Here is a 230686-nt window from a genome sequence, read left to right on the forward strand (position 1 = left end):
CTTGACGAAGACCGGCCAGCCGAGCTCCTGGACCTCCTTGAGCACCCGCTCGCGCTCGGTCCGCCAGTCGCGGTCGCGGATCGCCACGTACGGGCCCACGGGCAGGCCCGCGGCGGCGAGGATCGTCTTCATGTACGCCTTGTCCATGCCGACCGAGCTGGCCAGCACCCCGGAGCCGACGTAGCGGACCCCGGCCATCTCCAGCAGTCCCTGGATCGTGCCGTCCTCGGCGAAGGGCCCGTGCATCACGGGGAAGACGACGTCGACGTGACCGAGCTCGACGGGGATGCTGCCGGGGTCGTAGGCCACCAGTGAGCCGCCGCCCGAGGTCAGGGCCAGCGTCGCGCTCTGCGCGTCCACCACGGGCAGCTCGCCGCCCTCGATCGCGTAGCGCTGCTCCCCCGAGGCGAGCACCCACCGGCCGTCCCGCGCGATCCCGATGGGGACGACCTCGTACCTGGACCGGTCGATGACCTCCAGCACGCTTCCCGCTCCCATGATGGAGACGGCGTGCTCGGAATTGCGGCCGCCGAAGAGGACGGCCACCCTCGGCAGGGGTTCGTGCTGCTCGCTCATGATGACCGAATGTACCCCCTGTTAGGGGGCAATCCAGCTGTTAGACGCGCCTATCTACTCGATGCGGGTAGGGAGCCCGCCCTCTTGGCCGTGTCCACGCCGGGGTCCTCGGCGGCCTTGGGCACATCGGGGAACACGCGTCCTGAAAAGGGATCCCCGCCCGTCGGGGAGGTTCGCCGCCCGCGGGCGGATCCCCGGCGGAAGGGCCCGCGGTCCCGCGCGGGGCCCCGCCCGCGACGGGACCGGGGAATCCCGTCCGTGACGAAACCGGGCCTACCCGTTCCGCCGTCCCGCTCACACCCCGTAGCGTTCCGGCTTGGGCGTCCGCGACATCAGGAGCACCGCGGCCTCGCTCGGGGGCATCGCGTCGTGGACGACGGCCACCACCACCTCGGTGATCGGCATCTCCACGTCGTGCTTCCTGGCCAGTTCGAGCACGGACTCGCAGGACTTCACCCCCTCGGCGGTCTGCCGGGTGGCGGCGACGACCTCGGTCAGGGTCATGCCCCGCCCGAGGTTCTCGCCGAAGGTGCGGTTGCGCGACAGCGGGGACATGCAGGTGGCGACCAGGTCCCCCATGCCCGCCAGGCCCGCGAACGTGTGCGGGTCGGCGCCGAGCGCCGCGCCCAGCCGGGAGATCTCCGCCAGCCCGCGGGTCATCAGCATCGCCCCGACGTTGTCGCCGAGCCCCATCCCCACCGAGACGCCGACCGCCAGGGCGATCACGTTCTTCACGGCGCCGCCGAGCTCGACCCCCACGACGTCCGCGTTGGTGTAGGGACGGAACCAGGGCGGCACGTGGCACGCCTCCTGGAGCCGTTCCATCGCCCGCTCGTCGGTGCAGGCGACCACGGTCGCGGCCGGCTGCCCCCGGACGATCTCCCCGGCCAGGTTGGGCCCGGAGACCACGGCGACCCGTTCCTGGGGCACCTCGGCGACCTCGCAGATCACCTCGCTCATCCGCTTGGTGGTGCCCAGCTCGATGCCCTTCATCAGGCTGACCAGCACCGCCTCCGGCGGCAGGTGCGGCTTCCAGCCGAGCAGGTTCCCCCGCAGGGTCTGGGAGGGCACGGCGAGCACCACGAAGTCGGCGCCGTCGAGGGCCTCGGCGGGGTCGGTGGTGGCGCGCAGCGTCTCGGGCAGCACCGCGCCCGGCAGGTAGTCGGGGTTCTCGTGGCGCAGGTCGATCGCCTCGACGACCTCCGCCCTGCGGCCCCAGATCATCGTCCGGGTGCCCGCCTGGGCGAGGATCATGCCGAAGGTGGTTCCCCACGAGCCCGTGCCGAATACAGCCGCCTTGGTCATTTCAACACCGTACGCCGAAGTCAGTGGCCCGCAGGACGCGCCATCGGCGCGGGAGGGGGCTTCTCGCCCCGGAGTTCGGCCAGCTGGGCCGTGATGGCCGCCATGATGTCGGCGGTCGCCGCGCGCAGCACCTCCGCGCTGGGCGGCTGTCCCGCGTACCTCGACAGGTCCACCGGCGGTCCCGTCTGCACGCTGAAGGTCCTGCGGGGCAGCAGCCGGGGCCTTCTGGCGCCGTACGGCAGGATCTCCTGGACGCCCCAGTGGGCGACGGGGATCACGGTGGCGCCGGTGGCCAGCGCCAGCCGGGCGGCTCCGGTCTTGCCCTCCATGGGCCAGAAGTCCGGGTCCCGGGTGCAGGTGCCCTCGGGGTAGAACATCACGCACGCCCCGGCTGCGAGCCGCCGCCGCGACTCCTCCAGCGAGCGGGCCGCGTCCACGCTGCCCCGGTAGACCGGGATGGCCTGCATCGCCCTCACCAGGTGGCCGATGACCGGTACCGAGAACAGCCCGGACTTGGCGAGGATCACCGGCCAGCGGCCGTGGTTGTACAGGAAGTGCGCGATCAGGATGGGGTCCAGCCAGGACAGGTGGTTGGTGACCATGATGATGCCGCCCTCGCGGGGCAGCCGGTCGCCGCGGCGCCAGTCCTTGCGGATCAGGAGCCACGAGATCGGCTTGACGATCACCACGGCGAAGGCGACCCAGAACGGGGAGGGCCATCCGGGGCGTCTCATGGGCACCTCCACGGCGACGGGGCGGGCGTCCCGTCGCATGGTAACCCTCCCCGTTCACCATCGGTGAGGGCGAGGCGGGATGCTTGGCGTCATGCCTGCTCCGGAGAACCCCGCCTGGACGCTCGTCGTCCCGGTCAAGACGCTGATCGCCGCCAAGACCCGCCTGGCGGCCGCGGCGGGCCCGCACCGGGCCGCGCTGGCCGTGGCGATCGCCTGCGACACCGTGGAGGCCGCGCTGCGCTGCGCGCTCGTCGCGCGGGTGGTCGTGGTGACGGGGGACCCGGTGCCGGCCGAGGCGCTCGCCGAGGTCGGCGCCCACGTGGTCGGCGACCCCGGGGCGGGCCTGAACGCCGCCCTGCGGCACGGCGCGGCCGAGGCGGTGCGGCTGGAGCCCGGCGGTGCCGTCGGCGCCCTCCAGGCCGACCTGCCCGCCCTGCGCCCGGCCGAGCTGGCCCGCGTGCTGGCCGCCGCGTCCGCGTTCGACCAGGCGTTCCTGCCCGACAGCGCCGAGGTCGGCACGACCTTCTACGGCGTGCGCGCGGGCGTGCCGTTCACACCGGGGTTCGGGGGCGAGTCGCGCGCGCGTCACCTGCGGCGCGGTGCCGCCGAGCTCTCGGTGCAGGGCGTGGAGTCGGTCCGCCACGACGTGGACACCCCGGACGACCTTCGCCGGGCGCTGGTCCTGGGCGTCGGCCCCCGCACGCTGGCCGTGGCCGGGAGGATCTCGGCCGCCGGGGGCGCGGGGGGTTAGGCTGGGCGCGTGCAGGCGACGGTGCGCGAGTTCGATCCGGCGACCCGGTCGGGGTCGGTCTTCCTCGACGACGGCAGCGAGGTCCCGTTCGGGGCGGCGGCGTTCGACGCCGGGCCGCTGCGGCTGCTGCGGTCCGGCCAGCGGGTGAACATCGTCATGGACGGCGAGGCCGTCTCCTTCATCACCCTGTCGACCTTCCCGGTTCCCGGGGTCCCGGGAGTGCCCGAGTAGCCGTTCCCGCTCGGGACGGCCGGGGAAAGCCCGGACGGACGGTCCGGGAAAACCCCGGCGGCCGGGAAAATCCCGGCGGGCGGCCCGGGAAAGCGCCAGGGACCGGCCGGCCGCGCGCCCGCGGAAAAGCCGGAAGCCCGGCCCCCACCTCGGGAGACCGGGCGTCCGCACGGAGCTCTACTTCTTCTTCGAGGCCTTCTTGCCCCCGCTGTTGACGAGCTCCTTGAAGTCCGAGCCCGGCCGGAATTTGGGCCCCCAGCTCTCGGCGACCCTGATCTCGGCACCCGTCGAAGGGTTACGGGCGGTACGGGCCGGCTTGTGCACCATTTCGAACGCGCCGAACCCCGTGATCGATACCTTGTCGCCACTGGCGACGGCGGTCTGGATGGCGTCGAGCACCGCGTTCACGGCCTCGGTGGCCGTTCTCTTGTCGCCCACCCGATCCGCTATGGCGTCGACGAGTTCCTTCTTGTTCATAAGGTTGCTCCCCCTGCTTACCGATGTCCGGGAGTGGGTCATGAGGCAGAAAACCCGTCTCACCCGATTTGTCACGGCGAGGGGTCTCATCACAGATCTCTCATCGACGATCACGATGAGAAACCCCCTGCCCGCTTGAAATTAGGGGACGGAGCCGTATGACTCAATCACCTTCCGCAATGTTTCCAGTGCTTGGCGTATCTGAAACCCGGACATCAATACTGAGAAGGAACGAATCAAGACGCGCCGCGGCGTGTTCGACGTCCCGCTTGGACAGGTCGCAGATGGTCAGCAGGCGCCGCGCGAGGCGCTCGCGCTCCTTCGCGGGCACGGGCAGGGACCTGACGTGGCGGTGCGCCTCGCGCAACCGCCACGCCAGCTCGTCCTGTGGACCCGTCAGACGGTCGTCGGCAGCCATGGCTGCCGACCATTCTCGTATGCGCCTATGGCGTCGGCGTTGCGCAGGGTCAGCCCGATGTCGTCCAGGCCCTCCATCAGCCGCCAGCGCGTGTAGTCGTCGATCTCGAACGCGACCGTCCCGGCGCCCCACCTGACCTGGCGTTCCACCAGGTCGACGGTGATCTCCAGGGTGGGGTCGGCCTCCACCGCGGACTGCAGGTCCTCGACGACCGGCCCCGGCAGGACGACCGGGAGCAGGCCCATCTTGGTGGAGTTATTACGGAAGATGTCCCCGAACCTGGCCGCGATCACGACGCGGAAGCCGTACTGCTGCAGGGCCCAGACGGCGTGCTCGCGGGAGGAGCCGGTGCCGAAGTCGGGCCCAGCGAGCAGGATCGTGGCGCCCTGGTGGGCGGGGTCGTTCAGGACGAAGTCCGGGTCCTCGCGCCAGGCGGAGAACAGGCCCTTCTCGAACCCGGTCCGGCTGACCTGCTTGAGCCAGACGGCGGGGATGATCTGGTCGGTGTCCACGTTGCTGCGGCGCAGCGGCACGGCCCGGCCGGTGTGGGTGACGAACGCTTCCATCGGAGGGCTCCTTACAGGTCGGCGGGGGCGGTGAGCCGGCCGGTGACGGCGGTCGCCGCGGCGACCTGCGGGGACACGAGGTGGGTACGGCCGCCCTTGCCCTGGCGGCCCTCGAAGTTTCGGTTGGAGGTCGAGGCGCTGCGCTCGCCGGGGGCGAGGGTGTCGGGGTTCATGCCCAGGCACATGGAGCAGCCCGCCTCGCGCCACTCGGCACCGGCGGCCTTGAAGACCTCGTGCAGCCCCTCCTGCTCGGCCTGGAGCTTGACCAGCATCGAGCCGGGCACGATCAGCGTGCGGGTCACGACCTGCCGCCCGCGCAGCACGTCGGCCACGGCCCGCAGGTCCTCCAGCCGGCCGTTGGTGCACGAGCCCACGAAGACCGTGTCCACCGCGACGTCGCGGAGCGGGGTGCCCGCGGTCAGGCCCATGTACTCCAGGGCCCGCGTGGCCGCGGCCGGGTCGTCGGTGTCCTCGGGCCTCGGCACGGCCGTCCCCAGGGGCGCGCCCTGGCCGGGGTTGGTGCCCCAGGTGACGAACGGGGTCAGCGTCGTGGCGTCGATCTCCACGACGGTGTCGAAGACGGCGTCCTCGTCGGTGACCAGCGACCTCCAGTACTCGACCGCGGCGTCCCAGTCGGCGCCCGCGGGCGCGTGCGGGCGCCCCTTGAGGTAGGCGAAGGTGGTCTCGTCCGGGGCGATCAGGCCGGCGCGGGCACCGGCCTCGATGGACATGTTGCAGACGGTCATCCGGCCCTCCATGGAGAGCGCGCGGATCGCCTCGCCGCGGTACTCCACGATGTAGCCCTGGCCGCCGCCGGTGCCGATCCTGGCGATGATCGCCAGGATGAGGTCCTTGGCGGTGACGCCGGCGGGCAGCCGGCCGGAGACCTCGATGGCCATCGTCCTGGGCCGGTAGGCCGGCAGCGTCTGGGTGGCCAGCACGTGCTCCACCTCGGAGGTGCCGATGCCGAACGCGATGCCGCCGAAGGCGCCGTGGGTGGAGGTGTGAGAATCGCCACACACGATCGTCATGCCGGGCTGGGTCAGGCCGAACTGCGGGCCGATGATGTGCACCACACCCTGGCCTGCGTCGCCCATGGGGTGCAGCCGGACGCCGAACTCCGCGCAGTTCTTGCGCAGCGTCTCCACCTGCACCCGGGAGACCGGGTCGCTGATGGGACCGCGTACGGTCGGGACGTTGTGGTCCTCGGTGGCGATCGTGAGGTCGGGCCGCCTGACGGGTCGGCCGGCCATCCGCAGGCCGTCGAACGCCTGCGGGCTGGTCACCTCGTGGACGAGGTGCAGGTCGATGTAGAGCAGGTCGGGTTCTCCTTCCGCACGTCGAACGACGTGCTGCTCCCAGACCTTCTCCGCGAGCGTGCGGCCCATGTCGCCTCCTTGCGATCGGCTGTCCCACACCCACTTGCTTTCTCATATGTCGAGACGGCAGTATCGGTGTATGGACAACTCTAGCGGAGTCGGCGTACTCGACAAGGCCGTCCTCGTGCTCAACGCCCTCGAAGCGGGGCCCGCCTCCCTCGCACAGCTCGTCCAGGCCACCGGCCTGGCCCGGCCCACCGCCCACCGCCTGGCCGTGGCGCTGGAGCACCACCGCATCGTCTCCCGCGACACGCAGGGCCGGTTCGTGCTGGGACCGCGCCTGTCGGAGCTGTCCACGGCCGCGGGTGAGGACCGCCTGCTGGCCGTCGCCTCGCCGGTGCTGACCCAGCTGCGGGACCTGACCGGGGAGAGCGCGCAGCTGTACCGGCGCCAGGGGGACGAGCGGGTCTGCGTGGCCGCCGCCGAGCGGGCCAGCGGGCTGCGCGACACCGTGCCGGTCGGCTCGGCGCTGCCGATGCTCGCCGGGTCCGCGGCGCAGATCCTGCTCGCCTGGGAGGAGCCGGACCGCCTGCACCGGGGCCTGCGCGGGGCCAAGTTCACCGCCGCCACCCTGGCGAGCGTGCGGCGCAGGGGCTGGGCGCACAGCGTCGGCGAGCGCGAGCAGGGCGTGGCCAGCGTCTCGGCGCCGATCAGGGGGGCCGGGGGCAAGGTCGTGGCCGCGGTCTCGGTCTCCGGGCCGATCGAGCGCCTGACCCGGACCCCGGGCCGCCTGCACGCCGCCCCGGTGGTCACCGCCGCCGAAAGGATCACCGAGTCGATGCGCCGGGCGAACTGACGCCGAACCGACGCCGATACGGCCCCTCCAGGGGGCGATATGAGGAGGCGAGCACCCCTGCCGCCCCCTAGGCTGGGAAGGTGACAGATCGCATCGAGGCAGCCGCGGCTGAACTGCGTCCCCTGCTCCAGAACTTCATCCTCTGGGCGCGTGAGAACGCGCCCGGCAGCGACTCCGGCCTGGTGGGCTCTGTCGCGCTGTGGCACCGGCTGATCGCCTCCGACGACGTGGGCCGGTGGAAGCGGTCCGATCTGCGCACGGTCCTGCTCGACCGGATGCCCCAGGTCGTCGAGGATCCCGACGCGGCGGCCGACGGCATGGTCCCCGCGATCCGCGCCTACCTGACCTTCCTGGCCGACTCCGGCCGCCTGGCCAGGGGCTCGTCCTCCCTGGAGGACCTGCTCGCCGAGCTCGACGCCCTGGAGGACGACTTCGTCGACGCCATGGAGGAGCTCGTCGTCGAGGAGGACGAGGAGGAGGACTACGACGAGGAGGAGGCCGAGGGGCTCGGCGACTTCGAGCCGTTCGCCGACGAGCTCGCCGAGCTGCCGACGATCAGGCTGCGTCCCGACTCCGAGCTGGCCGCCGCCACCCGCAAGACGGTCCTGATCGCCAAGGCCCGCGACCTCGCGGTCTGGGTCGGGACCGAGCGCAGGGTCGGCGAGACCAGCCTGCTGAGCGACGCCGAGATCACCGAGGCCCTGGGGGTCCTCGGCTTCCCGGTCCCGCGGACGGACGGCGCCACGCTGGCCGACTCCGTCCCGGCCCTGTGGAACGTCTGGAACCTCGCGATCGACCTCGACTTCCTCCAGCCCGAGGGGGAGGACACCGTCAGCGTCGACCCCGACACCGCCGAGTGGCCCTTCGAGGAGGACGACGACGCCCTCGACGCGTGGATGGCCGGCCTGCACTCCATCGACTACGGCGACCCCGAGCTGGACGACGAGGAGGCCACGATCGCCCTGTCCGGGCTGACCAGGGCGCTGCTCATCCGGGTGCTGCTGGCGACCGGCTCCAAGCCGCTCGCCGAGCTCCGCACCGAGCTCGCCGAGGCCGCCGCCGAGTACGACGACCTGGGCGCCGAGGCCTGGGCCGCGGCCACCGAGCGCTACGGCGACCCGCTCAACCCGGTGCTCGACTGGCTGACCGGCTACGGCATGGTCGAGGTCGAGCACGACCAGGTCCGGCTGACGCCGCTCGGCATGGAGGGCGTGGTCCACCTGGCCGACGAGGCCGACATCGAGCTGGACGCCCGGCCCGCCATCGACGCGATGACCGCCCTGGACCTGCTCTCCTTCGGCGCCGAACTGCCCGAGGAGGAGGCCGACGCCGAGTTCGCCGCCTGGATGGAGCTGCGCGCCCCCGAACAGGCCGCCAGGGACCTGCTGGAGGCCGCGGCCGAGGACGACGCGGACGCGCTGATCCGGGTGCAGGCGGCCAGCATGGTCGGCTCGCTCGGCGAGGTGGCCGCGCCCGCGTGGCGGGAGGCCCTGGACGAGCCCTCCCTGCGCCCGTACGCCGCCACCCACCTGGCCCAGCTCGGCGTCGAGGACGCTCCCCCGCCCACCCAGGCCGACACCCACTGGCTGATCCTCGACATGCTGACCATCTCCGCCGGCCTGGGCCGCCCGGAGTTCGTCAGCAGCCTGGACGACATCGGCAACGTGCCGAACCTGGTCAACCTGCTGGACGTGATCTGGAAGGTGCCGCACCCGCACCTGGAGGAGCTCCTGGAGGCGATCGGCAAGGCCCACCCCGACAAGCAGGTGGGCAAGGCCGCCAAGCGGGCCCTGTTCAAGGCCCGGTCCGGCCAGAACTAGTCCCGGACGCGAGGGACCGGCTCCTGGCGGGGGCCGGCCCCTTCTTCCCCGCCGGGTTCGCCGCGTCCTCGTCCGTACGGCTCCCCGGCGCTTCAGGAGGGTCCCGTGGCTCCGGCGGCGCGCTCCTCGTCGCCCTGCCAGTCGGGAAGCGGCCGGTAGATCGCGATTCCCGCGGCCTCCAGCTCCTCGCGGAGCGCGAAGTAGCGCTCGCCGAACGGGTCGACGCCGTTGAGCGGCATGAGCCCCCGGCGGATGGCGAGGTCGTGCGGGGCGAGGGCGGCGGCCCGTTCGAGGTGACGCTCGGCGGCGGCCGTGCGCCCGGCGCGGAACAGCCAGGTGGCCAGGCGCGCGTGCAGCCGGGCCCGCCGCTCCTCGTCGGTGGGGGCGCGCAGCTCGCGGGAGGTCGTCCCGGCGTCGCCGTCGATCACCCATCGGCGCAGGGCCGCGACGGCCCGCTCACAGGACAGGCCGTTCATCGAGCGGAAGGTGTCGGTGGCCGTCATGGTGTCCTGGGGACGGGCGATCCGGCCCTCGGCGTCGACCCAGACCACGGTCGGCACGTTGATCACGTTGTAGAGCTCGGCGATGCGGCCGTCGGTGTCGACCACCGCCGGGTGGGTGACCTCGGCGAGCCACTCGCGGGCGGCCTCGGGGTCGCGGTCGAGGGAGACGCTGAGCACGCTGAAGCCGTACCCGCCCAGCTCCCGGTGCAGGGCCTCCCAGGCGGGCAGGTCGTAGCGGCAGCCGCACCACGAGGCCCAGAAGACCACGGCGACCCTGGTGCCGCGCAGCGCGGTCAGCGCCTCGAACTCCGGCGCCCTGCCCGGCGGGAGGTCGGCGGGCTCGCCGACGGCGATCAGCCCCTCGTCCGGGTCGGCGACCGCCTGCCTGCCGAGCAGCCCGGCGAAGGCCACCAGGTCGACGCCCTCTCCGGTCTCGGCCGCGGCGGCGCGGAAGGCGGGGATGCACGCGTCGCCGCGGCACCAGCCGTGCGGCTTGCGCTCCCAGCCGAGGACGGGCTCCCCGTGCGGGAGGATCGGCCCGGTGATCCGCTCCTCGTGTCCGTCCGCCAGCAAAGTGATCATTTCTTCCCTCATTGGATAGTGACGCTCTCCAATCATTGGACAGTTGTGCTATCCAAGCAAGGGGGGTCACGGAAAAGGACGGTGAAGGACACCCGGGGTCACGGGAGCGTGACGCGACCGTGATCGTGAAGCGTCCGCCACCCGGCCATGATCCGTCCACCACCCGGTCATGATCTGGCCGCGTCCGTCCGCGAGGAGAAGAAAACGAACGCCGGGAACACGAAAAACCCCCGGAAGCCATTGCTTCCGGGGGTTCGCGATGTAGCCCCGACCGGATTCGAACCGGCGCTACCGCCTTGAGAGGGCGGCGTCCTAGGCCACTAGACGACGGAGCCTTGCGAGAGACAGTGGTAGTCCCGACCGGATTCGAACCGGCGCTACCGCCTTGAGAGGGCGGCGTCCTGGGCCACTAGACGACGGGACCCTACACACTGTCATCAGATTCGGAGGGGACCGAATCTGCGGCATCTTCGAAAAAGAAGATGCAGCTGGGGTACCAGGACTCGAACCTAGAACAACTGAACCAGAATCAGCCGTGTTGCCAATTACACCATACCCCACCGCACCGGACCCCTTGCGGGGCTCGCTGGCGACTCCGAAAGAATAGCCCAGGTTGGGGGTCAAGACCAAAACGATTACCCGCGGCCGGATCGCGGTATCACCGGGCTGCCGCCGCGAAGGCCGCTGTGCGACGCTGCTGGAGAGATCCGTCCACCCGTGAGGAGTTTCCGTCTTGGTCGAGAACCCGTTCTTCGCCCTCAGTGAGCTGCCGTACAGGCTCCCGCCGTTCGCCCAGGTGAGGGAGGAGCACTACCTCCCGGCGTTCGAGCGCGGCATGGCCGACCAGCTGCGCGAGGTGCGTGAGATCACGGACGACCCGGAGCCGCCGACGTTCGCCAACACGATCGAGGCGCTGGAGCGTTCCGGCCGGATCCTGCGGCGTACCTCGATCGTCTTCATGACGATCGCCGCCTCCGACACCACCGACGGCATCCGGCGGATCGAGACCGAGATCCTGCCCAGGCTGACCCGGCACGGTGACGCCATCAGGCTGAACCGCGCCCTGTACGACCGGATCAGGCGGGTCACCACCGACGACCCCGAGGAGGCGTGGCTGCTGGAGAAGTACCGCGTCGACTTCGTCAGGGCCGGCGCCGACCTGTCCGAGCCCGAGCAGGAGCGGCTCAGGCGGCTGAACGAGGAGCTGACCCGGCTCTCCACCTCCTTCACCCAGAACCTGCTGGCGGCCTCCACGGCCTCCGCGCTGGTCGTCGAGGACCCCGCGCTGCTGGACGGGCTCCCGGAGAGCACGATCAAGGCCCTGGAGAAGGACGGCCGCTACGTGCTGCCGCTGTTCAACCACACCAACCAGCCCGCGCTGGCCGAGTTGACCGACCGGGAGACCCGCAGGAGGCTGTACGAGCTGTCGGTCGGCCGGGCCCCGGAGAACCTGCCCCTGGCGGCCAGGATGGCCGAGCTCCGCGCCGAGCGGGCCGCCCTGCTGGGCTATCCCAGCCACGCCGCCTACACGGTCGCCGACCAGACGGCCAAGACCACCGGCGCCGTCGAGGAGATGCTCGGCAGGCTGGTGGGCCCGGCGGTGGCCAACGCCCGCAGGGAGGCCGAGGAGCTGGGCCGGGAGGCCGGTCTCCCACTGGAGCCGTGGGACTGGTCCTTCTACGCCGAGCGGGTGCGCAAGGCCAGGTACGACTTCGACGGCGGCGACCTGCGGCCCTACTTCGAGCTGGACCGGGTGCTGCGCGACGGGATCTTCCACGCGGCCGGTGAGCTGTACGGCATCACCTTCTCCCTCCGCGAGGACCTGGCCGGCTACCACCCGGACGTACGGGTCCACGAGGTGTTCGACGCCGACGGCTCGCCGATGGGCCTGTTCCTGCTCGACCCGTACGCGCGGCCCTCCAAGCGCGGCGGCGCCTGGATGAACAGCCTGGTGAACCAGTCGCACCTGTTCGACGAGCTGCCCGTGGTGATCAACAACCTCAACATCACCAAGCCTGCCGAGGGTCCCACCCTGCTGACCTTCGACGAGGTCAACACCGCCTTCCACGAGTTCGGCCACGCCCTGCACGGCCTGTTCTCGGACGTGCGCTTCCCCCGGGTCTCCGGTACCGAGGTGCCGCGCGACTTCGTGGAGTACCCCTCGCAGGTCAACGAGATGTGGGCCACCTGGCCGTCGATCCTGGCCAACTTCGCCAGGCACCACGAGACCGGCGAGCCGGTGCCCGCGGAGCTGCTGGAGAAGATGCGGGCGGCCGAGAAGTTCAACCAGGGCTTCGCCACGGTGGAGTACCTCGCGGCCACGCTGCTCGACTGGGCCTGGCACAAGCTGGCCGCGGGCGAGACCGTCGAGGACGCCGAGGCGTTCGAGACCGCCGCCCTGGAGCGCGCCGGGATCGCCTTCGACCTGGTCCGCTCCCGCTACCGGACCTCCTACTTCGCGCACATCTTCTCCAGCGGGGTGGGCGGCTACAGCGCCGGTTACTACTCCTACATCTGGAGCGAGGTGCTCGACGCCGAGAGCGTCGGCTGGTTCGAGGAGAACGGCGGCCTCAGGCGCGAGAACGGCGACCACTTCCGCTCCACCCTGCTGTCGGTGGGAGGCTCCCGGGACGTGATGGACGCCTTCCGCGCCTTCCGCGGGCGTGACCCGCGCATCGAGCCGCTGCTGGAGCGCCGGGGCCTGCAGGCGTGACCTTGCCTCCCCGGCCGGGGTGGGGGAAACCTCACCCCGGCCGGGGACGCACATCCCATGCGCCATCCGTACGAAGGCGTCATGATCGGACAATGACACGAGCATGGAACAGGACGGGCGTCGCGCTCGTCGCCCTCCTCACCGGTGCCCTGCTGGGCACCGCGAGCCCGGCCGTGGCCCGGACGGAGGCGACAGGGGCGGCCGGGACGGCCGGCGGGAACGCGACCGTCCGCACCGACGCCGGCCTGGTACGGGGCACGGCCGCCGCCGACCACCGGCTCTTCCAGGGCATCCCGTACGCCGCGCCGCCGGTCGGGGACCTGCGCTGGCGCTCCCCGCGGCCGGTCACGCCGTGGCCGGGCGTGCGCGACGCCACCGCGCCCGGTGGCCGGTGCGCGCAGGTCGCCGACGTCTGGGGGCTGCCGGCGAGCGACACCGAGGACTGCCTCTACCTCAACGTGACCGTCCCGGCGCGCGGGCACGTGAAGCGGCCCCGGCCGGTGATGGTGTGGCTGCACGGCGGGGGCCTCACCAGGGGCGCGGGCAGCGAGTACGACGCCCGCAGGCTGGCCGTGCGCGGCGACGTCGTGGTGGTGACCGTCAACTACCGGCTGGGGATCTTCGGGTTCTTCGGGCATCCCGGGATGGAGGACTCCGGGGCCTTCGGGATCGAGGACCAGCAGGCGGCCCTGCGGTGGGTGCGGCGCAACGCCTCGGCGTTCGGCGGCGACCCGGGCAACGTCACCCTGTTCGGCGAGTCCGCCGGTTCGCACTCGGTGTGCGCGCAGCTCGCCTCCCCCTCGGCGGCGGGGCTGTTCCACCGGGCGATCGCCCAGAGCAGCCCGTGCCGGACGGGCGACTCCGCGGACCGCAGGCCGCGTCCGCTGATGGACGTGCCGCTCTGGGTGCCCCGCGCGGCCCACGAGGGGTACGGGCAGATCCTGGCCGCCACGGCGGGCTGCACCGACCCGGACACCGCGCTCGCCTGCCTGCGTGGCAGGCCCGTGGCCGACCTGCTCGCCCTGCAGCCCCTCCCGCTGCCGGGGTACGGCAACGCGGTGCTGCCCGAGGACCCCGCCAGGGTCCTGCACGAGGGCCGCTTCCACCGGGTGCCGGTGCTGACGGGCGTCACCCGGGACGAGGGCACGCTGTTCACCTCGCTCATGTTCCCGCCGATGACGGCCGAGCAGTACGAGGCGACCCTCACCGAGAGGTTCGGCGCCGCCGGGGCCGCGGTGCTGGCCCAGTACCCGCCGGCCGCCCACGGCGGCTCGCCCCTGCAGGCGCTGGCGGCCGTGATGAGCGACCTGGACTGGGCGTGGCCGGCCCGCGACACCGACCTGATGTTCGCCCGGTACGTGCCGACGTTCTCCTACGAGTTCACCGACCGCACCGCCCCCGTGCTGTTCCCGCTGCCGAACGGGGTCGAGCCGCTGGCCTCGCACGGCTCGGAGCTGACGTTCCTGTTCGGGGCCGGCTGGACGTCCGCCCCGCTCACCGCCGAGCAGCGACGGCTCGGTGACGTGATGATCGGTTACTGGTCCCGGTTCGCCGCGACCGGCGACCCGAACCGGCCGGGCCTGCCCGCGTGGCCGCGGGTGCGCCCCTCGGACGGCACCCCGTACGTGCAGGAGCTGGCCCTGGGCCGGGGCGGCGTCGGGCCGTTCGACCGCGGCGCGGCGCACCGGCTCGCCTTCTGGGACGGCCTCGCCGAGCGGGGAACGCCGGACGCGCGCCGTTCCGGCTCCCCCTCCTGAGGAAGCGCGGGAGCCCGCGGAAGCGGTGAGGCCCGGGACCCGGCGGACGGCCGGGTCCCGGGCCTCACCGGCTCGGGTCGGTCCGCCCGGTCAGGCCCCGAGCCTGGCGAGGGCGGCGCGCAGGCGCTCCGCGGTGCGCTCGCGGCCGAGGACCTCGATCGACTCGAACAGCGGCAGGCCCACGGTCCGGCCGGTGACGGCCACCCGTACGGGGGCCTGGGCCTTTCCGAGCTTGAGACCGTGCTCGGTGCCGACCTCCTCCAGGGCGGTCTTGAGCGAGTCGGGGTCCATCGCGACGGTCTCCAGCCGGGCCAGGTAGCCGGTGAGGATCTCCACCGCGGAGTTCTTCATGGCCTTGTCCCAGGACGCCTGGTCGAAGACGGGCTCGTCCAGGAAGAGGAAGTCGACGTTCGCCGTGATCTCCGACAGGACCGCGATGCGGGTCTGGGCGAGCTCGGCGACCTTCGCGAAGACCTCGCGGTCCCAGCCGGGCTCCAGCCAGGGGTCGCAGCGGGAGACGAACTCCGCCAGGGGCAGCGCCCGGATGTACTCGCCGTTGAACGCGCGGAGCTTCTTCTCGTCGAAGAACGCCGGGGAGGGGTTGACGTCCTGGAGCCTGAACAGCGGCACCATCTCCGACCAGGGCATGATCTCCCGGTCGTCGCCGGGCCCCCAGCCGAGCAGCATCAGGTAGTTGACCATCGCCTCGGCCAGGTAGCCCTCGTCGCGGTAGGACTCCAGGGCGACCTTGTCGCGGCGCTTGGACAGCTTCTGGCGCTTCTCGTTGACGATCACCGGCACGTGCGCCCAGATCGGCGGGGTGACGCCGAGCGCGTCCCAGAGCAGCTGCTGCTTGGGGGTGTTGGACAGGTGCTCCTCGGCGCGGACCACGTGGCTGATCCGCATCTCCACGTCGTCGACGACGTTGGCCAGGACGAACAGCGGCGATCCGTCGCCGCGGGCGACGACGAAGTCCTCCATCGCGGCGTTGGGGAACTCCACCGTGCCGCGGACCAGGTCCTGGATCACGGTGACGCCCTCGTCGGGGGTGCGGAAGCGGACCGCGCCCTCGGCCAGGCCGCGGTCGCGGCAGAAGCCGTCGTAGCCCTGGTGCTCGGAGCCGGTACGGGCCTTGACCTCGTCCCGGGTGCACCCGCAGTGGTAGGCGCGGCCGTCGGCGAGCAGCGTGGCCACGGCCTCGCGGTGCTGCTTCTCGTACGAGGACTGGAAGTAGGGGCCCTCGAAGGCCGGATGGGTGTCGTTGACACCGATCCAGGCGAGCGCCGAGATGATGCCCTCGGTCCACTCGGGCCGGTTGCGCGCGGCGTCGGTGTCCTCGATGCGCAGGACGAACCGGCCTCCGGCCTGCTCGGCCAGGGCCCAGTTGAACAGCGCGGAGCGGGCACCGCCGACATGGAACATGCCGGTCGGCGAGGGGGCGAAGCGAACCCTAATCACGGGGGACCACCCGGTTGCTGAGAGTGCCGATTCCTTCGACGAAGACGCTGACCTCGTCGCCGACGCTGAGCGGGCCGACCCCCTCGGGGGTGCCGGTCAGGATGACGTCGCCGGGGATCAGCGTCATGACCGCGCTCACGTGGGCGATCAGCGCGGGGATGTCGTACATGAGCTTGGAGGTGCGCGAGCTCTGGCGGACCTCGCCGTTCACCGAGGTGACGATGGCGACGTCGGACGGGTCGAGCTCGGTCTGGATCCACGGGCCGAGCGGGCAGAACGTGTCGAAGCCCTTGGCCCGGGTGAACTGGACGTCCTTCTTCTGCAGGTCCCGCGCGGTGACGTCGTTGGCGCAGGTGTAGCCGAAGATCACCTCGTGCGCCCGCTCGCGGGGGACCTCCCGGCAGAGCCTGCCGATCACCACGGCCAGCTCGCCCTCGTAGTCGACCCGCTGGGAGAGCGCCGTCGGGTAGGCGATGGCCTCACCCGTGCCGATCACCGACGTGGACGGCTTGAGGAAGACCAGCGGCTCGTCCGGCACCTCCCCGCCCATCTCCTTGGCGTGGTCGGCGTAGTTCCTGCCGATCGCCACGACCTTGCTGGGCAGCATGGGGGCGATCAGCTTCACCTGGGAGAGCGAGAACCGCTCCCCGGTGAACTGGATCGGCCCGAAGGGATGGCCGGAGATGCCGGCGACGAACTCCTCCCCGGGGCCGCCCTCGACCACCCCGAACCCGACACCGTCTCCTGTGGAGAACCTCGCTATACGCACACGGACAAGGCTAGTCGCGCTCCGGGTCCCGCAGGACCGTGCCCGTCTCCGGGCGGACGCCCACCCGAACCGGCGACCCCACAACCCATATACAACCAAAAATGTAGATAAATCCTATTTTCCAGATACCGCCAGGATTACTCTAAGAATAGGTATGTCCTGGTTGTGTGCCATATGGGGGGTATTACCGGCTATAGCACCATCGGGGACCGGCGCGGTCCTCTCTCGGGGGAGGGAACGGACGTGACTGAAGCCAGCACGGTGAACAGGCCCCAGGGCGGCGAGGCGACGGTGCCCCGGGCTCGCACCGACAGTTCCGGAATGCAGAGTGGGCTGGTCACCCCCAAGGGGACCACCACCATCGAGAGCGGCGTGGTCGCGAAGATCGCGGGCCTGGCGGCCCGGGAGATCCAGGGCGTGCACAACATGGGCGCGGGCACGGCGCGCGCCTTCGGCGCGATGCGCGGCATGGTGGGCGCCGAGAAGAGCGTCACGCAGGGGGTCTCGGTCGAGGTGGGCGAGCGGCAGGCCGCCGCCGACCTCGAACTGGTCGTCGAGTACGGCATGTCCATCCCCGACCTGGCCGGCGCGGTGCGCCGCAACGTGATCACGGCGGTCGAGCGGATGTGCGGCCTGGAGGTCACCGAGGTCAACATCAAGGTCTCCGACGTCCACATGCCCGGCCAGGGGGACGGGGCGGAGGAGTCGCCCGAGCCGGAGCCGCGCGTCCAGTGAGCGACCCCGTCCCCGGAGCGCCGGGACCCGCACGCGGTCCGCACGAGGCCGGCCGCACGGCCGTGCCCGCACCCGATCCCGGGCCCTCGGCCCGCCGCACGGCCGTACCCGATCCCGGGCTCTCGGCCCACGAGCCGCCCGCGCCCGCGTACGGATCCACGCGGACGGCCGGGCAGCGGACGGCCGGGCAGGAGATCGCCGGGCAGGGGATCGCCGGACCGGGGGGTGCCGCGGGCCCGCGGAACGGGGAGGACGGACCTGCGGCCGAGGTCGGGCCGGGAACGGGGGACGTCTCGCAGGATCCCGTCCACCGCGCGGCGGCCCTCGCCCGCGGGATGGCCGACGCGGTACGGCGCTGTCCCGACGTCGTCGACCTGTCCGGCGGCCCGTTCGGGACGGTGGCGACCTACATGCCCGGCGAGATGATGCCCGGTGTCGCGCTGCGCGAGGACGAGGTGGAGGTCTCCATCGTCGTCAGGCTGGGACGCCCGCTGCCGGAGATCGCCGAAGAGGTGCGCGCGGCGGTCGCCCCGATGGCGGGCGACCGGCCGGTGAACGTCCATATCGGAGGTGTGACATGAACGGTTTCCCCATCTGGTCGGTGCTCGGCACGGTGGCCGGCATCCTGCTCGGGTTCGCCGGGGCCTTCGGCGGGCTGTCGGCGTTCCTGCTGGTCCTGGTGCTGGGCGCGATCGGATTCATGATCGGCCGTCTGGCGGAGAGCGGGCAGATCGACCTGTCCAGGCTGGCGGCGAGGCGACGATGAGCACCCCGGTCGAACACCGTCCCGTGCCCGGCCGGGCGACCCAGGGCTCCGCGGAACCCGCGGAACCCGGGACCCTCTCCGGTGACGGGCCGGGCGGTGTCCCGGAACGGACGGGCCGGTCCGCGCCGTCCACCGTGTCCGGCCGTCTGGCCGTACCGGCGGAGCGGCGTGGCAGGACCGACATATCCGATCGGGTGGTGTCGCGCATCGCGACCCGCGCGGCCGGAGAGGTGGCACGGGTACGGAAGGTCGGCGAGCGGGGGCCGCTGTCCTTCCGGGGCGGTACCCGCGCCACCGTGGACGGTGAGCTCACCACCCTCCGCCTGGACGTGACGGTGGACTACCCGGCCCCGCTCCGCGAGGTGGCCCAGCAGGTCAGGAGCCACGTGGCCGAGCGGATCATGGCCCTGACCGGCCTGTACGTCGGCCACATCGACATCGACGTCACCAACGTGACCCTGACCGGGACCGGCGCGGCCGCCCGCCGCCCCCGCGCCGTCGAGGCCGCCGAGACCACCGGGAGCGCAGGGAGCGCAGGGAGCGCAGGGAGCACCGGAGGCACCGGGTCCACCGCGGCTCACGCCTTCCACGGGGAGCGCGGATGACCACCCGCACGTCCGGCGGGCCCGGCCCCGTCCCCGAGGCGGCGGGACCGGACCCGGGGACGACGACCGCACCCGGCGCGGAGATCGCGGAACCGCCCGCGTCGCAGGCGACCGGCGCGGTGCCGAGGAACGCCTCGGCGGACCGCGCGGCGGTCAGGGCGTTCCGTCCGCGCCGGGTGATCCCCTCGGTGATCACGGCCCTGCTGATGACCGCGCTCGGCCTCCTCGTGGCGCTGGAGGTCGTCTCCGCGCTGCTGAACCGCCCGCTCCGCCTGGTGCCCTACGACCGGATCCTTCCCTGGGCCTCGTCCACACCGTGGAGCGACCCGCGGGTGATGGCGGGCGCGGGCCTGACCGGCCTGCTGGGCCTGCTGCTGGTCCTGCTCGCGATCGTGCCGGGACGGCCCACGCTCGTCCCGGTCAGGACCGGGACCAGGAAGCTGCTCGTCGGCGTGCAGCGCCGGGGGTTCGCCCGGTCGCTGGCCCGCGCCGCCGAGGCGGTGCCGGGTGTCGACCGCGCCCGGGTGCGGCTGCTGGGCAGGACCGTGCGCGTGCGGGCCGACGCCGGAACGCGGGACGTCACCGACCTGGGCGACGTCGTACGGGAGGCGGTCAACGCGCGGATCGACGCGTTCTCCCCCGTCCGGAGGCACTCCGTCCGCGTGCGGCTGCGAGGCAGGTGAGCACCGTGAACGACACGACCGCCCGGGGCAACCGGCTGGGACTGCTCCTCGTCGGGCTGGCGCTGCTCGCGCTGTCGGCGCTGGTGATCGCACGCGGAGCCGGGGCGTTCCCGCAGGACGCGGCACCGGCCCGGGCTCCGCTCGTCGACGAGCCGATGCGCGCGGCGTTCGCCCGCTACGACCCGTCGCTCCGGTGGGTGATCGCGGCCGGTGGGATCGTGCTCGCCCTGTTCGGGCTGCGCTGGCTGCTGGTCCAGGGGCGCCGCCGCAGCCTGGACACCATGCGGCTGGACGGCGGCCCGGCCGGGGTGACGGAGGTCGACACCGGCGGCGTGACCGACGCGGCGTCGGCGGAGGCGGGCGCGCACCCCGCGATCCTGGGCGCCACCACCACGATGGTCGGCACGGAACGGGACCCCTGCGTACGGGTACGGGTGACCCTGGCCGGGGACGCGCCGATGAGCGCGGTCCGCGAGCAGCTGGGCGAGGTGGTGCTGCCGCACATGCGCCAGGCCCTGGAGAGCCCGGACATGCCCGCCGTCGCCCGGGTGAGCGTGCAGGACGCGCCACACCCCCGCAGGACCCTCGCGTGACGGGGCGCCGATCATAGAGTGGTCGGGAACCCACCACCTCGAGGAGACGATGTGCCGGTCGTGAAGATCAACGCCCTGACGGTGTCCGCGGAGATGCGCGAGGAGCTGGAGCGCCGCTTCTCCGGACGGGCAGGGGTCGTCGAGTCCGCCGACGGATTCGAGTGGTTCGAGCTGCTCCGGCCGGTGGACGGCACCGACCGCTACCTGGTCTACACCCGCTGGCGTTCGGAGGAGGACTTCAAGCGCTGGACCGAGAGCCAGGCCTTCCAGCGGGGCCACGCCCAGGCCGCGGCCGACGCGGACCAGGGGCAGGGGCAGCAGGGGCAGCAGGGGCAGCAGGGGCACGGTCACGGCCAGGACCCCGCCCAGGGACAGGGTCACGGACACGGTCCCGCCCAGGGACACGGGCACGGCCAGGGTCCCGCCGCCACCGGAGCCGAGCTGTGGTCCTTCGAGGTGGTGCAGAGCACCGGTCCGGCCCCCGGGGCCTGACCACCGGCACGACCGGCCCTGCCGGGATCCCGGGCTCACCCCTCCAGGGGGTTGGCGGCCATGAGCTCGGCGATCCCGGACCGGGCCAGCCGTCCGGCCTGACTGTCCGGTTTGCGCCGCGCCTGGTCCAGGATGCACATGGTGAAGTACGGGCCGATCCCCGCCCGGGGGTAGGTCCCCAGCACCTCGGCGCGGAGCTCCGCGGGGAAGTCCTCAGGCCTGCGGCCGGAGATGTCCAGCGCGGTGGAGAGTTCCAGCAGGTACCCCTCCGGGTCCTTGGCGGGGTCCACCTCGTCCCACACGTGGCGTACGACGACCTCCGCGGCGCGCACCCGGCGCTCGACCGGCCAGCCGGCACCGGCGGCGAAGACCCACGCGACGTGGCCGCCCGCCTCCTCGAACGGCACGGTGTGGCTGTCGAACTCCTCCACCAGGCCGATGTCGTGCAGCATCGACGCCACGTACAGCAGTTCGGCGTCGAAGGCGATGTCGTTCATGGCGCCGTAGGCCGCCGCCCACAGGTAGGCGCGGACGGAGTGGTTGAGCAGGGCGGACGTGCAGTAGGCGGTCGCCACCTCCAGGGCGCCGCGGGCGGCCTGGGTGTCGGGGACGACGATGTCGGCGAGTCTCATGCCCCCAGCCTGCCGAAACGGGCGGGCATCCCGTGAGTGGCCTGGAGGACACCGGCCGATAGGATCGCGCCATGAGCTTCCGGACGGTCGCGGTGATGCTGTTCGACGGCATCCCGCTGTTCGAGGCGTCGGTGCCGATCGCGGTCTTCGGGGAGCGGCGGGCGGGGCTGCCGGAGTTCGACACCCGGGCCGTCTCCGCCGAGGGCGGCCCGGTCCGCACCGACATCGGGATCACCCTCGCCGCCCCGTACGACCTGGACGCCGTCGACGACGCCGACCTCGTCGTCGTGCCCACCTGGCGGAACCCGTCGGGGCCCGCGCCCGCGGCGGAGGCGCTGGAGGCTCTGCGCCGCGCCCATCGGCGGGGGGCGACCGTGGTCGGGCTCTGCCTGGGCACGTTCGTACTGGCCGCCGCCGGGCTGCTGGACGGGCGCGGGGCCACCACCCACTGGCGCTACACCGGCCTGCTCGCCGCGTCCCACCCCCGCGTCGAGGTCCGGCCCGGCGTCCTGTACGTCGACGAGGGCGACGTCCTCACCTCCGCGGGCAGCGCGGCCGGCATCGACCTGTGCCTGCACCTCGTCCGCCGGACGTACGGCCCGGAGACGGCCAACCAGATCGCCAGGGGCCTGGTGGTGCCGCCGCACCGGGCGGGCGGCCAGGCGCAGTACATCGACCATCCGGTGCCGTCGCCCTCCACCGGCGACCCGATCGGCGAGACCCTCGAATGGGCCCTGCGCCACCTGGACCGGGAGCTCACCGTGGACGTCCTGTCCGCCCGCGCCGCGATGAGCCGCCGCACCTTCGACCGGCGCTTCCGCGCGGTCACCGGCACCACCCCGGCCCAGTGGCTGCTCCACCAGCGGGTCCTGCAGGCCCAGCGGCTGCTGGAGACCACCCGCGAGCCGGTGGAGCGGGTGGCCCGCAGCGTGGGGTTCGCCTCGGCGGTGGCGCTGCGCCCGCACTTCCGCCGCCGGGTGGGCGTCTCCCCCACCGCCTACCGGGAGACCTTCGGCACCGCCCCGGCAGGGGAAGCCGCCGCGCCCCCGGCCCCCTGACCCCCGGGGCCCGTGAGGTCTCACCGGCCCCGTAGGGTTCATGGGACCCACCGGTCCCACGGGCGGGGACCCGCATCCAATTGCTAACGATCCCCTGGAAGTACCCCTCCCGACTTGACCGGTTTGGTGGGATTCGGACAGCATGATCCGCTCTCATGACGCGACTCGACTCCGCCCGGAAGGAACTGGCGTGCGCCGCCGCACACAAGCACTCGCTCTTGCCCTGGTCTCCCTGCTGACCTGCCTCGTCCCGGTCGGCACCGCCGAGGCCGGGGCCGCGAAACGCACCACGGAGTGTCAGGGCGACTGGCTGCCCGCGACGCCCACCGGGTCGGACGTGATGGGCGGCAGGCTCGGCTTCCTGGACCTGGCCCCGGTGAAGATCGGCAAGAACGTCGACTGGCGCACCGATCCCTACCGCAACCGCTCGTGGAGCATGGTCTTCCACTCGCTGCGCTGGATGGGCCGCCTCGTCGCCGACTACGAGTCCAACGGCGACAAGGCGTACCTGGACCGGGCCGTCGAGATCGCCAAGGACTGGGTCGCCGACAACCCTCGCGGCGGCGCGAGGACGAGCCCGTACGCCTGGCAGGAGCACCCCATCGCGCTGCGCGCGCCCGCGCTGGTCTGCCTGAGCAAGCACGTCGACGCCGGCTGGCTCACCCGCAGCCTGACCGAGCACGCCACCATGCTGTCCAACCCCAAGCTGTACGAGAAGGGCCACAACCACGGCATCGACCAGGACATCGCGCTGCTGGGCATCGGCTGCCGCTACGGCCGCAAGGAGTGGTCCGGTCTGGCGATCAGGCGTCTCACCGAGACCGTGAAGCTCGACGTGGACTCCCAGGGCGCGCTGCGCGAGCAGGCCCCGCGTTACGCGATCTACGTGTACGAGCGCCTGCGGGTGGCCATGGACAACATCCGGGCGTGCAGGCTCACGGTGCCAGGGGAGATCTCCCGGCGCTGGGAGTCGATGGAGGACTTCATCTCCCACTCCACCCAGCCGAACGGGTACATGGTCCCGATCGGCGACGGCGGGGCGGACGTGCGGCCGGTCGGCTACAGCGCGCCGAAGAAGACCGTGCGGGTGTTCGGCAACGGTTACGTCTACGGGCGCACCTCCTGGAACGACCCCGGCTCGGCGTTCTACTCCATCCGCTTCGGGCCCGGCATGAAGTACCACGGCCACGAGGACCACCTGGGCGTGACCTACTACGCCCAGGGCCGCGACGTCCTGGTCGACGCGGGCTTCGACTCGTACGAGAACAGCGGCTACCGGCGCTGGACGATGTCCCCCCAGGCGCACAACACCTCGACGGTGGCCGGGGCCCGGTTCCGCGGCGGCACGGCCACCGCCCTGAGCAGGTCCTCGATCGGGCAGGACCGGCAGAGCTACCGGCTGACCGACAGGGCCTACGGCGTCTCCAGGACCCGTTCGGTGCTCGTCGGCCACGGCCGGGACGTGATGGTCGTGCTGGACACGGTCCCCAAGGGCTCGCGGGTGGGCAACCTCTGGCACTTCTCCCGCGACCTTTCCGTCGTCTCGAACGGTGGCGGCCGGGTCGTGCTGAAGGACGAGAAGGGGTGGAAGGCGACGCTCGCGCAGGTCTCGATGCCGTCGTGCAGGCCGGTCGGCGGGCTGAAGGTCGTCCGCGGCGCGAAGAACCCGTACCAGGGCTGGGTGTCGTCGGCCTACCTGCAACGGCACCCCGCCCCCGCGGTGGTGGCCCCGGCCGCCGGAGCCTCCGTGCTGACCGTGGTGGTACCCGGCACCGACGACCCGTCGCTCTCCTGCTCCGGCGGCACGGTCACCGTGAAGACCTCCGAGGGCACGGTGAGCCTCCGCGCCCGCGGCGCCGACCTGTCCTGAGGGACCCGGTCTGTCCTGAGGGCCTCGGCCTGTCCCGTTCTGAGGGTCCCGGCCGTCCTGACGGACCCGGCCGGACGTCCCGCCGGTTCCCGGCTCCGCTCCCCAGCGGTACGGTTCCCCGCCGGTTCCCGTCCCCGGCGCTGCGGCCGGGGACGGCGCGTCCCTCAGGCGGCGTGGCCCGCCCGCAGCAGGCCGTAGGTGACGGCCTGCTCCAGCGCCTGCCAGGACGCCTCGATGATGTTCTCGTCGACGCCGACCGTGGACCACTCCCCGGCCGCGTCGCTGGAGGTGATCAGCACGCGGGTGACCGCGTCGGTGCCGTGCGTGCCCTCCAGGATGCGGACCTTGAAGTCGATCAGCTCGACCTCGGCCAGCTCGGGGTAGAGGCGCTCCAGCCCGAGCCGTACGGCCCGGTCGAGGGCGTTGACCGGGCCGTTGCCCTCGCCGGTGGCGACGATCCGCTCGCCCTTGGCGTACAGCTTCACGGTGGCCTCGCTGACGACCTCGCCGCCCCGGGCCCGCTCGACGATCACCCGCCAGGACTCGACCTGGAAGTGGCTCCTGCGCTCGCCCGCGACGGTGTCACGGAGCAGCAGCTCGAAGGAGGCGTCGGCGGCCTCGAAGGTGTAGCCCCTGGACTCCATCTCCTTGACCCGGTTGACCAGCTCCCGCGAGATGTCCGGGCCCAGCTCGTAGCCCAGCTCGCGGCCCTTGAGCTCGACCGAGGCGCGCCCGGCCATGTCCGAGACGAGCATGCGCATGTCGTTGCCGACCTGGGCGGGGTCGATGTGCTGGTAGAGGTTGGGGTCGACCTTGATGGCGCTGGCGTGCAGCCCGGCCTTGTGCGCGAAGGCGGAGACGCCCACGTAGGGGGCGTGCGAGTTGGGGGTGACGTTGGTGACCTCGGTGATCGCGTGGGCGATCCTGGTCATGTCCGCCAGCGCCTCCCGGGGCACCAGGTCGAAGCCCCGCTTGAGCTGGAGGTTCGCCACGACGGTGAACAGGTTGGCGTTGCCCGAGCGCTCGCCGTAGCCGTTGGCGCAGCCCTGCACGTGGGTGGCGCCGGCCTTCACCGCGGCCAGCGAGTTGGCGACCGCGCAGCCGGTGTCGTCGTGGCAGTGGATGCCGATCCTGGCCGACGTCTCGACGGCGGCGTGCACCACGTCGGCCAGCTCGTCGGGGAGCATGCCGCCGTTGGTGTCGCAGAGCGCGATCACCGAGGCGCCGGCCTCGGCGGCGACGCGCAGGACCTCCAGCGCGTACGCCGGGTTGGAGGCGTAGCCGTCGAAGAAGTGCTCGGCATCGAGGAAGACCCTCTGCCCCTCCGCACGAAGATGGGAGACCGTGTCGCGGATCATCGCGAGGTTCTCCTCCAGGGTCGTGCGGAGGGCCAGCTCCACGTGCCGGTCGTGACTCTTGGCGACAAGGGTCACGACCGGCGCGCCGGATTCGCGCAGCGCGGCGACCAACGGGTCGTCGGCCGCCTTCACACCTGCCCGGCGGGTCGCGCCGAACGCGGCGAGCTGCGCGTGCTTCAGGTCCAGCTCTGTTCGAGCCCGCCTGAAGAACTCGGTGTCCTTGGGGTTGGCGCCCGGCCAGCCGCCCTCGATGAAGCCGACGCCAAGGCCGTCCAGGTGACGCGCGACGGCCAGTTTGTCGGCCACCGTGAGGTTGAGCCCTTCCTGCTGGGCTCCGTCACGGAGAGTCGTGTCGTACACGTGGAAGCGATCGTCGGCCATGTCGTTCTCCTTCGCGGGTTCGATGATCCGCCGCGCGCCCGTCCGGCTCCGGAAACAAAAATGACCCCTCACGGACGTGAGAGGTCTGCGCGCCGGCGGTGTCCCTTTTCAGCCGGCGCGCCTGCCGATAATGAGCAGACCGTAGAACATGATGCCTCGGAGTCTGCCACACGACGACACCATCTGACACATCGATCTCACGATCCGAGATACGCGGCGCGTCGGCGACGTGCCGACACGGTGCGGAATCGCCGACACCGCCGGGCGTCACGGGCGAGAATGGCTCCCATGAAGGCCACCTACCTCGACCCCGCCGTGGGCCAGTACCTGCTCGCGCACACCACCCTGCCCGACGAGATCCTCGACGCGCTGGCCGTCGAGACCCGCGAGCTGACCGGCGACGACGCCAGGATGCAGATCTCCCCCGACCAGGGGAGCTTCCTGACGATGATCACCCGCCTCTGCGGCGCCAGGAACGCGGTGGAGGTGGGCACCTTCACCGGCTACTCCTCCATCTGCCTGGCCCGCGGGCTCGCCCCCGGAGGGGGGCTGACCTGCTTCGACGTCAGCGAGGAGTGGACGGCGATCGCCCGCAGGTACTGGGAGAAGGCGCAGGTGGCCGACCTCATCGACCTGCGGATCGGCCCCGCGGCCGAGCGGCTGCTCGAACTGCCCCAGCACCCGGCCGTGGACCTGGCCTTCATCGACGCCGACAAGGCCGCCTACCCGGTCTACTACGAGCTCCTGATGGAGCGCCTGGCTCCCGGCGGGCTGATCCTGGCCGACAACACGCTGCGCGGCGGCCGTGTCGCCGACCCCGCCAGCGACGAGGAGACGGTCAGGTACATGCGCGCGTTCAACGACATGGTCACCGCCGACGAGCGGACCACCTCGGTCATGCTCCCCATCGCCGACGGGCTCACCATGATTCGAAAGCACTGACGAGAACTTTCCCGGATCCGTACGCGGGCGCGACGCTTTCCGATCACTTTACGTGATGTGACGAACACGTTGCGCCCATCGGCGTGGAGGGAAGGATGAGACCATGGGAATGCTCATGGAGAGATCGACCGCGTACCAGATCACGGATCGGAAGAACCTCGAACGGCTCTACACGGAGCTCGTCGATCGGTTCGAGAATCACCGGATCGAGATCGTCAACGGCAGGATCGTGGTGAGGGAGATGCCCACGATCGCCCACGCCAAGGTCGTCTACCAGCTGACGGCACAACTCATGCCGTTCTCCATGGAGAAGGGGTGGCGTCTCTATCCGCAGGTCAAGCTCCTCCTGCAGGTGCAGGGGGATCGCATCGAGCCCGACCTGGTAATCGTGCCCCCCGATCCCCCTCTCTGGGATCCCAGCCACATCCATGCGAACGCCACGTTGCTGGTCGCCGAGGTCGTCTCTCCGAGCAGCGTTCACGACGACCACGTGGTCAAGCCGCGTGCCTGCGCGCTCGCGGGCGTCCCGCTCTACCTCGTGATCGACACCTTCGCGGACCGGTTCAGGTTGCTCAGCCGACCCGGCCCGGAGGGGTACGCCGAAGAGGTCACCGAGTCGCTCGGCAAGCCGCTCGAACTGCCCGCGCCGTGGAACCTCACGATCGACACGGGCAGGCTGACCGAGGGCTGAGCCCGTCGCGCGGAAGGGCCCGGCCTTGGAGGACCGGGCCTTCCGGTGGCGGCTAGCAGATCTTGTGGACCCAGCCGTGCGGGTCGGGGCGGGACCCGTACTGGATGCCCACGAGTTCCTCGCGGATCTTCGAGGTGACCGGGCCCTGGTTGCCGTCGCCGATCGTCCAGGCGCGGTCGGCGCCCTTGACCGCGCCGACCGGGGTGACGACCGCGGCCGTGCCGCAGGCGAAGACCTCGGTCAGCTCGCCCGACTCGCAGCCGCTCTGCCACTCCTCGATCGACAGGCGTCCCTCCTCGGCCCGCAGGCCCAGGTCACCGGCGAGGGTGAGGATGGAGTCGCGGGTGATGCCGGGCAGGAGCGTCCCGGTCAGCGCCGGGGTGAGCAGGCGGTCGCCGTAGACGAAGAACAGGTTCATCCCGCCCATCTCCTCGACGTGACGGTGCTCGACCGCGTCCAGCCAGACCACCTGGTCGCAGCCCTGCTCGACGGCCTGGCGCTGGGCCACGAAGGCCCCGGCGTAGTTGCCGCCGCACTTGGCCGCCCCGGTGCCACCGGGGGCGGCGCGGGTGTACTCGGTGGAGAGCCAGACCGAGACGGCCTTGCCCCCGCCGAAGTAGGCCGCGGCCGGTCCGGCGATGACCATGTACCGGTAGGTCCTGGAAGGGTAGTTGACACCGAGCGCGGGCTGCGTGGCGATCATGAAGGGGCGCAGGTAGAGGCTGTGCCCCGGGGTGGTGGGGACCCAGTCACGGTCGGTCTGGACGAGCAGCTCCAGCGACTCGACGAACGTCTCCTCGGGCAGCTCGGGCATGGCCATCCGCAGCGCCGAGGCGTTGAACCGGGCGGCGTTGGCCTCCGGCCGGAAGGTCACGATGGCGCCGTTCTCCTGGCGGTAGGCCTTGAGACCCTCGAAGAGCTCCTGCCCGTAGTGGAAGACCGAGGTCGCCGGGTCGAGGACGAGCGGCCCGTACGGGGTGAGCCGGGCGTCGTGCCACCCCTCCCCCTCGGTGTAGTCGATGGAGATCATGTGGTCGGTGAAGACCTGGCCGAACCCCGGGCTCGCCATTACCTGCTCACGCTCGTCCGTGGTGCGAGCGTGGTCGGAGAGCTGCACGTCGAAGCTGAGCTTCTGAGCGGTGGTCATGACGCGGATCCTTCTCTTGGTGTCTGGCTTACCCTTGCGTCCATTCTGCGTTGGACCGGGTAACGGGAAACTACTGCATCGATAGCGAAAACCGTCAGCGGGGCGGAAAACCAAAACGCGCCCGGCGGCTCGGTGAGCCGCCAGGCGCGTCTGGGTCGAGGTGGGCGGCTTCCTCAGCCGGCTACTCGGGCGGTGATGTCGTCGCCGATCTCGCGGGTGGTCCGGCCGGTCCGGCCGGTCGGCCGCTCGGCCAGGTCGTCGGCGACGGCCCGCTCGACCCGGACGGCCTCGGAGTCCAGGCCCAGGTGGTCCAGGAGCATGGCGACCGACAGGATCGTGGCGGTCGGGTCGGCCTTGCCCTGGCCCGCGATGTCGGGGGCGCTGCCGTGGACCGGCTCGAACATGCTCGGCGCGGTGCGGTCGGGGTTGACGTTGCCGCTGGCCGCCAGGCCGATGCCACCGGCGATCGCCGCGCCGATGTCGGTGAGGATGTCACCGAAGAGGTTGTCGGTGACGATCACGTCGAAGCGCCGGGGCTGGCTGACGAAGAACATCGAGGCCGCGTCGACGTGGCAGTAGTCGGTCTGGACGTCCGGGTACTCCCGGCCGACCCTCTCGACGGTGCGGGCCCACAGGTCACCGGCGTAGGTGAGCACGTTGGTCTTGTGGACCAGGGTGAGCCTCCTGCGGGGACGCGACAGCGCCTTGTCGAAGGCGTAGCGCACCACGCGCTCGACGCCGAAGGCGGTGTTCAGCGACTCCTGGGTGGCGATCTCCTGCGGGGTGCCGTGACGCATGACGCCCCCGGCTCCGGCGTACGGGCCCTCGGTGCCCTCGCGGACGACGATCATGTCGATGTCCTCCGGCCGGACCCCGCCCAGCGGGGTCTCCACCCCGGGGAAGAGCTTGACCGGCCGCAGGTTCACGTAGTGGTCGAGCCGGAAGCGGAGCTTGAGCAGCAGGTCGCGCTCCAGCACGCCCGGGGGCACGCTGGGGTCGCCGACCGCCCCGAGCAGGATCGCGTCGTAGCCGCGCAGCTCCTCCAGGACGACGTCGGGCAGCGTCTCACCGGTCTCGTGGTAGCGCTTGGCGCCGAGATCGTAGGTGGTGGTCTCCACCTTCGTGCCGACCGCTTCGAGGACCTTCAGCCCTTCGGTGACGACCTCGACCCCGATCCCGTCCCCGGGGATGACCGCCAGGCGGATGTTACGCGAATCCATGGGGTCACCCTACCGGGCCGTCTCGGTGCTTGAACACCGGTCTCACGCCTCGGACGGAATTTCCCTCGGGTACATCTGATCGCTTTGCCCGTCTTTATCCTATGTTGACCGTTTCGCGAGGTTTCGTTATGGTCCTCACCGTTCACGTTGATGCCTAATTCGTACGGATCATCCCTTATCGATGCGTACGGAGCCGGGGAACCACTCTTTCCGGGATCGTCCCGGGCCCCGGGAACCCCGCTCCCGACCGGAGCGCGTTCCCGGCCGCCCGCGACGGGATCCCTCGGGGCGAATCGGCGCGCCCGCGCGCCGTAGGGCGGCCTCCACGCCCGAGCCCGACAGCTCACCCGGCAGGCCCTATGGAAGGAACGACCCTGTACGGCAAGATCTGTTCGCGCGTCGCGTCCGTCCTCGTCGCCGGGACCGCGGTGTTCGCGACCCCGGCCACCGCGCTGGCCGCCTCGCCCTTGCCCGCCCCCGCGCCTCCCGCGCTCGGCATGCCCGCCCTGAAGGGCGCCCTGCGGGCCGCGTCCCTGCGTCCCGCCTGGCAGAAGGCCCTGAGCTGGGCCATGTCCAAGCGCGGCACGCCGTACGCGTGGGGCGGCACCGGCCGCGGCGGCTTCGACTGCTCCGGGCTGATGCTCCGCGCCTATGGGGCCGCCGGGATCGCGCTGCCCCGCATCGCCTCCGAGCAGTACGAGGCGTTCTCCAGGAAGATCGCCTGGAAGGACCTCAGGCCCGGGGACCTGGTCTTCTTCCGGGGTCTCGGGCATGTCGGAATGATCACGAAGCCCGGGTACATGGTGCACGCCCCGCGGAGCGGGGACGTGGTCAAGGAGGAGCGGCTCGCCTCATGGCGGCACGCCTCCTTCGTCGGCGGGGTGCGCCCCGACCCCGAGGGGGTCGAACTGGCCGAGCGGATCGAGCACGCGACCGGATCCGCCGTCGGCGGGTGAGCCCCCGCGGCTCCGCCGCGAGCGTCGCGGAGCCGTCCGCCCCGGCCGGCCCGGCCCGGACCGGCGCACGGCCGTGATCGGGCAGGTGGCCGGCAGGTGGCCGGCAGGTGGCCGGCAGGGTCAGCGGGTGGGCGCGCCACCGTTGTCGCGGCGGTCCAGGGCGGTCTGGATCGCGTCGGCCGCCTCGTCCTCGTTCTCGTCCGGGCGGTTCCAGGAGTACATCTCGTACATGGTGAGTCTCGTTTCGGTCGCGGGTGAGCTGTGAAGGTGGCCGAGACTCCGGTCAGGACTCGGACCGGGCCCGATGCCTCGGTCCGGGTCACGGACCGGTGGGCGGAGGGCTCGGAGCCGGCGATCGCCACGGCACCGTGGCGGGCCGCCGGCCTGCCCTGTCAGGCCCCGCCGCGGCGGGTGCGGAGTGCGAGAACACCCGGCGCATCTCCATCAGGTTACCCGGTGACGAAAGGGTCGTCTCGCCCCGCGTACACACTTCTCACATGTCGAGACGGCGAGCGGGTGCCGGCCCGGTCCCGGACGGTCCGTCCGGGAGCGGGCCGCGGCGCGCCGCGGCCACCCACGAAGGGGACCCGGCGGACCGGGACGGTCAGTCGGTCAGGTCGACCGAACGGCCGCTGTCGGCGCCGATCTCCGCGCCGATCTGGTCGACCACGTCGGCCGGGATGGCGGTGTCGACGGTGAGCGCGATCAGGGCCTTGCCGCCCTTGACGTCCCGGGCCACCTGCATCGAGGCGATGTTGATCGAGTGGTCGCCCAGGATGCGGCCGACCACGCCGACGATGCCGGGACGGTCGGTGTAGGTGAAGAACGACAGGTGGTCGGTCGGCTCGATCTCCATCTGGTAGCCGTTGACCTCGACGATCTTCGTGATCTGCCTCGGCCCGGACAGGGTGCCGGAGACCGAGACCGCGCGGCCGTCGGCGAGCACGCCGCGGACCGTCACCACGTTGCGCCAGTCGGGGCTCTCCGAGCTGGTGATCAGCTCGACCGTGACACCGCGGTCCTTGGCCAGCAGCGGGGCGTTGACGTAGGTGACCGAGTCCTCGACCACGTCGGTGAAGACGCCCTTGAGGGCGGCCAGCTCCAGCACCCGGACGTCGTGGGAGGCGATCTCGCCGCGCACCTCGACGTCGAGCCTGGTGGCGACCTCACCGGCGAGCGCGGTGAACACCCGGCCGAGCTTCTCGGCCAGCGGCAGGCCCGGCTTGACGTCCTCGGCGACGGCGCCGCCCTGGACGTTGACCGCGTCCGGCACGAACTCCCCGGCCAGGGCGAGCTTCACGCTCCGCGCGACCTGGGTGCCGGCCTTCTCCTGGGCCTCGTGGGTCGAGGCGCCCAGGTGCGGGGTGACCACGACCTGGTCCAGCTCGAAGAGCGGGCTGTCGGTGACCGGCTCCTTGGGGAACACGTCGATGCCGGCGCCGGCGACGCGGCCCTCCTTGATCGCGGAGTAGAGGGCGTTCTCGTCGATGATCCCGCCTCGGGCGACGTTGATCAGGCGCACGTTCGGCTTGACCTGGTGCAGCTCCCGCTCTCCGATGAGGCCGATGGTCTCCTTGGACTTGGGCAGGTGCACGGTGATGAAGTCGGCCTCGCGCAGGGCCTCCTCCAGCGAGACCAGGCGGACGCCCATCTGCGCGGCGCGGGCCGGCTGCAGGTAGGGGTCGTAGGCGATCAGCTCGACGCCGAACGGCTGGAGGCGCTGCGCGACCAGCTGGCCGATCTTGCCGAGGCCGAGGATGGCGACGACCTTCTCGTCCAGCTCCACGCCGGTGTACTTCGAGCGCTTCCACTCGCCGCCCTTGAGCGCGGAGTGGGCCTGGGCGACGTTGCGGGCGGAGGCGAGGATCAGGGCCACGGTGTGCTCGGCGGCACTGGTGATGTTGGAGGTGGGCGCGTTGACGACCATGACGCCGGCCTTGGTGGCCGACTCCACGTCGACGTTGTCCAGGCCGACGCCGGCGCGGGCGACCACGCGGAGCCGGGGGGCGGCGGCGATCGCCTCGGCGTCCACCTGGGTGGCGCTGCGCACGATCAGGGCGTCCACGTCCGCGAGGGCGGGCAGGAACTGGGCGCGGTCGGCGCCGTCGGTGTGGCGGACTTCGAAGTCCGCGCCCAGAACCGCGAGACCGGCCTCGGAGAGTTCCTCGGCGACCAGTACGACGGGCTTGTTCACAGGCAGATCCTTACTAGGCGGTGAGGTGCACGGACCTCACGTAGTCTATCGGCGCTTGTGAACGCGTTCACGAGTGTCCCGCGATCCGAGACGGGGTAGGCCGTGACCGGGGGGCGCTACCCGCCGTCGTCGCATCCCATGCCTGCAAAATTCAACTTGGTATTGATCCCAAGAAAACTTCGCGATTACCCTGATAAGCCGTGGTCCACTACCTATCGTTCCTCATATGAGCATCGGGAACCCCGCTCTCGGCACCGTGCTCGCCCAGCACGGCGAGCCGCACCGGCTGCTGGCCGCGCTCGCGGAATGGGGACTCCTGGTCGCCGTGCGACCCGACCGCTCCGTCGTGCTCGGCACGACCCAGGCGGGTGAGCGTGTCCTGCTCGGATACACCTCGGCGGACACCTACGCGCGGCACCGTGGCAGCCACTCGTTGTCGGCCTGCGACGCCGACACCGTCCTCGACATCCAGCGCGTCACCGGCGTGCGGGAGATCGTGATCGACGCGGCCGGGCCGGCCGCCGCGGCCGTGCCGATCGAGGACCTCCAGCGCTACCTGCTCTCGACGCGCAGCGGGCCCACCCCCGCGCTGTCGAGCGCGACCCCCACCGCGTACGCGACCGGGGCGATGGCCACGGTCTCGCGTTCGGCGCCCGCGCTTCCGCGGACCGCTCCCCCGGCGGCACCGCAGAGCCCGTACCCGCAGGCTCCCTCCGCGCCGGGCGCGTACCCGCAGGGCACGCCCTCCCCGGGGGCGTACCCGCAGACCCCTCCCCCGGCGGCCCCGCAGGCCCCGTACCCGCAGGGCCCCTCGCGGCAGGCCGCCTCCCCGCAGGGCCGGCCGCGGACCCCCGTGCCCGCCGCGCCCGCCGCCTCGTGGATCCCGGCACCCCGGCCGCACCTGTCGGGCCCGATGCAGATGGTGGACCCCGGCTACCGCCGCTGCGACCACCCGATCCTGCCCGCGCTGCGCGCCGCGATCTCGCACCTGCTCGTCGACTACCCGCTCGTCCACCACGTGTGGATCTCCGAGGCCAGCACCTCCTCGGGCGCCCCGGGGATCATGCTGCACGTCAAGGTGCACATGTCGGCGGCCGAGGACGTGGTCAGGGACATCCACCGCGGGGTACGGGCCAGGCTGCCGCAGCTCGCCGCCAGCGAGGCGCCGATCCTGATGGCCAGGGTCGCCGACGCGCGCAGCGAGCAGCGGATGATCGAGCTGGGCGCCCACGTGGTCTGCGCCGACGTCACCGACTGACACCGACCGGCACCGACCGGCACCGACCGACTCGGCCGACACCGGCCGACACCGGCCAGCCCGTCGGACCACGGCGTCCACGACGCCTCCTGTCCGCGTCGACGCGTGCCGTCCCTGCGCGTGCGGGGGCGGCGGGTCCAAGGTTTCCGGGATCCGGCAGGAGACCGTGCGCGGAGAAGTTTCCGCAGCGTGTGCGCGGTCGCCCGCACCGGTCCGGATGATCGTGCCGGATGGGTCCTCGGCAGGAGATCCGCGTATTCTGGACAGGTTCCGCCCTCGGGGCGGATACTCGGAGGATGAGCTCGACGCATCCCCCGGCCCGCGCCTCCGACGGGGACCGCGATCGTGCGATCAGCGAGCTCCGTGATCGTGCCGTCGAGGGACGCCTGTCGCACGACACCTTCCTCGGCCGGGTCGACATGGCCCTGCGCGCTCGCAACCAGGGCGAGCTCGACAACCTGGTCGCCGACCTGCCGCAGCGCGGCCGGTTGCGCCGCATCGTCACCGAGGCCGTCGCCTCGGCCTCCGACTTCACCAAGCGGGTCGAGTCGGCCTGGCGGCGCCCCCGGATGCCCCGGCTGGCGCTCCCCGGCGACGGCAGGACCCGCTACGTGGTCGGCCGCGGCTCCTCCTGCGACCTGGTCCTCGCCGACCTGACCGTCTCGCGGGTGCACGCCGAGCTCCGCCGCGACCAGGAGGGGTGGATCCTGGTGGACCTGGGCTCGCTCAACGGCACCCGGCTGAACGACTGGCGGCTGGTGGGGCCGGCGAAGGTCCGGCCCGGTGACGTCGTCTCCTTCGGCGACTGCGGCTTCCTGATGGTCACGCCCCAGGTGCTCTGACCCCGAGGCGCTCCGGGCCCGGGTCTGCTCAGCCGCCCTGGGGCCCGGCGGCCCCGGCCTCGGCGAGCCTCTCGGCCGTCAGGGTGTAGCGGGTGACCAGCACGATGCTGACCCCCATCAGGAGCGCCGGCAGCAGCGTGGTGCCGTACAGCACCGCCGTGGTCGCCGATTCGGGCTGGGCGACCGGCGTGGAGGGGTTGGACTCGACGAACCCGGTCGCCCCGAGCAGCCAGCCGAGCACCAGCGCGCCGAAGGCGAAGACCACGGTCTCGGCCGCCGTCCACAGGCCGGTGAACACCCCGGCCCTGCGCTTGCCGGTGACCAGGGCGTCGTGGACGATCACGTCGGAGAGCATCGAGAACTGCAGCAGCTGGAACCCGGCGTAACCGATGCCGACCAGGAGCACGCACACGTGCGCGTACACCGGGCCGAGCAGGCCGGAGAAGACCATCGCGACGGTGCCCGCCATGAACAGCGCCGACGCCAGGATCATCGCGCCGCGCTTGTCGTAGCGCTTGGACAGCCAGATCCAGGGCGGCATGGTGATCAGCAGCGGGCCGACGATGCCGAGGAAGAGCGTGGTGGTCGCCGACGGATCGCCCAGCGTGTAGGTGGCGAAGTACGGCGAGCCGGCCAGCATGATGCCGGCCGAGAACATCTGGGCGCAGCTCAGGCCGAGCAGCACCATGAACGTCCTGTTCGAGCGGGCGGCGGCGAACTGGGCGGTGATCGACGGCTCGGCCTCGGCCTGGGCGATCATCGGGGCGCGGGCGGTGCCGAAGAACGAGGCCAGCATGGACAGCAGCAGCACCGCCCCGATGACCAGGCCCATGGTCCGGTAGCCGGTGACGTCGGTGCCGGCGATGAGCGGGGCGACGCCCCCCGAGAGCAGGATCCCCAGGCCGACGAAGGCCATCCTCCACTGCAGCAGGGAGGAGCGCTCGTGGTAGTCGTCGGTCATCTCCGCGGGCATCGCCTTGTAGGGCACCTCGTAGAAGGCGTAGGCCGTCGCGGTCAGGAAGTAGCAGGCCGCGACGTACACCGCGGCGGACATGCCGGTGAGCGGGGGGCCGGCGAAGGTGAGGGCGAACGTCACCGGCAGGGTGAACGCGCCCAGCAGCATCCACGGGCGGCGGGCCCCGAAGCGGGAGACCGTCCGGTCGGAGCGCTGACCCACCCAGGGGTTGATGAAGATGTCCCAGAGCTTGGGGAGGAAGACCACCACACCGGCGATCCAGGCCGGGACCGCCAGCACGTTCGTCATGTAGAACAGCAGCAGCAGGCCCGGAACCGTGGAGAAGGTCGCGGTGCAGATCGCGCCGACGCCGTAGCCGATGCGCACTCCGCGCGGCACGGTGACGGCGGCGGGGGGTGTCGCCGGGAAGACCATGCCACATTCAATCGCAGCGCGTGGGCACTGGGTAGGTCCAGGACAGGACGAATGCCCCACCACCGCCCCGGCGTCCGTCCGTACGTGATCGCCGGGAGCCTCCGGATCCCCGCCCCCTCCCGCTCCGGACGCTCCCCTGTACGTGATCACCGGGAGCCCGCGGACCCCGCGCGGCCCTCGCCCCTGCCTCCCGGACGTGATCACCGGGAGCCTCCTGACTCCGCCCGGCCGCATCTTTTTTTCCGCGGGGTCGCGGCGCCGGATCCATGATCCGGGACGGTTGCCGCCTGGAACGTTCGATGCCGCCGATGTCCAGCTCAACCAGGTCACGAAACGGTGCCACCGACCATAACGACGGCCCGATCCGGCCTCCGGAACACCGGTCACAGACGCCTCTGCGATCACTCTGGTTTACCCGCGACGCAGATTAATGTCGGGAATTTGCTGACAAGACTGTTCTGTCACCGACAGAATGCGGATCCGTCCAGCGTCTACCAACTGGAGGAAACCGACATGCGCAGACCGCTAGGGCTACTTCTCTGCCTCGGAAGCCTGGCGGCCCTCAGCACGCCGATCGCCACGGCTCACGCCGCGGCCTCTCCCCAGGCCGAGTGCCGCGTGTACGCCGCCAAACCCCGCCTCACCCCCGCGGGACGGATCCAGGCCTCGGCCGCGCGCCTGGGCTGTGACGACACCGCCCTGGTCCGCATCCGCATCAAGCGGGCCGTCCCCGGCGCCGACCCCGTCGTCAAGAGCACGTCCCTGCGCGGCACCAACGGCCGGGTGACGGTGAGACTGCGGTGCGCCCCCGGCGTGTACTACACCGTCGTCACCGACTACCGGGGCAACGTCGGCCGCTCCAGGCCGATCAGGTTCGACTGCGCTCCCGGCACCCCGACCCCCACCCCGACGACCAGCCCGACGGCGAGCCCCACCGCGAGCCCCACGGCCAAGCCCACCGCGAGCCCGACGGCCAAGCCGACGAGCACCGCCAAGCCGACCCCCAAGCCCACCGCCACCGCGACCTCTCCCGCCCCCCAGCCGGGCTCCTCCCTCTCCGAGGAGGTCGTGCGCCTGACCAACGCCGAGCGGCAGAAGGGCGGCTGCGCGCCCCTGGTGTCCGACCCGCAGCTGCGGTCGGCCGCCCAGGGCCACTCCGACGACATGGCCGCCAAGAACTACTTCAGCCACACCTCCCAGGACGGCCGGGACATGACCGCCCGCATCAAGGCCAGCGGGTTCAGCCCGATGCGCGCCTGGGCGGAGAACATCGCGATGGGACAGCGCACCCCCGCCGATGTCGTCACCGCCTGGATGAACAGCTCCGGCCACCGCGCCAACATCATGAACTGCGCCTACACCCACCTCGGGGTGGGCGTGGCCAACAGCCCCCGGGGCATCTACTGGACCCAGAACTTCGCCAAGCACTGAGTCCCGAGCACCGAGCCTGCCTGCCAAGGCCCGCGCCCCCGCGACGTGAACTCGTCGCGGGGGCGCGGGCCTTCGGCCGTCCGGGCGGGACCGCCCGGACGCGCGGCTACTTCAGCCAGCTCATCATCGGGCGGAGCTTGGCGCCGGTCTTCTCGATCGGGTGCTCGGCCAGCTCGTCGCGGTAGGCGGTGAACTTCTTCTGGCCGCCGTCGAACTCCTCGACGAGCTCCTTGGCGAACTCGCCGGACTGGATCTCGGCGAGGATGCGCTGCATCTCCTTCTTGGTCTCCGGGGTCACCACGCGCGGGCCACGGGAGTAGCCGCCGTACTCGGCGGTGTCCGAGACCGACCAGTACATCTTGTGGATGCCGCCCTCGTACATCAGGTCGACGATCAGCTTCATCTCGTGCAGGCACTCGAAGTAGGCGACCTCGGGCTGGTAGCCCGCCTCGATCAGCGTCTCGAAACCGGCCTTGATCAGCTCGGACACGCCGCCGCAGAGCACGGCCTGCTCGCCGAACAGGTCGGTCTCGGTCTCCTCCTTGAAGGTCGTCCGCAGCGCGCCGGCGCGGGTGCCGCCGATGCCCTTGGCGTACGACAGCGCCAGGTCCAGGGCGTTGCCGCTGGCGTCCTTCTCCACCGCGACGAGACACGGCACGCCGCGGCCCGCGGTGTACTGGCGGCGCACGAGGTGACCGGGACCCTTCGGCGCGACCATGGCCACGTCCACGCCCTCGGGCGCCTCGATGAGGCCGTAGCGGATGTTGAGGCCGTGGCCGAAGAAGAGCGCGTCGCCCTCGACCAGGTTCGGGGCCACGTGGTCGGCGTACAGGTGACGCTGGATGTGGTCCGGCGCGAGGATCATGGTCAGATCGGCCTCTTCGACGGCCTCCGCGGGAGCGAGCACGCGCAGGCCGTCGGCCTCGGCCTTCTCCCGGCTCTTGGAGCCCTCGGGCAGGCCGACCCGGACGTCCACCCCGGAGTCGCGCAGCGAGAGCGCGTGGGCGTGCCCCTGGCTGCCGTACCCCAGGACGGCGACGTGCCGGCCCTGGATGATCGACAGGTCGGCCTGGTCGTCGTAGAAGATCTCAGTCACTTACTTAACCTTTCGGGTTTCTCTGCGCGCGTTACGCGGTCCGGTCCAGGGCCCGGAGAGAACGGTCGGTGATGGAACGGGCTCCGCGGCCGATGGCCACCATGCCCGACTGGACGAGCTCTTTGATGCCGAACGGCTCGAGGACCTTGATGAAGGCCTGCAGCTTGTCCGGCGTCCCGGTGACCTCGATGGTCACCGCGTCCGAGGAGACGTCGACGCAGCGTGCCCGGAACAGGTTGACCAGCTCCAGCACGCTGGAGCGGTTCTCCGAGTCGGCCCGCACCTTGATCAGCGTCAGCTCGCGCTGCACCGCCTGCGCCGGGTCCAGCTCCACGATCTTCAACACGTTGACGAGCTTGTTGAGCTGCTTGGTGACCTGCTCCAGCGGGAGGTCGGCGACGTTGACCACGATGGTCATCCTGGAGATGTCCGCGTGCTCGGTCGGCCCGACCGCCAGGGAGTCGATGTTGAACCCGCGCCGGCTGAACAGCGACGCGACGCGCGCGAGCACGCCCGGCTTGTTCTCCACCAGCACCGAGAGCGTGTGCCTGCTCATGCGTCGTCCTCGCTGTCCCACACCGGCGCCATGTCGCGCGCGAACTTGATGTCGTCGTTGCTGGTACCGGCGGCGACCATCGGCCACACCATGGCGTCCTGGTGCACCACGAAGTCGACCACGACCGGCACGTCGTTGATCTCCATCGCCTTCCGGATCGTCTCGTCCACGTCCTCGGGCCGCTCACAGCGCAGGCCCACGCACCCGTAGGCCTCGGCGAGCTTGACGAAGTCCGGGATCCTGCGCACCGTCTGCAGGTCGGTGTTGGAGTAGCGCTGGTTGTAGAAGAGCGTCTGCCACTGGCGGACCATGCCCAGGTTACCGTTGTTGATGATCGCGACCTTGATCGGCACGCCCTCGATCGTGCAGGTGGCGAGCTCCTGGTTGGTCATCTGGAAGCAGCCGTCGCCGTCGATGGCCCAGACCGTGGTGTCGGGACGGCCCATCTTGGCGCCCATCGCCGCGGGCAGCGAGAAGCCCATCGTGCCGGCGCCGCCGGAGTTGATGAACCTGCCGGGCCTCTCGTAGCCGATGAACTGCGCGGCCCACATCTGGTGCTGGCCGACGCCCGCGGTGTAGATCGCGTCCGGGCCGACGACCGCGCTCAGCCGCTCCATGACGTACTGCGGGGCCAGCGAGCCGTCCTCGAACTCGGTGTAGCCCAGCGGGTAGGTCGCCTTGTAGGTGTTCAGCGCCGTCCACCAGTCGGTGTAGTCGCCCTTGCGGCCCTCGTTGCGCACCGCCGCGATCAGCTCGGTGATGACCTCCTTGCAGTCGCCCACGATCGGGACGTCCGCGTGCCGGTTCTTGGAGATCTCCGCCGGGTCGATGTCGGCGTGCACCACCTTCGCGTACGGGGCGAAGGTCGACAGGTCACCGGTGACGCGGTCGTCGAAGCGGACGCCGAGACCGATGATCAGGTCGGACTTCTGCAGCGCGCCGACGGCCGACACCGAGCCGTGCATGCCGGGCATGCCCATGTGCTGGGGGTGGCTGTCGGGGAAGGTGCCCCGCGCCATCAGGGTGGTGACCACCGGGATGCCGGTCAGCTCGGCGAACTCCAGCAGCTCCGGCGACGCCCCGGCCCGGTGCACGCCGCCGCCCACGTACAGGACCGGCCGCCTGGCCTCGACGATCAGCTTGGCCGCCTCGCGGATCTGCTTGGAGTGCGGCCGGGTCACCGGACGGTAACCGGGCAGCTGCATGACGACCGGCCACTGGAAGGTCATCTTCGCCTGGAGGGCGTCCTTGGCGATGTCGACCAGCACCGGGCCGGGACGGCCGGTGGAGGCGATGTGGAAGGCCTCCACGATCGTCCTGGGGATCTCTGCGGCCTCGGTGACCAGGAAGTTGTGCTTCGTGATCGGCATGGTGATGCCGGAGATGTCGGCTTCCTGGAAGGCGTCGGTGCCGATCGCCGCGCTGGCCACCTGGCCGGTGATGGCGACCATCGGGACCGAGTCCATGTACGCGTCGGCGATCGGGGTGACCAGGTTGGTCGCGCCGGGACCGCTGGTGGCCATGCACACCCCGACCCTGCCGGTGGCCTGCGCGTACCCCTGCGCCGCATGCCCGGCGCCCTGCTCGTGCCGTACGAGCACGTGCCGGACCTTGGTCGAGTCGTAGAGCGGATCGTAGGCGGGCAGAATCGCGCCGCCGGGGATCCCGAACACGGTGTCGACCCCGACGTTCTCCAGCGCCCTCACGAGGGCCTGGGCTCCTGTCATCTGTTCGGTCATCGGCTCGTTCCTTGTGGCTGGCTGAGCATGCGTGATGGCATAAAAAAGGCCCCATTCCACCTGGTCGGCGGAGCTGGGGCGGCGCGCAGGTCGTAGTGCTTCGGCTATCGGCCTGCGCGCCGGCGAAGTACTACGAGAATCCCACGGTGAAGCTGCATGGCTCCACCATGGCCGACCCGGTGTGTCCGCGTCAAATCCATGGACAGGTATCTCAGATCGTGAGATATGACGTCAGGCGGGCGAACCGAGGCTGGAGAGGCTGGTGCGCATCAGCGAGTCCACCCCGCGCGCCGCCATCGGGCGCGCCACCAGGAACCCCTGGCCCCGGGTGCAGCCCATCTCGCGCAGCAGCTCCAGCTGCTCGGGCCGCTCGATGCCCTCGGCCACCACGATCAGCCCGAGGTCGTGCCCGAGCCGCACGATCGTGCGGGTCAGCAGGGTCAGCGTCTCGTCCCGGCCCAGCCCGGACACGAAGGACGGATCTATCTTGATCATGTCGACCGGGAGCTGCCGCAGGAACGCCAGCGAGGCGTACCCGGTGCCGAAGTCGTCGATCGCCAGCCGGACGCCCAGGGCGCGCAGCTCGGACAGGCGGACGATGGTCTCCTCGGCGTCCTCGACCAGCATCTCCTCGATGACCTCCAGGGTCAGCGCGCTGGGCGGCAGGCCGCTCTCGCCCAGGGCCGACTCGACGGTCTCCACGAAACGGGGCGCCATGATCTGCCGGGCCGACAGGTTGAGCGAGAGCCCGATCTCCCAGGCCGAGGCGCGCCAGGCGGCCACCTCCCGGCAGGACTCGCGCAGGATCCACTCGCTCAGCGGCACGATCAGGCCGGTGTCCTCGGCCGGCCCGAGGAACTGCTCGGGCGGGACGAACTCCCCGGCCCGGCACCAGCGCACCAGCGCCTCGACCGCGGTGACCCGGGAGGTGGCCAGGTCGACCACGGGCTGGTACTCGATCGCGAACTGATTCTCCAGCAGCGCCCGCTGCAGGTCGGCGGCCAGTTCCAGGCGCCGTACCACGTCGGCGTGCATGTGCGCGGCGAACACCTCGACCCGGCGCCCGCCGAGCTCCTTGGCCCTGGCCATCGCCACGTCGGCGTTGCGGATCAGGTCTCCTGAGGTGACGTCGTCGTCGGCGAAGGCCACCCCGACGCTCGCGGTCAGCGCGATGTCGCGGTCGGCCACCCGGAACGGCTCGGAGGAGACCGTACGGACCAGCCGCTCGGCCAGGTCCACCGCGGTCTGGGCGTCGGCCGCCCCCTCCAGCAGCACCGCGAACTCGTCGCCGCCCCAGCGCGCCAGGGTGTCGTCGGCCCGTACGGTGGCGCGGAGCCTGCGGGCCGCCTGGCCCAGCAGGTAGTCGCCGCTGGCGTGGCCGACCGAGTCGTTCACCGCGGTGAAACCGTCCAGGTCCAGGAAGACCACGGCCGCGCTGCTCGCGCCGGGACGGGCCAGCACCTCCCGGGTGCGCTCCTCGAAGTAGGCGCGGTTGGGCAGGCCGGTGATGCCGTCGTGGAAGGTCAGGTGGGCGACCTGGTTGCGCAGCGCCTCCTGGTCGCTGACGTCGCGGGTGGTGACCAGCAGCAGGTCCTCCCCGCCCACGTGCCGGGTGGCCACCGACTCGGCGGGCCGCCAGGTGCCGTCGGAGGCCCGGACCCGGCAGGCGACCATGCACGCCCCCGGCCCCTCGGACGGCTCGTCCTCCAGGCTCATCACGCTCAGCGCCGCCCGGATCCCCGGCACGTCCTCGGGATGGATGTAGTCGAAGATCGTCCCTCCGACCAGGTCGGCGGGACGGTACCCGTAGGTGATCTCGACGCCCTCGCCGATCCGGTGCACCACGCCCTCGTGGTCGCAGACCAGGACCACGTCCCCGGTGCTCTCGGCGAGGTCGTTCAGCTGCCGCTCGCCCTGATGGACCAGCCTGCGCAGCCGCCCGGTCTCCACCAGCATCACGAACAGCCTGCCCACCAGGACGGCCACGATCGAGGCGCACACCAGGGACAGGACCATCGGCGACCCCTGGACCCCGCCGTCACCGGCCACCCGCAGCAGCACCACGACGGTGGCTACCGCGACCAGCAAGAGCGGCACCGCCGCGATCAGCGAGGACGTGCTCTCACGGGCCGATATCTCGTCGTCGCCGGGGTCGTACTGCTGCGTCGCGGGCCCGCTCCACGGGACCGCGGCCAGCACGAGGAAGGCGGCCGGGGCCAGCCAGACCCAGGTGAGCGACGGCGTCTCACCGCCGACCCGGGCCAGCGCGGTGATCGTCTCCGAGGCCGCGACGGCGGCCAGCACGGCCAGCGCGGCCAGGCCGACCGGCCAGGCCGACCGGCGGACCGGCACCACGGCCGGGCCCACCACGCAGGCGAGGATCAGGCAGAACAGGGGCGAGGCGAACGTGACCGCGATGTCCCCTGCGTCCCCGGCCCCGCGGGAGGCGGGTCCGACCAGCGTCACCCACAGGATCACCACGATGGAGGCCGCGCACACGTAGGAGTCGGCGAGGTCGCGCAGCAGCGCGTGCCCCCGGGCGGGCCTGGCCGCCGACAGGCCGGTGCCGACGGCGAGCATCGCCGTACCGGCCAGCAGCACCAGGTCGGCGAAGGTCACCACGAAGGGCGTGCCGTCCGCGATCGGCCGGACGCCGACCCCGACCAGCCAGGTGGCCGAGCCGCCCGCCAGCCAGCGCCAGGCCAGCGCCCTGCGCCGGCCGACCGTCCTGGAGGCCGCGGCGAACAGCGATCCCGCGGCGGCCGCGGCGGTGACGACGCCCGCCACCGCCTCCACGACCACGGCCGTGGCCCCGCTCAGAAGCGCGGCAACGAGCCCCAGCACGCCGATGGCGGCGGCGGTCAGCGGTACCCGGGGGTCACGCCAGCGGATCAATGTCGTCTGCCCATCGGTGTCGTCTCGGTGTCTCTCGCTCTGCAGCGTCCCTTGCTCGCCGCGCTCACGCCGCCGGCGCGAGCGCTCCGTCACGTCTCGGAGCCCACACCGGCACAGGCCAAGTGTGTGCCGTCCGGCTCACGCGAGGGGTGACAACACCGCAGTCGTCACCGATCTGATAACCGCGGGGACCAGACCGCTTCTGACGAAGGTACGCAGCACAGGTCACGAGGCAGCCACGGTCAGGATTCCTTTGCCGGTCAGTAAGAACCCGTGATCACGTTCTTGAGCGGCTCGCCCGCCAGGTAACGCAGCAGCTGGGAGCGGAGGAGCTTCAGCGTGCGCCGTACGGACGCCGGACTGCTGCCCGCGACGTGCGGGGTGACGAAGACCCCCGGAGCCGTCCACAGCGGGTGGTCCGGCGGCAACGGCTCGGGGTCGGTGACGTCGAGCGCGGCCAGGATCCGGCCTCCGTGCAGCGCGGCCACGAGCGCGCCGGTGTCGACCACCGGCCCCCTGGCCGCGTTCACCAGGACGGCCCCGTCCTTCATCGCCGCCAGGAACCCCGCGTCCACCATGCCGGTGGTCTCGGGGGTGGAGGGCACCAGCAGCACCACCACGTCGGCGCCGGGCAGCAGCCCGGGCAGCTCGTCCAGGCCGTGCACGCCGGGCCGGGCGGTCCTGGCCACCCGGACCACGTCCACCTCGAAACCGCCGAGCCTGCGCTCCAGCGCCTCACCGATCGAGCCGTACCCCACGATCAGCACGGTCGAGTCGGCCAGCACCCCGGTGTGGTGGTAGGTCCACTCACCCCGCGCCTGCGCCCGCGCGAACCCCGGGAACTCCCGGAGCACCGCGATCATGGCCCCCACGGCCCACTCGGCGGTGCCCGCGTCGTGCACGCCCCGGGCGTTGCAGAGCGTCACCCCCTCCGGAAGGTGCGGGAGGTAGGCGTCGACCCCCGCCGTGACGGTCTGCAGCAGCCGCAGCCCGGTCATCCGGCCGAGCAGCGCGGGCAGGTCCGCCACCGGCATCAGCGGCGGGATCCAGACCTCGGCCTCGTGCGCCCCCTCCGGCACCGGCTCCGTGCCGTCGTAGACGACGCACTCCACCTCGGGCAGATCACACAGAACATCGGCGGCGGCCTTGGAGGGAACCCAGATCTTCATGGAGGCATTATGAGTGTTGTGCTCACGGCGACGCGTGTCTATGGCGACGCTTCGCGTCGCGGTGAGACCGCTCGGATCCGGCTCCTTCCCTCGTCGCTCATCCGCTTCGCTCCTTCGCTCCTCGGTCCAGTCGCCGGCGCGGCCTCACAACCCCAAGGCGACGCTGCGCATCGCCACAAAAACAGCCACCGGACCTGTGAAGCCTCGTCGACAAGGGATGGAGCCCGGATCCAAGCGGCTTCACCACGACGCGCAGCGTCGCCATGGACAGATCTCACAGGCCCAATCAACACATTCGCCGGACCTGTGAAGCCGCGCCGGCGAGTGGACTGAGGAGGGCGGAATCGTGAGGAACGAGCGATTCCTCCCGACGAGGGAAGGAGCCGGATCCAAGCGGCTTCACCGCGACGCGTCAGCGTCGCCATAGGCACAGCTCACCGCGACGCGAAGCGTCGCCTATAAGCACCTGAGGTTGGTCTCGGGCTTGTAGACCGTCGTCTTCTTGACGCGCTTGATCTCCTTGCCGTCCTGTTTGAAGATGCGCCAGACGTCGATCGTGAACCCCTGCTGGCCGATCATCTCGATGCAGTCGGGGCCGGTGTCGGTGGCGTTCTCGAACGGGGTCACGTTGTACCGCTCGGAGGAGATCGACTCGATCTCGTAGCGCTTGGTGCTCCAGAAGGCGACCGTGACGCCCCTGTCGTCGGCCGAGGTCTTCACCAGCACCCCGTACGGCGAGTCGTTCTTCCAGCGGAAGTCCGGCTGGGGCCAGGAGACCGTGGACTCGCGCCCGGCCGGGTAGCGGGGGATGTAGAACTCGTGGGCCACGTGCTGCACGTCCTCGAGCCCGCCGAAGAACACGGCGTTGTACATGGTGGTGGCGAACTGGGAGATGCCGCCGCCGACCGAGTCGACCAGCCTGCCCCCCTCGATCATGGGAGCGGGCACGAACCCGCGGGCCGTGTCGCGCCGGCCGACGATCTCGTTGAGCGAGAAGGTCTCGCCCGGTTTAACCAGGTAGCCGTCCAGGAGCCGGGCGATCGTCTTGATGTTGGTGACGCGTGGCGGGCAGCAGTCGTAGAAGGTGGTGAACTGGCTGATCCGCTCCTTGATGCCGAGCCCGCGGGCCTCGGCGTCGGACATGCGGGGCTGGACGGTGGTCAGGGCCACCGGGATCGTCCGGTCGCCGTCGCGGCGTACCATCTCCGCCACGTCCGTGGCGAGCCGCTCGTCGTCGATGCCCTTCCCCTTGCGGCCGGGCACCAGTCTCGGTTCTCCCCCGACGATCCGGAACGTGGGGTCGCGCGGGGCCGTGGCCGGATCGATGAGCCCCTTCTCCACCGAGGCGACGGCGCTCCCGGCGTCGAACACCGGGCGCATGTCGCCGGAGGCGTCCGGTTCGAAGGACAGGTGCGCCGCGAGGGTCTCCACCGGCAGCAGGACCTGCCTGCCGGAGGAGGTGAGGGTGACCGGTCCGGACAGTGCCCTGGACGCGCCGGCCGCGGCCTTCCGCACCGCGGCGGCCGAGGCCTTGGGCTTGATCACCGAGACCGGGAGGCGGACCTCCCGCGCCGGGCCGAGGAAGGCGTCCTCGATCGCGGCGGCCGCCGCCTCCCGCTCCAGCTCCCGGCCGTCACGGGGTGTCACGACGACGGGCTCGACCCCCTTGAAGGTGACCGAGCCCTCCCGGACCTTGAGGTCGATCTTCCTGGCCAGGTCGTCCACCGCGCCGTTCAGCGTCTCGCGGTCGGAGGAGACCTCGGGGTCGAGCTCGGTGGTGCCGGTGAGGGCCCTCCAGACCTGGCCGGGGCTCGGGAAGCCGCTGGGGGCCTGGTTGATGGTGGCGACGACGTCGAACTCCAGCCCGGCCTTGTCGGGGTCGAGCGTGAAGCGCTTGCCCGCGGCCAGCAGGGTCATCTCCTCGGACGCGGCGGCGCTCAGGCGCTCCCTGAGCTCGTCGGCCGCCTCGGTCACGGTCAGCCCGCCGATGTCGACGCCCCGTACGGTGGTGCCCGGCAGCACCTTGCCGGACATGACGACCGCCGGTACCGCGTACACGAGCCCGGCGACGAACAGGACGGCGAGGACGATCAGAAAGATCCTGCGCCCCCTGCGGCTGCGCGGGGGCGGCTCCTCGAAGCGGGACCCTTCGGGCCGGGGGAAACCCCCGTCACCGCCGGGGACCAGCGTGGGCTCGTCGCGCGGGGAGGGGCGCTCGGGCGGGGGCGGCATCTGCCAGGGCTGCGGGGGGTCCGCGGCGGGCGGGATGACCGGCGATCCACGGCCGGGCCCGCTGGAACCGCCGAGGCCGGTGGGGCCGAAGATGTCGGACGACACGCCGGGCGGCAGGCGGGAGCCGTTCCTGGACGGGCCGGGCTGCCGTCCGGCCGGGGGGAGTCGTGGCTCGCGGGCGCCCGGCGGGACGGGGTCGGAGGGAAGCGGAACCCCTTCGAAGGGGTCGGTCGGCGGGTTCACAGACGCTCCGGCGTTCCGCACGGCCTCCGTCTCCTCCTGCCTCGCAGCATTCACCTCCGGCAACCCTAAACCACATCGGATGACCACCGTCTAAAAAGGAATAACAAATCAGCCCGTCCAGCGGTATCGGTGTTCGGGCCGGCCCGCGGTCCCGTACCTGGGCCGCAGCTCGGCCTGACCGGCCGTGCAGAGGTACTCCAGGTACCGGCGCGCGCTCACCCGGGACAGGCCGGTGGCCGCCGCCGCCTCGGCCGCGGACAGGTCGGTGCCGCTCTCCCTGAGCGCGGACGCGACCAGCGCGCAGGTGGTGACCGAGAGCCCCTTGGGCAGCGGTGGCGGGACCCCCCTGACCGCCCCGAAGAGCCGGTCGACCTCCTCCTGGCGGGTCTCGTCGCCGAGGCCGGCCAGCCGCCGGTGGGTCTCGGCGTACCGTTCGAGACGTTCGGTGAGGGCGCGGGCGGTGAAGGGTTTGATCAGGTAGTTGACCGCGCCGCCGCGCATGGCGGCCCGGACCGTCGTCACGTCGCGCGCGGCGGTGATCATCAGGACGTCCACCGGGTGCGAGGCGCTCCTGAGCGTCCCGAGCACGTCGAGTCCCGACATGTCCGGTAGGTAGATGTCGAGCAGCACCAGGTCGGGCCCGCACTCCGCGGCCGACTCGATCGCGGCCTGCCCGGTGTGCACGACGCCGGCGACGGTGAAGCCGGGCGTCCTGGTGACGTAGCCGGCGTGGATCCTGGCCACCATGAAGTCGTCGTCCACGACCAGCACGCGGATCTCCCGCGCCGGTCCGCGCTCGCCGCTCATCCCGTCGCCTCCCGTTCGGACGGCGCGAGCGAGCCCGCCGGGGACGACGCGGACGGACCCGCCAGGGAGGATGCGGGCGGATCGGCCGGGGACGGTACCGGCGAGACCGCAGGGCCCCCCGCCGGGGACGGCCCGGCCGTACGTTCCGCGGGCGGGACCGGGAGGAAGGCGGTGAAGACGGCGCCGCCGGCGTTGTGCACCCGCACCCACCCGCCCCGCCGCGCGCACGTCTGGCGGGTCAGGGCCAGCCCCAGGCCCCGGGGCCCGGCCAGGGCGGCCTTGGTGGTGAAGCCCTCGCGGAACACCTCCTGGACCAGCTCGGGGGTGATACCGGGGCCGGAGTCGCCGACCCGCAGGTGCAGCCCGTCCGCCTCGGTGCGGACCGAGACCTCCACCGTGCCGCCGCTCTCCTGCAACGCGTCCAGGGCGTTGGCGACCAGGTTGCCGGCCACCAGGACCGCGTCGTGCGGGTCGCCGAGCATGCCCTCCTCCACCCGGCAGTCCTCCGACAGCGTCAGGGTGGCGCCCCGCTCGGCCGCCTCGGCCGACTTGGCCAGCAGCAGCGCCGCCAGCGTCGGGTCGGCGACCTTCTCCCGGATCCCGGAGGCGTGTCTGCTGTAGGCCTCGGTGGTCTGGGTGATGTAGCTGACCGCGGTCTCGTGCTCGCCCAGTTCCAGCAGGCCGACCACGGTGTGCATGCGGTTGGCGAACTCGTGGGCCTGCGCGCGCAGCGCACCGGTCGTGGTGCTGGCCTGGTCGAGCTCGCGGGTCAGCCGGACCAGCTCGGTCCGGTCCCGCAGGGTGACCACCCAGCCGCTGCGCCGTTCGCGGACCGCCACCGGGGTCCGGTTGAGGACCAGGACCCGGTCGCGGTGGAGCACCACCCGGTCCTCCCCCGGGTCCGCGCCGTCCAGCACGTCCCGCATCCGGTCCGACAGCGGCATCTCCCGCAGGCTGCGGCCGACGTCGTCCTGGGACAGGCCGAGCAGGTCGCGGGCCGCGTCGTTGACCAGCGTCACCCGTCCGGCGAGGTCGAGGGCGAGCACCCCCTCCTTGACGCCGTGCAGGACGCCCTCGCGCTGTTCGAGCAGGGCCGCGATCTCCCGCGGTTCCAGGCCGAACGTCTGGCGGCGGACCCTTCTCGCGATCAGGGCGGTGGCGGCCGACCCGGCGACCAGGACCGCCAGCACCGTCCACAGCAGCGGCGGGAGCGCCTCGCCGAGCCGGTCGGCGACGGTGGCCTCCAGGATGCCGACCGAGGTCAGGCCGATGACGCGGCCGGCGGAGTCGAAGATCGGCGCCTTGCCGCGGACCGAGCGGCCCAGGGTGCCGGTCTGCACGCCGGTCCAGGTCTGCCCGCCGGTCAGCACCTCCGAGCCGTCGGTGGAGAGCCTCTTGCCGATCAGGGCCGTGTTGGGGTGGGCGTAGCGGATCTGCTCGCGGTTGGCGATCACCACGTAGTCCGCGCCGGTGGCCGCCTGCACGCCGACCGCGATCGGCTGCAGGCTCAGCTCGGGCCGGGCCCTGGTGAACGCCTCCCGCACCTGGGGCAGCCCGGCCACCGACTCGGCGATCGCCAGGGCGCGCTGCTGGTACTGCCGGTCCAGCAGGCCGCGGGTGTGCTCCATCCAGACACCGGCCGTACCGCCGACCGCGAGGACGACGATCACCGTCTGCAGGACGAAGAGCTGGGTGCCGAGCGAGGCGTTCAGCAGGCGTCGCACGAGATGACTCCCAGGTCAGGGGTCTCGATGAAAGCAGCCCGAGGTAACGGCGGGATCGCGGGAGGTGTGACCAATATGACCGATACGACGGCAAACACGCAAAGGATCGACAGGGGAGGCGACGGGGCCCACCATCCTCACCACGCTGTACTTACGTTGTTGGGAGTTGCAATGCGTCTTCGGAGGCTGGCCGCCCTCGCGGTGGTGTCCCTCACCGCCCTCACCGCCTGCGGTTCGGGCGGGGGCTCGGGCGTGAGCGCGCTGAGAATCATGGCCCCGGCCGCCCCGGGAGGCGGCTGGGACCAGACCTCCCGCGTGGCCGCGGAGGCGCTGAAGGCCGCCGAGCCCTCCCGCAAGGTCGAGGTGTACAACGTGCCCGGCGCGGGCGGCACCATCGGACTGGCCCAGCTCGCGGGCGAGAAGGGCAACGGCGACCTGCTGATGACCATGGGGCTGGTGATGGTCGGCGCGGTGGAGCAGAACAGGTCGAAGGTCACCCTGGCCGACACCACGCCCATCGCCAAGCTGACCGAGGAGTACGAGATCGTCGTGGTCCCCGCGGCGTCGCCGTACAAGACGCTGGCCGACCTGGTGGCGGCGTGGAAGGCCGACCCCGCGAAGGTCGCCGTCGCGGGCGGTTCCGCGGGGGGCACCGACCACATCGTGGCCGGCCTGATGGCCAAGGCCGCGGGAATCGACCCCAAGCGGGTCAACTACATCGCCCACTCCGGTGGTGGCGAGGCGCTGAACGCGCTGCTCGGCGAGAAGGTGGCCGTGGGGATCTCCGGCATCGGCGAGTTCGCCGAGCACGTGAAGTCGGGCAAGCTGCGCGCGCTCGGCGTCAGCTCACCCGCCAGGCTCGGCAACGTGGACGCCCCCACCCTCGTCGAGGGCGGCCTGGACGTGCGGCTGGCCAACTGGCGGGGGTTCGTCGCGCCCGGCGGGTTGGACGCCGAGGCCACGAAGAGGCTCACCGACCTGGTCACGAAGATGCACGCCTCGCCGGCCTGGAAGGACGCGGTCACCAAGAACGGCTGGACCGACGTCTTCCAGACCGGCAAGCCGTTCGCCGACTTCCTCACCGCCGAGCAGGCCAGGGTCAAGGCGGTCATCGCGGAGATGGGCCTCGTCTCCTGATGTCCCCCGTCGAGGACCCGTCCACCGGCCCCGGCCGGTCGTGGCGGCGGCCCGAGCTGGGGCTGGCGGCGCTGGTGCTCGCGCTGGGCGCGTTCGTGATCGTCGGCACCGCCGACGTGGGCACCGCGGGCGCCGCGCTCGGGCCGGGGCCGCGGTTCTTCCCCGTCCTGGTCGGCGGGGCGATGCTGCTGACCGGGCTGTGCTACGTGATCGACGTGCTCAGGGGCGGGCACGGGGACCCCGAGGAGGCCGAGGACGCCGACACCGGAGTGCGGGCCGACTGGCGCACGGTCGCGCTGGTCAGCGTGATCTTCCTGGCCTTCGCCGGGCTGCTCGACCTATTGGGCTGGATCGTCGCGGGCGCGCTGCTGTTCTTCGGCCTGTCGGTCACGCTGGGCGCCGCCCACCGGGCGCGCGCGGCGGTGATCGCGATCCTGCTGTCCACGGCCACCTACCTGGCCTTCGTCAAGGGCCTGGGCGTGACGCTGCCGGCCGGGCTGCTCTCCGGGGTGATCTAGTGGAATCGTTCCGGTTGCTGATGGAGGGCTTCGCCACCGCCCTCACCCCGGTCAACCTGCTGTACGCGCTGGCGGGCGTCACGCTGGGCACACTGGTGGGCGTGCTGCCCGGCATCGGCCCGGCGATGACCGTGGCGCTGCTGCTGCCGATCACCTTCACCGTCCCCCCGGCCAGCGCGTTCATCATGTTCGCGGGCATCTACTACGGCGGCATGTACGGCGGGTCGACCACCTCGATCCTGCTCAACACGCCCGGTGAGAGCTCCTCGATGATCACCGCGCTGGAGGGCAACAAGATGGCCCGGCGCGGACGGGCCGCGCAGGCGCTCGCGACCGCCGCGATCGGCTCGTTCGTCGCGGGCACCATCGCCACGGCGCTGCTGGTCCTGGCGGCGCCCCTGGTGGTGGACTTCGCGATCTCCTTCGGCCCGGAGGACTACTTCGCGCTGGCCGTGCTCGCCTTCACCGCCGTCTCGTCGGTGCTGTCCCGCTCGGTCGTGCGGGGGCTGGCCTCGCTCGGGCTCGGCCTGGTCATCGGGCTGGTCGGCATCGACCAGCAGACCGGGCAGGCCCGGCTCACCCTGGGGGTGCCCCAGCTGCTCGACGGCATCGACGTGGTGATCGTCGCGGTCGGCCTGTTCGCGATGGGCGAGGTGCTCTACGTCGCCTCCCGGCTGCGGCACGGCCCGCCGGAGGTGATCCCGGTCGGCCGGGCGTTCCTCGGCCGCTCGGACTGGTCGCGCTCCTGGCGGCCGTGGCTGCGCGGCACCGCGCTGGGCTTCCCGTTCGGCGCGCTGCCCGGCGGAGGCGCGGAGATCCCCACGTTCCTGTCGTACTCGATCGAGAAGCGGATGGCCCGCGGGGTCGCCCGCGAGGAGTACGGCAACGGCGCGATCGAGGGGGTCGCCGGTCCCGAGGCCGCCAACAACGCCTCGGCGGCCGGCACCCTGGTCCCGCTGCTCACCCTGGGCCTTCCCACCTCGGCGACGGCCGCGATCCTGCTGGCGGCCTTCCAGCAGTACGGCCTGCAGCCGGGGCCCCAGCTGTTCGACCACAACCCGGCGCTGGTCTGGGGCATGATCGCGTCGTTGTTCGTGGGCAACACCATGCTGCTGGTGCTCAACCTGCCGCTGGCCCCGCTCTGGGCCAGGGTGCTGCACATCCCCCGGCCGTACCTGTACTCGGGGATCGTGCTGTTCGCGGCGCTCGGCGTCTACGCGCTGAACTCCTCCTGGGTGGAGCTGGTCATCCTCTACCTGCTGGGGCTGCTCGGTTTCGCGATGCGCCGCTTCGGCCTGCCGGTCGCCCCCGCGGTGATCGGCCTGATCCTGGGCCCGATGGCCGAGATCCAGCTCCGCCGGGCCCTGGCCATCGGCGCGGGTGACGTGACGGTGCTGGTCAGGAGCCCGATCGCGGCGACGCTGCTCGTCGTGGCGCTCCTGGCGCTGCTGACGCCCCTGATCAGGAAGGCGGTCGCCCGCCGCACCGCCTGACCTTGCCTCCGCCCTCGGCCGCCTGACCCCAGGACGGGTGGGCCCCCGGACGCTCAGGCCGTGAGCGTGGCCAGCAGGTCGTCCAGTGCCGCCTTGACGCGCTCGGGCGTCACCGGCCGGTTCCCGCGCAGCCGGTGCGCGAGCAGCGGGGCGGCCAGCGGCGCCAGCAGCGCGTCGGCCAGGACGGGGGCGTCCGCACCGGGCCTGGCCCGCGTGACGAGCAGCGACAGGTGGGCGTGGTAGGCGTCGTAGGCACCGCCGAAACGGGCGAACGGCGTCGCCGTCTCGGCCATGAGCAGCAGGTCCAGCTGCTCCACGGTCCTGTCGACGAGGGCGTGCAGGAAGGCGCGGATCCGGGCGGGCGCGTCGGCGCCCGGCCCGAGCGGCGGCGGCCCCTCGATGAACGCCGCCTGGAACTCGCGCTCCCGCTCGTCGATGAGCGCGTACGCCAGCCCCGAGCGATCGCCGAACCGGCGGTACAGGGTGCCGACGCCGACGCCCGCCGCGGCGGCCACCTCGGCCATCGCCAGCCCCTCGACGCCGCGGGCGGCGACGATGTCGGCCGCGGCGGCAAGGATCTTCATCCGGTTGCGCGCCGCGTCCACCCGCTCGGGGCGCGGGTTCGTGACGGCGTCCACGGTCACAGGTTAGACGGTCACGGGACGCCCGACGGGCTTGCAAACGGAATGCATTCCGTTTTATGGTCAAGCGGAACGCATTCCGTATGAGGAGAAGACATGACACGCAGGGTCGCGCTCGTCACCGGGGGGAGCCGCGGGATCGGCGCCGCCGTCGCCGTCCGCCTGGCCTCCGAAGGTGCCGACGTCGTCATCACGTACGCGCGCTCGGCGGAGCGGGCCGCGGCGGTCGTCACACGGATCGAGGCCGCCGGTGCCCGCGGCCTGGCCCTGGAGGCCGAGGCCGCCGACGCCGGCGCGCTGGTCGCGGCGGTCGAGCGCACGGTCGCCGAGTTCGGGCGGATCGACGTCCTGGTGAGCAACGCGGGCATCGCCCCGTACGGGCCGCTGGAGGAGGTGACGCTCGCCGAGGTGGACGCCACCCTGGCGATCCACGCCCGCGCCTCGTTCGTACTGGCCCAGGCCGCCGCCCGGCACATGAGGGAGGGGGGACGGATCATCTGCATCGGCAGCAGCCTCGCCGAGCGGGTGCCGTACCCGGGCTGGACCCTGTACGCGATGAGCAAGTCCGCGCTGATCGGCCTGACCAAGGGGCTGGCCAGGGATCTGGGGCCGCGCGGCATCACGGCCAACCTCGTCCACCCCGGATCGACCGACACCGAGATGAACCCGGCCGACGGCGAGGAGGCCGAGGAGGAGCGGCGTTTCTCCGCGCTGGGCCGCTACTGCGACCCGGCCGACATCGCCGCCACCGTCGCCCACCTGGCGGGCGAGGGCGGCAGGAACATCACCGGTGCCGCCGTCGTCGTCGACGCGGGCACCACGGCCTGACCGTCATGGCCTGGTTCCTGCTCGTCCTCGCGGCCATGCTGGAGATCGTCTGGGCCACCGCGCTCGAACGCTCGGACGGCTTCACCCGGCTCTGGCCGACGGTCGTCGGGGTGACGACCGCGGCCCTGAGCTTCGTCATCCTGACCTTCGCCCTCAAGACCCTTCCCATGGGCACCGCGTACGCCGTCTGGGTGGGGCTCGGCGCGCTCGGGGTCGCGGTCGCGGGCATCGTCGCCCTGGGCGAGAGCGCGGCACCCGCCCGGCTGGCCTGCCTGGCGCTCATCCTGCTCGGCGTCATCGGCCTCAAGCTCCTGGAGGGATGACGCCCGGCCCGGGATGCCGGGCCCGGGATTCAGGGCTCACCCCGCCAGGGTGTCGACGGCCGGCCCGTCGTACCCGAGGCCGTCCTCTCTCGCCAGATAACTGCACGAGACCCATCCCGCGGTGCCCGCGGGCAATCCGGAGGCCGATCGCCCGCCCAGCCGGAAATAGCACCAGCCGTTCGTCGAGCTCGTACCGACCTGGCCGTAATCGCCGTAGTAGAGATAACCGATGACCTTGGAGCCGCCCGGGGTCGATCTCAGGCGTACCCCGTCGGCGATGATCACGGCGTCTATCCCCGGGACCGCGGACAGGACGGAACCGCCGGTCACGGGGGTCGCGGAGGCGGGAACCGCCATGGCGGCCGTCCCCGCGAAAGCCACCAGCGCCATGGCCGCGGAGGCCAGGAATCTTCTCATGTGCATTCTTCCGATCGTGAGGTCAGGTCATACCGGAGTGAATGGCGAGAGTGCCGTGATCACTGTGCAAGTAATCACGAATTCCGTCAATAGCTGGTGAATTCCAGAAATGCGAATTACCACATAAAATCGTCGAGGGTCCCGCGCTTTTCAGACGTGTCCGTCCGGGCCGGCCGTGTTCGTCCGGGCCCTACCCATCGGAGATCCGGGCCTTACCCATCGGAGAACGGACGTGCGGGACCGCCCTCCCGTCGAGAAGGGTCCCCGAACGGGCCCCGGCCGGAGCCGGGGCCCCTCGGTCAGCCCGAGACGCCGAGGCGCTCCAGGATGAGCTCCCGGGCCCGGCCGGCGTCGGCCTTGCCCCGGCTGGCCTTCATGACCCCGCCCACCAGCGCGCCGACGGCGGCCACCTTGCCGCCGCGCACCTTGTCGGCCGCGTCGGCGTTCTCGGCCAGCACCCGGTCGATGATCTCCATCAGCTCGCCCTCGTCGTTGACGATCTGCAGGCCGCGGGCGGCCACCACCTCGTCCGGGGAGCCCTCACCGTTCAGCACGCCCTCCAGCACCTGGCGGGCCAGCTTGTCGTTCAGCGCGCCCCCGGCGACCATCGCGCACACCCGGGCGATCTGGTCCGGGGTGATCGGCAGCGCGCTCAGCGGGACCGCGGACTCGTTGGCGCGGCGGGCCAGCTCACCCATCCACCACTTGCGGGCGTCCGCGGGCGGGGCCCCCGCGGCGACCGTCGCCTCGACCAGCGCGATGGCGTCGGCGTTGTGCATGGCCGCCATGTCCAGGTCGGACACGCCCCACTCCTGCTGGAGCCGCTTGCGCCGCACGCTCGGCAGCTCGGGCAGGGATGCCTTGAGCGTGGCGACCCAGGCCGGGTCGGGGGCGATCGGCACCAGGTCGGGCTCGGGGAAGTAGCGGTAGTCCTGCGCCTCCTCCTTGGACCGTCCCGAGGTGGTGGTGCCGGTGTTCTCGTGGAAGTGGCGGGTCTCCTGGATGATCCGGCCGCCGGAGGCCAGGATCGCGGCCTGGCGCTCGATCTCACCGCGGACCGAACGCTCGACGCTGCGCAGCGAGTTGACGTTCTTGGTCTCGGTACGCGTCCCCCACTCCGAGGAGCCGCGCGGCATGAGGGAGACGTTCACGTCGAACCGCATGGAGCCCTCCTCCATGCGCACGTCCGAGACGCCGAGCCCGCGCACCAGCTCGCGCAGCTCGGTCCCGTACGCGCGGGCGACCTCGGGGGCCAGCCGGTCGGTCCCCGGGATCGGCTTGGTGACGATCTCCACGAGCGGGATGCCCGCGCGGTTGTAGTCGACGATCGAGTAGTCCGCGCCGTGGATGCGGCCGGTCGCGCCGCCCACGTGGGTGGACTTGCCGGTGTCCTCCTCCAGGTGGACGCGCTCGATCTCGACCCTGACGGTCCTGCCGTCTACCTCGACGTCGAGGTACCCGTCGAAGCAGAGCGGCTCGTCGTACTGGCTGATCTGGTAGTTCTTCGGCATGTCCGGATAGAAGTAGTTCTTCCGGGCGAAGCGGCACCACTCGGCGATGGAGCAGTTGAGCGCCAGGCCGATGCGGATCGTCGACTCGATCGCGGCGGCGTTGGCCGTCGGCAGCGAACCGGGCAGCGCCAGGCAGACCGGGCAGACGTGCGTGTTCGGCGGGGCGCCGAACGTGGTCGAGCAGCCGCAGAACATCTTCGACGCCGTACCCAGCTCGACGTGCGTCTCCAGGCCCAGCACCGGTTCGAAGCGCTCCAGCGCCTCGTCGTACGGCATCAACGTCTCGGTGCTCATCGGTCGTTCACCATTCCTCTTCCGCTCCGCGGAGCGATCGTTCCTCGCGCGCCGGGGCGCCCGGTGCGCCGGGACCGGCCCGTGCCCACCGTGCCCGCGTCCCGCGCCGTGAGAATCTGCGTCGTGAAAACGTGCGTTGCGAAAACCTGCGTCATGGATGTCCGCGTCATAGATAGCCGAGTCCCTTCAACGCGTTCCTCGTCTCGGCCACCCAGTTCGCGTAGGCCGGTACCTGTGCCAGGACGGCGAGATCGATGTTGCGTCCTACGTACTCGAAGTAGTCGCGCACCGGCTTGCCGCGCCGGGGGACGGTCGCGGCGAGCACCCCGGCGGGGTCGGCGATCCTGTCGACCTCGCGGGGACGGGACGGCAGGAGGCTCAGGTCGCTGCCCTCCAGCCCCGCCCACACGGCCCGGTCCGCCAGCAGCCAGCCCTCGGTCTCGCCCAGGCCGATCACCGGCACCAGGTAGTGCGAGTGGTAGCGGACGCTGTCGCGCCTGCGGCGTTCCCGCTGCTCGTCGTGCGTGAACAGCAGGTGGCAGTCGGCCGCGAGCTCCTCCAGCGCGGCGACCAGGCGCTCCCGGTCGCAGGAGACGACCTCGGTCGCCTCGACGTCGACGGCGTGCGGCGACATCCAGGTGAGCTCGCGCAGCTGCCGGGAGATCACGATGCCGAGGAAGCCCTCGTCGGCCTCCCCCTCGGCGACGAGTCCCGGAACCAGCGGACGGCTGCTCACGCCGCCGCGCCCAGGTACTTGCGGACCTGCCGGGGCGAGACGAACGTGCCCGGCTCGCCGTCCGGCTGGATCGGCTTGGCCACCGTCACCCGCGACACCCGGTCGTTGTCGGGGTCGACGCGGACCGCGGTGTCGAGGAACGTCAGCGCCTCCGGCTCGGTCCGGTAGACCTCCGCGACGACCACCGGGGACTGGCTGGTGATGATCACCTGCCGCAGCGGCTCCGGCCCCCCGGGAACGGTGACCCTCCGGCGCACCCGGCGGAGCAGCTCGCCCAGGCGGACCGGGTGGACGCCGCTCTCGATCTCCTCCACCAGCAGCGTGCCCGGGTGGTCGGGGTCGTGCAGGGCGGCCAGCAGGCCCAGGACGCGCAGCGTGCCGTCGGACAGCAGCGCGGCCGGGACCGTCCCCTGCCCGTCGACGACCAGCTCGAAGGAGCACTCGCCCCGGTCGGTGCGCGGCACCAGGTCGGCGACGTCGGGGACCACCCCGGCCAGGTCCACCGTGAGGTCGGTCATCGCCTCGGTGCCGGCCATCCGGCCCAGCACCGCGGCCAGGTTCGCGCCGTCGGCCGCGAGCGGCCCGGCGTCGGCCGCCGGGCAGCGGCGGCGCATCGCCGCGGGCGAGGGCGCGTAACGGCGCCAGGACCGGACCGTACGGCGGGGCGTGCCCTCCGGGTCCGGGTCGGCGATCATGAGCTCCAGCAGCTCCGGGGGGATCTGCTGTGCCACGTGGCTGACGACGGCCCCGCTGGACCTGGGGATCTTCAGCACCATCTCCGCCCCCACGTCGAACCTGATCGGCACGACCGACCTCGGCTCGGGGGCGACCATCGCCTCCACCGAGACCACGAAGCCGGGCACGGCCAAGCCCTGGGCGACCCGGTGGAACTGGTCGCCCGGCAGCCCGCGGGTCGCGCCGAACAGCCCGCCGGCCCCCTCGATCTCGGCGGCCACGAACGCGACCGCGTCGAAGAGGTTCGACTTGCCGCTCGCGTTCGGGCCGACCAGCACGAGAAAGGGCGGCACATCGAGATCGAAGTTCAAGAAGGACTTGAACCCGTCGATCTCGATCCGAGTGATCATGCCGCCGTTCTCCCTGTCACCTGTCGCCCCCTGGCCTCGACGTCCCCGAAGCCCCTTGACGTCCTCGGCGTCCTCGGCGCCCCCGGCGCCCTTGACGCCCCTGCCGTCCCGGTGTCCTGTCGCCCCGGGTCCACGGGCCCTGGAAATCCCGATGTGCCGGAACCCGTCCCCTACAGCTCCGGGGCCCGGGACAGCAGGTCGCCGCCCCAGCGGTCCCGCAGGGCCTGCTCGACCGCGGCGCCGACCCGGTAGCAGCGGTCGTCGCCGAGCACCGGGGCCATGATCTGCAGGCCGACCGGCAGGCCGTCCTCGTCGGCCAGGCCGCACGGCACCGAGATGGCCGCGTTGCCGGCCAGGTTGGACGGGATCGTGCACAGGTCGGCCAGGTACATGGCCATGGGGTCGTCGGCGCGCTCGCCGATCGGGAACGCCGTGGTGGGGGTCGTCGGCGAGATGAGCACGTCCACCTGCTGGAAGGCGGCCTCGAAGTCGCGCGCGATGAGCGTGCGGACCTTCTGCGCCTGGCCGTAGTAGGCGTCGTAGTACCCGCTGGAGAGCGCGTACGTGCCCAGGATGATCCGGCGCTTGACCTCGGGGCCGAAGCCCTGGGCCCGGGTCAGGGCCATGACCTCCTCGGCGCTGCGCGTGCCGTCGTCGCCGACCCGCAGGCCGTAGCGCATGGCGTCGAAGCGGGCCAGGTTGGACGAGCACTCCGAGGGGGCGATCAGGTAGTACGCCGGCAGGGCGGTGGTGAACGACGGGCAGGAGACCTCGACGACCTTCGCGCCCAGCGACTCCAGCAGCTCCACGCTCTCCTGGAAGCGGGCCAGCACGCCGGGCTGGTAGCCCTCGGCCTGGCCGCCGAACTCCCTGACCACGCCGACGCGCAGGCCCGCCACGTCGCCGTTGCGCGCCGCCTCGACCACCGAGGGCACCGGGGCGTCGACCGAGGTGGAGTCCATGACGTCGTGGCCGGAGAACGCCTCGTGCAGCAGGGCGGCGTCCAGCACGGTCCGGGCGAAGGGGCCGGGGGTGTCCAGCGAGCTGGCGAAGGCGATCAGCCCGTAGCGGGACGAGCCGCCGTAGGTCGGCTTCATGCCCACGATGCCGGTGACCGCGGCGGGCTGGCGGATCGAGCCGCCGGTGTCGGTGCCGGTGGACAGCGGGGCCTCGTACGCGGCGACCGAGGCCGAGGAGCCGCCCGAGGAGCCGCCGGGGATGCGCGACAGGTCCCACGGGTTGCGGGTGGGGCCGTAGGCGGAGTTCTCGGTGGAGGAGCCCATCGCGAACTCGTCCAGGTTGGTCTTCCCGAGGATCACCAGCCCGGCCTCGCGCAGGCGCCGGGTCACGGTCGCGTCGTACGGCGGCCGCCAGCCCTCGAGGATCCTCGATCCGGCCGTGGTCGGCATGTCGGAGGTGGTGAAGACGTCCTTGTGCGCGATCGGCACGCCGGCCAGCGGGCCGAGCTGCTCACCGGCGGCACGGCGGGCGTCGACGACCCGCGCCTGCTCCAGGGTGGTCTCGGCGTCGATGTGCAGGAAGGCGTTGATCTTCGGCTCGACCTCGGCCATCCGGTCGAGGTGGGCCTGGGCGACCTCGACGGCGGAGACCTCGCCGCTCGCGATCATCGCGCCCAGGTCGGCGGCGGTCTTGCGGATGAGGCTCATGCTTCCTCCCCGAGGATGCGCGGCACGCGGAAGCGGCCGTCCTCGACCGCCGGGGCGCCGGCGAGCGCCGCCTCGGGGGTCAGGCCGGGCCGGACCTCGTCGGGACGGAAGACGTTGGTGAGCGGGAGCGCGTGCGAGGACGGCGGGATGTCGTCGGCCGCCACCTCGGCGACGCGGGCGACCGCACCGATGATCACATCGAGCTGGGCGGCGAAGTGGTCGAGCTCCTCGTCGGCCAGCGCCAGCCGGGAGAGCCGGGCGAGGTGAGCGACCTCGTCGCGGGTTATGGCGGACATGAGTCGTTGAACCCGTTTCCTGAAATGTCAATTGGACACTGTCATCCTATGGCTCGCGACCTGAGGCTCCCGACTCATTGACCCCGCCGCGATCACATCGCGATCCCCGTACGGCCCCCCTGTGACCCTCACCGGACCGGGACGGGCCCGGTGAGGCGGGCGAAGGCGGGCGGATACGGGGCCCGCGCGGGCGTGCCCGCGGCTGTCAGGCCCGCTGCGCGTCGAGGATCTCGCGGCGGCGCAGCAGGGTGAGATCGTGCGTGGCCAGCGCGCGGTGCTCGCGCAGCCACACGGTCGCGTCGGCGGCCGACATGGGCTCGGCGAACAGCCAGCCCTGCCCCAGGTCGCAGCCCATGGCCTTGAGCCGCTTGGCCACCTCGTCCGACTCGACGCCCTCGGCGACCGAGCGCAGCCCCAGGGAGCGGACCAGGTCGACGATGGAGCGGACGATCCGCTCGTCGTCCTTGGACTCGGCGATACGGCGGACGAACGAGGAGTCGATCTTGACCTCGGCGACCGGCAGGCGCTGCAGGCGCACCAGCGAGGAGTAGCCCGTGCCGAAGTCGTCCAGCGCGAGCGGCACGCCCAGCGACGCCAGGGCCCGGACGGCGTCGGCGGTGTAGGCCTGGTCGGTCATCAGGATGCGCTCGGTGACCTCCAACTGGATCGCCTTGGGCGGCAGCCGGTAGCGCGCCAGTCCCGCCCCCAGCTGGTCGGACAGGGCCGAGTCGAGCAGGTCGCGGGCCGAGACGTTGACCGAGATCTGCTCGTGCAGCCCGGTGTGCCACCAGTGCGCGGCCTGCTCCAGGGCCGCGTCGATGACGTACCCGGTGAGGTGGCGCATCAGGTACGACTGCTCGGCCATCGGGACGAACTCGTCCGGGGGGATCATGCCCCGCTCGGGGTGGCGCCAGCGCAGCAGCGCCTCCACGCCCCGCACCTGCCCCCCGGCCAGGTCGAGCTTGGGCTGGTAGTGCAGCCGCAGCTCGGAGCGGTCGATGGCCCTGCGCAGGTCGCCCAGCAGGGTGAGCCGCTCGGGGCTGTTGCGGTCCTTGTCGGCGGCGTAGATCTCGACCCCGGTCCGGCCCTCCTTGGCCAGGTACATCGCCACGTCCGAGCGCTGCAGCAGCATCTCGAAGTCCGGCGCGTGGTCGGGGTAGAGGGCGATGCCGAACGAGGCGTCCAGGTCGAAGCTCATGCCCTCCAGCCGGACCGGCTCGGTGATCGCCACCCGCAGGCGGGCCGCCACCTCCCTGGCCGCCGCGGCGTCCCTGACCGAGGGCAGCAGGACGGCGAACTCGTCGCCGCCGAGCCGGGCCACCACGTCGCCGGGGCGGACGCTGTGGGTGAGCCGGTGCGCCACCGTCTGCAGCAGCCGGTCGCCGACCGGGTGCCCGAGCGTGTCGTTGATCTCCTTGAACCGGTCGAGGTCGAGCAGGAACAGGCCGACCCGTTCGCCGTCCCGCGCCTCGGCCAGCGCCTCCTCGGTGCTGAGCACGAGCATCTTGCGGTTGGGCAGGCCGGTCAGGCCGTCGTGCATCGCCTGGTGGTCGCGGCGCACCGACATCGTGGCCGTGAAGTAGACCGCCACCATCGGGGCCAGGAACAGCGGCACCATGGCCGGCGAGTGGTTCATCACCACCACCACGAGCGGGGCCAGGCCGAGCAGCCCCGCGTACACCAGACTCTGGTGGCCGATGGTGGTCCGGATCACCCGGTGGATCGACCTGCGCTCGTGCAGCGCCACCGCGCCGGAGACCAGCAGCGCCCGCACCGTGAAGTACGCGAGCCCGGCCGCCCCGATCACCAGCAGGTCCGAGCCGTCGGGCACCCCCGAGCCCTCGATGACGGGCAGGTCGCCGAAGACCCCCAGCACCAGCCCGGCCGCGCTGCAGGCCAGCGTCACCTGGGCGATGTTGAACATGACCCGGTGCCACGCCTTGCGGGTCACCACCCCGTTGACCACGATGGCGACCGCCTGCAGCAGCGCGGCGACCGGCAGGCCGTAGTGCAGCAGGGCGGCGAAGGTGAACATCGTCGACGGATAGGTGCCGCCCACCGTCATCGACGACGACAGCACCACCGGGCGCAGTTCGCCCAGAACGATCAGGACCGCGAGCGTCCAGAACACCGGGCTGCGGACCAGCGTCGCCGCGTCGACCGCGTCCAGGCGCAGCTGGGACACGACGAGCACGGTGAACCCGACGGTGGTGACGGCACCGAGATAGGCCCACAGGGGCGATCCCGGTCGCGGTCCGGTGTCGCGGGTATCGGTCGGGTCGGCCATGAGTAACAAAACCCCCATTAGTTCACTATGGGAGAGTACGGCCTATGGGCCACTTCGCGAAACCGATTGCGCACGTTCCGTCACGGAGAATTCGCACGTTTTCATCACCCGGCACCGGAGCCCCGGCTATTCCTCGGGCTTGACGGTCATGGCGGCCGCCGCCTCCGGCCCCTCGGCCAGCAGCACCGCCAGCCCCTCCTCGCCGAGCACGGGCACACCGAGCTTGATCGCCTTGTCGAGCTTGGACCCGGCGTTCTCCCCCGCGATCACGAACGAGGTCTTCTTCGACACCGAGCCCGAGACCCTGCCCCCGCGCGAGGTCAGGGCCACGCCGGCCTCGTCGCGGGTGAAGGCGGCCAGCGTGCCGGTCACCACGAAGGTGAGCCCGGCCAGGGTCTGCGGGAGCTGCTCGGCCGGGGGGTCGTCGGCCATCCGGACCCCGGCCGCCGCCCACCGGTCGATGATCTCCCGGTGCCAGTCGACCTCGAACCAGTCACGGATCGCCGCGGCCACCCGCGGGCCGACGCCCTCCACGGCGGCGAGCTCCTCCTCCGAGGCCGCCGCGATCGCCGGGATCGAGCGGAACTCCGCGGCGATCGCCTGGGCCGTCGGGGGCCCCACGTGCCGGATGGAGAGCGCCACGAGCACCCGCCAGACCGGCCGGTCCTTGGCGTTCTCCAGCTCCTGGAGCATCTTCTCAGCGTTCCTGCTGGGCTCGCCGCTCTGGTTGGCGAAGAAGGTGACGACCTTCTGCTCGCCGGTGTCCGGGTCGGTCCTGGGCAGGCCGGTGTCGAGGTCGCGGACCACCGATCTGATCGGCAGCAGCTGCTCCATCGTCAGGTCGAACAGGTCGGCCTCGGTGCGGATCGGCGGCTGCTGCGGCGGCAGCGGCTGGGTCAGCGCGGTGGCCGCCACGTAGCCCAGCCCCTCGATGTCGAGGGCCTTGCGCCCCGCGGCGAAGAAGATGCGCTCGCGGAGCTGGGCCGGGCACGCCCTGGTGTTGGGGCAGCGCAGATCGGCGTCGCCCTCCTTCTCGTAGGCCAGCCCGGTGCCGCACTCCGGGCAGCGCTCCGGCATCGTGAACGCCCGCTCGCTGCCGTCGCGCAGGCCGACCACCGGGCCGGTGATCTCGGGGATGACGTCGCCGGCCTTGCGCAGCACCACGGTGTCGCCGATCAGCACCCCCTTGCGCGCGACCTCCGAGCCGTTGTGCAGGGTGGCCCGCTCGACCCTGGAACCGGCCACGACGATCGGCTCCATCACCCCGTACGGCGTGATCCGGCCGGTGCGGCCCACCCCGACCTGGATGTCGAGGAGTTTCGTGTTGACCTCCTCCGGCGGGTACTTGTAGGCGATGGCCCAGCGCGGGGCCCGGCTGGTGGAGCCCAGGTTGCGCTGGAGCTCGACGCGGTCGACCTTGACCACGACGCCGTCGATCTCGTAGGCCGGGTCGTGCCGGTGCTCGCGGTAGAACTCGATGAACTCCTCGATGCCGCCGAGGTCGTCGACGACCCGGTACAGGTCGCTGACCGGCAGGCCGAACCCGGCGAGCCGCCGGTAGATCTCCGACTGGGTGGGGGGCAGGGCCGTGCCCTCCCACCTGCCGACCCCGTGGACGATCATGCGCAGCGGGCGCTGCGCGGTGACGCGCGGGTCCTTCTGCCGGAGCGAGCCGGCCGCGGAGTTGCGCGGGTTGGCGAACGGGGCCTTGCCCGCCTCGACCAGGTGCTCGTTGAGCTTCGTGAACTCCTCGACCGGCATGTAGACCTCGCCGCGGACCTCCACCAGGTCGGGGACGTCGTCGCCGGTCAGGCGGTGCGGGATGCCGGTGATCGTGCGGACGTTGGCCGTCACGTCGTCCCCGACGCGGCCGTCGCCCCGGGTCGCCCCCCGGGTCAGGCGGCCCTTGCGGTAGAGCAGCGCGATCGCCAGGCCGTCGATCTTCAGCTCGCACAGGTACGGCGCGGGGTCGCGCTCGGCCAGCCGCTCGGCCCTGGCCCGCCAGGAGGCCAGGTCGTCGGCGTTGAAGGCGTTGTCGAGGCTCTCCATCCGCTGCAGGTGCTCGACCGGGGTGAAGTCGCTGGAGATCGGCGCGCCGACCTTCTGGGTGGGCGAGTCGGGCGTGCGCAGGGTGGGGTGCTCCTCCTCCAGGGCACGCAGCTCGCGCATCCACAGGTCGTACTGGGCGTCGCTCACGGTGGGCGCGTCGAGCACGTGGTAGCGCCAGTTGGCCTCCTCGGCCAGCTCGCTCAGCTCCGCGTGCCGCTCCAGCGCGGCCACCGGCACACCCTCGACCTCAGCTCCCATCGCCGGGCCCTCCCCTCGTCGTCGCCCAGGGTGAACGTTATCGCCGGACACCGACAACCGGCTCGGGCGACCGGCCGCCGGCGCCACGTCACCGGCACCGCGTCCCCCCATACCGGGCCATCTCCACCACGTCATCCCCACCGGGCCACCGGTCCCGGGGTCACCGGTGCCGGGGTCACCCGTGCCGGATCAGCGCCGATGCGCCGCCGGTGCCGCGTCACCGGCGCGTCGGCCCCGGCGCGCCGCCGTCCCCGGCCTCACTCGCCGGGGTCGTCCCGCAGCACCCGGGCGGCCCCGCGGCAGGCGGCCAGGGCCGCCCTGGCGTAGGCGGGCGAGGCTCCGGCCAGGCCGCAGGCGGGGGTGAGCACGACCTGCGAGGCCAGGGTCGCGGAGGGGAAGCCGAGCCGGCGCCAGAGCTCCTTCGCGGGCGCGGCCACCGCGCCGGCGTCGGCGATCGCGGAGTCCACGCCCGGCACGACGCCGAGGAACAGGGCCGTGCCCGCCTCGACGATCTCGCCGACCGCGTCCTCCTCGCGCCTGCTCAGCAGGCGGGCGTCGAGCGACACCCCCCGGACGCCCGCGGCGCGCAGCACGCCGAAGGGCACGCGCGGGGCGCAGCAGTGCACCACCGTGAACACGTCCGGCGGGAACACCGCCCGCAGCCGTTCGGCGACGACCTGCCGGTCCACGGCGGCCAGCCGCCCGAAGCCCGAGGCGGTCGGGACGGTGCCCGCCAGCACGCCGGGCAGTCCCGGCTCGTCGAGCTGGAGCACGATCTCCGACGCGCCGGGCACCCGGCGGCGGACCTCGGCGACGTGCGCGGCGAGCCCCTCGGCCAGGGACGCCACCAGGTCGCGCACGGCCCCGGGGTCGGCGAGGGTCTTGTCGCCGTACCGCAGCTCGATCGCGCCGGCCAGCGTCCACGGCCCGCACGCCTGGATCTTGAAGGGGCCCTCGTAGCCCTGGACGACCTCCTCCAGCCCGTCGAGGTCGCGGATCAGGTGGTCGCGGGCGCGCTTGGCGTCACGTCCGGGCCGGTCGGCGAACCGCCAGCCCGACGGCTGCACCTCCACCGGCATCTCCAACAGGAGGGACGCGGTACGCCCGATCATGTCGGCGCCCACGCCGCGGGCGGGCAGCTCCGGCAGGTACGGCAGCGCGGGCGACTCGCCGAGGACGACCCTGACCGCCTCGGCGTGGTCCTCGCCCGGATGCGAACCGATGCCGGTCGCGGTCGCCTCACCCCATGGGTACTGGCTCACAACTGCTCCTGGTCTCGCGTCGGAACATGGGCGGGCTCCGCCGGTGCCTGCCCGGCTCACCCGCCCACGCAGCTTATGGCCGCGCGATCGCGTCCCCGGCCCGGAAATCCCGCCGCGCCGTGACGGAAGGCACCGGGCTGAGTAGGGTGCTGCCCGGTATCACCTGTTTCCGGGGCCTGTGCGCTCCGGAGCGCCTCGGTCAGGGGGCCGTCGCGCTCAGGGGCCGTGTCGTTCTGGGGGCTCTTCGTGATCGGTCGGATGCTCGCCACGGTACTGACGCTGGTGGCGGTCGCGGCCCCTCCGGCCGCGGCCGGGACGGTGACGCCGGTGACGAGGGTGACGACGGGGACGACGGGGACGACGGTGACGGTCCCGGCTCCGGGCGGGGGGACGGCCGCCCCGGCCCCCGGCGCGGGGACGGCGGTCGCGGTCGCGGCCTCCGCCTCCGCCTCCGCCTCCGCGCACGGTGCGGGATCGGCGCCGGAGAAATGCACTCCCAGGCGCGGTACGACCAGCATCTCCGAGTCCTGGGCCCAGCGCCGGCTCAGCCTCTCCGAGGTGTGGGAGCTGACCAAGGGGGCCGGGGTGACCGTCGCGGTCGTCGACAGCGGGGTGGAGGCCCGGCATCCCCAGCTGAGGAGGATCCGCTCGGTCGACCTGACCGCCACCGGGGTCCGCGACTGCCTCGGCCACGGCACGGCCGTGGCGGGCATCATCGGGGCGGCGGAGATGAAGGGCGTGCCCTTCACCGGGGTCGCGCCGCAGGCGAGGCTGATCTCCGTCAAGCAGACCTCCGACGGCACCGGGGACGTGGGCAGGCTGGCCGCGGCCATCGTGCGGGCCACCGAGCTCGGCGCCGACGTGATCAACGTCTCGGTGCAGGCGAGCGACCAGGCCGACCTGCGCAACGCGGTCGCCTACGCCCTGGCCAGGGACGTGGTCGTGGTGGCCGCGGCCGGCAACGTGCAGAAGGAGGACGGCACCCCGGCGCCGGCCTACCCGGCCGCCTACGAGGGGGTCATCTCGGTCGGGGCGGCCGGTCCCGACGGGGCCAGGGCCGACTCCTCGAACGCGGTCACCCCGGTCACGGTCCTGGCCCCCGGCAGGGGGGTCACGAGCACCTGGGCCGGGCGGAGCTACCGCGAGGACCTGGAGGGCACCAGCTTCGCCGCGCCGTACGTGGCCGGGGTGGCCGCGCTGGTGCGCGCCCGCCACCCGCAGCTGGACAACGTGCGGATCCGGCGGCGCATCGAGCTGACCGCGGACGGCGGCACCGGGACGGGCACCGGCGCGGGGATGGTGAACCCGCTGCTGGCGGTCTCGGCGATCCTGCCGTCCGAGCAGGTGGCGCTCGCGCCGCGCGAGGCGGCCCCGCTGCCGGCGGACGCGGTGCGGCCCGCTCCCACGGGGGATCCCGTGGCCGTCTCGCGCGCCCTGTGGCTGGCGCTGGGCGCGCTCGCCGCGGGCGTTCTGGTCACCGCGGCCGGCATCGCGGTGCCGATGGGCCGTCGCCGGGGCTGGCGACCGGGCACACCAGAGAATCAAACATGACAAACGTATTAAAAACCCGCTCTACCCCGCCGGATTTGGTTGGATGGGACCCAATTAGCCTAAAGCGGCTTTATTGACAGCTGCGCTGGAAGGAATCCAATGGGGTATTTGTACCCATTACTGGCCGAAGATCCTAGTCGTATCGGGGTGCACGTCCTGGTCGGCCGGCTCGACCCGGCCCCCGAGCACACCGTCTACCTGGGACATCTCCTCGATGACGAGACCGTTCGCGTCATCCGCCTCCTCCCTCCCCGGCCGGACGCCGACGCGCAGGCCCGGGAACAGATCACGACCGCGCTGAACGCGGCCAAGCGGGCGTCCGGGGCGCACACCGCCAGGCTGCTGGAGGTCGGCTGGTTCGACGACTCCCCGTACGTCGTCCGCGAGCACGTCGAGGGTCCCACCCTGCGGCAGGCGGTCGCCGAGCACGGCCCGCTCGCCGGTGACGCGCTGGAGCGGTTCGCCGTCGGCACCCTCACCGCGCTGACCGCCCTGCACCTGGCGGGCCTCGCCCACGGGGCGCTCACCCCCGACACCGTGATCCTCGGACCGGACGGCCCGCGGGTCTTCGACATCGGCCTCGTCCCCGCCACCGGCGGGTGGGAGCCGGACTACCTGGCCCCGGAGCGGCCGCGTGAGGACCCCCTGGCCCTCAACGGCGCGCCCGCGGACCTGTTCGCCTGGGCGGCCACGGTCGTCCACGCGGCGACCGGACGCCCGCCGTTCGGCGGACGGCCGGAGCAGGGCCCGGCGGACCTGAGCGGCCTGCCCGCGGAGCTGCGGCCCGTCCTCGCCTCCTGCCTGTCCGGGCGGTACGAGGAGCGGCCGGACGCCAGGACCGCCATGCTGCGCCTCCTGGGCGAGCGCGAGGCGGCGGACGCGGCGGCGGGTGCGGCGGCGGGTGCGGCGGCGGACGCGGCGACCTCCCTGGCCGGAACCGCTCCGGAGCCCGTCCCCTTCCCCGGCGTCGTCGGCACCGTCTCGGGGGCCGAGGCGGACACCGCGGCGGGCACCGGGCCGGACGCGCGGACCGGCGCGGGAGCGGACACGATCTCGGACACCGGGGCACGGGCGGCCTCCGGTTCCGGGGCACGGAACGGCACGGACGTCACGGGGATCCTGCACGGGGAGGACGTTCCGGCCGACGAGGCCGCCCCCGGTGCGGCCGCACCGGGACGGCCCGCGACACCGGCGACGTCGGTCTGGGGTGCTCCGCAGCTTCCCCAGGACGCGTCCCCCGTACCCGGCATCCCGGCCCAGGCACCCCCGCCCGCCGCCGAGAAGAGGCCGAGGAGCGGGAACTTCTCCATGGCGCTGGCCGTCTGCGTCGGCGCCATCGTCCTGCTCTCCGGGCTCGGACTGTGGGCGGCCGGGCGTTACACCGCCCTGAACGACCTGGAGCAGGCCTCCTCCAACGGGGCCGTCCCGGAGGTCGCCCTCGGCCTGGCGGACAGCTCGCAGCAGGAGCCGCAGGCGGCCGATCCCGGCCAGGCCCCCGGGGACGACCCGGTGGGCAAGGTCACCGTGCCCTGGGGCACGACGCCCGACCCCGAGTCCGCGGAGGTCGGGCCGCTGCAGCTGCCCAGCGACGCTCCCACGCCCCCGGTGCCGACCATCGGCTCGTACACCGGTCCCCCGGTCCCCGTGCCGACCGGTCCGCTGACCGCGGCCCCGACGGTGCCCGCGGTGCCGACCGTCCCCGCGACCGCCCCGGCGACCCCCACCGCCGAGGCGTCGTCCACGGCGCCCGTCCAGACGACCCCGACCCCGGTGCCGTCGCTGACCGTCGCGCCGGAGGGGCCGCCGACCGTCGCGCCGACGCCGGTGCCGAGCCCCACCCCCACCCCGGGGCAGAGCGACCCTCCCGCCACGCCGGCGCCCGGCACGACGCCCACCCCGGCGCCGGTGTTCCCGACGCCGACGCCGAGCACGGGCCAGGGGACGCCGACCCCGGTGCCCACCCTCTCCCCGACGGCTCCCCCGGTGGTTCCTCCGACGGCGCGGCCGACGACCGCCAGGCCGTCACAGCCGGCCCCTCCGACCGCCAGGCCGTCGCAGCCGGCCGTTCCCACCTTCAAGCCGACCGCGAGCCCCTCGCAGCCCGCGAGGCCCACGGTCCGGCCGACGACCCAGCCCACCGTCCGGCCCACGGTCCGGCCGACGGTCCGTCCGACGGTGGTCCCGACGGTCCGGCCGACCTTCTCGACGACCGCCAGGCCGTCCTGGACGCCCCCGGTGCAGCGCACCAACCCGCACACCCCCGAGCAGGTCTGCGGGGCGGGCTACACGGTGCAGCGCTCGGCGCCCTTCAACGGCGGGACGGCCTACGTGCTCTTCAACGCCGCCACCGGTAACGGCTGCGCGGTCACCGTCAAGAGCGCGAACCTGGGCACCGCGTCACCGGTCTGGGCCACGCTCGACGTCCAGGGCGCCCAGAGCAGGACCGACCGGCGCAGCCACGAGTACTACGCGGGACCGGTCGTCCTTCCCGCCAAGGGCAAGTGCGTGCGTTTCAACGGCGGCGTCCCGAGCGGCTCCGCCGGTCTCGACTGGGGCTGCCGATGAGGCCGGGCGAGCGGGAGAGCGCACCGAACGCCGCGGGCGAGACGTACTCGCTGACCGGGGACCCTGAGGCGGACCGGCTCCTCGCGGGGATCTGGGAACAGACGAACCGCATGGAGGAGGTGGGGCAGAGCCTCGCCGAGACCAGGGGCCGGGGCGAGGCGGCCGACGGTCACGTCCAGGTGGAGGTGCTGGCCAGCGGCGAGCTGGCGGGACTGCGCCTGGACCCGCGCGCCCTGCGCCTGGGCTCGGAGGCCCTCGCCGAGGCGATCCTGGCGGCGTCGGGTGAGGCCGCCAGGGACGCGGCCGAGCAGACCGGCGGGCTGCTGAACTCGCTTCTGGAGGAACCCTTCCGGAACTGATCGGCGGTCCCCGACACACGGATCCGGCCCCGGGCTCCCGCCCGGGGCCGGAGTCGTCCGGGCGCACTCCTCTCGGAGCCGGGCTCAGGCCGGGGGCTTGACCGCCCGGGAGCCGTGCACGATCACCTTGGAGACCCACTGCTCCCAGCTGGGAAGCCCGGGGTTCCCCTGGAGCGTGTTGTCCATCACCGTGTACATCCCGGAACCGGCGAGGCGGGACATCAGGTTGCCCACCGCGTTGCTCGGGAACGCCTTGCCCCAGGGCCCGATCTTGGTCAGGTCGTAGACGCCGTCGAAGGCGAGGTTGCTGACGAAGCCCCGGCCGAACTGCTTGGCGTTCTCCCCCGCGCCGGTGACGTCGTTGCCGGTGAGGTCCTTCTTGACCCCGGCCAGCTCGAAGATGCTCCACTGGATCACCTGCTGGCCGCCCGCGTAACCGATGCTGTCGCCCAGGTAGTAGAACGAGTTGTAGATGATCTTCTCGACGCTCATCTTGAAGAGCTTCATCTGCAGGACCGCGCGGCCCTTGAAAAACCTGTCCATGATCTGCTTCTGCACGGCCGCGCCGATGCCCGCGGTGGCCCAGCCCCAGGCCACCGTGAAGACCATGTTCACCCAGACCTGGATCGCCAGGACGATCAGTACGTACTGGGTGATCTCCACGGCGCGGGCGTAGTCACGGCAGGCCGTGGCGATCGCCCGGCAGAACGTGGCGAGCTGTCCGGGGTAGGGCCGGAACGTGCCCGTCCACAGCTCGTTGAACTCCCGGATCGCCGCGCCGCCGTTGTTCTTCCAGACCTGCTCGGCGATGCCGTTCGCGTCGGCACCGGTGCGCTCGACGACGTCGGCCAGGCGGTCCCAGATGTCCGCCGCCTCACGCAGTTTGTCCGGGTCGCCCTCCGGCCACTGCACGCCGAGCATGGGCGTGACGAACGCGGCGCCGCCCAAGGAACCGCCCACCATCGCGGCCTTGAACGGGTTGGCCTTGACGAGGGCCCCCGCGGCTCCCAGGGGGCTCAATCGAGCTCGGCCTTGCTGTGCGCCTCGATCTCGGGACCGACGATCGCGGTGACCATCGCACCGACCGTGGCCCAGTTGGCCCCGTCCACGTTGTCGCCGACCAGGCCCAGGTTGTCGCCGATCCTGAAGTAGGCGTCCCTGAGCTCCCCGGCGTGCTTGAGGGCCTCGTCACGGGCCGCGAGGTAGCCCTTGCCACCGCCGCCCGCGAACTTCTGCCCGATCTCGTCGTTCCCCCAGAAGGGCCCGAGCCCGTCGAGGGCGGCCATCGCCTCGGTGACGGCCCTGCCGAGCTCGTTGTTCTCGGCGCGGAAGTCCTCCTTGCGCTTGTTCAGGTCGGTCGGACTGATGTCCGTCGGTTCTGCGGGATGGGACACGGCGCTCCCCCTGGACGTGACGTGCGTTTTTGGGGTGATGCTATGTACCCATTGTTACAGAAGAGGGCAGATTTTAGATGCCTTCTGTTTACTTTCCCGTTCACGTGTCCGTGTCGGCGGGTGGCGACATGAACGCGGTCTGAATGAGGCGCACCCCGTTCCTGCGGTCGGAGAGATAGGCGCGGCCCGGCGGCAGCGGGTGCGGGCGCACCCCGAACAGGACGCCCTCGTCCTTGTGGCCCGACATCATCACGGCCGGGGTGGCCATGTCCTTGAGCCGCTGGAGCACCGGGTCGAACATGGCGCGCCCGGCACCGCCCATCGCACGGGCCAGCACCAGGTGCAGGCCGATGTCGCGGGCCTGGGGCAGCAGGTCCATCAACGGCATGAGGGGGTTGGCGCCCGAGGACACCACGTCGTAGTCGTCGACCACGATGTAGATGTCCGCCCCCTTCCACCAGCCGCGTGAGCGCAGCTCCTCCGGGGAGAGGTTCGCCGGGGGGAGCCGCTTGACCAGCGCCTCCCTGATCTCGGCGATGAACTCGCCCGCGGCCGTCGAGGAGGCCGCGTACCCGATGCGGTGCTCGGTGTAGGCGGCGTCCAGCAGCGAGCGCCGGTAGTCGATGACGATGAGGCGGGCCGCCGAGGGCTCGTGGCGGGCCACGACCCCCTCGGCCACCAGGCGCAGCAGGTTGGACTTGCCGCTCTCGTTGTCGCCGATGACGACCAGGTGCGGGTCGGCGTCGAAGTCGGCGAGCACCGGCGACAGCGTGCTCTCGTCGATGCCCAGCGGGATGCGCGCGCCGGTCTGGTCGGGCCGGGGCAGGCTCTCGGGCCCGAGCACCGCGGGCAGCAGCCGCACGCGCGGGGCGGGCGGGCCCTGCCAGGCCGCGGCGACCGCCTCGACCATCGCCCGGGTGGCGGCGGGCAGGTCCTCGGCGCGGGAGCCGCCGTCGACGCGGGGCAGGGCGCCGAGGAAGTGCAGCCCGTCGCGGGTCAGGCCACGGCCGGGGGTGCCCTCGGGGACGGCCAGCGCGGCCCTGCGGTTCACCTCGGACTCGTAGGCGTCGCCCAGCCGCAGCTCCACGCGCGAGCCGAACAGGTCGCGGATGGAGGGGCGGAACTCCGACCACTTGTTGGTCGCGGCCACCACGTGCACGCCGTAACCGAGGCCGCGGGCGGCCAGCTCGGTGATGACGGGTTCCAGCGACTCGAACTCCTGGCGGACCGTGAGCCAGCCGTCCACCACGAGGAACACGTCCCCGAAGCCGCCGGTGTCGACCCCGCCCTCGGCGCCCCCGGCGCCCTGGGCGATCCGGCGCCGGTAGGTCGCGATCGAGTCGACGCCCTGCTCGGCGAACTCGCGCTCGCGCCGCGCGAGCAGCGCCGTGACCTCGGCCACGGTACGGCGGACCCGGTCGGCGTCCAGCCGGTTGGCCACCCCGCCGACGTGCGGCAGCCCCTCCAGCGCGGCCAGGCCGCCGCCGCCGAAGTCCAGGCAGTAGAACTGCACCTCGGCGGGGGTGTGGGTGAGGGCCAGACCGGCGATCATCGTGCGCAGCACGGTGCTCTTGCCGCTCTGCGGTCCCCCGGCCACGGCCACGTGCCCGGCCGCGCCGGACAGGTCCAGCCAGTACGGGTCGCGCCGCTGCTCGAACGGCCGGTCCACCACGCCGAGCAGGGCGTGCAGCCCGCCGCGTCCCTGCCACTGCGCGGTCGTCAGCCCGTGGTGCGGGGTGACGCTCAGCGGCGGGAGCAGCTCGTCCAGCGAGGGCGGCTCGGCCAGCGGCGGCAGCCAGATCCGGTGCGCGGGCGGGCCCTGTCCCTCCAGGCGCCGGACGACGACGTCGAGCAGCGACTCGCGTCCCGCGGTGACGGGCTCGGGTTCGGGCTCGGGCTCGGCCTGCGGGGGCGGCGCGACGTAGGCGGCGCCGTACGGGACGATCTGGCGTCCCTCGGCGCGCTCGTGCCGCACCACCCGGCGCTCGGGCGTGTAGGGCCCGGAGACGTAGGCGGCCTTGAAGCGGACCATGCCGCTGGTGTCGAACTTCAGGAACGCGTTGCCCGGCGCCGAGGGCAGCTCGTAGGCGTCGGTCACGCCGAGCACCACCCGGCTCTCCATCGCCGAGAAGGTCCGCAGGCCGATCCGGTACGACAGGTGGGTGTCCAGGCCGCGCAGCCTGCCCTCCTCCAGCCGCTGCGAGGCCAGCAGCAGGTGCACCCCCAGGGACCGGCCGAGCCGGCCGATCATCACGAAGAGCTCGATGAACTCGGGCTGCGCCGAGAGCAGCTCGCTGAACTCGTCCAGCACCACGAACAGGGTGGGCAGCGGCCGCAGGTCGGTGCCCTGCTCCCTGGCCTGCTCGTAGTCGCGCAGCGAGGCGTAGTTCCCCGCGGCCCGCAGCAGCTCCTGGCGCCGTACCATCTCGCCGTGCAGGGCGGCGTGCATGCGGTCGACCAGGGGCAGCTCGTCGGCGAGGTTGGTGATCACGGCCGCGACGTGCGGCAGGGAGTCCATGCCCAGGAAGGTCGCGCCGCCCTTGAAGTCGACGAGCACGAAGTTCAGGACCTCCGAGGAGTGCGCGACGGCCAGCCCGAGCACCAGCGTGCGCAGCAGCTCGCTCTTGCCGGAGCCGGTGGCGCCGATGACCAGGCCGTGCGGGCCCATGCCGCCCTGCGCCGACTCCTTGATGTCCAGCTCGACGGGGCGCCCGTCGGTGCCGACGCCGATCGGCACGCGCAGCCGGTTGCGCGGCGCCCGGGGACGCCACAGCAGCGCCGGCTCCAGCGCGGCCGGGTCGCCGAGTCCCAGCAGCTCGGCCAGGGTGGTGTCGGCGGCCAGCGCGTCACCGCCCCCCGCCCCGGCCGGGGAGCCGCGCAGCGGCGCCAGCCGCCTGGCCAGCCCGTCGGCCTGCAGGTAGGAGAAGCGGTCGGGCCTGCCCAGGAGGGTGACGACCTCCTTGCCGCCCTGGTCGGTGGTGACCCGGCTGAAGGAGTCCTCGGTGACGCGCAGCCGGAGCGTCGTCTTCTCCCCGGCCGGGGTCGTGGTCCCGTCGAGGTCGATGAGCGTGACCCCCTCGATCGCGTCCGCGCCCAGCGGGGAGTCCTGCGGGACGTGGCCGCCGTCGATGATCACGACGTGGTACGGGAGCGCGTCGGCCGAGACGCCCGGCTTGAACCGGGCCCGGTTCTTGAAGTCGTCGCCCAGCAGCCGGTCCAGCTCGCCCAGGTCGCCCGTCATCAGCCGGACGGGCCCGGCGGCGTCGGTCTCGTGCGGGTGCAGGGCGTGCGGCAGCCACTTGACCCACTCCCAGTGGGCCATCCACTCCCCGGAGGCGCAGACCGCGATCCTGAGCTCGTCGGGCGAGTGGAAGACGGCCAGCTGGGCGACGAGCGCCCTGATCATGTCGCGGACCGGCGCCTGGGGGCCGGTGGGCCGGACCCGGGCGAAGGAGTGCAGGGCGACCGCGATGGGCAGGTCGGTCACGGTCGAGTGGGCGCGGACGAAGCGGCGCAGCGCGCCCGCGGACATCGCGTCCAGGTCCTCGACCGGCTTGGACTCCGGCGGTATGAGCTGGACGGCCAGGCGCTGGGTCCCGGTGCCCACCCGGACGGCGGCGAAGTCGGCGTCGGTCGGCCGCCGCTCCCACAGGCGGGCGCTCAGCGCGATCGACCAGAGGGCGTCGGGGTCGGGGCCGTTCCAGTCGAGCGCCTCGCGCTGTCTGCGGGCGGCGCGGCGGACCTTGGCGCGGGTCTGGGACAGGTAGCGGAAGTAGTCGCGCCGCAGGCCGTTGAGCCGCTGCTTGCGCTCTCCCCCGGCCCGGCCCATCTGGCCGATCGACATGCCGACCATGGAGAGCGCGAACATGCCGCTGGCCACGTACATGATCGGGTTTCCGCCGCCGTTGCCGGCGAACATCAGCCCCATCGCGGCCGCGCCGGCCAGCATCGGCAGGTAGGTGAGCACCTGGGTGAACCCCGCCGAGGTGGTCTCCGGGATCTCCGGCGGAGACTCCAGCAGGATCTCGCCGCGAGGTGGTACCGGCGGCGGACGTCGTTCAGGCCGCCGGACGACCACTATGCCCACTTCGCCCCCGATGTGAGTAAAGCTAATTTTGTCCCCGGCATACCGTAGCGAACCCGTTCCACCTTCTCGGCGAAATCCGGGTGAACGGCACGGAACCGAGACCGGGCCGGGTATCGGACGACCGCCGGGATGGCTACCATGCGCCCGTGAACCAGGTGACCGCAATCCCGCTGTGCCGCATCACCGTCGTCACCCCGCGTCGGCGGGTCGACCTGGCGGTTCCCTCCGACCTCCCCCTGTCCCACCTGCTGCCCGACCTGCTGACCGCCACCGGCGAGGCCGACGCGATCCCGCCGGCCGGCGGCTGGGTGCTCCAGCGGATCGGCGCGGCCCCCATGCCCCCGGGCGCCGGCCTGAACGAGCTGGGCATCAGGGACGGCGAGGTGCTCTACCTGCTGCCCCGGGCCTCCCAGCTGCCCGAGGCGGTCTTCGACGACGTCGCCGACACCGTGGCGACCGGCGTCAAGGAGCGGACCGGCCGCTGGCGTCCGGCCCACACCCGGGGCACCGGGCTGGGCGCGGCCGCGGTCGCGATGGTCGCGGCGGTCGTCGTGCTCGCGGTGAGCGGGCCCGGCTGGGTGGTGGTCGTCGCCTTCGCCGCGGTCTGCACGATCCTGGCCATGGTGGCCGGCGCCGCGCTGTCCAGGGCCGCGGGCGACGGCCGGGCCGGGGCGGTCATCGGCTACACCGCGCTTCCCCACGCGTTCCTCGCCGGGGCGTGCGTGCCCGCCTCCGCCGGTCCCGGCACGTTCGGGGCGCCCAGCCTGCTGGCCGGGTTCGCGGTGACCGCGCTGGTCGCCACCGTGACCGGCTGGATCGTCTCCGAGGGGCTGCCCAACTTCTTCGGCGTCGGGCTGGCCGCGGTGATCGGGGCGATCTGCTCGGCCGTGGTGATGCTCACCGCCGTACCGGCGGCAGGCGTGGCCGCGGTGGCCGCCGCGGTGACGCTGGCCTGCGCCCCGCTCATCCCGACGACGTCCTTCCGGCTGGCGCGGCTCCCGCTGCCCGCGCTGCCGGCCAACGCCGAGGAACTGCGCGCCGACACCGAGGACATCGACGGCGCCGACGTCCTGCGGCGCGCCGCCGAGGCCGAGCGGTTCGCCACCGGCCTGACCGCGGGGGTCGCGCTGGTGGCCCTGGGCGCGCTGCCCGCCCTGCTGACCGCGAGCGGGTGGACCGCCCCGGCGACCGTGGTCGCGCTCTCGCTGGCGCTGCTGCTGCGCGCCCGCGTCTTCCAGGGGACCGGCCAGCGGCTCTGGCTGCTCTGCTCGGGGATGACCGGGCTGCTGGCGCTGATCGTGGGCGTCGCGCTCACCGTGCCGGGCTCGGCTCCGGCGGTGACGATCGGCCTGGTCTGCGCGGCGGGGCTGACGTGCGGGCTGGCGCTGTTCCTGCCGGTACGGCGGCCCTCGCCGTTCTGGGGACGCGCCGGTGACATCGTGGAGTTCTGCCTGATCCTGTCCCTGCTCCCGCTCGCGCTCGGGGTGCTGGACGTGTACGCCACCGTCAGGGGCCTGTCCGGCTGACCTGCTCCGGCCCGCGGGCTCAGTCGCGCCTGAGGTCCTCCAGGGCACGGGCGAGGTCGTTGCCGATGTCCTCGAAGCGGCGGCGGGCCTCGTCCATGTCGAGCGTCACCGGCTCGCCGCCGGTGGCGGCGCGCAGCAGCTCCTCGTTCGCGCGCCTGGCGTCCTGCTGGGCGGCGCGCACCGCCTCGGTCACCGCCTCGGCGACGGCCTGGCTGTCCAGCCGCATGATGCGCGGCTCAAGGGTGATCTCCCTGATCTGCCCGGCGCCGTCCACCAGCGCGCGGGCCAGGCCGTCGGCGCCCGTCCCCTCTCCGGTGACGGTCTTCAGCTCGACGGCGACGTCGCCGAGACGGCGCAGCGTCTCCTCGCTGTTCCGTATGACGGCGTCCAGGTCCTCCGGGCGCAGGCCGTCGGGGTCGACAGGGATCACTTGTACGGCTCCGGCTTCTCTTTCTTGGGGGCCAGCCACTCGAACGTCCCGCCCTTGGGAAGCTGGGGCACCTGGCCCGGGGCGACGGCGGGGGCGGGCTGGTACGGCAGGAGCGAGGGGTCGATCCTCGCCTTGGTGAAGTCCACCTTGGCCGTGCCGGTGGGCTCCAGGTTGAACGACTGGACCCACGCCTTGCCGGAGAAGTACATCGACATGCTGCCCGCCGCCGCCGCGATGAGCTTGCCCAGCGCACCGGTCGAGACGGCGATGATCTGACTGGCCAGGGTGCCCAGCGTCCTCAGGTTGACCATGGCGGTGGCCGCGTACGGGGTCGCCAGCATGGCCGCCGCGATCGTGGCCAGGGCCAGCAGGGTCGCCGCGACCTTGGCGATGGCCAGCCAGTACGCGCGGTAGGCGTCGCCCATCTCGTCCACGATCCCGGAGATGTTCTTGATGTACGCGCGCAGGCTCTCCAGGGCCTCCTGCATCCGCTGGACGGCGTCGTCGAACGCCTCCCTGTCGTCGGCGATCCAGCCCTCCTTCTCCTTGGTGAGCAGGACGGCGACGTAGCTCTTCACCGCGGTGTCCAGGCGCGAGTGGATGGACTCCCAGTTGTTGTAGGCGTCGGCCATGCCCGGCACGTTCGCCACGGCGGTGCTCGCGACCGCCACGCCCGCCCAGGCGGTGGGGGCCAGCCGCGCGCCGCCCTTGAGGGTGGACAGCACCTTGCCGGAGTTCGTGATCACCCCCTTGGCGCTCCTGCCCGCCGTCAGCGCGGTCGGCCTACCCCCCGATGCCACGGCCATGCCGCCTCCCCCTTCCGCGGATCACTGGTAGACGACGGTGCTGTTGTCCTCCGCGGCGCGCCAGTTGGCGCGGGCGGTGGTCAGCGCGACCGTCCACGACTCCAGCGCCGCCACGGCGTCGTCGAACTTCTCCCCCACGTCCCGCTGGACCTCCCGGTACCGCATCCCGACCGCGACCTCACCGATGGCCCCCCAGCCGGGAAAACCGACCGTGGTGTCGCCGATCATCGCGCGGAACTCCTTGAGCTTCGGGATGACGTCCTCCTCGATCTCGGCGCGAATGCTCTCGATCGCCATGGAGGTGACGTACCTCTCCTGGGTCATGTGGCCTCCCGTGATCGCATGTTCCCGGACATCTCCTACCATCCCCACCCGGCCCTTCCGGCTGCTTCGAAGGCCTGTTCACACGCTCGCCGATGATCGGAAACGTCCGCGCCCCTCACCGTTCACCATCGGCACCGCGTACCCCACGCGTCACCGGCGCTTCTATGCTGTCGGCGACCGCGCACCCTGCGAGGCGGAGGTGGGATGCAGACCCGTCGTGATCTCTACCAGGCGCACAGGCTGATGACCCAGCGCCTGGGCATGGCCTTGCTCCAGGGTGAGCCCGACGTGCCCGAGTCGCCGATGCGCAGGCACAACGTGGCCACGCTCTGCGGCGTGCTGGTCGCGGTGCTGGTGACGGCGGGGTTCGGCATCTACGGGCTGCTGCGGCCGGGCGGCGCCACCGCGCTCACCGCGCCCGGGACGGTGATCGTCGAGGAGGAGTCGGGCGCGACCTTCGTCTACAGCGCGTCCCAGAACCGGATGATCCCGGTCGCCAACGTGACCTCGGCCCGGCTGCTGATCGGCGGCGCGCAGGGCGTGAAGGTGCGCACGGTCACCAACGCCTCCCTGGCGCGCTTCTCCCGCGGGCTGATGGTCGGCATCCCCGGGGCCCCCGAGTCGCTGCCGCCGCGTACCCGGCTGGTGCGCTCGCCCTGGTCGGCCTGCGTGGTCGAGGGCGTGGACGCGACCGGGGCGCGGGCGCCGTACACCTCGCTGATCGGTGGTTCCGGGGTCGGCGGCGCGCCGTTCGGGCGGAGCGCCGCGATGGTCGTGGAGGAGGGATCGCAGACCTGGCTGCTGTGGGGGGACCGGCGGATGCGGGTACCGCCCCAGAGCCTGCGGGCGCTGACCGAGGAGCAGCCCCGGCAGGTCCCGGCGGTCTGGCTCAACGCGCTGCCCATCGGCCCGGACTTCCGCGCGCCCGCGATGGCCGCCCGCGGCCGTGCGGCACGCGGCCCCGACGGCGGGCGCTCGGCGGTCGGCAGGATCTACACCGTGCCGGCGGTCGCCGGCGGCACGGCCAAGTGGTACGTCCTGCTCGCCGACGGCCTGGCCCCGCTGACCCCCGCCCAGGCCGAGCTGCTGCTCCAGGACCCGGCCAGCAAGCGGGCGTACGGCAGGGCACCGGTGCGCGCCGTGGAGATCGACGCGGCGACCGCGAACGGGATGCGGCGCTCGGCCACCCGCATGGGGCAGGCCGGTCTGCCCGAGGTCATGCCGAAGGTCGTCTCCCCCGACCCGGCCTCGCCGGTGTGCGCGGTCTACGCCGACACCGAGCGCGGATCGACCCGGGCCCGGCTGACCGTCGGCAGCACGGTGCGGATCCCGGCGCCGCCCGGGGGGCGGTTCGACCAGGACTCGGTGGACCAGGTCGTGCTGCCGCCGGGCAGCGCCTCGCTGGTGGGCGTGCTGCCCGGGAACGGCAGGCTGGACGCGGTCGGCTCGCTCTTCCTGATCAGCGACCAGGGGCGGCGGCACGCGATCACCTCGGCGGAGTCGCTGCCGAGCCTGGGGTACACGGCCGCCGACGTCGCCCCCTTACCCGCCCATATCGTGCATTTGATCCCGCAGGGGCCTACGCTCGACCCCGCAGCGGCGAGAAACCCGGTGCCACTGGGGCAGCGGTGATTCCCGTTACCAACGGGACATCGCCCCGTTATAAGGGCGAGATCATCTCACTGTCCACTTTGTAATGATCGAAGCACTCATGTCCATCGAGCACCATGGAGGTGCCACGTGGTTAGAACCAATGCGGATCACGCGCGGCTCGTCGAGTCCTCGCAGAAGACCCAGGACGCCAAGAACACGATCACCCAGATCAAGACCCAGCTCGAGGGACACCGCGGCGAGCTGCGTTCCGGCTGGGACGGCCAGTCCGCGGTCTCCTTCGACAGCGTGTTCAACGCCTGGAACACCGAGATGGCCATCATCCTGCGCGAGCTGGAAGGCCTCTCCGAGAAGCTCAAGCTCACCCAGAAGAACTACCAGTCGACGGAAGAGAACCAGGCCGCCTTCGCGAGCAGGCTCTCCGCCGACATCAACAGCTGACACAGCTCAGAAACGGGGATCACCAATGGCTAACGACCTTGACCGCACTCTTGTCGATTTCGGCCAGATGGACCGCTCTGCCGCGGACTTCGCGCGGCAGTGGCAGATGCTGGAGGGAACCCTCCAGACGCTCGAAGGAGACCTCGACCGGTTGCTCGGCGACTGGGAGGGCGACGCCCGCACCGCCTACTACGCCGCACGCGCCCAGTGGGACGCCGCGTCCGGCCGGATGGCCCAGCTGCTCCAGCGCCTCGGTGGCGTCATCGAGGTCGGCAGGGAGAACTTCTCGCAGACCGAGAAGGTCAACGTGTCGATGTTCGACGGGCGCTGACACCTGGTAACCGAGCGGGCCACGGCGACGCCGGGGCCCCTCGTCACCGGGTAGGACCGATCGGGTCGCGGTGACGCCGCGGCCCCTCAGCAACGGGGAGAGAGGCATGTTACCTCCCGAGGACAGACCCGAGCCCTCCTGGCCCGGCATCGACAAGAACCGTCCCGCCGTCGAGATCAAGCGCGACCGGATCAAGCAGCTCCTCAAGGCCCTGGAGGACGACGTCGCGCGCCTGGAGGGCTCCAACGAGGGCGCCCTGCAGGACCTGCGGGCCATGACCAACCTGACGGAGGCCGAGTTCGGCACCTGGGACACCGCCAAGGACGTCGCCAGGACCACCCAGAAGGCCCACATGAAGATCGGCGCGGTCTACCAGGACACCATCGCCAGGTACCGGGCCGCGATCGAACTGCTGCGGGTCGCCGCCTACAACTACCAGGACGCCGAGCAGGCCAGCACCACGAACAAGGCGAGCTGAGGCGATGGGCAACGACCACGCGATTCACCACATCAAGTTCGACGGTGAGAGCGCACCGGCCATCGGCAGCCGCGACCACTACAGCGGCTACGGCGCCGCCGAGATCAAGTCGATGCTCGAGGCCACCAACCCCCGGGCCATCGAGGAGGCCGGCCACACCTACAAGACCGCGGCGAGCACGCTGGGCGAGAGCCGCGCCCTGCTCCGGCAGGTCGCCGGTGAACTCGCCCAGGTCTGGAGCGGTGACGCCTCGATCGAGGCGCAGAAGGCGCTCCAGCTGGTCCACGGGACGGTTCACGAGCTGGCCAACCGCTGCGGCCAGCTCGGACCGCCCCTGGTCCACTACGGCGGACAGGTGCTCCCCCAGTTCATCGAGGCCGCCGTCCAGAGGCCGTCGATGGGGTCGATGCTCGACGGGGTCGACATCCTCCCGGGGGACGACATCGCCTTCGGGAAGATCGGCAACACGGTCCTGTTCACCAACAAGTCGAACAACGACTTCGCCCGCGACGACCTGGTGAACCTCAACAAGAACCTGGTCGAGCTCTACAACAACATCCCGCCGACCGTGGAGAAGAACCTGCCCCTCCTGGGCGCCCCGACCGACCCCGCGCTCACCGGCCAGAACTACCCCGGAGGTCTCCCCGGGGGTCTCCCCGGCGGAGGTCTGCCCGGTGGCGGGATCCCCGGCGGAGGCCTGCCCGGCGGGGGTTACCCGGGCGGTGGCGGGTACGGCGGCTATCCCGGAGGCTCCGGGTCCTATCCCGGCGGTGGGGGCGGCTACTCCAGCCCCGACCTGCCGGGCTATCCCGGTGGCGGCTCCGGCGGGGGCGGCCTGCCCGGCGGCTATCCGGGTGGCGGCTCCGGCGGGGGCGGTCTTCCCGGTGGCGGCAACCTTCCGGGCGGGGGGAACCTGCCCGGCGGGGGAGGCTACCCGGGGGTCACCGACCCCGGCGCGGGCCTGCCGGGTGGCGGGAACAACCCGGGGTACCCGGGCGTCGGCGGTCCCGGCTCGGGACAGCCGGGGACCGGCACCCTGCCGGCGGGGTACTCCCCCGACCAGCAGGGCGGCCTGAACCCGAACGACCCGCGCGCCACCCACCTGGCCGGCTTCGAGCCCACGACACCGGCGGTGCCGACGGGTCCCGGGACCGGCCCGGGTGTCGGCCTGCCTCCCTACAACGGCACCGGCCCGGGTATCGGCACGGGCCCGACCACCACCTCGCTCGGCCCCAACAGCCTGAACGGTCTGAACGGACCGAACAGCCTGAACGGGCCGAACGGCCTGAACAACCCCACCGGCGCCGGGCCGGGCACCTGGGTCGGCAACGGCGCCACCACCGGCGGGGCCGGGGGCGGCCTCAACGCCGTCAACGGTGTCGGCGGCACGCGGGGCGCCGGCATGGGCACCGGTATGGGCATGGGCGGCATGCCGTTCATGCCGATGGGCGGCTCGCCGGGCGAGGGGAACCAGGACCGCGAGCGGTCCACCTGGCTCGTCGAGGACGAGGACGTCTGGGGCGGTGACGGCGGCACGGCTCCGGCCGTGATCACCTGACTCACCTGACCGGGTCCCGCCCGGGGGCACCCCACCCCCGGGCGGGACCCGTGACGTACCGTGCCCGGGGCGTACCGCGTCCCGGGCCGGCCCCGTCTTGCGTCCGGGACCGGGAAGGCCCCCTTCCGGCCGCGACGCGGGACGCACCGTGGCCGGGCGCGCCCCGGCCACGACCGGGCCGCGCTCCCCGGGAACCGGCCCCCTAGCCTGGGAAGATGAGACTCACGAAGTTCAGGCACGCCTGCGTACGCCTGGAGAAGGACGGCTCCGCCCTGGTGATCGATCCGGGGTCCTTCAGCGAGGAGTCCGCGCTCGACGGGGCCCGCGCCGTGCTCATCACCCACGAGCACTTCGACCACGTGGACGCCGACCGGCTGCGCCGGGCGGCCGAGGCCGATCCCGCCCTGGAGATCTGGACCGGCGAGGCGGTGGCCGCCACGCTGACCGGCCTCCCCGCGAAGGTCCACACGGTACGGGACGGCGACACCTTCGACGCGGCCGGTTTCGGGGTGCGGGTCGTCGGCGAGTGGCACGCCCCCGTCCACCCGGACATGCCGATCATCGGCAACGTCGGCTTCATGGTGGACGAGGAGGTCTTCTACCCGGGGGACGCGTTCACGGTGCCGGAGATGGAGGTGCCCACCCTCCTGGTGCCGGCCAACGCCCCGTGGATGAAGGTCCGGGAGATGATCGACTACCTGCGCGAGGTCCGCCCGGCCCGCGCCTTCTCCACCCATGACGGCCTGCTCAACGACGACGGGCTCCGCATGGTCGACAGGTGGCTGGCGATGGAGTCGGACCACCAGCACGCGGACATGCGGCGCCTTCCGCCGGGTGAGTCGGTCACCCTGCCGTGATCCCGTCCGGCGCCCCGGGGACCCGGGACCCGCGGGGCGGGAACCCCGGGGGCGGGAGACCGTACCCGCGCGACGAACCTCCGCCCGCCGGCCCGGTGACCGGGCCGCGGGCTCAGGAGGCCGAGGCGATGGTCGCGGAGCCGATCACGGTGTCGCCGAGGTAGAGCACCGCGGCCTGGCCCGCGGCGACCCCGGTGGCCGGGGCGTCCAGCGTGATGTGCACCTGATCGCCGGAGAGCTGGGCCCGGCAGCCGTACACCTCGCCGTGCGCGCGGAGCTGGACCGTGCAGGCCAGCGGCTCGCGGGGCGCGTCCACCGGCCCGTTCCAGACCGGGCGCCCGGCCACGATCGAGGTGACCTCCAGCGACGAGCGCGGGCCGACCGTGACCGTGTTGGAGACCGGCTCGATGGACAGCACGTAGCGCGGGCGGCCGTCGGGGGCCGGGCGGTCGATGCGCAGCCCCTTGCGCTGGCCGACCGTGAAGCCGTACGCGCCCTCGTGGTCGCCCACCACCTCGCCGGACTCGTCGACGATCGGGCCCCGCGCCGCGCCGAGGCGGTCGGCGAGGAAGCCCCGGGTGTCGCCGTCGGCGATGAAGCAGACGTCGTGGCTGTCGGGCTTCTCGGCCACCGTGAGCCCGCGCCGCGCCGCCTCCTCGCGCACCTGCGCCTTGGTGGAGTCGCCCAGCGGGAAGATCGCGTGAGCGAGCTGCTGCCGGGTCAGGACGCCCAGCACGTACGACTGGTCCTTGCCGTGGTCGGGGCTGCGGCTCAGCACGCCGTCGGCGATGCGGGCGTGGTGGCCGGTGGCCACCGCGTCGAACCCCAGGGCCAGGGCCCGGTCCAGCACCGCCTCGAACTTGATCTTCTCGTTGCAGCGCAGGCACGGGTTGGGGGTGCGGCCGGCGGCGTACTCGCTGACGAAGTCCTCGATCACGTCGCGCTGGAAGCGCTCGGCCATGTCCCACACGTAGAAGGGGATGCCGATCACGTCGGCGGCCCTGCGGGCGTCGCGCGAGTCCTCGATCGTGCAGCACCCCCGGGCGCCGGTGCGGTGGGAGCGGGGGTTGGCGGAGAGGGCGAGGTGGACGCCGGTGACGTCGTGGCCCGCATCGGCGATGCGGGCGGCGGCCACGGCGGAGTCGACGCCGCCGGACATGGCGGCAAGCACACGGAGACTCATAACCCCTTGAGCGTACCCGCGTTGGCAGGTGCCCCGGCGGGCTGGGAGAATCCGGGGTCATGCGACTGTTCGGGCGGAGGAACGAGCCCGCCCCCGACCCCGCGGGCGGCATCGCCGAGTTCTGGGCGTGGTGGGCACAGGCCAGGCCCGAGCTGGACGCGATGGCCGCCGCGGGCGAGACCGGGCGGCTGGCCGAGTGGATCGGCCCGGCGGTACGGGTCGTGCACCCCTCGCTGGTCTGGGAGATCGTCCCCGGCCCGGTAGCCGAACGGGCCCTGGTGGTCACCTCGGCCGGTGACCCGGAGCTGCGTCCCACCGCGCACCGCTGGGCCGCGGCGGCCCAGCCCGCCGACGGGTCGTGGGAGTTCCACCCGTCCCGGCGGGCCGTCCCGGACGCGACGGGCCTCGTCCTCGACGTCGGCGGCTACGAGTTCGCGCTCGACGGGCTGGTGCTCGGGCTGCGCGTCCCGCACGGCAGCCCCCGGATCGACGTGGTCGCCCATCACCCGGTCTTCACCCTGCTGGACGAGGAGACCCGTACCGAGGCGGCGCTGCTCGCCCTGGACCGGCTGCTCGGTGAGGACGAGGTGGCCCGCTGGGTGGGCGACGTCTCCGCCGCGGCCTACGAGCCGATCGACGCGGTGCCCGCCGTGCACCTGCCGGGCGTGGTCGCCGACCTGGCCTCCGGGTACCGGGACGAGCAGTGGGCGCTGCTGGAGGGGCGGACCGCCTCCGGTGCCCGCCTGGTCGCCACCGCCCGCCACCCTCTCCGCCCGGTCGACCACCCCCTGCTCGACCAGCACATCGAGATCACGCTGCCGTACGCGCACCGGGACGCCGAAGGGCTGCCCGCGGGCTCGTCGCTGGAGACGCTGCGCGACGTCGAGGAACGCCTCGCCGGGTGGATCGGCCGGCTGAGCGGCCGCGCCGTCCTGGCCGCGCACCTGAGCGCCGAGGGACAGCGGGTGCTGCACGTCTACGCCGACCCGCTGAGCGAGGCGGCCGTCCGCGCCAGGGAGCTGGTCGAGGGCTGGGAGGAGGGCCGTCCCCGGGTCGACGTGACCGCCGACCCCGGCTGGATCGCCGTCTCCCCCTTCCTCACCTGACCGGCTCGGCGTCGTAGCGGCTCAGGCCCGGGTCAGCTCAGGCCCGCGCGGCGGGCCCGCTCGACCGCGAGGCCGATGACCTCCACCAGCCGGTCCACGTCCTCCTCGGTCGAGGTGTGTCCCAGGGAGAAGCGCAGCGAGCCGCGCGCCCGGAAGCCGTCGGCGCCCATCGCGAGCAGGACGTGGGAGGGCTGCGCCACCCCGGCCGAGCAGGCCGAGCCGGTCGAGCACTCCACGCCCTTGGCGTCCAGCAGCATGAGCAGGGCGTCGCCCTCGCAGCCGGGGAAGGAGAAGTGTGCGTTGCCGGGCAGGCGGTTCACCGGATCGCCGTTGAGGATCACGTCCGGCACCGCCAGGCGGACCCGGTGGATCAGGTCGTCGCGGAGCCCGGACAGGCGGGCCGCGGTCTCGGCCTGGCGGGCCACCGCTATCTGCACGGCCGTGGCCAGACCGGCGGCGGCGGGCGCGTCGAGCGTGCCGGAGCGCACGTCGCGCTCCTGGCCGCCCCCGTGCAGCACCGGCACCGGATCGACGCCCCGGGCCAGCAGCAGGGCGCCGACGCCCATCGGCCCGCCGACCTTGTGCCCGGAGAGCGTCAGCGCGTCGGCCCCGCAGTCGGCGAAGGACACCGGGAGCTGGCCGACCGCCTGGACCGCGTCGGTGTGGAAGGGGATGCCGTACTCCCGGGCCGTCCCGGCCAGCGCCTCGACCGGCTGGACGGTGCCGACCTCGTTGTTGGCCCACATGACGCTGATCAGGGCGACGCTCGCGGGGTCGCGCTCGACGGCCTGCCTGAGCGTGTCCGGGCTCACCCGGCCGAACTCGTCGACCTCCAGCGGCTCGACGGTCGCGCCCTGGTGGTCGGCCAGCCAGTGCGCCGGGTCCAGGGTGGCGTGGTGCTCGACCGCGCTGATCAGGATCCTGTGGGCACCCGTGGCGCGCCGGGCCCAGTACAGCCCCTTGACCGCCAGGTTGTCGGCCTCGGTGCCGCCGGAGGTGAAGACGACCTCGCTGGGACGGGCGCCGAGGGCGGCCGCGATGGTCTCCCGCGACTCCTCCACGACCTGGCGGGTACGGCGGCCCGCGGCGTGCAGCGAGGAGGCGTTCCCCACCTGGCCGAGCTGGGCCGTCATGGCCTCGATCGCCTCGGGAAGCATCGGCGTGGTCGCCGCGTGATCGAGATAGGCGGACTTCACGACCGCATTCCCCTCCCCAAGTCGGCTGTCAACCTCCCCAGGGTATCCGCGCCCGTCGGGGAGCTCACCCCCGGAGTTGACCACTGAACCGTCCAGACGGTACAGTCGCTTTCATGAGACGGGAAGAGCTGTTGGACGCGGCGGAGGATCTCCTCGGCGACCAGGGCTCCCAGGCTCTCACCCTGGCGACCGTGGCCGAGCGCGCCGGATGCAGCAAGGGCGGCCTGCTCTACCACTTCGGCACCAAGGAAGCCCTGATCAAGGGCATGGTGGAGCGCCTGATCGAGGAGTTCGACGAGCTCGTCGCCGCGCAGGGCCACGACACCTACACGAAGAACTACCTGGCGGCCACGTTCGCCGCCGTGCAGAGCGGCAGGTTACGGCGCTGGGCCGTGGTGACCGGCGCCTCGGGCAACCCCTACCTGCTCGCGCCGCTGCGGACGGCGATGGCCCGCTGGCACCGCGAGGGGCTCGGCGACGAGCCGGATCCGGAGGCGGCGCAGATCGTGCGCCTGGCCTGCGAGGGCCTGTGGGACGTGGCCAGTCACGACCCCGATCTCTACGACGCCGGGCACTACGCGCGTCTGGAGAGGCGTCTGCTGGCGCTGCTGGCCCCCTGACCGGAGCCCTGCCGCACTGATCGTCCGAAGCCCGCCGGGCTTCCTGCCGGATCCGGCGTCCCACCGGGCCGGTCACGACCCTGTCTTCCGGGTCGACCGGGCCCGCTGCCGGATGCCTCGCCGGACCGACCACGGCCTCGCCGATCGATCACCCACCCCGCCGGGGTGCGGCCCTCCGACGGATTGGCGGTCGCTTCCGCCTGCGCGGAAGCGACCGATTCTGTTGTGCCCGCTCCGCACTTTGTCAAAACGTGTATTGAAAGGACTTCGTCATGACCCGCGACCTGAGGACGGCTCGAACCGGGGCGGTTCTCACATTCGTGCTCGCCGGACTGCTCTGTGGATCGATGACCGTCCGCATCCCGGCGCTCTCCGACAAACTCGGCCTGTCCGAGGCGTCGGTGGGTGCCATCCTGCTCGTCTGGGGCCTGGGGGCGCTCGTCACCATGCAGTCCATGCGCGTGGTGATGGCGCGCGTCGGCAGCCGGAGCGTCCTGCGGGTCGCGGCCCCCCTCACCGCGGTCACCCTGGTCCTGCTCGCCCTGGCGCCGTCGTTCCCGCTGGCCCTGGCCGCGAGCGCCCTGTTCGGCATGGCGTTCGGCGCGGTGGACGTCGCGATGAACGCGCAGGGATCGGTGGTCGAGCGCGCCTACGGGCGCCCGCTGATGAACGGCATGCACGCGGGCTGGTGCGCCGGGGCGATCTCCGCGGGCCTGCTGGGCGCCGCGGCCATCGCGGCGGGACTCCCGGTCACGGTCCACCTGGCCCTGGTCGCCCTGCTCGCGCTCCCGGCGACGGCCTTCGCCGGCCGTACCTGCCTGCCCGACCCGGCCCTCTCCCCCGGCCGCGGCGCCGCACGGGCCTCCGGCAGGCGGATGCCGCCGGTGGTCTACCTGCTCGGCGTGATTGCCTTCTGCGCGTTCATGGTGGAGGGAACGGTCGCCGATTGGAACGGTCTATACCTGCGCGACGTGCTCGGCGCCACCGAGGCGGCCGCCGCGCTGGGCTACCCGATCTTCGAGGCGGGCATGCTGGCCGGGCGGCTGGCCGGTGACCGCGTCCGGGCCCGGTTCGGCGCCCGCGGCATGATGGTCGCCTCCGGCCTGGCCACCGCCGCCACCTTCGGTGTGGTCCTCACCGCCCCGACGGCGCTCGTCGCGCTCTCGGCCATGCTCTTCGTGGGCGTGGCGGTGGCGACGGTCTCGCCGATGGCGATGTCGCTGGCGGGCGGCGCGACCACCGATCCCGGGCCGGCCATCGCCCAGACCGGTGCCATGGGGTACGCGGGGCTGCTGCTGGGGCCGGTGCTCATCGGCCTTCTGGCCGACGTGGCCACGCTCAGGGCGGGCCTCGGCATCGCCGTGGTGCTCGGGGTCCTGATCGCCGCGCTCGCCTGGTTCCTGCCCCGCTTCCGCGCGACGGCCCTGCCCGCTCCGGCGCGGACCGCCCCGCGCGAGCTGTCCATGGCGGCCTGAGAGAACACCCCGGCGGCCCGGAAGGCACCGGCCCGAGGCGCACCCTCCGGAGGCGCACCCTCCGGAAGGGGCCGCCTACCGGAGGGACCTGCCGGAGGGGCCGCACATGCCGGCCGTACATGCCGGCCGCACACGCCGGAGGGCCGGACGGTCCGCACCGTCCGGCCCTCCGGGTGAGGCCGATCACTTGCGCTTGCCGACCTCCTGGGTCAGCTGCGGGACGATCTGGTGCAGGTCGCCCACGACCCCGAAGTCGGCGAGCTCGAAGATCGGCGCCTCCGGGTCCTTGTTGATCGCGAGGATCGTCTTGGCGGTCTGCATGCCGGCCCGGTGCTGGATGGCCCCGGAGATGCCCGCCGCGATGTAGAGCTGCGGCGAGACGGTCTTGCCGGTCTGCCCGACCTGGAACTGGTGCGGGTACCAGCCGGCGTCGGTCGCGGCGCGGGAGGCGCCGACGGCCGCGCCGAGCGAGTCGGCGAGCTCCTCGATGATCGAGAAGTTCTCCGCCGAGCCCACGCCCCGGCCGCCGGAGACCACGATCGCGGCCTCGGTGAGCTCCGGACGCGCGCCCTTGTCCTCCTTGACCCGCTCCACGATCCTGGCGCTCTTGGCGGCGTCGGAGACGGTGAAGGAGACCTGCTCCTCGGTCCCCGCGCCGGTGGAGGCCTCGACCGGCGTCGCGTTGGGACGCACCGCGATGATCGGGATGCCCTTGGTCACCCGGGAGCGGACGTTGACGCCGCCGCCGAAGATGGACTGGTCGGCGACCAGGCCCTCCTCGATGCCCACCACGTCGGTGAGCACGCCGGAGTCGGTCTTGATGGCGAGGCGCCCGGCGATCTCCTTGGCCTCGGCCGTGGCGGCGACGAGCACCGCGACCGGGGACTTCTCGGTCACCAGGTGGGCCAGCAGCTCCGCCTTGGGGGCGACGACGTAGTCGGCGACCTCCGCGGAGTCGGCCAGGTAGATCTTCTCCGCGCCGTACTCGGCCAGCCTGGCCTGGGCCTGCGGGGAGTAGCCCGCCCCGGTCCAGACCGCCGACGGGGTGCCCAGCCTGCGGGCGAGCGTCAGCAGCTCCAGGGTGACCTTCTTCACCTGGCCTTCGACATGCTCGACCAGAACGAGAACCTCAGACATTTCCAGCTACCCCCGCTCTCAGACGAACTTCTTCGACGCGAGGAAGTCGGCGGCCTTCACGCCACCGTCACCCTCGTCCTTGACCACGGTGCCGGCCGCGCGCGCCGGGGCGGCCTCGAAGTCGGCGACCTCGCTCCAGGAGTTGACCAGGCCCACCTGGGAGGCGTCGATCTCGGCGTCGGCGACGCCGAGCTTCTCGACCGGCTTCTTCTTGGCGGCCATGATGCCCTTGAAGGACGGGTAGCGCGGCTCGTTGATCTTCTCCACGACGGAGATCACGGCGGGCAGCGAGGCCTCGACCCGGTCGTAGCCGTAGTCGGTGACGCGGTGGATGGAGATGGCGCTCCCGTCGACCTCCACCTGGTTGGCGAAGGTGAGCTGCGGCACGCCCAGGCGCTCGGCCAGCATGGCGGCGAGGACGCCGGTGCGGGCGTCGGTCGACTCCGAGCCGAGCACGACCAGATCGAAACCGATCTTCTTGAGGGTCTGTGCCAGGGCGTGGGAGGTGCCCAGCGTGTCCGAGCCGTGCAGCGCGTCGTCCACCAGGTGGACGGCCTTGTCGGCGCCCATGGCCAGGGCCTTGCGGATGGTGTCGCTCGCCTTGTCGGGACCCATGGTGAGGACGGTCACCTCACCACCGTGGGCCTCCTTCAGGCGCAGCGCCTCCTCGACCGCGTACTCGCACAGCTCGTTGATGACGCCGTCGGCGGCGTCGCGGTCGAGCGTCTTGTCATCGGACTTCAGCTTGCGCTCGGTCGCCGTGTCGGGGACCTGCTTCACGCAGACGACGATGTTCATGGCCGGTGGCCGACCTCCCGTGTTCGCGTACGCCACCGCGTCGCTGCGGTTGACGCCGGCTCGGTACGTGCACGCGGGGCACGTGCACGCGGTGCCAAGACTGCCACGTGCCCGGAGGCGGTGTGGCAGCGGGTGACCCGGTCGGGACATGCCCCGTCCCGGCCTCCCGAGATTATGTTACCCATCGGTAGCTTAGGCGCAAACCGCCAGGTTGCACGGCTCGCCCCGGACCGCCGGAACCTTCCCCGGCGGCCACCTCCCTACCATACCGAACTATGTTCCGGTGGTGGCGCGTGCCCCCGGGTGTCGCCGGCGGGCTCAACCGGCGATCAGGATCGCGACCAGCACGAAGACCACGGTCCCCAGCGCGAGCGCCAGCGTGAGGGTGCTGAAGAACGTGCCGAGGACCGCCCAGAGCGCGACGGTCCCGGCCGCCGCGGCCAGGTCCACGGCCAGGCGCCCGCGGTCCCGCCGGGCGAACAGGGCGATCCCGGCGTCGGCGAGCAGCACCGAGCCGTACCCGGTCAGCAACAGCAGCGACACCTCGGGCAGCGGGTCGGAGGCGGTGGCCGCCGCCAGCGAGACGAGCAGGCCGGTGCCCACCACCCAGCGGCGGTGCAGGACGGCCCTGCGGCGCTCGGCGGCCTGTTCGGGCGAGGGCCTCCCCGCGGGCGGACGGCGGCCCGGCCGCCACTCGCGGGTGACCAGGCCGTGCACCGCGGCCTCGCCCGCGCCCCGGGACCACCGCCCGCGCGGCTCCGCGACCACCGGCCGCGGGGGCGGGGCGACGCCGAGCCGGGCCAGGAGCGCGTCCGCGGGCGGCCTGGCGGCCGGATCGCGCAGCAGGCACTCCCGCAACAGCGGCTCCAGCCACCCGGGGACGCCCTCCAGGTCCGGCGGACGGTGGACGACCCGGTAGCCGATCGCCGACGCCGGGCCCGTCCCGTAGGGGTGCCGCCCGGTGGACGCGTACGCCAGCGTCGCGCCGAAGGCGAAGACGTCGGCCTCGGCGCCGGACCCGGTGCCCTCCAGCACCTCGGGCGCCAGGTAGCCGGGCGTGCCGAGCACGGCCCCCGAGGCGGTGACCGAGGGCGAGTCGAGCGCGCAGGCGATCCCGAAGTCGATGACCACCGGCTCGCCGTCGGCCAGGATCACGTTGGCGGGTTTGAGGTCGCGGTGCACCACCCCGGCCGCGTGCACCGCGGCCAGCGCCTCGGCCAGGCCACGGGCCAGCCTCGTCAGGTCGTCACCGCCGACCGGCCCGTCCGCGGCGATCACCGCGCTGAGCGGCCGGCCCTGCACGTAACGGGTGACCAGGTACGGTCGGGCCCCGGTCAGCGAGGCGTCCAGGACCTCGGCGACGTACGGGCCCTGGACCAGCCGCATCGTCTCCACCTCGCGGGCGAGCCTGGTCAGGGCCGTCTCGTCGGCCGCCACGTGCGGATGCAGGATCTTGACCGCCACCGTGCGCCCGCCGGGGTCCAGCGCGAGGTGGACCTCGCCGAACCCTCCGGCGCCGAGCTTCGACAACAGGCGGTACGGACCGAGCTTCTCACCGTCCGGCGCGACCATGCGACTCCTTCGGCTCGTCCCCTCCATCGTGCCGCAGGAAGGCCGATCCCGCACCGGGTGCGGGCCGCGAACGTCCGCGCCGGACGTGGATCGGGCACCGGGCGGACGCGCGGGCCGGGACCGCCCGGACCCCGGAACGGGCACGCCGGGCGGACGTGCCCTGCGGGGACGACCGCGGGTACCGGAGCCGTCACTTCCAGAACGTCAGGAACCCCAGGCCGAGGCTCTTCATCAGGTCGTCCACCAGCCCGGTGACGAGGTCGAACGCGCCCATCGCGCCCTCGTTCGCCGACCGCCGCCACTGGTCGGTGAGGTCCTTGACGGCGTCGGTCGGGTTCTGCCACGGCTCGAAGGACGGGACCACGCTCAGCGCGGCCATCACCGCGAAGAACGCCAGCGTGCCCAGGACGATCGTGGTCACCATGCCCGCGCCGGGGCTGCGGATGACCGCGCTCAGCGTGCGGGCGACGGCCTTCCTGGGCTTGCCGCCGCCGGGCAGCAGGAACAGCCCGGCCACGAAGGCACCGGCCGCGTAGGCGGCGGCGAAGTTCCTGTTCATGTCGCCGGCGTAGACCAGGAACCCCCACACGCACATGCCGAGCATGATCGACACTCCGGCGGTGATCGCCGTCGCGAACGCCGACCTGATCAGCGCCCACGGCGTGCCGACCAGCGCGAGCAGGGGGTCTCCGGCGCTGTTGCCCCGGATGGAGCGGCGCTGGGCCAGGTCGGCGAAGAGGTACTCGCCCACCCGCAGGCAGAGCGCCGCGGCCACGGCGAACACGCCCACCACCACCGGCAGCACGCAGGCCAGCGCCACGAGGATCGTCAGCAGCAGCATCCCGGCCAGCGGGTGGGCCGCACGGTAGCGCTCCCGGGGCGGGGTGCGGGGCGCGGGCTGCGCGCGGCCCGAGGGCTGCGTCGGGACGTGCGGCCGCGACCGCTCCGGCGGCGGGTACGGCCTCGCCTGGCCGCTCGGCGGCGGGGCCGGGTACCCGGCCACCCGCTGGTCGGGGTAGGGCGGCGGGGCCGCCGCCCTGGCCTGCGCCGAGGGCGGGGCCGGGACGTACGGCGGAGGCCGCGAGGGATCGGCGGCCGGCGTGTACGGCGAGGGCGCCACCGAGCCGGACGCCTGCCCGCGCTCCTGCCGGGGCCGGCGCTCACGCCGCTCCGGCTCGGCGTACCTCACCGGCGGGAGCAGGTCGGAGTAGCCCGAGGCGTCCTGCGGCAGCGCCCGGGTGCCGTTGACGGGCGGGGGCGGGGCCTGGCCGTCCAGGACCTTGGTGCCGTCGGCGTCGAGGACCCTGGTCCCGCCGCCGTCCAGGACCGAGGTGGGCGGGGTCTCCTGGAACGCCGTCACCGCCGGGTCCAGGTCGCGGGCCAGCCGCAGCAGCTCGACGGCGGCCGGCCGGGCCGCCGGGTCGACGGCCAGCGCCCGCCTGAGCCAGCCCCGCAGCCACGCCGGGGCCAGGTCGATGTTGGCCCGGCCCTCCATGATGTTGAAGCAGACGACCTCGAAGCTGCCGGTGCCGAACGGCGGCTTGCCGGTCGCGCCGAAGAAGACCGTCGAGGCCAGCGCGTGCACGTCGGCGGCCTGGGTGATCTCCGAGTCCCGGATGATCTCCGGGGCGAGGTAGCCGGGCGTGCCGACGAACATGCCGGTCTGGGTCAGCCGGGTGGCGTTCACCAGGTGCGCGATGCCGAAGTCGATGACCAGCGGGTCACCGTTGACGATCATCACGTTGGACGGCTTGAAGTCGCGGTGGATGACGTCGGCGGCGTGGATGGCCACCAGGGCCGCGCACATGCCCCGCGCCAGCCGGATGACCTGGTCGTCGGGGAGCGGGCCGTCCTGCAGGACGGTCTCCTCCAAAGTGCGGCCCGGGGCGAACCGGGTCACGATGTAGGGCTGCCTGGCCGTCAGCTCGGCGTCGAGCACCTCGGCGACGTGCGGGCTGCGCACCCGCCGCATGGTCTCCACCTCGCGGGTGAGCCGGTCGCGGGCCTTGAGGTCGGCGGCCACGTGGGGGTGCAGGACCTTGACGGCCACCTCGCGCCCGTCCTCGTCGAGACCGAGGTGGACGACGCCCATGCCGCCCTCGCCGATCTTCCTCAGCAGCCGGTACGGCCCCAGTCTCTCGGGCGCCCGCGTGTCCCCCGTCATCACGCCGCCTTCTCTCGTAGGTCGTCCAGTTCGTGTACCACCCATGTGACGTCGACCGGCGCCCACACCGCCTTCCGTGCTCCACCGCCCACCGTGCCGCTCGCCACGAAGAGCACCGCCACCGTCACCGCGGCCAGCACCGCGGCGGCGACCATGGCCGCGCCGCGCGACGGCAGCAGTGATGCCAGCGTACGTCGCATCTGGCGGCCGGGGCCTTCCACGCCGGGTCCGGCGCAGACGGTCCAGAGCGCCACGGCGGCGCCCCAGCTCAGCGCGTTGGTGGTGGGCATCCGCCCGACCAGCACGGTGAGCAGGAGCGTCACCGGCAGTCCGAGGATCAGCGCGTACGGCACGAGGGCGACGGTGATGCCGATCGACTTCGCCAGCTCGGCCGGCCGGCCGAGCACCCGCAGGACGTCGGTCGCCGCCGCCGCCGCGGCCCTGCGCCCGTTGAACACCGGCTGGGCGATGTCGGCGGCGCGCAGCAGGATCACCGCCGGGATCACCACCGCCGCGACGAGCACCGGGGCGAGGACCGCCGCGACCGTCATGACGGCCAGCATCAGCAGGCTCGCCACCCCGTACGCCTTGGAACGCTGCAACGCGTTCCCCGGTCGCTGTCCGGGATGCAGCGGCGTGGGCGCCGGGGACTGCGTGACGGGCTGGTGCTGGTAGGGATGCTGGGGGTGCTGGGGGTACTGCTGCGGCTGGGGGTGCGGGTAGGGGTAGGGCGGCGGCACGGCGGGACGCGGCCGGTGCGGGGTCTGCTGCTCGAACGGCTGGGGGTGCAGGTAGGGCGGCGGACCGGCCTCGGGCGCCGCCCCGCCGGCCTGCGTGCCCGCCTGTGTGCCGGAACGGTCCCTCGGCCGGTCCCGCGGGCCCGGCGCCCCCTGCGGGTCGCCGTGGCGGCGGATGTAGTCCTGCAGGTCCTGCGGCCGGACGCGCTGGGTGGGGATGTCCCCGTCGGGGACGGGCGTCGTGGCCGCCGGGCCGCCTGCCGGCGTTCCGGGCGCCGCGCCCGGGGTGCGGGTGGGGACGTCCTCGGGGGCGAGCATGCCGGTGGGCAGGTCGTGGGAGGAGCGCTGTGCCTCGGCGGCCTGGCGCAGCTCCTCCGGCGTCACCCGGCGGGTGGGCCACGGGTCGGCCTGGTCCTGCCCGAGCAGCGAGACGTACTCGTGGGGCTGGGCCGCCGGGGTCGGCGGGGGCACGACGGGGTGCGGGACGGACAGCCGGGAGGCCACCGGGGTCGGCACGTCGCCCGGGTCGCCGTCCGTCTCGCCCCGGCCACCGGTCCCCGGGGTCCCCGCGCCGGGCCACGCGCCCGACGTGCCGGGAACGCCGGACGGCAGACCGGGCACACCGGGGACACCCTGACCGCCGGGCTGGCCGGGGACGCCGGTCGCGCCGAACACGCCGGAGCCGCGGACCTGGTCGTCGAACGCCGCGACCGTGCTGATCTCGTCGGGCACGGGGTGCCTGCCGGTGGACGGCAGCAGGCGCGCCACCTGCGCGGCCAGCTCGGCGGCCGGGGGCCGCCTGGACGGGTCGCGCTGGAGCGCGGCGCGCAGCACCGGCTGGAGCGGCTGCGGGACGGCGTCGACGTTCGCCTTGCCCGCGGTGATGTTGTAGAAGATCATCTCCAGCGTGCCCTTGCCGAAGGGCGGCTGGCCGGTGGCGGCGAAGACCAGGGTGCCCGCCCACGCGTGCACGTCGACCTCGGGGCCGGCCTCGTGCCCCTCGATGATCTCGGGGGCGAGGTAGCCGGGGGTGCCGATGAACATGCCGGTCTGGGTGAGGCGGGTGGCGTCGACCGCCTGCGCGATGCCGAAGTCGATGAGGACCGGATCGCCGTCCAGGATCAGCACGTTGCCGGGCTTGAGATCGCGGTGGATCACCCCGACCGAGTGGACCGCGGCCAGCGCCGAGGCCACGCCGTGCGCGACCCGCAGCAGCGCGGGCAGCTCCATCGGCCCGTCCTGCTTGATCACCTCGTCCAGCGGGCGGCCGGGGACGTAGCGCGTCACGATGTAGGGACGGTGACCGGTCACGTCGGCGTCGAGGACCTCGGCGATGTACTCGCTGCGCACGCGGCGCATGGTCTCGACCTCGCGCGAGAGGCGGCGGCGGGCGACGTCGTCACCGGCCACCTCGGCGCGCAGAACCTTGACGGCCACCTGACGGCCCTGCGGATCCACCGCGAGGTGCACCACGCCCATACCGCCCTCGCCGAGCCGCCTCAGCAGTCGGTAAGGACCCAATCGGTCGTCCTGATTCATGGCATGAAGCACCATATCGGCTTAGACCCCGCCCACGAGATGAACCATCGGGCCACATTCTCCGACTGAACAACGTCCATGGAACCCCGACGGTTTCCCGATTCCTTCTCTCACTTAATCTCATTTTCGCTTCGGTTCGCCAGGCCGAGAACCCGTGCGGTTCCCAGTCCGGCCAGCAGCGAACCGGGCACGGCCAGCTTGGAGCGGCGGACACCGCTGCCGATCACCACCGCCGGGTGGGCCGCCACCGCCTCGTCGACCAGCACCGGCCAGCCGGCGGGCAGCCCGAGCGGGGTGATCCCGCCGTACTCCATCCCGGTCAGCGTGACCGCGTCGTCCATCGGCGCGAACGAGATCTTCCGCGCGTCCAGGTGGCGCCGGACCACGCCGTTGACGTCCGCCCTCGTGGTCGCCAGGACCAGGCACGCCGCGTAGCGGGTCTCCCCGGCCCGCCTGGCGGCCACGATGACGCAGTTGGCCGACTCGCCCGGGTCCACGCCGTAGCGCTCGCAGAAGGCCGCGGTGTCGGCCAGTTCCGGGTCGATCTCGGCGACGGTGACGTCCCCTGCACCGTCTCGTCCCGCCAGCTCCGCGACCGCCCGCGCCACCGGCTCGGCCAGCAGGTCCGGCCGCTTCCCGGCACTCGTCCAGTCCAACGTCCCGATCGCCATCGCCGTCGGCCCCCTCACTCCTCCGTACCGGGAGCCCCTCCCATACCGACGGGCTCCGCACCGAAGACCTTACGGCGGCGGAGCGCGTGACGCGGGCCGCGGACGGCGCGGGCGGCGCTGACGGCGCGGAGGACCTCCGGGTCGCGGGTACGGCGACCGGTCAGGAGGTCGCCCGCAGCACCCTGTGGTGCAGCTCGGTGACCGTCCTGCGCGCGGACTCCATCGCGCCCGCCTGCCAGGCGATCAGGTGGGTGAGCCAGTCACCGGCGAAGTGGACCCGGCCGGCCGGTTGCTGCAGCAGGGTGAAGGCGCCCGTGTAGGAGGGCCACCGCACCCAGCCGCCCTCCACGTGCGGCCTGCGCCGCCAGGCGATCGAGACGCTGGAGCGCAGCTCGGCGCGGTACTTCTCGCCGTGGATCTTCTTGCCCTGGGTGAGCGCGCGGGCGCGGCGGGCCTCGTGCGTGAGCCCGGCGTACCGGTCGGCGTTCTCCTCGGTGTTGTAGTAGCCGACGACCAGGCCGCCGCGCGAGTGGTAGCCGTGCGAGGGATACCAGATGTGGGTGATGTCCAGGTCGGTCTCGGTGACGCCGCCGTAGATGCGGTCGTCCGTCTCCCACCAGCGCCTGCCGTACTCCAGGCCGATCTTGCCCGCGGAGACCGGGACGGGGGTGCGGAGCGCGGCCGTGACCGGGGCGCCGAGGTTGTGCGGCAGCCGGGCCAGCAGGTGGGGCGGCAGGGTCGCGATGCAGTAGTCGGCGCGGACGACGCCGCCGGGGTGGGTGACCTCGACGCCGTCGGGCAGGTTCCTGATGCCGGTGACCGGCGTGCCCGTCCTGATCCGGTCGCGCCCGACCGCGTCGGCGAGCGCGGTGACGATGCCGTCCATGCCGCCCACCGGCTGGAACATCGGCGTGGCCTGGTCGTAGCCGAAGTCCATGGTGACGGCCCTGCCGGTGCCCGCGGCGAGCACCTGGCGCAGCGAGGGCGCCGCCCCCAGTGGCACGCCCTCGCCCACCCCGGGCCAGGTCTCGAAGCCCCGGCGGGTGGAGCCCCGGTAGGACAGGTCGGGGCCGAGGTCGCCGAAGCGCCGCAGGAACTCCGCGAGCCGCTCGCGGTCGTCCGCGGTGAGGCGGCGGTTCAGCGCGCCCGCGTCGCTCGCCTTGGCCAGCAGCTCGGCGACGTGGCCGTACAGGTCCGCGCGGGCCGCGCGGGCCCGCACCGGGGCGGTCATGCCCCGCGTGTAGACGTACGCCGACGCGTTGTTGTTGACGAACGTCTCGATGGGGACGCCCAGCTCGCGGCAGTAGTCCATGGTGACCATCCACGGCGCGATCCGCCCGGCCCCGGCGTTGAAGTAGACACCCTCGCCGAACCCGGCCGTCTGCGTCGCGCCGCCCAGCTCGTCCAGCCGGTCGCCCGCGCGCAGCGTGAGGTTCCTGCCGCCCACCCGGTCGGACGCCTCCAGGACCGTGCAGTCGTACCCGGCCTTGCCCAGCTCGTACGCGCAGGTCAGCCCGGCGACACCGGCGCCGAGGACGACCACGCTGGCCGCCGCCCTGCCGCCGAGGGCGAAGTCGGAGGGCTGCGGGGGCGTGTAGTTCCGGTCCTGGGAGTCCGGGGCCAGGCCCAGGGCGCCCATGGCCGCGAACATGGCCCCGGCGCCCCCGGCCGCGCCCACGCCGACCAGCAGCGCCCTGCGCGTCAGGCCACCGGCGGACCCGCCCGGGGCGCGTTCCGGCGCGGAACCGGAGGGAGCGGGCGCGGAGGGAGCGGGGGGAGCGGGGGGGACGGGAGGGGAGTCGCCGGTCTCGTCACTCATCGGCGGTCGTCAGGGGCATCGGGCACCGTCGTGGTCGTGGTCGGGTACGGGGATCCGTCCGGTGGAGGACGTTCGGGGTGGAGGTTCGGGGTGACGTCCGGGGGTGGAGGGCTGGAGACGTCCGGGAAGAGGGGGATCACGAGAAAGGCCGCAAAGGGGGTGGTCGAAGCGTAGAGGCCGGGGGCACCGGGGAGGGCATCGCGGGATCAGCCGTACACGCCGCTGCGGCAGGCGACCTGGCCGCCGATCATGGCGAAGATGCCCATCAGGGACATGATCTGCGAGAAGTCGTCGGTGGTGAACTCGGTGTGCCGGGGGCCCGCGGCCGTCACGCCGGGCACCAGCGCGCACCCCGCGGCGATCGCGGTGGAGTTCCACTCGATGCCGAGGGTGAACGGCGGCTCGGGCGCGTACGGGCGGAAGTCGGCCAGCCGTCCCAGCGCGCGGGCGGTGGCCTCGCGGATGCGCGCCTGGGCGACGGCGGGCGGCAGCAGCTCGGCGGCGAACCGGTCGACGCCCCGCTTGACCGCGACGGTCTCCACGTCGCCGAGCAGCTCCCTGGCCTCCTCGCAGGCCGCCTCGTCCCCGGTCACCAGGGCCACCGGCACGCCGAGCGACCCCGCGAAGGAGGCGACCAGGCGGATCTCGCCGCACACCTCGCCGTTGAGGTGGACGTTGTGGATCTCCCTGCCCATCCAGGTGTGGTTGAGGACGCCGTGCCGGACGCCGGCCCGCGCGTGGTAGCCGGCGAAGCAGGCCGCCCGGTGGCTCGCGTCGAGCCCCTCGCCCATCCGCAGCGGCTTGCCCGGCCCCCGCAGCAGGGTCGCCCGCTCGTCGAGCAGGTCGATCCTGAGGTTCTTGGTCGACCCGTGGGCGTCGTTGACCCGCACGGCGGTGGCGCCCCCGTCGAACGCCCCGGCCACGACCGCGTTGGCGTCCGCGGTCATCAGCTCGCAGCCGCGCTCGTAGCCGCGCCCTCCGGCGTGCATCTCCTCGGGGTCGGTCAGCCCGCTGACGCCCTCCATGTCGACCGAGACGTAGACCTTCACGCCACCCCCCACGTCTCGACGCGCCGCGCCTCGTCCTCGCTCATGAGACCGATCTCCCCCGTCATGAAGTCGCGAACCCGGCCGCGCCACGGCTCGGGGATCTCCTCGATCGCGGGCGGGTAGCAGCGCTCCAGCCAGGCGGTGGAGGACTCGGTCGCGCCCAGGTACCGCGCCGCCGCGCCGAAGACCGTGTCCTCGACCCCGGGCACCCGGGCGCAGCCGTACTCGATCATCTCCTGGCCCCCGTACGGCGGCGGCTCCTGCCACCTGCGGGCGACCGGGCGGCCCGCGGTGATCGTGGTGCGCAGCGGGCGGCGCTCGACGGCGGCCTGGATGAGCTCCTTGTACAGGCACTTGCCGCAGGTCCCGCAGGGGCCGCCGACGCCGCGCAGGCACCAGCGGACCTGGCCGCGCAGCTCGGAGTTCAGGGCCAGGCGCATCGTGACGGCCTCGCTCACCCCGCCCACCGGGAGCACCAGGTGCACCCCGGCCGCGGCGAACGCCCGTCCCCAGGCTCCGTGCGGGGCCCACATGGGGTTGTCGGGGGTGTAGCGCAGCAGGTAGCGGTCGCCTCCCAGCCAGCGCGACCCCAGCTCGTAGCCGAACGCCAGGCCGCCCAGGTCGAGCTCGTCGGCCATCAGCAGCGCGCCCGCGGCGACCGCGTGGTGCTCGGGGTAGCCGGGCCGCGGCTCGGCGAGCGTGAACTCCAGGTCGGAGCGGACCACGGTGAGCTCGCGACCGGTCGCGGCGGCCAGCTCGGCGAGCACGTCGGAGCGGTAGTGGGTCCAGCGGTTGGGCACCCGCGGGTGGGAGACCCGCTGGAAGTGCACGAACGGCGCGTCCGGCAGCATCGCGGCCACCGCGACCGAGTCCGCGCCGCCGCTGTAGGAGATCGCCAGCCTGCCGCCGGACCGCGCGCCCGTACCCGTCGGACCGGCCTCGACCCCCCAGCCGTCGCCGATCGCCCCGGCGAGGCCGTCGGAGATAGGCCGGTCGAAGACGATCCTGCGCCGGGTCCACGGGGCCGCCACGGTCCACGCGGCGAGGGCGAGCAGGTCGGGGTGGATCTCGCGCGGGGCCCGCGGGAGCTCGATCCGGAAGGAGTTCGTGGCCAGCCTCAGCGGCTGGCCGTCGGCGCACCGGCCGGTGACGTCGTCCTCGGCGTCCAGCCGGAAGGCCATCCGCCAGGTGTCGCCGTCGGCCGTCCAGGTCACCCTCATCCGGTGCTCCCGGCACTCCCGGTGGCCCGGGTGCCTCCGCCGCTTCCGGCGCTTCCGGCGGCCCGCCGGTCCCGTTCCGGCTCCGGGACGGGTCCCGTTTCCGGGGTCCGTGCCGGTTCCGGGGTCCGCTCGGGTCCCGCGGCCCGGTCCGGCTCGGCGGTGACGCGGTCCACGGCCTGCCAGAGCAGCACCTCGTTCCTGAGGACCTCCTCCAGCGCGACCGCGGTCTCCTGGGCCAGCCGGTGGGCGTCGTCCCAGCGCCCGGCCCGCGCCGGGTCCGGCCGGACCCGGGCCACCTGCGCGCGCAGGTCGGCGACCTCCGCGCGCAGCGAGGTGACCTCCCTGGCCAGCGTCCGGACCTCCCAGAGCGCGTCCTTGACGTCCTGCCGGTGATCGGCCCTGGAGATGTACCGGGCGTCGAACCATCCGAGGACCGCCCGTCGCAGCCGGGCGGGCACCAGCGCGCGCTTCACCAACCGCACCATGCTGGCACGATACCGGCAATGCCGGATCTATCCGGCCAATCTCGCGAGGCTCACGGCCCTCGGCGACCCGGCGACGCTCTCGATGCCCGGCGGCCTCCACCGATGCCCGGCGGTGCCCGCCCTGCGCCCGCCCGGGGCCCGTGGGCGCCGCCGGTGCTCCCACCCGGCGCCCACCACACCCCTGGCCGTCCTCCCGGCGCCCTTCGGCGCCCTACGGCGTTCTCGGCGCCTCTCGGCTCTGTCAGCGGCCGGTGAACTCCGCCTTCGTCTTCTCGGAGAAGGCCCGCATCCCGGCCTTGGCGTCCTCGGTGGCGAACAGGCCGGAGAACTGCAGGCGCTCGATCTCCAGGCCGGTGTCGAGGTCGGTCTCCAGGCCGTGGTCGACCGCCTGCTTGGCGGCGCGCAGCGCCAGGGCCGGGCCGCCGGCGAACCGGCCCGCGTAGGCGAGCGCCTCGGCGTACACCTCCTCGTCGGGGACGACCCGGTCCACCAGGCCGAGGGCCAGGGCCTCGGCGGCGGGCACGTGGCGGCCGGTGAAGATGAGGTCCTTGGCCCGGGAGGGGCCGATCAGCCGGGGCAGCCGCTGGGTGCCGCCCGCGCCGGGGATGATGCCGAGCAGGATCTCAGGCTGGCCCAGTCTGGCCGACTCGCCGGCGATCCTGACGTCCGCGCACAGCGCCAGCTCGCAGCCGCCGCCCAGGGCGTAGCCGTTCACCGCGGCGACCACGGGCTTGCCGATCCGCGCCACCGCGGTGAAGCAGTCCTGCAGGGCCCGCGAGTGGGCCGCCATGTCGGCGTACGACATGCCGGCCATCTCCTTGACGTCCACCCCGGCCGCGAAGACCGGCCCTCCGTAGAGGACCACGGCCTGCACGCCCGCGTCGGTGTCCACCTGCCGGGCGCACTCGGCCAGCTCCCGCTGGACCTGCAGGTTGAGCGCGTTCATCTTCGGCCGGTCGAGCCTGATCGTCGCGACCCCGCCGTCCGTCTCCACCCGCACGAACTCACCCATGAACGTCCCTTCGCCGAACCCGCCTCACGCGGCCGGCCCGCGGCCGGCCGCGGGTGTCCCACCGTGTCGTGGTCCACCGTGCCGTGATCCAACATAGGGCGCGGGCTAGTTGACGGGCAGGGCCAGGTCCCTGCTCTCCCCGGCCCTTCTGGGCAGCCCGGCGATCGTCCTGCGGTAGATCGCCTCGTAGCCGCGGGTCATCGTCTCCACGCTGAAGAAGCGTTCCACCCGCGAGCGGCAGGCGCGCGGGTCGAGCGTGCCCGCCGCCTCGATCGCGGCGGGAAGCCCGGCGGGGTCGCTCCGGACGAAGCCGGTGACCCCGTCCACGATCACCTCGGGCACGGCCCCCCTGCCCAGGGCGACCACGGGCGTGCCGCAGGCCATGGCCTCGATCATGACCATGCCGAACGGCTCCTCCCACAGGACGGGGAAGATCAGGCACCTGGCCGCCGCCATCAGCTCGCGCTTGCGGGCGGTGCCGGCCTCCCCGAGGTACTCGGCGTCGGGACCGAGCCTGGGGCCGACCTCGGCGTCGAAGTAGGCGTGCTCGCTCCTCTCGACGAGCTTGCCGGCGAGCAGGATGCGCCGCCCGGCCGCGCGGGCCGCGTCGATGGCCAGGTGCGCGCCCTTGTCCCGGCTGAGCCTGCCCAGCCAGAGCACCCAGTCCTCCTTGCGCTCCCGGTAGGGGAAGGCCCCGGCCTCGACGGCGTTGTGCACGACCCCCACCCAGTTCAGGTCGGGGGCGATGCGCCGCTGCGCCTCGGAGATGGCGACCATCGAGGCCGTGGCGCCGAGCACCCGGTAGTAGTCGCCGAACTCGCCCTCGACCTCCCCGTGGCAGGTGACCACGGTCGGGACGGACCTGGCGGGCGCGTACAGCGGCCCGGCCAGGGAGTGGTCGTGGACGACGTCCACCGCCAGCCCCGCGCTCATCGCGTGGGCCCTGGCCGCGTGCAGCACCTCGGGCAGCGACTCGCCGATCCGCTCGGAGGGCGCCCGCCCGTAGGTGGCCAGGAAACGCGCGGGCGTGCCCGCGCGGCCCGCCCCGATCAGCGTGACGTCGTGCCCGCGCCGGGTCAGCCCGGTGGCGAGACCGGCCACCATCGTCTCGATGCCCCCGTAGCCGCGGGGCGGCACGTCGTACCAGGGCGGCGCGACCAGCAGGACGCGCATGCAGCCGGACCGGTCCGGGATGTCTGTGGAAGAGAGCATGGCCACCTCACCTGCAAGGGCACGGAAGGGCACGGAAGGACACGGAAGGACGGACAGGACACGGGAACAGCGGGGACGCGCGGGGACGCGCGCGTCAGTGGGCCGGCCACATCGCCCTGGCCGGCGGGCCGCGCGGCTCCTCGATCAGGGTGATCCCCTCGGGCAGGCCGCGGACGGACGCGCCGGTGGCGCCCACCTCGATCGTGACGTCGGAGCCCGCGAGCGAGAGCCCCTCGATCCGCAGGCCCTCCAGGTCGGCCGGGCAGAGCCGCAGGTGCCCGCCGGATATCGAGGGGTCGAACCGCAGCATGCTGCGCAGGAGCTGGATCGGGGCCGCGGCGGCCCAGGCCTGCGGTGAGCACGAGGACGGGTAGGGCACGGGCCAGGTGAACTCGGCCCGGTCGAACCCGCAGAACAGCTCGGGCAGCCGCCAGCCGAACGCCTCGGCCGCGTCCAGCAGGCCGTAGGTGATGCGGCCGGCCTCCCGCTCGAAGCCGTAGCGCATCAGGCCCGCCGCGATCAGGGCGTTGTCGTGCGGCCAGACCGAGCCGTTGTGGTAGCTCATCGGGTTGTAGGCCCCCATGTCGCCGGCCAGGGTGCGCACCCCGTACCCGGTGAACATCCGGGGTGAGAGCAGCTGCTCGGCCACCCGGCCGGCGTGGTCCTCGTCCACGATGCCGGTCCACAGGCAGTGGCCCATGTTCGAGGCGAGGCTGTCGACGGCGCGCCCGGCGCCGTCCAGCGCGACCGCGTAGTGCCCCCGGTCCGGCAGCCAGAAGCGCTCGTTGAAGGCGTCCCTGATCCGGCCCGCGCGGGAGGTCCACTGCGCCTCCAGGGCGGCCTGCCCGGCCTTGGCGGCGAAGTGGGCGCGCGCGAGGTAGGCGGCGTAGACGTAGCCCTGGACCTCGGCCAGCGCGATGGGGGCGCGGGCCAGGGTGCCGTCGGCGAAGCTGACGCCGTCGAAGGAGTCCTTCCATCCCTGGTTGGCCAGCCCGTGGTCGGTCTTACGGCGGTAGGACAGGAAGGGGTCGGCCGACCTGCGGATCCAGTCGAGGGCGTCGTCGGCGTAGGGCAGGAGCTCCTGCACGGCCTCGTCGTGCACGCCCCAGCGGCCCAGCTCGCCCAGGACCATCACGAACAGCGGGGTGGAGTCCACCGAGCCGTAGTAGGCGCGGCCCGCGTACGGCGAGGCGCCGCCCTGCCTGCCGAAGCGGAGCTCGTGCAGGATCTTGCCCGGCTCCTCCTCGGTCAGCGGGTCGCTGACGGTGCCCTGCAGCCTGGCCAGGCGGCGCAGCGTGCCCAGCGCGAGCGACTGGTCCATCAGGAGCGCCATCCACGAGGTGAGCAGCGAGTCGCGGCCGAACAGGGTCATGAACCACGGCGCGCCCGCGGCGATCGTGGGGGGATCGTCGGGCCGGTCCGGCTCGAAGAGCCGCAGCGCCCCCAGATCCTTCCTGGAACGTTCCAGGACGGCGGACAGGAACCGGTCCGGGGTGGTGATCACCGGGCTGCGGCGCTCCCAGTCGACGCGGCGCCTGACCGGTTCGGCGTGCTCCAGCGGGTGGTGGGCGGGGAAGCGGCCGGGCGACTCCTCGCCCTCCAGGATCGGGTTGACCTGCAGTCCGGCCGTCCACTCGCCGCGCGCGGGCACCAGGACGCGGAAGACGAGCAGGCCGGGCCCGGCGAACGGCGCGGGGTCGGCCACCACCCTGGTGCCCCGCCCGCGGCAGGCCGAGACGATCAGCAGCCCGGACCGGTCGGCGGTCGTCTCCACGTCGCTCACGTGCCGGACCCGTCCGGCCTTCACCTCGAACAGGTCGGCCACGTCGGAGCCGACGTGCAGGGCGACCACGCACCCGGCCGGCTCGTCGGAGAGGTTGCGCAGGGTCAGGTCCTCGCGCAGGCCGCCGCCGACGTAGCGGTCCCTGATCACCAGCAGGGTGCTCTCGGCCCGCCCCGGGCGCGGTCCGGCCCGGCCGACGAACGTCGCGTGGTACGGCTCGCCCGAGACCACCCGCAGGCCCTCCACGGGCAGCTCGTCCACCCGCAGCTCCCAGCGCGACAGCAGCCGGGTGTCGGCGTGGTAGACGCCCTGGGACCCGCCCTGCAGGATGTCGCCGTTACGGGCGCACACGCAGAAGGAACCCCCCTCGACCAGGGTGACCGTGGTGTCGCCCAGCGCGGCCGGCTGTCCCTCGGACGTCCATGCGCTCACTAGCCCGCCCCCAACAAGAGGGATATGTCCGTCATATTGGGATTCCCTAGTAAAGAGCTAAAGAACAATGCAAAAGACATTATTAGCGCCTTTTGCCCTTTAAAAGACGTTTTTCGTTTCGGGCCCGGCCCCTCCCCGTACTCCCCCTCCCGACAAAGGCCGCGAAAAACCGAGCCTTCCCGTATCGGTTGGAGTCACAGCCCGGCGGACCCTGGCATACCCGTACGTGACCGGATAGTAGTCGTCTCATTACTCTTCGTGACGATCAAAGGAGGGCACGTGCCAGGTATCGACCGTCGGGGGTTCGCCAGGCTGGCCGGGCTGGGCGCGGTGGGGGCCGTGGGCTCGGCCGTGGGCTCGGGAACGGCGGCACGGGCGGGGGTCCCGCTCGCGGACCCGGTCCGCGCGCCCGGCCCGGGACCGCGCCGGGCCAGGAGCTGGGACACCTGCGTGTCCGTGGCGCGCGACCTGCTGCTGGTCGGCGAGGACGGCTCCGACCTCAAGCTGAGGTATCTCAAGGTGCTGATCGACGACGGCCTGCCCAGGACCCGCTCGCCCAAGCGGGTCCTGGTCGTCGGCGCCGGGATCTCCGGGCTGGTGGCCGCCACCCTGCTCAAGCGGGCCGGGCACCGGGTCACCGTCATCGAGGCCAACGGCGACCGGATCGGCGGCCGGATCAAGACCTTCAGGTCCGGGTTCGCCGACCGCTCGCAGTACGCCGAGGCCGGGGCCATGCGCATCCCCGACTTCCACCCGCTCACGCTCGCGCTGATCGACAGGCTCGGCATCCCCCGCCGGCTGTTTTTCAACGTGGACGTGCGGCCCGGCGACGCGCCCACCGGCCCGGTCCCGCCCGTCGTCTACACCCCGCGCCAGGGCCCCGTCTGGCGTTCGGGCCCCTCGCGCGGGGAGTTCACCGCCCCCGCGCGGGCCGACCGCACCTGGATCCGGGTCAACGGCATCTCCCAGCGCCGTGACGAGTACGCCAGGGACCCGCGCAGGATCAACGCCTCGTTCGGGCTGGACGACCGCAGGACGGCCGGCAGGATCCTGGACGACGCGCTCGACCCGGTCCGCGACCACTTCTCCGTCGTCCGCGGCTCCGGGCGGGTCGACAAGCCGCTGCCCGAGCTGATCGAGGGCTGGGCCCGGGTGCTGCAGGAGTTCGACGACCACTCGATGAACCGCTTCCTGCGCGAGCGGGCCGGGCTGAGCGACGCGGCGATCGACTGCATCGGCACCCTGGAGAACCTCACCTCCCGGCTCCCGCTGTCGTTCATGCACACCTTCCTCACCCGCAGCCTGGTCAACCCCTCGGCGACCTACTGGGAGATGGCCGGGGGGAGCTGGCAGCTGCCCTACCGCCTGCGCCCCGGGCTGGGCCGCGACATCCGGATGGACCGCCGGGCCACCCGGATCGAGCAGACCGCGCGCGGCGTGCGCGTCGAGACCGTCACCGAGACCGGCAGCACCGAGTCGGTCTCCCGGCCGCAGGGCAGGGCGGAGACGTTCGAGGGGGACGTCGCGATCATCACGGTCCCGTTCTCGGCGCTGCGCCACGTGGAGATCGCCCCGGCCCTCCCCTACCCCAAGCGGCGCGCGATCATCGAGCTGCACTACGACTCCGCGACCAAGGTGCTGCTGGAGTTCCGCAGGCGCTGGTGGGAGTTCGACGAACGCGACTGGCGGCGCGAGCTCGGCTCCCGCTACCGCCCGGGGACCGCGAGCCGCACCATGGGCGGCGGCTCGGTCACCGACAACGCCAACCGGTTCGTCTACTTCCCCTCCCACCCGGTGCCCGGCAGCGAGGGCGGGGTCGTGCTGGCGAGCTACGCCTGGGCCGACGACGCCTCCCGCTGGGACTCCATGCACGACACCGAGCGCTACGGCCACGCGCTGCGCGGCCTTCAGGAGGTGTACGGGGAGCGCATCGCGGAGTTCTACACCGGCCACGGCCGCACCCAGAGCTGGCTGCGCAACCGCTACGCCTTCGGCGAGGCCGCCGTCTTCACCCCCGGGCAGATGACCGAGATCCACCCGGCCATCGCCACCCCGGCGGGACGGCTGCACTTCGCCGGCGAGCACACCTCGCTGAAGCACTCCTGGATCGAGGGCGCCCTGGAGTCGGCCGTCCGCACCGCGCTGGAGGTGCACGCCTGACCTCCGCGGAGGGCGAGGCCCCCGCGGAAGGCGGGCGAATTCGAGGCCCGCCCTCCCTGCGGCGTGACCGCGGGGAGGGCGGGGCCCTTCCGGCACCTCGTCAGGGCCTCGCCGGGACCTCCGGTGAGGGTCCTCACCGGGGCCCGTCGGGGCGCCCTCCTCAGCGCAGGGTGCCGTTGGTCATGCCGACCGGCTCCTCCGGGACGGTGACCAGGCCGAGCTCGGCCGTGGACGCCACCAGCGGGTGGTCGGGGACGACCCTGACCGTGTAGCCGAAGGGACCGGTCCGCTCCAGCGGGACGGTCCCGGCGAAGACGGCCCGGCCGTCGTCGCCCTCGGACTCGACGGTCAGGTCGGCGTAGGCGGGGTCGGAGAGGTCGTCGTGGTCCCCCACCCGGCCGTAGGCCGCCTGCACCCGGATGTCACCGGGCTCCAGCTCGCCCAGCGCGATGGTGGCCCGCAGCTCCAGCGAGGAGCCCAGCTCCGGGGTGTCCCCCAGGCCCGAGGTCTCCACGTGCTCGACCCGCACGCCCGGCCAGGCGCGGCCGACCTTGAGCTTCCAGGCCGCGAAACCTCTGGCCCGCTCGTGGCCGTCGCCGGACAGGGCCCGCGCGGACGCCGCGGCCGGGGCGTACAGCCCGACCACGTAGTCGCGGAGCATCCGCCCGGCGAGCACCTTGGGGCCGAGCGAGGCCAGCGTGTGCCTGACCATCTCCAGCCAGCGCCGGGGCAGGCCGTCGGCGCGGTCGTAGAAGCGGTCGGCCACCTCGTGCTCGATCAGGTCGTACAGGGCGGTGGCCTCCAGCTCGTCACGCCGGTCGGGGTCGGCGACGCCGTCGGCGGTGGGGATGGCCCAGCCGTTGGTGCCGTCGTACCACTCGTCCCACCAGCCGTCGCGGATCGACAGGTTGAGCCCGCCGTTGAGCGCGGCCTTCATGCCGGAGGTGCCGCACGCCTCCAGCGGGCGGAGCGGGTTGTTCATCCACACGTCGCAGCCCTGCACGAGCAGCTGGCCCAGGGCCATGTCGTAGTCGGGCAGGAAGACGATGCGATGCCGGACGTCCTCGGAGTCGGCGAACTTCACGATCTGCTGGATGAGCTTCTTGCCGCCCTCGTCGGCCGGGTGCGCCTTGCCCGCGATCACGATCTGGATCGGCTTGACCGGGTCCAGCAGCAGCGCGCGCAGGCGGTCGGGGTCCGACAGCATCAGGGTGAGCCGCTTGTACGAGGGCACCCGGCGGGCGAAGCCGATGGTCAGCACCTCGGGGTCGAGGGCCTCGTCCACCCAGCCCAGCTCGGCCCGGGAGGCGCCCCGGTTCAGCCACGACTGGCGCAGCCGCTCGCGGGCCGCCCGGACCAGCCTCTCGCGCATCCTGCCGCGGATGCCCCACACGTCGCCGTCGCTGACCTTGGCGATGCTCTCCCAGCCCTGGGCGCGCTCGACCAGCGTGGGCAGTTCCTGACCGGCCAGCTCCATGATCTCGCGGCCGACCCAGGTGGGGGCGTGCACACCGTTGGTGATGAAGCCGATCGGCACCTCGGCGGTGTCGAAGCCCGGCCACAGGCCCTGGAACATCCCCCGGCTGACCTCGCCGTGCAGCTCGGAGACGCCGTTGACCCGCTGGGCCAGCCGCATGCCCATCGCGGCCATGTTGAACTTGCCGGCCTCCTCCTCGGCGCCGAGCGCGAGGATGCGGTCGACCGGGACCGTGGGCCAGGCGTTGTCGCCGCCGAACTGGCGGGCGATCATCTCCGCGGGGAAGCGGTCGATGCCGGCGGGCACCGGGGTGTGGGTGGTGAAGACGGTGCCGGCCCGGACCGCCTCCAGGGCCTCGTCGAAGGAGAGCCTGGCCTCGGTGAGCTCGCGGATGCGCTCCAGGCCCAGGAAGCCGGCGTGGCCCTCGTTGGTGTGGAACACCTCGGGCTCGGCGTGCCCGGTGACCCGGCAGTAGGCGCGGATGGCGCGGACGCCGCCGACGCCGAGCAGCAGCTCCTGCAGCAGCCGGTGGTCGGTGCCGCCGCCGTAGAGGCGGTCGGTGACGTCACGGGCGGCGGTGTCGTTCTCGGCCACGTCGGAGTCGAGGAGCAGCAGCGGCACCCTGCCGACCTGGAGCACCCAGACCTGGGAGTGCAGCGTGCGGCCCTCGGGAAGGCTGATCTTGATGCGTACGGGGGCGCCGTCCTGCTCGCGGAGCAGGGTCAGCGGCAGGCCGCCCGGGTCCAGCGAGGGGTAGTGCTCCAGCTGCCAGCCCTCCGGGGAGAGGGACTGGGTGAAGTAGCCGTGCCGGTAGAGCAGGCCCACGGCCAGGATCGGCACCCCGAGGTCGCTGGCCGCCTTGAGGTGGTCGCCGGCCAGGATGCCCAGGCCGCCGGAGTACTGCGGCAGGGCGGCGGCGATGCCGTACTCCGGGGAGAAGTAGGCGACGGCACGGGGAGCGTCCGGGATGGTCTGGTACCACCGGGGCGCGGTCATGTACTCGCGAAGATCGTCGGCGGCGTCGGCCAGGCGCCGCAGGAAGCGGCGGTCGGCGGCGAGCTCGCGGAGCCGGTCGGCCTCCACCGCGCCCAGCAGGGCGACGGGGTCGTGGCCGACACGCGCCCAGATGGCCGGATCGACCTCGCCGAAGAGGTCCAGCGTCTCCGGGTGCCATGACCAGCGCAGATTCAGGACGAGCTCGCCGAGGGAGGCCAGCTCCGGGGGCAGGACGGTGCGGACGGTAAACCTACGGATTGCTCTCACGGTGCCAGACCCTAGTTACTCAGCGCCACGAGGGCGACCTCAACACTCAACGCGTCTCCCCCTCACCGGTATCAAACCGTCCCAAACACATCACAGACAGGTCATCAACTGTGAGGACGGCTCGCCGGAGAGTAAGAGGTCTCGCACTCTATCCAGAGCCACGCATGAAGATGGACTATTGGGGCACCGGACATACGAGCCAGCCCTACCGCCCTCGGGAACCGGCCGTCCCAGCTGGGCAGGGTTCCGCCCTGCCCGATGACGGCCGCCGGGAACGCTTGAAAAACGAAGATCTTCCTTGCTGACTTCCCCGGCGGTACCGGGCGTGCCGCCGCTACCTTGAGACGCGATGATCGGACGAATTCCCATTCAGGACATCCACCCCACGGTCGACTGCGGGCGCCGCCCCGCGAAGGCCGCCGCGGGTGAGACCTTCGAGATCTCCGCGACCGTGTTCCGCGAGGGACACGACGCGGTCGCCGCGGGCGTGGTGCTGACCGGCCCCGGCAAGGTGCGCGGCCCGCTGCTGCCCATGGCCGAGCTCAATCCGGGCACCGACCGCTGGGGCGTGGAGGTGACGCTGCCCACCGAGGGTGAGTGGCGTTTCCGCGTGGAGGCCTGGGGCGACCCCGTGGCCACCTGGCTGCACGACGCGGGCATCAAGATCCCTCGTGATCTGGACGCCGACCTGATGTGCGAGGAGGGGGCCCGGCTCTTCGAGCGCGCGGCCAAGGCCGTCCGGCCCGCCGACTGCCGCCCGGTGACCGCCGCGGTGGCGGCCACCGTGGCGACGACCGGTCCCGCCGGGCGCAAGGGCGGGCGCAAGCGGCCCGAGGCCGCCCCGGAGCAGCACGTCTGCGGGCACCGCGCCGCGCTCCAGGCGGTGGCCGCCCGGCTGCGCGACCCGGAGATCGACCCGCGCGCCCGGTTCAGCATCGCGCAGGCGCCGGAGACCGCGGCGCTGCTGCGCGCGCACCCGCTGCGGGACCTGGTGACCCGCTCGGCGCCGCGCACGATCCTGGTCCATCGCCGCAGGGCGCTGTTCGGGTCGTGGTACGAGTTCTTCCCGCGTTCCGAGGGTGCGATCATCGAGCACGGCGTCGCCCCCAAGTCCGGCACCTTCGCCACCGCGGCCGAGCGCCTGCCCGCCGTGGCGAGGATGGGCTTCGACGTGGTCTACCTGCCGCCGATCCACCCGATCGGGCACAGCTTCCGCAAGGGGCGGAACAACACCCTCACCCCCGAGCCGTACGACCCGGGCTCGCCCTGGGCGATCGGCTCGGCCGAGGGCGGCCACGACGCCATCCACCCCGAGCTGGGCACGTTCGACGACTTCGACGCCTTCGTGGCCAAGACCCGCGAGCTGGGCATGGAGGTCGCCATCGACCTCGCCCTGCAGTGCGCGCCCGACCACCCCTGGGTCAAGGAGCACCCGGAGTGGTTCAACATCCGCGCCGACGGCTCGATCGCGTACGCGGAGAACCCGCCCAAGAAGTACCAGGACATCTACCCGCTGAACTTCGACAAGGACCCCAAGGGGATCTACGAGGAGATCAGGCGGGTGGTGCGGCTCTGGATGGACCACGGGGTGCGGATCTTCCGGGTGGACAACCCGCACACCAAGCCGGTCTCCTTCTGGGAGAAGCTGCTGGCCGACGTCCACACCACCGACCCGGACGTGTTGTTCCTGGCCGAGGCGTTCACCCGGCCGGCCATGATGCGGATGCTGGCCAAGGTCGGCTTCCACCAGTCGTACACGTACTACACGTGGAAGAACTCCCGCGCGGACGTGGAAGAATACCTGGGCGAGCTCTCGCACGAGACGTCGCACTACATGCGGCCGAACGTGTTCGTGAACACCCCTGATATTCTCCACGAGTACCTGCAACACGGGGGAGTCCCGGCATTTCGGATCAGAGCCATACTCGCGGCCACGTCCATGCCGACCTGGGGCGTGTACGCCGGATACGAACTTGCGGAGAATGTCCCGGTAAGGCCAGGTAGTGAAGAATACCTAGATAGCGAGAAATACCAGTACAGACCCCGGGATTGGGAAGCGGCCGAACGAGAGGGCCGTAGCCTGGCCCCGCTCATCACGCAACTCAACTTGTTCCGAAGAGCCCACCCGGCGCTCCAGGAACTGCGTAATCTACGTTTCCACAGCGTTAACAATCCGGACGTGGTCTGCTTCTCCAAGCGGCTGCCCGGCGCCTATGACACGGCCACACGACGGCACGGCCTGGGCGACGTGGTCCTCGTTGTCGTGAACCTGGACCCGCACCACACCCATGAGGCGACGGTGTCGCTGGACATGCCGGCCCTCGGTCTCGACTGGCAAGCCGAGTTCGTCGTGGACGACGAACTGTCGGGCGAGTCGTACCGCTGGCGGCAGGACAACTACGTGCGCCTCGATCCCCACATCCACCCAGCGCACGTCTTCACTCTGCGTGCCGCGGCGGCGAACCAGCGGTGAGCCGGCCGGGTACGCGTATACCGGCGAAACAGCGGGGAGTCCACTGGTGAGTCAGCTACACGAGCCCATCCCGAACACCTTCGACGAGGAAAAGCCGCGTGATCCGTACTGGTTCAAGCGCGCCGTCTTCTACGAGGTTCTCATCCGGGGCTTCGCCGATTCCAACGGCGACGGCACCGGAGACATCCGCGGTCTGATCCAGAAACTGGACTATCTCCAGTGGCTGGGCGTGGACTGCCTCTGGCTGCTGCCGCTGTACGAGTCGCCGCTGCGTGACGGCGGGTACGACATCGCCGACTTCATGAAGATCCTGCCTGACTTCGGCGACCTCGGGGATTTCGTGAAGCTGGTCGACGAGGCGCACAAGCGCGGCATGCGGGTCATCGCCGACCTGGTGATGAACCACACCAGTGACCAGCACCCGTGGTTCCAGGCCTCCCGGCACGACCCGGAGGGCCCGTTCGGCGACTTCTACGTCTGGAACGACAACGACGAGCTGTACAAGGACGCCCGGATCATCTTCGTCGACACCGAGACGTCGAACTGGACCCACGACCCGGTCCGCGGGCAGTACTACTGGCACCGCTTCTTCAGCCACCAGCCCGACCTGAACTACGAGAACCCCGACGTGCAGGACGCGATGCTGGAGGTCCTGCGCTTCTGGCTGGACCTGGGCATCGACGGCTTCCGGATGGACGCCATCCCGTACCTGTTCGAGTCCGACGGCACCAACTGCGAGAACCTGCCCCGCACCCACGAGTACCTCAAGCGGGTCAGGGCCGAGGTCGACCGGCTCTACCCCGACCGGGTGCTGCTGGCCGAGGCCAACCAGTGGCCCGCCGACGTGGTCGAGTACTTCGGCGACCCGGCCACCGGGGGCGACGAGTGCCACATGGCGTTCCACTTCCCGCTGATGCCGCGCATCTTCATGGCGGTCAGGCGGGAGTCGCGCTACCCGATCTCCGAGATCATGGCCCAGACGCCGAAGATTCCGGAGAACTGCCAGTGGGGCATCTTCCTGCGCAACCACGACGAGCTCACCCTCGAGATGGTGACCGACGACGAGCGCGACTACATGTACTCGGAGTACGCCAAGGACCCGCGGATGCGGGCCAACGTCGGCATCCGGCGGCGGCTGGCGCCGCTGCTGGAGAACGACCGCAACCAGATCGAGCTGTTCACGGCGCTGCTGCTCTCCCTTCCGGGATCTCCCGTGCTGTACTACGGCGATGAGATCGGGATGGGCGACAACATCTGGCTGGGCGACCGCGACGGCGTCCGTACCCCGATGCAGTGGAGCCCGGACCGCAACGCCGGGTTCTCCGAGTGCGACCCGGGCCGGCTCTACCTGCCGGTCATCATGGACCCGATCTACGGTTTCCAGGCGCTCAACGTCGAGGCCCAGCAGCGCAGCGCGGGCTCGCTGCTGCACTGGACCAAGCGCATGATCGACATCCGCAAGCGGCACCCGGTCTTCGGGCTGGGCGAGTTCACCGAGCTGAACTCCTCCAACCCGAGCGTGCTGGCCTTCGTCCGAGAGCTGGGCGACGACCGTATGCTCTGCGTCAACAACCTGTCACGGTTCCCCCAGCCGGTGGAGCTCGACCTCCGCCGTTTCGAAGGATCCGTTCCGGTGGAGACGATGGGCGGGGTTCCCTTCCCTTCAATTGGCGAACTTCCGTATCTTTTGACGCTCCCTGGGCATGGGTTCTACTGGTTCACCTTGCCGCCCGCGTCCCAGGAGGCGTAACGCCGTGTTGACGGAGCTCCTTACCGGTTGGATCACCCATCAGCGTTGGTTCGCCGGTAAGGGGCGCCCGATCGACGATCTCGTCGTCGATTCGGACGTCGAGTTGTCACCCCGCCTACGCCATTTGATCATCTCGGTCCACCAGTCCGGTGCCCGCGACCGCTACCAGCTCCTGCTGGGCAGCGAGGCACCGGAGTGGGCCCGTTTCAAGGCCGCCCACATCGGCGAGGGCTACTACGACGCCGCCTACGACGCCGACCTCACCGTGGCCCTGCTGGAGGGCATGGCCGAGGGCCGCGACACGGGGCCGCTGCGCTTCCGCCACGTCGAGGGCGTGGAGATCGACACCTCCCTGCGCAGCCTGGTCCTGGGCGCCGAGCAGTCCAACACCTCGCTGGTCTACGGCGAGACCTACATCTGCAAGCTCTTCCGCCGCCTGAACCCCGGGATCAACCCCGAGCTGGAGATCGTCACCGCCCTGGCCCGCCACGGCGGCCGGAACATCGCCCGCCCGTACGGCTGGATCGAGGCCGACCTGGACGGCGAGCCCACCACGCTGGCGATGACCCAGGAGTTCCTGCCGAACGCCAACGACGGCTGGGCGCTGGCGCTGGCCAGCGTCCGCGACCTGTACGGGTCGCTGGAGGGGTCGGCCTCCGACGCGGGCGGCGACTTCAGCTCCGAGGCCTACCGCCTGGGGATCACCACCGCCCAGATCCACCACGAGCTCGCAGGCGCCTTCCCGACGGACACGATCGAGCCGCAGGAGGTCAAGCGGATGGTCGAGGAGTTCCGCCGCCGCCTGGGCACCGCGGTGGAGGAGGTGCCCGAGCTGGGCGAGTACGCCCACGTGGCCGAGGAGGCCTACCAGCGCGTCACCGACGTGGCCTCCGAGACGCGGGTCCAGCGGGTGCACGGCGACTACCACCTGGGCCAGGTGATGCGCACCACCACCGACTGGATCGTCCTGGACTTCGAGGGCGAGCCGGGCCAGCCCATGGCCGAGCGCCGGGCCCTGGCCTCCCCGCTGCGGGACGTGGCCGGCATGCTGCGCTCCTTCGACTACGCCGCCCGCCACCTGCTGGCCGACCACTCCAACGCCGACGAGCTGCGCCCCCGCGCGGTGGAGTGGGCCGAGCTCAACCGCTCGTCGTTCCTGGCCGGCTACTCCGCCGGCGGCGGCCACCTGCGCGCCGAGGACGCCGTCCTGCTCCGCGCCCTGGAGCTGGACAAGGCCGCCTACGAAGTCCTCTACGAGGCCCGCAACCGGCCCACCTGGATGCACATCCCGATGTCGGCCTTCCAGATGGGCCGCTAGGTCCCGGTTCCGCGGCGCGCCGGGCCTCTACTCGAACGGGGACGGGTCCCCGCTGCCCCGGCGGAGGATCACGGGCTCGTCCTGCGAGAGGTCGACGACCGTCGTCGGGGTGGCGCCGCACTCACCGGAGTCGATGACGGCGTCCACCACGTGGTCGAGCCTCTCCTTGATGTCCCAGCCCTGGGTCTGCGGCTCGGTCTCGCCGGGCAGCAGCAGGGTGCTCGACACCAGCGGTTCGCCGAGCTCGGCCAGCAACGCCTGCGTGACGACGTGGTCGGGGATGCGGACGCCGACCGTCTTCTTGCGGGGGTGCAGCAGCCGCCGCGGCACCTCCCTGGTCGCGGGGAGGATGAACGTGTACCCGCCGGGGGTCGCCGACTTGACCGAGCGGAACAGCGCGTTGCTCACCTGAACGAAGGTGCCGAACTGCGCGAAGTCCCGGCAGATCAGGGTGAAGTGGTGGTCGCTGTCGAGGTCGCGGATCTCCCTGATCCGGTCGATGCCCTCCTTGCTGCCCATCTGGCATCCCAGCGCGTAGCCCGAGTCCGTGGGGTACGCGATCAACCCGTCCGCGCGCAGGAGATCGACCACCTGGCCGATCAGCCGTGGTTGGGGACTGTCCGGATGCACATCGAAGTATTTCGCCACACCCCAGAGCTTAGGTTCTGTTCCGTGGATCACTCGCGCCGGAGCCGGAGCCGGGTCCCCGCCGGAGCGGGGGTCCCCGCCGGAGCGGTCCGGAGGCGGTCCGGAGGCGGTCCTGGCGCGGACGAGGGCTTGATCGACACGGGCGGGGACGAACATCATGTGGTGTTCGCCCCGTCCCCGGGAGCCCCACGACCTGAGAGGTCCCGTGTCCCACACGCCGATCGGCTACAACCCCTTCGACCACGCGCTCCACGAGGATCCCTACCCCGTCTACGGGCGTCTGCGCGAGGAGGCGCCGCTGTACCTCAGCACCATCCCCGAGCTGCCGTTCTGGGCACTGTCGCGGCACGCGGACGTCTGGGCGGCGTTCCGGGACACCGGGCTGTACTCCAGCGCCTACGGCGTCTCCCTGGAGCTGTGGTCCCCCCAGGCCAGGGAACGGTCCTCGTTCATCAGCATGGACCCGCCCGAGCACACGAACTTCCGTGCCCTGGTCTCCCGGGGCTTCTCCCCCAGGCGCGTCATGGACCTGGAGCCGCGGATCCGCGAGCTCACCCGCGCCCGCCTCGCGGTCGTCCTGGAGGCCGGGGAGTTCGACTTCGTCGGCGACCTGGCCCAGCGGGTCCCGGTGGACGTGATCTCCGAGCTCGTCGGCGTCCCCGAGGCCGACCGGGAGGAGGTGCTGCGCCTGTCGAACCTGATGATCGCCCGTGACGAGTCGTTCACCATGCCGGCCGCGGGCCGGGAGGCCACGGGCGTCCTGATGCGCTACTACGAGGAACTGATCGCCGAGCGCCGCGCCCGCCCCGGCGGCGACATGGTCTCGGCGCTGCTCGCCGCCGAGATCGACGGCCGGCGCCTGTCGGTCACCGACGTCCGCGCGGTCCTGATGCTGCTGGGCGTGGCCGGGAACGAGAGCACGGCCAAGCTGCTGGGCAACGCCTGGTACCAGGCCGCGCGCAACCCCGATCAGCGGGCCGTGGCGTTCGCCCCGGGCGGCGTCGGCCCCTGGATCGAGGAGACCCTGCGCTACGACAGCTCCGGGCAGATGGTCGCCCGCCGCGTCACCCGCGACGTCGAGCTGTACGGGCAGGTCGTCCCCGAGGGGTCACGGATGCTGCTGCTCGGCGCCGCGGCCAACCACGACCCGCGGGTGTTCCCCGACCCCGAGCGGTTCCTGCTGGGCCGGGACACCTCGCGCCTGCTGTCCTTCGGGACGGGCGCCCACTTCTGCCTCGGCGCCTCGCTGGCCCGCCTGGAGGCCCGCGTGGTCCTGGAGGAGCTCGTGGCCGCCGTCCGGGAGGACTACGAGGTCGGCGAGGCCGAGCGCGTCCACTCGGCGAACATGCGCGGCTTCGGTTCCCTGCGCACCGTCGTCAAGGCCCGCTAGTCCCTGCGCACCGTCGTCAGGGCCCCTGGCCCCCGCGCACGTCGTAAGGCCCGCCGGTCCCTGCGCACCGTCGTCAGGGCCGGCTAGGCGGCCGGGGACCGGACCCGGCCGACGCCGCCGTAGATCCCCACCTGGTCCGGTCCCAGCCCCTCGGCGATGCCGTCCGGGTGCCAGGTGGTGATGGGGACGACGCCGGGTTCGACCACCTCCAGGCCGTCGAGGAAGGGGACGATCCGCTCCAGGGGCCGCAGGGACGGGGACGCCGAGGCCCGCGAGTACGCCTTCTCCAGCGACTCCACGTACTCCTCGAAGCCCACGGCCGTGCCGTGGGAGATGCCCACGTGGCTCCCGGCGGGCAGGGCGTCGCGGAACTCCCGCACCGCCCCGTACGGGTCGTCGGCGTCGGCCACGAAGTGCAGCAGGCCGATCATCAGCAGGCCGATCGGCTCGTCCCAGTCCAGGAACTCCCTGACGGTGGGGTCGGAGAGGATGCCCCCGGGGGTACGGGCGTCGCCCTCGACCACCCGCACGTTCCCGCCGTCGGACATCAGCGTCTGCGCGTGGATCAGCACGACCGGGTCGTTGTCGACGTACACGACGCGCGCGTCGGGGGCGAGCTCGTGGACGTTGCCCGCCGTGGGCAGGCCCGCGCCGATGTCGAGGAACTGGCGGATCCCCTCACCGCGCATGAAACGCACGACCCGGCGCAGGAAATGCCGGTTCTCCCTGCACGCCTTCTGCACGTACGGGCTGGCCCGCATGGCGGCCTCGGCCGCGGCGATGTCGGCCGGGTAGTGGGTGTTGCCGCCGATGTAGTAGTCGTACATCCGGGCCGGATTGGCCTTGGACGGGTCGATACCGGGGGCGCGTTCCCGATCCTCCATGCGGTTTCCTTCCGTCGGCGCTGAGGGGAGAAAGGTGGCACGACAGGCCATTGATCGTAGAGCGGAAATCATCCGGTACACCAATGAAGACGGGGATTTTCATCACGGAAAAAACAATGGCCGTTCAAAAATGATTTCCGCCGGGCGCCGTGCCTACCGGGTGCCGTCCAGGATCCTCCGCCGGAACTCCGCCAGGACCTTGGGCGTGCGGGCCGCGGGCTCGGCCGACAGGCTCAGCCGGGTGTGGGCCATCCGGTACTCGGCGACCTGCAGCGGATCGGTGATCATGTTGTCGGTGACGAGCTGCGGCACGTACACGGAGTCCGTCCCCTGGCCGGCCCCCTGGCCGACGCCGAACAGGCTGAACGCCCCGCCCCGCGGCCGGTAGCGGCCGTCCCGGGTCAGGTTCACCTGCAGGGCGACGTGCGGCCGCTCGGCCGCCTCGGCCAGGTGGGCGAGCTGCTCCAGCAGCACGTCCGGGCCGCCGATCGGGTCCAGCAGGGCGTGCTCCTGCACCACCGCCCAGATCCTCAGCGTCCCGTCGCGCACCCGCTCCTGGCGCCTGCGCAGGATCCGCCAGGCCAGGTCGATCTGTTCCGGCGCGGGATCGGGGTGGTGGACCGCCAGGCGGGAGGCGCGTGCGTAGCGCTCGGTCTGCAGCAGCGCAGGCACGGTGTCGTTGTTGTACGAGCGCAGCAGTTCCGCGCCGTCCTCCACCGCGAGGTTGACCAGCAGCCACAGCGGCAGCCTGCTCACGTCGTCGTACCACCAGGCGTCGTCGTGCTCGCCGCGCGCCACCGCCGCCAGCAGCTCCCGCTGGTAGGGGTCGTTCACCCCGTACAGCAGCAGCAGTTCCTCCAGGTCGGTGGGCTGGAGCTCGGCGGTACCGTCCTCGATGCCGGTGACCACGCTCTCGTCGACACCGATCGCGTCCGCGGCCTCGGCCGCCGTCAGGCCGTGCTCGTCGCGCATGCTCCGCAGCCGGGCACCGAGCCGGTTCGGCCCGACCTGCTCGGCGGGCCGGTGCGCCAGGAAGACCGAGGAGGCCGGGTAAGGATGGGTGGGCTCGCTCGTCAGGCGGGTGTCCGGCGCGGCCGTCCGGCCGGGGTGGCGGGCCGTCGCCAGCTCCTGGACGTCGATGCCGAAGAACCACGCGATGCCCAGCGCCTTGTCAAGCGAGAGCCCGCTGCGCTGGCCGGAGGTCAGCTGCGACAGGTAGCCCACGACGATCGGCGTCGGCGGGAAGTCCGTGCCGTCCGCGGCCTTCCCCGCGGTGATCATCCGGGCGGCTTCGCGCAGCTTGTAGGGCCGGCCGGTCTCCGGGTTCGGGGTCGCCGCGAACAGCCGGTTGAGCCGCTCGGCCAACGGCGGCGACGTCACGACCCCACCCCGATCCTCGCGGTCGCTCAAGGTTGACAGAAGGCGAAAGCAGAGGGAACGATAACACCGATCAAGTGTTCACTACAGTGGACACCTCGTTCCGGGACACGAGGGGCGTCACATGGATCATCCTCATGCCGGTGCCGGGCCTTCGCCCCGCCGGTCCCTCCCGGAGCCTTCCCCGGGAACGCGGCCTTCGGCCGGAACGGGTCCGTGCCGTGACGTCCGGGGCGGCGGATGAGGACGGGCCGCGCGGCCGCCCACTGGCGGGAGGATCCGCTCATCGACCACCGCGCGCACGGCCCGGTGATCGGGGAGCAGGACATCATCGCCTCCGCCGAGGCCGGGGAGGACGTCTTCCCCGTGGGATGCCTGTGCGGCCGGATGCCCGTCACGCTCATCCTCGACCCCTTCAAGGTGTACGACGTCTACGCCGAGCACATGCGTGCCGAGCAGGCCGCCTCCTGGACGGGGCAGGAACGCCGTTCTTAGCATGTACATGTTAAGAAAGACGAATGGAGACGCCCGTCCCCGCCGAACCCGTGCGTGAGCACGAGACCGCGCGTGAGCCCGTGCACGCGCCGGAGACCGGGTGCTGGGGCGAGCCCGCGGGTGGGCACGGGCCCGCGGGAGGTCCCGGGACCGGGCACGGGCCCGCGGGAGGGCCGGACGTCCCGCACGAGCCGGAGCGTGAGCACGGCAGCCACATCATCACCGTGCTGGAGGGCGCGTGGGCCACGGTCCGCGCCCGCCACCCCGACGTCCCCCGGGTGGTGATGATCACCGGTCAGGGGCGCGAGGGCCGGTGGATGAACTGGGGCCACTTCGGGCCCGACACCTGGACCGCGCAGTCCGGCAGCTCCCCGGAACTGTTCGCCTCCGGGGAGCTGATCGGCCTCGGCGGGCGCCACGTGATGCAGGCCCTGCTGCACGAGGCCGCCCACGCCCTGGCCCACGTGCGCGGCATCAAGGAGACCAGCAACGGGTACCGCTACCACAACAAGCGGTTCGTGCGCCTGGCCGCCGAGCTGGGCCTGGCCGGGCCTGACCGGCCGGCCCCGATCACCGGCTACTCCGACTGCACGATCACCGACGCCACCGCCGAGTCCTACCGGGCACAGATCGACGCCCTGGACGCCGAGCGCCTGCCCTACCTCGACAGCCCGCAGCGGGCCCGGCTGCGCCCGTCCGAGAGCGACCAGGGCACGGCCGTGACCGCCCCGCTCCCGGTGCCCGGCGACGCGCCGCAGGAGGCCCCGGGGCGGGAGCCGCGCGGCCGCGACGGCACCCGGTTCGCCGTCACGTGCTGCTGCATCCCGGCCCGCCGCCTGCAGGTCACCCCCGCGGTGTGGGAACGCGGCTCCATCGTCTGCGGGACGTGCGGGGAGGAGTTCGCACCCCCGGAGTGACGAAACGCCCCGCCCGCGGACGCCCCTCGCCGGAACCGGGACCGGGGCCGCGACCAGGGCCGCGACCGGGAAGGCGGGCACCCCGAAGGCGGGCACCGGAAGGCGGGCACCGGGAAGGCTCACGCCTCCCCCATCACCAGGCCCTCGATCGTGTGCTTCTGCACGATCGGCCGCAGCTCGTCCACCGCGGGGCAGGGCAGGTGGTCGCGCACCTGGGCCGGCAGGCTCTCCCGGTATCCGTGGGTGACCGCCATGTCGTGGTGCGCGGCGTTGCCCGCGCCGGGGGCGTCGACGCCCAGGACGAGCACCGGCCGGGACTTCTGCGAGCGGTTGACCGTGCCCCGGTGGATCGTCAGGGCCGAGCGGGCCGAGATGTCGCCGCGCCTCGGGTACTTGCGCACCGCGCGCTCGACGTAGCGCGACCAGGTGTCCCGGGGCGGGAACATGCCGTGGTCGAACGACGGCTCGTCGTCCCACTGGGTGCCCGGGGCGATCTCGAAGGGGCCCATGTCGGGCTCGGTGTCCACGGCCGTGAGGTTGAACGCCAGCGAGGTGAGCCTGCGGTTCGCCCGGGTCTCCTCGGGCATCGGGAAGTCGCGGTGCCAGGGCTGGTCGACCGCCCCGGCCAGCGGCACGTCGAAGCCCAGCTCGACGATCTCGTACCGGGGACCGAGCACGGCCGTGCAGACCGCGACGACCCACGGGTGCGTGACCAGGTCGACGAAACCGCGCATCTGCTCGGGGTGGATCTCGACGTAGAAGCGGTTCGGGCCGCGGCCCACCGCGCCGCCCTCGCGGGTGAGCGCGTCCTTGAAGGCGATGTCGATGTCCTCGGCCACCTGGTCCACCCATGCGGCCTCGAAGGCGCCCTGACGGGCCGTGATCCCGTCGCGGTACAGGTCCTCGACGGCCTGGGCCGTGCCCGCCTCGTCCATGTGCGCGTTCTTCCAGCCCGCCCGTACGGGACCCGCGGGGGCTTCTCCGGCGGCCTCCGGGGCCGTCGCGCGATGTGTCGTGTCGGTCATGGCACTCTCCTCATCTGCCGGATCCTTCTATATTGCATCGTGGCATGCAACGTTGCAAGTGTCGGTGGCAGAATAGGATCGATGATCGGTGCCCGGGTGCCGCGACGCGCGGCCCGCCGCCGGGCCGGTCCCGGGCGGACGAGGCGGATGTGAGGAGGGCCGGTGGCCGGTCTCAAGGACGTGGCGGCACGGGCCGGGGTCTCCGTGCGGACGGTGTCCAACGTCGTCAACGACTTCCCGCTGGTCGCCCCCGAGACGCGGCGGCGCGTGCAGAAGGCCCTGGAGGAGCTGAGCTACCGCCCGAACGCGGCTGCGCGGCGGCTGCGCGGCGGCCGGTCCGGGCTCATCGGGCTGGTCATACCGGAGATCGACTCGCCCTACTTCGGGGAGCTGGCGTCCCTGCTGGTGCAGGAGGCGCAGGAGCACTCCTGGACGCTGCTGGTCGACCAGACCGACGGCGACCCCGACCGCGAGCGCCGGCTGCTCGAGGGCATGCCGGGGCAGATGATCGACGGCCTGATCATGAGCCCCTGGGGCCTGTCCCCGGCCGACCTGCGGCGGCGTGCCGACGCCGTGCCGCTGGTCCTGCTCGGCGAGCAGGACGCCGCGGGGCTGATCGACCACGTGAGCGTGGACTCGGTGGCCGCCTCCGCCGAGGCGACCCGGCACCTGATCGATCTGGGCCGCCGCCGGATCGCGGCGATCGGCGTGCAGCCGCACCTGGCCAACGGCACGGCGCGGCAGCGGGTGACGGGGTACCGCCAGGCGTTGCGCGACGCCGGCGCGCCTCACGACCCCGCGCTGGAGGTGGCGGTGGACGCCCTGCACCGGGCCGACGGGGCACGGGCCATGCGGTGGCTGCTGGACGAGGGGCACGCCCCGGACGCGATCGTCTGCTTCAGCGACCAGCTCGCCCTGGGGGCGATGCGGGTGGCGCTGGAACGCGGCCTGACCGTGCCGGGGGACCTGGCGGTGTGCGGGTTCGACGACATCGAGGACGGGCGGTACGCCACCCCGTCGCTGACCACCGTGGCCCCGGACAAGGCGGAGATCGCAAAAAGGGCCGTCGCCTGCCTGGCCGACCGGCTGCTGAAGCCGCCGGTCCCCGGCACGAACCGCCTCGACCGGACGGCCGCCTCCCCCGCCGTACCGGAGCCCGCGGATCCCGGCACCGGGGAGCCGGCCACGCCGGATCCCGCCGGCACCGCGGAGCCCGCGGAGCCAGCGGACCCGGCCGTGGCGCCCACCCGTCCGCCGGCGCGCAGGATCGTGACCGCGCACCGGCTGGTGATCCGCGAGAGCACCGCCGGGCGCTCCGCCGGGAGCGTGCTCAGCGGATGAGCCACACCCCGGTGTCGGGCGGCAGCCGCCCGCCCTCCAGCGGGCCGCTCGCCAGCACGACGCTCCCGTACGGCGGCAGCGGCACCGCGTCGCCGGAGAGGTTGATCATGCAGGTGAAGCCCGCGTCCCTGGAGAAGGCCAGCACGTCCGGCGCGACCTCGCCCACGTCACCGGTGTCCAGCCAGGTCAGGTCGCCGGTGACGGCGCGCCGGGCGCGCAGGGCGGCGCGGTAGAGGGCGAGCGTCGAGTCCGGGTCGCCGGTCTGCGCCTCGACGGTGTGCGCGGCCCATCCGGCCGGTTGCGGCAGCCAGGGCTCACCCGTGCCGAACCCGAACGGCGGCTCCGGGCCCGACCACGGCAGCGGCACCCGGGAGCCGTCGCGGCCCTTGACCGTGTGACCGGAGCGGACCCAGGTCGGGTCCCGCAGCACCTCCGCGGGCAGGTCCTCGACGCCGGGCAGGCCGAGCTCCTCGCCCTGGTAGACGTACACGCCGCCGGGCAGGGCGGTGCTCAGCAGCGCGGCGGCCCTGGCGCGCCGGGTGCCGAGTTCGAGGTCGGCGGGCGAGCCGTGCACGTCGGAGAAGTAGTGCGGGCCGAAGGTGGTGTCCGCCCGCCCGTAGCGGGTGACGAGCCGGGGGACGTCGTGGTTGGACAGCACCCAGGTCGGCGGGGCGCCCACCTTGGCGTGCTCGGCCAGCGTCGTGTCGATCACCTCGCGCAGGTCTCCCGCGTCCCAGGCGCAGGTGAGCATGGCGAAGTTGAAGGCCGTGTGCAGCTCGTCCGGGCGCAGGTAGCGCGCGATGCGCGCCTGGTCGGGCAGCCAGATCTCCCCCACGAAGATCCGCTCGCCGGGGTAGGAGTCGGCCACGGCCCGCCAGGTGCGGTAGATCTCGTGCACCGCCTCCTGGTCCTTCCAGGGCACGTGCCCCGGGTAGCCGGCCAGGTCCGGCAGCCCTTCCGCCTTGACCAGGGCGGGGGCGACGTCGATGCGGAAGCCGTCCACCCCGCGGTCGAGCCAGAAGCGCAGGGTGCGCTCGAAGTCCGCGTGCACGTCCGGGTGGTTCCAGTTGAGGTCGGGCTGCTCGGGCGCGTACAGGTGCAGGTACCACTCGCCGTCCGGCACCCGGGTCCACGCGCGCCCGCCGAACGCCGCGGGCCAGTCGTTCGGCGGCTCGTCACCGGCGTGGAACCAGAAGCGCTCGCGCGCGGGCGACCCCGGCCCGGCCGCGAGCGCCTCCTGGAACCAGGGGTGCCGGTCGGAGCAGTGGTTGGGCACGATGTCGATGACGATCCGGACGCCCAGCGCGTGGGCCTCCTCGATCAGGCTCCCGGCCTCGGCGAGCGTGCCGAAGACCGGGTCGATGTCGCGGTGGTCGGCCACGTCGTAGCCGCCGTCGACCATCGGCGACGGGTACCACGGGGTGATCCACAGGGCGTCCACGCCGAGCTCCGCCAGGTAGGGCAGGCGGTCGCGCAGCCCCGCCAGGTCCCCCACGCCGTCGCCGTCGCCGTCGGCGAAGCTGCGCAGGTAGATCTGGTAGATGGCGGCGGTACGCCACCACGGGTCCCGCCCGGCCGGCGGCCGGTCAGCCACCGAGCTCACGGACCACGGTGTCCAGCCGGTGCGCCAGCTCGTCGAGCCGCTCGTCGCTCAGCCCGCCGCCCGCCGCGTCCTCGCCGAGCTGCTCCTGCAGTTCGCGGCGGCTGACGACGCTCAGTCCCTCGACCCGGTCCGCCGGGACGACCCGGCAGGCGCCTTCGACGTAGACCAGCGTCGCGTCGGGGTCCGGCGACCCCAGCAGTTCGCGGACGTCGTCCCGATCGACCAGTGCCATGGCTGTCATCCCTCTTCCGTCCGTGTGCCCACTCCGCCCGCCCGGTCCGCGGTCACCGCGGTCACCGCACGGTGCCCCGCCGGGAGCGTGTGCCCAGACGGGGGCGGACGCGCGGTCCGGGGTGGCACCGGACCGGTGGACCCGGTCCGGTGCTACCCGGCAGGCCGTGCGGTACACCGGAACCGGCTCAGTCGGCCGGGGGCGCCGCCACCGGCACCGGGTCCTTCTCGGCGGTCAGCACGTGCACCACCGAGCCCGCGATCAGCAGCCCGAGGGGGTAGAGCAGCATCCAGCCGAAGCCGATCAGCAGCACCACCACCGGGGCGCACGCCAGCACCACCAGCAGCCAGTTCCTGGGCCCCCGGAACAGGGTGCCGTAGGCCAGGGCCGACATGGCGTAGCCGATGATGAAGTTCACCGCCGACAGCCGGAAGACCTGGTCCAGCGTGAGCACCTCGACGCCGTGCAGCACCACGACCGTGCCGAACATCAGCACGGCGACCACGATGGCCGCGACGGGGGCGCCGTTGACCCTGTTGCACACGGTCAGCCGCGCGGGCAGCAGGCGCTCCCGGGCGGTGGCGAAGATGATCCGCGAGGTGGCCCAGGTGCCGCCCATCAGCGTCGCGAAGACGATCAGGGCGCCGAGCACCGCGGCCGCGGTCCCGGCCGCGGCACCGAAGACCTGCTTCAGGACCGCCGCCACCGGCGCCTGCCGGACCATCGGGTCGTTCGGGTCCAGCGACACCTGCACGGCGGTGGCGATGCCGACGTACAGGACCACGATGACGACGAAGGAGGCGGCCAGCACCAGCGGCAGGTCGCGCCGGGGGTCGTGGTACTCCTCCGTGGTCGAGGCGACCAGTTCCCAGCCGGTGAAGGCGAAGAAGACCAGCCCGACCGCGGGGAGCAGGTCGAGCCAGTTCACCGGCAGCGACACCGAGCCCTGCATCTCGAAACCGGGGGTGACGAACGGCACGGCCGCGACGACCGCGATGAGCAGCACCAGCAGCGCGGTGACGACCGTCTGGACCCCGCCCGCCAGCCGCGACCCCAGGGCGTTCAGCACGGCCACCACCGCCAGGTAGGCCAGCGTCGCCGGGAAGACGGCGTCGGGCATGCCGAGCAGCACGGCCGTGTAGTTGCCCCCGGTGATCGCCATCGCCGCCCCGCCGCAGGCCGTGGCGCCGAGCAGCACGTAGGCGACGGGCGAGGCGACGCGCCTTCCGAAGGCGGCCTGCATGAAGCCGATCACCCCGCCCGCGCTGGGGTAGCGCGAGCCGAGCTTCGAGAAGACCAGCAGCAGGGGGATCACCATGATCGCCGCCGCGACCCAGGCGAAGACCGCCGCGGATCCGACGGAGGCGTAGGCGAGTCCCGGGAGCACCAGCAGCCCACTGCCGACGATCATGCTGACCGCCAGGCCGACGCCCCGGCTGATCGTCAGGGTCTTGTGCAGTTCCTTGGATGAATCAGCCGTGGTACTCATCTTCTCCTCAATATGGGCGGAAGTACGGGGACGACGGTGGACGCCCGCCCATCCTCGGGGGTTGTCGGCTACCTGTGTCCGGAAACGGACTCGCCGCCCGGGGCGGCACCGAGGGGTCCGGGCCGCACCAGCACCCGGTCGTCGTCGTGGGACGCGAGCAGCCGCAGCGGCTCGCCGGCGCGGCAGGGCAGGGGCCGCTCGAAGGTCTGCACCGCCTGCCGCCAGTGCGTCCCGTGGTCCTCGGGACCGTTGGACAGGGTGATGCCCTCGGCCAGGTCGAGCTCGAACCACATGACGATCGCGTGGCAGGTGCCGTCGGCCGTCACCGGCGCCGGCACGACACGCTCCCGCTCGCACTCCCCGGTACGGAAGTCGAAGTCGAACAGCGGGAACGGGTCGCCGAGCAGCCGGTGCCGGTAACCGGTCAGGTACGTCGAGAAGTACTCCATCGACCTGAACTGCTGGAAGAGCGTCATGTCGAAGTCGTAGACGTTGCCCACGTGGTTGCGGGCGAACAGCTCCTCGCTCTCGACGAGCCGGCCCCACAGCCGGGCGCCCTGCGGCGCGACGACGGCGTCCGGGCGCAGCAGCTCCCGGCGGGCGTGCTCCAGGCTCGGCAGCGCGCCCTCGCCGAGCAGCGCGCAGTCGAAGATCTCGGTGAGCAGCACGTCCGCCCTGCGGGGGAGGTCGACGCCCACCCGCAGGTCGGTCGACTTCGCCTCCACGACCTTCACCCGGGAGTCCACGCCGTTCACGACCATGGTCCGCCGGGCGATCGCGGCGATGACCGGCTCCATCTCGCAGGTGACCACCATCCCGGCACCGGCCTCGACGGCCAGCAGCGACAGCAGCCCGGCCCCGGTCCCGATGTCCAGCACCAGGTCACCGGGGCGCACCACGGCGGAGATGGCCTTGCGGTAGGCCTCGTTGCGGGCCTGGTCGTTGAGCATCGCGAAGTGCCAGCGCGGCACGAGCTGGCGCACCGCGCGGTTGAACAGGAGGTTCGCCGGGCCGTACCCGGGCTGTGCCCCTCCCGCCCCCGCGAACAGGTTGGCGGCGGTGGTGTAGTCGCGCCGGTTCATCGCGTCCATGCCGTGCTTCAGCAGGGCCTCGGCACCGGCGACCTCGGACCAGAAGAGCGACTCGGCCGCGGGCTCCGGGCCCTTCGGTGAGCCCTCGACGTTCTTGATGATGGGTGTCATGAATCGCCCCTAGCTCGCGAAGACCATCTGGTGTACCGGGACCGCCTCGCCGAGACCGGCCGGCAGGTAGGCGACGACGCTGGAACCGCGCTGGATCGTGGGGACGGCGCGGTCGCAGAGGCGGTCGACGCGAAAGGTGCTGCCGTGCCAGGGGCACCGCAGCCGTTCGTCCTCGATCTCACCGAGGTGGAGCGGGCCGCCGCGGTGCGGGCAGCGGCTGTGGATCAGGTGGACGGAACCGGAACGCTCCAGGAAGAAGTACGTCTCGTCACCGGCGCGCACGGCGTTGTGCCTGGGCCACTCCAGTTCCACCCGGACGCGAGCGCTCACGAGCCGGCCCGCGTGGCCGACCGGGTGAAGGCGAGCGTGGCGCCCCCCTCGGACCGCAGGCCGTACAGCCGCCCCCTGGGGACGCGCACCGCCTGGCCCGCGGTGACCTCCAGCGGCCCCCCGGTGGCGCTCCAGTGCAGCTCGGCGGTACCGGCCAGCACCGAGACGGTCATGTCGTGGTCGCTGACCATCGTCTCGAACGGCGTGCCGGAGTCGATCTCGCGCGGGTCGTCCCGGTCCTCGCGGGAGCCCGTGTCCGCGGTGACGGCCTCCGGCCGCCAGGTGAGCTGCCCGACCAGGTCCGCGTCGTTGAGCCTGCCCAGGGCGCGGACGTCCTCGATGCCGCGCAGCAGCTCGCGGATGGCGTGGTCGCCGTGCTTGCGGGCGAGCGGCAGCAGGAGGTCGTTCACCGCCATCCGGCCGTGGTGCTGGTCGATGTGGGCGTGCTCGTCGAAGTAGCGGGTGTCGATCCCGTCGCCGTAGACCGCGCGGAACGTCTTCGTCATGGCGGCGAAGGACGGCGCGAACGTCGCCTCCAGGAAGGCCATGCCGCCGATGTAGCGGAAGAACTCCGACCGGTTCTTGGTGACCTTGTAGAAGTAGTTGTTCCCGGCCATCCAGCTGGGCAGGTAGGAGAACCAGTAGTGGTGCGGTTCGGCGCTCATTCCCACGCTGCGGCACAGCTCGACGAACAGGGTGCTGTGCTTCGCGTCGAAGACGCCGTACCCGAATTCGTCGATGAATATCTTGAAGACCTCGCTCTGCTCCGGCCCGTACGCGCCGCCCAGATTCTGAGACATCGCGGTCGCCTCGGTGAGGCCGTCGAGCGCCATTTGCGCGATCATCATCTCGGCCGCCCGCCGCGGGTCCGCCGCCTGCTCGATCGCGCGCAGCGCCGGGCGGTCGTCGTTCACCGCCTCGTCGATGGCGGCCAGGACGTGCGCCTCCAGGGCGTCGCAGTCCCAGCGTCCGTTTATTCGGACGTCCGACCCGAGGGAGTCGAACACATAGGACTCGGCGACCGGCCGCACGATGTCGGAATGGAGCCGCGCCTTCCGCCCGTAGAATTCCTCGAACTGTTTCTCTTTTCCGGCGAGTCCCGAGGACGGCAGGAAGAGCGCGTCGCTCTCGTAAATGTTCATCAGCAGCCGGTTGACGACCAGGCTTTCATCGGAAAGCAGACCCTCTTCCGACAACGGCTGATCCCACTTGATCCTGGAGAGCCGTTCCGCGTCCATTGGACGGTGATAGGGGGTGTCGTTCACATAGGGATTCCCGGTCGGCCGGTAACTCGATGCGGCGGTCAGTTCCGACACCGATTCCCCGACGGAAACAGGCTCCTGGAGTGGTCCTACGAACGTCATGTCAAGAGCGCCTTCCACGAGAGAAGAACAGTTTCTGGAGCATGGTCGACCGCAGGTCGGAGGTCACCTGTGAAAAGGGTACGTCCAGCCTGCGTCGAGATCGGACTGCGTTGTATCGGACTGAGACGACCCCGTGTTCTGCTTCCCTGTACCCTCTATCTCTTCACTTCCCCGCGCTTTGCATCGCAGATGCTAATACAGCGCTCCAATCGGGGCAAGCCGGTCATACGGAGATTCTTCTGCCATCGCTCGCCCCTGTGGAGATGGTGGTTCCGGAGCGGGAGGGGACGCACAAATTTCCACGTGGCGCAGGCCGCCGGTCACGAGAAATACACCCTCTTCCCGTCTCCGGAAAGCGCGGCATCCGGATGGGCGTCAACTCACCCCTCCGACCTGCGGTTGATGCGCGGAGTTTCACCGTCCGGCGCCCTTCCATCACGGCGCGACAACGTAATCGCGGGGACGAATGCGATTAGCGGGCATCCGAAGATTGAGGAAAAAGACGACCGAATCATGTTCGGTCTCTGTTTTCGGTCCTGCCGCCGACCTTCGCCAAGCGCGGGTTCAGCCGGCGCCAAGGCCGGCGCGACAGGCTGCCCGCATGTCGTTCCTACCGAGAACCCACGAGATCCCCCCGGGCGTCCGGCACCGGCGGTTCCACATCCGGCCCATCACGGTGCACGACGCCGTACGCGACTTCGACGCCGTGATGAGCAGCGCCGCCCGGCTGCGGGAGCGCTTCCCCCTGGGAGGCGGCTGGCCGCTCGACGGCATGACGCTGGAGGAGAACCTGATCGACCTGGCCTGGCACCAGAAGGAGGCCCTGCTGCGCAGGTCGTTCAACTACGCGGTGACGAGCCCCGACGGGTCGCGCCTGCTCGGGTGCGTCTACGTCGAGCCGCCGGAGAAGCGCGGGGCCGACGCCGACGTGTCGTTCTGGGTGCGGGCCGACGAGGAGGGCACCGGCCTGGAGGAGGAACTGGAGGTCGCGGTCCGCGCCTGGCTCGCCGGCTCCTGGCCGTACACCGCGGTCCGCTGGCCGGGCCGGGACGTCTCCTGGGAGGAGTGGGACCTGCTCCCCGGCATGCCGTAGAACCGCCCGACCCGCCGGAAGCTTCCTGACATGTCGTGAAGGTCTCGCGGTATGCCGCGCAAGCGTCCGGGGTACCACGGAAGCGGATCGAGTGCGCAAACGCCGACGACAGCGACCAATGGCGCAATACCCCTTTCAAGCCGTCCCGACTTTCCTCGATCGCTACCCTTCGCAAGGGAATGTCAACGGTGAGTAAAGGGGCGCTGATGGGACGAAGGCTGATCGTCATGGCCGCCGGGGCGGGGGTGGTCGCCGCCGCCGGGGCGATACTGCTCGCCTCGGGCGAACAGGGGTCGCGGGCCGCCGGTTCCTCCGCGCGCCTGCCGGCGCTGGAGGACCCGCTGACCGGGCAGGAGGTGGCGCGGGCCGGCGCGATCGCGTCGGCGGGCTCCCGGTCGCACCTGGCCGCGGGCCGGACCAAGCTGCTCTACGTGGAGCGCGACGACGACAAGGACTCCGCGGGCCACCGCCGCGCCGACGCCTACCTGTACGACTACGGCGGCGACCGGCTCATCGTGCGGACCGTGGACCTCGGCCGGGGCACGGTCGTGCGGGAGACCGTGGCGCGGGGGGTGCAGCCGCCGCCGTCCAAGGAGGAGGAGAACACCGCGGCCGGGCTCCTGCTGGGAGACCGGGAGTACGCCAGGGGGCTGCGCGAGGCGTACGCCAAGGCCGGGGGCGGTCCGCTGCGGTCCGCGACGGCCCTGGGGCTGCGCGGGCTGATCTTCACCCCGTCCGGCGAGAGCGGGTCCGCGCGCGAGTGCGAGACCCACCGGTGCCTGCGGCTGTTCGTCCGGCTGCCCGACGGCACCTGGCTGGACACCAGCCGGATCGTCGTCGACCTGTCCGCCAAGAAGATCCACACCCTGGAGTGGTGACCGGTGTCCCTGCGCTTCCTGCTGTCCTGCGCCCTGCTCGCCGGGGTCCTCACCGCACCGGCCGCGCCGTCGGAGGCGACCGCCGCGACCACCGCGGCCACCGCGGCCACCGCGGCCACCGCGGCCACCGGACCACCGGGATCGGCCACCGCGGCGGCCACGACCGCCGGGCCGCCGGGATCGGCCGTCGCGTCCGGCCCGCCTCCGATGGCCGCCCCCGCGGGGGCGGTGCCCACCCCGCCTCCCGCGGCGCCGTGCAACGCGCCGTACCGGATCGACAAGACCCTGCCCAACGGGGCGCGCTGGCAGCTGTGCTGGGAGATGCGCAACGTCGAGGGGATGACCCTGAGCAGGATCGTCTACACCCCCCGGGGCCAGCGGGCGCTCACCGTGCTGCGCAGCACCTCGCTGGCCCAGATCCACGTCCCGTACGACCGGGGCCGCCCGCGCTACCACGACATCGGGTCGCTGGGGCACACCGCCGTCCCGCTGCGGGCCGCCGACTGCCCGCTCGGCGAGCGCCGCGAGCAGTTCGTCTGCGTGACGACCCGGGCCCGCGGCCACGCGCACCTCAAGGCGGTCCCCGACCGGCTGAACGTGACGGCCCAGGGCCGTGAGCTGGTGGTGTTCGCCGCCTTCCAGGTCGGCTGGTACACCTACCTCGCCGAGTGGGCCTTCGCCGACGACGGCGCGATCACCCCCCGGGTGGGGGCCACCGGGTCCCTCGCCGGGTTCACCACCACGCCGGAGTACGGCTGGCCGATCGGGGTGGGCGAGACGAAGTTCGAGGCCAGTCACACGCACAACGTCTTCTGGCGGCTGGACTTCGACGTGGCGGGACGGGCCGACGACGTGGTGGAGCAGTACGACTTCACCGGTTCCGGCACCGCGAACCGGCGGCTCTCCCGGACGGCGTTCACCACCGAGACCGCGACGGTGAGCAAGCCGATGCGCTGGTGGCGGGTGGTGGACCGCAAGGTGCGCAACGCCGACCGGCACCCCGTCTCCTGGGAGATCAACAACTCCGACAGCGCGCAGTACCGCGGCCCGGCGGACGAGGCCTTCACCCGGGCCGACCTCTACGTCACCGACTACCACGCCTGCGAGCGGCTGGCGACGGTCAACCCGTCCCCGCGGTGCGCCCGGTCCGTCGACCGCTACGTCAACGGGGAGCGGGTCGCCGACCCCGTCCTGTGGGTCAACGTCGGCTTCCACCACGTCCCGCGCGACGAGGACGCCGACCCGATGCCGAGCCACTGGCAGGGGTTCCGCATCACCCCGCGCGACGTCACCGCCAAGAACCCGTACTGAGTCCCCGCTGCCCCGGTCCCGAGGCCCGGGACCGGGCTCCACCCGGCGCCGCCGCCGAAACCCGTCCCCAGACCGCCCCGCCCGTCCGGAGCGTCCTCCCCGGAGTCGATCCATGATCGGATACGGTCGGCGGAAAGTGCTGGGACAGGCCCCGCACGACCCGTCATCGTGACTTTCACCTCACTCCCCTCCGCACGTTTTCCCGACGCGCATGGTGATAGCGGACAGGGGCATGGGTGGAGCACCCGAGTAGGGCAAGGTAGGGGCCAACGATCTACGGGAGTAAGCATGAACGCGCACCTGGACCTGGACCGGCTCGCGGGCGGAGCGCACCATGATCCGCACTCGATCCTCGGGTCCCATCCGGGTCCCGAGGGCGTGACGGTCCGGACGCTGCGGCCGATGGCGCAGCAGGTCCAGGTGCTCGTGGACGGCGAGGCCCACGACATGGAGCACGTCGCCCACGGCGTGTTCGCGGTGACGATCCCCGGCCTGGACAAGATCCCCGACTACCGGTTCCGGGTCTCCTACCCCGGTGCCGAGCCGTACGAGGCCCTCGACCCCTACCGGCACTGGCCCACGCTGGGCGAGGTGGACCTGCACCTCATCGGCGAGGGACGGCACGAGCGGCTCTGGGAGGTCCTCGGCGCCCGGGTCATCCGGCACGAGGACGTCGAGGGCACCGCCTTCGCGGTGTGGGCGCCCAACGCCCGCGGCGTCCGGGTCATCGGCGACTTCAACCACTGGGACGGCGTGGCGTACCCGATGCGCTCGCTCGGCAGGTCGGGCGTGTGGGAGCTGTTCGTCCCCGGGCTGGGCCCCGGCGACCGGTACAAGTTCAGCATCCTGGGCGCCGACGGGGTCTGGCGCGCCAAGGCCGACCCCATGGCCCGGCGCACCGAGCTGCCGCCCGCGACCGCCTCGATCATCGAGAGGTCGGAGTACGACTGGCACGACGAGGAGTGGATGCGGCGCCGGGCCGCGGGCGGCGCGACGCACGAGCCGATGAGCGTCTACGAGGTGCACCTCGGCTCGTGGCGTCCGGGCCTGTCGTACCGGGAGCTGGCCGTCCAGCTCGTCGAGTACGTGACGGAGATGGGCTTCACCCACGTGGAGCTCATGCCGGTGGCCGAGCACCCGTTCGGCGGCTCCTGGGGCTACCAGGTGACGTCCTACTACGCGCCGACGTCCCGGTTCGGCTCCCCCGACGACTTCCGCCACCTGGTCGACAGCCTGCACGCCGCGGGCATCGGCGTGCTGGTCGACTGGGTGCCCGCGCACTTCCCGATGGACGACTGGGCGCTGGCCCGGTTCGACGGCACTCCGCTGTACGAGCACGCCGACCCGGCGCGCGGCGAGCACCCGGAGTGGGGCACCTACATCTTCGACTTCGGCCGCCGGGAGGTGCGCAACTTCCTGGTCGCCAACGCGGTGTACTGGCTGCGCGAGTTCCACGTCGACGGGCTGCGGGTGGACGCGGTCGCCTCGATGCTCTACCTGGACTACTCGCGGCGCGAGGGCGAGTGGACGCCCAACGAGTACGGCGGCCGGGAGAACCTCGACGCCGTGGCGTTCCTCAAGGAGATGAACGCGGTCGCCTACCGCGAGGCGCCGGGCATCGTGACCATCGCCGAGGAGTCGACCGCGTGGCCGGGGGTCTCCCGCCCGGTCCACCTGGGCGGGCTCGGCTTCGGGTTCAAGTGGAACATGGGCTGGATGCACGACACCCTGGCCTACCTCAAGCACGAGCCGGTCTTCCGGCAGTACCACCACCACCAGATGACGTTCTCGCTGATGTACGCGTACTCGGAGAACTTCGTGCTGCCGCTGTCGCACGACGAGGTGGTGCACGGCAAGGGGTCGCTGCTCGGCAAGATGTCCGGTGACGAGTGGCAGCGGTTCGCGAACCTGCGCGCGCTCTACGCCTTCATGTGGGCGCACCCGGGCAAGCAGCTGCTGTTCATGGGGTGCGAGTTCGGCCAGGGCTCGGAGTGGTCTGAGGAGCGCGGCCTGGACTGGTGGGTGCTGGACTTCGACGGGCACCGGGGGGTGCAGCGGCTGGTCCGCGACCTGAACCGGGTCTACCGGGAGTCCCCGGCGCTGTGGAGCCTGGACACCTCCCCGGAGGGTTTCCGCTGGATCGACGCCGACGACGCGCTGGGCAACACGTTCTCCTTCCTGCGGTACGCCGAGGACGGCTCCGCGGTGGCCTGCGTGGCCAACTTCTCCGGCGCGACGCACCGGGACTACCGCCTCGGGCTGCCCTTCCCCGGCCGGTGGGAGGAGGTGCTCAACACCGACGCCTACGACTACGCGGGCAGCGGCGTGGGCAACCTCGGCAGCGTCGAGGCCGTCGAGGAGCCGCGTCACGGCCTGCCGTACTCCGCCTCGCTGAGCGTCCCGCCGCTGGGCGCCCTGTGGCTGCGCCACCCCGGGATGCCCGAGCCCGCCGTCGTGGAGGACGCGGCCGAGACCGCCGGGGTCGTGGAGCAGGGGACGGTCCTGGAGCGGACGGAGCAGGAGATGGCCGTGGAGCGGCTGGAGGCGGCGGCCGAACCGGCCCCCGCGCCCGCGCCGGTCACCGGACCGCCGGCCGGACCCGCCTGACCCGAGGTTCTCCCCGTCCGCAAGGATTTCGCGGGAACGGCCCCGGGCCGGTCGCACCCCGGTGCGACCGGCCCGTCCGCGTCCCCCGCCCGCCCCTTCTCCGTACCGGGCGCACGTCCTGCGGGCCGGTGCCCGCCCCGGCCTGTTCACGGACCGTCATCCCCGGCGGCATCGGCCCTTCTGTGCACCGCCAAAAACCTTAAATCGGCCTTATATCCGCGAACAAGGCATTGACCGTCGGTGCACCGGACACTTACGCTCTGGAAACTAATAGGAAACTTTCCTATGAATACGGGGGCTAGGCACTCTCTGACCTGGAGCGACCCTTGCGACGAATCACCATCGGCTCCTTCATCGCGGCGGCTGCGCTGCTGGTTCCACTGGGAATCGGCACCGCGACGGCCGCCACACCCGCCACCGCGACCTACTCGACCTCCTCGAACTGGGGCTCCGGCTTCGAGGGCAAGGTCGTCGTGAAGGCGGGGACGAGCGCGCTGACGAGCTGGAAGGTGGAGTTCGACCTCCCCTCCGGCACGTCCATCGGCTCGGCCTGGGACGCGGACCTGACGAAGAGCGGTAACCACTACACCTTCGTCAACAAGGCGTGGAACGGCGCCCTGGCCGCGGGCGCCTCGACGAGCTTCGGCTTCAACGGCACCGGAGGCGGAATCTCCGGCGTGCTGAACTGCAAGCTCAACGGCGCCCCCTGCAGCGGCGGCGGGACCACCGACCCGACCCCCACCCCGACGCCGACGGTCACCCCCACGGTGACCCCGACGCCGACCCCGACCCCGACGGTCACCCCGACCGTCCAGCCGCCCGGCGGCAAGAAGATCGTCGGTTACTTCACCCAGTGGGGCGTCTACGGCCGTAACTTCCACGTGAAGAACCTGGTCACCAACGGCTCCGCGGAGAAGCTGACGCACATCCTGTACGCCTTCGGCAACACCACCGGCGGCAGGTGCACGATCGGCGACTCCTACGCCGACTACGACAAGGCCTACACCGCCGACCAGAGCGTCGACGGCGTGGCCGACACCTGGGACCAGCCGCTGCGCGGCAACTTCAACCAGCTGCGCAAGCTGAAGAAGGCCTACCCGAACATCAAGGTCATCTGGTCCTTCGGCGGCTGGACCTGGTCCGGTGGCTTCACCCAGGCCGCGCAGAACCCGGCCGCGTTCGCCGACTCCTGCTACAACCTGGTCGAGGACCCGCGCTGGGCCGACGTGTTCGACGGCATCGACATCGACTGGGAGTACCCCAACGCCTGTGGCCTGACCTGTGACAACAGCGGTCCGGCGGCGTTCAAGAACATCATCTCCGCGCTGCGCTCCAAGTTCGGTTCCAGCGCCCTGATCACCGCGGCCACCACGGCCGACGGCTCCAACGGCGGCAAGATCGACGCCGCCGACTACGCCGGGGCCATCAACGACCTGAACTGGCTCATGCCGATGACGTACGACTACTTCGGCGCGTTCAACGCTCAGGGTCCGACCGCTCCGCACTCCCCGCTCACCTCCTATCCCGGCATCCCCCAGGCCGGCTTCAACTCCGACGCGGCGATCCAGAAGTTCAAGGCCAAGGGCATCCCGGCCAGCAAGCTGCTGCTGGGCATCGGCTTCTACGGCCGCGGCTGGACCGGCGTGACCCAGGCGGCTCCGGGCGGCAGCGCCACCGGCGCGGCCCAGGGCACCTACGAGGCCGGGATCGACGACTACAAGGTCCTCAAGACCAAGTGCCCGCCCACCGGCACCGTCGGCGGCACGGCGTACGCCTTCTGCAACGGCAACTGGTGGAGCTATGACACCCCCGCCACCATCGCCGGGAAGATGACCTACGCCAAGAACCAGGGTCTGGGCGGTGCGTTCTTCTGGGAGACCAGCGGCGACACCACCAACGGCGAACTCATCACCGCGATCGCCAACGGGCTCAAGTAACATTCCGACCACTCGACCCTCCGTGCGCGTCACGCCGCGGAGGGTCGAGCTTTTCTCCGAAGATCCTCTCAATTCACGGCAAGGTATTCACGCGGGACATACGTCTGCTTAGACTCCGAATCGCCTGTTTCATCCCCCCGGAGGACGCGTGCGACTTCGAGCTCTCGTGGCCATGGCGATGATCCTCAGCGTCGCTCCGGCGGTGCCCGCCCTCGCCGACGGCACACCGGCCCCTCCGGCCGCGTCGGCGAGCGCGACCTCCCCGCCACCCGTGACACCCCCGGACGGCGGGACGACGGGCACCACCGCCCCGCCCGCCGAGACCCCCTCCGACGGCGGCCCCCCTGCCGCCCTGCCGAAGCTGGAGGCCGGGCTGGCCGGCGACGGGCCGGCCGGCGACGACGACGGGACCCGGGTCATCGTCGAGCTGGCCGCTCCCGCCGAGGCGGCCCCGGTGGCCGGCCAGGCACGGTCGCTGCCCGACTCCGAGGTCGTCCTGGAACCGGCGGACACCTCGTTCATCGTGGTCGAGGCCACCGGTGAGTCCCTGGAGCGGCTGGCCGAGGACCCGCGCGTCCGCTCCATCCGGCGCGACCGCACCTACTCCGCCGTCTCCGCCGTCTCCCCGGGCTCGCGCACCTCCCTCGCGTCGGCCTCCGCCGCGGCCACGCTGGCCTCCAGCCTCCAGCTGATCGGCGCGGACAGGGCGCACGCCGCCGGTACCCGGGGACAGGGCCAGACGATCGCGATCATCGACACCGGGATCGACGCCGACCACCCCGACTTCGGGGGCAAGGTCGTGGAGCAGGCCTGCTTCTCCGCCACCGACGACGGCGCCCGGTCCCTGTGCCCCAACGGGCAGACCAGCGATCTCGGATCCGCCGACGCCGAGACCCCCGCCTGCGTGGACGGCCAGGTCAACCTGTGCGACCACGGAACCCACGTGGCCGGTATCGCCCACGCCGTCGCGCCGGACGCCGACATCGTGGCGCTCCAGGTCTTCAGCAGGGTCGACGACTGCGACGGCACCGGCGCGGCCTGCCTGACCGCCTTCGAGTCCACGATCCTGCTCGCCCTGGAGCACGTCGCGAGGCTCAAGGAAGGCGGCAGGAACGTCGCCGCGGTGAACATGAGCCTCGGCGGCGGCCTGTACGAGGGGGCGTGCGACGCCGAGCCCGAGCTGAGCGCGATGAAAGGCCGCGTCGACGACCTGCGCGCCAAGGGCGTGGCCGTCGTGGCCGCGGCCGGGAACGAGGGCGTCGCCGGAGCCGGGGCGCCCGGCTGCTTCTCCGGAGCGGTGACCGTGGGCGCGACGGGCGACGACGACGGCGTTCCCCCGTGGTCCAACCACGGCTCCGTGCTCGACCTGTTCGCCCCCGGCCTGGAGATCGAGTCCGCGGTGCCGGGCGGCGGCCACCAGGTCTACAGCGGCACCTCGATGTCCACCCCGTTCGTCACCGGCGCACTGGCGCTGGCGGCCCAGAAGGCCCCGGGGACCCCGGACGCGCTGGCCGAGGTGCTCACCAGGTCGGGCAGGCCGATCGTCCACGGCACGGTGACCACCCCGCGCCTCGACCTGAACGCCGCGCTCGCCGGGGGCACCCCCGGCTCCCCCGTCACCCCGCCCCCGCCCGCCGCCGACGACCCGGGCGGCCCCGGCGACCCCCCGTCCGACCCTCCCGCCGACGACCCCGGCACCGACCCCAGCCCGGAGCCGAGCTCGGGTCCCTCCCCGACGACCACGCCGGACGACCCGGCGCCCAGCCCGATCCCGCTGCCGACGGTGACGATCACCGTGACCGTGACCGTCCCCCCGCCCGGGGCGTCGGCGGGAGCGCCGGCGGTGTGCACCCGCGGCAGGTCCACGGGGACCGCAGGGACCGCAGGGACCCCGGGGACGACGAGGACGCTGACGGCCGCGCAGTGGGCGGCCGAGATGGGCCGGGGCAAGGGAAGGATCCCGGACGCGACGCTCGGCTGTTACCTCGGCCTGGTGGGCAAGGCCAGCAAGGTCTTCCCCGAGATCACCCGCGCCTCCGGCCCGGCGGCCGCGTACCGGGTGCTCGTCCCGGCGAAGAGGACCGCGCGGGCCGTGATGGAGCGAGAGCTGCTCGCCTCCTGGCTGAACTGGGCGAACGGCGCGGTGAACCTCACCACCACGATCAAGGGGAAGGCCACCCTGAAGGCCGTGCTGACCTCGGTGGAGAGGCAGCGCCTGAAGGGCTCCGCCCCGGCCGCGTCCACCTCGCTGCTGAGGAAGCAGGTGAACGCCCGCAGGCCCGCCTGAGCCCACCGCCTCACAGGTCGCCGCCGCCTGGCCGCGTAAGCCCGGTATGTGTCGCTTAGGGTGAAGAGCATGGACGCGACCAAGGTGATCATCGATTCCGTCGAGCGGTTCCGGCAGCGACGTACCGCTCCGCTGGTGCTTGAGCTCGACCTCACCGAGGGCCTCACCGACGGTCCTCCCTCCGATCCGCTCAGCGCGATCATGGCGATGCGCAAGACCAGCCTGACCGACGTGCTCTCCGGCCTGAAGCGGGCCAGGAAGGACGACCGGGTCAAGGCGCTGATCGTGAAGATCGGCACCCAGTCGCCGGGGCTGGCCGTCGTCCAGGAACTCCGCCAGGCGGTGAAGTACTTCCGGGACGCCGGCAAGCTGACCGTCGCCTTCGCCGAGAGCTTCGGCGAGCTCGGCGCGGGCACCGTCCCCTACTACCTGGCCAGCGGCTTCGAGCGGGTCTACCTGCAGCCCTCGGGCGACGTCGGGCTCACCGGCGTGGCGATGGAGCAGCGCTTCCTGCGGGGAGCGCTGGGCAAGCTCGGCGTCGAGTACCAGGTGGGCCAGCGGCACGAGTACAAGACGGCCGCCAACACCTTCACCCAGGACCACATGACCGAGGCCCACCGCGAGTCGATGAGCCGCATCACCGAGTCGGTCACCGAGCAGGTCGTCGCGGGCATCGCCGAGGGACGCGGCATCGACGCGGTCAGGGTGCGCGAGCTCATCGACCAGGGCCCGTTCATCGGCGCCGAGGCCCTGGAGGCCGGGCTCGTCGACCGGATGGCCTACCGCGACGAGGTCTACGACGAGGTCAAGAGCGCCGTCGGCGAGGACGCGATCCTGCAGTACGTCGGCCGCTACGCCAAGGCGCTGACCGCCAGGAAGCTCCCCCACCCCGGCGAGCAGACCGTCGCGCTGGTCCACGGCAGCGGCGCGATCCGGCTCGGCCGCAGCGGCCGCAGCCCGCTCGGGGGCGGTGGCGCGATGGGGTCCGACACCATCTGCGCCGCCCTGCGCGCGGCCCGCCGCGACGACAACGTCAAGGCCGTCGTCTTCCGCGTCGACAGCCCCGGTGGCTCGTACACGGCCTCCGACGCCATCTGGCGCGAGGTCGTGCTCACCCGCAAGGCGGGCAAGCCCATCGTGATCTCCATGGGGGACCTGGCCGCCTCCGGTGGCTACATGGTCTCGATGGCGGCCGACGCGATCGTGGCCCAGCCGGGCACGCTCACCGGCTCCATCGGCGTCTTCGGCGGCAAGGCGGTCATCAGCGGGCTGCTGGAGAAGATCGGCGTCTCCTCCGAGACCGTCGGCGAGGGCACCAACTCCGGCATGCTCTCCTCCACCAAGGGCTTCTCCGAGGCGCAGTGGGCGCGGATCAACGCCTGGCTCGACCGGGTCTACGACGACTTCGTGAACAAGGTCGCCGAGGGCCGCGGCCTGTCCCGCGAACGCGCCCACGAGCTGGCCAAGGGCCGGGTCTGGACCGGGGCCGACGCCCTGGAGCGGGGCCTGGTCGACGAGCTCGGCGGCCTGGAGGACGCCCTGTCCCTGGCCCGCAAGAAGGCCGGGCTGCCCGTGGACGCGCCGGTGCGCGCCTACCCGAAGCTGAGCCCGCTGGAGCGGCTGCGTCCCGCGGAGTCCAGCGAGGACAAGGCCGCGGCCCTGGCCCAGGTCCGCCTGGAGGCGTGGGGCCCGATCGCCCACCTGGCCGGCGAGCTGGGCCTGCCGTCGTACGGCCCGCTGATGCTGCCGGGCTGGTGGACGATCCGCTGACCCCCGGTCGCGCACCGGCGACGGCCGGACGACGGCCGCGGTACGGCCACGGGTGACCCGTGGCCGTACCGCGGCCGCTCCGGGACACCGGGCCGTCAGCGGTAGCGGCCCCGGTAGCGGGAGAGCGGCGTGACCGACGCGTCGACGTAGTCGACCCCGAGCACCTTCGCGATGAAGAGCGTGTGGTCCCCGGCCGGGACGACCGTGACCGTCTCGGCCTCCAGCGCGGCGACGCCCCCGTCCACCACCAGGGCCTCGCTCAGCCTCCCCCGGTGGTGCGGGGTCCCCGCGAGCAGCAGCCGTGCCCCCGGCCGTCCCGCCGTGGAGAACCGGCTGGCGATCGCCTTCTGCCCCGCCGACAGCACGCTGGCGGCCCAGCGGTCCTGCCGCAGCAGCAGCTCGTTGGGGTACCCCTCGTTGTCCAGGCTCACCATCACCAGCGGTGGATCCAGCGAGACCGAGGTGAAGGTGGCGACCGTGACCCCCACGTCGTCGCGGTCGTCCTTCACCGTGACGACCGTCACACCGGTCACCACCTGGGCCATGGCCTCGACGAAGTGGTTCATGCCCCCATCATCCCGGAGCCGGTCGGCCGCTCGCCCCACCGTGTCCGGGCGGACCTCCGCCGGGAAACGTCCTCGTGGACGTCGCGGCGTCTCTGCTACCGTTTCCGGCATGAAGCGCGCCGCCATGACGACGACGCCGGAGAGTGTCCCGGCGCGCTGACCGATGTTCTGTCCGAAGCCCCGGGGCGAGTGCCCCGGGGCTTCGTCGTGGGATCACTCGCCCGATGTACGCGAGGAGACCGCCATGCACGACCACCGCAGGCTCGGCCGCGAGCTGGAGCTGTTCGACACCGACCCGCTGATCGGCGCGGGTCTGCCCTACTGGCTGCCCGACGGCGCGGCCGTACGGCACGCCCTGGAGGAGTACGTCCGCGCCGCCGAGCGCAGGGCCGGATACCGGCACGTGTACTCGCCCGTGCTGGGCAAACGGGAGCTGTACGAGATCTCCGGGCACTGGTCGCACTACTCCGACGACATGTTCCCGCCCATGGAGCTGGGAGCCGAGCAGGTCGTCCTGCGGCCGAGCCTGTGCCCGCACCACGCGCTGATCTACCGCTCCCGCTCGCACAGTTACCGTGAGCTGCCGCTGCGCATGGCCGAGCTGGGCGGCATGTACCGCTCGGAGCTCTCGGGCGTGCTCGGCGGGCTGACCAGGGTGCGGGCCATCCAGCTCAACGACGCGCACATCTTCTGCACCCCTGACCAGGTCGCCGACGAGGCGCGCGGGGCCCTGGAGATGATCCGCCGGGCGTACGAGGCGCTCGGGATCACCCGGGCCCGATACCGGCTCTCCCTGCCCGGCCCCGGAGGGAAGTACGTCGCCGGCCCGGAGATGTGGCGGCGCTCCACCGCCCTGCTGACCGAGGTCCTCGACCGCTCCGGCCTGCCCTACGAGACCGCCGAGGGAGAGGCCGCGTTCTACGGGCCCAAGATCGACGTCCAGGTCGCCGACGGCGCGGGCCGGGAGTCCACCCTGTCCACCGTCCAGGTCGACTTCCACCAGCCCGAACGGTTCGACCTGCACTACATCGGCGCGGACGGCGCGAAGCACCGGCCGGTCATGGTCCACCGCAGCGTCGTCGGCAGCGTGGAGCGGGCCGTCGCCCACCTCATCGAGCAGCACGGCGGCGCCTTCCCGGCCTGGCTCGCCCCCGTCCAGCTGGTGATCCTGCCGGTCTCCGAGGCCGAGCTGCCGGACGCCGAGGCGCTCGCCCGGCGATGCGCCGGCCTGGACCTGCGGGCGGAGATCGCCGGTCCGGAACGCGGCAGCCTGGGCGCCCGCGTACGGGAGGCCAGGCTCGTGCCGTACCAGGTCGTCATCGGCGCGCGCGAGGCCGCCGTCGGCGAGGTCACCCTGCGCCTGCGCGGCGGCCGCCGCCTCGACCCGCTGCCCGCCGCCGACGTCCTCGCCCGCGTCGGCGCTCTCGTCGGCGCCCACGGCACCCGCCTGTGGGACGACGCCGTCCCGGCGAAGGCGTAGACGGAGCCGAGCGACACCGACGACACCGACGACACCGACGATGCCGACGACGACGCCGACCCCCGCGAAGGGGAAGGAGAAGGCGGACAGGACGACGCCGTCTTCGTGAGGGCGGGACCGCCCGTGGAGACACCCGCTCCCCGGGACGGCGGTCCCCCGTGATTCCACGCCGGGAACGACGGAAGGCGGGTGGAGGTCCACCCGCCTTCCGTCGAGACCGTCACGCGGAGCGCGTCACCGCTACAGCAGGCCGTTCTGGGTGAGCCAGTCCTTGGCGACCGTGGCCGCGTCGTCCTTGTCCACCGCGACGCGCTTCATCAGCGCGACCAGGCCGGGGGTGTCGAGCTTGGCCGAGACCGCGTCGAGCGTGGTGCGCACCGTGTCGTTCACGCCCGCCTTGTTGACCAGCGGGGCGATGTTCTCGGCGGCGAAGGCGCTCTTGGTGTCCTGGAGGGAGACCAGGTCGTTGACGATGATCTTCGGGTCGGTGGTGAAGACGTTGCCGACCTGGACGGTGCCGTCCTTGATGGCGTCGGCGGTGGCGTCACCGGTCTTCTTCCACTCCTTGAACTCCAGGCCGTAGGTGTCCTTGAAGTTCTTCTCCTGGCGGCTCTGGAACTCCGGGGGACCGCCCACCGAGAAGGTCTTGGAGACCTTCACCAGGTCCTCGATCGTGGTCAGGCCGTTCTTGGTGGCGGTCTCCTTGGTGACCGTCAGCGAGTTGTTGTCCTCGGCCGCGGCCGGGGTCAGCACCTCCAGCTCGGCCGGCAGCTTCTCCTTCAGGCCGGCCACGACCTCGTCCTTGGACTTGGCCGTGGTGCTCTTGTCGACGAACGCCAGCAGCGAGCCGATGTACTCCGGCAGGACGGTCAGGCCGCCGCTCTTGACCTGGTCGTACAGGACCTCGCGGCTGCCGATGTTGAGCTTCTCCTCGACCTGGACGCCCTTGGCCTCCAGGGCCTGGGAGTAGATCTCGGCCAGCAGGACGTTCTCCGGGAAGTTCGCCGAACCGATGACGACCTTCCCCCCGGCTGCGGGCGCGGAGGCAGATCCGGATCCGGCGGGCGCCGGGGAGGCGCTGGTGAGCGGATCTCCGCCGCCGCATGCGGTAAGTGTGAGCGCCGCGGACAACAGGACCGCCGCGGTGCTGATCAGGCGCTTCATCGTGCTATTCCCTTCCAAAGCGGAGGGTATAGGAGACTATCGGATGGTCTGGCGCTCGCTCACCCCCGGGGAGACCGTCACGCGCTGAACCAGAGTGAACCCGAGCTGGACGAGAAGCGCCAGCAGCGCTACGAGGACCGCCCCGCCGATCGTGCTCGGGAAGTTCTTGGTGGCCAGGCCGTCGATGATGAACCGTCCCAGGCCGCCCAGGCCCACGTACGCGGCCACGGTCGCGGTCGCCACCACCTGGATCGCGGCCAGCCGCAGCCCCAGCAGGATGAGCGGCAGCGCGACCGGCACCAGTACCCGCCCGAGCACCTGCCCGCCCTTGAGCCCCATCCCGTACGCGGCGTCGCGCAGCTCGGGGTCGACCCCGCGGATGCCCTCGTAGGTGTTGACCAGGATGGGCGGGACGGCCAGCGCCACCAGCGGGATCAGCACCGGCAGGATCGTCCCGACTCCCATGAGCAGCACGATGAGGACCAGCAGGCCGAGCGTGGGCAGGGCGCGGGCCGCGTTGGCGGCGAAGACCACCAGCACGGCGCCCCTGCCGGTGTGGCCGATCAGCAGTCCCAGCGGGAGTGCGATCAGCGTGGCCAGCAGCAGCGAGAGCCCGGCGAACTCCAAGTGCTCCAGCAGCCGGGCCGGGATCCCGTCGGGCCCCGACCAGGTGGCCGGGTCGCCGAAGAATTCGAGCAGCCAGTTCACGCGGACCTCCTTGCCCGCGACCACGGGGTGAGCAGGCGCTGCGCCAGGATCAGCAGCAGGTCCGCGATCCCGGCGAGCACGACGACCAGCACGATGCCGACGACGATCGGGGTGTAGAACTGCCGCTGCCAGCCGTCGATGAACAGGTAGCCGAGCCCGCCCCTGCCGACCAGCGCGCCGACGCTGACCAGGCTGACGCCGGCGACCGTGGCCACCCGCAGCCCGGCCAGCACGACCGGCACCGCGATCGGCAGCTCCACCTGCAGCAGCCTGCGCAGCGGGGTGAAGCCCATGGCCACCGCGGACTGGCGCACGTGGTCGGGGACCGAGCCCAGGCCGTCCACGACCGCGGGGATCAGCACCGCCATGGCGTAGAAGGTGAGCGGGACCATGACGGTCAGCCGGGTCGCCAGGCCGGTCAGCGGGATGAGCACGATGAAGACCGCCAGCGAGGGCAGCGAGTAGATCACGTTCATCAGGCCGACGGTCGGCTGGTAGAGCCACCGCCAGCGGACCCCGGCCAGCCCGAGCGGGAGCGCGATGAGCAGCCCGACGAGGACCGGCACCAACGCCATCACGACGTGGTCGGCGAGGAGCTCCTGGATCGTGGGCCAGTTGCGCCCGATCCAGTCCCAGCGGACCAGCGGCTCCTCATCCATCGACGCCTCCCCGACCACCGGCGCCCTTCGCGGGCGAGCCCGCGCCCGCCGCGACCTCGGTCAGCGCCTCGTCCAGTGACCGGCGGGTGGCGACGCCCACCGCCCTGCCCGAGCCGTCCACCGCGACCGCGTTGCCCGAGGGGGACAGCAGCGTCGCGTCCAGCGCGCCGCGCAGCGAGTCCCGCCCGCTGACGTACGTCCCGTACGGCGCGAGTTCCAGGTCGGCGAGGGTGCCGGACGCGGGCAGGTCCCCGGTCGCGACCCAGCCCAGCGGCCGTTCCCTCTCGTCCACCACGGCCAGCCACTCCTCGCCGGAGGCGCGGGCCGAGGCGACGTCGGTGGAGGCCGGGACCAGCAGGTCGGTGCGCAGCCCCACCCCCTCGTCGGAGATGAAGGAGAGCCGCCGGATGCCCCGGTCCCGGCCGAGGAACTCGCGGACGAAGTCGTCGGCGGGCCTGGCCAGCAGGGTCGCGGGGTCGTCGAGCTGGGCCAGCCGCCCGCCGACGCGGAGCACGGCCACCCGGTCGCCGAGCTTCATGGCCTCGTCGATGTCGTGCGTGACGAACACGATGGTCTTGTTCAGCTCCGCCTGGAGCCGGAGCAGCTCGTCCTGAAGGCTGGTGCGCACGATCGGGTCGACCGCGCTGAACGGCTCGTCCATCAGCAGCACGGGCGGGTCGGCGGCGAGCGCGCGGGCCACGCCGACGCGCTGCTGCTGCCCGCCGGAGAGCTGGAAGGGGTAGCGTCCCGCCATCTTGGGGTCGAGCCCGACCCTCTCCAGCAGCTCCATCGCCCGGGCGCGGGCCTTCTTCCTGTCCCAGCCGAGCAGCAGGGGCACCGTCGCCACGTTGTCCACGATCTTGCGGTGCGGGAAGAGCCCGGCCTGCTGGATGACGTAGCCGATACCGCGCCGCAGCGTGGGCGGGTCGATCGTCGTGACGTCCACGCCGTCCAGCAGGATCCGCCCGCCGCTCGGGTCGATCATTCTGTTGATCATTCGGAGGGACGTGGTCTTGCCGCACCCCGAGGGTCCGACGAAGACGGTCATCTCTCCGGTGGGCACCTCAAGGTTCAGATCGTCCACGGCGACGGTCCCGTCGGCGTAGCGCTTGGTGACACCATTGAATGTGATCATGCGCAACCTCTTTTTCGACAGGATTGCGGTTCCCCTGTCACAACCGTCCCCATGATCCCGCCCGGGTCAGCCTATGCCCGACTTAACCGGCCTGTCTTCCCTGCTTTGCCGAGCTAGATCGTCATGTGTATTTCTCGGCAAAAGGGCATTCAGTAGTGCGGGAGGTGGCCAGGAGTTGACATGATGACCCACATCGCTGAAGTTGATCCCACCGGCACCGTACGTCGCAGGCTTCACAGACGTCCCCCGCTCTCCCCCCCGCTCGCCGAAACACCAGAGGATCCGGTCCCGTGACCCAACCGCTCCTCGGTCAACGCTCGCGCACCGAACTGATCGCCGAGCTGTACGACCGTCACGCAGCAGGGCTGTTCGCCTACGCCCACGACCAGCTGGGCGACGCGGGCTCGGCCTCCGACGTCCTGGTGGCCGTCCTCTCCAACGTCTCGGACACCGAGCCGCCGCGCGCGGCGCTGTACGCGCTCGCCCGCCGTGAGATCTACCAGCGTGACATCGTCTACTCGCCGCCGGTCACCGGCCTCGACCCGGTCGCGACCCTGGTCCAGCGCGTCCTCGCCGACCTGCGCACCCACCAGCGCGAGGTGCTGTACCTGTCGGGTGTGTGCGAGATGGACGCCGCCGAGCTCTCCTGGGTGCTGGACGTGGCGGCCGACACCGCCGACGAGCTGACCGTGAGCGCCTGCCGCCGCCTGTCGCAGTCGCTGAGCCTCGCCCTGGCCTCGGCCCGGATCCCCGGGCACCTGGCCGAGGTGTTCGGCGCCCTCGCCGTCGCGCCGGTCCGCGACGTGCTCAACCTCGCCCCCTGGGCCACCCCGCCGGCGCGGCTGCGCTCCGCCGTGCTGGGGCCCCGGGCCTCGATCGCCCCGGCGATCAGGCGGCCGATGGCCCCGCTGGTCAGGCAGCTGTGGCCGACGACGCCCCAGTGGCCCCTGCCGTCGGCGGAGAACGGCACCGCGCCCGAAGCGCCGTTCGGCCCGCTCTCCGGCGCGCCGGCCCTCCCCGCGCCCGAGGCGCCCGAGGACCGTTTCCCCGATCCCTTCGCACCGCCGGACCCGGACGTCCTCTCCGCGCACGAGGCCAGCACGGAGCCGATGCCCAAGCTGGGCGACTCGGTGCTCACCGCCCTGGACGCCGCGGCCCTGCGCCCCCGCCGCAGGCTCCAGCGTCCCCGGCCGCGCAGGGCGGCCCCGATGCCCGCCCCGATCCCCGGCGACGTGCTGGACGACGCCCCCGGGCGGCAGGACGGACAGGAGGACCTGTTCCGCCCGCCCACCCCACAGGCGCGGGCGGCCCGCGCCTACACCGACAGGCTGGTCGCCACCGCCCCCCGGGACGGGGAACGCCCTCCGGGGGAGCACGTCACCGAGTCCCCCTTCCCGGCCCTCGGAGACCGGACGGGTTCCGGGCAGGCAGGCACCCTCGGCGGCTCCGGGCGGGCACGCCCCCTTGTCCCCTTCGAACCGGCAGGCGCCTCCGGGGACGTGCTCGACGACCTACCGGCCGCGCACCCGCTCCCCGGCTGGCCGCTGCAGACCGACCAGCTCGACGCCCTCGCCGCCGACGAGCGCGAGCGCCACGCGCGGCCGTCGTCCCCGGCGGCCCCGTCAGCCCCGTCGGTCCCGGTGGCCTCGGTGACTCCGGTGCCGCCCGCGCCCACCGCCCCGATCCCCCCGGCCGTCCCGGCCGTCCTCGCCGCGCCGGTCCCCCCGGCTCCCCTGCCCTCCCCGGCCTCCCAGTTCGCACCCCCGGTCGCACCCCCTGTCGTTCCCTCGCCCGACGGCCCCCCTGCCTCCGGGACGTCCGATCCCGTACGGCCGCACGCCGTCGACTGGTTCGCGGACACCTCCTCCGGAGCCGTGACCGGCGAGATGCCGACCGCCCTCCCGCTCTGGACGCCCCGGCCGGACCACCTGAGCGCCCCGGCGAACCAGGCGCGGTTCCGCCTGCCCAGCTGGGTCGTGTGTGAGGACCATCTCCCCGAGGACCTGCCCTCCGGGGCCCCGCTCCGGCCCGTCCCGCAGAACCCCACGCCGACGCCGTACGAGACGCGGCACGACGGATGGACGACCGCCCCGGTGGACGTGCCCGCGGCGGCGCTCCCGGCGCTCCCGGCGCCCCCGGCGGCCCCTGCGCCCTCCGCACCCCCGGTGCCCCCGCCCGGTCCGGCCCTGCCCCCGGAGTTCCCGTGGAACGGCCGTACCGAGGCGCCGCGACCGGAGCCCGCGGAGCAGACGACGACACGAACGGGACAGCCGGCCCCCTCCCCCTCCGGACGAGCCGCGTCCCACAGGCGCGGGAGCCGGGCGTCGCACGCCCGCAGGACCAAGGTGAAGACCTCCCACCACGACTGGGCGTGGGAGGTGGCCGGCTTCGTCATCGCGGTGGCGATCGCAATGATCGTCTTCTTCGCCGTGCCGATGATGACCGCTCCCTGACGTCCTCGGACCCGCACGGAGCCCCGGACCTCCCGGCCTCCGCGCACGCGCGACGCCCGCCGCCCTCCGGACGGAGGACGGCGGGCGGCGGGCGTCGGACCGAGAACAGCGGACCGAGAACAGCGGACCGAGAACAGCGGAACGGGCCACGGTGGAGCCGCGACGGGTTCCGGCGGGACCGCCGCGGGGTCACGGACGGACGACGGCTCAGGCGGGCTGTTCCTCGGACACCGGCGCCTCGACGGCGGGGGTCCGGAGCGTGATCGCGGCGACCAGCGTCAGCACGGCGAAGACGGCCGCGCCGACCGCGCCGACGACGTTGAGCCCGCTGGTGAACGCGCTCCGCGCCGCGTCGAGCAGCCCGGGGACCTCACCGGCGACCGACACCGCCCCGGTGAGGCTCGACGTCGCCGTGCGCGCCACCTCGCCGGGGATCCCCGCGGGCAGGTCACCGGCGAGGACCGACCGGTACACCACGGTCCCGAGGCTGCCGAGCGTCGCGATGCCCATGGCGACGCCGAACTCCCCGCTGGTCTCGGAGACCGACGCGGCCGAACCGGCCTTCTCCGGCGGCGCGGCGGCGAGCATCAGGTTCATGGTGAGCGCCATCGGGAACGAGATCCCGGCGGAGGCCAGCACCAGCCCGGCGACGAGCATGCCGGAGTCGGCCACGGTGACCCGCGTGACCACCAGCAGGCCGGCGGCGGAGATCGCGAGCCCCAGCGCGACGACGGTGGACGCCGGAAGCCTGCGGGCCAGGGCCGGTGCGGCCATCGAGCCCGCGACCATGGCGACGTTCTGCGGGATCAGCCACATCCCGGTCGCCAGGGGCGACAGGCCCGTGACGTTCTGCAGGTACAGCGAGGACAGCAGGGACAGACCCGCCATGACGACCCCGCCGAAGAGCATGATCCCCAGGGCCGTGCTGAACGTGCGGTCGGCGAAGAGGCGCAGGTCGAGCAGGGGCTCGGCCAGTGCCCGCTGCCGGCGGACGAAGACGACGCCGATCGCGAGGCCGACGACGATCTCCGCGAGCGCGACGGGCTGCCAGCCGTCGCGGGCGAGGGTCTTGAGGCCGTGGATGACCGGCAGGATGGCGGCGAGCGACAGGACGACGCTGAGAAGGTCGAGCGGGTGTTCGGGCCGCTCGGCCTTGAACTCGGGCAGCAGGAACGGGCCGACGATCAGCAGCAGCACCATGACGGGCACGCCCAGCAGGAACGCCGACCCCCACCAGAAGTGCTGGAGCAGTACGCCGCCGACGAGCGGGCCGAGCGTCATCCCGCCCATGAAGCAGCTGAACCAGACCCCGATGGCCAGGCCCATCTGCTTGGGGTCGGGGAACATGTTGCGGATCAGCGCCATCGTCGAGGGCATCAGCGTCGCACCGGCGACGCCGAGCAGTGCCCGTGCCGCGATCAGCATGCCTGGGCTGGTGGCGTAGGCCGCCACCACCGAGGCCACCCCGAACGCGGCCGCACCGATCAGCAGCAGCCGGCGCCGGCCGATCCGGTCGCCGAGCGCCCCCATGGTGACCAGGAACCCGGCGATCATGAACGAGTAGATGTCGAGGATCCACAGCTGCTCGGTGGCGTCGGCGCGCAGGTCGCCGCCGAGCTGCGGCAGGGCCAGGTAGAGCACGCTGATGTCGAGCGAGAGCAGCAGGGTCGGCAGGGCGAGGACGGCGAGGCCGATCCACGGGCGGCTCATCGGGACGCTCCGATCCGGTGGGCCGGCTCGCACGTGGCGGCGCCGGTGCGGGGAATCGCAGGGTGGGCGGTGCTCATGGTGAGGTCCTCGTACTCGGAAGCGGTCTTCGTGTTCGGGTGGTTCAGGCCGGGACGGAGGCGAGCCAGGCGCCCCAGGTCCGCTCGGCCTCGGCCGGGTCGACGTCGGTGAAGACGTGGTGGCCGGTCATGATCAGGCCGCCGCCGTCGACGAACCGCAGCAGCGCGTCGTCGGTGCGCACGCCCAGGAAGGTGGGGGCGAGCACCGTGTCGACCACGCCGTCGACGGTCCGGCCCGCGACCGTGAAGTGCACCTTGTCGCCCTCCTCGACCTGCTCGGCCAGGCCCACGGTGCGGGTGAGGCCGGTCCAGACCGTGCCCGGGCCGGGCCGCTGCGGGCCGAACGCGGTGACCGGCACGGCGGTGCGGCCGGGGAAGTGCTCCAGGTACTGCGCGAGGGTCCGCAGGTAGAGCGGGTTGCCCTTGCGGAGCGCGTCGTACTCCGCCTCCCAGTCGCCGGTCAGCACGCCGCTGTGCACGAACCGCAGTGCGGTGGTGCCGCCGTCGCGGCCCTCGACGAGGTACTCGAACGCCATGAACGCGCCGTCCTCGCCGGGGTCGGAGCGGTAGGCGAACCGGTGCGGAGGCTCCCAGGCGGTGACCGTGGACTCGCCGGTGAAGCCGGGCATCGACATGGACGCCCTGCCGCCCTCGCGGGGTTCGATCTCGTTCCTGCCCATGAACCACGAGTCGACGCCGGGACCGGTCGCGATCGCCTGCCACACCTGTTCCGGGGTGGCCTTGAGCTCGACGTCATGGGTGAGGCGGAATTCGTGTGACATCTCAGGACTCCTTGGTGTCGTCGCCGCCCGCGTGATCGCGAGGCGGTGGTCGAGCACGGGCTCGGGTGACGGCGGTGACGGCCCGGCCAGCCGGCGGTGACGGCCCGGCCGTCCGGTGGTGACCGGGTGCCGGGGGTGTTCGCCGTGGTGGCGGCTCACCGGGGCGGGCGACCGGACCCGGACCGGCCGGGTTCCGTCCCGGCGGCACCGGCCTTGTCGATCACCCCGGCTCCGGCCATGCCACGACGATAGTGACCGACCATTTAAAAAGTCAATACAAGAAAAATTGTCGGTGAGGGACGAGCGCGTCGCCCGCTCGCCCCGTACGGCCGGACGCGGCACGCCGGGCCTGCCGGCGGAAGAGGACGCCCCGGCCGGTACGAGAAGACCGGACCGGCCGGGGCGTGAGCCCGCCGGGAGCGATGACACGAAAGGAGCGGTCGGGGCGTGAGCCCGTCGGGGCCGGCGACACAGAGGAAGCGGCCGTGAACCCGCCCGGCCGAACCGTGGCAGGCGTGGAACGTACCCGGGGACGGGGCCTGTGCCCGACGGTCCTCAGGGGGTTGTGACAACGATCTGTCAAGGCTAGGATCACGGCAACTCTTAGGAAACTTTCTTAAGAGAAAGTTAAGCGGGGACCTCCACGACCCGCTGCACCATCCACCCGATCCGACCTGGAGCTGCGCGAACCCCGGCGACGCGAACCGTCGTCGCGGGATGGTCCGACCGTCCGGACGCACCACGCCCACCGGTTTCCCCCATTGGGAGCGCTCATGCGACGCACCCCCGCACCGCCCGTCCTGACCGGGCCGGCAAGCCTTCCGTGCGGTCCGCTCGCGCCCCCGGCCATACACCGTCCCGACCCGGTGGGACGCCCACCCGGAGCGGGACGGCGCAGCGGTGGGACGAGCGTGGCGCGACGGCTCCCGTACGGACCGACCCCCCTCGCCGACCCTCCGCGGCCCCTGCCGCACGAAGGAGTGATCAAGTGTTGAGACAGCGCATCATGGCCACCCTCGCCGCCCTGGCGGTCACGGGCGGACTGTCGGTCGCCCTGCCGATGTCCTCGGCCGCCGGAAGCGCCGCCGGGAGCGCCGCCGGGAGCGCCGCGGAGAGCTCCGTCGGGAACTCCGCCCGGAGTGCCGCCGCGGCCTGCGTGGCCGCGTGGAACTCCTCGACGGTCTACACGAACGGCATGACCGCCTCCCACAACGGCCGCAACTGGTTCGCGCAGTGGTGGACCCAGAACGAGGCGCCGGGCACCAACTCCGTGTGGGCCGACAGGGGCGCCTGCGGCGGCGGCACCACCACTCCCCCGCCCACGGGCAACTGCAACCACCCCAACTGGGCGGCGGGCACCTGGTACACCGCCGGGAGCATCGTCAGGTACACCGACGGCAAGTACTACCGGGCCGAGCACGACAACCCGGGCTACGACCCGGTGATCAGCACCTGGTACTGGGAGCCGCACACCTGTGGCGGCACGACGCCCACCGACCCGCCCCCCACCTCGGGGTTCGTCGTGAGCGAGGCCCAGTTCAACCAGATGTTCCCGAACCGGAACCCCTTCTACACCTACAGCGGCCTGACCGCGGCGCTGAGCGCCTACCCGGGCTTCGCCAAGACCGGCAGTGAGACCGTCCGGCGTCAGGAGGCCGCGGCGTTCCTGGCCAACGCCAACCACGAGACCGGCGGCCTGGTCCACGTCGTCGAGCAGAACACCGCGAACTACCCGCACTACTGCGACACGAGCCAGCCGTACGGCTGCCCGGCCGGTCAGGCGGCCTACTACGGGCGCGGCCCGATCCAGCTGAGCTGGAACTTCAACTACAAGGCCGCGGGCGACGCGCTCGGCATCAACCTGCTCGCCAACCCGTACCTGGTGCAGAACGACGCGTCGGTGGCCTGGAAGACCGCCCTGTGGTACTGGAACACCCAGAACGGCCCCGGCACGATGACCCCGCACAACGCGATGGTCAACGGCCACGGCTTCGGCCAGACGATCCGCAGCATCAACGGCAGCCTGGAGTGCGACGGCCGCAACCCCGCGCAGGTGCAGAGCCGGATCAACTCCTACCAGCGCTTCACCCAGATCCTCGGCGTCGCCCCCGGTGGCAACCTGAGCTGCTGAACCACCGCCGTGGGCCCCGCCGCCCGGCGCCCCGCCCCCCCCCCCCGGGGGCCCGCGGGGGGGGGGCCCCCCCCCGGGCCCCCCGCCGGCCGGGGGGGGGGGGCGGGCGGGGGGGGGGGGGGGCGGGCGGCGGCACCCCCGCCCCCCCCCCCCCCCCCCCCCCCCCCCCCCCCCCCCCCCCCCCCCCCCCCCCCCCCCCCCCCCCCCCCCCCCCGGGGCGCCCGCGCGCCCCCCCCCCCCCCCCCCCCCCCCCCCCCCGTCCGGGTATCGGGGACGTCCGGGTATCGGGGACGTCCGCGGCGCTCACTCCGAGGACAGCACCAGCCCGCTGGTCGGCACGCCCGTCCCCGCGGTGACCAGCACGTTCCTCACGGAGGGGACCTGGTTGGCCGAGGTGCCGCGGATCTGCCGGACCGCCTCGGCGATCCCGTTCATGCCGTGGATGTACGCCTCGCCGAGCTGGCCGCCGTGCGGGTTGACCGGCAGGCGCCCGTCGATCTCGATGCCGCCGTCGGCGATGTAGTCGCGCGCCTCACCGCGCCCGCAGAAGCCCAGCTCCTCCAGCTGGGTGAGGACGAACGGGGTGAAGTGGTCGTACAGGATGGCCGTCTGCATGTCGGCCGGCCCGAGCCCGGACTGCTCCCAGAGCCGGCGGGCGACCACCCCCATCTCCGGCAGGCCGGTCATGTCGTCGCGGTAGTAGCTGGTCATCATCATCTGACCGGCGCCCGCGCCCTGGGCCGCCGCGGCGATCAGGGCCGGTGACCTGCGCAGGTCCCTGGCCCGCTCGGCGGAGGTGACCACCAGGGCCACCGCGCCGTCGCTCTCCTGGCAGCAGTCGAGCAGGTGCAGGGGCTCGGCGATCCACCTCGACGCCTGGTGCTCCTGGAGCGTGATCGGCCGCCCGTGGAACCACGCGGCCGGGTTGGTGGCGGCGTGCCTGCGCATGGCGACCGCCACCCGGCCGAAGTCCTCGGAGGTGGCGCCGTAGACGTGCATGTACCGCCGGGCGAACATCGCCACCCAGGCCGCCGGGGTCATCAGCCCGTACGGCACGTGCCAGCTCATCTCCAGGCCCTGGGAGGAGGGCTCGCCGCCGATCCGGGCGTCGGGCCTGCCGAACCGCTGGCCGGAGCGCTCGTTGAACGCCCGGTAGCAGACCACGGTCTCGGCGACCCCGGTGGCCACGGCCATCGCCGCGTGCAGCACGGTGCCGCAGGCCGCGCCGCCCCCGTAGTGCACGCGGGAGAAGAACGACAGGTCGCCGACGCCCACCTCGCGGGCCACGGCGATCTCCTGGTTGGCGTCCTGGGTGTAGGTGACCATGCCGTCCACGTCCGCGGGCGACAGGCCCGCGTCGTCGAGCGCCGCGAACACCGCCTCGGCGGCGAGCCGCAGCTCGGACCGGCCTGACTGCTTGGAGAACTCGGTCGCGCCGATCCCGGCGACGGCCGCGCGCCCCGACAAGGAGACCACGGTGATGGGGCCTTTCCGCGTGGATGAGAAGGGCTCGGTGGATCGGAAGAGCTCAGATCGGAAGAACTCAGAGAAGGCTCAGAGGAAGGGCTCGGCGGACGAGAGGCTCAGGGAACGGGAAGGGCTCGGCGGACGAGAGGGCTCGGGGAGCGGGAGCGGCTCAGTGGGTGGGGAGGGCGAACCTGACGGTGCCCGAGGCGTGGTCGCCGAGGCTGACCCTGCCGCGGACCTCGGCCGTGAACTCGCCCTCCTCGCGGGTGAGCACCGTGCCGGTGAAGACCAGCCGGTCGCCCGCGTACGCCGGGACGCCGAGCTTCACGTTGATGCCGCGGATCAGCGCCTCGGGCCCGGCCCAGTCGGTGACGTAGCGCTCGACCAGGCCCATGGTGGTCAGGATGTTGAGGAAGACGTCCTTCGACCCCTGCGCCCTGGCCCGGTGCACGTCGTGGTGGACGGGGGTGAAGTCCATGGTCGCCAGCGCGGTCGAGACGACCACGGTGGGACTCAGCTCGATCGCGAGTTCCGGAAGGAGGGTTCCGGTCCGCACCTCGTCGCGGGTGAGTGTCCGCATCACGCCTCCCGGGGGGTCCACATGGGCAGGATCAGCTCGTCGTCCATCCGGCGGTACGTCACCCGCACCGGCATACCGATACCCACCCGCGAAGGAGCGCAGTCCACCACGTTGCCCACGATCCGTACCCCTTCCGGCAGTTCCACCACGGCCACCACGAAAGGCGTCTCCCGTCCCGGAACGGGGGGGTGGTGGTGGACGACGTGGCTGTAGACCTCGCCCTCGCCGCTCGCCTCAACGTACGTGCGGGCGGTCGAGCGGCACGAGGGACAGACCGGGCCCGGCGGGTGGCGCAACGTCCCGCAGTCGGCGCACCGCTGGATCCGCAGCTCGCCCGCGGCGACGCCCTCCCAGAAGAACGCGGTGTCGTCGTTGACCGCGGGCCTGAGCGGGTACGGCTCGCGCGACGGCGCCCCGTCGGACGGCGGGTCCGCGGGGCTCGTCGCGGGCCGGAACTTGAGCACCCGGAACATCATCTCGGCCACGGCCTCGCCTCCGGCGTACCAGACGACGTTCCAGGTCACGAAATAGCCCTCGCCGAGCGCGGTCCGCTTCGGGCCGGTGATGCCGGTGAACCGGGTGGCCGGGACGGGGGACTCGCCGAGCCGCAGGTAGCGGTGGTAGGTCTGCTCGCAGTTGGTGGCGACCACGCCGGTGTGGCCCTCGTCGTCCAGCATCGCCAGTACGGGGTCCACCGGTGTGCCGGCCCGTCCGGCGTCGGGGTCCAGGCCGGGCATGGTCCAGACCTGGATCATCGCCGGGGGTGCCACGATCTCCCCGTGCACCCCGGCGGCCGCCGCCTCGGCGTCGGTGTAGAGCGGGTTGGCGTCGCCCAGCGCCGCGGCCCAGTGGCGGATCATCGGCAGGTTCACCGGGTCGGCCGGCGCGACGCCGGGCACCTCGCCCAGGGCGGCCTGGCGCGCGGCCAGGGCGGTGAGGCGCTCGTGCAGGGTGCCGGGATCGTTCGCGGGGCCGGTGGCGGGGACGGGGCCGGTCGGGCCGGTCGCACCGGTCGGGCCGGTCGTCGCGGTCATCGGGGCGGCCTCGGCAGGCTCAGGCCCAGCATGGCGATGAGTTCCCGCTGCACCTCGTTGACGCCGCCGCCGAAGGTGAGCACCAGCCCGCCCTTGGCGCCCCGGTCGACGCGCTCCATCAGGTCGGCGGTCGGCGGGTCGGAGGGGTCGCCGAAGCGGGCCAGGGTCTCGCCGACGATCCGGCCGACCTCCTGCAGCCGCTCGGAGCCGTAGACCTTGGTGGCCGAGGCGTCGGGGGCGCCCAGCCAGCCCAGGTCCATGTTGGCCGCGACCTGCCAGTTCAGCAGCTCGTTGGTCCGGAAGTAGGCGTGGACGCGGCCGAGGGCGCGGCGTACCGCGGGCTCGTCGATCGCGCCGGTACGGCGCGCCCAGTCCAGGAAGCGGTCGTAGGTGTGGGCGATGTTGCCCGCGGGGCCGAGCGTGACCCGCTCGTGGTTGAGCTGGTTGACGATCAGGTCCCAGCCCCTGTTCTCCTCCCCCACCACCATGTCCACGGGCACGCGGACGTCGGAGTAGTAGGTGGCGTTGGTGTGGTGGCGCCCGTCCATGGTCATGATGGGCGTCCAGGAGAAGCCGGGGTCGGAGCAGTCGGCGATCATCATGGTGATCCCGCGGTGCTTCTTCGCGTCGGGGTCGGTGCGCACGGCCAGCCAGATGTACTGGGCGTAGTGGGCGCCGGAGGTGAAGATCTTCTGGCCGTTGACGACGTAGTGGTCGCCGTCGCGGACCGCGGTGGTGCGCAGGGACGCCAGGTCGGTGCCGGCCCCGGGCTCGCTGTAGCCGATCGCGAAGTGGCACTCCCCGGCCAGGATGCGCGGCAGGAAGAACTCCTTCTGCGCGGGCGTGCCGTACTGCATGAGGGTCGGCCCGACGGTCTGCACGGTGATGATCGGGTACGGCACCTCGGCGCGGGCGATCTCGTTGGCGAAGATCTGCTGCTCCAGCGGGCCGAGCCCGCCGCCGCCGTACTCCTTCGGCCAGCCCAGCCCGAGCTTGCCGTCGCGGCCCAGCGCGCGGCAGTGCTCCATGTACGCGTGGCCGAACGGGTCGTCGGCGATCCGTCTCCTGTCCTCGTCGGTGAGGCAGGACCGGAAGTACTCGCGCAGCTCGGCGCGGAGCTCCTTCTGCTCGGGGGTGAGGTCGATCAGCATCAGACGAGCGCTCCGATCGTGTCGAGCCGGGCTTCGACCCCGCCCAGCAGGTGGGCGTGGTGCCTGCCCCAGGCGAAGTAGCGGTGCAGCGGGTAGGTCACGTCCACGCCGATCCCGCCGTGCAGGTGCTGGCAGGTGTACAGGGCGCCCAGCGCCTGCTCGGTCGCGGTCAGCGCGCCCACCGCGAGGTCGGCCTCGGCCCCCTCGTCGTCGCCCTGCTCCAGCCGCCACGCCCCGGACCACACGGCCACGTCCAGCGCCCGCGCGGCGATGTAGACGTCGGCGATCTGCACGGTGACCGCCTGGAACTCGGCCAGCGCCCGGTCGAACTGCCGCCGGGTCCTGATGTACTCGGTGGTCAGCGCCAGGGCTCCGGCCAGCACGCCGGAGAAGACGGCGATGTTCCCGGCCGTCACCGCCCGCCGCAGGCCGCCGGCGGCCAGGCCGTCCGCGGCGCCGACCATCTCGCCGGGTACGCCCCGCAGGGTGAGCGCGGCGGCCGGCTCGCCGGTGGAGACCGGCACGGGGCGTGGTTCCACGTCGCCGGGATCGACCAGGAACACCCCGGTCCCGGTGTCGGTCCGGGCCGTGAGCAGGATCTTCGAGGCTCCGGCCGCGTGGGGCGCGGTGCCCTTGGCACCGTCGAGCACCCATCCGGCGCCGTCCGGCCGCGCGGTGGTGACGGGCGGGGCTCCGAGGTCGCGGCCGGGCTCGGAGGGGGCGACGGCCAGCGTGATCTCGCCCTCGGCCAGCGGGGCCAGCGCCTCGCGCTGCTCGCGGGACCCGTACGAGGCGATCACCTGGGCGGCGACCAGGCTCGGCTCGGCGGGGACCGGGGCCACGCGGGCGCCGATCTCCCGCAGCAGGACCGCCGTCCCCACCGCTCCCAGCCCGGCCCCGCCGGCCTCCTCGGGCAGGCAGGCGCCGAGCAGCCCGGCGTCGGCCAGGGAACGCCACAGCGCGGCGTCGTAGGGGGCACCGCTCCTGGAGTGCGCCTCCAGCCGCGCGGCCGTCACCTCCTTGCCGAGCAGGTCGGCCGCGAGGTCGCGCAGGTCGGTCCGGGTCTCGTCAAGGGTGAAGTCCACGCGCGCTCCTGGGATGCCGTCCGCCGTTCCCGCCCTTCCGAAAAGTAGAACAGATTCTATTCCGTGTCCATAGCGGGCCGTCCGCAATAACACGGACATAACCGCCGCATCACATATGCCGTGTAAGCACGGGCATCTTTGTGACCGGCGAGTAACCCGCCGGAGTATCCGGAAATCAGATAACGTGTTCTCATGCGTACCCCGCAGGTGACGACCGAGGCACCGGCCGCCGCGCGCCCGGCCGGCAGGCACGCTCCGGGCAACGTCGATCCGGCCACGACCGAAGGGGCATCCGGCGTGCAGAGCGAACCGGCGTCCACCGGCGTCCGCACCAGGAGCCAGCACCAGCGGCGCAAGCGCATCGTCCAGGCCGCCGCGGCCCTCGCCTCGCGCGGCGGCGTCGAGGCGATGCAGATGCGGACCGTCGCCGAGCGCGCCGGGGTCGCGCTCGGGACGCTCTACCGCTACTTCCCCTCCAAGATGGATCTCGTCGTCGCCGTCGTGGGCGAGGAGATCGACCTCCTGGAGAGCAGCATCGAGCGCCGACCGCCCAGCGCCGTCGCGGCCTCGGGGCGCGCCGTCGACATCCTGATGCGCGCCACCCGCGGCCTGATGCGCGAGCCCGAGCTCGCCGACGCACTCATCCGCTCGCTGATCATGGCCGAGGTCGAGACGCCGTTCGGCGACCGCATGACGGGGCTGCTGCTCCGGGTCGCCGGGGACGACCTCACCGTGGAGACCGCCACCGAGGAGCAGTTCGCGCTCGCCGGCTCGCTCTCCAGCGTCTGGGTGCACGAGCTGCTGGAGATGCTCAGGGGACGGCGTACCTACGAGCAGATCCAGCGGCGCATCGAGATCGCCGCCGACCGGCTGCTCGCCGATTTCCGGCCCGCTCCTTCCGCCTGAAATTAGAACGCGTTACAGTCGCAGTCGAAGGCGACTAGAGCGACGTTCTGGAGCGACGCGCGAGCGGGCGGACCGGCGGGGACGGGCGCCCGGTGGCCGCGAGTTCCGAGCCGGAAGGCGAGGAGATCGTATGGGTGCAGTGATCGTCGAGGCCGTACGGACCCCGATCGGCAGGCGCGGCGGGTGGCTCGCCGGACTCAAACCGCAGGCGGTCCTCGCCGCGGCCCTGAGCGGCCTCGTCGGCCGCGCGGGCATCGACCCGGCCGCGGTGGAACAGGTCTTCGCCGGATGCGTCACGCAGGCCGGCGAGCAGGGCGGCCACATCGGCCGGTACGCCTGGCTGTACGCCGGGCTGCCCTACCGGGCGGGCGTCACCACCGTCGACGCGCAGTGCGGCTCCTCCCAGCAGGCCGTGCACCTGGTCGCCGCGCTCGTCCAGGCCGGGGTCATCGAGGTCGGCGTGGCCTGCGGCGTCGAGGTGATGAGCCGGGCACCGCTCGGCTCCAACGTGCTCCCCGCCCGGCCCCGTCCCGACGACTGGTCCATCGACATGCCGGACCAGTTCGCCGCCGCCGAGCGGATCGCGCGCCGGCGCGGGCTGACCCGCGAGCGGCTCGACCGGTTCGGCGCCCGCTCCCAGCAGCTGGCCGCGCGGGCGTGGGCCGAGGGCCGCTTCGACCGGGAGGTCGTCGCGGTGAGCGCGCCCGTCCTCGGCGAGGACGGCGAGCCGACCGGTGAGACGCGCCTCGTCGACCGCGACCAGGGGCTGCGCGAGACCACCGCCGAGGGGCTGGCCCGGCTCAGGCCCGTCGTCGAGGACGGCCTGCACACCGCGGGCACCTCCTCGCAGATCTCCGACGGCGCGGCCGCGGTGCTGGTGATGAGCGAGGAGGCCGCCGCCCGGCACGGCCTTCGGCCCAGGGCCCGCGTCCTCGCCCAGACGCTGGTCGGCGCCGAGCCGTACTACCACCTGGACGGGCCGGTGGACGCGACCGCGAAGGTCCTCGCCGGCACCGGGATGAGCATGGCCGACATCGACAGGTTCGAGGTCAACGAGGCCTTCGCCTCCGTGGTCCTATCCTGGGCATCGGTACACAAGCCGGACATGGAACGGGTCAACGTCAACGGAGGCGCCATCGCACTCGGCCATCCGGTCGGCGCGACCGGTGCACGGCTGATCACCACCGCGCTGCACGAGCTGGAGCGGTCCGACTCCTCGACCGCGCTGGTCTCCATGTGCGCGGGCGGGGCGCTCGCGACCGCGACCGTCCTGGAACGCCTGTGAACGGCGCGTGTGAGCGGCGCCCGTGAACGGCACCGGCAAGGAGCGCCCCCGAAGGGGCGCCGGCAAGGAGCGCCTTTTGAACGGCGCCGGTAAGGAGCACCACCGTTGAAGTCCCGCCGCAGGCCGTACAGCGAGCAGCGTCCGTTCGACACCGGTGGCGGGGTGTGGAGCGTGCCGGTGCCCATCCCGGGCAACCCGCTCGGCTACACCCTGGTCTACGCGATCGAGTCCCCGGCGGGCCCGGTGCTGGTGGACGCGGGCTGGAACGCCCCCGAGGCGTGGCTGGCGCTGCGCGACGGGCTCGCCGCGACCGGCATGGACGTCCGTGACGTGCGCGGGGTGGTCGTCACCCACTTCCACCCCGACCACGCCGGGCTGGCCGGTCAGGTCAGGGAGGAGTCGGGCGCCTGGATCGCCATGCACGAGGCCGACGCCGCGCTGGTCGCGATGATGCGCGAGTTCGGGGAGCGCGGGCACCGCGACTTCCAGGCCGACATGCTGCGCCGGGCCGGGGCGGGCGCCGTGGAGGTGGAGGAGGTCACCGGGAACCGGCCCGGGCCGCCCGCGACGCCCGACCGCGTGCTGACCGACGGCGACCTGATCGACGTGCCGGGACGCAGGCTGCGCACGATCTGGACCCCCGGGCACACCCCCGGCCACGTCTGCCTGCACCTGGAGGACGCCGACCGCCTGTTCACCGGTGACCACGTGCTGCCGGCGATCACCCCGCACATCGGCATCTACCCCTACGACCGCGCCGACGTGGACCCGCTCACCGACTTCCTGGAGTCGCTGGAGAAGGTCAAGGGGCTGGGCGACCTCGAAGCCCTCCCCGCCCATGAATGGATATTTCCGGATACGGCGGCGCGGGCGGCCGAGATCGGCGTCCACCACGAGGAGAAGCTCCGACGGCTGGCCGACCTGCTCGCCGAGGCGGAGGAGCCGCTGACCATCTGGGAGATCGCCGGGCGGATGACCTGGAACCGTCCCTGGGAGGACTTCCCGGTCCTGCTGCGCGGGATGGCCGCGGGAGAGGCCGCGGCGCACCTGCGCACCCTGGAGGTGCGCGGCCTCGTCCGGCGGGCGGCGGGGACGGATCCGGTCAGGTTCGCCATACACTCATAGACATCGGATGTCTGGCGAACCCTGAGGACGGTGCAGCGTGGCGGTCACCGATGCCGCTATCGACAGGATCAAACAGATGATCCTGTCCGGCGAGCTGGCCCCCGGCAGCAGGCTGCCCAAGGAGGCCGACCTGGCCGACCGCCTCGGCCTCTCGCGCAACTCGCTGCGCGAGGCCGTCCGCGCGCTGGCCCTGATCAACGTGCTGGACGTGCGCCAGGGCGACGGCACGTACGTGACCAGCCTGGAGCCCAGGCTGCTGCTGGACGCGATGTCGTTCGTGGTCGACTTCCACCAGGACGACACCGTGCTGCAGTTCTTCCAGGTGCGGCGCATCCTGGAACCCGCGGCGACCGCGATGGCGGCGACCTCCATGTCCGACTCCGAGGTCGCCGAGCTGCGCAGGCTCCTCGACGAGCTGCCCGCGGACCCGAGCGTCGAGCAACTGGTCGCCAACGACCTGGAGTTCCACCAGCGCATCGCGGAGGGGTCGGGCAACGCCGTGCTCTGCTCCCTCATCGAGAGCCTCTCGGGCCCCACCACCAGGGCCAGGATCTGGCGGGGCCTCACCCAGGAGAACGCCCTGGAGAAGACCCGCGAGCAGCACGGCGCGATCTGCGACGCCATCGCCGCCCGCCAGCCCGAGGTGGCGCGGGCCTGGGCCACGGTCCACATCGCCGGCGTCGAGGAGTGGCTCCGCAGCACCCTCGCCTGACCGTCCCCGAGGGACCAAAGGGCGCCGGGAGGGCGCGGGCCGTCACCCTCCGGGAGGGGGCGTCATCGAACGCGCGAGGCGGAGCACGCCCGCGCGTATCCGCTTCTCGCCCAGCTCCGGCAGGAGCGCGGACACGTGCTCGGCCGAGAGCGCGGCCAGCAGGGCGTGGGCGGCGTGCTCGGGGTCGGGCGTGCCGCCGAGCAGGATCGCCACGTGGCGGTGCCAGAACCGGTAGGCCCCGATCCGGTACCGGGCACCGGGGGCCGCGGTCTCCGACATCCGGACCAGGTCCAGGTGCTCCAGCAGGTAGTCCAGGTAGGCGCCGGCGAACGCGGCGAGCCGCTCACCGGCCGCCGCCCCGAGGCCGAGCGGCGGCGGCCCGTGCAGGATCGCCTCCTGCAGCACGCGTTCCCTGGCGTCCAGCAGGGCGGCGGCCAGGCCGGCCTTGTCGCCGAACCGGCGGAACAGGGTGCCCTTGCCGACGCCGGCGGCCGCGGCCACCTGGTCCATGGACACCGCCTCCACGCCCCGCTCGGCGAACAGCCGGGCCGCGGCCTCCAGTACCGCGGCGCGGTTGCGTGCCGCGTCCGCCCGTTCCCTCTGGGGTGGGGTGCGCAGCAGTTCCAGCGGTGTTGCAGAAGCGGACTGCGGTCCGCTATCGTCGTGAGCCACAACCGGACTATAGTCCACTTCTACGGAGGCAGCGACATGACCGCACTCATCACCCGGGACGAGCTGAAGGCCGCGATCGACGAGGGCCGCGTGACCGTCGTCGACGCGCTGGGCGGGCAGTACTACGCGCGGCAGCACCTGCCCGGGGCCGTCCCCCTGGTCCGGGCCGACGTCGACAGGCTGGCCCCCTCCCTGCTCCCCGACCTCGACGCCGCGATCGTCACCTACTGCTCCAACCCGGCGTGCCCCAACAGCGGGCAGGTCGCCGACAGGCTCACCGCCCTCGGCTACACCGACGTCCGCAAGTACCGCGAGGGCATCGAGGACTGGGCCGAGGCCGGCCTGCCCCTCGAATCCGCCTGAACCCGCCCGGGGCGGGGGCGGCACGGGAGATCCCCCGGTGGCATCCGCGCGGGCACGGGCCCGCCCGCGCGGCACGCCTGCCGCCCCTTCCCGCGTTCTCCGAATTCGAGCCACAGGCATGACGGACATTTGCCCGTACGGAGCCGCTCACCCCCTCTGAGCTGCTTAAACTCGCTCGGGAAATGGAGCGATCATGAGGGGAACGATATGCGCAGAGTGTATTTTTCCGTAGGTTTGAGCATTTTCGCCATGAGCCTGGGGGCCCTCATCGTCGATACCGGCTCGGGGCACGCTCCGCTGAACCCGGTCAGCGGCAACAACGGCTTCACCGTCGTCGTGGAGGGCGACGCCCGCCTGAACAGCAACGAGAACGAGGGCACCCTGGCGGTGGGCGGGGACCTCATCCTGACCGGCGACTACCGGGTCGCCACCCAGAATCCGGGCACCTTCGTCGTCGCCGGCGACGCCCGGCCCACGGCACTGGTGGTGGGCGGCCGGGTCGACTTCGCCGAGAGCAGCCCCACCGGACGGCTCTCGGTGCTCTCCAACGCCTACGTCAAGATCGGTGACCTCACCGACTCGTTCGTCCTGAACGTCGACAACAACGGCGCGCTGGTCAACACCCGGATCAACGCCACGGGCGACTACGAATCGCCGGCGCGGGTGGAGCTGACCGTACGCCAGCCCGTCGCCTCCGTCGGCCCCGCCTCGGTGATCGACTTCGCCGCGCTCTTCGCCACCTACCGCCAGCGCGCCGCGGACCTCGCCCTGTGCGTCAACAACGTGATCCTGCGGGACGGCAACGGGGTGCCCTTCCCCGGCAACGTCGTCCCGCCCGGTTCCAACGTCCGCATCAACCTGACCGACGGCATCACCAACGTCCTGCAGATCGACGCCGAGAACCTGAACAACATCGCCAACCTGATCTTCGACGACCGGCCCACGGCCACCGCCCCGCTCCTGGTCGTCGTGGACACGACCGCCGTGGGCGGTGACTTCACGTGGGTCCCCCCGAACTTCGCCGGCATCGGCGGGCCGGAGGGCCGGTTCATCCTGTTCGACTTCCCGGACGCCACCACCATCAGGCTTCCCTCGGGCAGGGGGGCCACCATCGAAGGGACGATCTTCGCTCCGAACGCCGCGCTGATCGACGAGAACGCCTCCAACATCGAGGGCAACGTCATCGTCCGCGAGCTGACCGCCGGCACGGCCACCGCCAACGGCGGGGAGATCCACGACTTCCCGTTCAGCACGGAACTGGACTGCGCGGCCCTGCCCCCGACCCCGACACCCACGCCGACCCCGACGCCGACCCCGACGCCCACACCCACGCCCACACCGACTCCGACCCCGACCCCGACGCCGGTACCGCCGCTCCCGGTCCCCACCCCGACGTTGACGCCGACGGGACCTCCGGGTTCACGGGTGCACACGTCCACGCGTCAGTCGCAGTCGTCGGTGCTGAAGCGCGCCTCCCGATGCGAGAGCGGAAAGGGCCGGTGCCGCTGCCGGGCCGGGCGAGGATGCTCCGGACCCGCCGGGCACGGGGAGAAGACGCTGGTACGCCGCCCGTGACGGGACGGGGCACGCCCCCGCCACCGCCCCCCGGCCGGTCTAGGGACGCTCACCGGTGCCGGACGCCGGGGGCGGCGGCTCGGCCCTGGCCGCGGTGAGCACCTGGCTCGCGGACGGGTTCACCATCGCCCTCCCGGCCACGGTCACGGTCGGCACGGTCTCGTTCCCGTCCGCGACCGAGCGGACGAACGCCGCCGCGTCGGGGTCCTTCCAGATGTCGACCTCGCTGTAGCGCAGGCCCGTGAGGCGCAGGCGGGTGCGCAGCCTCATGCAGTACGGGCAACCGGGCCGCCAGTAGAGGACCACGCCCTCCCGGTCCGCCTCCCGGTGCGACGTCGCCCGGTCGCGCCGGGGAAGGTTCGTGACGACGAGCACCAGGCCCGCGATGACGAGCAGGACGATCGAGACCGTGGATGACATGGGAGGAGTATCGCAAACCCCTCCTGCTTCGGCCCAGCGGACCTTCACTCCGGCCGGGTGAGCCCGCCGGGACGATCCGGCCGGACGCGTTCAGGAGATCAGGCCCTCGGCGGTGAGGTCGGCCCACAGGTCGCCGGGCACCGGGCGGGCGGTCAGGGCGGCGTTGCGGGCGACCTCGTCGGCGGAGCGGGCCCCGACCACGACGGAGGCGACCGCGGGGTGGCGCAGCGGGAAGGCCAGGGCGGCCTGCGGCAGGGTGACGCCGTGGCGTTCGCAGACCGAGGCGATGCGGCGGGCGCGCTCCAGCAGCGGGCCCGGGGCCGGGGCGTAGTCGTAGGTGCCCGACGGGTCGTGGGTGGCCAGCAGTCCGCTGTTGAACACCCCCGCGGCCAGCACCGACACGCCGCGCTCCCGGCAGAGCGGCAGCAGCTCCTCCTGCCCGGACTGGTCCAGCAGGGTGTGGCGCCCGGCGAGCATGACCAGGTCGACGCCGGTCTCGCGGACGAAGCGGGTGAGCATCGCCGTCTGGTTCATCCCGACCCCGACGGCCTTGACGACGCCCGCGTCGCGCAGCTCCGCCAGCGCGGGGTACGCCTCGGAGACGGCCTGCTCCCAGTGGTCGTCCGGGTCGTGGATCAGGACGAGGTCGGCCGCGTCGAGCCCGAGCCGCTCCAGGCTCTCCTCCAGCGACCGCCGCACCCCGTCGCGCGAGAAGTCCCAGACCCGGCGCGAGGAGGCCGGGACGTCGAAGCCCTGGTCGTCCCGGCCGAAGGGGCCGTCGCCCTCCACGGGGACGATCAGGCGGCCGACCTTGGTCGACAGGACGTAGGAGTCGCGGGGACGGCCGGCGAGGGCGGCGCCGAGCCGCCGTTCCGACAGGCCGAGCCCGTAGTGGGGCGCGGTGTCGAACAGGCGGATCCCCGCCTCGTAGGCCGCGTCCACCGCCGCCCGCGCCTCGTCCTCGCCGACGGGAGAGAACAGGTTCCCGATCGGGGCCGCGCCGAAGCCGTACCTGCTGACCTGCACCGGCCACTCCGTTCCTGACAGGACGATCCCTCCGGTACGAGGGCGGTCCCCGGTACCGTCTCATGCTCCCGCGACCGAGGGACACGCGCCCTCCCCGTACCCGGACGGGCCCCGGGGCCCGTACGGCCACCGGGGTCCTTCCGGCCGGGTGCGTCAGTCCTGGGCCTTGCCTCCGGCCAGGCGGCTGATCATCAGGGCGACCAGGATGATCGAGCCGTAGACGAGCTGCTTCCACTCGCCGGGGACGCCCTTGAGGGTGAGGATGTTCTCCACCAGGCCGATCACCAGCACGCCGGTGAGCGCGCCGAGGATCGTCCCCTTGCCGCCGTCCATGCTGACGCCGCCGATGACCGCCGCGGCGAAGGCCATGAAGATCCAGCCGACGCCCTGGTTGGCGCTGATGCCGCCCAGGCGGCCGGTCTCCAGCACCCCGGCGAGCGCGGCGACGACGCCGCCGATGACGAAGACGACCCACACGACCCGCTCGACCCTGATGCCGGCCGCGCGGGCCGCGTCGGCGTTGCCGCCGATGGCGTACAGCGAGCGGCCGGCCCGGAAGTAGCCGAGCGCGACGATGGCCACCGCGAACAGGACGCCGGTGATCCAGATCGCCGCGGGCAGGCCGAGCCAGACGGCGCTGCCCAGGTAGAGGAACGACGCGGGCAGCTCGAACAGGCTCCGGCCCTGGGTGAGACCCAGGTGCAGGCCGTGCACGACGATCATCATGGCCAGCGTGACGATGAAGGCCGACAGCTGGAAGCGCAGGATCAGAAAGCCGTTGAAGGCTCCGACCAGGCCGCCGACCAGCAGGCAGAGCGGGAGCGCCAGGATGGCGGGCAGGTCCAGGCCGAACCCGCCGGCCGCCACCGGGATGACCAGCATCACCCCGACCGCGGGCGCCATGCCGACCGTGGACTCCAGCGACAGGTCGAACTTCCCGCTGATCAGGATCAGCGCCTCGGCGAGCACCACCAGCGCCAGGGCCGACTGCTGCTGGAGCACGTTGGTCAGGTTGCCGGTGGTCAGGAAGATCGGGTCCACGAAGGAACCGGCGATCAGCAGGACGACGATCACCGGGACCAGGGTGAGGTCGCGGAACCGCCCGAGCCTGAGGCCGTGTCCGCGCGAGGCGGCCGGCGCCGCCGGTGCGGGCGGGGAGGTCTGTGTCGTGGTCATGGGTCGATACCTTCCATCGCCGCCACCAGCTCGTTGTCGGTCCAGCCGCGCGGCACGTCCCTGACGATCCTGCCGTGGAACATGACCAGGACGCGGTCGCAGATCCGCAGGTCGTCGAGTTCGTCGGAGACCAGCACGGCCCCTGCGCCCCGGCCGGCCGCGTCCTCCACGGCGCCGAGGAGGGAGTGCTTGGCCTTGACGTCCACCCCGGCCGTCGGGTCGATGACCACGAGCGCGCGGGGGTCGTCGGCGAGCGCCCTGGCCAGCACCACCTTCTGGGCGTTGCCGCCGGACAGGTCGGCCACCGGCTGGTCGGGGCCCGTCGTCTTGATGTCCAGCCGCTCGATCATCCGGGCGCCGCGCTCGCGGCGGCGGGCCGGGGAGACCGTGCCGTAGCGGCCGAGCCGGTGGGCGATCGGGATGGTCGCGTTCTCGGCGATCGACAGCAGCGGGACGAAGCCCTGCCGGTGCCGGTCCTGGGGGACGAACCCGAGGCCCGCGCGGAGCGCGGAGGGCACGTCGCCCGGCCGGACGTCGACGCCGTTGACGGTCACCGTCCCGGTGTCGGCCCGGTGCAGGCCGACCAGGGTCTCGGCGAGGCCGACCTTGCCGCTGCTGCCGGACCCGGCCAGGCCGACGATCTCGCCCGCGCGGACGGTGAGGTCCACGTTCTCGTAGCGGCCGGCCAGGCCGAGCCCGCGCGCGGACAGCACCACCGGGGCCGAGGGGTCGGCCGTGCGGGTGCGGTACGCGTAGGCCGCGGTCGCCTCACCGGTCATCGCGTCCACCAGCCGGTCGTGCGGCAGGTCGCCGACCGCGGAGGTGACGATGTGCCGGGCGTCGCGGAAGACCGAGACGCTCTGGCAGATCTCGTACACCTCCTCCAGGTGGTGGGAGATGAACATCATCGTGACGCCCTGCTCGCGCAGCGCGCGCATCCGGTCGAAGAGCCGCTGGATGGCGGGCCCGTCGAGCTGGGCGGTGGGCTCGTCCAGGATGACGAAACGGGCGCCGAACGACAGCGCCCTGGCGATCTCCAGGAGCTGGCGCTGCTCGACGCCGAGGTCCGCGGCCATGGTGCCGGCGTCGACGTCCACCCCGTACTGGTCCAGCAGTTCCCGGGCCCGGCCGCGCAGGCTCCGCCAGCTGATCGCGCCGCGGTCGGTCTGGCGGTTCAGGAAGAGGTTCTCCGCCACCGTCAGGGTGGGGATGATCGTCGACTTCTGGTAGACGCACGCGACGCGCCGCCGCCAGGCGTCCCGGTCCGCCATCGGCGGCGCGGGCTCGCCGGCGAAGCGGACCTCTCCCTCGTCGGGGCGCTGCAGGCCGGTCAGGATCGACACCAGGGTGGACTTGCCCGCGCCGTTCCTGCCGACGAGCGCGTGCGTCTCCCCCTCGGTGATCGCGATCCCGGCCCCGTCGAGCGCGACGGTCGGCCCGAAGCGCTTGGTGATCCCGAGCGCCTCGACCGCCTTGACGGATGGTGTCATCACTTGACCTGGTTGCCCCAGAGGGCCTTGTCGTCCACGTTCTCCTTGGTGACCAGCGGCGCGGGGAGCTGGTCCTCCAGGCCGTTCGGCAGCTGGATGATCGTGCTGCCGTGGTCGGTGGGGCCGGGTGCGAAGGTCTTGCCCTCGATCGCGGCCTTGGCGTAGAAGAGCGCGTACTTCGCGTACAGGTCGGCGGGCTGGGAGACCGTGGCGTCGATCTCGCCCTTGCGGATGGCGTCGAACTCCTGCGGGATGCCGTCGTTGGAGACCACGAAGACGTGCTCGGGGTCCTCCGGCGGCACGATGAGGTTCTTGGCCTTGAGCACCTGGAGGGTGGGGGCCAGGTGGACGCCTCCGGCGTGCATGTACACGCCCTTGATGTCCGGGTGCTGCTGGAGGCGGGTCTGCAGCATCGAGGCGGCCTTGGTGCCCTCCCACTCGGTGGGCTCGTCGAAGACCGTGATGCCGGGGAACTTCTCCTTCATGCAGCCGCGGAACGCCTCGGCCCGGTCGCGGCCGTTGATCGACCCGAGGGCGCCCATGAGCTGGACGACCTTGCCCTTGCCGCCGAGCTTCTCGCCGAGGAACTCGCACGCCTGGGTGCCGTACGCCTTGTTGTCGGCGCGCACCACCATGTAGACCTTGCCCTTGTCGGGGCGGGTGTCCACGGTGACGACCGGGATGTTCCTGGTCTCCAGAGTCTGCAGGGTGGAGGCGATGGCGCCGGTGTCCTGCGGTGCCATGACGATCGCCTTGGCGCCCTGCCCGGTGAGGGCCTGGGTGTTGGCGACCAGCTTGGCCACGTCGTTCTGCGAGTTGGTCGGCGGCATCAGGTCGACGCCCAGCTCGGCCGCCATCCGGGGGACGTACTTGTTGTACGAGTTCCAGAAGTCGGAGTCGGCACGGGGGAAGTCGATCCCGACCTTGCCGCCCTTGGCCGCGGCGTCACCGGTGGGCCGGGCGCCCGTGGTGGCGGTGCCGGCGGGCTCGGAGGAGCCGCAGGCCGAGAGCGTGAGGGCGAGGGCGAGCAGTGCCGCGCCCGTCGCCGCGGGTCGAATGTTCATGTCGTTGCCTCTGTTCGAGCCGTGCGAAGGGTGAGTGGGTCGGTGGGACCCGGGAGGGGTCATGTCCTGGGCCGGAGTCTGAGGCCCTGCATGCCGCCGTCGACGGCCAGGACGGTCCCGGTGGTGGACGCCGTGAGCGGGCTCGCCAGGTAGGCGATGGCCGCGGCGACCTCGGGGGCGCTCACCAGACGCCCCATCGGCTGACGGTTCTCCAGCGCCGCCCGTTCGGCGGCCGGGTCGTCGGCCGCCGCCAGCAGGCGCTGCACCCAGGGGGTGTCGGCGGTGCCGGGGTTGACGCAGTTGACGCGGATCCCCTCCCCAACGTGGTCGGCCGCCATCGCCAGGGTCAGCGATTGGATGGCCCCCTTGGACGCGCTGTAGAGCGCCCGCCGGGGAAGGCCGGCCGTCGCCGCGATCGAGCAGGTGTTGACGATCGCGGCGTGCTCGGAGCGGCGCAGGTGCGGCAGGGCCGCCCGGGTGACCCGGACGATGCCCAGGAGGTTGACGTCCAGGACCCGCAGCCACTCCTCGTAGGGGTTGTCCTCGATCGTGCCGGCGGCACCGATCCCGGCGTTGTTGACCAGGACGTCCAGCCCGCCGAGCCGTTCGGCGGCCTCGGCGACGGCGGCGCGGACCGCGCCCTCGTCGGTGACGTCCGCCCTGACCTCGGCGAACGGGCCGCCGGAGGCGTTGACGTCCAGCGAGGCCACGCCCGCGCCCCGCTCGGCCAGCAGGGTGGCGGTGGCCAGGCCGATGCCGGAGCCCCCGCCGGTGACCAGGGCGCGCAGGCCGTCGAACTCACCCATTGAGGGACCTCCATACCGGGCCGTCGGGATAGCCGTGGTCGGCGATCGACGAGGGGTGCATGGCCGCGCCGAAGCCGGGCACGCTCGGCGCGACGTAGGCGCCGTTCTCGATCACCACGGGGTCGGCGAAGTGCTCGTGCAGGTGGTCGACGTACTCGATCACCCGGTTCTCCATCGAGCCGCTCACCGCGACGTAGTCGAACATCGACAGGTGCTGCACCAGCTCGCACAGGCCGACCCCGCCCGCGTGCGGGCAGACCGGGACGCCGAACTTGGCGGCGAGCAGCAGGATCGCGACGTTCTCGTTGACGCCCGCGACGCGGGCCGCGTCGATCTGCAGGTACGAGATGGCCTCGGCCTGCAGGAGCTGCTTGAAGACCATGCGGTTCTGCACGTGCTCGCCGGTGGCGACCGGGATGGGCGCGATGCCCCGCGCGATGGCGGCGTGGCCGAGCACGTCGTCGGGACTGGTGGGCTCCTCCACCCAGTGCGGGCGGAACTCGGCCAGGGCGTTCACCCAGGTGATGGCCGTGCCGACGTCCCAGCGCTGGTTGGCGTCGATCGCGATGGGGAAGTCCTCGCCGCAGGTGTCACGGGCGATGCGCATCCGCCGCCGGTCGTCCTCCAGGTCGGCGCCGACCTTCAGCTTGATCTGGGTGAAGCCGTCCCTCATGGCCTCCTCGCACAGGCGGCGCAGCTTGTCGTCGTCGTAGCCGAGCCAGCCGGGCGAGGTGGTGTAGGCCGGGTAGCCGTGCTCGCGCAGGTGGGCGATCCGCTCGCGCCTCCCGGGTTCGGCGGCGCGCAGGATGTCCAGCGCCTCGTCCGGGGTGAGGGCGTCGGTGAGGTAGCGGAAGTCGACCAGGCCGACGAGCTCCTCGGGCGACATCTCGGCCAGCAGCAGCCAGAGCGGCTTTCCCGCCCGCTTGGCCTTGAGGTCCCAGAGCGCGTTGACCACCGCGGAGATCGCCATGTGCATGACGCCCTTCTCCGGACCGAGCCAGCGCAGCTGGGAGTCGTGGACCATGTCCTTCCAGAGCGTGCCCATGTCCTCGGTGTCCCTGTCGAGCACGTACGGCTCCAGGGCCCTGATCGCGGCGGTCTGCACCTCGTTGCCGCGTCCGATGGTGAACGCGAAGCCGTGGCCCTCGAAGCCGTCGTCGGTGCTCAGCACGAGGTAGGCGGCCGAGTAGTCGGGGTCGGGGTTCATCGCGTCGGAGCCGTCGAGCTCCAGCGAGGTGGGGAAGCGGATGTCGTGGGTGCGCATCGAGACGATGCGGTACGTGCCGCTCGCGCCGGGGACCGTACCGGAGGCGGTGACCTCGTGAGCGGTGGCGTCGGGGGCGTCGGTGGCGTCGGGGGCGTCGGGGGCGTCGGTGGCACGGGCGGGGGCGTCGGGAGCGGGGGCCGGGCCGGGGGCGGTCAGTTCGCTCATGCCTGTCCCACGGTCTGCCGCTGGCGGCCGAGACCGTCGATCTCCAGCTCCATGACCTGGCCCGCCCGCAGGTACGGGGTGCCGGGCAGGCCGAGCGCGACGCCCGCCGGGGTGCCGGTGTTGATCAGGTCGCCGGGTTCGAGGACCATGAACCGGCTCAGGTAGCGGACGATCTCCGCCACGGTGAAGATCATGTCGTGGGTGCCGCCGTCCTGGTGGCGGGTGCCGTCCACCCACAGGCGCAGGCCCAGGGCCTGCGGATCGGCGATCTCGTCGGCGGTGACCAGCCAGGGGCCGAGCGGGTTGAAGGTCTCGCACGACTTTCCCTTGTCCCACTGGCCGCCGCGCTCCAGCTGGAACTCCCGCTCGGAGACGTCGTTGGAGATCGCGTACCCGGCGACCTTGGACAGCGCCTCCTCGTGCGTCTCGACGTAGCGCGCCGTCCCGCCGATCACGACGGCCAGCTCGACCTCCCAGTCGGTCTTCACGCTTTCCCTGGGGACGAGCACCTCGTCGTACGGGCCGATCACCGTGCCGGGGGCCTTCATGAAGACGATCGGCTCGGCCGGGATGGCGGCGTTCGTCTCGGCCGCGTGGTCGCGGTAGTTGAGGCCGATGCACACGATCTTCCCCGGCCTGGCGATCGGGGCGCCGATCCGCAGCCCCTCGGCCTCCAGCACGGGAAGCTCGTCCCGCTCCAGCGCCGCGCGGACACGGGCCACACCCCCGGAGGCGAGGAACGCCCCGTCGATCTCGGCCTCCGGGATTTCACGGAGGTTACCGGCCTCGTCCAGGACGGCCGGCCGCTCCTGGCCGACGGGTCCCACGCGCAGCAGCTTCACACCGCACCCTTCGCTCGATGTCATCAATACATCCGATGTCTTGTCCCGTGATGCTGAACGACGTTCGGGGCCGGTGTCAACCCTTCGCGGGCCTATACATCCGATCCGTTACCCGGAAGAATCCGCAGATGGGCAGGGGAGGATCCGATCATCGCCCGGTTTTGACGTGATAGATCGGAGTTCCCTCCGAAGGGAGAAAGGAAGATCGTCGATGTCGTTCGAGGCGGGGAACGGGATCCGGAATGATCGCCCCGTATCAAACATCGGAGGACGCTTCCCCGGTTACGTCGCGGTTTCGGCACCGTCCCCGGAAACGTGCCCGTCTCGCGGCCGAAAGGTCCGCGACCGGGTCCTCAACCGGTTCCTCGGCCGGGCCCGCGCCGGGCGGTCCCGAAGGCCCGCCGCCGGGGCCGCGCGAGGCGGTCCGGCGGGGAGCCCCCGGCACCGCGCCCCCTTCCATCCGGCCGTACGGCCCCGATCCCGCCACCACCGGAGCAGTGAACGATCATGACGACACCGCACCCCGACGACCCGGTCCTCCGGTACGACGCGCCCGCGACCGACTGGGAGACCCAGGCGCTGCCGATCGGCAACGGCGCGCTGGGCGCCATGGTGTTCGGCGGCGTCGGCCGCGAACGGATCCAGTTCAACGAGAAGTCCCTGTGGACCGGCGGACCCGGTTCCGAGGGCTACGACCACGGCGACTGGACCCGTCCGCGGCCCGGGGCGCTCGCCGAGGTCAGGGCGCGCATCGACGCCGAGGGCAGGATGTCCCCCGAGGCGGTGGCCGCCCTGCTCGGGCAGCCGAGACGGGGGTACGGCGCCTACCAGCCCTTCGGCGACCTCTGGATCGACCTGGCGGACGGGTCCGGGACGTCCGGAAGGTCCGGAGGGTCCGGAGGGGCCGAAGAGAGCGACAGGGACGGCGCGGGCGTGACCGGTTACCGGCGGGAGCTGGATCTGGGCGAGGCCGTCGCCAGGGTCGGCTACACCTCGGGCGGGGTGGAGCACCTGCGCGAGTACTTCGCCTCCCACCCCGGCGGCGTCGTCGTCGGGCGGATCTCCACCGGCACCCCGGGCCGGGTCTCCTTCACGCTGCGCCTGTCGTGCCCGCACCCCGGCGCGCGGGTCACGGTGTCCGGGGGACGCCTGATCCTGCGGGGCGCGCTCGCCGACAACGGCATGAGGTTCGAGGCGCAGGTCCAGGTCGTCGCGCGCGGCGGCACCCGCGTCGACGGCGACGGTCACGTCACCGTCGAGGGTGCCGACGAGGCGGTGTTCGTGCTGTCGGCGGGCACCGACTACGCCGACGTCCACCCCCGCTACCGGGGCGCCGACCCGCGCGCCCGGGTCACCGCGGCGGTGGACGAGGCGGCCGGCACGCCGTACGAGCGGCTCAGGGCCGTCCACCGGGCCGACCACCGGGCGCTGTTCGACCGGTGCCGGCTGGACCTCGCCCCCCTCCCCGCGGACGTCCCGACCGACAGGCTCCGCGCCGCCTACACCGGGGGCCCCTCGGACGGCGACCGGGCGCTGGAGGCGCTGTTCTTCGCCTACGGCCGCTACCTGCTCATCGCCTCCTCCCGGCCGGGGTCCCTCCCGGCCAACCTGCAGGGGGTGTGGAACGACTCGGTGAACCCTCCCTGGTCGGCCGACTACCACGTCAACATCAACCTGCAGATGAACTACTGGCCCGCCGAGCCGGCCAACCTGGCCGAGACGGCCGAGCCGTACGACCGCTACGTCACGTCACTGGTGGCGCCCGGCCGCGAGAGCGCGCGGCGGATGTTCGGCGCGCGCGGCTGGGTGGTGCACGACGAGACCACCCCGTTCGGCTTCACCGGCGTGCACGACTGGGCCACCGCGTTCTGGTTCCCGGAGGCGGCGGCCTGGCTGGCCCGGCAGATGTACGAGCGTCACCTGTTCGGCGCCGGCCCGTCCTACCTGCGCGGGACCGCGTACCCGGTGATGCGGGAGGCCGCGGTGTTCTGGCTGGACACCCTGCACGTCGACCCGCGCGACGGCACGCTGGTGGTCTCCCCGAGCTACTCCCCCGAGCACGGCGACTTCTCCGCGGGCGCCGCCATGTCCCAGCAGATCGTCCTCGACCTGCTCACCACCACCCTGGAGGCGGCCCGGGAACTCGGGGAGGACCCCGCCCTCCAGGCGGAGATCGCGGACGCGCTGGCCAGGCTCGACCCGGGCGTCCGGATCGGGTCCTGGGGGCAGCTGCAGGAGTGGAAGGGCGACTGGGACGACCCCGGCGACACCCACCGGCACCTGTCGCACCTGTACGCCCTGCATCCGGGCTCCCGGGTGAGGGCCAGCACTCCGGAGGCGGAGGCGGCCCGGGTCTCGCTCACCGCGCGGGGCGACGGCGGCACCGGCTGGAGCAAGGCGTGGAAGATCAATTTCTGGGCGCGGCTGCTGGACGGGGACCACGCCCACCGGATGCTCGCCGAGCAGCTCAGGGGCTCCACCCTGGACAACCTCTGGGACACCCACCCGCCGTTCCAGATCGACGGCAACTTCGGCGCCGTCTCCGGCATGGCCGAGATGCTGCTGCAGAGCGCGCACGGCACGGTCCACGTGCTGCCCGCGCTGCCGGCGGCCTGGCCGCGGGGCTCGGTCACCGGCCTGCGCGCCCGCGGGGACGTGACCGTGGACGTCTCCTGGACCGGTGGCACGGCCGCGAGGATCGTCCTCCGTGCGGGCAGGACCGGCCCGCTCAAGGTCCGCGCGGCCGTGATCGCCGGTCCCCACGACGTCCGGGACGCCGCGGGCGGGAGACCCCGCACGACCCGCGACGGGGACCTGCTGACCATCGACGCCCGCGCCGGGGAGTCCTACACCGTCACCGCCGACGCGGGGGCACCGGGTTGACGGACCCCCCGTCGCGTAATAGAACACGTTTCAGAAAGGTATCCTGCCAAGCGTACGCTCGAACGCTCGGCGGTTCGGTGTGCCCGGCGGTGGACAGGGACTCCGGCGACCGCCGCGTCCGCGACGGCCGTCCCGCGAGGAACGCGCCGCCCGGACGAAGGGCACGTCATCCGCGCCCGCGGGCCCCCCGGCCCGCGCGCCGTCCGAGAACGCCGACCCGGCTCCGCAGGAGGACCGATGGACATCGATCTGGTCGACCAGGATTTCTACTGGCGGAACGGCGCCCCGTACGACCAGATGGCCTGGCTGAGGGCCAACGCGCCGGTCTACGCGCATCCGGGGGACGCCGAGCGGGGCTGGCCCGGCTTCTGGGCGGTCACCAAGCACGCCGACGTGGTGCACGTCTCCCGCCACTCCGACCTGTTCTCCTCCAGCAGGAAGCTCGCGCTCTTCAACGAGGTCCCCGAGGACCAGCGGGCCCTGCAGCGGCTGATGATGCTCAACCAGGACCCGCCGGAGCACACCCGGCGCCGCTCCCTGGTCAACCGGGGCTTCACCCCGCGCATGATGGGCGCCCTGGAGGGGCACATCCGCGAGATCTGTCACCAGCTGGTGGACGAGGCCAAGGGACGCGGCTCGGTCGACTTCGTCCGGGACATCTCGGCCCCGCTGCCGCTGTACGTGATCTGCGAGCTGCTCGGCGCCCCGCCCGAGGACCGGGACAAGCTCTTCAACTGGTCCAACCAGATGATCGGGGCCGAGGACCCGGACTACGCGGCCGACCCCGGCGAGGGGGCGAACGCGGCCGGTGAGGTCTACGCCTACGCCAACGCGCTGGCCGCCGAACGTCGCCGGCAGCCCCGCGAGGACATCGTCACCAAGCTGATCATGCCCGACGCCGCGGGGGACACGCTCACCGAGGAGGAGTTCGACCTGTTCGTGCTGCTGCTCGTGGTGGCGGGCAACGAGACGACCCGCAACGCCGCCTCCGGGGGCATGCTGGCCTTCTTCGAGCACCCCGAGCAGTGGCGGCGCCTGGTCGCCGACCCCTCGCTCGCCGGCACCGCGGCCGACGAGATCGTCCGCTGGGTCTCCCCGGTGAACCTCTTCCGCCGTACGGCCACCACCGACACGGTGATCGGCGGGCAGGAGGTCAAGGAGAACGACAAGATCGTGGTCTTCTACAGCTCCGCCAACCGCGACGAGGACGTGTTCGCCGACCCGGACACCTTCGACATCGGCCGCGACCCCAACCCGCAGATCGGCTTCGGTGGTGGCGGGGCCCACTTCTGCCTCGGCAACCACCTGGCCAAGCTGGAGCTGCGGGTGCTCTTCGAGGTGCTGGCCGAGCGGCTGCCGAAGCTGGAGCAGGCGGGCCCGGCCCGCCGCCTGCGCTCCAACTTCATCAACGGCATCAAGGACCTGCCGGTCACCGTGGGCTGAGTCCGGGCCGGGACCCGGGACCCGAGTCCGGGCCGGGATCCGGGACGGCCGGGGTGCCGGACGGCCCGGGTTCGAAGAGGCCGGGTCCGGGAGGACCGGCCCCCGGGAGGGTCGGGGTCCGGGAGGGCCGGGGTCCGCGTCTAGCGGGACGGGACACCGGCCAGCATCTCCTCGATCAGGGCGACCGCCCGGGGGGTGCCGCCCTCCGCGCGGACCTCGGCCCGGATCCCGGCCAGCCGCTCGGCGACCCGCGGATCGGTGGTGAGGTCGAGCAGGGCCGTGCGCAGCGCCTCGGGGGTGGCGTCCCCGGTGTCGATCCGGCGGCCGACGCCGAGCTCCACCAGCCTGTCGGCGTTGCCGAACTGGTCGGCGGCCTGGGGAACGGCGATCATCGGGACGCCGCAGTACAGGCCCTCCTGGGTGCCGCCCATGCCCGCGTGGGTGACGAACGCGTCGGCCTGTTCCAGGATCGACAGCTGCGACACCCAGCGGTGCACCTCGACGTTGGACGGGATCTCCCCCAGGCCGTCGAGGTCGATGTGCCTGCCGATCTGCAGCACCACGTGCCAGCCGGGCAGGTCACCGAAGGCGGTCAGGCAGGCGCGGTAGAAGTCGGGCACGTCGGTGAAGGTCGACCCGAGCGAGACGAGCAGGACCTTCTCCGCTCCCTCGGGGCGCTTCCAGGGCTCCTGGTGGGGCCGCACCGAGAAGCACGGCCCGGTGAAGGTGATCCTGGCCGGGTCGACCCGGTCCGCGTTGGGCTGCATGACCTTCGGGATGAGCGCCAGCGCCCGGGGCGGGCGTCCGGAGAACTCGTGGGAGTCGAGGTGGCCGAGGCCGTTGTCCGCGAGCCACTCGTCGAAGCGCCGGTAGTGCTCGGCGCCGCCCGGGGCCTTCTCGAACTCCTCGATCATCGGCGCCATGTCCTCGCGGTAGCCCTCCCAGGCCACGTACGTCGGTGAGAGCTGCATCAGCGGGATCCCCCAGTTCTCCGCGAGCACCCGCACGGCGTACCCGCCGATGTCGTAGAGGAACAGGTCGGGACGGTCGTTCTCGTACGCGGCGCGCAGCGTCGGCAGCATCGCCATCGCGTCACGCAGGAAGAGGTCGATCTGGCCGACCGGATCCTCGGGCCACGTACCGGAGTCCACCTTGGGCAGGAGCGAGTCGTAGAGCACCGGCTCGGCCCCGGCCTCCGCGACGATCTCGGCGTAGGAGGGGTCGTTGGCGTAGGTCACCCGGTGCCCCCGGGCGGCCAGTTCCCTGATCACCTCGATGCTCGGGTTCACGTGACCCGGGGCCGGGATACTGACCATGGCGATGTGGGCGCGGCGGGTCATGGGGTCCTCCGAAGGCTGGGAAGCTTTCTCGCGAGACGTCTCGTCTCGCGATGAGCCCAAGCATGCACCCGAGGCCCCGATCATGTCAAGACGGTACGTCTCGTCTCCCTGAAGGACCGTCGGTGATCCGTTCGGAACGGGAAGCGGACCGAGCCTTCAACGAACCTTGGGCGACCCGGCGCCTCGCAGCGGGCATCGAGTCCTTGCGGGGAACGAGAGGTCGCGAGCCCGGCCGCTCCGTCCCGGGCGACGCGCTCCGGAACGACGTGATCCGAGGCGACGTGATCTGAGACGACGTCACCTGACGTGACGTGATCTGAAGCGACGTGATCTGAAGCGACGGGGGGCGCGTCCACGATGGTGAAACGGCCCACGGCCCCGGTGGCCCCCACGGCCCCGGTGACCCCGGTGGCCCCGGTGGCCCCGGTGGCCCCGGTGGCCCCGGCGGCCCTGTTCACCGCTCGACCGTCCCGCTCGCGGCTCCTCCGCCTGCTGGTCCCGCTCGGCGCGGTGCCGCTCTGCGCGCTCTCGCTCTCCTCCTGCACGCAGGGGACGCCCGCCCCGCCCACCGGGCCGTCCGCCGCGCCGCCGACGCCCCTCCTCAGCGCCGCCCCGCACGAGCCCGCCCAGCGTCAGGAGCGGATCGCCCCGCTACCGGTCCCGGCGGCGCGGCTGGCCCGGCTTCCGGCCGCCACGACGTACGCGACGCTGCGACGGGCTCCCCGCGACCCCGACCCGTTCCGGCCCGTCGACGGGCTCGTCGTCCATCCCCGGCGGGAGCAGGTGATCTACGCCCGTCCCGGCGGACCGCCGGTGGGGGTGCTGCCGCCCACCCAGCTCGCGGGCCCGACCTGGGTACCGGTGGTGGAGCGGCTCCCCGGCTGGGACCGGGTGCTGCTGCCGAGCCGGCCGAACCGGTCCACCGGCTGGCTGTACACCGGGGGCGGAGGGGTGCGCGTCGTCCGGAGCACGTACCGGGTGGAGGTCGGGCTGGCCGCGCGCAGGCTCACCGTGTTCGACGGCGACCGCGAGGTGGGCTCGTGGCCGGTGGCGGTGGGGGCGCCCGGCACGCCCACGCCCCGGGGGCGGACGTTCCTGCTCGCCTCGCTGGCACCGACCCCCGCGACCTACAGCCCGCTCTTCCTCGCGCTGGGCGCGCACTCGGGGACCCTGCGGACCTTCGAGGGAGGGCCGGGGACGATCGCCCTGCACGGCTGGCCGGACAGGACCGCGTTCGGCCGCGCGGTGAGCCACGGCTGCGTCCGGGTCCCTGCGGCCGCGTTGCGGCTGCTGTCCACGATCCCGCTGGGCAGCCCCGTCCTGATCACCGGCTGAGCGTGAAGCCGGGCACGCCGAAGGACACGAGCCGGGCCGGTCAAAGCGGAGCCGGTCAGGGCCAGGAGGAGTCCTGGTCGGGGTCGCCGCCGTCGGAGAGCAGCTTGACGTCCGCCTCGACCATCATCGCGACGAGCTCCTCGAAGGCGACCGTGGGCTCCCAGCCCAGCTGGACGCGGGCCTTCTTCGGGTCGGCGCAGAGCAGGTCGACCTCGGCCGGGCGGTGCAGGGTCTGGTCGGTGACGACGTACCGCTCCCAGTCCAGGCCGGCCGCCGTGAAGGCGGCCTGCACGAGGTCACGGACGGTGTGGGTGCGGCCGGTGCCGATCACGTAGTCCTCGGGGGCGTCCGCCTGGAGCATCAGGTGCATGGCGCGGACGTAGTCCCCGGCGAAGCCCCAGTCCCGGCGGGCCTCCATGTTGCCCAGGCGCAGCTCCGAGGCGAGACCGAGCTTGATCCTGGCCACGCCGAGCGTGACCTTGCGGGTGACGAACTCCGCACCCCTGCGCGGCGACTCGTGGTTGAACAGGATCCCCGACACCGCGTACATGCCGTACGACTCGCGGTAGTTCTGCGTCAGGAAGTGCCCGTACGCCTTGGCCACCCCGTACGGGGAACGGGGGTGGAAGGGGGTGATCTCGGTCTGCGGGGTCTCCCGGACCTGGCCGAACATCTCCGACGAGGACGCCTGGTAGAAGCGGATCTGGTCCGACCCGGCGACCGTGCGCGAGGAGGAGATCCCCGAGCAGACCCGGATGGCCTCCAGCATGCGCAGCACACCCATCCCGGTCACCTCGGCGGTGAGCTCGGCCTGCTCCCACGACATGGGGACGAAGGAGATGGCGCCCAGGTTGTAGACCTCGTCGGGCTGGACCTTCTCCACGGCCGAGATCAGCGACCCCTGGTCGAGGAGGTCGCCACGGACGAGCTGGACGTCCTGGAGCAGCTTGCGGAGCCGCGAGACGCGCGGGTTGGCCTGTCCCCGGGCGAGCCCGGCGACCTCGTACCCCTGGTCCAGCAGGCACTCGGCCAGGTAGGAACCGTCCTGCCCGGTGATGCCGGTGATCAGTGCGCGCCTGGCCAACGCGTCCTCCTCGCTTGCGGGGGCGGGACCTTGTGCGGTCTCATGCCGTTTGATTGGCGAATGTACCCTCAGACCCTCACGCGGGCATCATGCGCCTGCCCGTATCCCTAGAACACGTTACACAGAACTACGTTCGGTAAGCTCAACCTCCCAGCTCGCACGCCATGGGGCGGCCATTGGGAACAATTACACATCGGGTATAACAGAGCCACCGAATGGTAGGGTCCGAGGACTAAGGTCATCTTTCACGGTACCTGTCCCCTTTCGGACAGGATGATAAGGGGGTTGCCGTGCCGGGTGCTGAATCACTGCGGGTCGCACTGCTGTCGTATCGCAGTAAGCCGACCTGCGGTGGGCAGGGCGTCTACCTGCGCCATCTCAGCCGTGAGCTGGTCGCCCTCGGGCACAGCGTGGAGGTCTTCTCCGGCCAGCCCTACCCGGAACTGGACGAGGGCGTCGTCCTCACCAAGATCCCCAGCCTCGACCTGTACCGCGACGAGGACCCGTTCCGCACCCCCCGCCTGAGCGAGTACCGCGACTGGATCGACCTGCTGGAGGTCGGGACCATGTGGACCGCGGGCTTCCCCGAGCCGCTGACCTTCACCCTGCGGGCGTACCGGGAGCTGAAGAAGCGCGTCGGCGACTTCGACGTGGTGCAGGACAACCAGACCCTCGGCTACGGCCTGCTGGGCATCCAGAAGCTGTTCCCGGTGGTCGGGACCATCCACCACCCGATCAGCGTGGACCGGCGCATCGAGCTGAAGGCCGCCCCGCTGCGCAAGAAGATCCCGATGCGCCGCTGGTACGGCTTCGTGCGCATGCAGGCCAAGGTCGCGCCGCGCCTCGACCCGATCCTGACCGTCAGCGAGTCCTCCCTCGCCGACATCCACCGCGACTTCAACGTGCCGCAGAAGAACATGCGGCTCATCCCGCTGGGCGTCGACACCCGCTACTTCCACCCGCGCCCGGAGATGCCCAAGCGGCCCGGGTCCATCGTGGCCGTGGCCAGCGCCGACTCCCCGATGAAGGGCGTCGCCACGCTGCTGCGGGCGGTGGCCAAACTCGCCACCGAGCGCGACGTCAACCTGACCGTGGTCAGCAGGCCCACCCCGGGAGGCCCGACCGAGAAGCTCGTCGCCGAGCTGGCGCTGCAGGACCGGGTGACGTTCGTGCACGGCATCTCCGACACCGAGCTGGGCGAGCTGATCGCCACCTCGGAGATCTCCGTCGTCCCCTCCCTGTACGAGGGCTTCTCGCTGCCCGCCGTCGAGCACATGGCCTGCGGCACCCCGCTGGTCGCCAGCCGGACCGGGGCGCTGCCCGAGGTCGTCGGCGACGCCGCCGTGCAGGTGACCCCGGGAGACCCCGAGGAGCTGGCCGCGGTCCTGCGACGGCTGCACGACTCCCCCGAGGAGCGCGCCGCCGTGGGTCGCAAGGGGTACGACCGCGTCATGGAGCGCTTCACCTGGAACGTCGTGGCCCAGCGGACCGTGGAGGCCTACCACGAGGCCATCCGCGCCCGCCGGGCGAAGTGACGACCTCCCGTAACGAATCCCCCTTCACAAGGAGCGGCCAGTGCTGACCGTCGACTTCGACCGCTTGCCCGTGGGCCCCGGGAACCGGGTGCTGGACCTGGGGTGCGGCGCCGGGCGCCACGCCTTCGAGGTGCTGCGGCGCGGCGCCGACGTGGTGGCCTTCGACATGGACGCGGGGGAGCTGGAGGGCGTGGCGACCATGTTCTCCGCGATGGACAAGGCCGGGGAGGTGCCGCCCGAGGCGACCGGGGAGACCGTGACGGGCGACGCGCTGGACATGCCGTTCGAGGACGGCAGCTTCGACCGGGTGATCGCCGCGGAGGTGCTGGAGCACATCCCCGACGACATGGCCGCGATGCGGGAGATCTTCCGGGTGCTCAAGCCGGGCGGCCGGGCGGCGGTCACCGTGCCCAGCTTCCTGCCGGAGCGGATCTGCTGGGCCCTGGACGAGGCGTACCACACCGCCCCCGGGGGACATGTCCGCATCTACACGCTGGCCGAGCTGAGCGCGAAGCTCAAGTCGACGGGCTTCATCGTCGGGCCGCACCACCACGCCCACGGCCTGCACGCGCCGTACTGGTGGATCAAGTGCGCGGTCGGGGTGAACAACGACGAGCACCCGCTGGCCAAGGCGTACCACGAGCTGCTGGTCTGGGACATCATGAAGCGCCCCGCCGCCACCCGGATCGCCGAGGCGGTGCTCAACCCGCTCATCGGCAAGAGCGTGGTGCTCTACGTCCGGAAGCCGGCATGACCTTCCCGTACGGGAAGCGGCCCGGCGGGCGCTGCGGCCGGCCGGGGGACGAGGCGGTCCGCGCGGCGGAGGAGCGGTGAGCGACCCGATGGAGTGGGAGCAGGTCGTCCGGACCGCCCGGAGCATCGCGGCCGTGCAGGAGGCCGACGGCGGCGTCCCGTGGCCCGAAGGGCACGTGGACGCCTGGAACCACGTCGAGTGCCTGATGGCGATGAGCGTGGCGGGGCTGACCGGCCCGGTGCGCCGGGGGTACGACTGGCTGGCCCGCACCCAGCGGGACGACGGTTCCTGGCCGATGAAGCTGGTCGGGGGCGAGGCCGTCGAGCAGGGCGGGGAGTCCAACCACGCCGCGTACATCGCGGTCGGGGTCTGGCACGAGCTGCTGGTGACCGGGGACGAGGACTTCACCCGCGGGATGTGGCCGTCCGTCCGGGCCGCGCTGGACTTCGTGGTCGGCCTGCAGACCACCCGAGGTGAGATCGTCTGGGAACGCGCCGCGGACGGCCGCGCCGCCCGATACGCCCTGCTGACCGGGTGCGCCTCCATCCACCAGGGCCTGCGCTGCGGCGTGCTGCTGGGCGAGCACCTGGGCGACCCGCAGCCGGACTGGGAACTGGCCGCCGACCAGCTCGGCCACGTGCTCGCCGCGCACCCCGAGGCGTTCGCCGACAAGAGCCGGTTCTCGATGGACTGGTACTACCCGATCCTGGGCGGCGCGGTACGCGGCCCGGCCGCCGAGGCGCGACTGGCCGAGGAGTGGGACACGTTCGTCGAGCCGGGGCTCGGCATCCGCTGCGTCTCCGACCAGCCGTGGGTGACCGGCGCCGAGACGTGCGAGCTGGTGCTCGCGCTGGACGCGCTCGGCGACCGGGAACGGGCGGCCGGACTGTTCGCGGACATGCAGCACCTGCGGCACGAGGACGGTTCGTACTGGACCGGCTGGCAGTTCGTGAACGAGAAGTGGTTCCCGCACGAGCGCTCCGCCTACACCGCCGCCGCCGTCGTGCTCGCCGCCGACGCGCTGGCCGGGTACACCCCGGCCTCCGGGATCTTCCGCGACGCGGGCGCGTACGTGACCGACCGCCCCACCGCCGCCTGCGGGTGCAGTCACGCCCGCTCCCGGGGCTGACACAGCGCCTCCGGCACGGACGGGTGTTTTCTTTGCCCGCAACCGGAAACGCGGTGCTTGAAGGGCCGATCGCCGCTCACTACCTTCGGGTCCGTGAGTAATGCGGAGGGCACTCGTACGGTAACCCAGAGCGATGACGGCACGGACACCGGAGCGGAGACCCGGTCCGGGGCGGTCCCGGAGAGGGCCTCGGAAAGGGCTTCGGAGAAAGCCGGGACCGCGGGGAGAGACTCGGGGAGCGTTCCGGAGAAGGCCGCGGAGGCCGTCTCGGAGAAGGTTCCCGAGAAGACGTCGGAGCAGCTCCGGGAGCGGACCCCTCGCGGGGCACCGGGGACCGGGAGCACCTCCCCGCGGACCCCGGTCCCTTCGGCCCCCGCCCCTCGCGGCAGCTCGGACACGGCGATCCCGCGACCGGACACGACGAGCCCGCCGGCGACGGCGTCACCTGCCTCACCCGCGTCACCGGACCGCCCGGCACCCCCGGCCCCCCGGAACCCGACGGGCCGGTCGGTCTCCTCGCTCTCCCCGGGGGGCAGGGGCTCCGTGGGCTCTGCCGGTTCCACGGGTTCTGCGAGTTCTGCCGCTTCTACGGGCGCCTCGGACTCCACCGGTTCCCCGGCCTCTGCGACCTCCGCGGGTTCTGCGGGATCCACGAACCCTGCCGGCGCCATGGGCTCTGCGGGCTCTGCGGGCTCTGCCGGTGCCACGGATCTCAAGAGTTCCGCCGGTTCCACGGGTGCGTCGAACTCCACGGGCGCTTCCGGTTCCACGGGCTCCGCGCGATCCACGGGCGTCACGAACTTCACGGGCTCCGCGGGTTCTGCGGGCTCCACGAACCCTGTCGGCCCCGCGGGTTCCGCGAGTGCCTCGGACGTGCCGTCCGAGCACGACCTCCTGGATCTCGTGAACACCCTGTCGCCCGCGCCCGTGGTCCCGTCGCCGTCGTCCCCGTCGCCGTCGTCCCCGTCGCCGTCGTCCCCGTCGTCGTCCTCCGCGCCGTCCCGCCCCCTGCCCCGGACGCCTGCTCCCCGGGAACCCGTGCAGGGCCCGGTACCGTCGCCGGGATCGGGACCGGCGCCACGGCTGGGCGTTCCGGCGCCGGTACCGGCACGGTCCAGGGGCGTGTCCCGGCTGCTGTGGCAGGACCCCGGCCAGGTGAGGCTCGGGATGCGGAGGTTCCGGCTGGGACCGGCACGCGACCGGCTGGAGGAGGCGGGACGGTCGTTCACGACCGGCTTCAACGCGATGGTCGCCGGAGAGCCCGAACGGATCGACGACCTCCGCGACGACCTGCGCGGTTTCGCGTACGAGGGTGCCGGCATGGCCTGCGCGACCCTCGACGTGCTCACCCTCACCGGCGGGCGGCGGCTCAGGGAGCTGCTGAGCGGGCAGGGACTGCTCCATCCGCACCTGATCCACCTGGGCACCGGCTGGGCGTACGCCCGCATGCGGCTGCGGCCGATGTGGGGCATCCGCTCGGTCCACCCGCTCCTGCGCTGGATGGCCCACGACGGGTTCGGTTTCCACCAGGGCTTCTTCTGCGCCGACCGTACGGTGGGCCGCCAGCGCACGGCCGGGCTCATGGACCGTACCCGGCGGGCGATCTTCGACCAGGGGCTGGGGCGGATGCTCTGGTTCCACGAGTGCGCGAGGGCGGAAGACGTCGCGCTGCGCATCGCCGAGTTCCCCGCCGGTCGCCGCGCCGACCTGTGGAGCGGCGCGGGCCTGGCCGCGACCTACGTGGGGGGCGCGAGCACCAGGGACCTGGAGAGGCTGGCCTCGGCCGCGTCCGGGGACGGCTTCCGCGCCCACCTCGCCCAGGGTTCCGCCTTCGCGTGCGCCTTCCGGCTGATCTCGGGCGTCGTCCCCGACCACACCGTCGCCGCCGCCCCCGTGCTCTGCGGGGCCGAGGTGGACGAGGCCGCGGCGTGGACGGACACCGCCCTCGTCGCGCTGGGCCACAACGCCTGCAGCGGCGAGGACTACCAGGCCTGGCGGGCGGGGATCCGGAAGGCGTGGGCACGCCGCGACCGCGACACATGACGACGTGCCACGACGGCGGCCCGTGACAGCGGCCCGTGACGGTGAACGGCGACGGTGACTCGCGACGGCGTACCGCGATGACGGCTCGCGACGGCGTACCGCGGCGACGGCCCGTGACGGTGACCGGCGACGGTGACTCGGACGGTGAGACGGTGACTCGAAGGGGCGATGACCGCGATGTCGGGAGTTCGCAGGTACGCGGCCGGGGCTCTGGCCGTGCTGTCCGTCGTCACCGGCTGGCGGCTCGCCCTCCCGCCGGAGCCTCCCGGCGCGGGAACGACCGCCTTCTCCTTCCACGCCAGGCCGCTGAGCCCGCCCACCGCACCCGGTGACCGGGTCCTGCGGACGGTCGCGCCCGGGTACGCGAACGTCCGGGGCTGGGTGTCGGCGCCGGGGGCGGCGGTCGCGCTGTTCGACGTGGACGGCGAGGTCGTCGCCGACGACGTCTGCCTGGTCGACCCGCGTCGTGACACCGTGACCGTCAGGCCCGCGCCGGGCACCTCCCGGTCCTACCGGCCGTTCACGCTGGTCCCCCCGGACCGCAGGCCGTACGAGGCCCCGACGGGGTGCCTGCCCGCCGATCTCGACCAGGACGGCTGGGAGGACCTGGTCGTCTACTACTGGGGGCGCTCCCCCTCGCTGTTCCTGCGGGTGCCCTGGGCGGTGCCGTCAGGGACGGCCTTCCGGCACCGCCCGCTGACCACCGAACGGGAGATCTGGAACACCGGCGCCGCCACGGCCGGTGACTTCGACGGGGACGGCCGCCTGGACCTGGTGTTCGGCAACTACCTCCCCGACGGCGTCCTGGCGCTGGGCGGGGCCCGTACCGGCACCGATACCGGCACCGGCACCGACGCCGACGCGGCCGTGACGCCCGACTCGCTGTCGGCCGCCTCCAACGGCGGCACCGACCGGCTCTACCGCGCCACGGGCCCGGCGACCTTCGCCGAGGCCGAGGGGGTGTTCGACGAGCTCGGCGGCGGAGGCTGGACGCTCGCGCTGGGCACCCAGGACCTCGACGGCGACGGGCGCCCCGAGCTGTACGTGGCCAACGACTTCGGCCCGGACCGGTTGCTGGTCAACGAGTCGGCGCCCGGCAGGATCAGGTTCACCGAAGCCCGGGGCCCGGCGGACCCGGTGACCCCCCGTTCCCGGGTCCTGGGCCGGGACTCGTTCAAGGGCATGGGGGTCGGCTTCACCGACCTCAACACCGACGGCAGGCCGGACATCCTGGTGAGCAACGCAGCGGGGGAACGCGGGCCGCACGAGAGCAACCTCGCCTTCGTGTCCGGACCCGGCGGGCTGCACGCGGGGCTCGCGCCCTACCGCGACCGCGCCGAGGAGCTGGGACTGAGCCGGGGCGGCTGGTCCTGGGACGTCAAGGCCGCCGACTTCGACAACGACGGCACCGACGAGATCATGCACGCGACCGGGTTCCTCAGGGGCGAGGTGGACCGGTGGGCGCAGCTGCACGAGGCGGCCTCCACCGGTGACCCCTTCCTCTCCCGTCCGGCGTTCTGGCCCGTCCTGGACGCCGGGGACGACGTGTCCGGGCGCGAGGCCGACACCTTCTACACGGCGGGCCCGGACGGCCGGTACGCGGACGTGGCCGCCTCGGCCGGGGTCGGCGGCGACGCGGTGAGCCGGGCCTTCGCCGTGGGGGACGTGGACGACGACGGGCGGCTGGACTTCGCGGTCGCCAACCAGTGGGCGCGGTCGGTGCTCTACGGCAACCACGGCCCCACGGCGCCGTTCGTGGGCCTGCGGCTCCGCCTGCCCGCCGGTTCCTGCGGCACGCCCGCCCCGGCCGGTCCCGGGCCGACGCGGGCCGCCATCGGGGCCGTCGCCACGGTGCGCCTGCCCGGTGGCGGCACGCGGACCCGTCAGCTCTACCCCGCCGTCGGGCACAACGGCTTCTCCGCGCCCGAACTGCTCTTCGGTCTCGGCGCGGACCTGCCTGTCGCCCCCCTCGCCGTCGAGGTCTCCTGGAGGGACGCCTGCGGTACGGCCCGTACCGCGTCGATCTCCCTCGAACCGGGCTGGCACCGGGTCCTGCTGGCGGACGGACGCGCCGTCGAGGTCCGGCCGTGAGAACCGGCCGCGCCACCCCGGAGCCCGCCGGGACGTACCGGAACCGTCCCGGGGCCACCGGGACCGCCACGGCCACCACGCCCGCCGGGCGCGACGGGCGCGACGGGCGTGGCGGTCGGCGGCGGGGCCGGGCGTCGCGGTGGGCGGCGGCGTCCCTCACCCTGCTCACCGTGCTCGGGCACACCGTGCTCGGCTTCGAGCAGCCCTGGTCGGCACCGGTCGCCGGGGCGCTGACCGGGGTCGTCGCCGCGCTCGTGCTGGAGACCGTGGAGGCGTGGGCGTGGCGGCGCCCGGTGCGCTACCTCGGGGTCCCCGGGGCCCGCGTCCTCGACCTCCTCCTGCCCTCCTACGTCTGCGGCCTGCTCTGCGCCATGCTGCTGTACGGCGGCGGGAGCCCCATGCCGGTCGTGCTGGCCGTGCTGGTCGGCGTCGGCAGCGGGTACCTGCCGCGCCGGCCGTTCCTGAACCCGGTGGCCACCGGGGTCGCCGCCGCGCTCCTGCTGCTGCCCCAGGTCTCCCTGGCCCCGTCCCACCAGTTCACCGCCTGGGTGTCGGGGCCGTTCGACCTGATCGTGCCGTCGGCCGTGCTGGCCGCGGGCGTGGTGCACGCCTGGCTCGCCCGCAGGCTGCCGCTGCTCCTGGGATGGGTGGCCGGGTTCGCCGCCCAGGCGCTCGTCAGGGGGTGGCTCACCGACGTCTCGACGGTCGCCGCGCTGCTTCCGATGACCGGGACGGCCTTCGCGCTCTACGCCGGTTACGTGATCGCCGACCCGGTCACGTCCCCGGCACGGCCCCGCGAGCAGGCCGGGTTCGGCCTGGCCGCGGCGGCGGTCTACGGGCTGCTGGTGCAGTGGCACGTCGTCTTCGGGCCGTTCCTCGCCCTGGTGGCCGTCTGCGCGGGGCGGGAGCTGGGACCGCTCCTGCCGGCCCGTCTCCTCCCCTCCCCGCGCTTCGTCCCGTCCCTCTCCCGGCCGTCCGCCGGGACGCCGGACGCGGACGTCCCCGGCCGGGGGGTCAGCCGATCCCCGGGCCGACCCGCTCCAGCACCCGCAGCGAACCCTCCTGGCGGACCTCCCTGAACGCGCCCGAGTCGAGCACCCGCCGGTACACCCGGTACGGCGCCTGACCGCCCGTGGCCGGGTCGGGGTAGATGTCGTGGAAGACCAGGGCTCCCCCCTGCATGACGTGCGGGGCCCATCCCTCGTAGTCCTCGGTCACCGGCTCCTCGGAGTGGCCCCCGTCGATGAAGAGCATCGCCAGCGGGGTGTTCCAGAACCGGGCGACGAGCCCGGACCTGCCGACGATCGCGATCACCTCCTCCTCCAGGCCGGCTGCGGCGATGGTGGCGCGGAAGGTGGGCAGCGAGTCCATCTTGCCGAAGCGGGGGTCCATCAGCGTGGGGTCGTGGTGGGCCCAGCCGGGCTGGATCTCCTCGGAACCACGGTGGTGGTCCACGGTGAAGACCACGGAACCGGCCTGCCGCGCGCCCGCGCCGAGGTAGACGGCGGACTTCCCGCAGTAGCTGCCGATCTCGCAGACCGGGCCGCGCGATCCGTACTCGGCGGCGGTCTCGAACAGCGCGAGCCCCTCGGCGTGGGGCATGAAACCCTTGGCGCGCTGGGCGGCGTACAGCAGGTCGGCGGGCATGGTGGCGATGCTCATCACAGCAGACTATTGGACACCGAATAATATTCCATACGGCCCTTGCCCGACCCTATGGAACGTGTTCTACTTTGCACCGTGAACCAGCGCGCCCGCATCACGATGTCCGACGACGAGGTGGCCACCCTCCTCGACGAGTCACGAAAACTGCAGCTCGGAACCATCAACCCGGACGGCACACCGCATCTGGTGACCATGTTCTACGGGCTGACCGAGGGCAGGATCTCGTTCTGGACCTACGGCAAGGCCCAGAAGACGCGCAACATCGAACGCGACGCGCGGGTGAGCTGCCTGATCGAGGCCGGAGAGGAGTACTCCGACCTTCGCGGCGTCCTGGTCTACGGGGTGGCGCGCAGGATCGACGACAGCGAGGGGGTCCTCGGCGTCGGCATGACGGTGGCCGGACGGATGGCCGGGGTGCCCGACGCGGAGGAACTGCTCACCGAGTACGTGGCCTACACCGGCCGCAAAAGGGTCGCCTTCGTGGTAGAGCCCACTCGAGTGATCTCATGGGATCACCGTAAGCTCGCCGGCGCCGACTGAGGAGGCCCATATGAAGATCAAAGTCGACTATCTGGTGTGCGAGGCCAATGCGATCTGCACGGGACTCGCTCCGGAGGTCTTCGAACTCGACGACGACGATCAGCTGCACCTGCTGCTGCCCGAGCCACCGCCGGAGATGATGGACCGCGTCCGGCACGCCGTGCGGTCCTGTCCCAAAGCCGCCCTCTCCCTCGAGGAGAACTAGGAGGACCCCATGCGTGGTGCGCTTCTGCATGCCGTCGGCGACGACATGCTCGACATCCGCGACGACTTCACCCTCGCCCCGGTGGGCCCGACGGACGTTCGCGTCAGGATCAGGGCCACCGGGGTCTGTCACTCCGACCTGTCGGTGATCAACGGTGTGCTGCCGATGCCGCTACCGGTGATCCCCGGCCACGAGGGAGCGGGCGAGGTGGTCGAGGTCGGCGACTACGTGACCTCGGTACAGCCCGGCGACCACGTCATCATCAACTGGGTCCCGACGTGCGGAAGCTGCGCGAACTGCCTGGTCAACCAGCCGTTCCTGTGCACGACGTACGTCATGGACAGCTTCGTCAACGCCCGCTTCCGCTACGACGGCGACACCCCGGCGTTCGGCATGGCCGGATGCGGCACCTGGTCGGAGGAGGTCATCGTGCCCTGGCAGGGCGCGATCCGGGTCGACCCCGAGGTGCCCTTCGAGGTGGCGGCCCTGATCGGCTGCGGCGTGACCACCGGTGTCGGCGCGGCGCTCAACACGGCCAAGGTACGGCCCGGCTCGACCGTCGTCGTGGTCGGCGCCGGCGGCATCGGCCTGTCGGTGATCCAGGGGGCCCGCATCTCCGGCGCGAGCACGATCCTGGCGATCGACCCGCTGGAGTCCAAGCACGCCCTGGCCAAGAAGGTCGGCGCCACCCACGCCGTCACCCCCGGCGAGCTGAACGACGCGATCGGCACGCTCACCGGCGGCACCGGGTTCGACTACGCCTTCGAGGCCGTCGGCAAGTCCGCCACCATCATGACGGCCTGGCAGGCGGCCCGGCGCGGCGGCGAGGTGATCGTGGTGGGCGCGGGCGCGATGGACGACATGGTCTCGCTGAGCGCCTTCAACCTGCTCTTCGAGGGCAAGACGCTGCGCAGCTCGATGTACGGCGGCTCGGACGTCCGGCGTGACTTCCCGTTCTTCGCCGGCCTCTACAAGGCGGGCAAGCTCGACCTGGAGAGCATGATCAGCTCCCGGATCGCGCTGGCCGACCTCAACGACGCGGTGGCGGCGCTGCGCGGCGGCGAGGTGCTGCGCCAGGTCGTCGTCCTGGACTGAGGCGCCCGCCGGCCCCGGGAGACGCCCGGGGCCGGTCCGTCCCGTGACGGGACGGACCGGCCCCGGACCTGTGAGAGATCACCCGGCGGAGATCACCCCGTACGGCTCACTCGGTGGAGAAGGCCGCGTCGAAGGCGGCGGTGGGCGGGGTGATCGCGTTGAGGCGGCGGATGGTGGCCAGCGCGTCGGGCGCGCCGTCCAGGCGGTCCATGCCCGCGTCCTCCCACTCGATCGAGATCGGCCCGCTGTAGCCGATCGCGTTCAGCGCGCGGAAGCAGTCCTCCCAGGGCACGTCCCCGCGGCCGGTGGAGACGAAGTCCCAGCCCCGGCGCAGGTCGGCCCAGGCCAGGTGGGAGGAGAGCCGGCCGCGCCGGCCGTCGCCGGTGCGGACCTTGGCGTCCTTGCAGTCGACGTGGTAGATCCGGTCGGCGAAGTCCAGGATGAAACCGACCGGGTCGATCTCCTGCCAGACCATGTGCGAGGGGTCCCAGTTCAGCCCGAACGCGGGCCGGTGGCCGATGGCCTCCAGGGTCCGCACGGTGGTGTGGTAGTCGTAGGCGATCTCGCTCGGGTGCACCTCGTGGGCGAAGCGCACCCCGACCTCGTCGAAGACGTCCAGGATCGGGTTCCACCGGTCGGCGAAGTCGGCGTAGCCCGCCTCGATCATCGACGCCGGGACCGGCGGGAACATCGCCACGGTGTGCCAGATGGACGAGCCGGTGAAGCCGACCACGGTGTCGACGCCCAGCTTCGCCGCGGCGCGGGCGGTGTCCTTCATCTCCTCGGCGGCACGCCGCCGTACGCCTTCGGGCTCGCCGTCGCCCCAGATGCGGGCGGGCAGGATGCCCCTGTGCCGCTCGTCGATGGGGCTGTCGCAGACGGCCTGGCCGAGCAGGTGGTTGGAGATGGTCCAGACCTTGAGGTTGTGCTCGGCCAGGATCTCCAGCCTGCGCTCGACGTAGCCGTCCTCGGAGACCGCCTTGTCGACCTCGAAGTGGTCGCCCCAGCAGGCGATCTCCAGGCCGTCGTAGCCCCACCCGGAGGCCAGCCGGCAGACCTCCTCGAACGGCAGGTCGGCCCACTGGCCGGTGAACAACGTGATCGGCCTGCTCATGTCTCCTCCACGGGTGTGAGCCGGGACTGCTCCGCGGCGCTGCGTTCGACCGCGGCCAGCACGCGCTGGACGCGCAGCCCGTCGTCGAACGACGGGGCGGGGGCGGTACCGGCGCCGAGGGCCTCGACGAAGTCCTTCACCTCGTGGGTGAAGGTGTGCTCGTACCCGAGACCGTGTCCCGGTGGCCACCACGCCCCCGCGTAGGGGTGGCCGGCCTCGGTGACGAGGATCCGGCGGAACCCCCCCTCCTCGGCGGGCAGGGCGTGGTCGTGGAACCACAGCTCGTTCATCGCCTCGAAGTCGAAGGCCAGGCTGCCGGCCGAGCCGTTGATCTCGATGCGCAGCGCGTTCTTGCGCCCGGTGGCGAAGCGGGTGGCCTCGAAGGAGGCCAGGCCGCCACCGCTGAGCCGGCCGATGAACAGTGCCGCGTCGTCCACGTCCACCGTACCCGTCGGCCCGGCCCCACCTTCACCGCCCTCGCCGCCTCCGGCTCCGTCACCGTCCCGGCCGGCCTCGGCCGACAGCCCGGCCGAGCTCTCGGCCAGGGGGCGCTCCTTGACGAACGTCTCGGTCAGCGCGGAGACCTCGGTGAGGTGCTGGCCGGTGATGAACTGGGCGGTGTCGATGATGTGCGCGCCGATGTCGCCCAGCGCCCCGGAGCCGGCCAGCTCCTTGCGCAGCCGCCACACCAGCGGGAACTCCGGGTCGACGATCCAGTCCTGCAGGTACTGGGCCCGCACGTGGCGGATGTCCCCCAGCCGGCCCTCGGCGACCCAGCGGGCCGCCTGCGCGATCGCCGGCACCCGCCGGTAGTTGAAGGCCACCATGGCGTACACCCCGCGCGACGCCGCCTCCCTCGCGGCCTCGGCCATGGCCTCGGCCTCGGCGACCGTGTTGGCCAGCGGCTTCTCGCAGAGCACGTGCTTGCCGGCCCGCAGGGCGGCGATCGCGATCTCCGCGTGGGAGTCGCCGGGGGTGCAGATGTCGACCACGTCGACGTCGTCGCGGGCGATCAGCGCCCGCCAGTCGGTCTCCACGGCCGCCCAGCCCATCTGCTCGGCCGCCCGTGCGGCGCCCTCGGGCGAGCGGCCGCACAGCGCGGCCATCACCGGCCGGACCGGCAGGTCGAAGAAGGCCGAGACGCTGCGCCAGGCCTGGGAGTGCACCCGGCCCATGAACGCGTACCCGACCATGCCGATCCCCAGCGTCGGCCTCTCCTCGTCCGGACGGCTCATCAGGACTCGAATCCCAGCGGCAGGTAGGCGTCCACGTTCTCCTTGGTGATCGTCTCCGAGGCCAGGGTGATCGACTGCGGCACCTGCTTCTCCATCAGGTCGCTCATGCCCTTGCCCTGCGCGACCAGGCGGGCCAGCTTGATCGCCGAGGAGGCCATCGTCGGGCTGTAGGTGACCGTGGCCTTCAGCACGCCGTTGTCGGCCTTGATGTCGCGCATCGCGTTGGCCGAGCCGGCGCCGCCGACCATGAAGAACTCGCTCCGGCCGGCCTCCTTGATGGCCGCCAGCACGCCGATGCCCTGGTCGTCGTCGTGGTTCCAGATCGCGTCGATCTTCTTGTGCGCCTGCATCAGGTTGGCCGCGACCTTGGTGCCCGACTCCACGGTGAACTGCGCGTCCTGCTTGGCGGTCACGCTGAACCCGTAGGTCTTGAGCGCGTCCTCGAAGCCCTTGCTGCGGTCCTGGGTCAGGGGCAGCGTGGCGATGCCCTGGATCTCCAGGATCACCGGGTTGGCCACGCCCTTGTCCTTGAGCGTCTTGCCGATGTAGTGCCCGGCCGCGACGCCCATGCCGTAGTTGTCGCCGCCGATCCAGGTGCGGTACGACAGCTTGTCGGGGAAGACCCGGTCCAGGTTGATCACCGGGATGCCCGCGTCCGAGGCCTGGCGGGCGATCTGGTTGAGCTGCTGGCCGTCGTTGGGCAGGATCACCAGCGCGCCGACCTTGGCCTGGATCAGCGACTCCACCGCCGAGATCTGCGCGTTGATGTCGTTGGTCGGCTCGACCGGCTTGAACTCCACGTCCGAGTACTCCTTGGCCGCGGCCTCGGCGTTCTTGGCGATCGCGGCGATCCATCCGTGGTCGGCCGCGGGGGCCGAGAAGCCGATGACGACCTTCTCGCCGGGTGCCTCGTTGCCGCCGGTCGGAGCCGGTGCCGGGGCTGCCGCCGAGCTCGCCGCGGCCGGTGCCGCGGGCTCGTTGCTCGTGCACCCGGTGACCAGCGCGCCAGCGCCGATGACCGCCCCGCCGAGCAGGAAACCCCTGCGCGCGACGTTCTCTGCCATGACCGTGCTCCTTTTTCGGAATTGAGTCCCGGGAACGGACCCGGGGGAAAGATCGTGAAAGGTCGGGGGACGTGACCTGGCGGGAGAGGCTAGGTCGCGGTTCGGAGGCTGCGCCGCTGGAGCAGCACGGCCACCACGATGATCAGGCCCTTGGCCACCAGCTGGTCGCTGGTGTTGAGGCCGTTGAGGATGAACAGGTTCGTGATCACGGTGAAGATCAGCAGGCCCAGGATCGACCCGATGATCGACCCCCGGCCGCCGGTGAGCAGCGTGCCGCCGATGATGACCGCGGCGATCGCGTCCAGCTCGTACAGGTCGCCGTGGGTGGAGGAGCCGGTGGTGGTCCTGGCCATGATCAGCACGGCCGCGATGCCGCAGCACAGGCCCGACAGCGCGTACAGCGCCACGGTGTGCCGGCGCACGTCGATGCCTGCCAGCCGGGCCGCCTCGGGGTTGCCGCCGACGGCGTAGGTACGGCGCCCGAACGTGGTGCGGTTGAGCAGCACCCAGCCCAGCACCACGACGACGGCGAAGATGTAGACCAGCAGCGGGATGCCCAGCACCCGGGTGGTCGACAGTCCCACGATCGCCTCGTTGCCCTGCTGCACGAGCTGGGTGCGGCGGTTCGACATCCGCTGGGCCAGTCCTCGGGCGGCGACCAGCATCGCCAGCGTCGCGATGAACGGCACCATCCGCCCGTAGGCGATCAGCAGGCCGTTGACCAGGCCCGCGCCCGTGCCGACCAGCACCGCGCACACGATCATCACGAACGGCCCGTACGCCTGGGTGGCCAGCGTGGTGGCCCAGACCGACGCCAGCGCCATCAGCGCGCCCACCGACAGGTCGATGCCGCCGCCGATGATGACGAAGGTCATGCCGACCGTGATCACCCCGATGGTGCCCGCCAGCGACAGGATGCTCACCATGTTGGAGGTGGTGGCGAAGGTGTCGGGCACCGTCATCAGGCCCACGATCGCCAGCAGCACCAGCGCGACCACCAGCCCCAGGTGGGGGACGTCTCCCAGGCGGGTGAGCAGGCTCGGCGGGGCCGCGGGCGGGCGGCCCTGCCCCGTCGCCCGTACCTTCTCGTCCACCGACGGCGGCCGGGACTCGCTCATACCGGACTTCCTTCCATGATCATGTCGAGGACGGCGTGCTCGTCCAGCTCTCCGGCGGCGGCCTCGCGGACGATCCGGCCTTCCCTGATCACCAGCACCCGGTCGGCCAGGCCCAGCACCTCGGGAACCTCGCTGGAGACCAGCAGGACGCCGATCCCGTCGTCGGCCAGCCGCCGTACCAGCGCGTACAACTCCGCCCGTGCTCCCACGTCCACCCCGCGCGTGGGCTCGTCCAGCAGCAGCAACCGGCGCTCGTTGAGCAGCCAGCGCGCCAGCACCGCCTTCTGCTGGTTGCCGCCCGAGAGCGTCTTGACCGGCCGTTCGGGGTCGGACGGCCGGATGTCCAGCGCCTCCACCATGGCCCGCGCGTCGGCCGCCTCGCGGCGCCGGTCCATCCAGCCCAGCCGCGAGTAGCGGCCCAGGCTCGCCAGGCTGATGTTGCGCGAGACGCTCTGGTCCAGCAGCAGTGCCTGGGCCTTGCGCTCCTCCGGCGCCAGCCCCATGCCCATCCGGACCGCGTTCCCGGTGCCGCCGCGGCCCACCGGGCGGCCCTCCAGCGTCACCCGGCCGGAGAACTTCCGGGCCCCGTAGACGGCCTCGATGATCTCCGAACGGCCCGAGCCGACCAGCCCGGCCAGTCCCACGATCTCCCCGGCCCGTACCGAGAACGACACGTCCTCGACCCTGCCGGGGACGCTCAGGTTCTCCACGCGCAGCACCTCGGCGCGGTCCTGCCGCGCGCCGGCCTCGGGCCGGTCGGGGAAGAGGTACTCCACGGTGCGGCCGGTCATCAGCGAGATGACCTGGGAGGTCGGGGTGTCCTTGGCCGGCAGGCCCACCGCGACCGTGCGGCCGTCCTTGAGGACGGTGACCCGGTCGCCGATCTCGCGGATCTCCTCCAGCCGGTGCGAGATGTAGACCACCGCCACGCCCTGCGCGGTCAGCTCCCGGATGATCCGGAACAGGTTGCCCACCTCGTCGTGGGCCAGGGCCGCCGACGGCTCGTCCATGACGATCAGGCGGGTGTCGTGCGAGAGCGCCCGCGCCATGCTCACCACCTGCTTGGCGGCCGGTGAGAGCCGCCCGACCTCGGTCGAGGGGCGGATCTCGCCGTGCCCGAGCCGGGCCAGCACCTCCCGGGTCGCCCGGGCCGCGGCCCCGCGGCCCACGAAGCCCAGCCGAGCCGGCTCGTGGCCGAGGAAGACGTTCTCGGCCACGCTCAGCCCGTCGACCAGGTCGAGTTCCTGGTAGATCGTGGAGATTCCCAGCCGGATCGCCGCGATCGGGCTGGACAGCCGCACCTCCTCGCCACCGAAGGTGATCGTGCCCTCGTCGGGCTGGTGCGCCCCGGCCAGTGTCTTGATCAGCGTGGACTTGCCCGCGCCGTTCTGGCCGAGCAGGCAGTGCACCTCGCCGGGCAGCACCTCCAGGTCGACGCCGTCCAGGGCGCGCACACCGGGGAACTGCTTGACGATCCCTCGCATGACGAGCAGGGGGGTGGCTTCGGACATGGAGCCTCGCTGGTTCCTCGTGGGGCCGGAGAAGACGTGGTCGCCGGGGGAGCCGGGCCCGTGCGGGCCACACCGCCGACACCGACGCCGACGCCCTCCCCTCCACCATGGGATGTGCAGAAGCTAACCCTCTACGTCCTGGTTTGTGAAGGGCTTTCATCTAACAGTTCGTAGACTTTTGCAGAAATCAGCAAAAGTCTGGCGCGCGGCATCCGATCCCGGACGTCAGGGGGTCACCCTCGCGCCGAGGGGGCACCGGACGCGCGATGACATGGGCCGTCCGGGGCGTGGAGCCCGTCGCCACCGCGCAGGCCGCCCTGCCGCATGTCGCAGTCGGCCCGGCGGGGCCGTTCGGCAGGGCCGCAGGGGCTCACCCGTCGGCGGGCCGGGCGCGCAGGGCCGTCCCGGCCGCGGTGCACGGCGCCGGCGGGGCCCGGACGGGTTCTACGTGAAGCTCGTGGGCTCCGGGGACACGCTCACCGTCACGCGGCCCGATCCCGGCACGTCCATCACCGGACCGGCCGGGACGTCCGGTGCGGCGGCGAGGACCGGACCGTCCCCTTCGACCCTGCGGCCGGACCGGTGGACGACGCGGCGGCGCTCCACCGGGAGACGGCCCGGGGCGCTCGCCGAGGGGCGCCCCGCGGACCCCGGTCTCCACGCCGCCACGCGCCTTCACCGGGTGCTCGCGACGATCGGACGCGCCGCGGGGGCGGCGGCGCCGGACGGGACCCGTGACGGGCCCCGTGATGGGCCCGGACGACGCGGGGCCCGTCCGGAATCCGTTCAGGACGGACTCGGAGCACGCTCGGAGCACGCTCGGAGCACGCTCAGAGCACGCTCAGAGCACGCTCAGAGCATCGCCTTCATGGAGGCGGTCGCCTGCTCGCCGAGGGTGGTCGGGGTGAGGTACGGCTGCTCGGCGAGGATCGCGTCCCAGTTGTCCCGGATGTCCTCGACCGTGTGGTCCTCCTTGCGCCAGCCCGGCCCCTCGGCCACGAACACCCGGGCGATCCGGCCGCCGCCGACGCTGAAGACCTCACCGCTGGTCTCGCAGGCCTCGTGGGCCAGGAAGGTCACCAGGGCGCTGACCCGCTCCGCGGTGAACGTCGCCTCGAACTCGGCCGGCAGGATCTCCTGGGTCATCCGCGTCCAGGCGATCGGCGCGATCGCGTTGGCCTTGATCCCGGCCCTGGCGCCCTCGATGCCGAGCGTCTTGGTGAGGCCGACCAGACCCATCTTGGCGGTGGAGTAGTTGGCCTGGCCGAAGTTGCCGAACAGGCCCGCGGGCGAGGAGGTGTTGACGATCCGGCCGTACCCCTGTTCCTTGAGGTGGGGGAACGCCGCCCGGCTCACCAGGAACGAGCCGCGGACGTGGACGGCGATGACCTGGTCGAACTCCTCGACGCTCATCTTCCCGAAGGACCTGTCCCGCAGGATGCCGGCGTTGTTGACGACGATGTCCAGCCGCCCGAAGGCGTCGATCGCGGTCCGGACGATCGCCGCGGCGCCCTCGGGGGTCGCCACGTCGTCGGTGCTGACGGCGGCCTCCCCGCCGTTCTTCCTGATCAGCTCGACCACGTCGGCGGCCGGCCCCGCGGAGGCCCCGGTACCGTCCAGCGCCCCGCCCAGGTCGTTGACGACCACCTTGGCGCCGCGCCCGGCGAGCGACAGCGCGTGCGAGCGGCCGAGACCGTGACCGGCCCCGGTGATGATCGCGACCTTGCCGTCGAATCGCAGCTCTGACATCCGCGTCCCTCCCACGAGAACATAATTCTAGTCCCCCGAACAATAACTCCCCGGCCCCCGCGATGCCATCGGACGCGACACCTGCCCGCCACCATCGGGAACGATCACGTCCGCGCCCCCGGGACACCGCGGCCGGGGCGCCGCCCGGACGGCCCCGGGCGTCCGCGCGACTGTGCGGGCACCCAAATCGGACGGTCGCACTCCGGCCGTACCGGTAACCGAAAACGAATGGGATAATTGCTCTTAGTGAGCAAGCGTGTTAATTTCTGCTAAAGTTTTTGCCCCACACGGGCGAGGGTCAACGACGACACCCCTCAACTCCTTCCAGTAGGGCCCCGCCCACTCATTCGGGCTGGAGGCCCCATATGTCCTTATCGCCGCCCCTGCGCGTGGTCCAGTGGGCCACGGGCGCCGTCGGCAGATACTCCCTGCGCAGCCTGATCACCCGGCCCGAGTTCGAGCTGGCCGGGGTGCTGGTCTACGACCCGGACAAGGTGGGACAGGACGCGGGGACCCTGGTCGGGCTTCCCGAGGCCGGTGTCATCTGCACCGACGACGTCGAGGAGATCCTGGCGACGGAGGCCGACTGCGTGCTGCACATGCCGCTGCCGGCCTTCTACTTCGGAGGGGATCATCCCAGCGACGTCGAGACCATCTGCGCGCTGCTCGCCGCCGGCAAGAACGTCATCACCACCACCGGCTTCGTCTACCCCAAGTGCTACGGCCCCGGGGTGGTGGAACGCCTGGAGGCCGCCTGCCGGGCGGGAGGGTCGTCGCTGCACGGCACCGGGGTCAACCCCGGTTTCATGAGCGACGTGCTGCCGCTCACGCTGACCGGCCTGTCCAGCCGGGTCGACCACATCTACGTCCGGGAGTCCTCGGACTTCCGGGGGCACCCCTCGCGGCAGATCGTGGTGGACCTGTTCGGTTTCACCCGCTCGGCCAAGGACTACGCCGCCGCCGTGCGACCGTTCCGCGCCTTCCAGCGCTCGCTGTTCGCCGAGAGCGTCCAGTTCGTGGCCGACAACCTCGGGGTGGAGCTCGACGAGGTCGAGGAGAGCGACGAGTTCGAGCTCGCCACCGAGGAGTTCGAGATCGACGCGGGCCTGGTCCGGCGGGGCACGGTGTGCGCGTCCCGCTGGATGTTCAGCGGGCTGGTCCGCGGCCGTCCCTTCATGACCGTCGAGTGCGTCTACAAGGCCGACGCCACCCGGGTGGACCGCTGGGCCGGTCCCGGCTTCAGCGTCCACATCGAGGGCGTGCCCCAGCTGATGCTGAGCGTCGACGAGATCTCCCACGGCCTGGCCGGGGCCGCCGCCCACGCGGTGAACTCCGTGGCGGCCCTGTGCGCGGCCCCGCCGGGCATCCGCACCGCGCTGGACCTTCCCCTGGCCACCGGCCGGGGCACCGTACGCCTCGCCTGAGGACCCTCTCGGCCCCCTCCGAGGCGTCCTTCGGCGCAGGTCTCCCCCGAACGTCCCGCGCGGCCCGGCGCGGGCCGGACGCGGATCGCAGAAGACCTCCGGGCATCCGGCCGCCTCCCGGTGGCGGCGGGGTCAGGGGTGCGGGATGAAGCGCCCGAAACGGCCCTGGTGATACAGCAGCGGACGCCCGCCGGGCTCGACCCCCGTCTCGGTGACCAGGCCGACGACCAGCACGTGGTCACCGATGTCCACCGTGGAGTGCGGGGAGCAGACCAGGTGCGCCGAGACCCCGCCGAGCAGCGGGACGCCGTGCGAGCCGGGGGTCCAGGAGATGGGGGCCGCGAAACGGTCCACCCCCCTCCTGGCGAAGCGCGAGGCCACCTCGGCCTGGTCGCTGGCCAGCACGTTCACCGCGAAGTGGCCGGCCTGCCGCAGCCGGGGCCACGTCGTGGACGACTGGTCCACGTAGAAGGAGACCAGCGGGGGGGCGAGGCTGACCGACGAGAACGAGGTGGCGGTCAGGCCGATCGGCACGCCGTCGACCTGCGCGGTCACCACGACGACTCCGGCGGCGTGGAGGGCGAGCGTCTGCCGGAAGCGCTCGGCGTCGACCGCCTGGCCGGACAGGGTTTCCGTCATGACGCCTCGCTCGGGGACTCGCCGGTCATCACCTGGATGCTCCACTTGGTCACTTTTCCCCCTCCGAGGAACAAAGGACACCTGTAGCAACCCATTAATGCAGTCATCTCTTCCGCGCGACACCCATGCCCTGCCTCCGTTCCTCTCCGTCCGCCACGTCCCCGTCCGCGCGGGGCCGCCACGCCCCGTCCGCGCCCCGTTCGCGTCCCGTACCGTCGGAGCATGAAGCTGGAGAAGGAGACCTCCGAGAGCGGCCGCTTCGTCAGGCAGCCGAACAGGTTCACGACGCGGATCGAGGAGGGCGGCGAGCACCCGCCGGAGCCCGGCCGTTACCAGATCTACGCCTCCTACGCCTGCCCGTGGGCGCACCGCTCGCTGATCGTCCGCGAGCTGCTGGGCCTTCAGGAGGTGATCGGGGTCACGATCGTCGATCCGATCAGGGACGAGAAGGGCTGGCGGATGCCCGGCGGGGACCCGGTGACCGGGGTGGAGTACCTCTCCGAGCTCTACCTGGCCACCGACCCCGGCTACGAGGGCAGGTACACGGTGCCGTGCGTCTGGGACACCGTCGCCGGGCGGCTGGTCACCAACGACTACCCGCAGCTCACCCTGACCCTGGAGACCGCCTTCGCGCCCTGGCACGCCGAGGGCGCCCCCGACCTGTACCCGGGGGCGCTGCGCGAGGAGATCGACGCGCTGAACGAGGTGATCTTCCGCGGCCTCAACAACGGCGTCTACCGGGCCGGGTTCGCCCGCTCGCAGGCCGCCTACGACGAGGCGGTCACCGAGGTGTTCGCCACCCTGGCCCTGCTGGAGGAGCGACTGTCGGCCCGGCGTTTCCTGCACGGGGACGCGCTCACCGAGAGCGACGTGCGGCTCTACCCGACGCTCGCCAGGTTCGACGCCGTCTACAACACGCATTTCAAGTGCTCGCTGCGGCGGCTGACGGACCATCCGGCCCTGTGGGCCTACGCCCGGAGGCTGTACGCCCTGCCGGCCTTCGGCGGCACGACCGACCTCGACCAGATCAAGCGGCACTACTTCGTGACCCAGACGAACATCAACCCCAGCGGGATCGTCCCGCGCGGCCCGGAGATCGACTGGACCGCTCCCTGACGGCCGTCACGGGCGCCGCCTCCCGACGGTGAAAGTTTCATCGGATATATCGGGCATTCGCCCGGTCAGCGGCCGGGCCGGGAGGGGTGTCCATTGACGGTGGGCGAAACGCGCTGGAAACATCGGCACGTCTCGGTAGTGGGAGCGCTCCCACTTCGGCTCCGGACCTCGGTCCGGGGCCGCGGCCCCCATCCGGCGCTCCCACGACCGGGCTCCCACGCCGGGAGAAACCCCCGTCCGAAGGACCGCCCGTGACCCGAACGCCCTCGCCCCGGACCGCCTCGCCGCGACACCGCGCCACCAGGCCGTCCGTCTGGCTCGCCCTCGCCACGGCCGCCGCCATGGTGACCCTGACCCCCCTGCCCGCCATCGCCGACGACGGTCCCGAACAGATCGTCAACGGCACCTTCGAGAGCGGCACCGCCCCCTGGTGGGGCACCCCCAACACCACGCTGGAGGTCGAGGACGGACGGCTCTGCGCCGACGTCCCCGGCGGTACCGCCAACCCGTGGGACGTCATCATCGGCCAGGACGACATCCCCCTGGTCAAGGACGAGACCTACGCGTTCTCCTTCTCGGGCGCCGCGCCGCAGGGCGGGCCCAGGACGGTCAAGGCGCTGGTCCAGCTCCCGGTCGACCCCTACACCCAGTACCTGTCGGCCACCCCCGAGCTGGGTGCGACCGCCGCCGACCACCGCTTCACCTTCACCTCGCCCGTGGACCTGCCAGGCGCGCAGGTGGCGTTCCAGCTCGGGGGCAGCGCCACCCCGTGGAGGTTCTGCGTGGACGACGTCTCCCTCAAGGGAGGGGCCGAACCCGAGGTCTACGAGCCCGACACCGGGCCTCGCGTCCGGGTGAACATGGTCGGCTACCTGCCGGCCGGGCCCAAGCGGGCCACCCTGGTCACCGAGAAGACCGAGCCGGTGAGCTGGACGCTGAAGCGCGACGGCGAGGTCGTCGCCGAGGGCGAGACCGTCCCGCGCGGCGTCGACGCCAGCTCCGGCCAGAACGTCCACTCGATCGACTTCAGCCAGGTGAAGGCGTCCCTCACCGGGTACACGCTCTCGGCCGACGGCGAGACCAGCCGCCCGTTCGACATCGGCGCGGACGTCTACTCCGAGCTCGGCACCGACGCGCTGAAGTTCTACTACACCCAGCGCAGCGGCATCGAGATCCTCGACGCGCTGCGCCCCGGCTACGGCAGGCCCGCCGGGCACGTCGGCGTCGCCCCCAACCGCGGTGACGTCGAGGTGCCCTGCAAGCCGGGCGTCTGCGACTACACGCTGAACGTCAAGGGCGGCTGGTACGACGCGGGCGACCACGGCAAGTACGTCGTCAACGGCGGCATCTCGGTCCACCAGCTGATGTCCACCTTCGAGCGCACCAAGGCCGACCGCCTGCACGGCGACGGCGACCTGAACATCCCCGAGAGCGGCAACGGGGTGCCCGACATCCTCGACGAGGCCCGCTGGGAGCAGGAGTTCCTGCTGAGCATGCAGGTCCCCGACGGCCGCCCGCACGCCGGCATGGCCCACCACAAGATCCACGACGCCAACTGGACCGGCCTGCCGCTCCTGCCCCACCTGGACCCGCAGCCACGCGAGCTGCACGCGGTCTCCACCGCGGCCACCCTCAACCTGGCCGCCACCGCCGCCCAGGCCGCCCGGGTCTTCGCCCCGTACGACGCCGCGTTCGCCGCGCGCAACCTCGCCGCGGCCAAGAAGGCGTGGGCCGCGGCCAAGGCCGACCCGGCCCGCTACGCCGACCCGGCCGACGCGACGGGCGGCGGCGCCTACGACGACACCGACGTGACCGACGAGTTCTACTGGGCCGCGGCCGAGCTCTACCTGGCCACCGCGGGCAAGGAGTTCGCCGACCACGTGCTCGCCTCGCCGCACCACACCGGTGACATCTGGCGCGAGCGCGGCTTCGACTGGGGCCACACCGCCCAGCTCGGCCGCCTGCAGCTGGCGACCGTGCCCAACGCGCTGCCGGACCGGGCCCGGGTGCGCCAGTCGGTGCTGGAGGGCGCCGACCGCTACCTCGCCGTCCAGAAGGCCCACCCGTACGGCGTCCCGTACAACCCCGGCGACTACGACTGGGGCTCCAGCCATCTGGTGCTGAACAACATGGTGGTCATGGCCGTCGCCCACGACATCAGCGGTGAGGCCAAGTACCACGAGGGCGTGCTGGAGGGCCTGGACTACATCTTCGGCCGCAACGCCCTCAACCAGTCGTACGTGACCGGCTACGGCGAGGTCGCCTCCAAGAACCAGCACAGCCGCTGGTACGCCCACCAGCTCGACCCGTCCCTGCCCAACCCGCCGCGCGGCACCCTGGCCGGCGGCCCCAACTCCGCCATCCAGGACCCGGTCGCCCAGGCCAAGCTCAAGGGCTGCAAGCCCCAGTTCTGCTACATCGACGACATCGAGTCCTGGGCCACCAACGAGCTGACGATCAACTGGAACGCCCCGCTCGCCTGGATCGGCTCCTACCTGGCCACCCCGTCCCTGGCCGTCCCGCCGGGGACGTGCAAGGTCACCTACACCGGGCACGGCCAGTGGCCCGAGGGGTTCAACACCCAGGTCACCGTCACCAACACCGGCCCCAAGGCCATCGACGGCTGGAGTCTGAGCTGGTCCTTCCTGGGCGGCCAGACCGTACGGCGGCACTGGAACGCCGACCTCGTCCAGGAGGGCGCCACCGTGACCGCCCGCAACCTCGGCTGGAACAAGGTGATCAAGCCGGGAGGGTCGGTCTCCTTCGGCTTCATCGGCGCCGAGGCGCCCGGCCCCAACCCCAAGCCCGAACGCCTCCTGCTCAACGGCGTCCCGTGCAAGTGATCCCCGCCGCCCGACGCGGGTGATCGATCCGGCCCGGCTCGGTACGTCCACGAGCCGGGCCGGGTCGTCTCCGGACGCCCGGCCGGGCGTCCTACACTGGGGCCCGTGATCGAGGACATCGTGGTGGACCCCGCCGTCGGCGCGCTCAGGCCGGACTTCGCGGTGCTGACGTTCGAGGTGCGGGGCCTGCGCAACGGGCCCAGCGACGACGCCTCCCGGGCCTGGCTGGCCGAGGCCGCCGAGAAGGCCACGGAGAGCGGTGACCCCAGGATCGAGGCCTGGCGGGAGGCCTACCGGGCGTTCGGCGCGAAGCCCCAGCGGACCAGGCCCTCGGTGGACGCCCTGATCAGGCGGATGCCCCTGCCGGAGATCAACCGGGCGGTCGACGCCTACAACGCCATCAGCGTCCGCCACGGCCTGCCGGTCGGCGGGGAGGACCTGGCCCGTTACGAGGGCCCGGCCCGCCTGGTGCGCGCGAGCGGCGACGAGCCGTTCGAGGTGATCGAGAAGGGCGAGCCCGGGATCGACCACCCGGAGCCCGGCGAGGTCGTCTGGCGCGACGACCGGGGCGTCACCTGCCGCCGGTGGAACTGGCGCCAGTGCGTGCGCACCCGGATCACCGAGGAGACCGTCGACGCTCTGTTCCTGCTGGAGAGGCTGGAGCCGATGTCCCTGCGGGAGCTGCGGGACGCCGGGGACGAGCTGGTCGCGCTGCTCGAAGATGTTACCCCGGGGATACGGGTGACCTCCCGCCTGGTCGGCCCCGCCTGATCAGGCCCGCAGGACCGTCCTGACCAGGGGACGAGCCCGATGACGGGCCCGCGGCGGGCGGTCGTTCCGGGCTCCGGCGGCAGGATCTGCGAGGAAGCGCGGACCGGACTGGCGCAGGTCCGGGCCGAGGCGAGTAACCTTGGACAGGTTCTCCATCATCAACGCCGATCTGCGGAAGAGGGCGATTTCCGCCGTGTCGTCTGAGTCGTCGCGGACAAACCCGCTGGCAGCCTTTGGCCAGAACGAATGGCTGGTCGACGAGCTGTACCAGAAGTATCTCCAGGATCCCGAGTCCGTCGATCGTGCCTGGTGGAACTTCTTCGCTGACTACAACCCTGATTCGGGGGCCGGCAGAGCCGCGCCCCAGGGGGCGGCGACCGCCGCGTCCACTCCTCCGACACCCGCCGCGCCCTCCGCCTCCCCGGACGGCTCCTCGGCCGAGCCCTCGAACGGGCCGTCGGGCGAGACGGCCGCCGCGGCCCCGGCCCCCCAGGCGGCCCCCGCGACCACGGCGGCCACCACGGACACCCCGGCTCCGGCTCCCGAGGCCGCCGCGGTGAAGACCCCAGCGCCGGCGGCCCAGGCCGCCCCGGCGGACCGATCCAAGCAGGAGACGCAGTTGCCCGCCGGTGCCGAGGAAGTCCGACTACGTGGCGCGGCCGCCAGAACGGCCGCCAACATGGAGGCCAGCCTCGTCGTCCCGACGGCGACCAGCGTGCGGGCGGTCCCGGCGAAGCTGCTCATCGACAACCGGATCGTGATCAACAACCACCTGTCGCGCGGTCGCGGCGGCAAGGTGTCGTTCACGCACATCATCGGCTTCGCGGTGGTCAAGGCCCTGGCGGTCCTGCCGGAGATGAACCACTCCTACGCCGAGGTCGACGGCAAGCCGGTGCTGGTCAAGCCCGAGCACGTCAACCTGGGCCTGGCCATCGACGTGGCCAAGAGCGACGGCACCCGCCAGCTGCTGGTCCCGTCGATCAAGAACACCGAGACGATGGACTTCCGTCAGTTCTGGGTCGCCTACGAGGACGTGGTCCGCAAGGCCAGGGCCGGCAAGCTCGGCGTCGACGACTTCGCCGGCACCACGATCTCGCTGACCAACCCGGGCACCATCGGCACCGTGCACTCGGTGCCGCGCCTGATGCCGGGGCAGGGCACGATCATCGGCGTCGGCGCGATGGAGTACCCGGCCGAGTACCAGGGCGCCTCCCCCGACACGCTCTCCCGCCTCGCGGTGAGCAAGGTCATGACGCTCACCAGCACCTACGACCACCGGATCATCCAGGGCGCCCAGTCGGGCGACTTCCTGCGGCAGATCCACCGGCTGCTGCTGGGCGAGGACGGTTTCTACGACGAGATCTTCGAGTCCCTCCGGATCCCGTACGAGCCGATCCGCTGGGTCCAGGACATCTCGACCACCCACGACGACGACGTGGCGAAGTCGGCCCGCGTCATCGAGCTGATCCACGCCTTCCGGGTCCGCGGCCACCTGATGGCCGACACCGACCCGCTGGAGTACAAGCAGCGCAAGCACCCCGACCTCGACATCAAGTCGCACGGCCTGACGCTGTGGGACCTGGAGCGCGAGTTCGCCACCGGCGGCTTCGGCGGCCGGCCCCTGATGAAGCTGCGCGAGATCCTCGGCGTGCTGCGTGACTCCTACTGCCGCACCATCGGCGTGGAGTACATGCACATGCAGAATCCCGAGGAGCGGGCCTGGATCCAGGCCCGCATCGAGCGGCCGCACGCCAAGCCCGACCGCACCGAGCAGCTGCGCGTGCTGGAGCGGCTGAACACCGCCGAGGCGTTCGAGACGTTCCTGCAGACGAAGTTCGTCGGGCAGAAGCGCTTCTCGCTGGAGGGCGGCGAGTCGCTGATCCCGCTGCTGGACTCGGTGCTCAGCTCGGCGGCCGAGGAGCGGCTCGACGAGGCCGTGATCGGCATGGCCCACCGCGGCCGCCTCAACGTCCTGGCCAACATCGTCGGCAAGTCGTACGGGCAGATCTTCGGCGAGTTCGAGGGCAACATCGACCCGCGCAGCGCCCACGGCTCCGGCGACGTGAAGTACCACCTGGGCGCCAGCGGCGACTTCGTCTCACCGGACGGCTCCAAGCTCAAGACCTCGGTGGTGGCCAACCCCTCCCACCTGGAGACGGTCGACCCGGTCCTGGAGGGCGTGGTCCGCGCCAAGCAGGACCTGCTGGAGCGCGGCGAGGAGGGCTTCACCGTCCTGCCGGTGCTCGTCCACGGCGACGCGGCCTTCGCCGGCCAGGGCGTGGTGGCCGAGACGCTCAACCTGTCGCAGCTGCGCGGCTACCGCACCGGCGGCACCGTGCACATCGTGGTCAACAACCAGGTCGGCTTCACCACCAGCCCGGCCAGCTCGCGCTCCAGCGTCTACGCCACCGACGTGGCCCGGATGATCCAGGCGCCGATCTTCCACGTCAACGGCGACGACCCCGAGGCCGTGGTCCGGGTGGGCCGGCTGGCCTTCGAGTACCGCCAGGCGTTCCGCAAGGACGTCGTGATCGACCTCATCTGCTACCGGCGCCGCGGCCACAACGAGGCCGACAACCCCGGCTTCACCCAGCCGCTGATGTACGACCTGATCGACGCCAAGCGCTCGACCCGCAAGCTCTACACCGAGGCGCTGATCGGCCGTGGCGACATCACGGTCGAGGAGGCCGAGAGCGCGCTGCGCGACTACCAGGCCAAGCTGGAGAACGCCTTCGCCGAGACCCGCGCGGCCAAGGACCAGACCGGCGAGTTCTCCCGGCCGGTCGACCTGGAGACGGTCCCCTGGTCGCACGAGGACGTCACGACGGCCATCTCCGAGGAGACCGTCAAGCGGATCGTGGAGACCCAGCTCAACATGCCCGAGGGCTTCACCGTCCACCCGCGTCTGCTGCCGGTGCTGCAGCGCCGCGGGCAGATGGTGGCCGAGGACCACATCGACTGGGGCATGGGCGAGACGCTGGCCTTCGGGTCGCTGCTGATCGACGGCCACCCGGTCCGCCTCGTCGGCCAGGACTCCCGGCGCGGCACGTTCACCCAGCGCCACGCCGTGCTGGTCGACCGGATCACCGGCGAGGAGCACACCCCGCTCAAGGCGTTCAACCAGGGCACCACGAAGTTCTACGTCTACGACTCGCTGCTCAGCGAGTACGCCGCGCTCGGCTTCGAGTACGGCTACAGCGTGGAGCGGCCCGAGGCGCTGGTCGCCTGGGAGGCGCAGTTCGGCGACTTCGTCAACGGCGCCCAGTCGATCATCGACGAGTACCTCACCGCGGGCGAGCAGAAGTGGGGCCAGCGCTCCGGCGTGACCCTGCTGCTGCCGCACGGGTACGAGGGCCAGGGTCCCGACCACTCCTCGGCCCGCATCGAGCGCTTCCTGCAGATGTGCGCCCAGGACAACATGACGGTGGCGCAGCCCACGCTGCCCGCCAACTACTTCCACCTGCTGCGCTGGCAGACGCTGTCGAACCGGCACCGCCCGCTGGTGGTGTTCACGCCCAAGTCGCTGCTGCGGCACAAGGCGGCGGTCTCGGCGGTCGGCGACTTCACCTCGGGGTCGTTCCAGGCGGTGCTGGGCGACCACGCGGTCGACCAGGGCGCCGTCCGCAAGGTCGTGCTGGTCTCCGGCAAGCTCTACTACGACCTGGCCGCGACCCGGGACAAGCTGGGCCGGGGCGACGTGGCGGTCGTCCGTCTGGAGCGGCTCTACCCCTTCCCGGGCGACTCGCTGGAGTCGGAGCTGAGCCGCTACTCCCCCGACATCGAGCTGATCTGGGCCCAGGACGAACCGGTCAACATGGGCCCGTGGCCGTTCGTGGCGCTCAAGCTGGCCGAGAACCCGCGCGTCTTCGGCGGGCGCTCGATCAGGCGCGTCTCCCGCAAGGCCAACTCCTCCCCGGCGACCGGCTCGCACGCGGCCCACGAGGCGGAGCTGCAGCAGATGCTGAGCGAGATCTTCGGCTAGGAGGACGGGCCCGTACGGCGGGCACGACCTCACCCGGAAGTCCCCCGCAGGAACCTCTGCGGGGGACTTCCCCGTTATGGCAGGTGCCGTCACCACGAGGAGAACGATGTATTTCACCGATCGGGGCATCGAGGAGCTCGTCGAGCGCCGCGGCGAGGAGGAGGTCACGGTCGCGTGGCTGGCCGAGCGGCTGCGCGAGTTCGTCGACCTCAACCCCGACTTCGAGACGCCGGTGGAGCGGCTGGCCACCTGGCTGGCCCGGCTGGACGACGAGGACGACTGAGGACTACCAGGGACGGCCGGGGACGTCCGCGAAGGGTCGAGGACGTCCGCGAAGGACCATGACGCGACATATCTTGACCTTCTCGAAAACGCGACATATCGTGTCGTGGACAAGGAGGTCGTACCATGCGGCAATGGAGCGTCGAAAAACCGGAGCGGCTCACCTTCGACGCGGTGAGCAGGCTCAACGTGCGCGTCGTGGCGGGCAGGCTGGCCGTGCTGGCCGGTGAGGGCCCCGCCACGCTGGAGGTGACCGAGGTCGGTGACGCGCCGCTGCTCATCACGCACGACGACGACGGCGTCCTGACCGTCACCTACCGGGACCTGACCCGCGACGGCCTCCTGGACGGCCTGATGAGCCGGGTACGGGACGGGCTGGCGGGCGACCCGCAGGCACTGCGCGCGAGCGACCGGCGGGTGACGCTGACACTGACCGTGCCCGCCGACCGGCCCGTCAACGTGGGCACGGTCTCCGCCTCCGCGGTGATCTCCGGGTTCCGGGACCGCACCTCGGTCAAGAGCGTCTCGGGCGACATCGTGCTCGACGGGGTGAGCGGCGAGATCAGCGCCGACACCGTCTCCGGCGACACGGAGAGCCGCGGCCTGGTCGGGGACCTCTCCTTCAAGAGCCTCTCCGGGGACCTGACCGTGGCGCAGGGAAAGCCCCGGCGGCTGAGCGCCACCACCGTCTCCGGCCGGATCACCGCCGACCTGGAGCTCCCGCCGACCGGTCACGTGACGATGAACAGCGTCTCCGGCGACATCGTGGTCCGCCTCCCGAACGCCGTCGAGACCGACGTCAAGATCCGCTCCACCACGGGCAGGATCGAGACCACCTTCACCGGGCTCGACCACTCCGCCCAGGCCGGCATGAGCGCGCTGACCGGCCGGATCGGCGGCGGCATGGCCTCCCTGAGCGCGCACACCGTCTCCGCCGACGTCACCCTGCTGAAAGGAGGCCGGGCATGAGCCCCGTCTTCGGCCACGGAAGGCTCCGGCTCTACCTCCTGAAGCTGCTGGAGGAGAGCCCGCGCCACGGCTACGAGGTCATCCGCCTGCTCCAGGACCGTTTCCTGGGCGTCTACTCCCCCTCTCCCGGCACGATCTACCCGCGCCTGGCCCGGCTGGAGGAGGAGGGCCTGGTCACCCACGAGGTGGTGGACGGCAAGAAGGTCTTCACCATCAGCGACCGGGGCCGCGCCGAGCTGAACGCCCGCCTCGACGAGCTGGCCGAGCTGGAGGAGGAGATCTCCGACTCGGTCCGCGACATCGCCCGCGAGGTCAAGGAGGACGTGCGCGAGACGGTCAAGTCCCTGCGCGAGGAGCTCACCCAGATGGCGCGCGACGTCCGCCAGGGCGCCAGGCAGGAGGAGCGGCAGGCCAGGAACGACCACCGCGAGGCCTGGCGCGAGCAGAAGGACGAGTGGAAGCGCCAGAAGAGCGAGTGGAAGCGCCAGTCCGGCGAGTGGAAGGACGACTGGAAGCGCATCTGGGCCTCCGGGTTCACCGGTGAGGGCTCGTCCGCCGGGGACGACCGGCTCGGGCAGATGCTGGCCGAGTTCGTCGAGGAGGTCCGCAGGGACGCCGCGGGCTCACGGGTCGGCGAGGAGACCCTGGCCACCGCGCAGGACGCCCTGTACGACGCCGCCCGCCGGATCCGCGACACGCTCCGCTGAGCCGGACCGGTCCGGGGCGGCGGGCCGTGTCAGGCGACGCGCACGGCCCGGGTGAGCCGGTCCCGGGCCCGTGCCGCCCGCCTCGCCCGGTAGGCGATGGGCAGGTACCTGGCCCGTTCGGGCAGGTGCGGCATCGTCGCGGCGACCGCCCTGCCCAGCCGTCGCAGCCGCGCCTCGTCCCGGGCCGTCCACGACAGTCCCAGCTTCGCGCGGACGGCGTCCGGCAGCGTACCGACCGTGACGAAGTGGTTGACCCGGCCCGAGGTAAGGCCGAGCGGGCGCCACAGCGCCCGCAGCGGCCCCGGCAGCACGGGCGGCGGGCCCACGGTGAGCGTGGTCTCCAGCACGTCGCGCGCGGTGGGGTGGTCCTCCAGCGTGCCGGCGACCATGTCGTGGAAGTAGTCCCAGTAGTCCTCGACCGTGGCGGGGAACATCCGCTCCGGCACCCTCAGGATCCGGCCCAGGCGGAGGATCTCCTCGTACAGGCGCCGTTCCTCCGACGGGGTGTAGGGCCGCTCGCCGAAGTACCTCAGCGTGGTGACGGCCCGCTCGAAGGCGGTCAGGTGCACCCAGGCGTACGGCTCCGCGCTGAGCGCGTGGTAGCTCCTGCCCCGGTCGTCGACCCCCCGGATGCCGCGGTGCAGCTCGCGCAGGCGCCTGCCCTCCTCGACGGCCCGCGGCCCGCCGTACACCCAGGTCTGCAGCGAGGCGAGCGAGCGGGTGAGCCGGCCCCACGGGTCGGTCCGGTAGACCGAGTGCTCGCCGATCGCGGCGCCGATCGCCGGGTGCATGACCTGCATGACGAGGCCCCCGCCGAGCAGGAACACCAGCCGCCGGTCGCCCATGCCCTCCCAGAGCAGGTCCCCGGGACCGAACGGTTCGGGGTCTCCGGGCGTATCGGAGGGATGCCGTTCCCGGTGTGCGTGCCGCGAGGCGTCGGGGTGGTGAGGCGCTTCGGCGCAGCGGGGTGTTCCGGGATCGCGGGGCGCTTCGGAAGCGCGGCGCTCGGTCGAGTCGGTCATTCCGGACCTCCCGGGTGAGACATCGCTCACCTGCTTTTCTATCACCCGGTACGTCAGGAAGTAATTCATTACTTACCTCACCGGGCCGGACGGGGCGCATCCTCGTGATCCCCGGACCGGGCCCGAGACCGGCGCCCGCGGCCGTCCTCCTCGTTCATCGTGCCCGTACCGGAGGGACCGGCACGGGCACATCGCCCCGGCTCAGCCCGGCAGGGTGAAGACGACCTTCCCGAACAGGTCGCCCTCGTGCATGGCCGCGAAGCCCTCGCGGGCCTCGGCCAGCGGCAGGACCCGGTCGATCACCGGCCGGGTCCCGGTCTGCTCCATGAAGCGGGCGAGCCTTCCGAGCTGGTCGCGGGTGCCCATGGTGGAACCGATCACCGACAGCTGCAGGAAGAACACCCGGTTCAGGTCGGCCGGTGGCACCGCGCCGCTGGTCGCGCCGGAGACCACGATGCGTCCGCCGGGGCGCAACGCCTTGAGCGAGTGCGCCCAGGTGGCCTGGCCGACGGTCTCCATCACCGCGTCGACCCGCTCGGGCAGCCGGGCGCCGTCCTCGAAGACCTGGTCGGCACCGAGCTCCAGCGCCCGCGCCCGCTTGCTCTCCGAGCGGCTGGTCGCCCAGACCCGGTACCCTCCGGCTCGGGCCAGCATGATCAGCGCGGTGGCCACGCCGCCGCCCGCGCCCTGGACCAGCACGGTCGAGCCCGGCTCCAGACCGGCCTTGTCGAAGAGCATCCGGTAGGCGGTCAGCCAGGCCGTCGGCAGGCAGGCGGCCTCCTCGAACCCCAGGCCCGCGGGCTTGGGCACGAGGTTGCGCCGGGGCACGGCCACCCGCTCGGCGAGGGTGCCGTCGTGCTTCTCCGAGAGCAGGGAGCGCTTGGGATCGAGCGTCTCGTCGGCACCGGTGCCGATCACCGCGTGCACGATGACCTCGTTGCCGTCCTCGTCGATCCCGGCGGCGTCCGTGCCGAGCACCATGGGGAGCTGCTCTGCGCGGATGCCCACCCCCTTGAGGGTGAACAGGTCGTGGTGGTTGAGCGAGGCCGCCCTCACCGTGACGGTGGTCCACCCGTCGGGCACCTCGGGTTCGGGGCGATCGCCGAGCGTGAGACCGGCGAGCGGATTGTCGGGATCGAGCCGCGTGGCGGTTACAGCGAACATGGCCGCACCCTATGCCGTCCGCTTCACGGTCAGTCCGGCGATGGTCCGTTCGACGTGTCCCCGCTCTCCCGAGGCCGCCACGTACATCCCGTCCCGGCAGGCCTCCGCCGAGAAGCGGTGACGCTGCTCGACGACGGACAGCTCGATCGCCGCGACGTCACAGCGCGGCACCGGCACCAGGACCAGCAGCGTCTCCCGGGCCCCGCCGAACCACAGCTGCGGCCCCGCCTGCTCGCCGCCGACGATCTGCCCGGGGACGGCCAGCCGCAGGGGCGGCCTGGCGGTGAGCACCAGGTGGCCGTCCCGGGTCACCTTGCCACGCAGGTTGCGCGCCCAGAGCATGCGCTGCTCGAAGGTCATGCCGCTCTTGAGGTCGTGCAGCGCCACGAACCAGGGGTCGAACGCGAACAGCAGCGTCTCCCCCACGGCGGGACTCATGGGCTGCCAGAGCGTGACCTTCCCGGTCAGCTTCCTGATCATCGGCCGCCCCCGGGACACCCCGGCCGGGCCGCCCTGCGGGGCCGTCAGCCGCCGGTAGGAGTCGGGAACGCCGTCCAGCCACCCCGTCGTCACGGGCCGGACCCCCAGCCGGGCCAGGCCGAGCTCCGCCGGGTAGCCGATCTCCGCCGACGAGCCGTCGGGGAAGACCACGTCGAGGACCTCCCGGCCGTTCCGGAGGCGGGGCCGCGGATGGAGCAGGTTGGGGACCTCCCGCTCGGCGGCCACCGACCGGGCGGGCTCGGGCGCCTGGACGTGGGGGACCGCGCCGGGCTCCCGCCCGGCCAGCAGGACCCCGACCGGGACCACCACGAGCGCCGCCAGCGCCGCGAGGCCGATCCAGCGCCGCGGTCCCCGCGGCGCCTTCGCCTCGATGATGTCGTACGGATCGCCGCCCACGTCCCAGGCCGCCTCTCACGAAAAGGTACGTCGCCGTCCCGCGTCCCCCGGCGAAGCGACCCGGGAGCGCCCGTGGACGGGACCCTGAGCCATCCTGGGGTCGCCGGGGTCTCGGTCCCCGGCCCGGTAGCGTCACGAATCGGAATCGTTGTCCACCCGATCCCGCCGCGAGCCCGGTCTCACCAGGTCGCGACGTTCACCTGACCGTCGGGGGTCAGGCGCACGGCGACGCCGACCAGTTCCCGCGCCTCGGCCTCGGCGATCAGGTCGGGGTGACGGACGTGGGCGTAGGCCCGCCCGCCGCCGGGCAGGTCGGCGATGAGGACGCCGCGCTCGGCCGCGCCGTCCCTGCCGTGCGCGACCGTGTACCCGGCGACCGTGGCGGGCCCCTCGTAGGAGGCCGCGATCGGCACCGGTTCCGCGGTGTGCACCGGCGCGGCATCGCCCCCCACGCCGCCCGGCTCGGTGGACCAGACCGCGTAGGTGTGCTTGGTCAGGTGCATGCCCACCCCGGTGACCAGCCCGTGGCCCGGCGCGGCGCGCAGGCGGGCCGCCATCGCCGCGGTCGAATGCAGGACGTAGTCGCTGGCCGGACCGCCCGCGTACGGCAGGCCGCCGGTGACGGTCAGCCCGCGTGCGTCGAGCGGGTCGAGGCCGGTCGCGGCGCAGGCGGCACGGAGCGCGACGGCGAAGCAGCTGTAGACGTCCAGGGCGGACATGTCGTCGAGGCCGGTCCCGGCCCGTTCGAAGGCGGCCCGCGCCGCCGCGGCCATGGCGGGCGAGGAGCCGGGCCCGGGACGGGCGGCCACCTCCCAGGTGTCCTCGGCGTAGGCCCATCCCCGCAGGTAGAGGCGCCTGTCCCGGGGGATGCCGAGGCGGTCGGCGAAGCCGTCGCCGACCAGGATCACGGCGGCGGCCTGGTCGACCTCCATGACCGCGACGGTGTTCCTGGTGTAGGGCCAGCCGACGAACCGGTTGGACGGCGACGGGGTGACCAGTTCCCCGGGTGTGCGGGCCCGCCGGTGCCAGGCGTACGGGTTGGCCGCGGCGACCTCGGTCATCGAGGCCATCATCAGTCCCCGGTCGGTCCGCTCCCGCTCGTCGGACTCCCCGGCCGCCGCCCGCCGGGCCGTCTCCATGATCGCGTAGGTGTGCACCGGCAGGAAGAGCTCGTGGGCCAGCTCGACCGGGTGCGGGGGTCGCTCCCAGCCGTACGGCGGCTTGGGGTCGGCCGGGTGGCTCCACGCGACGCGCTCACCCGCCCTGCGCAGGGCCCGACGGGTGGCCAGCGCCTCCGCGCCGGCGACCAGAGCGGCGTCCAGCTCGCCCCTGGCGATCATCGAGGCCGCCGCGCCGAGGAGCGTCTGCGGGGCCGTGCCGCTCACCTTCGAGTACACCCGGTGGCGGGGGCTCGCCCCGATCCGCTCGGCGAGCCTGGCCGCGGGGTCGTCGTACTGCCAGGACTCGGTGTAGACGACCTGGACCGAGCCGAGGGCGGCCAGCAGCCCCGAGGCCCCGCCGCCGGCGCCGGCGGGGAGCCCCGAGACGGCGTCGGCGGCGGCCTCGCGGGCGACGAGCTCCCACAGGTCCAGCGGCTCGGGGCCCGGCTGCTCGCGGACCGTGTGCTGGGCGACGCCGACGAGACATGGGGTACGAGGGTCTCCGCTCATGCCGACATCCAACCAGAACATCATTCGGTTTAATAGTCGGGCGAGACCGGAGGTGACCGAGAAACCTTCGGTAATCGCCGTTACCGGTGATGTTCGAGGTGTCCGTGGTGTCACTCGAAACCCACGTTGAGCTGCGGAAATACTTATTCGTTAAATGATAACAAATTGCTATTTCAATAACGGGATCGCATCGGATGGAACCGACTCAGACTTTTTCCCGTCAATTCCTATCCGGCGCCTCGCCGCGTCAGTAACGTTCCGATCGTTTTCCCGGCCAGGAGAAGTCCCGTCTCCGGGCCGAGAGCGAAAGGAGTCCCATGTACCCCCGAGCACGGCGCCTCGCGATCCCCCTCACCGGCGTTCTCACGATCGCCGGAGTGATCGGCGCCACCACCACCGGCGCCGACGCCGGTACGGCCCCCAAGGACGTGGTCAGTTCCCAGGCCTCGGAGACGGCCGCGCAGGCCACCTCCTTCTGGTCGCCCGAACGGATGCGCAAGGCCACCGACGCCACCGACGACCTCGACCTGAGCATCAAGGGCGGCAAGGCCTCCGGCGCGGTGGCCCCCGACGGCCCCCGCGGGTCGGTCCCGCCGATCGGCGCCGAGGGCACGAAGTCCGCCAAGAGCAAGCAGGTCAACCTGCCCAACACCGTCGGACGCGTCTTCTTCACCCTGCCCGGTTCCAACCCGTCGGACCCGAAGAGCTGGAAGTACTGCTCCGGCAGCTCCGTGCAGGGCAAGTACCGCAACATGGTGGCCACCTCGGCCCACTGTGTCTACGACGTGAAGACCAACCAGTTCTACGACAACTGGGTCTTCATCCCGTCCTACTGGGACGGCAACCAGGCGTGGGACGGCAAGAACCCGTACGGCATCTACGCGGCCAAGTGGTTCAACGCGCACGACGACTTCGTCGTGAAGGAGGACTACGACTACGACTACGCCTTCGTCAACGTCCACTCCGGGTTCAAGGTGAACTGGGAGAAGGACTCGAGCGGCACGTGGAAGCCGGTCACCAAGAACGTCGGACGGCTCGGCGACAACGTCGGCGGGCAGGGCTTCGCCTGGAACCAGAAGGTGAAGAAGCCGGTCTTCTCCTTCGGCTACCCGGCCGGTCTGCACCCCGACGGCGACAAGCCCTACTCCGGCCGCACGATGAAGTGGTGCTACGGCACGACCACCGCCATGCCGGCCGCGCCCAAGTACAACGTCCAGGAGCACGTCGGCTTCAAGTGCGCCTTCACCGCGGGTGCGAGCGGCGGCCCGATGATCTACAAGTACAAGAGCTCCAGCCGCACCGGCTACCTGGTCGGCGTCAACAGCATCGCCTGGGACACCGACAAGAACGACCGGTACGACAAGATCTCGTCGCCGTACTTCAACGGCGACACCTACAAGGTCTACAAGGCCGCGTCGAACCGCTGGACCAAGTGACCGGCACGACCCGTACGACCCGCATGACCCCGCACGATCCGCGTGACCGCCATGACCGGCCGACCGCAGGCCATTCGGCCGGCCGGGAGTGACGACGCAGGGCCCGGTCCCTCCCGGGACCGGGCCCTGCGTCCGGGACCGGGAGCCCGCCGTCGTCCGGTGGACACTCCGGCCACCGGAACGTTCCGTCCGGCCGACGGTCGCGCGGAACGTCTCGGCCGCCGGTCGCGCGGAACGTCCTCGCTCCCGGGGAGAACGTTCCGCGCGACCGGCGGATGTCGGTGACCGCCCCGCTGGTACCTGTATGTCAGTGACCGCCCCGTCGGTTCCTGGACGTCAGTGACCGCCCCGTCGGTTCCTGGACGTCAGTGACCGCCCCGCTGGTTCCTGAGCGAGAAGACCGTGCCGGTGGCGGCCCGCAGCGAGCAGGAACTGCCGAAGGTCTGCTCGAACCGGACGAAGCGGCCGTTCCAGATCCCCATGGCGGACACCGTGACCGGGTCGTACTGCATCGTGCAGGCCACCCCGGACAGCGGCTTGAGCCTGGAGGGGTCGCCCCGCACCTCGGACAGCGCCTCACACGCACCAACCGCGTCGGGGTGGGTGCTGCCGGGACGGTCGCACAGGAGCAGCGCGTGTCCCGCCGTGGGCAGGGGCTTCTCCCCTTGGGCGACGCTCAGCACGAGCGCCTTGGCACTCCGCGAGGGCCGGTCACCGGGCGAGGACCGCAGCGGTCCGGGCCCGGCCTGGACGGGCTCGCCGGGATGCACCGGCAGCGGGACCACCCGCGGGCCGCGACGGTCCGGTACGGGCGGCAGCGGGCTCGTCGCACGCGGGCCGTGGTCGCTCGACCCGTGCGAGAGCGCATCCACCGCGCGCGGACCACGACCACCGGGCCTGGGCGACAGCGGGCTCGTCGTCGACGGACCGGCGGAGCCCGGGTGCCGCGCGAGCACGCTCGCCGTCTCCGGCCCGGGGTTCGAGGACGGTGGGGCGGCGGCCGACGCCGCACCCGGAAGTTGGAAGAGCCCGGCCACGGCCAGGCAGAGAAGACGCCGCATGAGATCCCCCGATGACGTGTGACGCGGATGCGGCCTCAGCCTCTCCCGCCCCTCCGGCCGGGGCAATCACCGGTCCCGACGTTTTTGCAGCTCATGCGGTTACGTGACCGGCCGCAGGCTTTTCGATCACGTGGAGGCAGATCAGACGGCCCCCGGCGACTTCCGGTTCCCTCGCATTGGTAACGAAATGGTATCGGTCCCAACTGATGTCTGCTTTATAGCTTTTTAACCCATCTTTGCCGAGTACGGTCACGTCTTGTCTCTTTACGCATGCGTGGGTTGCGTCCCGAGTGACCCATGACAAAGAAGGAGCTCCATTGAACTCCCGAGCCAAGCGCCTCGTCCTCCCCCTCGGCGGCGCCCTCGCGGCCGCCTCCCTGATCGGCACCTCCCTCACCACCACCGCCCAGGCGAGCGTCGACCCCGACGTCAAGTCGACGGCGCTCACCCCCTCCGGTAACGCGAAGGCCATCGCGGGCTACTGGACGGCCTCGAAGCTGAAGTCGGCGAAGACGTACCTGTCCGACTCCACCGTCTCGGCGAAGCTGAACAAGACCGGCGCGGCCAGGGCCGCCGCCGACGGCAAGCCCGGCGTCGTCGCCCCCACCGGTGAGGGCGGCAAGACCGCCGGCCGGTCCCGGAACGTGAACCTGCCGATCACCGTGGGCAAGGTCTTCTTCGTCGACCACAAGGGCCAGGAGCGCTGGTGCTCGGGCACCTCGGTCCAGTCGAAGTTCCGCAACCTGGTCGCCACCGCGGGCCACTGCGTCTACGACACCGACACGAACAAGCCCTTCGGCAACTTCGTGTTCATCCCCGGCTACTACCAGGGCAAGGCCCCCTGGGGCGTGTACGTCGGCGCCAAGGTCAACACCCACGACGACTTCACGGTCTACGAGGACTACGACTACGACTACGCCTTCGTCAACGTCTACAACGGCATCAGGCAGCAGCCCGAGCGCGAGGTCGACTACAAGACCTTCAAGGCTCACATGGACAAGGGCGGGGTGGGCCGCGAGTCCGCGACCAACGTCGACTTCGAGACCTACGACAAGTGGACCCAGAAGGGCGGCCTCGGCAAGGTCGAGAACGTCTCCACCGAGGACGAGGTCGGCCCCCAGTACAAGGGCGCCCTCGCCGTCGCGGCCGAGACCGACAGGGGAACCTGGGAGAAGGTCGCCGGTGAGGTCTACGGCCTGAAGAACGACAAGGTCACGCTCAAGGACAAGGAACTTCCGCAGGCCGATTGGCCCAAGGCCGGTTCCAAGCTCGGCACCCGCGTCGAGCACGTCACGAAGAGCGAGTACGACGCCTACAAGGGCCCGGGCTACCGTCGCATCGACGACAAGGGCAACTACACCATCACGTACTACTTCGTGGTGAAGTACATCAAGAAGACCGCGTCGGTGAAGTACGTGATCTACCGGCACTACATCTCGACGGTGGCCGACGCCGGGCGCCTAGGCGACAACGTCGGCGGCCAGGGCTTCAGCTGGAACCAGAAGCTGGGCAAGAAGGTCTTCACCTTCGGCTACCCGACCTCCGCGCACCTGGACGGCGACAAGCCCTACTCCGGTCACACCCAGAAGTGGTGCTACGGCAAGACCGCCGCCGCACCCGTGGTGCCGGGATACAAGGCCGAGGAGCACCAGGCGATCAAGTGCGCCTTCACCCCCGGTGCCAGCGGCGGCCCCTTCCTGCTGCAGTACAAGAACAGCAAGAGGACCGGCTACCTCAACGGCGTCGTCAGCCTGACGATCGACAGCGACAAGAACGGCCGCTACGACCGCGTCACCACCCCGTACTTCAACGGTGACACGTACGGCATCTACCGGCACGCCGCCAACCTCTGGACCGGGAAGCTCCCCTCCTAGGGAGACGACCGCGCGCAAGGAAGGGCCCGGCACATGCCGGGCCCTTTGAGCACCTTGACGGGGGTCTTATACACCCTCGGACAGACTCGATCGATACGCAGTACGACAGGATCGCTCCAACCGCCTGCCCATAATCGAGTTGATCTGGAAAAATCAATCTCTGCACCTCCCGCCGGCACCTCGCGCCGCCCCTGAAAGGAATCCCCTCATGCCCTCCCGCGTACGGCGGCTCACGGCCACACTGGGCGCGCTGGTCGCCGCCTGTGTGACCATGACGTCGGCCTTCGCCGGGAGCGCCGCGGCCGGTCCGGTCTACGGGGTGCCCAACGGCATCACCTCCATCACCCTGACCAAGACCGCCGCCGACATGAAGCGGATCGCGGAGTACTGGAGCCCGGCCAGGCTCAAGCAGGCCGCGGACAACGCTCCGGCGGGACCCGACGCGGCGAAGTCCGGTGCCACCTCCTCGGCGTCCCCCACCTCCGGCGGCACCCCGGCAAGCGGTACGGCCGTCCCCGCCTCGGTCGTCTCCCCCTCGGCCACCGGAGAGACCTCGACGACGGCCACGAGCCGGCAGAGCACCCTCGGGAGAGCCACCGTTTCGGGTTCCTCCGTGCCGATCGTCAAGCCCGTCCTGCCGAAGAAGCGGTCCCCGGCCTCCAACGGCTCCCCGCTGACCGTCGGCAAGGTGTTCTTCCAGATCGGCGGCAGGGACTACTGGTGCTCGGCCTCCTCGGTGGCGGCGGCCAACCGCAACCTGGTCGCGACCGCCGGACACTGCGCCTACGACGCCAAGACGGGCAGCCAGGCCGAGTACTGGATCTTCATCCCCGGATACGACAAGGGGGAGACCCCGTACGGGATCTACGTCGGCCATTCGCTCAACCTGCACGAGGACTTCGTCGGCAAGGGCGACTTCGACTACGACTACGCGTTCATCACCGTGCACGACGGCTTCCGCTGGAAGGCCGGCAAGACGGCCGGCAGCTACGCGATGGAGGACGTCGGAAGCCTGCAGGACAACGTCGGCGGGCAGGGGCTGACGACCAACCGGGGCGTGGGCCTGCTCACGCTGGCCTTCGGCTATCCCGCGGCCCCGCACGCCGACGGGAGCAGGCCCTACAACGGCCAGGTGCTCAAGTCGTGCGACGGCCGGACGATCAAGGTGCGGGCCCCCGGTCGGCTGGTCGAACACGGCACGGCCCTGACGTGCGGTTTCACCAACGGTGCGAGCGGTGGCCCGTGGCTGATCGCCTTCGACCCCAAGCACGGCGTCGGGTATCTCAACGGCGTCAACAGCTTCGCCTGGGACACCAACGGTGACCGCCGGTACGACAGGATCTCCTCCCCGTACTTCATCGCCTCGACCTATGTCGTCTACAAGTGGGCGACCACTCAACAAGCGCCCCGAGCATAAAGGAACCTTAAGAGAGGCTTAAGAGGGACTTATCGGGGGTTTGCCCGGACGCTCCGTGCATAGGTTCGTTGCTTGTCGTCCCGCAGTTCCCGGACTCTCCCGGGAGCGTTGCAGCGCAAGGAGCCAGTCTTTTGAAGCACTCTCTTCTCCCCCTCGGTGGTGCCGCAGCCGTCACCACCCTGCTGGCCACCACCCTGGCCGGCACCGCACAGGCCGCCCCGGACTGGGCGACCGACCCGATGGCCAAGAACAACTCCTCGGCCGTGTCGGTCATCGACTTCTGGGCCGCCTCGAACTTCGCCGCCCTCAAGAAGGCCACGGTGTACAACCCCGACCCGGGCGGCCCGAAGATGAAGGTGGGCGGGGGTTTCTCCCCTGACGGCCGTCCCGGCACCGTCGGCCCGACCGGCTCGGAGAAGCCCAGGCCCTCGCTCGCCAAGAACGTCAACCTGCCCAGGACCCTGGGCAAGGTGTTCTTCGTGGTCGACGGCCAGTACCGCTGGTGCTCGGCCACCTCGATCCAGGGCAAGTACCGCAACCTGGTCGCCACGGCCGGGCACTGCGTCTACGACCCGGGCAGCAACGGCGACACCATGGACAAGTGGGTCTTCGTCCCCGGCTACTACCAGGGCAAGACCCCGTACGGCATCTACGTCGGCAAGAGCGCGTGGACGCACTTCGACTTCGCCAACTACGAGGACTACGACAAGGACTACGCCTTCGTCACGGTCTACAACGGTGTCGCCTTCAACGGTGTCAAGCAGGTCACCAAGAAGGAGTACGACGGCTTCACCGGACCGAAGTGGTCGCGCGGCTCGCACTACTACATCCTGCTCTCCAAGGACGTCGGCCGCCTGGGCGACAACGTCGGCGGTCAGGGCTTCACCTGGAACCAGAAGACCGGCAAGACCGTCTACGTCTTCGGTTACCCCCAGGCCCCGCACCCCGACGGCGACAAGCCCTACAGCGGCGTGACGCCCAAGTACGTGTACGGCAAGACCTCGGGCAAGGAGTACGTCTCGGCGGCGGAGAAGGTCGAGGAGCACGTCGGCCTCAAGGGCGCCCTCACCCCCGGCGCTGACGGTGGCCCCTGGCTGACCCAGTACAGCAGCGCCAAGCGTCTGGGCTACGTCAACGGTGTCACCAGCCTCTTCGGTGACCAGGACCAGAACGGCCGCTACGACCTGATCACCTCGCCGTACTTCGACGGCGAGACCGCCGACATCTACCGCAAGGCCTCCAACGTGTGGTCCGGCAAGATCGTCGGCCCGAACGGCGAGCTCTACAGGTAGCTCGCGCAGCTCCACCCAGGACCCTTCGGGCCTGTGAACCATCCGCGGGACCCGGCCTCTCAGGCCGGGTCCCGCACCCGTTTCACCGGTGTCCCAGGCCTTCTTCCAAGGCCTCGGAGAGCCGGGAGGCGAGCACGAGAGGCGCGGATCGTCGCCTTAGACGTGCGTTCGAGGAAAACGGTGCCATCGATCTGCTGTGATCTGCGTCACAACGAGACGGTTACGCAGAGCGATACATTACTCACGCCCCACCCGTCACTTTTATCTCATAGTTACATTCAGCTGGGCAAACACGATCGATACGCATCAGTCACCACATCGATACCGCACTTGCTTAAACATCACGGATGGGTCACGGGGGTGGAGGGCGGATCTTTACCCCTCGAAGTGGCTTCCGATGCCCAAGATCCACACTGTATGTTTCAGGCATTCCCTTTACTGACGCATGGGACGCAAGAAGCGTTCCACATCAGACCAAGGAGCTCCCCTTGAAGCGCATCCTCCTCCCCGCCGGTGGCGCCATCCTGGCCACCGGTCTGCTGGCCGCTGGTCTGGCCGGTACCGCCAACGCCGTTCCGGACTGGGCCTACGACACCATGGCCAAGGACGCCCCGGCCGCG

The 230686-nt window shown here is 72.2% G+C and carries 190 protein-coding genes, 3 tRNA genes and 1 riboswitch (2 of these 194 only partly in view); of the genes, 88 read left to right on the forward strand and 105 right to left on the reverse strand.

Going from position 1 to position 230686, the window contains the following annotated elements; all coding sequences use genetic code 11:
* The 3 genes from ACIBCT_RS07000 to ACIBCT_RS07010 all read right to left on the reverse strand — a co-directional run.
* Positions 1-576, reverse strand: the 5' portion of a protein-coding gene (locus ACIBCT_RS07000; protein WP_399186457.1) for a D-alanine--D-alanine ligase family protein. The gene continues 534 nt to the left of window position 1, outside the view; 576 of the gene's 1110 nt are visible here — the first part of the coding sequence; its start codon is at positions 574-576; its stop codon lies off the left edge, out of view.
* 294 nt (positions 577-870) lie between these two features.
* Complete coding sequence (locus ACIBCT_RS07005) at positions 871-1881, reverse strand: NAD(P)H-dependent glycerol-3-phosphate dehydrogenase (RefSeq protein ID WP_399186458.1); 1011 nt, start codon at positions 1879-1881, stop codon at positions 871-873.
* A gap of 20 nt (positions 1882-1901) precedes the next feature.
* On the reverse strand, positions 1902-2615 hold the full coding sequence (locus ACIBCT_RS07010; RefSeq protein ID WP_399186459.1) for a lysophospholipid acyltransferase family protein: 714 nt from the start codon (positions 2613-2615) through the stop codon (positions 1902-1904).
* 91 nt (positions 2616-2706) lie between these two features.
* On the opposite strand from ACIBCT_RS07010, the gene cofC reads away from it, so the two are divergent.
* Both cofC and ACIBCT_RS07020 read left to right on the forward strand, forming a co-directional pair.
* Entirely contained in the window at positions 2707-3366 is a 660-nt protein-coding gene (cofC, locus tag ACIBCT_RS07015) for a 2-phospho-L-lactate guanylyltransferase (protein ID WP_399186460.1), read from the forward strand.
* A gap of 9 nt (positions 3367-3375) precedes the next feature.
* Positions 3376-3597 carry a hypothetical protein gene (locus ACIBCT_RS07020; protein ID WP_399186461.1) on the forward strand — a complete coding sequence of 74 codons (222 nt, stop codon included), beginning with the start codon at positions 3376-3378 and terminating at the stop codon, positions 3595-3597.
* 177 nt (positions 3598-3774) lie between these two features.
* Here ACIBCT_RS07020 and ACIBCT_RS07025 read toward each other — a convergent pair whose 3' ends face one another.
* The 4 genes from ACIBCT_RS07025 to leuC form a co-directional block, all read right to left on the reverse strand.
* Positions 3775-4074, reverse strand: a complete 300-nt coding sequence (locus tag ACIBCT_RS07025; protein ID WP_344894205.1) for an HU family DNA-binding protein — start codon at positions 4072-4074, stop codon at positions 3775-3777.
* 163 nt (positions 4075-4237) lie between these two features.
* A complete protein-coding gene (locus ACIBCT_RS07030; protein WP_399186462.1) occupies positions 4238-4492 on the reverse strand; it encodes a hypothetical protein in 255 nt (84 codons plus the stop codon).
* On the reverse strand, positions 4471-5058 hold the full coding sequence (gene leuD / locus ACIBCT_RS07035) for a 3-isopropylmalate dehydratase small subunit (protein ID WP_399186463.1): 588 nt from the start codon (positions 5056-5058) through the stop codon (positions 4471-4473). The genes ACIBCT_RS07030 and leuD overlap by 22 nt, the downstream gene beginning before the upstream one ends.
* A gap of 11 nt (positions 5059-5069) precedes the next feature.
* Positions 5070-6446 carry a 3-isopropylmalate dehydratase large subunit gene (gene leuC, locus ACIBCT_RS07040; protein WP_399186464.1) on the reverse strand — a complete coding sequence of 459 codons (1377 nt, stop codon included), beginning with the start codon at positions 6444-6446 and terminating at the stop codon, positions 5070-5072.
* A gap of 70 nt (positions 6447-6516) precedes the next feature.
* Here leuC and ACIBCT_RS07045 point away from each other — a divergent pair, with 70 nt between their 5' ends.
* Positions 6517-7233 (forward strand): IclR family transcriptional regulator, encoded by a 717-nt coding sequence (locus ACIBCT_RS07045; protein WP_329085241.1) that lies wholly within the window; start codon positions 6517-6519, stop codon positions 7231-7233.
* A gap of 80 nt (positions 7234-7313) precedes the next feature.
* Entirely contained in the window at positions 7314-9053 is a 1740-nt protein-coding gene (locus tag ACIBCT_RS07050; RefSeq protein WP_399186465.1) for a hypothetical protein, read from the forward strand.
* Between the two features lie 92 nt (positions 9054-9145).
* On the opposite strand, the gene ACIBCT_RS07055 is transcribed toward ACIBCT_RS07050, so the two are convergent.
* From ACIBCT_RS07055 to ACIBCT_RS07070, 4 genes are all read right to left on the reverse strand, one after another.
* The gene (locus ACIBCT_RS07055; RefSeq protein ID WP_399186466.1) at positions 9146-10138 is read right to left on the reverse strand and encodes a redoxin domain-containing protein; all 993 of its coding nucleotides are present in this window, start codon (positions 10136-10138) and stop codon (positions 9146-9148) included.
* A 262-nt stretch (positions 10139-10400) separates the two neighbouring features.
* A tRNA-Glu gene (locus ACIBCT_RS07060) sits at positions 10401-10473 on the reverse strand.
* Positions 10474-10486: 13 nt separating this feature from the next.
* A tRNA-Glu gene (locus ACIBCT_RS07065) sits at positions 10487-10562 on the reverse strand.
* Positions 10563-10626: 64 nt separating this feature from the next.
* A tRNA-Gln gene (locus ACIBCT_RS07070) sits at positions 10627-10698 on the reverse strand.
* Between the two features lie 173 nt (positions 10699-10871).
* Here ACIBCT_RS07070 and ACIBCT_RS07075 point away from each other — a divergent pair.
* Together ACIBCT_RS07075 and ACIBCT_RS07080 are read left to right on the forward strand one after the other, a co-directional pair.
* On the forward strand, positions 10872-12851 hold the full coding sequence (locus ACIBCT_RS07075) for a M3 family metallopeptidase (RefSeq protein ID WP_399186467.1): 1980 nt from the start codon (positions 10872-10874) through the stop codon (positions 12849-12851).
* A 92-nt stretch (positions 12852-12943) separates the two neighbouring features.
* Positions 12944-14608 carry a carboxylesterase/lipase family protein gene (locus ACIBCT_RS07080; protein WP_399186469.1) on the forward strand — a complete coding sequence of 555 codons (1665 nt, stop codon included), beginning with the start codon at positions 12944-12946 and terminating at the stop codon, positions 14606-14608.
* A 90-nt stretch (positions 14609-14698) separates the two neighbouring features.
* Here the strand turns inward: ACIBCT_RS07080 and gltX are convergent, their stop codons facing one another.
* Positions 14699-16030, reverse strand: a complete 1332-nt coding sequence (gene gltX / locus ACIBCT_RS07085) for a glutamate--tRNA ligase (protein ID WP_399186670.1) — start codon at positions 16028-16030, stop codon at positions 14699-14701.
* 28 nt (positions 16031-16058) lie between these two features.
* A complete protein-coding gene (locus tag ACIBCT_RS07090) occupies positions 16059-16835 on the reverse strand; it encodes a fumarylacetoacetate hydrolase family protein (RefSeq protein ID WP_344894181.1) in 777 nt (258 codons plus the stop codon).
* A gap of 243 nt (positions 16836-17078) precedes the next feature.
* On the opposite strand from ACIBCT_RS07090, the gene ACIBCT_RS07095 reads away from it, so the two are divergent.
* The 7 genes from ACIBCT_RS07095 to ACIBCT_RS07125 are packed head-to-tail and all read left to right on the forward strand — an operon-like array spanning position 17079 to position 20709.
* Entirely contained in the window at positions 17079-17570 is a 492-nt protein-coding gene (locus tag ACIBCT_RS07095; RefSeq protein WP_399186470.1) for an Asp23/Gls24 family envelope stress response protein, read from the forward strand.
* Positions 17567-18151 (forward strand): hypothetical protein, encoded by a 585-nt coding sequence (locus ACIBCT_RS07100; protein WP_399186471.1) that lies wholly within the window; start codon positions 17567-17569, stop codon positions 18149-18151. Before ACIBCT_RS07095 ends, ACIBCT_RS07100 begins: the two co-directional genes overlap by 4 nt.
* Complete coding sequence (locus tag ACIBCT_RS07105; protein ID WP_344896009.1) at positions 18148-18336, forward strand: hypothetical protein; 189 nt, start codon at positions 18148-18150, stop codon at positions 18334-18336. Before ACIBCT_RS07100 ends, ACIBCT_RS07105 begins: the two co-directional genes overlap by 4 nt.
* Positions 18333-18941 carry an Asp23/Gls24 family envelope stress response protein gene (locus ACIBCT_RS07110; protein ID WP_399186472.1) on the forward strand — a complete coding sequence of 203 codons (609 nt, stop codon included), beginning with the start codon at positions 18333-18335 and terminating at the stop codon, positions 18939-18941. The genes ACIBCT_RS07105 and ACIBCT_RS07110 overlap by 4 nt, the downstream gene beginning before the upstream one ends.
* Positions 18938-19624, forward strand: coding sequence for a DUF6286 domain-containing protein (locus ACIBCT_RS07115; protein WP_399186473.1), 687 nt, complete (start codon positions 18938-18940; stop codon positions 19622-19624). The genes ACIBCT_RS07110 and ACIBCT_RS07115 overlap by 4 nt, the downstream gene beginning before the upstream one ends.
* A gap of 5 nt (positions 19625-19629) precedes the next feature.
* Positions 19630-20217 (forward strand): hypothetical protein, encoded by a 588-nt coding sequence (locus ACIBCT_RS07120; RefSeq protein WP_399186474.1) that lies wholly within the window; start codon positions 19630-19632, stop codon positions 20215-20217.
* A 51-nt stretch (positions 20218-20268) separates the two neighbouring features.
* On the forward strand, positions 20269-20709 hold the full coding sequence (locus tag ACIBCT_RS07125; RefSeq protein ID WP_399186475.1) for an antibiotic biosynthesis monooxygenase family protein: 441 nt from the start codon (positions 20269-20271) through the stop codon (positions 20707-20709).
* Between the two features lie 35 nt (positions 20710-20744).
* Here the strand turns inward: ACIBCT_RS07125 and ACIBCT_RS07130 are convergent, their stop codons facing one another.
* Positions 20745-21341, reverse strand: coding sequence for an HD domain-containing protein (locus ACIBCT_RS07130; RefSeq protein WP_399186476.1), 597 nt, complete (start codon positions 21339-21341; stop codon positions 20745-20747).
* Positions 21342-21412: 71 nt separating this feature from the next.
* On the opposite strand from ACIBCT_RS07130, the gene ACIBCT_RS07135 reads away from it, so the two are divergent.
* Together ACIBCT_RS07135 and ACIBCT_RS07140 are read left to right on the forward strand one after the other, a co-directional pair.
* Positions 21413-22399 (forward strand): GlxA family transcriptional regulator, encoded by a 987-nt coding sequence (locus ACIBCT_RS07135; RefSeq protein WP_399186477.1) that lies wholly within the window; start codon positions 21413-21415, stop codon positions 22397-22399.
* A gap of 190 nt (positions 22400-22589) precedes the next feature.
* On the forward strand, positions 22590-24269 hold the full coding sequence (locus tag ACIBCT_RS07140; RefSeq protein ID WP_399186478.1) for a heparinase II/III family protein: 1680 nt from the start codon (positions 22590-22592) through the stop codon (positions 24267-24269).
* A 164-nt stretch (positions 24270-24433) separates the two neighbouring features.
* Here ACIBCT_RS07140 and cimA read toward each other — a convergent pair whose 3' ends face one another.
* The gene (gene cimA, locus ACIBCT_RS07145; RefSeq protein ID WP_399186479.1) at positions 24434-26008 is read right to left on the reverse strand and encodes a citramalate synthase; all 1575 of its coding nucleotides are present in this window, start codon (positions 26006-26008) and stop codon (positions 24434-24436) included.
* Positions 26009-26296: 288 nt separating this feature from the next.
* Between cimA and ACIBCT_RS07150 the strand changes: the two genes are divergently transcribed.
* Positions 26297-26950 (forward strand): O-methyltransferase, encoded by a 654-nt coding sequence (locus ACIBCT_RS07150; protein WP_399186480.1) that lies wholly within the window; start codon positions 26297-26299, stop codon positions 26948-26950.
* A gap of 103 nt (positions 26951-27053) precedes the next feature.
* Positions 27054-27641, forward strand: coding sequence for a Uma2 family endonuclease (locus tag ACIBCT_RS07155; protein WP_399186482.1), 588 nt, complete (start codon positions 27054-27056; stop codon positions 27639-27641).
* Between the two features lie 52 nt (positions 27642-27693).
* On the opposite strand, the gene ACIBCT_RS07160 is transcribed toward ACIBCT_RS07155, so the two are convergent.
* Both ACIBCT_RS07160 and ACIBCT_RS07165 read right to left on the reverse strand, forming a co-directional pair.
* Entirely contained in the window at positions 27694-28788 is a 1095-nt protein-coding gene (locus ACIBCT_RS07160; RefSeq protein WP_399186483.1) for a branched-chain amino acid aminotransferase, read from the reverse strand.
* Positions 28789-28961: 173 nt separating this feature from the next.
* Positions 28962-30008, reverse strand: coding sequence for a 3-isopropylmalate dehydrogenase (locus ACIBCT_RS07165; protein ID WP_399186484.1), 1047 nt, complete (start codon positions 30006-30008; stop codon positions 28962-28964).
* A 141-nt stretch (positions 30009-30149) separates the two neighbouring features.
* Positions 30150-30380: riboswitch (cyclic di-AMP (ydaO/yuaA leader) on the forward strand.
* Here ACIBCT_RS07165 and ACIBCT_RS07170 point away from each other — a divergent pair.
* Positions 30368-30964 carry a C40 family peptidase gene (locus ACIBCT_RS07170; protein ID WP_399186485.1) on the forward strand — a complete coding sequence of 199 codons (597 nt, stop codon included), beginning with the start codon at positions 30368-30370 and terminating at the stop codon, positions 30962-30964. It overlaps the preceding riboswitch by 13 nt.
* A gap of 604 nt (positions 30965-31568) precedes the next feature.
* Here ACIBCT_RS07170 and serA read toward each other — a convergent pair.
* Positions 31569-33158, reverse strand: coding sequence for a phosphoglycerate dehydrogenase (gene serA, locus ACIBCT_RS07175; protein WP_344894136.1), 1590 nt, complete (start codon positions 33156-33158; stop codon positions 31569-31571).
* Positions 33159-33384: 226 nt separating this feature from the next.
* Here serA and ACIBCT_RS07180 point away from each other — a divergent pair, with 226 nt between their 5' ends.
* Positions 33385-34416 carry a hypothetical protein gene (locus ACIBCT_RS07180; RefSeq protein WP_399186486.1) on the forward strand — a complete coding sequence of 344 codons (1032 nt, stop codon included), beginning with the start codon at positions 33385-33387 and terminating at the stop codon, positions 34414-34416.
* A gap of 296 nt (positions 34417-34712) precedes the next feature.
* Positions 34713-35258, forward strand: coding sequence for an FHA domain-containing protein (locus tag ACIBCT_RS07185; RefSeq protein ID WP_399186487.1), 546 nt, complete (start codon positions 34713-34715; stop codon positions 35256-35258).
* Positions 35259-35286: 28 nt separating this feature from the next.
* On the opposite strand, the gene ACIBCT_RS07190 is transcribed toward ACIBCT_RS07185, so the two are convergent.
* Positions 35287-36648, reverse strand: coding sequence for an MFS transporter (locus ACIBCT_RS07190; protein WP_399186488.1), 1362 nt, complete (start codon positions 36646-36648; stop codon positions 35287-35289).
* Between the two features lie 513 nt (positions 36649-37161).
* Between ACIBCT_RS07190 and ACIBCT_RS07195 the strand changes: the two genes are divergently transcribed.
* Positions 37162-38079, forward strand: a complete 918-nt coding sequence (locus ACIBCT_RS07195) for a CAP domain-containing protein (RefSeq protein ID WP_399186489.1) — start codon at positions 37162-37164, stop codon at positions 38077-38079.
* Positions 38080-38185: 106 nt separating this feature from the next.
* On the opposite strand, the gene ilvC is transcribed toward ACIBCT_RS07195, so the two are convergent.
* The 8 genes from ilvC to ACIBCT_RS07235 all read right to left on the reverse strand — a co-directional run bounded on the left by ilvC (position 38186) and on the right by ACIBCT_RS07235 (position 50540).
* A complete protein-coding gene (gene ilvC, locus ACIBCT_RS07200; RefSeq protein WP_399186672.1) occupies positions 38186-39166 on the reverse strand; it encodes a ketol-acid reductoisomerase in 981 nt (326 codons plus the stop codon).
* A gap of 40 nt (positions 39167-39206) precedes the next feature.
* A complete protein-coding gene (gene ilvN / locus ACIBCT_RS07205) occupies positions 39207-39731 on the reverse strand; it encodes an acetolactate synthase small subunit (RefSeq protein WP_344894122.1) in 525 nt (174 codons plus the stop codon).
* On the reverse strand, positions 39728-41506 hold the full coding sequence (locus tag ACIBCT_RS07210) for an acetolactate synthase large subunit (RefSeq protein ID WP_399186673.1): 1779 nt from the start codon (positions 41504-41506) through the stop codon (positions 39728-39730). Before ACIBCT_RS07210 ends, ilvN begins: the two co-directional genes overlap by 4 nt.
* Positions 41507-41701: 195 nt before the next feature.
* Positions 41702-44458: a putative bifunctional diguanylate cyclase/phosphodiesterase gene (locus ACIBCT_RS07215; protein ID WP_399186490.1), complete on the reverse strand. Its 2757-nt coding sequence runs from the start codon at positions 44456-44458 to the stop codon at positions 41702-41704.
* Positions 44459-44625: 167 nt separating this feature from the next.
* The gene (locus tag ACIBCT_RS07220; RefSeq protein ID WP_399186491.1) at positions 44626-45534 is read right to left on the reverse strand and encodes a 2-hydroxyacid dehydrogenase; all 909 of its coding nucleotides are present in this window, start codon (positions 45532-45534) and stop codon (positions 44626-44628) included.
* A 456-nt stretch (positions 45535-45990) separates the two neighbouring features.
* Positions 45991-48009, reverse strand: a complete 2019-nt coding sequence (locus ACIBCT_RS07225; protein ID WP_399186492.1) for a VanW family protein — start codon at positions 48007-48009, stop codon at positions 45991-45993.
* 108 nt (positions 48010-48117) lie between these two features.
* Positions 48118-48816, reverse strand: coding sequence for a response regulator (locus tag ACIBCT_RS07230; RefSeq protein ID WP_399186493.1), 699 nt, complete (start codon positions 48814-48816; stop codon positions 48118-48120).
* A complete protein-coding gene (locus ACIBCT_RS07235) occupies positions 48813-50540 on the reverse strand; it encodes an ATP-binding protein (protein WP_399186494.1) in 1728 nt (575 codons plus the stop codon). The genes ACIBCT_RS07230 and ACIBCT_RS07235 overlap by 4 nt, the downstream gene beginning before the upstream one ends.
* A 171-nt stretch (positions 50541-50711) precedes the next feature.
* On the opposite strand from ACIBCT_RS07235, the gene ACIBCT_RS07240 reads away from it, so the two are divergent.
* Genes ACIBCT_RS07240 through ACIBCT_RS07250 form a run of 3 tightly spaced genes read left to right on the forward strand, consistent with a single transcriptional unit; the run spans position 50712 to position 53688 of the window.
* The gene (locus tag ACIBCT_RS07240; RefSeq protein WP_399186495.1) at positions 50712-51677 is read left to right on the forward strand and encodes a Bug family tripartite tricarboxylate transporter substrate binding protein; all 966 of its coding nucleotides are present in this window, start codon (positions 50712-50714) and stop codon (positions 51675-51677) included.
* Positions 51677-52195 carry a tripartite tricarboxylate transporter TctB family protein gene (locus ACIBCT_RS07245; RefSeq protein WP_399186496.1) on the forward strand — a complete coding sequence of 173 codons (519 nt, stop codon included), beginning with the start codon at positions 51677-51679 and terminating at the stop codon, positions 52193-52195. The genes ACIBCT_RS07240 and ACIBCT_RS07245 overlap by 1 nt, the downstream gene beginning before the upstream one ends.
* Positions 52195-53688, forward strand: a complete 1494-nt coding sequence (locus ACIBCT_RS07250) for a tripartite tricarboxylate transporter permease (RefSeq protein WP_399186497.1) — start codon at positions 52195-52197, stop codon at positions 53686-53688. Before ACIBCT_RS07245 ends, ACIBCT_RS07250 begins: the two co-directional genes overlap by 1 nt.
* A gap of 53 nt (positions 53689-53741) precedes the next feature.
* On the opposite strand, the gene ACIBCT_RS07255 is transcribed toward ACIBCT_RS07250, so the two are convergent.
* On the reverse strand, positions 53742-54326 hold the full coding sequence (locus tag ACIBCT_RS07255) for a TetR family transcriptional regulator (protein ID WP_399186498.1): 585 nt from the start codon (positions 54324-54326) through the stop codon (positions 53742-53744).
* A gap of 99 nt (positions 54327-54425) precedes the next feature.
* Between ACIBCT_RS07255 and ACIBCT_RS07260 the strand changes: the two genes are divergently transcribed.
* A complete protein-coding gene (locus ACIBCT_RS07260) occupies positions 54426-55157 on the forward strand; it encodes an SDR family NAD(P)-dependent oxidoreductase (RefSeq protein WP_399186499.1) in 732 nt (243 codons plus the stop codon).
* A gap of 5 nt (positions 55158-55162) precedes the next feature.
* Entirely contained in the window at positions 55163-55480 is a 318-nt protein-coding gene (locus ACIBCT_RS07265) for a multidrug efflux SMR transporter (protein WP_344894089.1), read from the forward strand.
* 36 nt (positions 55481-55516) lie between these two features.
* Here ACIBCT_RS07265 and ACIBCT_RS07270 read toward each other — a convergent pair whose 3' ends face one another.
* From ACIBCT_RS07270 to ACIBCT_RS07310, 9 genes are all read right to left on the reverse strand, one after another.
* Entirely contained in the window at positions 55517-55903 is a 387-nt protein-coding gene (locus tag ACIBCT_RS07270) for a hypothetical protein (protein WP_399186500.1), read from the reverse strand.
* Positions 55904-56196: 293 nt separating this feature from the next.
* Positions 56197-57702, reverse strand: coding sequence for an Asp-tRNA(Asn)/Glu-tRNA(Gln) amidotransferase subunit GatB (gene gatB / locus ACIBCT_RS07275; protein WP_399186501.1), 1506 nt, complete (start codon positions 57700-57702; stop codon positions 56197-56199).
* A gap of 166 nt (positions 57703-57868) precedes the next feature.
* On the reverse strand, positions 57869-58438 hold the full coding sequence (locus ACIBCT_RS07280; protein WP_344894080.1) for a hypothetical protein: 570 nt from the start codon (positions 58436-58438) through the stop codon (positions 57869-57871).
* Positions 58435-59523, reverse strand: coding sequence for an AAA family ATPase (locus tag ACIBCT_RS07285; protein WP_399186502.1), 1089 nt, complete (start codon positions 59521-59523; stop codon positions 58435-58437). Before ACIBCT_RS07285 ends, ACIBCT_RS07280 begins: the two co-directional genes overlap by 4 nt.
* A 170-nt stretch (positions 59524-59693) precedes the next feature.
* Positions 59694-61190 carry an Asp-tRNA(Asn)/Glu-tRNA(Gln) amidotransferase subunit GatA gene (gene gatA, locus ACIBCT_RS07290; RefSeq protein ID WP_399186503.1) on the reverse strand — a complete coding sequence of 499 codons (1497 nt, stop codon included), beginning with the start codon at positions 61188-61190 and terminating at the stop codon, positions 59694-59696.
* Positions 61187-61486: an Asp-tRNA(Asn)/Glu-tRNA(Gln) amidotransferase subunit GatC gene (gatC, locus tag ACIBCT_RS07295; RefSeq protein WP_362799866.1), complete on the reverse strand. Its 300-nt coding sequence runs from the start codon at positions 61484-61486 to the stop codon at positions 61187-61189. The genes gatA and gatC overlap by 4 nt, the downstream gene beginning before the upstream one ends.
* Before the next feature lie 205 nt (positions 61487-61691).
* The gene (locus ACIBCT_RS07300) at positions 61692-63773 is read right to left on the reverse strand and encodes a putative bifunctional diguanylate cyclase/phosphodiesterase (RefSeq protein WP_399186674.1); all 2082 of its coding nucleotides are present in this window, start codon (positions 63771-63773) and stop codon (positions 61692-61694) included.
* Positions 63774-63899: 126 nt separating this feature from the next.
* The gene (gene ligA / locus ACIBCT_RS07305) at positions 63900-66080 is read right to left on the reverse strand and encodes an NAD-dependent DNA ligase LigA (protein ID WP_399186504.1); all 2181 of its coding nucleotides are present in this window, start codon (positions 66078-66080) and stop codon (positions 63900-63902) included.
* 257 nt (positions 66081-66337) lie between these two features.
* Positions 66338-67342, reverse strand: coding sequence for a methionine synthase (locus ACIBCT_RS07310; RefSeq protein WP_399186505.1), 1005 nt, complete (start codon positions 67340-67342; stop codon positions 66338-66340).
* 258 nt (positions 67343-67600) lie between these two features.
* Between ACIBCT_RS07310 and ACIBCT_RS07315 the strand changes: the two genes are divergently transcribed.
* The 3 genes from ACIBCT_RS07315 to ACIBCT_RS07325 all read left to right on the forward strand — a co-directional run bounded on the left by ACIBCT_RS07315 (position 67601) and on the right by ACIBCT_RS07325 (position 71817).
* Positions 67601-68893, forward strand: coding sequence for a S8 family serine peptidase (locus ACIBCT_RS07315; RefSeq protein ID WP_399186506.1), 1293 nt, complete (start codon positions 67601-67603; stop codon positions 68891-68893).
* A 99-nt stretch (positions 68894-68992) separates the two neighbouring features.
* Positions 68993-71458 (forward strand): serine/threonine protein kinase, encoded by a 2466-nt coding sequence (locus ACIBCT_RS07320; protein WP_399186507.1) that lies wholly within the window; start codon positions 68993-68995, stop codon positions 71456-71458.
* The gene (locus ACIBCT_RS07325) at positions 71455-71817 is read left to right on the forward strand and encodes a YbaB/EbfC family nucleoid-associated protein (protein WP_399186508.1); all 363 of its coding nucleotides are present in this window, start codon (positions 71455-71457) and stop codon (positions 71815-71817) included. Before ACIBCT_RS07320 ends, ACIBCT_RS07325 begins: the two co-directional genes overlap by 4 nt.
* 84 nt (positions 71818-71901) lie before the next feature.
* Here ACIBCT_RS07325 and ACIBCT_RS07330 read toward each other — a convergent pair whose 3' ends face one another.
* The 3 genes from ACIBCT_RS07330 to eccCa all read right to left on the reverse strand — a co-directional run bounded on the left by ACIBCT_RS07330 (position 71902) and on the right by eccCa (position 77298).
* Entirely contained in the window at positions 71902-72837 is a 936-nt protein-coding gene (locus tag ACIBCT_RS07330) for a hypothetical protein (protein ID WP_399186509.1), read from the reverse strand.
* Positions 72834-73211, reverse strand: a complete 378-nt coding sequence (locus ACIBCT_RS07335; protein ID WP_399186510.1) for a hypothetical protein — start codon at positions 73209-73211, stop codon at positions 72834-72836. Before ACIBCT_RS07335 ends, ACIBCT_RS07330 begins: the two co-directional genes overlap by 4 nt.
* Before the next feature lie 100 nt (positions 73212-73311).
* Positions 73312-77298 carry a type VII secretion protein EccCa gene (gene eccCa, locus ACIBCT_RS07340; protein ID WP_399186511.1) on the reverse strand — a complete coding sequence of 1329 codons (3987 nt, stop codon included), beginning with the start codon at positions 77296-77298 and terminating at the stop codon, positions 73312-73314.
* 146 nt (positions 77299-77444) lie between these two features.
* Between eccCa and eccD the strand changes: the two genes are divergently transcribed.
* The gene (gene eccD, locus ACIBCT_RS07345) at positions 77445-78824 is read left to right on the forward strand and encodes a type VII secretion integral membrane protein EccD (protein WP_399186512.1); all 1380 of its coding nucleotides are present in this window, start codon (positions 77445-77447) and stop codon (positions 78822-78824) included.
* 19 nt (positions 78825-78843) lie between these two features.
* Here the strand turns inward: eccD and ACIBCT_RS07350 are convergent, their stop codons facing one another.
* The 3 genes from ACIBCT_RS07350 to ACIBCT_RS07360 are packed head-to-tail and all read right to left on the reverse strand — an operon-like array spanning position 78844 to position 80384.
* Positions 78844-79254: a YbaB/EbfC family nucleoid-associated protein gene (locus ACIBCT_RS07350; protein ID WP_399186513.1), complete on the reverse strand. Its 411-nt coding sequence runs from the start codon at positions 79252-79254 to the stop codon at positions 78844-78846.
* The gene (locus ACIBCT_RS07355; protein WP_399186514.1) at positions 79251-80060 is read right to left on the reverse strand and encodes a hypothetical protein; all 810 of its coding nucleotides are present in this window, start codon (positions 80058-80060) and stop codon (positions 79251-79253) included. Before ACIBCT_RS07355 ends, ACIBCT_RS07350 begins: the two co-directional genes overlap by 4 nt.
* 21 nt (positions 80061-80081) lie before the next feature.
* The gene (locus tag ACIBCT_RS07360) at positions 80082-80384 is read right to left on the reverse strand and encodes a hypothetical protein (RefSeq protein WP_399186515.1); all 303 of its coding nucleotides are present in this window, start codon (positions 80382-80384) and stop codon (positions 80082-80084) included.
* Between the two features lie 204 nt (positions 80385-80588).
* On the opposite strand from ACIBCT_RS07360, the gene eccB reads away from it, so the two are divergent.
* The 6 genes from eccB (at position 80589) to ACIBCT_RS07390 (ending at position 85660) form a co-directional block, all read left to right on the forward strand.
* On the forward strand, positions 80589-82016 hold the full coding sequence (eccB, locus tag ACIBCT_RS07365) for a type VII secretion protein EccB (protein ID WP_399186516.1): 1428 nt from the start codon (positions 80589-80591) through the stop codon (positions 82014-82016).
* Positions 82017-82124: 108 nt separating this feature from the next.
* Positions 82125-82436, forward strand: coding sequence for a WXG100 family type VII secretion target (locus ACIBCT_RS07370; RefSeq protein ID WP_399186517.1), 312 nt, complete (start codon positions 82125-82127; stop codon positions 82434-82436).
* A 25-nt stretch (positions 82437-82461) separates the two neighbouring features.
* Positions 82462-82767: a WXG100 family type VII secretion target gene (locus ACIBCT_RS07375; protein WP_399186518.1), complete on the forward strand. Its 306-nt coding sequence runs from the start codon at positions 82462-82464 to the stop codon at positions 82765-82767.
* Positions 82768-82873: 106 nt separating this feature from the next.
* Positions 82874-83245, forward strand: a complete 372-nt coding sequence (locus tag ACIBCT_RS07380) for a hypothetical protein (RefSeq protein ID WP_399186519.1) — start codon at positions 82874-82876, stop codon at positions 83243-83245.
* 4 nt (positions 83246-83249) lie between these two features.
* Positions 83250-84803 carry a WXG100 family type VII secretion target gene (locus ACIBCT_RS07385; RefSeq protein WP_399186520.1) on the forward strand — a complete coding sequence of 518 codons (1554 nt, stop codon included), beginning with the start codon at positions 83250-83252 and terminating at the stop codon, positions 84801-84803.
* A 215-nt stretch (positions 84804-85018) separates the two neighbouring features.
* On the forward strand, positions 85019-85660 hold the full coding sequence (locus ACIBCT_RS07390; RefSeq protein WP_399186521.1) for an MBL fold metallo-hydrolase: 642 nt from the start codon (positions 85019-85021) through the stop codon (positions 85658-85660).
* Between the two features lie 112 nt (positions 85661-85772).
* On the opposite strand, the gene mnmA is transcribed toward ACIBCT_RS07390, so the two are convergent.
* Complete coding sequence (mnmA, locus tag ACIBCT_RS07395) at positions 85773-86843, reverse strand: tRNA 2-thiouridine(34) synthase MnmA (RefSeq protein ID WP_399186523.1); 1071 nt, start codon at positions 86841-86843, stop codon at positions 85773-85775.
* Positions 86844-86902: 59 nt separating this feature from the next.
* On the opposite strand from mnmA, the gene ACIBCT_RS07400 reads away from it, so the two are divergent.
* A complete protein-coding gene (locus tag ACIBCT_RS07400; RefSeq protein ID WP_399186524.1) occupies positions 86903-87949 on the forward strand; it encodes a DUF695 domain-containing protein in 1047 nt (348 codons plus the stop codon).
* Between the two features lie 32 nt (positions 87950-87981).
* On the opposite strand, the gene ACIBCT_RS07405 is transcribed toward ACIBCT_RS07400, so the two are convergent.
* Positions 87982-89145, reverse strand: a complete 1164-nt coding sequence (locus ACIBCT_RS07405; RefSeq protein WP_399186525.1) for a cysteine desulfurase family protein — start codon at positions 89143-89145, stop codon at positions 87982-87984.
* Between the two features lie 113 nt (positions 89146-89258).
* On the opposite strand from ACIBCT_RS07405, the gene ACIBCT_RS07410 reads away from it, so the two are divergent.
* Positions 89259-89765 (forward strand): TetR/AcrR family transcriptional regulator, encoded by a 507-nt coding sequence (locus tag ACIBCT_RS07410; protein ID WP_344894005.1) that lies wholly within the window; start codon positions 89259-89261, stop codon positions 89763-89765.
* Positions 89766-90037: 272 nt separating this feature from the next.
* A complete protein-coding gene (locus ACIBCT_RS07415; protein WP_399186526.1) occupies positions 90038-91240 on the forward strand; it encodes an MFS transporter in 1203 nt (400 codons plus the stop codon).
* 183 nt (positions 91241-91423) lie between these two features.
* Here the strand turns inward: ACIBCT_RS07415 and ACIBCT_RS07420 are convergent, their stop codons facing one another.
* The 13 genes from ACIBCT_RS07420 to ACIBCT_RS07480 all read right to left on the reverse strand — a co-directional run bounded on the left by ACIBCT_RS07420 (position 91424) and on the right by ACIBCT_RS07480 (position 108870).
* Positions 91424-92377, reverse strand: a complete 954-nt coding sequence (locus ACIBCT_RS07420; protein WP_399186527.1) for an electron transfer flavoprotein subunit alpha/FixB family protein — start codon at positions 92375-92377, stop codon at positions 91424-91426.
* Between the two features lie 18 nt (positions 92378-92395).
* Complete coding sequence (locus ACIBCT_RS07425) at positions 92396-93175, reverse strand: electron transfer flavoprotein subunit beta/FixA family protein (RefSeq protein ID WP_344893996.1); 780 nt, start codon at positions 93173-93175, stop codon at positions 92396-92398.
* A gap of 318 nt (positions 93176-93493) precedes the next feature.
* Complete coding sequence (locus ACIBCT_RS07430) at positions 93494-94747, reverse strand: serine/threonine-protein kinase (protein WP_399186528.1); 1254 nt, start codon at positions 94745-94747, stop codon at positions 93494-93496.
* A 190-nt stretch (positions 94748-94937) separates the two neighbouring features.
* Positions 94938-96911: a protein kinase gene (locus ACIBCT_RS07435; protein ID WP_399186529.1), complete on the reverse strand. Its 1974-nt coding sequence runs from the start codon at positions 96909-96911 to the stop codon at positions 94938-94940.
* Positions 96911-99169 carry a protein kinase gene (locus tag ACIBCT_RS07440; protein WP_399186530.1) on the reverse strand — a complete coding sequence of 753 codons (2259 nt, stop codon included), beginning with the start codon at positions 99167-99169 and terminating at the stop codon, positions 96911-96913. The genes ACIBCT_RS07435 and ACIBCT_RS07440 overlap by 1 nt, the downstream gene beginning before the upstream one ends.
* 128 nt (positions 99170-99297) lie before the next feature.
* Complete coding sequence (locus ACIBCT_RS07445) at positions 99298-99858, reverse strand: YbaK/EbsC family protein (protein ID WP_399186675.1); 561 nt, start codon at positions 99856-99858, stop codon at positions 99298-99300.
* Positions 99859-100018: 160 nt separating this feature from the next.
* Positions 100019-101677 (reverse strand): flavin monoamine oxidase family protein, encoded by a 1659-nt coding sequence (locus ACIBCT_RS07450; protein WP_399186531.1) that lies wholly within the window; start codon positions 101675-101677, stop codon positions 100019-100021.
* Between the two features lie 206 nt (positions 101678-101883).
* A complete protein-coding gene (locus ACIBCT_RS07455) occupies positions 101884-102726 on the reverse strand; it encodes a M55 family metallopeptidase (RefSeq protein ID WP_399186532.1) in 843 nt (280 codons plus the stop codon).
* Positions 102723-103946, reverse strand: coding sequence for a DUF6395 domain-containing protein (locus ACIBCT_RS07460; protein WP_399186533.1), 1224 nt, complete (start codon positions 103944-103946; stop codon positions 102723-102725). The genes ACIBCT_RS07455 and ACIBCT_RS07460 overlap by 4 nt, the downstream gene beginning before the upstream one ends.
* Positions 103943-104431, reverse strand: coding sequence for a hypothetical protein (locus tag ACIBCT_RS07465; protein ID WP_399186534.1), 489 nt, complete (start codon positions 104429-104431; stop codon positions 103943-103945). Before ACIBCT_RS07465 ends, ACIBCT_RS07460 begins: the two co-directional genes overlap by 4 nt.
* Before the next feature lie 241 nt (positions 104432-104672).
* Complete coding sequence (locus ACIBCT_RS07470) at positions 104673-105443, reverse strand: enoyl-CoA hydratase/isomerase family protein (protein WP_399186535.1); 771 nt, start codon at positions 105441-105443, stop codon at positions 104673-104675.
* Positions 105444-105548: 105 nt separating this feature from the next.
* Entirely contained in the window at positions 105549-106655 is a 1107-nt protein-coding gene (locus ACIBCT_RS07475; protein WP_399186536.1) for a glycosyltransferase family 4 protein, read from the reverse strand.
* 94 nt (positions 106656-106749) lie between these two features.
* On the reverse strand, positions 106750-108870 hold the full coding sequence (locus ACIBCT_RS07480) for a glycogen debranching N-terminal domain-containing protein (RefSeq protein WP_399186538.1): 2121 nt from the start codon (positions 108868-108870) through the stop codon (positions 106750-106752).
* A gap of 279 nt (positions 108871-109149) precedes the next feature.
* Between ACIBCT_RS07480 and ACIBCT_RS07485 the strand changes: the two genes are divergently transcribed.
* On the forward strand, positions 109150-111030 hold the full coding sequence (locus ACIBCT_RS07485) for an FAD-dependent oxidoreductase (RefSeq protein ID WP_399186539.1): 1881 nt from the start codon (positions 109150-109152) through the stop codon (positions 111028-111030).
* Between the two features lie 160 nt (positions 111031-111190).
* On the opposite strand, the gene glgP is transcribed toward ACIBCT_RS07485, so the two are convergent.
* The gene (gene glgP, locus ACIBCT_RS07490) at positions 111191-113770 is read right to left on the reverse strand and encodes an alpha-glucan family phosphorylase (protein ID WP_399186540.1); all 2580 of its coding nucleotides are present in this window, start codon (positions 113768-113770) and stop codon (positions 111191-111193) included.
* Positions 113771-114119: 349 nt separating this feature from the next.
* Between glgP and ACIBCT_RS07495 the strand changes: the two genes are divergently transcribed.
* Genes ACIBCT_RS07495 through ACIBCT_RS07505 form a run of 3 tightly spaced genes read left to right on the forward strand, consistent with a single transcriptional unit; the run spans position 114120 to position 119311 of the window.
* A complete protein-coding gene (locus ACIBCT_RS07495) occupies positions 114120-116243 on the forward strand; it encodes an alpha-1,4-glucan--maltose-1-phosphate maltosyltransferase (RefSeq protein ID WP_399186541.1) in 2124 nt (707 codons plus the stop codon).
* A gap of 46 nt (positions 116244-116289) precedes the next feature.
* Positions 116290-117993, forward strand: coding sequence for a maltose alpha-D-glucosyltransferase (gene treS / locus ACIBCT_RS07500; protein ID WP_399186542.1), 1704 nt, complete (start codon positions 116290-116292; stop codon positions 117991-117993).
* Positions 117947-119311 carry a phosphotransferase gene (locus ACIBCT_RS07505; protein WP_399186543.1) on the forward strand — a complete coding sequence of 455 codons (1365 nt, stop codon included), beginning with the start codon at positions 117947-117949 and terminating at the stop codon, positions 119309-119311. The genes treS and ACIBCT_RS07505 overlap by 47 nt, the downstream gene beginning before the upstream one ends.
* Before the next feature lie 27 nt (positions 119312-119338).
* Here ACIBCT_RS07505 and ACIBCT_RS07510 read toward each other — a convergent pair whose 3' ends face one another.
* Positions 119339-119959, reverse strand: a complete 621-nt coding sequence (locus ACIBCT_RS07510; protein ID WP_399186545.1) for an L-threonylcarbamoyladenylate synthase — start codon at positions 119957-119959, stop codon at positions 119339-119341.
* A gap of 205 nt (positions 119960-120164) precedes the next feature.
* Between ACIBCT_RS07510 and ACIBCT_RS07515 the strand changes: the two genes are divergently transcribed.
* A complete protein-coding gene (locus ACIBCT_RS07515) occupies positions 120165-121349 on the forward strand; it encodes a cytochrome P450 (RefSeq protein ID WP_399186546.1) in 1185 nt (394 codons plus the stop codon).
* Positions 121350-121432: 83 nt separating this feature from the next.
* Here the strand turns inward: ACIBCT_RS07515 and ACIBCT_RS07520 are convergent, their stop codons facing one another.
* Both ACIBCT_RS07520 and ACIBCT_RS07525 read right to left on the reverse strand, forming a co-directional pair.
* Positions 121433-122233, reverse strand: a complete 801-nt coding sequence (locus ACIBCT_RS07520) for an SAM-dependent methyltransferase (protein ID WP_399186547.1) — start codon at positions 122231-122233, stop codon at positions 121433-121435.
* A 153-nt stretch (positions 122234-122386) separates the two neighbouring features.
* A complete protein-coding gene (locus ACIBCT_RS07525) occupies positions 122387-123613 on the reverse strand; it encodes a helix-turn-helix domain-containing protein (RefSeq protein ID WP_399186548.1) in 1227 nt (408 codons plus the stop codon).
* Positions 123614-123850: 237 nt separating this feature from the next.
* On the opposite strand from ACIBCT_RS07525, the gene ACIBCT_RS07530 reads away from it, so the two are divergent.
* Together ACIBCT_RS07530 and ACIBCT_RS07535 are read left to right on the forward strand one after the other, a co-directional pair.
* Entirely contained in the window at positions 123851-124105 is a 255-nt protein-coding gene (locus tag ACIBCT_RS07530) for a hypothetical protein (protein ID WP_399186549.1), read from the forward strand.
* A gap of 23 nt (positions 124106-124128) precedes the next feature.
* Positions 124129-125022, forward strand: a complete 894-nt coding sequence (locus ACIBCT_RS07535; RefSeq protein ID WP_399186550.1) for a hypothetical protein — start codon at positions 124129-124131, stop codon at positions 125020-125022.
* A 119-nt stretch (positions 125023-125141) separates the two neighbouring features.
* On the opposite strand, the gene ACIBCT_RS07540 is transcribed toward ACIBCT_RS07535, so the two are convergent.
* The gene (locus ACIBCT_RS07540) at positions 125142-126047 is read right to left on the reverse strand and encodes a phytanoyl-CoA dioxygenase family protein (RefSeq protein WP_399186551.1); all 906 of its coding nucleotides are present in this window, start codon (positions 126045-126047) and stop codon (positions 125142-125144) included.
* 162 nt (positions 126048-126209) lie between these two features.
* Between ACIBCT_RS07540 and ACIBCT_RS07545 the strand changes: the two genes are divergently transcribed.
* Positions 126210-127388, forward strand: a complete 1179-nt coding sequence (locus ACIBCT_RS07545; RefSeq protein WP_399186552.1) for a substrate-binding domain-containing protein — start codon at positions 126210-126212, stop codon at positions 127386-127388.
* On the opposite strand, the gene ACIBCT_RS07550 is transcribed toward ACIBCT_RS07545, so the two are convergent.
* The 6 genes from ACIBCT_RS07550 to ACIBCT_RS07575 form a co-directional block, all read right to left on the reverse strand.
* Complete coding sequence (locus ACIBCT_RS07550) at positions 127378-128991, reverse strand: glycoside hydrolase family 13 protein (protein WP_399186553.1); 1614 nt, start codon at positions 128989-128991, stop codon at positions 127378-127380. The genes ACIBCT_RS07545 and ACIBCT_RS07550 overlap by 11 nt on opposite strands.
* On the reverse strand, positions 128975-129223 hold the full coding sequence (locus ACIBCT_RS07555; protein ID WP_399186554.1) for a hypothetical protein: 249 nt from the start codon (positions 129221-129223) through the stop codon (positions 128975-128977). Before ACIBCT_RS07555 ends, ACIBCT_RS07550 begins: the two co-directional genes overlap by 17 nt.
* Before the next feature lie 187 nt (positions 129224-129410).
* Positions 129411-130712 carry an APC family permease gene (locus ACIBCT_RS07560; RefSeq protein ID WP_399186555.1) on the reverse strand — a complete coding sequence of 434 codons (1302 nt, stop codon included), beginning with the start codon at positions 130710-130712 and terminating at the stop codon, positions 129411-129413.
* A 68-nt stretch (positions 130713-130780) separates the two neighbouring features.
* A complete protein-coding gene (locus tag ACIBCT_RS07565) occupies positions 130781-131914 on the reverse strand; it encodes a 50S ribosomal protein L11 methyltransferase (RefSeq protein ID WP_399186556.1) in 1134 nt (377 codons plus the stop codon).
* 9 nt (positions 131915-131923) lie between these two features.
* Positions 131924-132244, reverse strand: a complete 321-nt coding sequence (locus ACIBCT_RS07570) for a Rieske (2Fe-2S) protein (protein ID WP_344893906.1) — start codon at positions 132242-132244, stop codon at positions 131924-131926.
* Positions 132241-133482, reverse strand: a complete 1242-nt coding sequence (locus ACIBCT_RS07575) for an iron-containing redox enzyme family protein (protein ID WP_399186557.1) — start codon at positions 133480-133482, stop codon at positions 132241-132243. Before ACIBCT_RS07575 ends, ACIBCT_RS07570 begins: the two co-directional genes overlap by 4 nt.
* Before the next feature lie 727 nt (positions 133483-134209).
* Between ACIBCT_RS07575 and ACIBCT_RS07580 the strand changes: the two genes are divergently transcribed.
* From ACIBCT_RS07580 to sppA, 7 genes are all read left to right on the forward strand, one after another.
* On the forward strand, positions 134210-134701 hold the full coding sequence (locus ACIBCT_RS07580) for a GNAT family N-acetyltransferase (protein WP_399186558.1): 492 nt from the start codon (positions 134210-134212) through the stop codon (positions 134699-134701).
* Positions 134702-134907: 206 nt separating this feature from the next.
* On the forward strand, positions 134908-135579 hold the full coding sequence (locus ACIBCT_RS07585; RefSeq protein WP_399186559.1) for a hypothetical protein: 672 nt from the start codon (positions 134908-134910) through the stop codon (positions 135577-135579).
* A 3-nt stretch (positions 135580-135582) separates the two neighbouring features.
* Positions 135583-136890 carry a copper amine oxidase gene (locus ACIBCT_RS07590; RefSeq protein WP_399186560.1) on the forward strand — a complete coding sequence of 436 codons (1308 nt, stop codon included), beginning with the start codon at positions 135583-135585 and terminating at the stop codon, positions 136888-136890.
* A 288-nt stretch (positions 136891-137178) separates the two neighbouring features.
* Entirely contained in the window at positions 137179-139497 is a 2319-nt protein-coding gene (gene glgB, locus ACIBCT_RS07595) for a 1,4-alpha-glucan branching protein GlgB (RefSeq protein ID WP_399186561.1), read from the forward strand.
* Positions 139498-139823: 326 nt separating this feature from the next.
* Entirely contained in the window at positions 139824-141434 is a 1611-nt protein-coding gene (locus ACIBCT_RS07600; RefSeq protein WP_399186562.1) for a glycosyl hydrolase family 18 protein, read from the forward strand.
* 148 nt (positions 141435-141582) lie between these two features.
* Entirely contained in the window at positions 141583-143721 is a 2139-nt protein-coding gene (locus ACIBCT_RS07605) for a S8 family peptidase (protein WP_399186563.1), read from the forward strand.
* 69 nt (positions 143722-143790) lie between these two features.
* On the forward strand, positions 143791-145491 hold the full coding sequence (sppA, locus tag ACIBCT_RS07610; RefSeq protein WP_399186564.1) for a signal peptide peptidase SppA: 1701 nt from the start codon (positions 143791-143793) through the stop codon (positions 145489-145491).
* A gap of 95 nt (positions 145492-145586) precedes the next feature.
* Here sppA and ACIBCT_RS07615 read toward each other — a convergent pair whose 3' ends face one another.
* Entirely contained in the window at positions 145587-146057 is a 471-nt protein-coding gene (locus ACIBCT_RS07615) for a flavin reductase family protein (RefSeq protein WP_399186565.1), read from the reverse strand.
* A gap of 163 nt (positions 146058-146220) precedes the next feature.
* On the opposite strand from ACIBCT_RS07615, the gene thrS reads away from it, so the two are divergent.
* A complete protein-coding gene (gene thrS, locus ACIBCT_RS07620) occupies positions 146221-147537 on the forward strand; it encodes a threonine--tRNA ligase (protein ID WP_399186566.1) in 1317 nt (438 codons plus the stop codon).
* Positions 147538-147777: 240 nt separating this feature from the next.
* Here the strand turns inward: thrS and ACIBCT_RS07625 are convergent, their stop codons facing one another.
* From ACIBCT_RS07625 to ACIBCT_RS07640, 4 genes are read right to left on the reverse strand one after another with little or no spacing between them, the layout of a single operon-like run.
* Positions 147778-148701, reverse strand: coding sequence for a glycine betaine ABC transporter substrate-binding protein (locus tag ACIBCT_RS07625; protein ID WP_399186567.1), 924 nt, complete (start codon positions 148699-148701; stop codon positions 147778-147780).
* A 36-nt stretch (positions 148702-148737) separates the two neighbouring features.
* The gene (locus ACIBCT_RS07630) at positions 148738-149409 is read right to left on the reverse strand and encodes an ABC transporter permease (RefSeq protein WP_399186568.1); all 672 of its coding nucleotides are present in this window, start codon (positions 149407-149409) and stop codon (positions 148738-148740) included.
* Entirely contained in the window at positions 149406-150068 is a 663-nt protein-coding gene (locus tag ACIBCT_RS07635) for an ABC transporter permease (RefSeq protein WP_399186569.1), read from the reverse strand. The genes ACIBCT_RS07630 and ACIBCT_RS07635 overlap by 4 nt, the downstream gene beginning before the upstream one ends.
* On the reverse strand, positions 150061-151203 hold the full coding sequence (locus ACIBCT_RS07640) for an ABC transporter ATP-binding protein (RefSeq protein ID WP_399186570.1): 1143 nt from the start codon (positions 151201-151203) through the stop codon (positions 150061-150063). The genes ACIBCT_RS07635 and ACIBCT_RS07640 overlap by 8 nt, the downstream gene beginning before the upstream one ends.
* A gap of 290 nt (positions 151204-151493) precedes the next feature.
* On the opposite strand from ACIBCT_RS07640, the gene ACIBCT_RS07645 reads away from it, so the two are divergent.
* Positions 151494-153656 carry an RNA polymerase sigma factor gene (locus tag ACIBCT_RS07645; protein ID WP_399186571.1) on the forward strand — a complete coding sequence of 721 codons (2163 nt, stop codon included), beginning with the start codon at positions 151494-151496 and terminating at the stop codon, positions 153654-153656.
* A gap of 207 nt (positions 153657-153863) precedes the next feature.
* On the opposite strand, the gene ACIBCT_RS07650 is transcribed toward ACIBCT_RS07645, so the two are convergent.
* Both ACIBCT_RS07650 and ACIBCT_RS07655 read right to left on the reverse strand, forming a co-directional pair.
* Positions 153864-155366: an MFS transporter gene (locus ACIBCT_RS07650; RefSeq protein ID WP_399186572.1), complete on the reverse strand. Its 1503-nt coding sequence runs from the start codon at positions 155364-155366 to the stop codon at positions 153864-153866.
* A gap of 121 nt (positions 155367-155487) precedes the next feature.
* Complete coding sequence (locus ACIBCT_RS07655; RefSeq protein WP_399186573.1) at positions 155488-156225, reverse strand: SRPBCC domain-containing protein; 738 nt, start codon at positions 156223-156225, stop codon at positions 155488-155490.
* Positions 156226-157213: 988 nt separating this feature from the next.
* On the opposite strand from ACIBCT_RS07655, the gene ACIBCT_RS07660 reads away from it, so the two are divergent.
* Positions 157214-158356 (forward strand): glycoside hydrolase family 19 protein, encoded by a 1143-nt coding sequence (locus ACIBCT_RS07660; protein WP_399186574.1) that lies wholly within the window; start codon positions 157214-157216, stop codon positions 158354-158356.
* 303 nt (positions 158357-158659) lie between these two features.
* On the opposite strand, the gene ACIBCT_RS07665 is transcribed toward ACIBCT_RS07660, so the two are convergent.
* The 5 genes from ACIBCT_RS07665 to ACIBCT_RS07685 form a co-directional block, all read right to left on the reverse strand.
* Positions 158660-159832 carry a lipid-transfer protein gene (locus tag ACIBCT_RS07665; protein WP_399186575.1) on the reverse strand — a complete coding sequence of 391 codons (1173 nt, stop codon included), beginning with the start codon at positions 159830-159832 and terminating at the stop codon, positions 158660-158662.
* A 160-nt stretch (positions 159833-159992) separates the two neighbouring features.
* The gene (locus tag ACIBCT_RS07670) at positions 159993-160403 is read right to left on the reverse strand and encodes a MaoC/PaaZ C-terminal domain-containing protein (RefSeq protein WP_399186576.1); all 411 of its coding nucleotides are present in this window, start codon (positions 160401-160403) and stop codon (positions 159993-159995) included.
* Positions 160403-161437, reverse strand: coding sequence for a bifunctional MaoC family dehydratase N-terminal/OB-fold nucleic acid binding domain-containing protein (locus tag ACIBCT_RS07675; RefSeq protein WP_399186577.1), 1035 nt, complete (start codon positions 161435-161437; stop codon positions 160403-160405). The genes ACIBCT_RS07670 and ACIBCT_RS07675 overlap by 1 nt, the downstream gene beginning before the upstream one ends.
* Entirely contained in the window at positions 161434-162588 is a 1155-nt protein-coding gene (locus ACIBCT_RS07680; protein WP_399186578.1) for an acyl-CoA dehydrogenase family protein, read from the reverse strand. The genes ACIBCT_RS07675 and ACIBCT_RS07680 overlap by 4 nt, the downstream gene beginning before the upstream one ends.
* Positions 162588-163673 (reverse strand): acyl-CoA dehydrogenase family protein, encoded by a 1086-nt coding sequence (locus ACIBCT_RS07685; protein ID WP_399186579.1) that lies wholly within the window; start codon positions 163671-163673, stop codon positions 162588-162590. The genes ACIBCT_RS07680 and ACIBCT_RS07685 overlap by 1 nt, the downstream gene beginning before the upstream one ends.
* A gap of 192 nt (positions 163674-163865) precedes the next feature.
* Here ACIBCT_RS07685 and ACIBCT_RS07690 point away from each other — a divergent pair, with 192 nt between their 5' ends.
* The 4 genes from ACIBCT_RS07690 to ACIBCT_RS07705 all read left to right on the forward strand — a co-directional run bounded on the left by ACIBCT_RS07690 (position 163866) and on the right by ACIBCT_RS07705 (position 167701).
* A complete protein-coding gene (locus ACIBCT_RS07690; protein ID WP_399186580.1) occupies positions 163866-164579 on the forward strand; it encodes a TetR family transcriptional regulator in 714 nt (237 codons plus the stop codon).
* 130 nt (positions 164580-164709) lie between these two features.
* Positions 164710-165864, forward strand: a complete 1155-nt coding sequence (locus ACIBCT_RS07695) for a steroid 3-ketoacyl-CoA thiolase (RefSeq protein ID WP_399186581.1) — start codon at positions 164710-164712, stop codon at positions 165862-165864.
* Between the two features lie 105 nt (positions 165865-165969).
* On the forward strand, positions 165970-166989 hold the full coding sequence (locus ACIBCT_RS07700) for an MBL fold metallo-hydrolase (RefSeq protein ID WP_399186582.1): 1020 nt from the start codon (positions 165970-165972) through the stop codon (positions 166987-166989).
* Between the two features lie 37 nt (positions 166990-167026).
* Positions 167027-167701: a FadR/GntR family transcriptional regulator gene (locus tag ACIBCT_RS07705; protein ID WP_399186583.1), complete on the forward strand. Its 675-nt coding sequence runs from the start codon at positions 167027-167029 to the stop codon at positions 167699-167701.
* A 42-nt stretch (positions 167702-167743) separates the two neighbouring features.
* Here ACIBCT_RS07705 and ACIBCT_RS07710 read toward each other — a convergent pair whose 3' ends face one another.
* Positions 167744-168373, reverse strand: coding sequence for a TetR/AcrR family transcriptional regulator (locus ACIBCT_RS07710; RefSeq protein ID WP_399186584.1), 630 nt, complete (start codon positions 168371-168373; stop codon positions 167744-167746).
* Between the two features lie 36 nt (positions 168374-168409).
* On the opposite strand from ACIBCT_RS07710, the gene ACIBCT_RS07715 reads away from it, so the two are divergent.
* Positions 168410-168736 (forward strand): rhodanese-like domain-containing protein, encoded by a 327-nt coding sequence (locus tag ACIBCT_RS07715; RefSeq protein ID WP_399186585.1) that lies wholly within the window; start codon positions 168410-168412, stop codon positions 168734-168736.
* 249 nt (positions 168737-168985) lie between these two features.
* Entirely contained in the window at positions 168986-170311 is a 1326-nt protein-coding gene (locus ACIBCT_RS07720) for a collagen-binding domain-containing protein (protein ID WP_399186586.1), read from the forward strand.
* Positions 170312-170350: 39 nt separating this feature from the next.
* Here ACIBCT_RS07720 and ACIBCT_RS07725 read toward each other — a convergent pair whose 3' ends face one another.
* The 8 genes from ACIBCT_RS07725 to ACIBCT_RS07760 all read right to left on the reverse strand — a co-directional run bounded on the left by ACIBCT_RS07725 (position 170351) and on the right by ACIBCT_RS07760 (position 178591).
* A complete protein-coding gene (locus tag ACIBCT_RS07725) occupies positions 170351-170731 on the reverse strand; it encodes a mycoredoxin (RefSeq protein ID WP_399186587.1) in 381 nt (126 codons plus the stop codon).
* 90 nt (positions 170732-170821) lie between these two features.
* Complete coding sequence (locus ACIBCT_RS07730; RefSeq protein ID WP_399186588.1) at positions 170822-171757, reverse strand: aldo/keto reductase; 936 nt, start codon at positions 171755-171757, stop codon at positions 170822-170824.
* 153 nt (positions 171758-171910) lie between these two features.
* Positions 171911-172933 carry an ABC transporter permease gene (locus ACIBCT_RS07735; protein WP_399186589.1) on the reverse strand — a complete coding sequence of 341 codons (1023 nt, stop codon included), beginning with the start codon at positions 172931-172933 and terminating at the stop codon, positions 171911-171913.
* The gene (locus ACIBCT_RS07740) at positions 172930-174423 is read right to left on the reverse strand and encodes a sugar ABC transporter ATP-binding protein (RefSeq protein WP_399186590.1); all 1494 of its coding nucleotides are present in this window, start codon (positions 174421-174423) and stop codon (positions 172930-172932) included. The genes ACIBCT_RS07735 and ACIBCT_RS07740 overlap by 4 nt, the downstream gene beginning before the upstream one ends.
* The gene (locus tag ACIBCT_RS07745; protein WP_399186592.1) at positions 174423-175487 is read right to left on the reverse strand and encodes a sugar ABC transporter substrate-binding protein; all 1065 of its coding nucleotides are present in this window, start codon (positions 175485-175487) and stop codon (positions 174423-174425) included. The genes ACIBCT_RS07740 and ACIBCT_RS07745 overlap by 1 nt, the downstream gene beginning before the upstream one ends.
* Positions 175488-175546: 59 nt before the next feature.
* Complete coding sequence (locus ACIBCT_RS07750) at positions 175547-176293, reverse strand: SDR family NAD(P)-dependent oxidoreductase (RefSeq protein WP_399186593.1); 747 nt, start codon at positions 176291-176293, stop codon at positions 175547-175549.
* Positions 176286-177725: an L-fuconate dehydratase gene (locus tag ACIBCT_RS07755; RefSeq protein ID WP_399186594.1), complete on the reverse strand. Its 1440-nt coding sequence runs from the start codon at positions 177723-177725 to the stop codon at positions 176286-176288. Before ACIBCT_RS07755 ends, ACIBCT_RS07750 begins: the two co-directional genes overlap by 8 nt.
* On the reverse strand, positions 177722-178591 hold the full coding sequence (locus tag ACIBCT_RS07760) for a fumarylacetoacetate hydrolase family protein (protein WP_399186595.1): 870 nt from the start codon (positions 178589-178591) through the stop codon (positions 177722-177724). The genes ACIBCT_RS07755 and ACIBCT_RS07760 overlap by 4 nt, the downstream gene beginning before the upstream one ends.
* A 483-nt stretch (positions 178592-179074) precedes the next feature.
* Between ACIBCT_RS07760 and ACIBCT_RS07765 the strand changes: the two genes are divergently transcribed.
* Both ACIBCT_RS07765 and ACIBCT_RS07770 read left to right on the forward strand, forming a co-directional pair.
* A complete protein-coding gene (locus ACIBCT_RS07765) occupies positions 179075-181450 on the forward strand; it encodes a glycosyl hydrolase family 95 catalytic domain-containing protein (protein WP_399186596.1) in 2376 nt (791 codons plus the stop codon).
* A gap of 237 nt (positions 181451-181687) precedes the next feature.
* Positions 181688-182893, forward strand: a complete 1206-nt coding sequence (locus tag ACIBCT_RS07770) for a cytochrome P450 (protein ID WP_399186597.1) — start codon at positions 181688-181690, stop codon at positions 182891-182893.
* A 140-nt stretch (positions 182894-183033) separates the two neighbouring features.
* Here the strand turns inward: ACIBCT_RS07770 and ACIBCT_RS07775 are convergent, their stop codons facing one another.
* Positions 183034-184233, reverse strand: coding sequence for a macrolide family glycosyltransferase (locus ACIBCT_RS07775; protein ID WP_399186598.1), 1200 nt, complete (start codon positions 184231-184233; stop codon positions 183034-183036).
* A 357-nt stretch (positions 184234-184590) separates the two neighbouring features.
* On the opposite strand from ACIBCT_RS07775, the gene ACIBCT_RS07780 reads away from it, so the two are divergent.
* Entirely contained in the window at positions 184591-185568 is a 978-nt protein-coding gene (locus tag ACIBCT_RS07780; RefSeq protein WP_399186599.1) for a L,D-transpeptidase, read from the forward strand.
* 55 nt (positions 185569-185623) lie between these two features.
* Here the strand turns inward: ACIBCT_RS07780 and ACIBCT_RS07785 are convergent, their stop codons facing one another.
* On the reverse strand, positions 185624-186652 hold the full coding sequence (locus ACIBCT_RS07785; RefSeq protein WP_399186600.1) for a GDP-mannose 4,6-dehydratase: 1029 nt from the start codon (positions 186650-186652) through the stop codon (positions 185624-185626).
* Positions 186653-186942: 290 nt separating this feature from the next.
* Here ACIBCT_RS07785 and ACIBCT_RS07790 point away from each other — a divergent pair, with 290 nt between their 5' ends.
* The 6 genes from ACIBCT_RS07790 to ACIBCT_RS07815 all read left to right on the forward strand — a co-directional run bounded on the left by ACIBCT_RS07790 (position 186943) and on the right by ACIBCT_RS07815 (position 195283).
* Positions 186943-188187, forward strand: a complete 1245-nt coding sequence (locus ACIBCT_RS07790; RefSeq protein ID WP_399186601.1) for a glycosyltransferase family 4 protein — start codon at positions 186943-186945, stop codon at positions 188185-188187.
* 40 nt (positions 188188-188227) lie between these two features.
* The gene (locus ACIBCT_RS07795; protein WP_344893778.1) at positions 188228-188941 is read left to right on the forward strand and encodes a methyltransferase domain-containing protein; all 714 of its coding nucleotides are present in this window, start codon (positions 188228-188230) and stop codon (positions 188939-188941) included.
* Between the two features lie 76 nt (positions 188942-189017).
* A complete protein-coding gene (locus tag ACIBCT_RS07800; protein ID WP_399186602.1) occupies positions 189018-190070 on the forward strand; it encodes a prenyltransferase in 1053 nt (350 codons plus the stop codon).
* A 1122-nt stretch (positions 190071-191192) separates the two neighbouring features.
* Positions 191193-192113, forward strand: coding sequence for a DUF1702 family protein (locus tag ACIBCT_RS07805; protein ID WP_399186603.1), 921 nt, complete (start codon positions 191193-191195; stop codon positions 192111-192113).
* 168 nt (positions 192114-192281) lie between these two features.
* Positions 192282-194204, forward strand: coding sequence for a CRTAC1 family protein (locus ACIBCT_RS07810; protein WP_399186604.1), 1923 nt, complete (start codon positions 192282-192284; stop codon positions 194202-194204).
* On the forward strand, positions 194201-195283 hold the full coding sequence (locus ACIBCT_RS07815; protein ID WP_399186605.1) for an enediyne biosynthesis protein UnbU: 1083 nt from the start codon (positions 194201-194203) through the stop codon (positions 195281-195283). The genes ACIBCT_RS07810 and ACIBCT_RS07815 overlap by 4 nt, the downstream gene beginning before the upstream one ends.
* On the opposite strand, the gene ACIBCT_RS07820 is transcribed toward ACIBCT_RS07815, so the two are convergent.
* Complete coding sequence (locus tag ACIBCT_RS07820) at positions 195219-195866, reverse strand: class I SAM-dependent methyltransferase (protein WP_344893766.1); 648 nt, start codon at positions 195864-195866, stop codon at positions 195219-195221. The two genes, ACIBCT_RS07815 and ACIBCT_RS07820, sit on opposite strands and share 65 nt — an antisense overlap.
* A 78-nt stretch (positions 195867-195944) precedes the next feature.
* On the opposite strand from ACIBCT_RS07820, the gene ACIBCT_RS07825 reads away from it, so the two are divergent.
* From ACIBCT_RS07825 to ACIBCT_RS07835, 3 genes are read left to right on the forward strand one after another with little or no spacing between them, the layout of a single operon-like run.
* Complete coding sequence (locus ACIBCT_RS07825; RefSeq protein ID WP_399186606.1) at positions 195945-196409, forward strand: pyridoxamine 5'-phosphate oxidase family protein; 465 nt, start codon at positions 195945-195947, stop codon at positions 196407-196409.
* A 10-nt stretch (positions 196410-196419) separates the two neighbouring features.
* Positions 196420-196614, forward strand: coding sequence for a ferredoxin (locus ACIBCT_RS07830; RefSeq protein WP_344893760.1), 195 nt, complete (start codon positions 196420-196422; stop codon positions 196612-196614).
* Between the two features lie 9 nt (positions 196615-196623).
* Positions 196624-197709: a Zn-dependent alcohol dehydrogenase gene (locus ACIBCT_RS07835; protein WP_399186607.1), complete on the forward strand. Its 1086-nt coding sequence runs from the start codon at positions 196624-196626 to the stop codon at positions 197707-197709.
* A gap of 106 nt (positions 197710-197815) precedes the next feature.
* On the opposite strand, the gene ACIBCT_RS07840 is transcribed toward ACIBCT_RS07835, so the two are convergent.
* The 6 genes from ACIBCT_RS07840 to ACIBCT_RS07865 all read right to left on the reverse strand — a co-directional run bounded on the left by ACIBCT_RS07840 (position 197816) and on the right by ACIBCT_RS07865 (position 205500).
* The gene (locus ACIBCT_RS07840) at positions 197816-198823 is read right to left on the reverse strand and encodes a sugar phosphate isomerase/epimerase family protein (RefSeq protein ID WP_399186608.1); all 1008 of its coding nucleotides are present in this window, start codon (positions 198821-198823) and stop codon (positions 197816-197818) included.
* On the reverse strand, positions 198820-200058 hold the full coding sequence (locus ACIBCT_RS07845; RefSeq protein ID WP_399186609.1) for a Gfo/Idh/MocA family protein: 1239 nt from the start codon (positions 200056-200058) through the stop codon (positions 198820-198822). The genes ACIBCT_RS07840 and ACIBCT_RS07845 overlap by 4 nt, the downstream gene beginning before the upstream one ends.
* Positions 200058-201122 (reverse strand): substrate-binding domain-containing protein, encoded by a 1065-nt coding sequence (locus ACIBCT_RS07850; protein ID WP_399186610.1) that lies wholly within the window; start codon positions 201120-201122, stop codon positions 200058-200060. Before ACIBCT_RS07850 ends, ACIBCT_RS07845 begins: the two co-directional genes overlap by 1 nt.
* A gap of 89 nt (positions 201123-201211) precedes the next feature.
* Positions 201212-202240 carry an ABC transporter permease gene (locus ACIBCT_RS07855; RefSeq protein WP_399186611.1) on the reverse strand — a complete coding sequence of 343 codons (1029 nt, stop codon included), beginning with the start codon at positions 202238-202240 and terminating at the stop codon, positions 201212-201214.
* Complete coding sequence (locus ACIBCT_RS07860) at positions 202237-203751, reverse strand: sugar ABC transporter ATP-binding protein (RefSeq protein ID WP_399186612.1); 1515 nt, start codon at positions 203749-203751, stop codon at positions 202237-202239. Before ACIBCT_RS07860 ends, ACIBCT_RS07855 begins: the two co-directional genes overlap by 4 nt.
* A gap of 852 nt (positions 203752-204603) precedes the next feature.
* Entirely contained in the window at positions 204604-205500 is an 897-nt protein-coding gene (locus ACIBCT_RS07865) for an SDR family oxidoreductase (protein ID WP_399186613.1), read from the reverse strand.
* A 365-nt stretch (positions 205501-205865) separates the two neighbouring features.
* Here ACIBCT_RS07865 and ACIBCT_RS07870 point away from each other — a divergent pair, with 365 nt between their 5' ends.
* Complete coding sequence (locus ACIBCT_RS07870) at positions 205866-206924, forward strand: dihydrodipicolinate reductase (protein WP_399186614.1); 1059 nt, start codon at positions 205866-205868, stop codon at positions 206922-206924.
* 132 nt (positions 206925-207056) lie between these two features.
* Here ACIBCT_RS07870 and ACIBCT_RS07875 read toward each other — a convergent pair whose 3' ends face one another.
* Entirely contained in the window at positions 207057-207563 is a 507-nt protein-coding gene (locus tag ACIBCT_RS07875) for a flavin reductase family protein (protein ID WP_344893733.1), read from the reverse strand.
* Positions 207564-207785: 222 nt separating this feature from the next.
* Between ACIBCT_RS07875 and ACIBCT_RS07880 the strand changes: the two genes are divergently transcribed.
* The 7 genes from ACIBCT_RS07880 (at position 207786) to ACIBCT_RS07910 (ending at position 218233) form a co-directional block, all read left to right on the forward strand.
* Positions 207786-208679 (forward strand): glutathione S-transferase family protein, encoded by an 894-nt coding sequence (locus tag ACIBCT_RS07880; RefSeq protein ID WP_399186615.1) that lies wholly within the window; start codon positions 207786-207788, stop codon positions 208677-208679.
* Between the two features lie 341 nt (positions 208680-209020).
* Positions 209021-211522, forward strand: a complete 2502-nt coding sequence (locus tag ACIBCT_RS07885) for a glycoside hydrolase family 9 protein (protein WP_399186676.1) — start codon at positions 209021-209023, stop codon at positions 211520-211522.
* A gap of 105 nt (positions 211523-211627) precedes the next feature.
* Positions 211628-212293 (forward strand): B3/4 domain-containing protein, encoded by a 666-nt coding sequence (locus tag ACIBCT_RS07890; protein ID WP_399186616.1) that lies wholly within the window; start codon positions 211628-211630, stop codon positions 212291-212293.
* A 193-nt stretch (positions 212294-212486) separates the two neighbouring features.
* Positions 212487-216275 (forward strand): multifunctional oxoglutarate decarboxylase/oxoglutarate dehydrogenase thiamine pyrophosphate-binding subunit/dihydrolipoyllysine-residue succinyltransferase subunit, encoded by a 3789-nt coding sequence (locus ACIBCT_RS07895; RefSeq protein WP_399186617.1) that lies wholly within the window; start codon positions 212487-212489, stop codon positions 216273-216275.
* A 106-nt stretch (positions 216276-216381) separates the two neighbouring features.
* On the forward strand, positions 216382-216558 hold the full coding sequence (locus ACIBCT_RS07900) for a DUF6104 family protein (RefSeq protein ID WP_344893721.1): 177 nt from the start codon (positions 216382-216384) through the stop codon (positions 216556-216558).
* Between the two features lie 125 nt (positions 216559-216683).
* Positions 216684-217526 carry a DUF4097 family beta strand repeat-containing protein gene (locus ACIBCT_RS07905; protein WP_399186618.1) on the forward strand — a complete coding sequence of 281 codons (843 nt, stop codon included), beginning with the start codon at positions 216684-216686 and terminating at the stop codon, positions 217524-217526.
* Positions 217523-218233, forward strand: a complete 711-nt coding sequence (locus ACIBCT_RS07910) for a helix-turn-helix transcriptional regulator (RefSeq protein WP_399186619.1) — start codon at positions 217523-217525, stop codon at positions 218231-218233. The genes ACIBCT_RS07905 and ACIBCT_RS07910 overlap by 4 nt, the downstream gene beginning before the upstream one ends.
* Before the next feature lie 29 nt (positions 218234-218262).
* Here the strand turns inward: ACIBCT_RS07910 and ACIBCT_RS07915 are convergent, their stop codons facing one another.
* The 4 genes from ACIBCT_RS07915 to ACIBCT_RS07930 all read right to left on the reverse strand — a co-directional run bounded on the left by ACIBCT_RS07915 (position 218263) and on the right by ACIBCT_RS07930 (position 222986).
* Positions 218263-219255: an oxygenase MpaB family protein gene (locus ACIBCT_RS07915; RefSeq protein WP_399186620.1), complete on the reverse strand. Its 993-nt coding sequence runs from the start codon at positions 219253-219255 to the stop codon at positions 218263-218265.
* A 201-nt stretch (positions 219256-219456) separates the two neighbouring features.
* Complete coding sequence (locus tag ACIBCT_RS07920) at positions 219457-220419, reverse strand: zinc-binding dehydrogenase (RefSeq protein WP_399186621.1); 963 nt, start codon at positions 220417-220419, stop codon at positions 219457-219459.
* A gap of 9 nt (positions 220420-220428) precedes the next feature.
* The gene (locus ACIBCT_RS07925; protein ID WP_399186622.1) at positions 220429-221316 is read right to left on the reverse strand and encodes a hypothetical protein; all 888 of its coding nucleotides are present in this window, start codon (positions 221314-221316) and stop codon (positions 220429-220431) included.
* A gap of 179 nt (positions 221317-221495) precedes the next feature.
* Positions 221496-222986: an acetyl-CoA synthetase gene (locus ACIBCT_RS07930; protein WP_399186623.1), complete on the reverse strand. Its 1491-nt coding sequence runs from the start codon at positions 222984-222986 to the stop codon at positions 221496-221498.
* 317 nt (positions 222987-223303) lie between these two features.
* Here ACIBCT_RS07930 and ACIBCT_RS07935 point away from each other — a divergent pair, with 317 nt between their 5' ends.
* Complete coding sequence (locus tag ACIBCT_RS07935; protein ID WP_399186624.1) at positions 223304-224422, forward strand: trypsin-like serine peptidase; 1119 nt, start codon at positions 223304-223306, stop codon at positions 224420-224422.
* A 365-nt stretch (positions 224423-224787) separates the two neighbouring features.
* Here the strand turns inward: ACIBCT_RS07935 and ACIBCT_RS07940 are convergent, their stop codons facing one another.
* Positions 224788-225483 carry an SSI family serine proteinase inhibitor gene (locus ACIBCT_RS07940; RefSeq protein WP_399186625.1) on the reverse strand — a complete coding sequence of 232 codons (696 nt, stop codon included), beginning with the start codon at positions 225481-225483 and terminating at the stop codon, positions 224788-224790.
* A gap of 317 nt (positions 225484-225800) precedes the next feature.
* Between ACIBCT_RS07940 and ACIBCT_RS07945 the strand changes: the two genes are divergently transcribed.
* The 4 genes from ACIBCT_RS07945 to ACIBCT_RS07960 form a co-directional block, all read left to right on the forward strand.
* Positions 225801-227357: a hypothetical protein gene (locus tag ACIBCT_RS07945; RefSeq protein WP_399186626.1), complete on the forward strand. Its 1557-nt coding sequence runs from the start codon at positions 225801-225803 to the stop codon at positions 227355-227357.
* Between the two features lie 208 nt (positions 227358-227565).
* Positions 227566-228774 carry a trypsin-like serine peptidase gene (locus ACIBCT_RS07950; protein WP_399186627.1) on the forward strand — a complete coding sequence of 403 codons (1209 nt, stop codon included), beginning with the start codon at positions 227566-227568 and terminating at the stop codon, positions 228772-228774.
* A gap of 131 nt (positions 228775-228905) precedes the next feature.
* Positions 228906-230066, forward strand: a complete 1161-nt coding sequence (locus ACIBCT_RS07955; protein WP_399186628.1) for a trypsin-like serine peptidase — start codon at positions 228906-228908, stop codon at positions 230064-230066.
* Between the two features lie 488 nt (positions 230067-230554).
* Positions 230555-230686 carry the 5' portion of a hypothetical protein gene (locus ACIBCT_RS07960; protein WP_399186629.1) on the forward strand. Its footprint extends 1383 nt past the window's final position, so the window shows 132 of its 1515 coding nt (coding positions 1-132); its start codon is at positions 230555-230557; the stop codon falls past the right edge of the window.

Source organism: Streptosporangium sp. NPDC050855, assembly GCF_044456585.1.
GTDB lineage: Bacteria > Actinomycetota > Actinomycetes > Streptosporangiales > Streptosporangiaceae > Streptosporangium > Streptosporangium longisporum.

Bases quoted from the DNA above. Each gene is read 5' to 3' on its own strand.
- ACIBCT_RS07005 (WP_399186458.1), bottom strand. From the start codon at position 1,881: ATGACCAAGGCGGCTGTATTCGGCACGGGCTCGTGGGGAACCACCTTC.
- ACIBCT_RS07010 (WP_399186459.1), bottom strand. From the start codon at position 2,615: ATGAGACGCCCCGGATGGCCCTCCCCGTTCTGGGTCGCCTTCGCCGTG.
- cofC (WP_399186460.1), top strand. From the start codon at position 2,707: ATGCCTGCTCCGGAGAACCCCGCCTGGACGCTCGTCGTCCCGGTCAAG.
- ACIBCT_RS07025 (WP_344894205.1), bottom strand. From the start codon at position 4,074: ATGAACAAGAAGGAACTCGTCGACGCCATAGCGGATCGGGTGGGCGAC.
- ACIBCT_RS07030 (WP_399186462.1), bottom strand. From the start codon at position 4,492: ATGGCTGCCGACGACCGTCTGACGGGTCCACAGGACGAGCTGGCGTGG.
- leuD (WP_399186463.1), bottom strand. From the start codon at position 5,058: ATGGAAGCGTTCGTCACCCACACCGGCCGGGCCGTGCCGCTGCGCCGC.
- leuC (WP_399186464.1), bottom strand. From the start codon at position 6,446: ATGGGCCGCACGCTCGCGGAGAAGGTCTGGGAGCAGCACGTCGTTCGA.
- ACIBCT_RS07045 (WP_329085241.1), top strand. From the start codon at position 6,517: ATGGACAACTCTAGCGGAGTCGGCGTACTCGACAAGGCCGTCCTCGTG.
- ACIBCT_RS07055 (WP_399186466.1), bottom strand. From the start codon at position 10,138: ATGATCACTTTGCTGGCGGACGGACACGAGGAGCGGATCACCGGGCCG.
- ACIBCT_RS07080 (WP_399186469.1), top strand. From the start codon at position 12,944: ATGACACGAGCATGGAACAGGACGGGCGTCGCGCTCGTCGCCCTCCTC.
- gltX (WP_399186670.1), bottom strand. From the start codon at position 16,030: ATGTTCCATGTCGGCGGTGCCCGCTCCGCGCTGTTCAACTGGGCCCTG.
- ACIBCT_RS07105 (WP_344896009.1), top strand. From the start codon at position 18,148: ATGAACGGTTTCCCCATCTGGTCGGTGCTCGGCACGGTGGCCGGCATC.
- ACIBCT_RS07110 (WP_399186472.1), top strand. From the start codon at position 18,333: ATGAGCACCCCGGTCGAACACCGTCCCGTGCCCGGCCGGGCGACCCAG.
- ACIBCT_RS07115 (WP_399186473.1), top strand. From the start codon at position 18,938: ATGACCACCCGCACGTCCGGCGGGCCCGGCCCCGTCCCCGAGGCGGCG.
- ACIBCT_RS07130 (WP_399186476.1), bottom strand. From the start codon at position 21,341: ATGAGACTCGCCGACATCGTCGTCCCCGACACCCAGGCCGCCCGCGGC.
- ACIBCT_RS07135 (WP_399186477.1), top strand. From the start codon at position 21,413: ATGAGCTTCCGGACGGTCGCGGTGATGCTGTTCGACGGCATCCCGCTG.
- cimA (WP_399186479.1), bottom strand. From the start codon at position 26,008: ATGGCCGACGATCGCTTCCACGTGTACGACACGACTCTCCGTGACGGA.
- ACIBCT_RS07150 (WP_399186480.1), top strand. From the start codon at position 26,297: ATGAAGGCCACCTACCTCGACCCCGCCGTGGGCCAGTACCTGCTCGCG.
- ACIBCT_RS07155 (WP_399186482.1), top strand. From the start codon at position 27,054: ATGGGAATGCTCATGGAGAGATCGACCGCGTACCAGATCACGGATCGG.
- ACIBCT_RS07160 (WP_399186483.1), bottom strand. From the start codon at position 28,788: ATGACCACCGCTCAGAAGCTCAGCTTCGACGTGCAGCTCTCCGACCAC.
- ACIBCT_RS07165 (WP_399186484.1), bottom strand. From the start codon at position 30,008: ATGGATTCGCGTAACATCCGCCTGGCGGTCATCCCCGGGGACGGGATC.
- ACIBCT_RS07170 (WP_399186485.1), top strand. From the start codon at position 30,368: ATGGAAGGAACGACCCTGTACGGCAAGATCTGTTCGCGCGTCGCGTCC.
- ACIBCT_RS07180 (WP_399186486.1), top strand. From the start codon at position 33,385: ATGAGCATCGGGAACCCCGCTCTCGGCACCGTGCTCGCCCAGCACGGC.
- ACIBCT_RS07185 (WP_399186487.1), top strand. From the start codon at position 34,713: ATGAGCTCGACGCATCCCCCGGCCCGCGCCTCCGACGGGGACCGCGAT.
- ACIBCT_RS07190 (WP_399186488.1), bottom strand. From the start codon at position 36,648: ATGGTCTTCCCGGCGACACCCCCCGCCGCCGTCACCGTGCCGCGCGGA.
- ACIBCT_RS07195 (WP_399186489.1), top strand. From the start codon at position 37,162: ATGCGCAGACCGCTAGGGCTACTTCTCTGCCTCGGAAGCCTGGCGGCC.
- ilvN (WP_344894122.1), bottom strand. From the start codon at position 39,731: ATGAGCAGGCACACGCTCTCGGTGCTGGTGGAGAACAAGCCGGGCGTG.
- ACIBCT_RS07220 (WP_399186491.1), bottom strand. From the start codon at position 45,534: ATGAAGATCTGGGTTCCCTCCAAGGCCGCCGCCGATGTTCTGTGTGAT.
- ACIBCT_RS07230 (WP_399186493.1), bottom strand. From the start codon at position 48,816: ATGAGCGGCGAGCGCGGACCGGCGCGGGAGATCCGCGTGCTGGTCGTG.
- ACIBCT_RS07240 (WP_399186495.1), top strand. From the start codon at position 50,712: ATGCGTCTTCGGAGGCTGGCCGCCCTCGCGGTGGTGTCCCTCACCGCC.
- ACIBCT_RS07245 (WP_399186496.1), top strand. From the start codon at position 51,677: ATGTCCCCCGTCGAGGACCCGTCCACCGGCCCCGGCCGGTCGTGGCGG.
- ACIBCT_RS07260 (WP_399186499.1), top strand. From the start codon at position 54,426: ATGACACGCAGGGTCGCGCTCGTCACCGGGGGGAGCCGCGGGATCGGC.
- ACIBCT_RS07265 (WP_344894089.1), top strand. From the start codon at position 55,163: ATGGCCTGGTTCCTGCTCGTCCTCGCGGCCATGCTGGAGATCGTCTGG.
- ACIBCT_RS07270 (WP_399186500.1), bottom strand. From the start codon at position 55,903: ATGCACATGAGAAGATTCCTGGCCTCCGCGGCCATGGCGCTGGTGGCT.
- gatB (WP_399186501.1), bottom strand. From the start codon at position 57,702: ATGAGCACCGAGACGTTGATGCCGTACGACGAGGCGCTGGAGCGCTTC.
- ACIBCT_RS07285 (WP_399186502.1), bottom strand. From the start codon at position 59,523: ATGATCACTCGGATCGAGATCGACGGGTTCAAGTCCTTCTTGAACTTC.
- gatA (WP_399186503.1), bottom strand. From the start codon at position 61,190: ATGAGCCTCATCCGCAAGACCGCCGCCGACCTGGGCGCGATGATCGCG.
- gatC (WP_362799866.1), bottom strand. From the start codon at position 61,486: ATGTCCGCCATAACCCGCGACGAGGTCGCTCACCTCGCCCGGCTCTCC.
- ACIBCT_RS07300 (WP_399186674.1), bottom strand. From the start codon at position 63,773: ATGGCCGACCCGACCGATACCCGCGACACCGGACCGCGACCGGGATCG.
- ligA (WP_399186504.1), bottom strand. From the start codon at position 66,080: ATGGGAGCTGAGGTCGAGGGTGTGCCGGTGGCCGCGCTGGAGCGGCAC.
- ACIBCT_RS07315 (WP_399186506.1), top strand. From the start codon at position 67,601: ATGCTCGCCACGGTACTGACGCTGGTGGCGGTCGCGGCCCCTCCGGCC.
- ACIBCT_RS07320 (WP_399186507.1), top strand. From the start codon at position 68,993: ATGGGGTATTTGTACCCATTACTGGCCGAAGATCCTAGTCGTATCGGG.
- ACIBCT_RS07325 (WP_399186508.1), top strand. From the start codon at position 71,455: ATGAGGCCGGGCGAGCGGGAGAGCGCACCGAACGCCGCGGGCGAGACG.
- ACIBCT_RS07355 (WP_399186514.1), bottom strand. From the start codon at position 80,060: ATGGCCGTGGCATCGGGGGGTAGGCCGACCGCGCTGACGGCGGGCAGG.
- ACIBCT_RS07360 (WP_399186515.1), bottom strand. From the start codon at position 80,384: ATGACCCAGGAGAGGTACGTCACCTCCATGGCGATCGAGAGCATTCGC.
- eccB (WP_399186516.1), top strand. From the start codon at position 80,589: ATGCAGACCCGTCGTGATCTCTACCAGGCGCACAGGCTGATGACCCAG.
- ACIBCT_RS07375 (WP_399186518.1), top strand. From the start codon at position 82,462: ATGGCTAACGACCTTGACCGCACTCTTGTCGATTTCGGCCAGATGGAC.
- ACIBCT_RS07380 (WP_399186519.1), top strand. From the start codon at position 82,874: ATGTTACCTCCCGAGGACAGACCCGAGCCCTCCTGGCCCGGCATCGAC.
- ACIBCT_RS07385 (WP_399186520.1), top strand. From the start codon at position 83,250: ATGGGCAACGACCACGCGATTCACCACATCAAGTTCGACGGTGAGAGC.
- ACIBCT_RS07390 (WP_399186521.1), top strand. From the start codon at position 85,019: ATGAGACTCACGAAGTTCAGGCACGCCTGCGTACGCCTGGAGAAGGAC.
- mnmA (WP_399186523.1), bottom strand. From the start codon at position 86,843: ATGAGTCTCCGTGTGCTTGCCGCCATGTCCGGCGGCGTCGACTCCGCC.
- ACIBCT_RS07400 (WP_399186524.1), top strand. From the start codon at position 86,903: ATGCGACTGTTCGGGCGGAGGAACGAGCCCGCCCCCGACCCCGCGGGC.
- ACIBCT_RS07410 (WP_344894005.1), top strand. From the start codon at position 89,259: ATGAGACGGGAAGAGCTGTTGGACGCGGCGGAGGATCTCCTCGGCGAC.
- ACIBCT_RS07415 (WP_399186526.1), top strand. From the start codon at position 90,038: ATGACCCGCGACCTGAGGACGGCTCGAACCGGGGCGGTTCTCACATTC.
- ACIBCT_RS07420 (WP_399186527.1), bottom strand. From the start codon at position 92,377: ATGTCTGAGGTTCTCGTTCTGGTCGAGCATGTCGAAGGCCAGGTGAAG.
- ACIBCT_RS07425 (WP_344893996.1), bottom strand. From the start codon at position 93,175: ATGAACATCGTCGTCTGCGTGAAGCAGGTCCCCGACACGGCGACCGAG.
- ACIBCT_RS07430 (WP_399186528.1), bottom strand. From the start codon at position 94,747: ATGGTCGCGCCGGACGGTGAGAAGCTCGGTCCGTACCGCCTGTTGTCG.
- ACIBCT_RS07435 (WP_399186529.1), bottom strand. From the start codon at position 96,911: ATGACGGGGGACACGCGGGCGCCCGAGAGACTGGGGCCGTACCGGCTG.
- ACIBCT_RS07445 (WP_399186675.1), bottom strand. From the start codon at position 99,858: ATGGCGATCGGGACGTTGGACTGGACGAGTGCCGGGAAGCGGCCGGAC.
- ACIBCT_RS07450 (WP_399186531.1), bottom strand. From the start codon at position 101,677: ATGAGTGACGAGACCGGCGACTCCCCTCCCGTCCCCCCCGCTCCCCCC.
- ACIBCT_RS07460 (WP_399186533.1), bottom strand. From the start codon at position 103,946: ATGAGGGTGACCTGGACGGCCGACGGCGACACCTGGCGGATGGCCTTC.
- ACIBCT_RS07465 (WP_399186534.1), bottom strand. From the start codon at position 104,431: ATGGTGCGGTTGGTGAAGCGCGCGCTGGTGCCCGCCCGGCTGCGACGG.
- ACIBCT_RS07470 (WP_399186535.1), bottom strand. From the start codon at position 105,443: ATGGGTGAGTTCGTGCGGGTGGAGACGGACGGCGGGGTCGCGACGATC.
- ACIBCT_RS07475 (WP_399186536.1), bottom strand. From the start codon at position 106,655: ATGCTCTCTTCCACAGACATCCCGGACCGGTCCGGCTGCATGCGCGTC.
- ACIBCT_RS07495 (WP_399186541.1), top strand. From the start codon at position 114,120: ATGATCGGACGAATTCCCATTCAGGACATCCACCCCACGGTCGACTGC.
- ACIBCT_RS07505 (WP_399186543.1), top strand. From the start codon at position 117,947: ATGGGTTCTACTGGTTCACCTTGCCGCCCGCGTCCCAGGAGGCGTAAC.
- ACIBCT_RS07520 (WP_399186547.1), bottom strand. From the start codon at position 122,233: ATGGAGGATCGGGAACGCGCCCCCGGTATCGACCCGTCCAAGGCCAAT.
- ACIBCT_RS07530 (WP_399186549.1), top strand. From the start codon at position 123,851: ATGAGGACGGGCCGCGCGGCCGCCCACTGGCGGGAGGATCCGCTCATC.
- ACIBCT_RS07535 (WP_399186550.1), top strand. From the start codon at position 124,129: ATGGAGACGCCCGTCCCCGCCGAACCCGTGCGTGAGCACGAGACCGCG.
- ACIBCT_RS07540 (WP_399186551.1), bottom strand. From the start codon at position 126,047: ATGACCGACACGACACATCGCGCGACGGCCCCGGAGGCCGCCGGAGAA.
- ACIBCT_RS07555 (WP_399186554.1), bottom strand. From the start codon at position 129,223: ATGGCACTGGTCGATCGGGACGACGTCCGCGAACTGCTGGGGTCGCCG.
- ACIBCT_RS07560 (WP_399186555.1), bottom strand. From the start codon at position 130,712: ATGAGTACCACGGCTGATTCATCCAAGGAACTGCACAAGACCCTGACG.
- ACIBCT_RS07565 (WP_399186556.1), bottom strand. From the start codon at position 131,914: ATGACACCCATCATCAAGAACGTCGAGGGCTCACCGAAGGGCCCGGAG.
- ACIBCT_RS07575 (WP_399186557.1), bottom strand. From the start codon at position 133,482: ATGGACGCGGAACGGCTCTCCAGGATCAAGTGGGATCAGCCGTTGTCG.
- ACIBCT_RS07580 (WP_399186558.1), top strand. From the start codon at position 134,210: ATGTCGTTCCTACCGAGAACCCACGAGATCCCCCCGGGCGTCCGGCAC.
- ACIBCT_RS07585 (WP_399186559.1), top strand. From the start codon at position 134,908: ATGGGACGAAGGCTGATCGTCATGGCCGCCGGGGCGGGGGTGGTCGCC.
- glgB (WP_399186561.1), top strand. From the start codon at position 137,179: ATGAACGCGCACCTGGACCTGGACCGGCTCGCGGGCGGAGCGCACCAT.
- sppA (WP_399186564.1), top strand. From the start codon at position 143,791: ATGGACGCGACCAAGGTGATCATCGATTCCGTCGAGCGGTTCCGGCAG.
- ACIBCT_RS07615 (WP_399186565.1), bottom strand. From the start codon at position 146,057: ATGAACCACTTCGTCGAGGCCATGGCCCAGGTGGTGACCGGTGTGACG.
- thrS (WP_399186566.1), top strand. From the start codon at position 146,221: ATGTTCTGTCCGAAGCCCCGGGGCGAGTGCCCCGGGGCTTCGTCGTGG.
- ACIBCT_RS07625 (WP_399186567.1), bottom strand. From the start codon at position 148,701: ATGAAGCGCCTGATCAGCACCGCGGCGGTCCTGTTGTCCGCGGCGCTC.
- ACIBCT_RS07635 (WP_399186569.1), bottom strand. From the start codon at position 150,068: ATGGATGAGGAGCCGCTGGTCCGCTGGGACTGGATCGGGCGCAACTGG.
- ACIBCT_RS07640 (WP_399186570.1), bottom strand. From the start codon at position 151,203: ATGATCACATTCAATGGTGTCACCAAGCGCTACGCCGACGGGACCGTC.
- ACIBCT_RS07650 (WP_399186572.1), bottom strand. From the start codon at position 155,366: ATGAGCCGCCCGTGGATCGGCCTCGCCGTCCTCGCCCTGCCGACCCTG.
- ACIBCT_RS07655 (WP_399186573.1), bottom strand. From the start codon at position 156,225: ATGTCACACGAATTCCGCCTCACCCATGACGTCGAGCTCAAGGCCACC.
- ACIBCT_RS07670 (WP_399186576.1), bottom strand. From the start codon at position 160,403: ATGCGGACACTCACCCGCGACGAGGTGCGGACCGGAACCCTCCTTCCG.
- ACIBCT_RS07675 (WP_399186577.1), bottom strand. From the start codon at position 161,437: ATGACCGCGACGACCGGCCCGACCGGTGCGACCGGCCCGACCGGCCCC.
- ACIBCT_RS07680 (WP_399186578.1), bottom strand. From the start codon at position 162,588: ATGCTGATCGACCTCACCCCCGAGCAGAAGGAGCTCCGCGCCGAGCTG.
- ACIBCT_RS07690 (WP_399186580.1), top strand. From the start codon at position 163,866: ATGCGTACCCCGCAGGTGACGACCGAGGCACCGGCCGCCGCGCGCCCG.
- ACIBCT_RS07695 (WP_399186581.1), top strand. From the start codon at position 164,710: ATGGGTGCAGTGATCGTCGAGGCCGTACGGACCCCGATCGGCAGGCGC.
- ACIBCT_RS07715 (WP_399186585.1), top strand. From the start codon at position 168,410: ATGACCGCACTCATCACCCGGGACGAGCTGAAGGCCGCGATCGACGAG.
- ACIBCT_RS07720 (WP_399186586.1), top strand. From the start codon at position 168,986: ATGAGCCTGGGGGCCCTCATCGTCGATACCGGCTCGGGGCACGCTCCG.
- ACIBCT_RS07725 (WP_399186587.1), bottom strand. From the start codon at position 170,731: ATGTCATCCACGGTCTCGATCGTCCTGCTCGTCATCGCGGGCCTGGTG.
- ACIBCT_RS07735 (WP_399186589.1), bottom strand. From the start codon at position 172,933: ATGACCACGACACAGACCTCCCCGCCCGCACCGGCGGCGCCGGCCGCC.
- ACIBCT_RS07740 (WP_399186590.1), bottom strand. From the start codon at position 174,423: ATGACACCATCCGTCAAGGCGGTCGAGGCGCTCGGGATCACCAAGCGC.
- ACIBCT_RS07745 (WP_399186592.1), bottom strand. From the start codon at position 175,487: ATGAACATTCGACCCGCGGCGACGGGCGCGGCACTGCTCGCCCTCGCC.
- ACIBCT_RS07750 (WP_399186593.1), bottom strand. From the start codon at position 176,293: ATGGGTGAGTTCGACGGCCTGCGCGCCCTGGTCACCGGCGGGGGCTCC.
- ACIBCT_RS07755 (WP_399186594.1), bottom strand. From the start codon at position 177,725: ATGAGCGAACTGACCGCCCCCGGCCCGGCCCCCGCTCCCGACGCCCCC.
- ACIBCT_RS07760 (WP_399186595.1), bottom strand. From the start codon at position 178,591: ATGACATCGAGCGAAGGGTGCGGTGTGAAGCTGCTGCGCGTGGGACCC.
- ACIBCT_RS07765 (WP_399186596.1), top strand. From the start codon at position 179,075: ATGACGACACCGCACCCCGACGACCCGGTCCTCCGGTACGACGCGCCC.
- ACIBCT_RS07770 (WP_399186597.1), top strand. From the start codon at position 181,688: ATGGACATCGATCTGGTCGACCAGGATTTCTACTGGCGGAACGGCGCC.
- ACIBCT_RS07775 (WP_399186598.1), bottom strand. From the start codon at position 184,233: ATGACCCGCCGCGCCCACATCGCCATGGTCAGTATCCCGGCCCCGGGT.
- ACIBCT_RS07780 (WP_399186599.1), top strand. From the start codon at position 184,591: ATGGTGAAACGGCCCACGGCCCCGGTGGCCCCCACGGCCCCGGTGACC.
- ACIBCT_RS07810 (WP_399186604.1), top strand. From the start codon at position 192,282: ATGACCGCGATGTCGGGAGTTCGCAGGTACGCGGCCGGGGCTCTGGCC.
- ACIBCT_RS07820 (WP_344893766.1), bottom strand. From the start codon at position 195,866: ATGAGCATCGCCACCATGCCCGCCGACCTGCTGTACGCCGCCCAGCGC.
- ACIBCT_RS07830 (WP_344893760.1), top strand. From the start codon at position 196,420: ATGAAGATCAAAGTCGACTATCTGGTGTGCGAGGCCAATGCGATCTGC.
- ACIBCT_RS07835 (WP_399186607.1), top strand. From the start codon at position 196,624: ATGCGTGGTGCGCTTCTGCATGCCGTCGGCGACGACATGCTCGACATC.
- ACIBCT_RS07840 (WP_399186608.1), bottom strand. From the start codon at position 198,823: ATGAGCAGGCCGATCACGTTGTTCACCGGCCAGTGGGCCGACCTGCCG.
- ACIBCT_RS07845 (WP_399186609.1), bottom strand. From the start codon at position 200,058: ATGAGCCGTCCGGACGAGGAGAGGCCGACGCTGGGGATCGGCATGGTC.
- ACIBCT_RS07850 (WP_399186610.1), bottom strand. From the start codon at position 201,122: ATGGCAGAGAACGTCGCGCGCAGGGGTTTCCTGCTCGGCGGGGCGGTC.
- ACIBCT_RS07855 (WP_399186611.1), bottom strand. From the start codon at position 202,240: ATGAGCGAGTCCCGGCCGCCGTCGGTGGACGAGAAGGTACGGGCGACG.
- ACIBCT_RS07860 (WP_399186612.1), bottom strand. From the start codon at position 203,751: ATGTCCGAAGCCACCCCCCTGCTCGTCATGCGAGGGATCGTCAAGCAG.
- ACIBCT_RS07865 (WP_399186613.1), bottom strand. From the start codon at position 205,500: ATGTCAGAGCTGCGATTCGACGGCAAGGTCGCGATCATCACCGGGGCC.
- ACIBCT_RS07870 (WP_399186614.1), top strand. From the start codon at position 205,866: ATGTCCTTATCGCCGCCCCTGCGCGTGGTCCAGTGGGCCACGGGCGCC.
- ACIBCT_RS07875 (WP_344893733.1), bottom strand. From the start codon at position 207,563: ATGACGGAAACCCTGTCCGGCCAGGCGGTCGACGCCGAGCGCTTCCGG.
- ACIBCT_RS07880 (WP_399186615.1), top strand. From the start codon at position 207,786: ATGAAGCTGGAGAAGGAGACCTCCGAGAGCGGCCGCTTCGTCAGGCAG.
- ACIBCT_RS07885 (WP_399186676.1), top strand. From the start codon at position 209,021: ATGGTGACCCTGACCCCCCTGCCCGCCATCGCCGACGACGGTCCCGAA.
- ACIBCT_RS07900 (WP_344893721.1), top strand. From the start codon at position 216,382: ATGTATTTCACCGATCGGGGCATCGAGGAGCTCGTCGAGCGCCGCGGC.
- ACIBCT_RS07905 (WP_399186618.1), top strand. From the start codon at position 216,684: ATGCGGCAATGGAGCGTCGAAAAACCGGAGCGGCTCACCTTCGACGCG.
- ACIBCT_RS07910 (WP_399186619.1), top strand. From the start codon at position 217,523: ATGAGCCCCGTCTTCGGCCACGGAAGGCTCCGGCTCTACCTCCTGAAG.
- ACIBCT_RS07915 (WP_399186620.1), bottom strand. From the start codon at position 219,255: ATGACCGACTCGACCGAGCGCCGCGCTTCCGAAGCGCCCCGCGATCCC.
- ACIBCT_RS07920 (WP_399186621.1), bottom strand. From the start codon at position 220,419: ATGTTCGCTGTAACCGCCACGCGGCTCGATCCCGACAATCCGCTCGCC.
- ACIBCT_RS07930 (WP_399186623.1), bottom strand. From the start codon at position 222,986: ATGAGCGGAGACCCTCGTACCCCATGTCTCGTCGGCGTCGCCCAGCAC.
- ACIBCT_RS07935 (WP_399186624.1), top strand. From the start codon at position 223,304: ATGTACCCCCGAGCACGGCGCCTCGCGATCCCCCTCACCGGCGTTCTC.
- ACIBCT_RS07940 (WP_399186625.1), bottom strand. From the start codon at position 225,483: ATGCGGCGTCTTCTCTGCCTGGCCGTGGCCGGGCTCTTCCAACTTCCG.
- ACIBCT_RS07950 (WP_399186627.1), top strand. From the start codon at position 227,566: ATGCCCTCCCGCGTACGGCGGCTCACGGCCACACTGGGCGCGCTGGTC.